The following is a 228268-nucleotide window of genomic DNA, read 5'->3' as shown; positions in this document are numbered from 1 at the left end:
GGGTCTGGAACCATCGCGACAGGTCGTCGTGGGAGATCAACGGCTCGTCGACGATCGCGGGGAAGATCTCCGTGGCGGGGTCGGCGGGACGGTCCGCCGGCGGCTCGTAGGAGTAACCCTCCTCAGCGGCGTCTTCCGACGCCTCGATCCGCGCGGTGAACAGGCCGTCCGTGGACGTCTGCTCGATGCGGTGCCGGCCGGAGTTGTCGTCCTCGGTGGCGGGGCCCGGCACCATGACCGGGTGTTCCGGCGTCCACTTCGGCACACCGGACAGGGCCTCGCCCGCGCTGGTGGACTCGATCGCGGAGGGAACCGGTGCGGCCGGCAACGGCAGCGCGGGTGCGGATCCCTTGTGCAGCAACGAGATCGGCAGGATCACCTGGGCGGTGACGCCACCCTCTATGTCGTCGTTGTTCCCGAGCGTCACGCGGATCTCGTGGCGCTTCGCGAGCTGGCCGACCACGTAGAGGCCCATCTCGCGGGCCACCGAGACGTCGACCTCCGGCGGCTCGGCGAGCTTCGCGTTGAACTCGACGACGTCGGTCTCCTGCATGCCGACACCGCGGTCGTGGATGCGGATGGCAACCTCGCCCTTGCGGGTCTCTATCGTCCGCACCGTCACCTTGGTGGTGGGCTTGGAGAACGCCGTCGCGTTGTCGAGCAGCTCGGCCACGAGGTGCGCGAGGTCGTTGACCACGCGGCCCTGCACCATGAGCTCCGGCGTCGGCGCGATCTGGACGCGCGCGTACTTCTCCACCTCGGACACCGCGGCGCCGAGCACCTCGGCGATCGCGACCGGGCGGGTGACGCGGCGGTTGACCGTCGTGCCGGAGAGCACCAGCAGGTTCTCGCTGTTGCGGCGCATCTGCGTCGCGAGGTGGTCGAGCTCGAACAGCGACGCCAGGTGGTCCGGGTCCTGCTCGTCCTGCTCGAGCCGGTCGATCACGCTGATCTGCCGTTCCACCAACGCCTGCGAGCGCCGCGACAGGTTGATGAACATGTCGTTGACGTTCGCGCGCAGTGCCACCTGCTCGACGGCGAGGCGGACGGCTTCGCGCTGCACGAGGTCGAACGCCCTGGCGACCTGGCCGACCTCTTCGGTCGTGTTGAGCGGCACCGGGACGATCGCCTCTTCCGCGGCCCGTTCGGGGTCGCGGTGCGAACGAATGCGGCGAATCGCGTCAGGCAACTGGTTGCGTGCCACATCCAGTGCGCTGCGCCGCAGCACTCGCAGCGGCCGCAGCATCGACTGCGCGACCATCGCCATCAGACCGAACGCGATCAGCAGCGAGATGGCGACCAGTCCGGCGTCACGCCACGCGGAACCCCGTGCCTCGTCGGCAAGGCGCGTGGTCGTCGCGTCGGCCTGGCTCTCCAGCTCGGTCGCGACCTCGCGAACCAGGTTCGCGGTGTCCTGACCGATCTTGAGCACCTCGGCGTCCGTGATGGACACGGGCTTGCGCTCGGCGTCCTGCGCGAGCGCGAGCCGCACCAGCCGGTTGCGGCCGTCGACGGCCGAACCGGACACGACGTCCTGGAACTTCTGCTGGTTGCCCGACGACGCCACGTCGTTGAACTCGTTGAACGCCGCGTCCAGCCGGGACTGCGCGGCACGCAGTTCGTCCGCCGCACCGGGCGCGAAACCCTTGCGCAGCGCGGTGGACGTCAGGATCGAGTTCTGCTGGCCGAGCTGTTCCTGCGCGGTGTAGAGCGACTGCGCGGCGGTGACCAGCGGAACGATCTCCGGCTCGCTGAGGCTCGACACCGCGGCACGGTGCACCGTGCCGAGCGACGCGCTGATCTGGTTGTACGCACTGATCACGGCGACGTCGGGGTACTTCGTGCTCAACAACGTCACGCGCAAGCTGCCCAGGCCCGCGAGGGCCTGCAGCGACTTGGTGAACGCCTCCTGCAGGGGCGCGCTCAAGGCCGTGGCCGTCGCGCCCGATTCCTTGTACTTGCTCAATTCCACATCGGTGAGACCCGTGCGGGCGGCGTGCTCAGGGCACGCGTTCTGCCTGCCGGCGGCCACACACTGCACTGCCCAGTCACGTTCGACCTGTAGAGCGTTTTCCACCTTCGCGGCCTGGTGGCTCACGGCGAGCTCGCGCTGGACGCTGCCGAAGAGTTCGACGTCGTCGAGCTGGGTGTTCAGCCTCAGGCCCGCAAGAGTCGCGGTAGTCAGGGCTGGTACTAGCAACACCACCGCGAGCTTGCTCCGCAACCGCCAGTTGCGTAGGCGGAACCGGTCGATGCCTCGCTGGTCCTCACGACCGCGCACCGTCAACACTCCCCGCCCGTTTAATAGCTGCAAACCTGGTGGATCTTGGAGTAAAACGCGCTGTTCTCATACCGCCGTTCGGACGACAAAACAGCTGGTTCGAGAATCAACAACTTGAACTGGGCGACTAAACGGCCCCTAAGCGATAATTCATCTGGCGGAAACGTTCGCGCGGGTGACCGTGATCACGGCCTGATCACAGTCACCCGCGCGGTTCGTCAACTACCGGAGGGCTGGATGAGCATCGGCTTGACGTCGAGCTCCTTGTCCATCATCTGGTACCGCACCATCAGCTGGACGACCCGCTGCAACCGGGTCGCGTCGAGCGTGGTCGGGAAGGCACCGAAGTGGACGAGACCAGCGGTTTCCTTGTCGACCTTGGCGTACTCGACGAGCAGCGGCTCGACCGTGGGACGGTCGGTGGCGTCGGCCTGACCCTTGGCCATCGCGCGCTGGAACGCCGCGACGGTCTTGGGGTTGTTCTTGGCGAACTCGCCGCTCGTGGCATAGCCGGCGATCGGGATGTTGTCCGTCGGGCCGGTCGCGGCGTCCAGCACCTTGATCTGACCGGCGGCACGCTGGGCGCGCGTGATGAACGGCTCGACCATGAAGGCGGCGTCGACGGACTTGTTCTGGACAGCGGCCTGCATGTCCGGGAACGCCATCTCCTTGAACTTGACCGTGCTCACGTCCACGTTCGCGGCCTCGAGGGTCGCCTTCGCGGTCAGCTCCGCGATGTTCTTGAACGTGTTGATCGCGATGGTCTTGCCCGCGAGGTCAGCGGGGCTCTTGATGGCGGAGTCACCGCCGGCCAAGATCAGGAACATGTCGGGTTTTGCCTGGTAGCCGTCGGAGATGAGCTTGATTCCGTCGACTGCCTTCGCGACGTCCTTCGACTGGGCGGCGAAGAACGAGACCCAGTTGCCGAAGGTGAAGTCCAGTTCCTTGTTGATCAAGCCGGGGATTGCTTTGGCTCCACCCTCGATGACCTTGAGGTTGACCTCGAGGCCCTCGGCCGCGAAGTAACCCTTCTTGATCGCGACGTGGACGGACGCCACGTCGAGGATGGGAAGGACCCCCAGAGTGATCTTGGCCTTCTCGACCGGACCACTGGTGTTCTGGCCAGTCTGGGGTGCCTGCTCTGTGCCGCCGAGCGCACCACAGCTCGCCACGGTGGCGAGCAGCGTGGCAAGGGCGATGCCACGGATGGCCATACGGCGGACTCTTCGAGTCATCGGGAGCACTCTCCTGTCGGAGCGGTGTCGTCGTTGCGGGGAAGGATCGCGACGGTCAACCACTCAGAGTAATGACGCTGCTCCAAAAGACCCCAGTTGACCGACACGAGCAGGTTCCAGTCAACTACCTGCGGTGAGCATCTAAGCACAGCAGGTCTAGGGCTAGGAGAACCCCAGTTGAAGCGCTCCGTGACCGTTGTCGGTGCAGGGCCGGCCGGTCTGACCTTGGCAAACCTGATCCAGCAGTCAGGTATCGACTGTGTTGTGATCGAAAGAGCTAGTCGAACCCATGTGGAAACCCGGGCACGGGCGGGAGTCCTGGAGCACCGCTCCGTAACCATGTTGGAGTCACTCGGACTGGCAGATCGTTTGCTGATGGAAGCAGACCGTCACGGTACGTGTGAATTCCGCGTGAGCGGCCAGGCGTTCCAGGTGTCCTACAGCGACCTCTACGGCGGCCGCGAACACTACGTCTACCCCCAGCAGGAAGTCGTCAAGGACCTCATCGGGGGATTTCTGGACACGGGTGGGGACATCCGGTTCTCGGTCAGCGACGTGGAGTTGCACGACCTGACGTCCTCGTCCCCCTCAGTGGCCTTCACCAGCGAAGACGGCACCCGCGAGACCATCACGAGCGATTTTGTGGCAGGCTGTGACGGATTTCATGGCGTGAGCCGGCCGTCCATTCCGGAAGGCGTGCTGAAGGAATTCACGCATCAGCACGGGATCGAGTGGCTGGCCATTCTCGCGGAGGCCCCTCCGTCGACTAAAGCCATCATTTACGCGCTGCACGAGGATGGATTCGCGGGACATATGTTGCGGTCGCCGTCGATATCCCGCTTCTATTTGCAGGTGCCGGTCGGAACAAAGGCCTCCGATTGGTCCGACGAACAGGTCTGGGAAGCGTTGCACAAACGTTTCGCACTGCACGACTCATCGTGGGGACTGACCGAAGGAAAGATCATCGAGAAGCGCGTGCTCGACATGCGCAGCCATGTGGTCGAGCCGATGTCGTACGGCCGGCTCTTCCTGCTGGGTGACGCAGCCCACATCATCACCCCGGTCGGCGCCAAGGGCATGAACCTCGCCATGAACGACGCCGCAACGCTCGGACGTGCGCTTATCGACTTCTACGGCACCGGATCCGAGACCGGTCTCAAGACCTACTCGGAGGACTGCCTGCGCCGCGTCTGGCGGGCACAGGAATTTTCACAGTGGATGGTGAACATGATCCACACCGATGTCAGCTCCCCGTTCTTCGGACGGTTGGCCCAGGCACGGCTGGAGCACCTGGCCGAGTCCCCCGCCTACCGCGCCACCTTCGCGGAGAACTACGTCGGCCCGTGATGGCGAAAAGTCGACCCTCAAGGGTGAAATCCCCGCCCCCCTAACGGGTGACGCCCTCCCCCTAGGGATCTCGGTACGTCACAATCTGGGGCCAACTCCCGATGCTGGGGGATGTCGTTCGTCCATACGGTTCAACACGACATCCCCCCGATCCACCCCACAGGGAGCTCGAGTTCCATGGCCACCCAGACCACGCTGCACGACTTCACCCTCAACCTCCTCGGCGACCTGGACGCCCGTGAGGCGTTCCAGCTCGACCCGGAAGGCACCCTCGAGGCCGCGGGTCTGGGCGACATCTCGCCGGTCGACGTCCACGAGATCCTCCCGCTGGTGCTCGACAGCGCGTCCGTCGTGAAGATCGACGCGATCGACAAGGTGCTGGTCGAGGCGGGCGACCTGACCGCCGTGGACAGCCTCAAGCTGATCACCGGCAACATCGAGGGCGTCACGGGCATCGCCGACGTCGCCGCCCCCTCCGCGATCACCGCGCTGGTCACCGACTTCGGCGGCCTCGGCGACGTGACCGGCACCCTCGACGTGGTGAACGCCGACGAGGTCGTCTCGGACGTCACCGGCATCGCCCACGACACCTCCGTCATCAGCACCGTGACCGACGTCGCGGACGTGCACGGCGTGACCGACGTGGTCGTGAAGGACCTCGACGCCGACGTGCTCGTGAAGGACGTCGTGGACTCCGACGTGCTGGTCAAGGACGTCGTCGACTCGGTGGACGTCGACGTCAAGGACGTCCTGGACGTGACCGACAACGTCACCGGCAACGTGGTGCAGGACGTCGCTCAGGTCGGCGACGTGCACAACGACCTCGGCCAGGTCATCGGTGACGTCAAGGTGGGCGACATCGACCTGCTCGACGGCGGCATCGGCAACGGCGACCTGAACCTCCACTTCTGACCGCTGTGTTCTGAACGAGTAACCAGCACAGGCAGGGCGTTGCCCAAGCGAGCGCCGGGGCGCCAACCCGGGCCTCATGCCTTGTCGTGCCCACAAGGCGCTTGCACGCGCTCTCCGGTGAGCCTGGTCCATGCCCCCTCCTCGTGAGGCCAGGCGCGCCACGACGCAGCTGAGCCCCGGACCGCGCGGTCCGGGGCTCAGCTGTCGTTGCTGTCGTTCGAACTAGTTACTCGCGGAGGACACGGTCTCGCTCAGCGATTCCCGTTCCGCCGCAGCCCACTTCTCGACGTCCATGGTGGGCTTGCCACCGACGTTCAGCAGCCGCGCCACCTTGGAGCGCAACGCCACGAAGGCCTCGTCGGTGCGCGTGGTCACCTGGTCGCGCTCTGCGGGAAGCGGCACCTCCAGGTCGGCCACCAGCTTCGCGGGCGAGCCGGACAGCACCAGGATGCGGTCACCCAGGTACACCGACTCGTCGATGTCGTGCGTGACAACGAGAACGGTCGTGTCGTGCTCACGGCGCACTCGAAGCAACAGGTCCTCCAGTTCGAACCGGGTCTGCGCGTCCACCGAGGCGAACGGCTCGTCCATCAGCAACAACGCCGGCCGGTACGCCAGAGCGCGCGCGATCGCCACACGTTGTTGCATACCACCGGAAAGCTGCCACGGCCGCTTCTTGGCCGCCGCGCCGAGACCCACCCACTCCAGGGCTTCGGCGGCACGGGCGCGGCGCTCGGCGCGCGGCAGGGACCTCAGCGGGAACTCCACGTTGCCCTGCACCGAGAGCCACGGGAACAGCGAGCGCGAGTAGTCCTGGAAGACCACCGCGAGGTGGGAACCCTTCAGGGACACGTCGCCGCGGGAGGGTGCGATGAGTCCTGAGATCGTGCGCAGCAGTGTGGACTTGCCGCACCCGGATGGTCCGACCACGCACACCAGCTCGCCGGCGCGGACGGTGAAGGTGAGGCCGCCGATGGCCTCGTAGTCGCCGTAGGTGTGGCCCAGGTCGGCCACCTCAAGCATGTTGCTCATCCCTGCTCCTCGGTTGCCAAGCCAAAGCCCTGCGTTCCACCGCCAGAAGCACGGTGTTGAGTCCGTAGCCGAGCACGCCCAACAGGACGATGCCCGCCCACATGCGCGTGTAGTCGAACTCGCGCTGTGCCTGAATGAGTTGTGAACCGATGCCGTTGTCCGTGCCCACGAGCTCGGAGATGACCATCAACACCAGGGACAGGGACAGGGACACCCGCAACCCCGCGAAGATCTTCGGGGAGGCAGCGGGCAGCACGACGCCCAGAACCCACTGGTAGCGCGGGATCCGGAAGACCGCGGAAGTGTCCACTTTGGTCACGTCGACGGAACGGGCACCGTCCACGCTGTTGAGCAGAACCGGCCAGATCACGCCGAAGACGATCGTCGCGAGCTGCATCGACGTGCCCGTCTTGAACAGCAACAGGAACACGGGCACCAACGCGGGCGGCGGGATCGAACGCAGGAACACCAGCAGCGGTCCCGCGTACTCCATCGCCCGGTCGGAGCGCCCGAGCAACAGGCCCAGCGCCACGCCGATCACCGACGCGATCGCCCAGCCCGACAGCAGCCTGCCGATCGACGGCAGGATGTGCTCGGTGACGTTCTCCGGCTCCAGGACCCACCACTCCCAGGCCGCCGTCACGATGTCGGACGGCGGCGGGAAGAACGGGTCCTCGGCGACCATGCCGAGCAACTGCCAAACGACGACGAGACCGGCGAAGACGGTCCACCGTTGAAGAAACTTGTTCACCAGGCCACCCAACGCCGGCGGACGCGCTCAAGACCGCTGTTCAACAGGACGCCGATCGCGCCCGCGACCACGGTGCCGACGAGCACCTGGTCCATCCGGCCGGGCCCGCTGCGGGCCTCCATGATGAAGAAACCGAGCCCGATCTGGCTGCCGGCCATGAGCTCGACGCTCACCATCACGATCAGCGCGGTCGTCGCCGCGAGCCTGATTCCGGTGAGGACGAACGGCAACGCGCTCGGCAGGGCCACGCGGAACAGCACACCCACGCGTCCGGTGCCGAAAACCCGTGACGTCTCGACGAGCAGGGGGTCCAGTTCGTCGAGCGCGTAGATGGTGTTGAACAAGATCGGCCACAGCGCGGCGTAGACCGCGAGCGTGATCTTCGTTTCCGGGCCGAACCCCAGCATCACCAGAGCGAGCGGAATCAGTGCCACAGAAGGGATCGGACGCAGGAACTCGATGACCGCGCGAGTCGCGTGGCGCACGGCGGGAACGCTGCCGAGCACCAGTCCACTCGGCACCGCGATGGCGATGGCGATCGAGATGGCGATCAGCACCGCCAGGACCGTTGCCACCACATGACTCATGAAGGTGGGAGAGGTCAGCTGCACGACGAGCTCACCGAACACGACGGACGGTGGCGGAAGCGAGTCCGCAGGTAGAAGGGGAGAGCGTCCTAAGAGCTCCCAGAGCGCGAGGAACCCGGCAATGCCGAGTAGTCCCCTTGTGAACGCACGCACTCGGTCACCCTAGAGAGTGGATCTCGGCTTCACAATGCGTGTTTGCTCAACTCCGGGTTGTTTCCCACACATCGCGGCGGTTCAGCAGACCTCTACGCGCGCCACTTCGCCGAAGCTCTTAACCCATTCGGAGTCCGTGAGCCGTGCGCCGTCTTTTTCACACATCCGCTTGATGATCGAACCGGTGTCGAGGTCGTACGGCAGCAACTCGGGATCCTGGCCTCCGCTGCGCACGAGGAAGTCGCGGTTCTGCGGCCGGTACACCGCGCGCGTCGAGTTGCCTTGCCCGACGACGTACGCGAGCCGATCCGCCGCACGGTCGTTCGGGTAGAGCTGGTGCACCTCGAAGATGTTGTCGCGCACGACGGCCACGCGACCGTCGTCGGAGAACGTGACACGGGCTCCGGCACGCAACGCGGTGTCGAGCCGTGCACGCAGCACGGGCGTTCCGCTCGGCACTCGCTGCCACACCTCGACGATCGACTCCGGTGACGAGTGCTCGACGGCGAGCCAGCGCCCGTCGCCGCTGTAGGTGATGCCGCGGACGTAAACGTGCTGCGGCAGCGGCGGTCCCGCGGACTCGACGGTGCCGCCGATGCTCCAGAACTCGATGGTCGTGGTGCCGGTGACCGGATCCCAGAGACCGGTCGCGAGCTCACGGCCGTCCTGGCTCAGCGCGACGGTCTCGGGGTCGCGCACCGGCATCGGCAGCTTGCGGGGGTTGCGCGGGTCGCTCAGGTCGTAGAGCTCCGCGTGCTCGGACTCGTCCGGCGTCGGAAGCCCGACCTCGACCGCGTCGCCGACCTTGCCGACGAGCCGCGAGCCGTCCGGGCTCAGGTCGAGCGTGCGGAACCGGCTGGGCAGCGCCGTGAGGTAGGTGATGTCGCCCGCGTCGTTGACGGCCCACAGGTGTTCCTGGCCGGTGAAGTCCTTCGTGACGGCACGGCGTTCGGCGAGCTTGACGACCCGGTGGCGGTCGGCGAACTTCCTGCCTGGCACCGCCTTGTCCTCGTCGAAGCTCCACATCCGGTCGGTGCCGTCCTCGTCGGTCACCGCGGCCATCTCCCCGCGCGGGGCGACCACGACGTCCGCGTCGTCCTTGGGCGTGCCGGTGAACGGGATGCCGCGCGCGACGGCGCTCGCGAGCCGCAGCACCTTCTCGGCCTCGGCCGACGGGCTGACCTCGTAGCCGACCAGCGCGTACTTGTCCGCGTACGGCCGGCGCTGCTCCAGCAGCGCCTCGGACTGCGACAGCGCCTTGCCGCCGAGCTCACGGTCGTTCATCTCGGTGATCTTGCGTTCGTTCGCGAGCGCGTAGACGACGGTGCCGGGCACCAGCGCGAGCAGCACCGCCACGACCGCGATCAACGCCGTCGAACGGCGCGTCTCCCGCTTGATGCTCCTGTCGACGAACTGGCGCTCGCGCACCGTCAAGAACTCGCCGAGATCCTTGGCCTTGCGCAGCCGCGGGCCCCGGTAGAGCGCCAGCGGATCGCGGTCGCTCGCCTCCCACAGCTCGATCGCGGTGACGAGCTGCTGGTGAGTCCTGAGGTTCTCGCGTTCCTCGTCGATCCACCCGGCGAGCCTGGGCCAGCGCAGCACGGCGTCGTGGGCCAGCTCGACGCCGTCCTCGGTGAGCGTCACCAGCCTGGCCTTCGCGAGGAGGTCCAGCAGGTGCGTGTCGATGTCCAGCCTGCGGCCGCGGCGTTGCGCGATCCCGTTGCGCTGCACGGAGACGAGCCTCAGGAAGATCTGCCTGGCCGCGCGCTGGTCGTCCTCGCCGAGGCCCGTGAAGAACGTCTCGGCGGCCTGCGCGGCGACGTGCTCGATGCCGCCGGACTCCTCGAAGCCCGCGAGCGACAGCGTCATGCCGCGCTTGCGCCGCCACGTCTCGACCAGTGTCTGCTGCACCAACGGCAGCGCGTGCTGGTTCGCCGCGTCGGCCACCAGCCGGGCGATGACCGCGGTCTCGACGGTGGCGCCGATCTTGGCGGCGGGTTCGGTGATGGCGCGGCGCAACTGGTCCGCGCTCATCGGCTCGATGACGATCTCGGTGCCGCTGATGCCCTTCTCACGCCAGCGCTGCTCGTGGTCGGCGCGCACGGAGAGCACGACGTGGGGGCAGCGGGTGACGGCGGCGACGAAGTCCTCCGCGTCGAGTGCCTTCTCGAAGTCGTCGACGAGCAGCACGAGGCCGGGGCGGTGCTGGCGGATCCGCAGCCGGAGGTGCTCGGGGTCCTCCCGGAACTCCTCGGCCAGGCGGTCCGCGGTGGTGTTCTCGAAGACGTCGGCGAGGGCGGCGGCCAGGTCCTGGATCGGGTCCTGGCCCGGCGTGATCACCACGGCGTCGTCCAGCGCGGGGTGCAGACCGGCCAGCAGCAGCGACGTCCGGCCTGATCCGGAGGCGCCGAAGACGACGGTGAGGGGCTTGGCCTTGACCGACTCGACGACCTGCTCCACGAGGCACTCACGACCGAAGTACCGCTTCGCGTCGTCCTCGGTGAACGGGGCGATGCCGGGGTACGGCGTGTTCGGGTGCAACGGCTGCGTGTGCTCGGCGGCCAGCTCACGCCAGCGCCTGGTCCACGCGGCGGGATCGGCCTCACAGGCACGCACGAACGCGAGCGTCAGCGCGAGCGACGGCAGCTTGCGCCCACCGGCCGCGTCGGACAACGCGGTCGGCGAGTAGTTCGCGCGCCTGGCCAGTTCGCGGTAGCTCGGTTTGCCTGCCTGGTCCCGCAGTCTGCGCAGGTCACCGGCGAACCGCAGCAACGCGGTGTCCTCCGGACCCAGCGGTCGTTCACCTCGTGGCATGCCGCCTCCTGGCCGGATTGTCCACCAGAGGTTCGCCCTCCGTCTAACGGCCTGCTAACCGCTCACCACCAGGACGTGCGCTTCGTGATCGTTCCACCTGCCAGGTGCTGGGCTTTCAGTCGCGGCACGGCGGCGTGAAGTCGAGATCGCCGAAGAACTGCTCCCACTCCTCGCGGGTCATCCGCGGAATGGCCTGCTCGCAGATCCTGACCGCCGGGTCGCGAGGGTCGGCGTTCCACAGCCGCACCGCCCGGTCCGCACCGCCCGTGACGACCTCGTCGCCCTGCGGCGTCAGACCGACCGCGGTGACCGGCCCGGCGTGCCCGCGCAGCAGGGCCTGCTCCACCGGTTCGCCGGCGCCGAGCCGCCAGAGCCGCACCAGTCCGTCGTCGGTGGCGACCGCGACGTGGTCCGCGCCGAGCCAGGCCGAGGTGACCTCGCCACCGCCGGACGGGATCCTGGCGCGCAGGACCGGGCCGCGCGGATCAGTGGTGTCCCAGAGGTGCACGGCCGTGCGGGCGGTGGTCATCAGGCGCTCGGCGCCGGCGAACTGGGCGGTGCCGGCGAACTCCCTGGTCAGCGACAGGAGCTTGACGTCACGCGGATCGGTGACGTCGACCAGGTGCACGGCGCGGCCGGTGGTGACGGCGGCGAGGACCTGGCCGTCCGGACGGAACGACAGGCCCGCCAGCGGCCCCAGGCCGAGCTGGGCCGTGGTGAGGAGCCTCGGGCGTTCGCGGCGCAGGTCCGTCCAGAAGCTCAGGGTGCCGGCCTCGTCGGTGGTGACGAGAGTGCTGCCCTGCCAGGCGATCGCGATGGCGCGCACGGGAAGCACGGGCAGTTCGCGTGGCTTGCCGAGGGAGACGTCGACGACGTGCACGGTGCCGTCGTCGCCGGCGGACGCGACCAGGCCACCGGTCGAGTCCATCGCGAGGGCGGTGACGGCGCCGGAATGCCGGGTCGCGTCGTAGGAGGCACGCGGTGCCGGCAGGTCGGCCAGGCCGGTCAGCACGACAGTGCCGTCGCGGTGCCCGGTCGCGATCTGCTGCAGGGTCGGCCCGACCACGAGCGCGGTGACCTCGGACTGGGCCTCGCGCAGCACCTGGGAGGGCACGTCCTCCTGCCGCAAACCGTTGCGCGCCTGAGGTAACGGCACGAGCTGATAGGCGGCGAGCGCGACCTGCTGGGCCAGCGCGGGGTTCGTGGAACGCAGGGCGGCGGCCTCACCCACGGCGCCGAGGACGGCGGCGTTGGCACGTTGCTCGTCGGCGGCTTTGCCTGCCTGCAAGGCGAAGGCGGTCGAACTGGCGGCGACCACCACGAGTGCCGCCAGCGCGGCGAGCAGCTGACGCTGGCGGCGGGTGCGTCTTCGCGCGCTCGCCGAGACCTCCTGTTCCGCGGCCAGGCTCGCGGCGAGGAAGGCACGCTCCCCGGCATTCAGGGAAAGTCCGCCGGGAACGTTCGCCAGCCGTCGTCCCCGCAGCAACGCGCCCGCGTCGCGGTCGAGCGACTCCCAGGTCTGCGTGGCGAGCGTGAGTTCGCGCTGTGCCTTGATGTTCTCGCGGTCTTCCTCCACCCAGCCCTGGAACGTGGGCCAGCCGCGGATCAACGCCTCGTGCGCCAGTTCGACGCCGTCGCGGTCGATCACGACGAGCCGCGCCGCCGCCAGCGCGAACAGCACCTCGTCGTCGGCTTCGAGCTCGGCGTGGTCCGCGCGGCGTTTCGTGTCCTCGGCGGTGACGAGCCGCAGCAGGATCCGTTTCGCCTGCTCCCGCCCCGCCGGGGAGAGCGCGTCGAAGACCTCCTGCGCGGTGCGGGCGACGGCGTGGTCGAGGCCGCCGACCTCCTCGTAGCCGGCGAGAGTCAGCGTCATGCCGCGCCGGTGCTGCCAGGTCTGCGCAAGCGCGTGCGACAGCAACGGCAACACGGCCGCCTGCCCGACCGCGTCGGCCATGAGCCTGGCCAGCAACGCCGTCTCGACCTTGGCGCCCACGACGGTGGCAGGTTCGGTGATCGCGAGGCGGAGCTCGTCCGGCGTCATCGGGCCGAGCAGGAGCTGGGACCCGTCGAGCGCCTCGACCAGTTCGGGGTACTGCGCGCAGTGGCCGTAGTAGTCGGCCCGGATGCCGATCACCACTTTCCGGCAACCGGTGAGCGCCGTGATCAGCCACTGGCGCAGCTCTTCGTTGCGGCACAACGTGAACAGCTCTTCGAACTGGTCGACGACCACGAGGTGCCCGTGGCGATGCCGGAGTTGCGACGGCTCTTTCAGTTCGTCCGCGAGCTCGATCGCCTCCCCACCGGTGAGCCGGGCGAGCGCGAGCGCGCACTCCTCCACGGGATTCGCGCCGGGAGTGAACAGCAGGACGGGTTCACGGGTGCGCGCGATGAGACCGGCCCGCAGCAACGACGACTTCCCCACACCCGACGGCCCGAACACGCCGGTGAAACGGTTCTTGGTGGCGAGCAGCTCGGCCGTCAACCGCTCACGCCCGAAGAACTTCGGCGCGTCATCGGGCTGGAACATCGCGAGCCCGACGTACGGACTGTCCTCCGCCGCGTGCGGTTCGGCCTCGGCCACCGCACGCCACCGCCGCGCCCACTCCTCCGGATCGGCGTCACAGGCCTTGGCGTATGCCTTGGTCACCGCGAGACTCGGCAACTTCCGCCCGCCCGCGGCCTCCGACAACGCCGCGGCCGAGTAGTGCGCCCGCCGGCTCAGCTCCCGGTAGGTGGGGCTGCCCGCCCGCTCCCGCAGCCGCCGCAGATCCGCCGCGAACCGCAGGACACCGCTCTCGCCCTCGTCGAGAGGGCGTTCCCGTCTCGGCATCCCGTCATTGTTCAGAGAACTTTGTTCAGCGGCGAACACATGACCGTGAACAACCCGTTCGCCCTAATGTCGAGATAGACGAACCACACGGGGGAAGACCCGGTGCTCGCGCCCCGAACCGGCGCCGGAGTGGCCGTGGGTGGCTCGCGCACGTGCCACCCACGGCTCACGAACTCAGCAGACGGGCACGCGCTCGATGTCCGGGAAGTACTTCGCCCACTCCCGATCGGACAGTTCGGCGCCGCCGAGGCACATGTCCCGCACGATCTGCTCGGCGTCCAGGCGCAACTGCCAGACGAACACCCCGTTGGTCACCGCGAAGAACGAGTTCATCTCCTTCGAGTGGCCGACCGACGTGACGTCCGTGATGAAGTTGTCGAACCCGCCGACCTTCCTGGGCGCGTCCCGCTGTCCGAGGTCCCAGATGTTCACCGTCCTCGCGGTGGCCAGCAGCACCGTCCTGCCGTCCGGCGCGAACTCGACCGCCGGTGCGGCGGTGCCGGCGAACTGTTCCCTGAGCTCGGCCCACCGCACGGGGTTCGCCGGATCGGAGACGTCCCACACGTGCGCGACCGCGCCTCCCGGGTCGGGAAGCACGAGAAAGCGTCCGTCCGGGCTGAACGTCGGTCGTACCGGATAGCTGATCACCTCGACGCGGGCCGCGAGGCGGGGCTGTCCACCGTCGAGCCGCCAGAGCTCGATCCCGCTGAGGCCTCCGCCCCGCACCAGCGCGAGCGTCCTGCCGTCCGGTGACAGACCCAGCTCCCCCAGGTTCCGTCCCTCCGGCAGCGCCGTCTCCCGCACGCCGGAACCGTCGCGCATCCAGACCTTCGGCACCTCCGTTTTGCCCCGGCCCTCGCCCACGAGGCCGGCGACGACGTCGACGTCACCGTTCGACACCAGGGAGGTGCCGCGGTGCGCGGGCAGGTCGGAGAGCTCGCGCGGCTGACCGGGAACGGAGATGTCGAGGAGCTTGGTGGCGTTGTCCCCGGCGATGACGACGCGCCGGTCGTCCGGGCTCAAGGTCAGCGGCACGTTCGGCAGGACCGTGTGAATCCGGTAGCCGGCCTGGTCCCAGAGCTCCGACACGGTGGTGTCCGCGTGGGTCGTCACGTACAGCGAGCCGCCGTTGGTCCTCTTCGTCTCCCCGTTCGTCGGCCAGTTCCAGTACCGCACCTGCCTCGCCCCGTCGGTGCTGAGCAGCAGGTCGCGGTTCGACTCGGTCGGCGACACCCGGTACACCGCGAGAGCGAGCCGCGCGGCCTGCCCGGTGTCGTTCGGCATTCTCGCGAGCCATCGGGCTTCCGCGGCCGCGTTGCCCGCCACCGCGATGTCGCGTTGCGCGGCCACCTCGTCCGCCTTCCTCATCGCGAACACGACGGTGCCCGCGAGCAGCAGCACCAGGACCGACAGCACGGCCATGACCGCACGGGCACGGCGGACGCGGCGGCGGCCTTCCGCCTGGCTCGCGGTGAGGAAGGCGCGTTCGGGTCCGGTCAGCGAGTCCGCGCTCAGTTCCGCGGCCTGAGCCAGCCGCACTCCCTGGTAGAGGAGGTCGGGGTCGCCGTCCCAGCCGTTCGCGGCATCGGTGAGCTGGTGGTGCACGCGCAGGGTCTCGCGGTCCTCGGCGATCCAGTCGCGCAGGCGTGGCCAGGAGCGGATCAACGCCTCGTGCGTGAGCTCGGCGTGCTGCTCGGTGAGCGTGACCAGGCGAGCGTTCGCGAGGTGTTCCAGGACCTCGGCGTCGAGGCCCTCGCGGTTCGCGCGGCGCTTGGTGTCCTCGGTGCCCTCGCCGAGCGCGATCAGGCGGAGAAAGGTGCGGCGGGCGATCTGCTGCTGGTCCTCGGTGAGCTGCGAGTACACGGCTTCGGCGGTGCGGGCGATGGCGTGCTCGACGCCGCCCGCCTCCTCGTAGCCGACGAGCGACAGGGTCATGCCGCGGCGGCGGTGCCAGGTCTCGACGAGGGCGTGCTGGACGAGCGGCAGGGCGGCCGCCTGGCCGGCGACGTCCGCGACCAGGCGGGTGACCAGGGCGGACTCGACGGTGGCGCCGACGCGCTGGGCCGGTTCGACGATGGCTCGGCGCAGTTCGTCGGTGGTCAGGGGGCCGACGAGGACCTGGGCGCCGTCGAGGGCCTCGACCAGTTCGGGGTGGCGGCCGACGTGGCCGTAGAAGTCGGCGCGGACGCCGATGACCACGTGCGGGGCGCTCATCAGGGCCTGGACGAACCAGTCGCGTTGCTCAGGGCTCGCGAGCGTGAAGACCTCCTCGAACTGGTCGATCACCAGGACGAGGCCGGCGTCGTGCTGCCGGATCAGCAGACCCAGTGCCGCGGGGTCGGTGAGCTCGCTGCGCAGGACCACCGCCGAGTGCCCGGTGAGCTGGGCGAGGCGGACGGCGCACTCGTCGAGCGGCTGGACGCCGGGGGTGAAGATCAGCGCCTGCTTCAGCCTCGGCAGCAGGCCGGCGCGCAGCAGTGACGACTTGCCGGAGCCGCTCGCGCCGAACACGCCGACGAACGGGCGCGCGTGCGTGAGTTCGACCAGTTTCGCGGTGAGTTTCTCGCGGCCGTGGAAACGGTCGGCGTCTTCCTTCTGGAACGCCTTGAGGCCCACGTACGGGGCTTCACCGGTCGGTTCGGGCGGGGCGGCGATGGCACGCCAGCGCTGTTCCCACTCCTGTTCGTCACCGTCGCACGCTTTGACGTAGGCGAGCGTGACCGCGAGGCTCGGGAGTTTCTTGCCGCCTGCGGCGTCGGAAAGCGTCGCCGCCGAGTAATGCGCGCGTGAAGCGAGCGCGCGATAGGACGGTTTGCCCGCCTTCTCGCGGAGTTTCCTCAGGTCGGCGGCGAACTGGCCGAGTTCGGTGTCTTCGCAGTCCAGCGGACGTTCGGTGCGTGGCATGTCGGTCTCCCCCTGAGACTGATTGTCCACACCTTGTTGTTCAAAGCGCACTTCCGACCCCTTACAACGTCGTCGCCATAGCGTTTCCGTCGCAAGGTGAATGGGGATTCACCGCAGTTGCTCCTCCGGCTCTGGGGGCCGGAGGAGCGAGCGGGGTTCAGATTCTGATCAGAGACCGACGAGCTTGTAAAGACCGCCGACTTCCTGGCGGTTCAGCACGCGCATCGAACCGGGGCGCTGGTTCCCGAGGGAGACGCCGCCGACAGCGACGCGGACCAGCGACTGCACCGGGAAACCGGCGGTCTCCATGAGGCGGCGGACGATGTGCTTGCGGCCTTCGTGCAGCACGATCTCGACCAGCGCCTTGCCGGGAACGGAGCTGATGAGCTTGAAGGAGTCGACCTTGGCCGGCCCGTCCTCGAGCTCGATGCCCTCTTTGAGCTTCTTGTTGAGGCCCTTCTCGAGAGGCCCTGGGACCTCGGCGAGGTAGGTCTTCTTGACGTTGTAGCTCGGGTGCATCAGCCGGTGCGCGAGCTCGCCGTCGTTCGTGAGCAGCAGCAGGCCCTCGGTCTCGGCGTCGAGGCGGCCGACGTGGAACAGCCGCTCCTTGCGGCTGCGCACCAGGTCGCCGACGCACGGGCGGCCCAGGTCGTCCTCCATCGTGGACAGCATCCCGAACGGCTTGTTCAGCGCGATCGTGACGACGTCCTCGCGGATCTGGACCCGCAGCCCGTCCACGTGCACGACGGCCGTCTCGGGGTCGATCCGGCGGCCCTGCTCGGTCACGACCTTGCCGTCGACCTGCACCCGGCCCTGCTCGATCAGCTCTTCGGAAGCGCGGCGCGAGGCGACCCCCGCCTGCGCGAGCACCTTCTGCAGGCGCACGCCCTCGTTGTCAGACATCGTCGATCGCATCCACTTCGGGCAGGAGCGGGGCGATTGGCGGCAGGTCGGCAAGTGACGACAGCCCCAACCGCTCCAGGAACAGTTCGGTCGTGCGGTACAGGATCCCACCCGTGTCGCTGTCGGTGCCCGTCTCCTCGATGAGCCCCCGTGCGACCAGGGTCCGGATCACGCCGTCCACGTTGACGCCGCGAACCGCCGCGATCCGCGCCCGAGTGACAGGCTGCCGGTAGGCGATCACCGCGAGCGTCTCGAGGGCCGCGCGGGTGAGTTTCGCGCGCTGACCGTCGAGCAGCAGCTTCTCCACGAACGGAGCGAACCGGTCCCGCGTGTAGAACCGCCAGCCGTCCCCCGCCCTGCGCAGGTCGATGCCACTGCCGGACTCGGTGTACCGAGCGGCCAGTCTACGGAGTGCCGCCTTGATTCGCTTAACCGGCTGCTCAAGTGCACTGCTGAGCTGGTCTTCCGCGATCGGGCTGTCCACCACGAGCAGCACCGACTCGAGCGCGGCCTCGAAGACCGCGTCGTCGGTGAGGTCGGGCAGGCCGCTGTCCTCGATCGCCTCCTCGGGGGCGGCGGCGAGGAGCTGGGCCTCGAGGGCGGTGGCGTCCTCGGCGTCGGCCGGGTCAGGTTCGGGCTCGGGCTCGGCTGCGGGCTCGTCCAGCACGACGGCGGCGGGAGCGGCGTCGTCGAGAGCGGCGTCGGGCTCGGCCGGCTCCTCAGGCTCAGCCTCGGACTCGCCCCCGTCGAACGCCGGCCCCGGCTTCTCGATCTCCGCCGCGTCCGGCCCCACCAGTGGCTCGCTCATCCGCCGTAGTCCTCATCCTCGTCGCCGGCGTGCACCTGCGCCTGCGCGTCGTCCAACGTCCCGCCGACCCACGTCACCTGCAGCGGCCCGAGCGGGTCCTCCTGCTCGAAGGCCAGCGACTTCTCGCGGTACAGCTCCAGCAGCGCGAGGAACCGCGCCACGATCTCCATGGTCTCGGTGCAGTCGGCGACGATCTCCGAGAACGACGCGGTGCCCTTCTCGATCAGAATCGCGCGCAGGATGTCCGCGGTCTCGCGGATCGACACGCGGTGCTGGTGGATGTGGTCGACCGACAGCGTGCGCTTCTGCTTCGGGCGGAAGGAGGTGGCCGCGATCAGCGCGAACTTGTGGGGCGTGACGCCGAGCATCACCTCGGGCAGCAGACCCTCGAAGCGCGGTTCCAGCGACACCGAGCGCGGGTAGCGCCGGAACGCGCCCCGCTCCAGTTCCGCGAACAGGGCCGCGACCTGCTTGTAGGCGCGGTACTGCAGAAGGCGGGCGAACAGCAGGTCGCGCGCTTCCAGCAGCGCCAGGTCGTCCTCGTCCTCGACGTCACCGGTGGGCAGCAGCCTGGCGGCCTTCAGGTCCAGCAGCGTGGCCGCGATGACCAGGAACTCGGTGGTCTCGTCGAGGTCCCACTTGTCGCCCATGCCGCGCAGGTGCGCGATGAAGTCGTCGGTGACCGTGTGCAGCGCCACCTCGGTCACGTCGAGCGTGTGCTGGGAGATCAGCTGCAGCAGCAGGTCGAACGGACCTTCGAAGTTCGTGAGCCTGACCTTGAACTTGCCATCGTCCGGAGCAGCAACCTCAGCAGGGGCTTCCTCGGTCACTGCTCGCGCAACCTGCGTACCAGCAACGACGCGTCACCGAGCGTCTCGAGGTCGTCGAGCACGATGGCGATCGCCTCGCGCACGACACGGCCGCGGTCGACGGCCAGCGAGTGCGAGCCGCGCAGCACGAGCCGCGCCTGCTCCAGGGCCAGCAGTTCCTCGTCGGACACGTAGACCGTGATCTTCGTGGTGTGCTTGGTGCGGCCGGAACCACGGCGCTGCTGCGGCGTGACCTCGTCCGAGGAGACCTCGGGCGCGGGCGCGGCAGAGGTCAGCCGGAACAGTTCCGCGGCCCCCGGCAGTGAAGGGCGACGGTTCACCGGGCGATCACCTCGCGAGCCAGGCCGCGGTACGCGTTGGCGCCGGCCGAGCGCGGCGCCCAGCGGGTGATCGGCTCACCGGCCACGGTGGTCTCCGGGAAGCGCACCGTGCGGTTGATGACCGAGTCGAACACGATCTCGCCGAACGCCTCCACGACACGGGCCATGACCTCGCGCGAGTGCAGCGTGCGCGGGTCGTACATCGTGGCGAGGATGCCGGTGATGTCGAGCTTGGGGTTCAAGCGTTCCTTGACCTTCTCGATGGTGTCGATGAGCAGCGCCACCCCGCGCAGCGAGAAGAACTCGCACTCCAGCGGGATCAGCACACCGTCCGCGGCCGCGAGGGCGTTCACCGTGAGCAGGCCGAGGGAGGGCTGACAGTCGACCAGCACGTAGTCGTAGTGGTCGATGACAGGACGAAGGGTGCGCACGAGCGTGTGCTCGCGGCCGACCTCGGACACGAGCTGGATCTCGGCCGCCGACAGGTCGATGTTGCTCGGCAGCAGGTCCATGTCGTCGATCATGGTCTTGCGGATGACGTCGGGAACGGCGGTGTCGTTCTCCATGATGACGTTGTAGATCGTGGTTTCCAGCTGGTGCGGGTGCACGCCGAGGCCCACCGAGAGCGCGCCCTGCGGGTCGAAGTCGACGAGCAGCACCCGCCGGCCGTACTCGGCCAGCGCCGCGCCCAGGTTGATGGTCGTCGTCGTCTTGCCGACGCCGCCCTTCTGGTTGCACACCGCGAGGATCTTCGCCGGGCCGTGGCGCAGCAGTTGCGGCGGATCCGGGATGTGGCGGCGCGTGCGGCCGGTCGGGCCGATGCCGTCGATCTGCTCGTGAGCGACGTCGTCCACCGGTGCGGCGTGCGGAGCCATGTTCAGATCGGCACGGGGCGCGAAAACGTGCTCCGGTGTCGACATGGCTGGCGTTCCCTCACTGGTCGTAGTCGTCTCTCCGGGCGCAGCCTAGGCCGCACCCGTGCGAGCGGCAACGCGCCTCGCCGGGCTTGTCAAGACTTGATTAGACAGTGACATCCGTTCGTGTTCGCCGATCGGCGGCCGAGAGCACCACGTCCAGCAGGCCTGGGAACAGATGGTCCAGGTCATCGCGGCGCAGTGACACCCACCGTTGATTGCCGCGGCATCGTGTTCGTGTGATGCCCGCTTCGCGTAATACCCGCAGATGCTGAGAAAGGGTCGACTTCGCTACGTCGACCTCGAAAGCCCCGCACAGCCTCTCGCCGCTCGACTGGATCTGGCGCACGACCGCGAGCCTTGTCGGGTCACTCAGCGCGTGCAGCACGGCGGCTAGATCAATGGCCTGTGGGGACGGCTCGTCCAAGTTCGGCACCTGCCCACCGTACCCGTGGAAGCCTCATGTTCCAGTGGCTCGAGGGTGTGCAGTTGCGTAGACCTCCCTCAAAGTCGTAACGGTTACCAGTGTGTACACCTGAGTGGTCGTAACCGATGCGTGCCCAAGGAGTTCTTGCACCACCCGAACGTCAGCACCCCCTTCGAGCAGATGGGTGGCAAACGAATGCCGCAACGTGTGAGGGGACACCACAGCCGTGATTCCGGCTTGCTCCGCAGCGGTCTTCAGAACGGTCCACGCACTCTGCCGGGAGAGCCTTCCGCCACGTGCATTCAAGAACAATGCAGGTGTGCCACGCCCCTTCGCCGCCAACGCGGGACGTGCCCGAACCAGGTAGGCGTCGACCGCCGCCAACGCCGGCCGCCCGACCGGAACCAGCCGCTGTTTCCCTCCTTTCCCGTCCAGCAGCACCGTCCGCTCGAAAGCGTCGATGTCGTCCACGTCCAGCCCGACCACCTCGGAAATTCGCGCTCCCGTCGAGTACAGCAGCTCCAGAAGCGCTTTGTCCCTGAGGTTTCCCACAGTTTCCAGGAGGGTGAGAACCTCATTGATCGGTAAAGCTTTCGGCAGCCGCTTCGGCGGCGACGGCGGATGCACGGCCCGTGCAACGTCTTGCGGCACAACGCCTTCACGGTGTGCGAAGCGGTGCAACCCGCGCACGGCAACCAACGTCCGTGCGGCAGAAGACGCCGCGAGCCCGCTCTCGCGCAGCACGGCGAGGAACTCACTCACCTGGATCTCCGTCACCGCGCCCAAATCCGTGACACCCAGGGACTCCAGGTGTTCGGTGTAGCGGCGCAGGTCACGGGTGTAGGAGTCGAGCGTGTTGCGGGCGGTGCCGCGTTCCACGGCGAGGTGGTCGAGATAGGTCGCCACCAACTCAGCAATCACGCGAGCCCTTCCAACAGGATCTTCCCGTCACGCGCGTTGACGCCCTTGGCCAAAGCCGGATCCGACGCCACCGCAGCTTCAAAACCCCTGTCCGCCAACGCGATGACGTACGGCAGCGTCACGTTCGTGAGCGCGTACGTCGACGTGTTCGGCACGGCACCAGGCATGTTCGCGACGCAGTAGAACACGGAATCGTGCACACGGTACGTCGGTGAGTCGTGCGTCGTCGGCCGCGTGTCCTCGAAACACCCGCCCTGATCCACCGCGATGTCCACGAGCACGCTGCCGGAGCGCATCCGCGACACCAGGTCGTTGCTGACGAGCTTCGGCGCCTTCGCGCCGGGCACCAGCACGGCCCCGACGACGAGATCCGCCCAGCGGCAGGCCTTCTCGACCTCGTAGGCGTTCGACGCGATGGTCTGCAGGTGCCCGCGGTAGGTGAAGTCGATCTGCCGCAACCGGTTGACGTTGTTGTCCAGCACGATCACCTCGGCCTGCATGCCGACGGCCATCGTCGCCGCGTTCATCCCCGCCACACCCGCGCCGATCACCGCGACCTTGCCCGCGGCGACGCCGGGAGCACCGCCCAGCAGCACACCGCGCCCGCCCTGGGCCCGTTCCAGGCAGTGCGCGCCGACCTGGGCGGCCATCCGCCCGGCGATCTCGCTCATCGGCGCCAGCAACGGCAACGACCCGTCCGCGAGCTGCACGGTCTCGTAGGCGATGGCCGTGATGCCGGACGCCGCGATCGCCTCGGTGCACGACGGCGACGCCGCCAGGTGCAGGTAGGTGAACAGCACCTGGTCGCGGCGCATGCGGTGGTACTCGGGCTCGATCGGCTCCTTGACCTTCAGGACCAGGTCCGCGGAACCCCACACCTCGTCCGCGGAAGCGGCGATCCGCGCACCGGCGGCCACGTACTCGTGGTCGGGGAACGACGAGCCCGCACCGGCGTCGCGCTCGACGACGACGGAGTGCCCGCGACGGACCAGCTCGACCACTCCGGCCGGTGTGATCGCGACGCGGTACTCGTGGTTCTTGATCTCCTTTGGGACACCGACCAGCATCGTCGCAGCGTATTCCCGATATCGATCTGCTGCATCGGATAACGTGGTCAGCCGTGTCAGAAGCATTCGGGCCTGAGCAGCAGCGCATCGGCAACCAGCAGCGCGAAGAGGCGATCACCGCGCTCAACGACCACTTCGCGATGGCGCGGCTCGACATCGGCGAGTACCAGGAACGCGTGAACCGCGCGTCCGGCGCGCAGAGTTACGTCGAGCTCGCGGAGCTGTTCCGCGACCTGCCGCAGCCCCACCCGCCGTTCCTCGCGCCGCCCTCGGTGCCGTTCACCGCCGTGCCCCCGCCGCCGCCCGGCTACGCGCCGCAGCACACCCAGGCGTACTACCCGCCGCCCACCGGCCCGCAGCCGCAGTACGCGGTTCCGCCGCCCACCGGCCCGCAGTACGCGGTCCCGCCGCCCGGCATGGTTCCCCACGGCGTGGGTTACGACCCCGGCGCCCCGTGGGGCCGCGACCCGTACACGGGCGTGCCGTACTCGGAGAAGTCGAAGATCGCCGCGGGCCTGCTCCAGCTGTTCCTCGGCAACTTCGGCATCGGCCGGTTCTACATGGGGGACACCGGAATCGCGGTCGCCCAACTGCTGACGTGCGGTGGCTGCGGCATCTGGTCGCTGATCGACGGCGTGCTCATCCTGATCAACGGTGGCACCGACGCGGAAGGACGCCCGCTGAAGGGCTAGACACCGGCGAGGTTGCGGCCCACGCCCCACACGAGCATGACGGCGAGAGCGGCGAATCCGACCGATGCCGGCACCGGTCGCCGTTCTCCCTTCCAGCGGCTCACCGTCCAGCGCGTGAAGAGCCAGGCCATCAGCGGCACACCGAGCACGAGCAGCACGGCGTTGAAATGCCACGCGGCCACCACGTCGCCGTGCAGCAGTGCGTGCGCCATGCGCGTGATCCCGCATCCAGGGCAGTCGAGCCCGGTGAGCGCCTTGAAGGGGCACTTGGGCAACAGGTTGCCCGGCTGGTTCGGGTCGACGAACAGCAAAAGCACGGCACCCGCGGCGCCGGCCGCGAGCACGCTGAGGGGTCCTCTCATCCGTGAGAGAGAACCCTTCAGCGTCTGCATCAGCCCAACTTACTTCCTGCGCGCGGCGAACCGGGTCGGCTTGTCGCGAAACGGTGCGTCGGCCGGACGCGGCTCCGCCCGCCCCGCCAGCACCTCACGCGCCGCGAGCAGCCCGGCGACCGCCGACGAGTTCACGATCTCGCCCGAGAGCACCATCCGCACGGCCTCGTCGAGCGGGAAGCGGTGGATCTCCAGATCCGCCTCCTCCTCGCCCTGCACGTCACGGTCCACTTCGGACAGTTCGCGTGCCAGGAACACCCGCACGACCTCGTCGGTGAACCCGGGAGACGCGGCCGTGTCGACCAGCGCGTCCCAGCGCGCGGCGTCGAGCCCGACCTCCTCGGCCAGCTCACGGCGGGCGCCGACGACGGGCTCCTCGCCGTCGTGGTCGAGCAGTCCGGCCGGCAGTTCCCAGAGGTGCCTGCCCAGCGCGTGCCGGTACTGGTGGATCAGCACGACCTCACCGGCGTCGTCCACGGCCACGACCGCGACGGCGCCCATGTGCTCGACGATCTCGCGCTTGGCCGTGCCGCCACCGGGCATCTCGACCTCGTCGACCCGCAGCGCGACGACCCGTCCGACGTGCACGTCCTCGCTGGAGACCGTCCGGAAGTCGTGCCGGGTCACTTGCCGGCCCCCGCGGTCAGGGGGAGGCGGTCGGCCACCCGGTAGTCGATCGCGGCCTTCACGAACGCCGCGAACAGCGGGTGCGGCTTCGTGGGACGCGACTTGAGCTCCGGGTGCGCCTGCGTGGCCGCGTAGAACGGGTGCACGTCCGCCGGCAGCTCGACGAACTCGACCAGGCGGCCGTCCGGCGACAGGCCGGAGAACACCAGGCCGGCGTCGGCGAGCTTGCCCCGGTACGCGTTGTTGACCTCATAACGGTGACGGTGCCGCTCGGACACCTCGGTCGCGCCGTACGCCTGAGCGACGACCGACCCCGGCGTGAGCTTGGCGGTGTACGCGCCGAGGCGCATCGTGCCGCCCATGTCGCGCTGACCGGCCACGACGTCCTGCTGGTCGGCCATCGTGGAGATGACCGGCGTGCCGCCCTCTTCGAACTCGCTGGAGTTCGCGTCCTCGATGCCCGCGAGGTTCCGCGCGGCCTCGATCACCATGCACTGCAGGCCGAGGCACAGGCCCAGCGTCGGCACACCGCGCGTGCGGGTGTACTTCAGCGCGCCGACCTTGCCCTCGATGCCGCGCACGCCGAACCCACCGGGGATCAGCACCGCGTCCATGCCGGACAACGCCCGTGCCGCGCCCTCTGGCGTCTGGCACTCGTCCGACGGCACCCACTTGATCTCGACCTTGGCGTGGTGCGCGAAACCGCCCGCACGCAGCGCCTCGGTGACCGAGAGGTAGGCGTCGGGCAGGTCGACGTACTTGCCGACGAGCGCGATCTTCACCGTCTCCGACGGGTTGTGCACCCGCTCCAGCAGGTCGCCCCACACCGTCCAGTCGACGTCGCGGAACGGCAGGTCGAGGCGGCGCACGACGTAGGCGTCGAGGCCCTCGGCGTGCAGGACCTTCGGGATGTCGTAGATCGACGGCGCGTCCACGGCCGCGACGACGGCGTCGGTGTCGACGTCGCACATCAGGGCGATCTTGCGCTTCAGCGCGTCCGGGATCTCCCGGTCCGCGCGGCACACGATCGCGTCCGGCTGGATGCCGATGTTCCGCAACGCGGCGACGGAGTGCTGCGTCGGCTTGGTCTTCAGCTCGCCGCTGGGCGCCAGGTACGGCACCAGGCTGACGTGCAGGAAGAAGACGTTGTCGCGGCCGACGTCGTGCCGGACCTGGCGGGCCGCCTCGAGGAACGGCAGCGACTCGATGTCACCGACCGTGCCGCCGACCTCGGTGATGACCACGTCCGGAGTGACGCCGTCGGCGTCCGGCTCGGCCATCGCCCTGATACGGCGCTTGATCTCGTCGGTGATGTGCGGGATGACCTGGACCGTGTCGCCCAGGTACTCACCCCGCCGCTCCTTGGCGATCACCTCGGAGTACACCTGACCGGTGGTGACGTTGGCGTCGCCGCTCAGGTCCCGCGACAGGAACCGCTCGTAGTGGCCGATGTCGAGGTCCGTCTCCGCACCGTCGTCGGTCACGAAGACCTCGCCGTGCTGGAACGGGTTCATCGTGCCCGGGTCCACGTTCAGGTACGGGTCGAGCTTCTGCATCGTTACCCGCAGGCCGCGCGAGGTGAGCAACTGGCCGAGACTGGAGGCAGTGAGCCCCTTGCCCAGGGAGGAGGCGACGCCCCCTGTGACGAAGACGTGCTTGGTCGTACGTGCCTGCTGCACCAACGGGGCTCCCGTGAAAATCGTGGGGGCCGAATCCCCCTATCCACGGGCCATAACGCTAACACGCCGCCGGTCACTCAGCGCACCACGACCCGGCAGATCACATCACCCGATCGGCGCAGCGAGGGGTTTTCCCGAACTCCCACGGCACGCGCCGGGATCAGGAATCGTTGTCACGTGACCTTCGACGTGGCGGGGAGCGCCGCACGAGCCATGCACGACCGCTCGGCGGCGTGGCGTTTCATCGAGGGTTTCGCGGCCGAGTGGGCCGAGCCGCTGGAACCGCAGGACGGCTGGAACCGGTCGGATCTCGCCGCCACCGAGGAGCAGCTGCTCGTCCGGCTGCCCGAGGCGGTGAAGGAGGCACTGGCGCTGTTCGGCAAGCGTCCCGACCTGACCAGCAACCAGGACCGCCTGCTGACGCCGTCCGAACTGCGCGTGGTCGACGACGTCCTGGTGTTCCGCGACGAGAACCAGTGGGTCGCGGCCTGGGGCACCACGCTGGACGGCGACGACCCGGAGGTCCGGATCAAGCTCGACCTCGTGGACAGGGCCGAGGAGCGCTGGGACGCGTGGCTGCCCCGGTTCTCGCTGGCGTGCGTGGAGATGGTGCTGTCCGAGGCGCTGTTCCGCGACGGGGCCGACACAGCGGACAGGGAGACGTCCGAGGCGGACGTCTCCCTGCTCGAAGATCACTTCGCACTGCTGCCGCTGCACAGTCCCGGCACCCGCTGGTTCGCCGCGGACGACCTGATCGTCCGCGAGGACGACCGCCAGTGGCTGTGGGCCCGCGCCCGCACGCCGGACGCGCTGGACCAGCTCCTGAAGGCCCTGCCCGGCGAGTGGACGACCGAGCACTGAGTTTCTAGCCGGCTGTGCCGGGTGAGGACGCCTCCGCGTTGCCCGCCACGCCGTAACGGCCGGAGCGGCCCTCCAGCTGTTCGCGCAACGCCATCACCACGACGACCTGGCCCGCCGGGGTGTCGGAGTTGTCCACCGTGGACAGGATCGACGTCGCCGCGGTGTCCGCGCGGACCACGCCGATGGCGCCCGTGCCGTTCGCGGAACCGTTCGCGCCGGCCAGCACGACACCCGCGCCGGCCCGGTCGAGCTGGGTGGCGAAGCGCGCGACGGTCGCCGCCCGGTCCGCGGCCGAGTCACCGATCGCGGCGCCACCGGTCAGCACGATCGCGAGCTGTGCGGGCTTCACGCCCGAGGTCGCCTTCACGAACCCCGCGTTCGTCAGCCCGGCGAGCGCGGACGCCGTCTCGTCGGCCGTGGCCTGCGGCTCGTTGCTGGACGGGTTGAGCAGCAGCAACGTCCCGAACAGACCGCCCGCGCGGGTGCCGGGGTCCGCGGCCGTGGGCAGCTGCGAGCCTGCGGGCTGCAGCCGTGCCACGAGATCGCGCAGCTGATCGCCGCGCGACGGGTCGGCGAACGCGTCGGTCAGCTGGATCTCGCCGGTGACGGTGGCGCTCGCGGACTTCAGCAGCCCGGCGAGAGCGTCCCGATCGGACGGACGGGCGTCCGACGTGGTCACGATGACGACCGTGCGTTCGGTGAGCCGGTCCTTGACCGCCAGCGGGCCGACGGACGCGGCGAACTTGTCCGCCTCGGTCAGCTTGGCGTTCAACGCGTTGCGGTCGTTCTGCAGGTCGTTCACCTGCTGTGCCAACGAGTTCTTCTCGTCGCTCAGCCCGGAGAGCAGCCTTCCGCTGATCGCGGTCGACCCCAGCACGACACCGACCGCCAGCGCGAGGAACACGGCGGTGATCGAAACTATGTGGTAGCGCAGCGTGATCACGAGAGGAACCCCTTGAACCAGTTGACGACGGATTGCCAGCCGTCGACCACGATGTCGACGTAGACGTGACCGACGCCGGACACCGCGAGGGCCGCCGCCATGGCAGCGATCGCGGCGGTCACCAGCAGGACGATCACGCCCAGCGAGACCCGGCTGCGGTGCAACGTCGCGACGGCCTCCCCGTCGACGAGCTTGCTGCCGAGCTTGAGCCGGGTGAGGAACGTGGAGGGGTTGGAACCGGAGTGCCCGCGGTCGAGGAACTCGCGCAACGTCGCGCGCAGCCCCACCGTCACCACCAGGGACGCCCCGTGCGCCTCGGCGAGCAGCAACGCGAGGTCCTCCGCGTTGCCCGACGCCGGGAACGTCACCGCGCCGATGCCGAGGTCCTGGATCCGTTGCAGGCCGGGCGCGTGGCCGTCGGTCTGCGCGGGCACGACCACCTCGGACGCCGCGCGCAGTGACGCGGTGCCGATGCCGTCGGGGTCGCCGACGATGATGTCCGGCTTGAGCCCGGCGTCGTACAGCGTGTCCGCGCCGGTGTCGACGCCGATCAGCACCGGCCGGTACTCGCGGATGTACTTGCGGAGCTTGCGCAGTTCCTCCGCGTGCGACGGGCCGCCCGCGACGACGAGCACCTGCCGGTCGCGCATCGGCACGTACACCTCCGGCACGCCGACGCCGTCGAGCACCAGCGCGCGTTCGCGGCGGAGGAACTCGATGGTGTTGGCGGAGAACGCTTCCAGCTGAGCCGACATGCCGGCCTTCGCCTCGATCATCGCGTCGGCGATGCTTTCGGCGTTCTGCTCGATCCCTGTGGCGAGCTCACGTTCTCCGGCGTACACGACTCCTTCGTGCAGCCGGATCTTCGTGCCTTCCTTGATCTCCCGCAGCGCGACGGCGCCGACGTTGTCGATCAGCGGAATGCCCGCCTCGATCAGCAGTTCCGGCCCGAGGTTGGGAAACCGCCCGGAAATCGACGGTGACGCGTTCACGACACCGACGACCTCGGCCGAGACGAGCGCTTCGACGGTCCGCCGATCGAGGTCGACGAGGTCCATCACAGCGATGTCACCGGCACTGACGCGCCGCACCAGGTCGCTCGCGCGCCGATCAACCCGCGCGACGCCCGTGACACCGGGAAGTTCGTGGTTGGTGCGGCTCAGCAGCCCGGAAAGCTTCATGAGCCGATAGTGACTCACGGTGCGCACGCGACAGGTGAGGCACGCCGGGCATTTCTCGCTGGTCAGTCGTCGGGGTGAACTACTACGGCTCCAAACGCGAGAACCACTGCACTTATGAGCACCCAAATACCGTTGCCGAACCCGGCTTCCAGCGCCGGATCGATGGCGATGTTGCCCTCCTGGTGAAAGCTGATCGCGTTCAGCAAATACACGAACAACATTCCGGTGACGCCCGCCAGCCCCACCGCTCCGGCAAAGGCGACTTTCCGCCACCGAACACCCGCCAGCACCACTGCGGCCATCACCACGATCGGGATACCGAACAACGGTGCGTGCTCATCCGCGGTGCCACCGAAGTGCGTGCTCCACCCACTGGTGACGTAGGCGGTCTGCGGCTGCCCGGGAGCAAGCCGGATCAGCAGCTCGGAGAACGGCAGGAACGTGGCCCCGGCCGCGGCCACCGCGGCAAGCCCGAGCAGCACGACGCCAAGGATCTTCCTCACGCCGCCTCCCGTTGTGCCGCAACAGCTCCCACGAGCCCGACCAACGTCCCCACGACGAGGAAAACCAGCCCGAACCCGACCGCGAAGTCCCCCTGCTGCTCGATCGCGTGCCCGCGTTCGGACACCACGAGCGCTGAGACGACCCCCACCGCACCCAGCTGCCCGGCAGCCCCGGCCAGCGCCGCGCGGTTGATCCAGATCCCGGCCACGAGCAACGCGACCGTCACCACGACAGGCACGCCGTACCAGGGCGAGAGCTCCCCGGCGGGCCAGTCGCCTGGCTTGTTGAGAACCTCGGTCCCCCAGGCCCGCACCACGACCTCAACGCCACCGGCGTACGCCGTCGAGTACCACGGCAACACCATCGCCGTAGCGCTCAGCACCACTCCGGCCGCGATCAACGCGATCGCCGTAGGTCTCCCGATCACCGGGTCTCCCGCTCGTCGTCGTCAGGAATCGCAATCCCGAAGGGAGGCGTGTCGTCGTCGCTGTCGAGCTGGTGCACGACCACCCCGTCCCCTTCGTCCTCGTCGTCCACCACCGGCTCGGGACTCCTCCGCTGGGCGAGCACCGCGCCCACGAGCCCGACGACGGCCGCGACCAGCAGGAGGTAGAAGCCGTCGTGGTAGAGCAGTTCGTCCTTGCCGGCACCGCGCGGCGGCTCGGAGTCGATGAGCTCTTTCAGTTCCCGCAACTGGAACACGTAGAGGAACAGGATCCCGGCCAGCACCCCGGCCCCGGCCATGGCCAGCGGCCGTCCGGCGAACGCGGTCTCCTGACGCGCCAGCAGCACCACGGCGACCGCCATCATGATCGCCGCGACCACCACTGGCCACCCGGCGGCGAAGAGCGCGGTCTGTTCGACCGCCTCGTTCTGCGGGTTCGACGTGGTGACCCACAGGGTCGAGGTGGAGCGCAGATCGGTCCCGAACCCCTTGTAGACCGTGCTGAAGACGTCCTGGATCGACCCGATCACCGCCAGCACGGCCCCGAGCGCCAGCAGCACCCACGCGATCTTGCGACGCTCAATCACTCTTGGGCTCCACGATCACCGGATACCCGTACGGCGGTGTGTCGGTGTCGTCCGCCTCGTCGTCGATCTGATGGATCACAGCCCCTTCACCGGCAGCGTCCCCTGGCACGGCCCGAGGAAGCTCCTGGTGCAGCACGGCCGCCACCACGGCCAGGCCCGCGGCCACGATCAGCATCGTGACCCCGTCTCCCTGCGCCACCTCGATGGTCGCCGGCGACTCGACCTCGGCCAGCCTGTCGATCACGCCCTGCACCCGAGTGACAGCGGACCAGGCCACCCCGGCCAGCACTCCGGCGCCGAGCAACGACCCGACCCGGACAGCGGGAACCCGAAAGGCCAGTACCGCCGCCAGCGCCATGACGAGCGCGGCCGCCACAGCGGGCTCCCCGAACTCCAGGGGTTCCAGCAACAACAGGTCGCGGAAGTCGTCCCGCTCGACCACCCACGAGGTGGCCTCGAACCGCCACGTCCGGCCGTTGGCCACGACCTGCACCGTGTAGGCGGACAAGAACGTGGCCGTCACACCCAGCCCAGCGGCAACGACCACCAGCACGGCCCCGAACACCCGGCGCGTGGTCAAAGATCCGGTAACGGTCACACCCCCATCATGCCGAAACAGGCCACACCGCGACCGCTCAGCTCAACCGCGATGACGAAGGCGGAGCCGAGGTCAGCTCTTCTTCTTGCGCCGCCGGACCACCGCCGCGGAGGACTTGTCCGCCTTGGCCGCGGCCAGCAACTCCTCGGCGTGGGCCCGGCCGGTGTCGGTGGAATCCATGCCTGCCAGCATTCGCGCCAGTTCGACGACCCGCTGCGTCTCGTCCAGCTTCCGCACGGCGGACCGCGTGAAGGTCCCGTCAGCGGACTTGTCCACCACGAGGTGCCGGTCGGCGAACGCGGCGACCTGAGGCAGGTGGGTCACCACGATCACCTGGTGCGACCGGGCAAGCCGAGCCAGCCGCCGTCCGACCTCGACCGCGGCCCGCCCGCCGACTCCGGCGTCGACCTCGTCGAACACCAGGGTGGGCACCGGATCGGAGTGCGACAGCACGACCTCCAGCGCCAGCATCACCCTGGAGAGCTCACCTCCGGAGGCCCCCTTGTGCACCGGCAACGCCGGCGCACCGGGATGCGAGATCAACCGCAGCTCGACGTCGTCCACTCCGGACGACCCGGCGTGCAGGATCGACCTGCCCACGGCCAGCGCCTGGGCGTCCCCGGCCTCAGCGTGCCGAGGCCGGACGGCCAGTTCCACCGAGGCGTGCGGCATGGCCAGCCCGTCGAGTTCCTCGGTGACGGCCTTTCCCAGCTCCAGCGCGGCCTCGACCCGGGCGGCCGTGACCTGAGCGGCCAGCGCACCCAGCTCGACGGCGAGCTCGTCCCGCCGAGTGGCCAGCGAGCTCAAGGCCTCTTCGGACGTGTCCAGCCCGCCCAGCCGGGCCCTGGCGTCAGCAGCCCAGGCGATCACACCGTCGATGTCGGCCGCGTACTTCCGGGTCAGCGCCTTCAACTCGGCCTGCCGCTGCAACACCGACTCGAGCCGGCCGGGGTCGGCCTCCAGATGATCCAGGTAGCCGGAGATCTCGGCACCGACGTCGGCCAGCAACGTCGCCGCCTCGACCAGCCGCGGCTCCATCTCCCGCAGCTTCGGGTCCTCGGAAGCCGACAACCGGCGAGCGGCCTCGGAGATCAACCCGAGCGCGCCAGGATTGTCGGGATCACCCTCCAGCGAGCCGGACACCGCGAACTGCGCGCCCTGAGCGGCCTCGCGCAGCTGGTCGGCGTCGGCAAGCCGCCGGGCCTCGTCGTGCAGCTCGACGTCCTCGCCCGGCTTCGGGTCGACGGCGTCGATCTCGCCGAGGCCGTGCCGCAGCAGGTCGGCCTCACGGGCGAGCTCACGCGAGCGCTCGGTGCGTTCCTTCAGTTCCGTGGAGACGCGCAGCCACTCCTCGCGGACGGCCTGGTACGCGCGCAGCGGCCCGCTCACGTCGTCGCTCGCGAAACGGTCCAGCACGGCGCGCTGCTCGGTCGGGCGCATGAGACGCAGCTGGTCGTTCTGGCCGTGGACGGCGATGAGCTGCTCCGCCAGTTCGGACAGGACGCCGACCGGCACGGAGCGGCCGCCGACGTGGGCACGCGAGCGGCCGTCGGCTCCGACGGTGCGGATCGCGATCAGCGACCCGTCCTCGTCGGCCTGACCGCCGACCTCTTCCGCCACCTTCGCGGCAGGGCTGCCCGCCGGAGCCTGGAAGCGGCCTTCTACCACCGCTTTGTCGGCTCCGGTACGCACCCGCGACGCCTCCGCACGGCCACCGCCGAGCAGGTGCAATCCAGTCACGACCATGGTCTTGCCCGCACCCGTCTCACCAGTCACTACGGTGAATCCGGGGTCCAGTTCAAGGGTGGCCTCGTCGATCACGCCAAGGCCATTGATGCGCATCTCGGCCAGCACAGGGCGAACCTTACTTGTCGGGTCCGACATTTCCGGATGGATCCTTGCTCTGGGGGCACCATAGCCAGCGAGTGCCGACGCGCCGAGCGGCGCGGTCAGCCTGCCGATGGTCCCCGCCATCCCTTCACCGGCAGGGCGAACTTCTCGACCAGCCGGTCCGTGAACGGCGCCTGGCGCAGCCGCACGACCTTGAGCGGTACCGCGCCTTCCACGATCTCGATCCGCGCGCCCGCGGGCAGCTCGAACGTGCGCCGCCCGTCCGCGGACAGCGCCGCCGGGTGGCCCGACGAGTCGATCTCGAACGCCACGTGCGACTTCGGCGAGACGACCAGCGGTCGTGAGAACAGCGCGTGTGCGTTGCTCGGCACCACCAGGATCGCCTGCACGTCCGGCCACACGACCGGTCCGCCGGCGGAGAACGCGTAGGCAGTCGAGCCCGTCGGCGTCGCACAGATCACGCCGTCGCAGCCGAACGCCGACACCGGCCGGCCGTCGACCTCGACGACGACGTCGAGGATGCGTTCGCGGATCAGCTTCTCGACGGTGATCTCGTTGAGCGCCCAGGTCTGCGCGACCACGTCGCCGTTGACCTTCGCGACGAGGTCGAGCGTCATGCGCTCTTCCACGAAGTAGTCGCGCTCCAGCACGTGGCCGACGGCCTCGTGCAACGCGTCCGAGTCGGCTTCCGCGAGGAACCCGACGCGGCCCAGGTTCACGCCCAGCACCGGCACCCGCGCCGGGCGGGCGAGCTCGGCGCCGCGCAGCAGCGTGCCGTCACCGCCGAGGACGAGCACCAGTTCGGTGCCCTCGGCCGCGTGGTCGTCGGCGGGCACGACCTTGGTGCAGCACGACGGGCCGAGGTCACGCGCCTCGTCGTCGAGCACCCTCGTCGTGACGCCCCCGACCGCTAGACGGCCTGCGACCTGACGGGCGAGATCGATGTTGCTCTGGTGACCGGTGTGGACGACCAGCAGGACTTCCCTCATTGGGGCCCTTCTTCGACGGCGGTGCGCACCATCTCCTCCGCAGGGACGGGTTCACCCTTGCGAAGCCAGAGGAAGTACTCGACATTCCCGGACGGGCCGGGCAACGGGCTCGCGACGACCCCGTGCACGGCCAAACCGAGTTCTGCTGCCGCCCTGGTCACGTCGAGCACGGCTCCGGCACGCAGCTCGGGCTCACGCACGACACCACCGGAGCCGAGGCGTTCCTTGCCCACCTCGAACTGCGGTTTGACCATGGGCAGCAGGTCGCCCTCCTCGTCGAGGCACGCGGCCAGTGCGGGAAGCACAAGCCTCAACGAGATAAACGAAAGATCAGCCACCACGAGTTCAACTTTGCCGCCGATGTCCTCGGGCGTAAGGGTGCGGACGTTGGTCTTGTCCTTCACCACGACCCGGTCGTCGGTCTGCAGCTTCCAGTCGAGCAGGCCCCTGCCGACGTCGGCCGCGACCACCTGACGCGCGCCTTTGCGCAGCAACACGTCGGTGAAACCGCCAGTGGACGCGCCGGCGTCGAGGCAACGCCTGCCGGTGGGGTCGATCTTGAAGCCTTCGAGCGCGCCGATGAGCTTGTGCGCGCCTCTGGAGGCCCAGTTCGGGTCGTTGCCGATGTCCTTGACGACGACCGCGTCGGAGGTCTCCACGGCGGTCGCGGGTTTCGTCGCGACGGTGCCGCGGACCTTCACGCGGCCGTCCGCGACGAGTTGGCTGGCGTGCTCACGGGACCTGGCGAGCCCCCTGCGCACGAGTTCGGCGTCGAGCCGCACCCTGCGAGGCACTGTGCATCACACCTTGTCGATGCTCGACAGTGCGTCGGTGAGCGTCGAGTGCACGGCGTCGAACCGAGCCACGTGCTCGTCGAGGGGAACGTTCTCGAGCCCGTCGAGCCTCTCCAGCGCGCCGTCGATGGCGTCAGCCGGGTTGGGCGGAGGTCCGGGCAGGGGGTAGCTCACGGTCTTACGGTAGCCGATGGAGTACCGACAGGTCCGCGCCGACATACGTGGGCCTTTGCTCAGCCGGAAGCGCTTGCGCCTCTTGCTCCGTGGACACACCTGTGAGCACGAGCAGCGAGTCCATGCCGGCGTTGACCGCGCCCAGGATGTCGGTGTCGAGCCGGTCGCCGATCACCAGCGGGCGGTTCGCGCCGAGGTCCTTCGCCGCCTGCTGGAGCAGCGGGGTGGCGGGCTTGCCGGCGACGAGCGGTTCCTGGTCGGTCGCGGTCTTCAGCGCCGCGACGAGGCTGCCGTTGCCGGGCAGGAGGCCGCGTTCGGTGGGCAGGGTGGCGTCGACGTTGCACGCCACCCACAGCGCGCCGTTGCGGATGGCCACCGCGGCCTCGGCCAGCTCACGCCAGCCGAGGTCCATGGACAGCCCTTGCAGGACCGCCACCGCGCCTTCCGCGGTGTCGGTCGGGATGAGTCCGCGCTTGAACACCTCGGCCTCGAGGGCCTTTGTGCCGAGCACGAGCACAGTGGATCGCTTCGGCAGCCGTTCGGCCAGCATGGCCGCGCCTGCCTGCGAGGAGGTGCTCACCTCGTCGACGTTCGTCTCGAACCCGAGCTCGACGAGGTGATCGGCCACCATCTGCGGTGAGCGGGAGGCGTTGTTGGTGACATAGCGGATCCCGACGCCCTTGCTTCTGGCCGCAGCAATCGCTTCTGCGGCACCCGGCACGGCCTCGGACCCTCGATAGACGGTGCCGTCGAGATCGATCAGCAACGCGTCGTACCTGTCGAGCAACGTCTCACTCACTGCTGCGGGGTCTCCTCCTGGGTCAACTCGAACGCGCGCTCGGCGGCGTCCGTCTCCCCTTCGTCGTCAGCCTCGGCGGCGTTGAGGAACCACTTGACGGCTTCCTCGATGCGACCGGCCGCGGCCAGGTTGTCGGCATAAGCGTAGAAGAGCCGCGCGGAGTAGGGATTGCGCTGCCCCGGGTCGAGGTCAGGACCCTGCAGTGCGATCACGGCAGCGTCGAGCTGGCCCATGTCGCGACGAGCGCCGGCCGCGACGATCCGCAGCTCGATCTCGTCTTCCTGGCTGAGGTCCTTGACCGCCGGGTCCTTGGCGAGGTCGATCGCCCGCTCCGGCCGGCCAAGGGCCCGCTCGCAGTCGGCCATGATCGCCAGGTGGCCCGGTCCGGTCATCATCCGGCGCGCGGCCCGCAGTTCGCTGAGCGCCTCGGCCCACTCGTCCGCGAAGTAGGCGGTGAGACCCGCCGCTTCCCGCACGACACCGACGCGAGCAGCCTTGCTCCGCGCGTACCGCGCGTGCTCCAGGGCCAGCTCCGGGTCCTCGTCGATCAGCAGCCCGGCCGCGGCCAGGTGCCGTCCGATGATCTCCGCGAGGCCCTTGGGCAGGCTGCGCAGCTCGGCCTTGATCTCCGGGTCGAGCAGCGACAGGTCGGCTTCCTCCGGCAGCTCGGGCCGTCCGCCACGGGGCGCGGGCGCCTCGTCGCGCTGCTCCGCGCTGTCGGCGTCGTCCTGCTCCGCACGGGGCTCGTCGTCCCGCTTCTCCGCGTCGACCTCGGTGTCGCTGTCAGCGGCGACCGCGGTCTCGACGACCTCGGCGCCTTCAGCGACGACCTCGGCGTCAGCGGCCGGCTCACGACCGGCAGCCGCGCGGGTGGCGGCGGCGCCGTCGCCCAGGCGGTACCCGGCGCGCTCGGCGGCCGGAGTCACCTCGGCAGACGCCTCGGCGCCGTCCTTGCCTGTGGTCTCCGGCTCCGACTGACGCCCCTGGAAGCGCGCCGCACGCTCACGGCTGCGCTCGTCACGACGGTCGTCGCGCGGCGGGGCGGAACGCTCGTCGTTGCGGTGGTCGCCGGAATCGCTCTTCCGGTAGCCGCCACGGTCGTTCGAGTCGTCCTTGCGGTAGCCACCGCGATCGCTCGAACCCTGGCCGCGGTACCCACCGCGGTCGTTCGAGTCGCTCTTGCGGTAACCGCCGCGGTCACTGGAACCCCGGTCGTCCTTGCGGAAGCCGCCGCGGTCACTGGACTCGCTCTTGCGGTAGCCACTGCGGTCGCCCGAGTCGTCCTTGCGGAAGCCGGGACGGTCGCTCGAACGCGAGCCGCCACGGTCACCGGAATCGCTCTTGCGGTAGCCACCGCGATCGCTCGACTCGCTCTTGCGGAAGCCAGGACGGTCACCCGAGTCGCTCTTGCGGTAGCCGGGGCGGTCGCTGGAGTCGTCCCTGCGGAAGCTGGGACGGTCGCCAGAGTCGCTCTTGCGGTAACCACCGCGGTCACTGGACTCGCTCTTGCCGCGGTAACCGCCGCGGTCACCCGAGTCGCTCTTGCGGAAGCTGGGACGGTCGCCGGACTCACTCTTGCGGAAGCCGCCGCGATCGCTCGACTCGCTCTTGCGGTAACCGCCGCGGTCGCCTGAATCGTCCTTGCGGAAGCTGGGACGATCGCCGGAGCGCTCGCCCCGGTAACCACCGCGGTCGCCGCCACGGTCGCTCGAACCCTGGCCGCGATAGCCGCCACGGTCGCCCGACTCGCTCTTGCGGAAGCTGGGACGGTCACCCGACTCGCTCTTGCCGCGGTAGCCGCCGCGATCGCCCGAGTCGTCCTTGCGGAAACCGGGACGGTCGCTGGACTCACTCTTGCGGAAACCGCCGCGGTCGCTGGAACCCCGGTAACCGCCACGGTCACCGGAGTCGCTCTTGCGGAACCCACCGCGCTCGCCCGAGCCGGCACGGTCGCCGGAGCGGAACCCGCCACGGTCGCTCGACTCGCTCTTGCCGCGGTAACCGCCACGGTCGCCCGAGTCGTCCTTGCGGAAGCTGGGACGGTCACCCGAGTCGCTCTTGCGGTAACCGCCGCGGTCGCCGGAATCGCTCTTGCCGCGATAGCCACCGCGGTCACCGGAGTCGTCCTTGCGGTAGCCGGGGCGGTCGCTCGAACCCTGGCCGCGATAGCCGCCACGGTCGCTGGACTCGCTCTTGCGGTAACCACCGCGGTCGCTTGAATCGCTCTTGCCGCGGTAACCGCCGCGGTCACCTGAATCGTCCTTGCGGAATCCGGGGCGGTCGCTGCGGAAACCGCTGCGCTCACCGGAACCGGAGCCCTGGCCGCGATAGCCGCCTCGGTCGCCCGAGTCGCTCTTGCCGCGGTAGCCACCACGATCGCTGGAGCCACTGCGGTCGCTCGAACGGTCGCCGCGGTAGCCACCGCGGTCGCCGGAGTCGTCCTTGCGGTAGCTGCCGCGGTCGCTGGAACCCTGGCCGCGGTAACCGCCGCGGTCACTGGAGCCGGCGCGGTTGTCTCGACGGTCGCCGCTGTTGGTGCGGTCGCCGGAGCCTTCACCGCGCTGAGAGTTGCTGCTGGAGTTGTTGCTGCTGCTGAACTTGCGGTCGCCTGATGGACGGCCACCGTCGGAATGGCGCGGTCGGTCTCCCTGGCCACGCTGACGGTCGCCGGGACGATCCCCGAACCTGGACACCAAATCCTCCTACTATGGACACGCTGAAAGGGGCCTGTGATCGAAGCACTGTAATTGTGCCCCGCGATCACAAGCCCCTTCAGGGAAGTAAAGTTCGGCGGCGACCTACTCTCCCACACCGTAACCAGTGCAGTACCATCGGCGCAGAAGGGCTTAACTACCGGGTTCGGAATGGGACCGGGTGTTTCCCCAACGCTATGACCACCGAAACACTATGGAATTCAACCTAGAACCCCGATCCAACAGACCCAGAAGGCCCGTAGCGGGTTCGATCGGTTCTGGTTGTTCTTCCAGAACCGCACAGTGGATGCGTAGCGTCTTTGTAACAAGTCCTCGGCCTATTAGTACCAGTCAGCTCCAACCGTTACCGGTCTTCCACCTCTGGCCTATCAACCCAGTGGTCTAGCTGGGGGCCTTAACCCACGAAGGGTGGGATACCTCATCTTGGAACGAGCTTCCCGCTTAGATGCCTTCAGCGGTTATCCCTTCCGAACGTAGCCAACCAGCAATGCTCTTGGCAGAACAACTGGCACACCAGCGGTCCGTCCGTCCCGGTCCTCTCGTACTAGGGACAGCCTTCCTCAAGTATCCTACGCGCGCGGCGGATAGGGACCGAACTGTCTCACGACGTTCTAAACCCAGCTCGCGTACCGCTTTAATGGGCGAACAGCCCAACCCTTGGGACCTACTCCAGCCCCAGGATGCGACGAGCCGACATCGAGGTGCCAAACCATCCCGTCGATATGGACTCTTGGGGAAGATCAGCCTGTTATCCCCGGGGTACCTTTTATCCGTTGAGCGACCACGCTTCCACAAGCCATGGCCGGATCACTAGTTCCGACTTTCGTCCCTGCTCGACCCGTCAGTCTCACAGTCAAGCTCCCTTGTGCACTTGCACTCAACACCTGATTGCCAACCAGGCTGAGGGAACCTTTGAGCGCCTCCGTTACTCTTTGGGAGGCAACCGCCCCAGTTAAACTACCCACCAGGCACTGTCCCTGATCCGGATCACGGACCGAGGTTAGACATCCAATACGACCAGAGTGGTATTTCAACGTTGACTCCACACTGACTGGCGTCAGCGCTTCACAGTCTCCCACCTATCCTACACAAGCCGAATCGAACACCAATACCAAGCTATAGTAAAGGTCCCGGGGTCTTTCCGTCCTGCCGCGCGTAACGAGCATCTTTACTCGTAATGCAATTTCGCCGGGCCTGCGGTTGAGACAGTCGAGAAGTCGTTACGCCATTCGTGCAGGTCGGAACTTACCCGACAAGGAATTTCGCTACCTTAGGATGGTTATAGTTACCACCGCCGTTTACTGGCGCTTAAGTTCTCAGCTTCGCCCCGAAGGACTAACCGGTCCCCTTAACGTTCCAGCACCGGGCAGGCGTCAGTCCATATACATCGTCTTGCGACTTCGCATGGACCTGTGTTTTTAGTAAACAGTCGCTTCTCGCTGGTCTCTGCGGCCGTCTCGCCCTAGCCTGCAAGAGGCTTCAAGCGCTACGGCCCCCCTTCTCCCGAAGTTACGGGGGCATTTTGCCGAGTTCCTTAACCACAGTTCGCCCGATCGCCTTGGTATTCTCTACCTGACCACCTGTGTCGGTTTGGGGTACGGGCCGCGTGAAAGCTCGCTAGAGGCTTTTCTCGGCAGCATGGGATCACTCTACTTCGCCTCAATCGGCTACGCATCACGTCTCAGCCTTAATGAAGCACGGATTTGCCTATGCTTCGGCCTACACGCTTGCACCAGTACTACCACTCACTGGCGGAGCTACCCTCCTGCGTCACCCCATCGCTTGACTACTACAAGTTCAGGTCCCGCGCTCCACAGTCCCCATCGGCCCGAAGGCTTTCAGGAGGTGCTTTGGGCGGTTAGTATCACAAGGTTCATCATGGGCGCGTTCACACGGGTACGGGAATATCAACCCGTTGTCCATCGACTACGCCTGTCGGCCTCGCCTTAGGTCCCGACTTACCCTGGGCGGATTAGCCTGGCCCAGGAACCCTTGGTCATCCGGCGGACGAGTTTCTCACTCGTCTTTCGCTACTCATGCCTGCATTCTCACTCGCATAGCGTCCACGGCTGGATTACTCCGCCGCTTCAACCGCTACACGACGCTCCCCTACCCATCCCGAGTAAACTCGAAATGACACAGCTTCGGTGGTGTGCTTAAGCCCCGCTACATTGTCGGCGCAGGACCACTTGACCAGTGAGCTATTACGCACTCTTTAAAGGGTGGCTGCTTCTAAGCCAACCTCCTGGCTGTCTGTGCGACCCCACATCCTTTCCCACTTAGCACACACTTAGGGACCTTAGCTGGCGTTCTGGGCTGTTTCCCTCTCGACTACGAACCTTATCGCCCGCAGTCTCACTGCCGCGCTCTCACACCACGGTATTCGGAGTTTGGTTGATTTCGGTAAGCTTGTAGGCCCCCTAGACCATCCAGTGCTCTACCCCCGTGGTGAAACACACGACGCTGCACCTAAATGCATTTCGGGGAGAACCAGCTATCACGGTGTTTGATTGGCCTTTCACCCCTAACCACAGCTCATCCCCCAGGTTTTCAACCCTGGTGGGTTCGGGCCTCCACGCGGTCTTACCCGCGCTTCACCCTGGCCATGGCTAGATCACACCGCTTCGGGTCTAGACCACGCGACTCAAGCGCCCTATTCAGACTCGCTTTCGCTACGGCTACCCCACACGGGTTAACCTCGCCACGTAGCACTAACTCGCAGGCTCATTCTTCAAAAGGCACGCCGTCACCCCTAAAGGCTCCGACGGATTGTAGGCACACGGTTTCAGGTACTATTTCACTCCCCTCCCGGGGTACTTTTCATCTTTCCCTCACGGTACTAGTCCGCTATCGGTCACCAGGGAGTATTTAGGCTTAGCGGGTGGTCCCGCCAGATTCACAGCGAATTTCACGAGTACGCTGCTACTTGGGAACACTCTAAACAGACGATAGGTTTTCGAGTACGGGAGTTTCACCCTCTACGCTCACGCTTTCCAGACGTATTCCTCTAACCACACGTTTTCTGACTGTTTGCCAGTTCGGCAGAACTGACCAAGAGGTCCCACGACCCCGCGAATGCAACCCCTGCCGGGTATCACACAGACGCGGTTTAGCCTCATCCGCTTTCGCTCGCCACTACTCACGGAATCACGGTTGTTTTCTCTTCCTGCGGGTACTGAGATGTTTCACTTCCCCGCGTTCCCTCCACATACCCTATGTGTTCAGGTATGGGTGAACCCACATGACTGGGTCCGGGTTTCCCCATTCGGAAATTCTAGGATCTCAGCTCGGTTGACAGCTCCCCTAGACTTTTCGCAGTCTCCTACGTCCTTCATCGGCTCCTGGTGCCAAGACATCCACCGTATGCCCTTACTAACTTGCTACAAAGATGCTCGCATCCACTGTGCAGTTCTCAAAGAACAATCAGACCCACCTGCTCGATTGCGAACGCCGGCCCGATCCAAAGACCGAGTGGTTCATCCGCGGCAAGTAGCCGATCACCGAAAGACACACAAAAGCGTGTTCTCTCAGGACCCAACAGCGTACCGATCTGTTCACCCAGCCCTCTCGACACCTTTCCACGCAGGCAAGCCTGCAGTACTTACTGTCGAAACAACCGAACGTCTAGCCAGCCAGCATCCACTAATGAGCCTCACCCAACATCAAGGTCGGGTTGAGTTCTGACCACTGCTCAAGACATTCGCTTGAGGTCAGCGGTAGATGCTCCTTAGAAAGGAGGTGATCCAGCCGCACCTTCCGGTACGGCTACCTTGTTACGACTTCGTCCCAATCGCCAGTCCCACCTTCGACCGCTCTCCCCCTTGCGGGTTGAGCCACGGGCTTCGGGTGTTACCGACTTTCGTGACGTGACGGGCGGTGTGTACAAGGCCCGGGAACGTATTCACCGCAGCGTTGCTGATCTGCGATTACTAGCGACTCCGACTTCACGGGGTCGAGTTGCAGACCCCGATCCGAACTGAGACCGGCTTTATGGGATTCGCTCCACCTCGCGGCTTAGCAGCCCTTTGTACCGGCCATTGTAGCATGTGTGAAGCCCTGGACATAAGGGGCATGATGACTTGACGTCATCCCCACCTTCCTCCGAGTTGACCCCGGCAGTCTCCCATGAGTCCCCGGCATTACCCGCTGGCAACATGGAACGAGGGTTGCGCTCGTTGCGGGACTTAACCCAACATCTCACGACACGAGCTGACGACAGCCATGCACCACCTGTGAACCAGCCACAAGGGAGGCTCTATCTCTAGAGCTTTCTAGTCCATGTCAAGCCCAGGTAAGGTTCTTCGCGTTGCATCGAATTAATCCACATGCTCCGCCGCTTGTGCGGGCCCCCGTCAATTCCTTTGAGTTTTAGCCTTGCGGCCGTACTCCCCAGGCGGGGTGCTTAATGCGTTAGCTGCGGCACAGAGGGCGTGGAAGCCCCCCACACCTAGCACCCACCGTTTACGGCGTGGACTACCAGGGTATCTAATCCTGTTCGCTCCCCACGCTTTCGCTCCTCAGCGTCAGTGTCGGCCCAGAGACCCGCCTTCGCCACCGGTGTTCCTCCTGATATCTGCGCATTTCACCGCTACACCAGGAATTCCAGTCTCCCCTGCCGAACTCAAGTCTGCCCGTATCGACCGCAAGCTTGGAGTTAAGCCCCAAGTTTTCACGGCCGACGCGACAAACCGCCTACGAGCTCTTTACGCCCAATAATTCCGGACAACGCTCGCACCCTACGTATTACCGCGGCTGCTGGCACGTAGTTAGCCGGTGCTTCTTCTGCAGGTACCGTCACTTGCGCTTCGTCCCTGCTGAAAGAGGTTTACAACCCGAAGGCCGTCATCCCTCACGCGGCGTCGCTGCATCAGGCTTTCGCCCATTGTGCAATATTCCCCACTGCTGCCTCCCGTAGGAGTCTGGGCCGTGTCTCAGTCCCAGTGTGGCCGGTCACCCTCTCAGGCCGGCTACCCGTCGTCGCCTTGGTAGGCCATTACCCCACCAACAAGCTGATAGGCCGCGGGTCCATCCCATACCGCCTGAACTTTCCACCACAAGACATGCATCCCGTGGTCGTATCCGGTATTAGACCTCGTTTCCAAGGCTTATCCCAGAGTACAGGGCAGGTTACCCACGTGTTACTCACCCGTTCGCCGCTCGTGTACCCCGAAGGGCCTTACCGCTCGACTTGCATGTGTTAAGCACGCCGCCAGCGTTCGTCCTGAGCCAGGATCAAACTCTCCAATAAGGATTATGTTTGATCGCTCCAGACGGAATATGTCTGGCATCAATCTGGTCTTGCCTCAAAGGAACTACCTCGACGAGGAGGTAATTCATATATTACTGGCTGTGTTTCGGCACGCTGTTGAGTTCTCAAAGAACACGCGCACACCGCAGCTAGTCTCACGGAGAGATGTCGCTTCCGGGGCTGTGTCGTACTTAAGCTTTGTGATTGAAACTTCCGACGCCCTTGGCCTCTGAGCTCAGAAGAGCTACCGGCTGGGTCTTCGTCGTTTCCAGATCACCCACTCTACCACAGTCCATGGAAGCTTGGTTCGTGATCTGCGTCGCGCTCCGTTCCGGTGTTCCCGGCCCGTTCCTCGCTGACATGGAGAAAGTTACACGCACGCCAACGCAGGGTCAAATCGGGGGCACCATGGTCGCCCGCGGTTAAGAAACCGCAGGTCAACAGCCCCGTACAGGACCCATGAACAAGCTATCCCAGGCTCGATCCCCGCACACTGTGACCGCGATCACAGCCAGAAAGATCGAAGGCCGCCGGTCCCAGGTGGGATCGGCGGCCTTCTACGACCAGAACGTGCAGGTCAGAGCTCTACGTGCACGCTTGCGTTGTTGCGCTTGCCGCGGCGGAGCACCAGGAACTTGCCGTGGAGCAGATCCGACGACGCCGGCTTCCACTCCTCGTCGGTCACCTTCGCGTTGTTCACGTAGGCACCGCCCTCGTTGACCGTCCGCCGCGCGGCACCCCGGCTGTCCGCCAGGCCCGACGCGATCAGCAGGTCGACGATCGTGGGCTCGTCCGCCAGCCGCACCTGGCCCTTGGGCGCCTCGGCCAGTGCCGCCTCCAGCACCGACGCGTCCAGGTCACGCAGCTCGCCCCGGCCGAACAGCGCCGACGACGCGAGGATGACCTGCTGCGTCGCGCGTTCGCCGTGGACCAGGTCGGTGAACTCCTGCGCGAGACGCTTCTGCGCGGCACGCTGGTGCGGCGCCTCCGCGGTCTGCTTCTCCAGCTCGTCCAGCTCCTCACGGGTGAGGAACGTGAACAGGCGCAGGTAGTTCAGCACCGTGACGTCGTCGGCGTTCACGAAGTACTGGTACCAGGCGTACGGCGACGTCATCTCCGGGTCGAGCCACAGGTTGCCGCCGCCGGTGGACTTGCCGAACTTGCGGCCCTCGGCGTCGGTGACCAGCGGCGCGGTCAGCGCGTGCACGTGCTTGCCCTCGACCCGGCGGATCAGGTCGACGCCGCCGACGATGTTGCCCCACTGGTCCGAGCCGCCGACCTGCAGCGCGGTGCCGTACCTGCGGTTCAGCTCCAGGTAGTCGTTCGACTGCAGCAGCAGGTAGCTGAACTCGGTGTACGACATGCCGTCGCCTTCGAGGCGGCGCTTCACCGTCTCCCGCGACAGCATGACGTTGATCGAGAAGTGCTTGCCGACGTCGCGCAGGAACTCCAGCGCGCTGATCTGGCCCGTCCAGTTGAGGTTGTTCTCGACGACGGCGCCCGTGGGCGAGTCGTCGAAGTCCACGAACCGCTCCAGCTGGCCGCGGATGCGCTCGGCCCACTCGGCGACGGTGTCCAGCGAGTTCAGCGTGCGCTCGCCGCTGTCGCGCGGGTCGCCGATCATGCCCGTGGCGCCACCCGCCATGACGATGGGCCGGTGCCCCGCCTTCTGGAAGCGCCGCAGCATGAGCAACGGGACCATGTTGCCGGCGTGCAGCGACTTCGCCGTCGGGTCGAAACCGCAATAGAGCGTGAGCGGGCCGGCGTCCAGGTCCTTCCGGAGTGCGTCGAGGTCGGTGGACGTCGCGATCAGGCCGCGCCAGGACAGTTCGTCAAGGATGTGCTCGCTCACGGCACTCATTCTCCCCTACCTGCCCAAACCGAATTCGGGGTGCCTACCTGAGCAGCGCACGGGCGGCGGCCTGACGGGCGTGCCCGAGCAGCTGTGCGGTGCGCGCCTCGCCGTGGCGATGACCGGTGGACCGGTGCAGCGCGAGTGCGCGTTCGCCACACGCGAGTGCCTGGGGCAGGTCGCCACTGGTGAGGTGGACGTCGAGCAACACGGTGAGCGCCTGAGCCGCGGCGATGCGGAACCCGACCCGGTCGGCCTCGGCGAGCGCGTGTTCGGCCAGGATCCGCGCGTGGTCGTGGTCGCCCAGCCGGAGATGACAGGCGGCGAGGCCGGAGAGGGCGACGACCTCGGCATAACCGGTGTTCGCGTCACGTGCGAGCCGCAGCGCGCGATCGTGGTCGGCGCGAGCCTCGGCGGCTTGACCGAGGCGCAGGCGGATTCCGCCGAGGGTGTTGAGCGCGTTGGTCCGCACCGGGAGGTGGCCGGTGTCTGCGGCCAGCGCGACCGCCTCGACGGCGCTGTCCAGCGCGCGGTCGTGTTCGCCCTGGTCCAGCCAGATCTCGGCGAGGACGCGCAACGACTCCGCCTCGGCACCGCGGTCGCCGATCTCCCGGTGCAGGGCCAGTGCCCGGCTGACGTGGTCGTGCGCGGCGTCGAACCGGCCGAGCAGGTGGTAGGTCTCGCCGAGGTTCGCGAGGTTCACCGCCTCGTTGCTGCGATTTCCGAGTCGGCGGTGCAGGTCGAGCGCGCGGGTGTGGTGCTCGGCGGCACGGTCGAGTTCGCCCTGCAGCTGGCAGACGAGGCCGAGGTTGCCGAGTGTGTTCGCCTCTCCCGCCACACGTCCGGTCCGGACCGCCACCTCGAGGCTCTGCCGGTAGTGCTCGGCGGCCGCGGGCAGCTCGCCCAGCCAGAAGTACGCGGTGCCCAGGTTGCTCAGCGCGATGTTCGCGCCGCCGAGCCATCCGCCGGACCGTGCCTGCTCGACGGCCTGGGTGTAGTGCTCGATCGCGATCCGGTAGCGGCCGTGCAGCCGGTGCAGGTCGGCGAGGCTGAGTTCGGCCGCTGCCCGGCCGGTCGGCTCGTCGGCGGAGGTGGCGGCGGTGAGACCTGCGGTGGCGATCGCCAGCCATTCGACCGTGCACATCCGCAGCCAGCAGTAGCCGCGCAGCGAGTCGGCCAGCAGCCAGGCGACCCGCGCCGGTCCCCGCTCGGCTGCCAGCCGAGCGGCGGCGACGAGGTTCGGGAGCTCGGTGTCGAGCCACGCCAGCGCCTCCGCCTGCGCGTCAAAGCCCTGTGTCGCAACGGAGATGGGCAACCGGATCCGTTGCGGGAAGAGCGTCAGCGCGCCTGCGTCGACACCGCCGAGGTACCAGTCGAGCAGCCGGCCGGTGGCCTCCGCCCGTTCGGCGTCGTTCTCCTCCCGCTCGGCCGCGTACAGCCGGAGCAGGTCGTGGAACGCGTAGCGGCCTGGCGCCGGTCGCAGGAGCAGGTGCGCGTCGGCGAGCAGTGCCAGCGCCGGTCCGGCGTCGGCGCCGATCAGCGCCGTGGCGGCGGAGACACCGAAGTCGGGTCCGGGGACGAGACCGAGCAGCCGGAACAGCCTGGCGGCCGCCGGTGGCAGGGCCGCGTAGGAGTGGTCGAACGCGACCCGCACGGCCGTCTCGTCGTCGCCGACGACCGAGAGGCGGTCGAGCCGGTCGTCGGCCGCGAGTTCGGTGACGTGGTCGGAGATGGTCCGTTCGGGACGCAGGGTCAGGTTGGCCGCCGCGATCCGCAGGGCGAGCGGCAGGAACCCGCACAGCCGGGCGAGATCGACCGTCGCGCCGGGGTCGGCCTCGGCGCGGGCGGCACCCAACGTCCTGACGAGCAACGCGTGCGCCTCCTGCGGAGTGAGCACGCCGAGCGCGAAGTAGGCCGCACCGTCACGGGCGACCAGGCCACCGAGGCCGTATCTGCTGGTCACGACCACTGCGGAGCCGGGACCACCTGGAAGCAACGGGCGCACCTGCTCGACGTCGCGCGCGTCGTCGAGCAGCACCAGCATCCGCCGGTCGGCGAGCAGCGTCCGGTAGAGATCGGCGGCGCGGTCGAGGTCAGGCGGAATCTGCCCGGCCGGCACTCCCAGCGCCGACAGGAACCTGGACAACGCCTCGACCGGCGGCATCGGTGCGGCCGGCGCGTGTCCGCGCAGGTTCACGTACAGCTGGCCGCCGCCGAACCGGTCCCGCACGCGGTGCGCCCAGTGCACGGCGAGCGTGGTCTTGCCGACTCCGGCCGCTCCGGCGATCACCGCGATGGCCGTCGTTTCCCTTGTGCCACAAGCAAGTGCGTCGAGCCGGTCCAGGTCGCCCGCCCGTCCGGTGAAGGCCGAGATCGCCGTGGGCAACTGCGCGGGAGTCGCGGCCCGCGGCACGGGATCGGCGGAACGGCCCCAGTACGCACCGAGCGCGTCGCCGCCGGCGAGCACGGCCTGTTCCACCTGCCTCGGGACGGAGCTCGGTTCGATCCCGAGTTCTTCGACCAGGGTGGCCCGCAGCCGCCGGAACGCGGCGAGCGCGTCGCTCTGCCTGCCCGCGCCGTAGAGCGCGAGCATCAGCTGCGCCCAGAACCGTTCGCGCAGTGGATGCTCCCGCACCAGCACGGCCAGTTCGGCGGCGAGCTCGGCGAACCTCCCGAGCCGCAGGTCGAGGTCGACCCGGCGTTCCAGCACCGCGAGCCGCCGTTCGTCGAGTCTGGTCGCGGCCGGACGGCAGGAGTCGAGCGCGATGTCGTGCAGGGCGGGTCCGCGCCACAGGTCGAGTGCCGCCCGCAGCGAGCCGGCGTCGGTGAGCTCCTCGAACCGGTCGGCGTCCAGCTCTCCCGCCTCGACCCGCAGCAGGTAGCCGGGCGGCCGGGTCAGCAGCCGGCCGGAGGGCAACACCCGCCTCAGCCCGGCGACGCAACCGTGCAACAGACTCCTCGCGCTGGCCGGCGGCACCTCACCCCACAGGTCGCTGACCACCTGATCCCGCGAGACCACCCGGTTCGCCTCGATCAGCAGCAACGCGAGCAGTCCCCGTTGCTGCGGCCCGCCCAGCACGACCGGCCGGCCGCCGGCCAGCACCTCCAACGGTCCGAGGATCCTGAACTCGACGGGCACGGCGGACCTCCACTGGTTGGGAGAACACCCAGTGAAGAGCCGCCGCGCTCAGCCGCGATACGTCAGAACTCGCAGTCCTCGATGTCACCGAGGTCGACGAAGCAGAGGTCGCCGCCGAATCCGCCGATGACGGTGTCATTGCCCGAGATCCCGTCGACGGACCGGATGATGTCCGCCGACTGCCCACCACGCAGCACGTTCGCGCTGCTGTTGCCGGTGATGACGTTGGCGCCGACGCCGCCGTTGACGTTCTCGACGTCGATCCGGTTGTTGTCGCCCTCGCCCTGTTCGCCGTCGTTGGCGACGCTGTCCAGGCTCACCGTCAGCGTCCGGCCGGCGCCGGACTGGCGTGCGCTGTAGTTCGCCGTGTCGATGCCCGCGCCACCTTCGAAGGTGTCCGGACCGTCCAGTGCCACCAGCGAGCCGGAGCTGTCGTTGCCGTCGCCACCGATCGCGGCGTCGTTGCCGAGACCGCCGATCAGCTCGTCGTTCCCCGCCTCGCCGAAGAGGAGGTCCCTGCCGTCCTCACCGGTGATGAGGTCGTCGCCGTCGCCACCGAACAACGTGTCGTCACCGCTGCCACCGGACAACCGATCCCTGCCGTTGCCGCCGTGGACGCTGTCGCTGAACGGGCCGCCGAAGAGCCTGTCGTTGCCATCGCCGCCGACCAATGCCCCGCTGCCGTTCGTGACCAGTCTGAGGGTGTCGTCACCGGCGCCACCCTCGAGGAAGCTTCCCGCTGTGAGCGTGTCGTTGCCGGGGCCGCCGTCCACGCTCGTCTGGCCAGGGCCCGCGCTCAGGTCGATCACGTCGTTGCCCGAGCCGCCCACGACCCGCGTGACGTCGGAGGCGATGTTGTCGCGCTCCCCTGCCGCGCCGTCGTTGGCGTTGCCGTCGAGGGTGACGGTGACCGGCGTCGTCCTGCCGCTGTAGAGGACGGTGTCGACACCGTTGAACGGATTGTCGGGGCTTCCGATGAACATGTCCGCGCCGTCCGCGGCCGCATCCGAGACCATCGTGTCGTTGCCGGCGCCACCCTCGAAGCGGTCGTCCCCGGCGCCGAGGCACACGGTGTCGTTGCCACCCAGCCCCACCACGACGTCGTTGCCCCCACCAGCGAAGATGACGTCGTTGCCCGCGGTGCCGATGATCGAGTTGTTGCCGTCGTCGCCGGATCTCGTCACCGGTAGCCCGTTGCAGGTCACCGCCGCGCCGGCGGGCGCCGCCGGGATCAGCAGCGCGCCGACGAGCCCGGCGGTGACCAGGATTGCCTTTCGCATCAATGTTCCTCCCCTTGTCGTGGGGAGGACGTTGCCTCGGCGGGCTGGGCAACTTCTGGGCATCAGCTGGGAGAACGGGTTTCGACGTGCTACCTGGGCGGGAAGTCCATCGACATGACGGACCCACGTGATGCGGAGTTACGCCGGCCGACCGAGCACATGCCGCGCGTGAACGAGCCGGTTGTCGAGGAGCAGGTCGTCGAGCGCGACGACGACTACCGCAGGGTGCGGACGGTGCGGACCGTCTGTGCGGTCATTGACGTCGTGTGCTGGACGTTCGCCATCGTGCTGTTGGTGCACATCTTCCTGGTGATCGCGGGTGCGAACGCAGGCAACGGGTTCTTCCAGTTCGTCGCGGGGTGGGCGGACGGCATCACCCTCGGCCTGGACGGCCTCTTCACGCCGGAGAACGCGGCCGTGGCCACGCTGCTCAACGAGGGCCTGGCCGCGCTGCTGTGGCTGGTCATCGGTGGTCTGCTGACCGCGCTGATCACCCGCATCGCGCTGCCGGTCGGACACCGTCGCGCCTGGTACCGCAGGACTACGGCCGTCCGCTGATAGTGCGGCGCGGCAGTTCCACGCCAAGGCTCTCGGCCCAGTCGAGAGCCTTGGCGAGTGAGCTTTCGCCTGTGAGTGTCGTGGCGGCGGTGTGCATCGTGCACCGCCGCCACTGCTCTGCGTTCAGCGTCAGGTGATCAACCTGCGGCAGCGATTCGACGTCCACGTCCGCGCGTGACACGTCGAGGACGCGCAAGTTCGGCAGATTGGGCAGTTCGACGCGCGCACCTTCGACCTTGAGACGGGTCAGCCGTTCGAGCGCGGGCACGTCCACAGCAGTCGCGGTGACTTCGAGGCGTTCCAGCGGCAGGTGTGCCAAGCCGTCGATCCGCAGACGTCGTCCGCTCAGTTTCAGGTCCTGCAGGTCCGCCATGCTCGCGAGCGGCGCCAGATCAGCGTCGCCCAGCTCTCGCAGGCCGAGCTCCCGCAGCGTCGGGAACTCGCTTCCCAGGTAGGCGACCACGTCGACCTCGTAGTCCGTGACGTCGTAGTGACCCTTCATGCCGCACGACTCAGGGCGTTCGGGCGAACGGTGCCACTCGGTCACGGAGTCCGCGAGGAGTTCGAGCGGGTAGCAGGCCAGAGAAGGCTGGATGACCTGGCCGACGCGACCACGCGGGCCAGGAGCGAGGTCGACGCACAGGGCGGCACCGGACGGATACCGCACGATCGGCACCCAGAGCGGATGGTGGCCGACGAGCCGCACGGCGTCTCGGGGCGCCGTGTACGGGATCGGCTCCGCCCAGTTGCCCGGGTCGTGCGCCAATTGGGCCTCGTTGTCCAGAAGGTGTTTTCGCACAGTCAGGATCTCGTCTGCGGGCAGCAGCACGTGGTCGCCGAAGTCAGAGAACCCGCTGCGATACAGGTCGTGCACCTCGGCCGGCAACGGCACGCCGAGCTCGGCTTCGACGGCCGCCAACGGACCGGTCGCTGACACCTCGGTCCGCTCGTACGGTGGGATGACGTGACGTGGCCGTGGTTCGAACACAACGGTGTAGCTCGGCGTCGGGTAGCCGGTGCTCTGATCGATGCCGTCGGTCAGCAGCGCTGTGAACGCTCCATCTGACTCCACTCTCATTTCGACGACCACGTTGCCGTCAGCTCCAAGCGCGGCCAACGACTTGAGTCGCCAGATGTCCGGGTCGTCTTCTGACAGACCAGACGTGATCCTGTGGTCCGTGTATCCGCTGTCGCACGTGGCACGTAGCGTCAGGAAATCCGTCTTGGCATGGACAGCGAGTTCGGCGGCCACCTCGGCCAGCAGCTTCTCCACGTACGTCCCCCCAGAACGTCGAATGGACCCGTACCTTAGCCCGGTGGCCGAGTACGAGTTCGACGTCGCCCCTTCGTTCGCCGAGCAGGACCGCGCCCAGGTCGAGCCGATCGTGCGGCGCCTGGTGGAGCTCGGCGTCAAGGTCTACTACGACGAGGACCAGCTGGTCACGCGGTGGGGCATCAACTTGGTCGAGCACACCACGGAGACGTTGACGCACAAGGTTCGCTACGTGCTGATGTTCGCCTCACGGCACTACGTTGAGCACAAGTGGGCACGGCACGAACGCAGGACCGCGCAAGCATGGGCGTTGGAGCAGCAGAACGACTACGTGCTGCCGATCAAGCTCGACGACACCGAGGTGCCGGGTCTGCTGCCCAGCATCGGGTTCCTGGACCTGCGCGTGCACGAACCCGAGGTGATCGCGCAGTCCGTCGTGCAGAAGCTCGCGCAACACCGTGCCGAGTTCACGTCCGCGACCCCGATCACGCCCAAGTCGGTGGCCGCGCTGGTGCGGGAGAAGCCGCGCGGCTGGGAGTACCTGCTCTACGCGACCGTTGTGGCGCAAGGACTTGCCGAGCTGCAGCAGAAGTACCGCGAACACTTCCTTCGTTACTCGCCGCGCAACGGGACGGTCGAGCACGGCAACGGGATCGACCTGATCCGGGACCGCAACGTGCTGCTGAGCGAGATCATCAAGGTGGCGGTGGAGTCGGTCTTCACGGCGGACACCCAGGAGGCCGCGTTCGGCAGGTCCGGCGAGGCGGGGGACGCGGACCAAATCGTGCACCTCGGCGAGCTGTTCGTGCGGACGTTCGACGAGATCCTCGACTGGGCGCGGGGCATCCACGGGACCAGTTATGCGAACGATCAGGCCCGTGCCGCGGCGAGGGTGCAGGCGCGGTTCGCCGACCGGCAGCTGGAGGCGATGCACGGGGTGGCGCGGGATCTGCGCGAGGTGGCGGACACGCTGGTCGAGCGGTTGACGGCCGGGGAGCGGATCGACATGACGGTGCCGCTGGTGTTCGAGGTGGAGCCCGCCCTGGAGCTGGAGTTCAAGGCCGCGCTGGACAGGCTGTCACGCTGACGGGCGGCGTTTGCCGCCTCTCTTGTAGGTCGACACGGCCGGAGAGTCGATCCAGAACCGCCACGGCACGTCCATCGCCACGGCGACACCGACGCGTGGGCCGGCGAACACCTTCGTAGCCGGTTCGCCTGCATAAAGACGCACGGGCGAGTCGGTGGACGTCAGGTCGAGGCCGTTCTGCGTGCGGTCGAGCCCGAGGACCTTGCACAGCCGTGCGGGTCCCTTGGCCAGTTCGGCGGCGGAACGGGAGGCCGGGCGGCGCGAGAACGCGATGTCCTCACCGGAGACCACTTCGCCCGCGCGCAACAAGACCGCGCCGGGGACGCCGTCGGTCAAAGACACGACGTTGGCGCAGAAGTGCATGCCGTAGACGAAGTAGACGTACAGGAAGCCGGCCGGGCCGAACATGACCTCGTTGCGCGGGGTCTTGCCGCGGTAGCAGTGGGACGCCGGGTCGTCGCCGCCCCGGTAGGCCTCCACCTCGACGATGCGCACCCGCACGCCGCCTGCCTCCAGGAACGAACCGAGGAGGAGCTGGGCGGCATCGACCGGGTCGATGGCCAGCTCCTCCCTGGTCAGGAGCCTAGAACTCACGTGCGGAAGCAGCCTTTGCCACGAGTGCGTCCAGCTGTTCGCGGACGCGGACGGGGGCCGTGCCGCCCTGGGCGTCGCGCGACGCGATGGAGCCCTCGACGGTCAGCACCGAACGGACCTCGGAGGTCAGGGCGGGCGAGATCGCGAGGAACTCGTCGTCGGTCAGGTCTTCCAGGCCGACGCCGCGGGACTCGGCCGCGCGGACGCACGCGCCGGCTGCCTCGTGGGCCACGCGGAACGGAACGCCTTGGCGCACAAGCCATTCCGCGATGTCCGTGGCCAGGGTGAAGCCGGCCGGAGCGAGCGAGGCCATCCGGGCGACGTCGAACTTCAACGTCGCCACCATGCCCGCGAAGGCCGGAAGCAGGAGTTCCAGCTGCTCGACCGAGTCGAACAGGGGTTCCTTGTCCTCCTGCAGGTCGCGGTTGTACGCGAGCGGCTGGGCCTTCAGCGTCGCCAGGAGCCCGGCGAGGTTGCCGATCAGGCGGCCCGACTTGCCGCGCGCGAGTTCCGCGACGTCCGGGTTCTTCTTCTGCGGCATGATCGAGCTGCCGGTGGACCAGGCGTCGTCGAGCACCGCGAAGCGGAACTCGGCGGTGGTCCAGATGATGATCTCCTCGGCCACGCGGGAGAGGTTCACGCTGATCATGGCCAGCACGAACGCGATCTCGGCGGCGAAGTCGCGGGAGGCGGTGCCGTCGATCGAGTTCTCCACCGGGGCGTAGAAGCCCAGGTCGGCGGCCACCTTCGCGGGGTCCAGGCCGAGAGAGGAACCAGCGAGAGCGCCCGAGCCGTACGGGGAGAAAGCGGCGCGCTTGTCCCAGTCATGCAGGCGGTCGACGTCGCGCAGCAGCGAGTGCGCGTGTGCCAGCAGGTGGTGCGACAGCAGCACGGGCTGTGCGGACTGCAGGTGCGTGCGGCCCGGCATGACGGCACCGAAGTGCGTCTCGGACTGCTGAGCCAGCGCGTCCACCACGTCCAGCACACCGGCGGCGACACGACGGGCCGCGTCGCGCAGCCACATGCGGAACAGCGTGGCCACCTGGTCGTTGCGGGAACGGCCGGCGCGCAGCTTGCCGCCCAGCTCGGTTCCGGCGCGGTCGATCAGGCCGCGCTCCAGGGCCGTGTGTACGTCCTCGTCCTCCAGCACCGGGGTGAAGGCGCCGGACTCGACGTCGGCGAGCAGCTCGTCGAGCGCCTTCTGCATGCCGGCGAGCTCTTCGTCCGTCAACAGACCGGCCGCGTGCAGCACACGGGCGTGCGCGCGCGAGCCCGCGATGTCGTACGGCGCGAGCCGCCAGTCGAAGTGCGTCGACAGCGACAGCCGTGCCATCGCCTCGGCCGGTCCCGACTCGAACCGGCCACCCCACAAAGAACTCATCACACGCAACTTTCAGCTGGCGAAGTCGTAAAGCGATTCTTCCGAACGGGCGACGAGACCGACCACGCGCCCCTGGTACAGCGCGACGTCGACCTCGCCGGAACCCGACGGCAAAGCCATCCGAGCGACCCGCACCGCGACCGAGCCCAGGCTGGACTTCACGACGCCGGCACGGAAGTTGAGCTCGCGGACCGCCTCGGCGACGGAGACGGTCTCGCCGTCCACCGCCACCGGCACACCCGCGTCGAACGTCAGAACGGCGTGCACGGGCTCATTCATCGACGGAACCCGAGGCCAGCGCGGTGATCCGGTCGGAGAGCTCGGCGCCGGTCATCGGCTCGCGGGCCACGACGAGGATCGTGTCGTCACCCGCGATCGTGCCGACGACCTCGTGCAACGCCGCGCGGTCCAGCGCGGAGGCCAGGAACTGCGCGGCGCCGGGAGGAGTGCGCAGCACCGCGAGGTTGCCGGAGAAGTCCGTCGACACCAGCAGCTCGGCCAGCACGCGGACAAGGCGCGTGGTCCCGCCCTGGACGCCGCGCACGGGACTGCCGTCCTCGGGGATCACGTAGACCGGCGCACCGCCGTCAGGGCCGCGCAGCTTGACCGCGCCCAGCTCGTCGAGGTCACGCGACAACGTGGCCTGCGTGACGTCGATGCCTTCCGACGCCAGCAGTTTCGCGAGCTCGGACTGGCTGCGGACGGCACGCTGCGCCACCATCTCGACGATGCGGCCCTGACGGGCGGTGCGGGTCATGACGACTGCTCCAGCAACCACACGAGCAACGCCTTCTGCGCGTGCAGCCGGTTCTCGGCCTCCTGCCACACCAGCGACTGCGGGCCGTCGAGCACGTCGTCGGTGATCTCCCAGCCGCGGTGCGCCGGCAGGCAGTGCAGCACCGTCGAGTCCGGCTTCCCGGTGGCGGCCAGCAGATCCGCGTTCACCTGGTACGGGCGGAACGGGCCGACGCGGTCCTTGCCGTCGTTCTCCTGTCCCATCGACGTCCAGGTGTCGGTGACCAGCACGTCCGACCCGTCGACCGACTCACGCGGGTCGCTGATCAACGCGACCGAACCACCGGTCTCGGCGGCACGCTTCTTGGCGTCCTCCAGGAACTGCGGGTTCGGCACGAATCCCTTCGGTGCGCCGATGCGGACGTGCATGCCGGCCGTGGCACCGCCGAGCAGCAGCGAGTGCGCCATGTTGTTGGCGCCGTCGCCCAGGTACGTGAGCGTCAGGCCGGCCAGCTTGCCGTAACGGCGGCGGATCGTCTGCAGGTCCGCGAGCACCTGGCACGGGTGGAACTCGTCGGTCAGCGCGTTCACCACGGGAACGCGCGACACGGAGGCCATCGCCTCCATGCGTGCCTGCGCGAACGTCCGCCACACCACGGCGTCGACGTACCCGGACAGGATCCGCGAGGTGTCCTCGATGGTCTCCTCGCGGCCCAGCTGCATCGACCGGCCGTCGATGATCACCGGGTTGCCGCCGAGCTGCGCGATGCCGACCTCGAACGACAACCGGGTGCGCGTCGAGTTCTTCTCGAAGATCACCGCGACGGACTTGGGGCCCGCCAACGGCTTCGCGGTGAACCGGTCCGCCTTGTAGGCGTCCGCGAGGTCGAGCACCGCCGCCTGCTCCGAGGTGGACAGGTCGTCGTCGCGCAGGAAGTGCTTCGGGCTCACGGCGTCTCCTCGAAGAAGGTGGGAAGCGCGGCGACGAAGGCCTGCGCGTCGGACTCTTCCAGAACCAGGGGCGGGGCGAGCCGCAGCACGTCGGGCTGGATCGGGTTGATCAGGTAACCGGCCTTCTGCGCGGCCGCCGCGACCTTCGCCGAGACCTTCTCGCGCAGCATGATGCCGAGCAGCAGGCCTGCTCCCCGGACACCGGAGATCGCCGGGTGGTGCAATGCCTCCACGCCCGCGGCGATCTCCTTGCCCACGGACGAAACGTGCTCCAGCAGGCCTTCCGAGGCGATCGTGTCGAGCACCGCGAGTCCGGCGGCGCAGCACACCGGGTTGCCGCCGTAGGTCGTGCCGTGGTGGCCGGGCTTGAACAGCTCCGCCGCCGCGCCGAAGCCGATCGTCGCGCCCAGCGGCAGACCGCCGCCGATGCCCTTGGCCAGCGTCATGACGTCCGGCACGATCCCGGCCTGCTGGAACGCGAACCACGTGCCGAGCCTGCCGACGCCGGTCTGCACCTCGTCGAGGATGAACAGCGCGCCGTGCTCGGACGTGATCCGGCGGACCTCCTGCAGGTAACCGGCGGGCGGCACCATGACGCCCTGCTCGCCCTGGATCGGCTCGACGATGAACGCCGCCGTGTCGTCGTCGATCGCGGCCTCAAGTGCTGCCACGTCACCGAACGGGACGTGCGAGACACCGGGCACGAGCGGTTCGAACGGCGCGCGCTTCGGCTCCTGGCCGGTGAGCGTCAGCGCGCCCATCGTGCGGCCGTGGAACCCACCGAGCGTGGATACGATCTTCGTGCGGCCGGTGAGGCGCGCCATCTTCAGCGCCGCCTCGTTGGCCTCGGCGCCGGAGTTGCAGAAGAAGACCTTGCCGGGTTCGCCCGCGAGGTCGAGCAGGCGTTCGGCGAGCTTCAGCGCGGGCTCGTTCACGTACAGGTTGCCGGTGTGGCCGAGCTTCGCGATCTGCGTCGAGACCGCCTCGACGATCGCCGGGTGGGCGTGGCCCAACGCGTTGACCGCGAGACCCGTCAGCAGGTCGACGTAACGGTTTCCGTCCGCGTCCCAGACGTGCGCGCCCTCACCTCGCTCCAAAACCAGCTGAGGTGTGCCGTAGTTGTCCATCATGGACTGTTGCCACCGCGAGGTCACTTGTCCCCCAAGACCATCGTTCCGACACCTTCAGTGGTGAAGACTTCGAGCAAAACGCTGTGAGCCAGCCTGCCGTCGATCACGTGCGCCTGCGGAACGCCGCCGCGCACCGCGCGCAGGCACGCCTCCATCTTCGGCACCATGCCGCTTTCCAGGTCCGGCAGGATCTTCTCCAGCTCGGCCGCGCGGATCTCGTTCAGCAGCGACGAGCGGTCCGGCCAGTTCGCGTACAGGCCCTCGACGTCGGTCAGCACAACGAGCTTCTCCGCGCCGAGAGCGACCGCGAGAGCGCCTGCCGCCGTGTCCGCGTTCACGTTGTGCGGCACGCCGTGGATGTCCGGCGCGACCGACGACACGACCGGGATGCGGCCCGCACGCACGATGTCGAGCACCGCGTCCGGGTTGACCTCGGTGATGTCGCCGACGAGGCCGATGTCGACCTCCTCGCCGTCCACGATCGCACCGCGGCGCGTGGCTGTGAACAGGTGCGCGTCCTCGCCGGAGATGCCGACGGCGTAAGGACCGTGCTGGTTGATCAGGCCGACGAGCTCACGCCCGACCTGGCCGACCAGGACCATCCGCACGACGTCCATGGCCTCCGGCGTCGTGACGCGCAGGCCGCCGCGGAACTCGCTGTGGATGCCGAGCTTGTCGAGCATCGACTTGATCTGCGGGCCGCCGCCGTGCACGACGACCGGGCGCAGGCCGCACAGCCGCAGGAACACCATGTCCTCGGCGAACGCCTTCTTCAGCTCGTCGTCGATCATGGCGTTGCCGCCGTACTTGACGACCACGAGCGCACCGCGGAAACGCTCCAGCCACGGCAGCGCTTCTACGAGGACCGCCGCTTTTTCTTGTGCGTTCATGAGGAGTAAGCGCTGTTCTCTTCGACGTAGTCGTGGGACAGGTCCGTGGTCAGCACGGTGGCTTCGGCGTCACCGACGTTGAGGTCGATGACGATCTCGACGTCACGGCCGGACAGGTCGGCCTCGCTGCGGTCTCGGTCGCGGGTCCCGTTTCGGTAGAGCGACACTCCGTTGATCAGGATCTGCAGCACGTCCGGGTCGATCTCGGCGTCCGCGCGGCCCAGCGCCATCGCGATGCGGCCCCAGTTCGGGTCGCTGCCGAAGAGCGCGGTCTTCACCAGGTTGTCCTCGGCGACCGTCCGTCCGATGTGGACGGCCTCGGCCTCGGTGGCGGCCTGCTTGACGGTGATGCTGATTTCCTTCGTCACACCCTCGGCGTCACCCTGCAGCTGCTTGACCAGGTCACCCGAGACCTCGGTCAGCAACGCGGTGAAGTCCTCGAACGCGGGCTCGACACCCGAAGCGCCCGAAGCCAGAACCAGCACGGTGTCGTTGGTGGACGTGCCGCCGTCGACGTCGAGCCGGTCGAACGTCCTCGACGTGGCCAGGCGCAGCGCCTTGTCCAGCGAGTCGCCGGAGATCTTGGCGTCGGTGGTGATGACCGACAGCATCGTGGCCATGTTCGGCGCGAGCATGCCCGCGCCCTTCACGAACCCGCCGACGGACCAGCCCTGCTCGGAGGCCTTCCACGACTGCTTGGGGCGGCTGTCCGTGGTCATCACGCCGGTGGCGGCGTTGAGCCCGGCCTCCACCGAGGAGTCCAGCTCCTTCGCGACGTTCTCGACGCCGGTCAGGATCTTGTCCATCGGGAGGCGCTCACCGATCAGGCCGGTCGAGCAGACCGCGACGTCGACGGCGCCGGTGCCGAGCACTTCGGCGACCTTCTCCGCGGTGGCGTGGGTGTCCTGGAAACCCTCGGGGCCGGTGCACGCGTTGGCACCGCCGGAGTTGAGCACGACCGCGGTGAGGCGCCGGGACTGAACCACCTGCTGCGACCACAACACCGGCGCGGCCTTCACCTTGTTCGTGGTGAAGACACCCGCGGCGGAGTCGGAAGGCCCGTCGTTCACGACGAGCGTGAGGTCGAGAGCACCGGAGTCCTTGATTCCGGCGGCGATCCCGGCGGCCCGGAAGCCCTGGGGGCCGGTGACGCCCTTGTTGCGGTTCACGGAGCGACTCCAACGGTCGAGAGGCCGGTCGTTTCCGGCAGTCCGAGAGCGAGGTTCATGCACTGGACAGCGGCACCGGCGGTGCCCTTGGCCAGGTTGTCGACGGCGGCCACGACCACGAGCCTGCCCAGGTCCTCGTCGACGGTGACTTGCAGCTGGACGGCGTTCGAGCCGAGAACGGCGTTCGTCGTCGGCCAGAAACCTTCGGGCAGGAGGTGCACGAACGGCTCGTCCGCGTACGCCTTCTCGTAGGCCTCGCGAACGTTTGCGGTGTCTTTGAGCTGGGCCGAGCAGGTGGCGAGGATGCCTCGCGACATCGGCGCGAGCACCGGTGTGAAGCTGACCTTGATCGGCCGGCCGGCCGCCGCTGAGAGGTTCTGGGTGATCTCGGGCGTGTGCCGGTGCGCGCCGCCGACGCCGTACGCACTGGCGGAACCCATGACCTCGGAGCCGAGCAGGTTCGCCTTCAACGACTTGCCGGCGCCGGACGTGCCCGACACGGCGACGATGACGACCTCGTCCTCGATCAGGTCCACCGCCGGAGCCAGAGCCAGCGAGGACACCGTCGGGTAGCAGCCCGGAACGGCCACGCGGCGTGCGCCCACGAGCGCGTCCCGCTGGCTGGGAAGCTCGGGAAGCCCGTACGGCCAGGTGCCCGCGTGCTCGCCGCCGTACCACCGCTTCCAGTCGTCGGCGCTGGTCAGCCGGTGGTCGGCGCCGCAGTCGATCACGACCGTGTCGTCGCCGAGTTGCTCGGCCAGCGCGGCTGAGTGACCGTGGGGAAGTGCGAGGAACACCACGTCGTGGCCCTTGAGGGTCTCGACTGTGGTGTCTTGTAGATGTCGGTCCGCGAGCGGCAGGAGGTGCGGCTGGTGCTTGAACAGTCTGTCGCCGGCGCTGCTGTTGGCCGTCAGCGCGCCGATCTCGATGTCCGGGTGGCCGAGTAGCAGGCGGAGCAGCTCGCCACCCGCGTACCCGCTGGCGCCCGCGACCGCGATCCTCACTGTCATGCGCATGATTATGCACGGTCATGCAAACTCACTCAACAGGAGCGTGGCCACCTGGCCACCCGATCGGGGCCACCTGGCGCTGTGGGGCGCCGAACGCGGTCGACGATGATGATCCGCGTGAACGTGAAGGTGCGCGACGGGTTGTGGGCGGCGGTTGCCCTCCTGTTGGCGCTGGTGACGCTGTTCGCGCCGCTCGGCAGGCCGGTCCACTGGTGGCTGGTCGTGGCGTCCGCGCTGTGGGCGGCCGCGCTGGTGCCGCTCAGCGCGCGCTGGCCGCGGTGGGCGATCGTGCTCACCGCTCCCCTCAACGGCGTCAACAACCTGCTCGCCATCGCCCCGACGTCGCTCGTCGTCTTCCGCGCTGCCCGGTCGGTCCGTTCGCAGGGTCAGCTGTGGGCGCTGGTGGGCGTCACCGCCGTGTTGCAGGCGGCGTTCGGCGGCCTGCACTCGTGGCGAGCCGGCGACAGCATGACGGAGTACGTGCTCGGCACCCTGTTCTCGGTCATCTTCCTGCTGATCTCCCCCGCCGTGTCCGGAGCGCTCATCGGGCGGCGCAAACCGTTGACGCAGGTGCTGATGGAGCGCAACGACTACTTGGAACACGCGCGCGCGTTGACCGCGAGCACCGCGAGGTCAGCTACGCGCGCACACATCGCGAGCGAGATGCACGACATGCTCAGCCACCGCCTCCGGCAGCTGACCGCCCACGCGGGCGCGCTGGAGCAGTCCGCCGCCGAACAAGCCCCTGAACTGCGCGAACAGGTCGAGCTGATCCGCAGGACGTCCGCGGTCGCGATGGAGGAACTGCGCGAGATCCTCGGCGTGCTCGGTACCTCCTCCGAACACGACGAGGACGCCGGTACGCGCGCGGACGTCGAACGGCTCGTGGCGGCATCCGCGGCAGCAGGCCTCTCCGTCCACCTCGACTGGTCAGGCGCTGATCTGGCCGATGCCGACGCACGTCTTCGCAGGGCTGTCCATCGGGTCGTGCGTGAAGCACTCACGAACGTGCACAAGCACGCGCCGTCAGCTCGCACGCGGGTGTCCGTGGACGTCGCCGACCGGGTGCGGGTCGAGGTCGTCAACGGTCCCAGCGCCGCGCCCAGGGGTGCCGGGACCCGTCGCGGGCTCATCGGCCTGGAGGAACGTGTCGCGCTGATCGGCGGGTCGTTCCTCGCCGAGGTGCCCACCGGCGCCGGGTTCCGGGTGACCGCCAACCTGCCGTCGCACCCGGTGGTGCAGGAGGAAACGGGTGCGTCGGGTGCCGTGGTGGAGGCGCCGCCACCGATCACCGCCGAGATCCTGACCGTGCCGCGCGTGGTCGGCGGCGGATGTCTGGCCACGCTCTCGCTCGTCCCGGCGCTCGGCACGGTGTTCGTGCTGCTTCTCGTCGCGACCTTCGGCCGCGATGAGATCACCCGGCAGGAGTTCGACGCGTTCCAGCCGTCGGTCACGCACGAGCAGGAGGTCACCGAGACGTTCGGCTTCGGGGTGCCCTCGGATCACGGCGGGTGCTTCCGCTACCACGTGAGCGAGTCCGGCGACCGCGACTTCGAGCTGTGCTTCGACCGGAACTCGGGCCTGCTGACCGCGAAGAGGGAGCTCGCCCGATGAGGTTCGTCTGGCCGTCGCTCGCGTTCCTGGTGGGCCTGGTGCCGCTGATCGCCCCGCTGGCACCGGTCCCCCACCCGGCGCTGACCGTCGCGACCGCGCTGTGGATCGCGGCTCTCGTGTGGCTCGCTCCGCGCAAACCCGAGTGGGCGCTGCTGCTCACCGCGCCGCTCTTCGCCGTCAACAACCTGTGGGCGCAGGCCATCACGACGTTCGTGGTCTTCACCGCGTGCCGTCGCGTCACGCCCCTGCGCCGCTTGTGGGCGTTGCTCGGGATCATGATCGCGCTGCAGTCCGCGTTCAGCCTGCTCCAGGAGAGCTACCAGAACATGCCGTTCTGGGAGGCCGTGGCCGGTGCGGTCATCGGTTCGATGTTCTTCGTGCTGTTCCCCGCGGTGTCGGGCATGCTGCTCGGCCGCCGCAGGCCGATGGTCCGGCTCCTGCAGGAACGCAACGAGTACCTCGAACGCGCCCGTGCGCTGACCGCCGCGTCGGCCCGTTCCGAGGAACGCGCGCACATCGCCGGCGAGATGCACGACATGCTCGGGCACCGGCTCAGCCTGATCTCCATCCACGCCGGAGCCTTGGAGCTGACGACCGCCCGCAAGGCCCCTCAACTGCACGAACAGGCCGAGCTGATCCGCACCACGTCGTCGCTCGCGATGGCCGAACTGCGCGAGATCCTCGGCGTGCTGCGAACGAACCCCGAACCCGAGTCGCTCGACGAGGACACCGGCACCCGTTCCGACATCGCCGCGCTGGTCGAGGCGTCCGGACTCGCCGCGTCCCTCGACTGGTCCGGCGAGGACCTGCACGGCGCCGACTCCCGCACCCGCCGCGCCGTGCACCGGGTGGTCCGCGAGGCCCTGACCAACGTCGCCAAGCACGCCCCGTCCGCCAGGACGCGGGTGCAGGTCGTGGTCCAGGGAGGCCGGGCCCGCATCCAGGTGCTGAACGGGCCGTCGCCGGCGACTCCCGGCAAGGGCACCCGGCGCGGCCTGATCGGACTGGAGGAACGCGTCGGGCTGCTCGGCGGCTCGTTCAGCGCGGGCCCGCCGGTCGAGGGCGGTTTCCGGGTGGCGGCGGACGTGCCGCTGCACCCGCCTGCCCAGGCCGACCAGGCCAGTTCCGAGGTCGCCGAGGTACCTCCGCCGCTCGCTGCCGAGGTCCTGACCGTGCCGCGGGTGCTGGGCGGTGGCTGTCTCGGTTTGCTGGCGTTGCTGCCGATCGCGGGCGCGTTGCTGGTGTTGCTGCTCTTCGCGCTGCTCAACCCGACGCAGATGAACGCGCCGTACTTCGACTCGCTGAAGGTGGGCGTCACCGAGGAGGGGGACGTGTACGACCAGTTCGGCGTCGGGCAGCTCGGTGTGGACGGGTGCTCGCGGTTCCGGACGTCGCACAACCCCGACCTGCAGTACAAGCTGTGCTTCCGCGACAGCAAGTTGTCCTCGAAGGTCCAGGAGCGCCCGTAGGCTGCTGGGCGTGATCCGAGTTCTCATCGCCGACGACGAAACGCTCATGCGGGCCGGCATCCGGCTGATCCTGGAGAACGACCCGGAGATCACCGTGGTGGCCGAGGCGAGCGACGGCAGGCAGGCCGTCGAGCTGACCCTCAAGCACACGGTCGACGTCGCGTTGCTCGACATCCGCATGCCCGGCGGCGACGGCCTCAAGGCCGCCGAGCAGATCGCGTCGAGGGTCAGCGTCGTCATGCTCACGACGTTCGGCGAGGACTCCTACGTGGCCCAGGCCCTCAAGGTCGGCGCGACCGGGTTCCTGCTCAAGGACACCCCGCCGCAGGAGCTGATCAACGCCGTCCGCAAGGCCGCGCGGGGCGAACCGATCCTCGCCCCGCAGATCACCAAGCGCCTGATCGAGAAGCACCTGCTCGCGCCGAACGACGGGTCGGACGCGCGCCGCAAGATCGACGCGCTCACCGGCACCGAACGCAACGTGCTCAGGCTCGTGGGCGAAGGGCTGTCCAACACCGAGATCGGCGAGCAGCTCTTCATGGCGACCGGCACGGTGAAGGCGCACATCAGCCGGATCCTGCCCAAGCTGGAGTGCGCCAACCGCGTGCAGGCCGCCATCGTGGCCCACGACGCCGGCCTCACCCGGTCGTGATCACCGGGTCGTGAAGCGGTCCAGCGCGCGGATCTTGTTCGTGGCGTCCAGGGCCGCGATCTTGTAGGCCTCGGACAGCGTCGGGTAGTTGAAGACCGTGTCGACCAGGTAGTCGACCGTGCCGCCGCAGCCCATCACGGCCTGGCCGATGTGCACGAGGTCCGTGGCGCCGGTGCCGAACACGTGCACACCGAGGATCTTGCGGTCCACAGTGGACACCAGCAGCTTCAGCATGCCGTACGCGTCGCCGATGATCTGGCCGCGCGCCAGTTCGCGGTACCGGGAGATACCGACCTCGTACGGCACCGCGGACGAGGTGAGCTCGGTCTCCGTCGCGCCGCAGTACGAGATCTCCGGGATCGTGTAGATGCCGATGGGCTGCAACGCCGTCAGGTCGTGCACCGGCTCGCCGAACGCGTGGTACGCGGCCAGGCGACCCTGGTCCATCGACGTCGCGGCCAGCGCCGGGAAGCCGATCACGTCGCCGACGGCGTAGATGTGCTCGACGGGCGTGCGGTAGTGCTCGTCGACGCTCAGCCGGCCGCGGTTGTCCGCTTCCAGCCCGGCGGCGGCGAGGTCCAGCTTCTCGGTGGTGCCCTGCCGGCCCGCGGAGTACATGACGGCGGAGGCCGGGATGCGCTTGCCGGACGCCAGCGTCGTGATGGTGCCGCCCTGCGACACCTCGACGTTCACGACCTTCTCGCCGAAGCGGAACGTCACGGCCTGGTCGCGCAGGTGGAACTTCAACGACTCGACGATCTCCGGGTCGCAGAAGTCGAGCATCTTCTCGCGCTGCTCCACGACCGTGACGCGGGTGCCGAGGGCCGCGAACATCGACGCGTACTCGATGCCGATCACGCCCGCACCGACCACGACCAGCGACGACGGGATCTCGGTGAGCGCGAAGACCTCGTCGGAGTCGAGGATCCGCTCCTCGTCGAAGTCCACGACGGACGGGCGGGCCGGTGTCGTGCCCGTCGCGATGACGATGAACTCGCCGCTGATCGTGGTGTGGTCGCCGCGGTGGGCCCCGTCCACCGTCACGGTGTGCTCGTCCACGAACCGGCCGAAGCCGTTCAGCAGATCGATGCCGTTGCGGTGCAGTTGCGCGCGCACGACCTGCACCTCACGGCCGATCACGTGCTGCGTGCGAGCCATCAGGTCGTTGATGGTGATGTCCTGTTTGACGCGGTAGCTCGCGCCGTACAGCTCGCGCTGGCTCATGCCCGTCAGGAACATGACGGCTTCGCGCAGCGTCTTCGACGGGATCGTTCCCGTGTTCGCGCAGACACCGCCGACCATCTCCTGCTTGTCGATGATCGCTACGCGCTTGCCCAGTTTCGCACCTGCGATCGCCGCCTTCTGGCCACCAGGGCCAGAGCCGATGACGATCAGGTCGTAGTCGTACGGCGTCATGGTCGTCAGCCTACTAAGACGGATTCGATTCCACCCCCGAACGAAATATGAACCTTGCGATGAATTGTGTCGTGCGTGAGTCCATGACAGGACTTCGCACCTTCCGCCTTCCCGAGACCGTCACCGGTTCGGACGACGACGCCGAGCTCGGCCGCCGACTCATCACGGCCTGGCAAGCCGACGGGATCCTGCAGATCGCTACCGACGCGGCACAGGACCGGACCACAGCGGCGGCAATGGCCGCCAGCAGACGGTTCTTCCACGGATTGACGATCGAAGAAAAGTCACGGTTTGTGAGCGACCTGACCTATTCCGGTTACATCGCGTCCGGAGAAGAGGTCACCGACGGCATCGCGGACTATTCGGAGATCTTCACGATCTGCAAGACGTTCCGCTCGACGACTCCCGCGTCGTCGGCAAATGGCCGTGCCACGGACCGGTTCCGTGGCCGGACGAGCGCTACCGCGACGCCATGCGGGAGTTCATGACGATGCTCGGCGGTGCCGGCGAACGCGTCCTTCAGCTCACCGCACTGGGCTTCGGGCTCGACATCGACACGTTCACCAGGCTCACCGCGGACGGCTGGCACCACATGCGGGTGCTGCGCTTCCCCACCAGGTCCGAGAGCGACCGCGGCATCGGCGCGCACACCGACTACGGGATGCTCGTGCTGGCCGCGCAGGACGACGTCGGCGGCCTCTTCGTCCGCCCGCCGATCGAAGGCGAGGACCGGCCGCGCAACTGGCTCGCGGACGAGTCGGCGGCGGGCGGCTTCCAGGACGCCCACGGCTGGAACTTCGTCGCACCGGTCGAGCGCGTCGTCACCGTGTTCCCCGGTGACGTCCTGCAGTTCCTCACCGGCGGCAAGCTGCTGTCCACGCCGCACAAGGTCCTGCTCAACACCCGCGAGCGGTTCACGATGGCTTACTTCCACGAGCCGAACTTCGAGGCCGTCGTGCGCCCGCTGGACGACCCGGACGGCGACACCATCCACTACGGCACGCACTTCACCTCGATGTTCATGCGCTGCTATCCCGATCGCGTCACCACGCGCCGGATCATCGAGGAGGACAGGCTGAAGGTGCTCAGCGAACTCCGGAGTTGCTCCTGAACGGCAGCACCAGGTCCAGCAACCGGACCCTGGCGCGGTAATCGGCGACGCGGTCCGCGAACGGCCGCTGCACGATCCTGTGCACGGCGTCCGCACTCAGGCGCTCGTAGGCGGGAACGGTGTCCTTGCTCAGGAAATCCCAGCGCGCCACCCGGTCCGCGTAGTTGAACGCGGGCAGCGGACCGCCGAACAACGGCCGGTACCGCGCAGGCGTCTTCCCGCCCGGCACCGGCATCGGGCCGGCGACCGTGATCGCGTACGTGACCATCTCGCCGGGCGGTAACAGCCGGGAACGCATGCGGTCGAACTGGTCGGCGATCACCAGGTTCTGCTCGCGGGACGAGAACTCCAGGACCGCCTGCGCCGGATCCGCCCACGCCGCGGTGGTGTCCGGGTCGATGACGCCCGCGTCGCGCAGCTCCTGCACGGCCTGGATCCCGCCGTGCAGGTAGGCGGCGTGCATCGCGCCGAGGTCCATGAAGATGTGCTTCTGCATCGACATCAGCATCGACGAGAACCAGCGCAGTTCCGGGACCGTGCCCAGATCGAGCATTCCGGCGGCGAACGCGGGGGCTCCGATGTTCGCGAAACCCATCCACCGCAACGTGTCCGGGTAGGTCAGGTAGAGCTTCGCGTAGAAGTCGTAGACGGCGAAGATCACCGCGCGGTTGGAGTCCGCGGTGCGTTGAGGGTCCCACTCGGACAGGTTGACGCCCGCGTCCTCGGCGGCGCGGACGATCCAGTAGTGCCACAGCAACGCCTTGAAGCGCGTGGGCGCGATGCCCCTGGCCCGGTATCCGGTCAGCGCCTGCTCCAGCGCGGCACGGTCGGACGGCAGATCGGGGTGCACTCCACCCCGCTGTTCGCCGTTTCCGTTCACCAGCGGCAGATCCAGGTAATCCACCGTGTCCGCTTTGGTAGCACCCATGCTGCCGAGCACGAGCGCCGCCACAACCATGAGCACGCGCATGAACGCGAACTGTATAGGGGCCAAGCACCCATTCTGTTCACAGAAGCCCCCGGTCAAGTGATGTTTTGCGCGTTCGTTAGCACTTTCGGTACCGATGGGGCCATAAATCTCAACAGGGCTACTCCTAATGCCTATACCGTTTGGGCGTGACACTTAAGGTTTCCTTGATCGACGCGGTTCGAGCGGGACTCGAGGAGCTCGCGGATCCGGTGAAGGCACCGGAGATGCAGGCGTACATGAAGTCCGACATGCCGTTCCTCGGTGTGCAGAAACCGGGACGAGTGGCGCTGCTGAAGTCGCTGCCCCAGTTGCCCGGCCGGGACGAGTGGCTCGACGCGATCCAGACGTTGTGGCGCGAGGCCACTTATCGCGAGGAACGCTATGTCGCGCTCTCGCTGAGCGGGGATCGCCGGTTCCAGTCCGTCGACCTGATGCCGTGGTTCGACGAGATGATCGTGACCGGCGCGTGGTGGGACTACGTGGACGAGATCGCGTCGAAGCGCGTCGGGCCGTTGCTGCGCTCGGCACCGGACGTCGTGCGGCCGTTGATGCTGAAGTGGTCCGTCGACGCGGACAGGTGGCGGAGGCGGACGTCGGTGATCTGTCAGCTCGGGTTCAAGGGCGCGACCGACGTCGAGCTGCTGACGGCGTGCGTCGACGCGAACGCGGACGACCCCGACTTCTTCCTGCGCAAGGGGATCGGCTGGGCACTGCGGGAGTTCGCGAAGACCGAACCGGGCTGGGTGCGCGCGTTCGTCGAGGCGCGGCCGGGGCTGTCGCCGTTGTCACGGCGCGAGGCTCTGAAACACCTCTAGTGTCGATCACATGGAGGGGAAGCACGTCAGGCTGGAGCCGCTGTCGCTCGACCACGCCCAGGAGCTGTTCGAGGTCACCCGTGACCCGGACATCTGGACGTGGTTGCTGAGCAGTCAGCCCGCCGTTGTCGACACACGAGCGTCCTTCTCGTGTGTCGACAACGGCGCTTCGCTTCTAGAAATGTCACAGCGTCGACGACATGCGCGCTTGGATCTCCGAAGCGATCGCTGGCCGGGAGGCGTTCGCGCAGATCGAGGTCGCCACCGGACGCGTGGTCGGCACGACGTCGTTCTACGAGGTCGTGCCGGAGCACCGCAGGCTGGTGATCGGCTACACGATCGTCGGCAGCGAGTGGCACGGCACGGCGATCAACCCCGAGGCGAAGCTGCTGTTGCTGTCCGAGGCCTTCGACGTGCGCGGCGCGCTGCGGGTCGGCTGGTACACCGACGCGGCGAACGTGCGCTCGCAGCGGGCGATCGAGAAGCTCGGTGCCTCGAAGGACGGGGTCCTGCGCGCGAACGTCACGCGGCCGGACGGAACGCAGCGGGACACGGTCGTCTACTCGATGGTGCCGTCGGAATGGCCGGCGGCGCGTGAGCGGCTGGCTAGCCGTGTTTCGCGCGACCTGAGTAGGTGAGCGGGAAGACGAGCTCGGCGCACTCCGCCGGCACGTCCTGCGCGACCTCGACCTTCATCGTGACCTCGACCGCGCCACCGGCGGGGATGTCCACGATGTCGGTGAGCGGGACGACGGTCAGCACACCGGCCGGGCAGCCTTCCACGCGCTGCTGGGTGGCGTCGAGCGGCTGACCGGGCACGGCCGACAGGCTCTCGACGATGATGCCGACGGGGTTGGGGTTGGACAGCCGCACCGTGCGTTCGCCCACGGCACCCGGCTTGAGCTCCACGGCCGCGCCGGAGATGTCGTTGATCTCGAACGGCTTGAGCTGCTGCATGCCCGACTCGCCGCTGCTCACGGAGTAGGCCATCGCGGGCGTCTCGGGCTCTGGCCAGGTGAGGTGCATGGCCGCCACGACCGCCGCGCCGAGCATGAGAATCGTCAAGGACACAGCGATCTCAAGGCGCGGACCCAGACTACGCATGGCGCAACTCTCCAGAGTTGTTGCTCCCAGGCGGTGGGTTCGCCAATAGCTCCCCACCGGACCGGCGACCAGACTCGCCCGGTGGTTCATCGCTTCGCCCCTCGGCCCTGGCGGGCCGCGTGGCCAATCTTGGAGAACCTTCACGTACTGCGCAAGCGTCCGACGGTTGCCGATTTCCCCTTGTAATGAAGGACCTTTGGCACCTTGACAGCTACGCAGGGCTACCACCTGCTGGTTTGATCCCAAATCCCGCAATTCGGCATTCAGCCGAACGAGCGAACTTTCACCGGCAATTCATCGGTGTGTCCTGGTGACGTGGAAAGGCCCGGGATTCGCGCGGAACCCCGGGCCTTCGTCCATCGTGGCCGATCAGGCGCGCAGAGCCGCGCCCAGACGTTCGCCGGCGGCGGTGACGGCGGCATCGCGGGCCGCGGTCGCCTCCTCGACGGTCAGCGTGCGGTCCGGCGCCCGGAAGCGCAGCGAGTAAGCGAGCGACTTCTTGCCCTCGCCCAGCTGCTCACCCGTGTACACGTCGAACAGGCGGATGTCCTCGAGCAGGTCGCCCGCGGACGCGCCGAGCACCTCGGACACCGACTGCACCGGCACGGAGGCGTCCACGACCAGCGCGACGTCCAGCAGCACCGGCGGGTACGCCGACACCATCGGGGCCGGGCGGTGGTCGTCCAGCGGCAGCGCGTCCAGGTCGAGCTCGAACGCCACCGTGCGCTTGGGCAGGCCCAGCGCCTCGATCACCTTCGGGTGCAGCTCACCGGCGTGACCGACGGGCCAGTCGCCGACGCGCAGCTCGGCGCAGCGGCCGGGGTGCCACGGCAGCAGGTCCGACGCCACGACGCGCAGGGTGACCCCGTACGCCTGAGCGGCACGACGAGCGGCCTCGACGGCGTCCGACCAGTCGGCGATGCGGCCCTTGCCCCACCAGCCGGCCAGTTCGCGGTGACCCGTGAGGACACCGGCGACGTGCAGCGGCTGGTGCGGCAGCGCGGCCAGCAGCGAGGCCACCTCGGCCTCGGTCGGCCTGCGGTCCACGCCGAGCGCGGGCACGGGCACCTGCTGCGCGCGCGGCAGCGTCACCTGGGCGATGTTGTAGAGCGAGACGTCCTTCGCACCACGGGCCAGGTTCCGCTGGAGGGTCTCCAGGAGACCCGGCAGCAGCGTCGTCGCGAGGACGTTCTTGTCCGCCTCCAACGGGTTCAGCACGCCGACCGTGTTGCGCCGGATGTCGTCGGCGGCCAGACCGAACGCGTCGAACACCGACGGGTCGATGAACGGGAACGGCTTGACCTCGACGAAACCGTCCTCGGCCAGCGTGCGCCACACCGTGCGGCGGCGGCGCTGCTGCTCGGTCAGGCCTCGACCGGCGGGAGCGGGCGGCAGCACGGAGGGAATCGTGTCGTAGCCCTCCAGCCGCAGCACCTCCTCCACCAGGTCGGCGGGCTGCACGAGGTCGGAGCGCCACGTCGGCGGCACGGCCGTGACGATCGTCTGGCCGTCGTCCGAGGTGGTCACGGAGACCTGGCAGCCGATCTGGCCGAGCCGGCGGGCCGTGACGCCACGGGCGTAGCGGACACCGGCGATGCGGTCGGGCAGGTCGATCGGCATCGACACCGGCTCGGACAGCGTGGGCGCGCCCACGTCGGTGCGGCCGGGCTTGATCTGGCCCTCGGCGTAGTGGCCGAGCAGCTTCGCGGCCCGTTCCAGCGCCACCGGTCCGAGAGCCGGGTCGACGGTGCGCTCGAAGCGCTTCGCGGCCTCGGACGGCAGCTTGTGCCGGCGGACCGTGCGCGCGATGGACGCCGGGTCCCAGTTCGCGGCCTCGAGCAGGATGTCCGAGGAGCTGTCGCCGACCTCGGTCGACGCGCCGCCCATGACACCGGCCAAAGAAATGACACCGGAGTCGTCGGCGATCACGATGTCGTCGACGTCCAGCGCGCGAACCTGGTCGTCCAGGGTCGTGAGCTTCTCCCCCGCCAGCGCGCGACGGACCGTCAGCGCACCGGACAGCGAGGCGGCGTCGAACGCGTGCAGCGGCTGGCCCAGTTCGAGCATCACGTAGTTCGTGACGTCGACCGGCAGCGAGATCGACCGCATGCCCGCGAGCATCAGGCGGCGGCGCATCCACCACGGCGTGGGCGCGGTCGGGTCGACACCGGTGACCCGGCGCGCCACGAACCGCGAGCAGCCGGGACGGTCCTCGATGTGGACCGGCCACGCCTCGCCCTCGGGCTCGGGGACCTCGATCAGGCCGGGGTCGCCGAACGGCACGTCGAGCGCGCAGGCGATCTCACGGGCCAGGCCGCGGACCGAGAACGCGTAACCGCGGTCCGGGGTCGGCGCGAGCTCGATGACCGTGTCGTTCAGGCCGAGCAGCTCCAGCGCGTCGTCGCCGGGCTGCGCGGTGCCGGTGGGCAGCACGAGGATGCCGGAGTGGTCGTCGCCGATGCCGAGCTCGTCGGAGGCGCAGATCATGCCCTGGGACACGCGGCCGTACGTCTTGCGCTCGGCGATCGCGAACCCGCCTGGCAGCACGGCGCCGGGCAGCGCGACGACGACCGAGTCGCCCTCGACGAAGTTCGTGGCGCCGCAGATGATCTTGTTGACCTGCTCCGGGCCGACCTCGACCGTGCAGTAGCGGATCGGCTTCTTGAACTCGGTGAGCTCCTCGATCTCGACGACGCGACCGGCGACGATCGGGCCGGTCACGGGACCGAGCGGGCTCACCTCCTCGACCTCGATGCCGATGCGGGTGAACGCCTCGGCGAGCTCGTCGGGCGTGGGGACTTCGTCGAAACCGAGGTGTTCGACCAGCCAGCTGACCGGGATGCGCATCCGGATCAGGCCTCCGTTCCGAATGGCTGGGTGAAGCGGACGTCGCCCTCGACCATGTCGCGCATGTCGGGCAGACCGTTGCGGAACTGCAGCGTGCGCTCCAGGCCCATGCCGAACGCGAAGCCCGAGTAGACGTCCGGGTCGACGCCGGTGGCGCGCAGGACGTTGGGGTTGACCATGCCGCAGCCGCCCCACTCGACCCAGCCCGCGCCGCCCTTCTTCTCCGGGAACCACACGTCGACCTCGGCCGACGGCTCGGTGAAGGGGAAGAAGCTCGGGCGCAGGCGGGTCTTCGAGTCCTCGCCGAACATCGAGCGCGCGAACGCGTCGAGCGTGCCCTTGAGGTGGCCCATCGTCAGGCCCTTGTCGACCGCGAGGCCCTCGACCTGGTGGAACACCGGGGTGTGCGTCGCGTCGAGCTCGTCGGTGCGGAACGTGCGGCCGGGGCACACGACGTACACCGGGAGCTCGCGGTCGAGCAGCGTGCGGGCCTGCACGGGCGAGGTGTGCGTGCGCAGGACCAGCTGCGAGTCACCCGGCGCGACGTAGAACGTGTCCTGCATCGAGCGGGCCGGGTGGTCCTTGCCGAAGTTCAGCGCGTCGAAGTTGAACCACTCGGTCTCGAGCTCGGGGCCCTCGGCGATCTCGTAGCCCATGGCCACGAAGACGTCACCGATGCGCTCGGCGAGCGTGGTGATCGGGTGGCGCGCGCCGCGCGGGAAGCGGTCCCAGGGCAGCGTGACGTCGACGGACTCCTCGCGCAGCACCCGCTCGTCGCGCTCGACCTGGAGCACGGCGTGGCGCTCCTCGAACGCGGTCTTGACGGCGGACTGCGCCTCGTTCACGCGCTTGCCGGCCTCGGCCTTGGCCTTGGGGGGCAGGGCGCCGATCTCGCGGCGGGCCAGCAGCACGGGCGACCGGTCGCCGAGGTGGCCGGGCTTGACCGCGGCCAGTGCCTCGAGGTCGGCAGCTCCGGCGAACGCCTCGCGCGCCTTCTGCACGGCCGCGTCGAGGTTCTCGGCCGACAGCGCCGCGACCTGCTTCGGGTCGTACGGGTCGTTGGCTCCGGACATGGTTTGTGGACAGCTCCCAGTTTCGACCCACACAGCGGACATCAGGTAATCAACAGGCCGATCCTAGTGGGTGCGCTGTTGACCGCTCCGGGACGTTCCGTTAAAGAGCGGCATCGCCCTCACGTCGTCCCTAGGATGGGCGGCATCATGTCGCACACCTTCCGCGTCGACCTGCGCGGCATCATCGACCTGCTCAGCCACCACCTGTACAGCAGCCCGCGCGTCTACGTGCGTGAACTGCTGCAGAACGCCGTCGACGCGATCACGGCGAGGCGCGAGCTCGACCCGTCCTGCCCCGCCGACGTCACGATCACCTGCGGCTCCACGCTGACGATCACCGACACCGGCGTGGGGCTCACCGAGAACGAGGTCCACGAGCTGTTGTCCACGCTCGGCCGCACGTCGAAGCGGGACGACCTGGGGTTCGCCCGCGAGGGGTTCCTCGGCCAGTTCGGCGTCGGCATGCTGTCGTGCTTCCTCGTCGCCTCGTCCGTGACGGTCGTCACGCGGTCCTCTCGCGGCGGTCCGGCCGTGCAGTGGGAGGCGGACTCGTCCGGCAACTACACCGTGTCCGTTGTAGACGGTGAGGTGCCGGTCGGTACGACGGTGAAGCTGAGTGCCTCGCGCGGCAACGAGCACTGGCTCGAAGCCGACGTCGTGCGGCCGCTGGTGAGCGACTACGGCGATCTGCTGCCGGCCACCGTGACGCTGGACGGCGCCGTCATGACGCGGGGCGAACGCCCGTGGGACGACGAGGACGCCGATCTCTCCGCGTACTGCGAGCAGGTCCTGGGGTTCACGCCGTTCGAGGCGATCCCGATCGAGGTCGAGGCGGCGGGACTGACCGGCGTCGCGTTCGTGCTGCCGTCCGGGGTCCATCCCGGGACGCGCCAGACGCACCGGGTGTACCTGAAGCGGATGCTGGTCGGCGACAACGTCGAGGGCCTGCTGCCGGACTGGGCGTACTTCGTGCGGTGCGTGGTCGACGCGTCCGCGATCCGGCCGACGGCGTCGCGCGAGTCGCTCTACCAGGACGAGATGCTGCTGGCGGTGCGCGAGGAGCTGGGCGAGCAGATCCGCGACTGGCTGATCAGGCTGGACGCGATCGAACCGCGCCGGGCCGGTGAGCTGCTGGCCGCACACCACCTGGGCATCAAGTCGCTGGCGCGCTCGGACGACGAGATGCTGCGGCTGGTCGAGCGGTGGCTGCCGTTCGAGACCACCGAGGGCGCGATCCCGTTGCGGCAGTTCAAGCGCAAGCACGGCGCGATCCTCTACATCCCGGACGTCGACGAGTTCCACCAGCTGGCGCCGGTCGCGGCCGCGCAGGGCCTGGGGCTCGTGAACGCCGGCTACGCCTACGACATGGAGCTGCTGAACCGGCTCAGCGCGCTGGACGGCCCGGCCGTCGCGCGCCGGGTGGCTCCCTCGGAGCTGCTGGCGGCGCTGGCCGATCCGGAACCGGCGATCGAGACGGCGCTGCGGTCGCGGCTGGCGGAGGGCGCTGCGGCGCTGGACCGGCACGACTGCGACGCGGTGATCCGCGACTTCGACCCCGTCTCGTTGCCCGCGTTGCTGATCAGCAACGCCGAGCAGCAGCGCAAGCTCGACACCGAGCAGACCGCGGAGGAGGTGACGGACCCGTTGTGGGCGGAGCTGCTGGGCCAGCTGACCGCCGGGTCCAGTTCGTCACGTCCCGAGCAGCTGGTGCTCAACTGCCGCAACCCGTTGGTGCAACGGCTCGCACGGTTGAACGACCCGTCGCTGGTGGAGCTGACGCTCGAATCTCTTTACGTGCACGCCGTTCTGCAGGCTCGGCGAGCGATGCGACCGAAGGACACGGCGGCGCTGAACCGCTCGTTCCTGGAACTGCTGGACCGCGCCGTTGGGGGTAAGTGAACATGGCCGACTTCACCGCTGAAGACGCGGAGAGGGCGTTCCTGGAGGCGTACAACATGCCTACGGGCATGCCGAAGCACGAGGCGCTGGAACGGGCCGCGCGCATGTCCGACGCGCTCGGGCACCTGCCGCTCGGGGTGTCGTGCCGGACCGCGCTGATCGACTCGGCCTACTACCTGTCGCGCTACGACCTGATGCTCGCGCCGTTCGCGTGGGTGCGGGCCGCGGAGGAGAAGGACCCCGAGGCGTTCAACGAGTACGAGGTCCACTCGCTGAACTGGGCGCACAAGTGGATCGCGACGGGCCTGCGCCGGGACCCGAAGTTCTCGCTGGAGCAGCTGCAGGCCGTGATCGGCCAGCTCGCGGACCGCTACGGGAAGCTCGGTTTCTCGGTGCAGCCGGTGCACGGCGCCCGCGCCGAGTACGCGTACCACATCGGTGACATGGTCGGGCTTGCCGAACAGCTCGGGCGTTACCTCGCCACGGAACGCGGGCCGATGGCGGACTGCGAGGCCTGCGTGATCGAGGAGCAGGTCTGGATGCTGGCGCGGCTGGGCCGTCACCAGGAAGCCGCCGCGCACGGCTGGGAGGGCCTGTCGGGCAACACCGGCTGCGCCACGCAGCCGCAGGGCATCCTGTCCGCGCTGCTGTGGCCGTTGCTGGAGACCGGCGAGGTCGAGAAGGCCGCGCACGCGCACACCACGGCGTACCGGTTGATCAAGGACGACGAGATCACCTCGTACGTGCACGAACACATCCGGTTCTGCGCGTTGACGGGCAACCTGTCGCGCGGCGAGGAGATCCTGCGCCGGTCGCTGCACAAGGTGACGGGCGTGCAGCTGCCGGCCGACGAGATGTCGTTCGCGCAGTGCGCTTCCGTTCTGCTGCAGCGCCTTCCGGCCGACACGGTGTTCGAGGTCCCCGCGGTCGGGTCGCGGACGGCCGCCGAGCTGCTCGACCGGCTGTCGAAGCGCGCGATCCAGCTCGCGAAGCAGTTCGACGAGCGCAACGGCACGTCCGCGTGGCTCGACCGGGTCACGCTGTCGTTGGAGCAGAAGGACTACCCGGCGGTCGAGCTCGCGATGCCGGCCGCACCGGTGGCCGCTCCGGTCGAGGAGTCCGTCGTGTTCGGCGACCCGGTGGAGATCGCCGAGTCGATGGTGCTGCTGTACGAGCAGGGCGACTTCGTGAAGGCGCGGCGGATGCTCGACTCGCTGCCCGCGGACATGGACTCGTTGCTGCCGCCCGATCTCGCGGCGCACGCGGGCATCCGGCGGATGACGACCGGGCTGGTGCCGTTCGACCCGGCGGCGTTCGACGAGATGCTGACGGCGCTGCCCGCCGACCTCGCGCTGCGGTACCAGGCGCGGCTCGCGATGGGCCTGGAAGGTGGGTTGCAGCTCGCCGAACGGTGCCTGGCCGAGGCGACGACCGACTACACGCGGACGGTCGCGGCGCTGACGCTGGCCGAGCTGCACGACGACGCGCACGCACACGAGCGGGCCGACGAGATGATCGCGCTGGCGTCCTCTTTGGACGTTCCGGAACTGCGCGGCCGGGTCGTGATCGAGTCCGCGGAGCACAAGGCACGGCAGCAGGACGTCGAAGGCGCCTACACGGACGTGCTGACGGCCATGTCGGGCGAGCTACCGTTGAACGCGCGGTTCGAGGGCTACCGGCTGCAACTGCGACTGGAGACCGTGCTGCGCAAGGTCACGGAGGCGGTGGCGACGGCGCGTGCGTTCGTGTCGGCGTTCCCGCTGCCGGAGTCGGCGGAGGCACGCTGGTACCAGGTCGCGGCGATCCAGGAGCTGGACCAGGAAGGTGCCTGCCTGGGCGATCTCCGCGAGGCCGTGGCGATCTCGCGCGTGCACCTCTCCCCCGGCCACACCGCGCACTTCTGCTTCGCGTTGAGTGGCGGATACGTGCAGACGGACCGGTTCGTCGAGGCAGCCGAGGTGCTCGAGGAGTCGTTGCGGCTGTTGCAGGACGGCCAGGAGGACCTGCGGCTGCAGGTGGTGTTCCGGCTCGGGCAGGTGTGCCGCAAGCTGGGCGAACTCCCTGCTGCCGAGCGCTATCTGCGCGAGGCCGCGGATCTGCTGCCGCCAGAGGAGACGGGACGGCGGGCGTTCCTGCTCGACGCGCTCGCCTCGGTGCAGGGCCGGCTGGACAAGCACGACGAGGCGATGGCGTCCTGGCGCGCCGGTGCCGCGCTGTGGCAGCAGGAGGGCAACCTCTCGGAGGCGATCGGCTCGCTGGTCGAGCTGGCGTCGAACCTGCCCGACGAGGAGATCACCGAGACGCGTGCGGCCGTGGACGAGGCCGAGGCGCTGCTGCCGTTGCTGGACGACCCGACCGAGGTCACCCGCAGGCAGGCGGAGATCGCCGCGATCCGCGCGTGGGTGCACGGCCAGGCCGGCGAGTTCGCGCTGGCGATGAAGCAGTACCGCGACGCCGAAGCGCTGGTGGTGTCGCTGGGCGACGAGGGCTGGCGGGTGTTCGTCGTGCTGAAGGCGGCGCACGTGCTCCTCAACGCCGACGACGCCGAGGGCGCGGAGACCGAGGCGCGCCGGGCTGCATCGCTGCTGCCCGACGACAACCAGGTCTCCACCGTGCTCTCGGTGCTGTCGGAGGCGTTGCGGCGCCAGAACAAACCGTCCGGCACCGATCCGCTCGTGCGCGAGTTGACCGCCCGGCTGGATTGATCAGGTGGTGGTCGCTGGATGTCAGCTCGACGCGCTTTTCGTCGAGCTGACATCCAGCCCAGGGGTGGCCTGCTCTGGAGTGTGCGCAGTCGCCTTCTCGTAGGCGACCTCGAACGCCTCGTCCGCGGGCACGCTGATGTGCGGGACGACGCCGACGCCTTCCCAGTTGGTGCCGGAGATCGGATTGATGGCGCGGCCGTTCGGAACCGCGGACTTGAGGTGCGGGCCGACGCGGTAGCGGTCGCCGGGGTGGGCGCCGCCCCTGGTGGTCTCGCCGACGAGGGTGGCGCGCTCGTTCTGCTGGAGGTTGTAGCTCAGTTCCTCGCCACCGGAGAACGTGCGGGCGCTGGTGAGGACGTAGACCGGCTTCGTGCCGCCGAACTTCGGGCCTGGCACGTGCGGGAGCGTCCAGAACTGCTGGGTGGTGTCGTCCACGCGGTTGTAGATGTCGTTGAGGTGCACGGGTTCGTCGAACAGGTAGCTGCAGATCAGCGCGACCGTGTGCGGGTCGCCGCCGACGTTGCCGCGCAGGTCGATGATCAACGCGTCGGTGTGCGCGATGAGGTTCATCGCGGCGACGACGGCCGGGGTGGCGATGTCGGCGTCGTGCAGCAGGCGGATCTCGAGCAGGCCGATGTTGCCTTCGAGCCGCTCGATCTTGCGGATGCCGAACGCGTCCAGTTCGGCTTCCAACTTGTAGGCCACCGGGTCCCAGGCCGACTCCTGGCCGGTCTCGGGGACCTCCTCGGCGCTGTAGAGCAGGCGGAGATGCTTGTCGCCGTTGACGCTCTGCAGGTCCGCGGTCACCTTGGCCGCGAACTCCTCGTCATCGTCCACATCGGAGTAAGCGCCCTCGTCCAGACGAGCGCGCAGGACTTTCGCGATCTCGTTGGCAGTGTCCGGAAAGACGTAGTAGGAAGCGAGCTGGGAGCACAGGACTTCGATCTCTGATTCGCGCACGGGGCGCACAGTAATCGCGCGCCCGGCACCCGTCAGCTCAATTCCGCTGGTCCCTGGCGGAGGCGTAAAGGCAGACAGCGGCCGCCGTCGCGAGGTTCAGGCTCTCGGCGGCGCCGTACAGCGGAACCTTCAGCGACGTGTCCAGCTTCGCCACGACGTCGTCGGGCAGGCCGTGGGCCTCGCTGCCGAACACCCACGCGGTCGGCCGGCTGAGTTCGCCCTGCGTGGAGGCCTCGACCAGGTCCTGTTTCGCGTAGCCGTCGGCGGCCACGAGCCTCAGGCCGGCCTGACGGCACGCGGCGAAGACCTCGTCCGCGTCACGGGACCGGGCGATCGGCAGGTGGAAGAGCGAGCCGGTGGAGGCGCGCACGCACTTGCCGTTGTGCGGATCGACCGTGTCGCCCGCGAAGATCACCGCGTCCGCTCCGGCCGCGTCCGCCACGCGCGTGACGGTGCCCGCGTTGCCGGGATCGGAGACGCCGTAGAGCACGGCGACGAGGCGCGGAGTTCCTTGCAGCGCCTGGTCGAGAGGCTGCGGGACGGCGTCGCAGACCGCGACGATGCCTTGGGGCGTCACGGTTTCCGACAACGAGTCGGCGGCCTTGTCGGTCACCTCGCTGATCCGGATGCCCTGGTTCGAGGCGGTCTGGAGCAGTTCGGCGTTGCGCTGCGCGGCCGTCGCCGTGACGAAGAGTTCGTGCACCTCGCCGTTTTTCCAGGCGAGTGCCTCGCGCACGGCCTGGGCGCCCTCGACGAGGAAACGCCCTGCCTTGTCGCGGCCCTGGCGGCGGGTCAGGTGGCGAGCAGCAACGACCCGAGGCGTCCGTTCGGTGAACGGATCTGCCTCGGGTCGGTGGTGCGCGCGAGCGTTGTCGCTCAGGCCTGGCTCCCGGCCGGAGCGTTCACGTCGGCCGGGAGCGCCTTGCGGGCGATCTCGACGAGCGCCGTGAAGGCGGTGGCGTCGTGGACGGCGAGGTCCGCGAGGATCTTGCGGTCGACCTCGACACCGCCCAGGCGCAGGCCCTGGATGAGGCGGTTGTAGGTCATGCCGTTCGCACGGGACGCAGCGTTGATGCGCTGGATCCACAGCTTGCGGAAGTCGCCCTTGCGCGCACGGCGGTCGCGGTACGCGTAGTTGAGCGAGTGGAGCACCTGCTCCTTGGCCTTGCGGTACAGCCTCGAACGCTGGCCGCGGTAACCGCTGGCCAGTTCGAGAACGGTACGACGCTTCTTCTGGGCGTTTACAGCCCGCTTGACGCGTGCCACGGGTACATCCTGTCGATCTCATGGGGAAACCGGCGTCGGGGGCCGGTTTCCCGAATTAGCTAGGGGGTGTCGAAGCGGGTCAGAGACCGAGCAGCTTCTTGATGCGCGGAGCGTCGTGGTCGGACACGACCGCGGTGCCGCTCATGCGACGCGTCACCTTGCTGGACTTCTTCTCCAGGATGTGGCGCTTGCCGGCCTTCTCCCGCAGGATCTTGCCGCTGCCCGTGACCTTGAAGCGCTTCGAGGTCCCGCTGTGCGTCTTGTTCTTCGGCATTTCCGTCCTCGTCTCGTGCTACCCACCGGGTCGGGGGCGGGCGTGCGTCCTACGCCTCTTCCGAGGCGGTGTCATCCGCCTCGGGTGCGTCGTCGTCCTGCTTGACCACGCGCGGCTTGATGTTCTTGTGCGGCGCCAACACCATGATCATGTTGCGGCCGTCCTGCTTCGGGTTCGACTCCACGAAGCCCAGCTCCGCGACGTCCTCCGCCAGCTTCTGCAAAAGCCTGTAGCCGAGCTCGGGGCGCGACTGCTCGCGACCGCGGAACATGATGGTCACCTTGACCTTGTTCCCGTGCGAGAGGAAGCGGGCCACGTGGCCCTTCTTCGTCAGGTAGTCGTGCGGGTCGATCTTCGGGCGGAGCTTCTGCTCCTTGATGACCGTCAGCTGCTGGTTCCGACGAGATTCGCGAGCCTTCTGCGCCGTCTCGTACTTGAACTTGCCGTAGTCCATGAGCTTGCAGACCGGCGGGCGAGCCTGAGCGGCGACCTCGACGAGATCGAGATCCGCTTCCTGCGCGAGTCGGAGCGCGTCCTCGATGCGAACGATCCCGACCTGCTCACCATTCGGCCCGACCAGACGAACTTCCGGCACCCGAATGCGGTCGTTGATGCGCGGCTCGGTGCTGACGGGTGCACCGCGGTTCGAGGGACTTGTCATTCACGTCCTTTGAGACTCGGTTGCGCCAAAAACAAGAGCCCCGTCACCGTCTCCCGGTGAAGGGGCCCGCTTCCGACCGATCTCACCCCAGAACTTCGAGCACCCGAGTGCCAGTAGCCTGGAGGACCGGACCCGGCCACCTCAACAAGCGGTGAACGCGGGTGGGAGCGGGGCTCCACTTGCCGCTCTCGCACTAACGAGAGCTGGTCGCGTCCGAAATACTAGCAGACGCTCTTGTCAACCCCCCAATCGCGGCCCTGTGACGTCGGCCCCGCACGGGGGCTTGCTTGAATAGGGCGTGACCGATCCGCTTGAAGACAGCATCCGTGACCTGGGCGATGTCCCCAGCATCGAGGTGATCAGCCGGGCCGCGGTGATGCTGCTGTCCGCCTCCGCGGAGCGCCTGGGCCTCGCCGACCCGGACCCCGACAACTCCCCGCGCCGCGACCTCGACGAGGCACGCCGCCTGATCACCGGTCTGGCCGGCCTGATCACGGCGACCTCCGAGTACCTCGGCCCGCACGCGGCCCCGCTCAAGGACGGCCTGCAGTCGGTGCAGCGCGCGTTCCGCGAGGCCTCCGCCGTGCCGGACGAGCCGGGACAGGGTCCCGGCGAGAAGTTCACCGGTCCCGTGTACTGACCGGCGGAGCCAGGTTCAGCAGGCCGGCTACGAGCGTCATCTCCACGTAGGTGCCCTCGTAGCCGGACTCTCTCATCGCCCGCGCCGCCTCCTGGGCCTCCCCGATGGAGCACCCGAGCGCGTCGCGGAACGCCTTCAGCAGCACTCCACCTGCAACGGTCTCGTCGGTGAGCGTCAGGCGGCAGGCCCCCTGCTGGGCCAGGATCTCGTCGCGGATCCAGGCAGGCGCCCCCTGCCCCCGGTCGCACGAGGCGACCTGGCACCCGGTGCACTGCCAGTCTTCCTCCCACGCGAGTTCGCCGTCCTGGACGAGCTGCACCGCCCAGCCCGTGCGCGACGCACCGCAGTTCTCGCACGGCTCTTCGAGCTTCGCCGCCTGGCTGATCACTCGGCCCGCACCACGATCGGCTCCCACGGCTCAGCCCTGACCTGGAACACCGCGCTGGCCCGTTGTCCGGTGGCGGCCCGGAAGGTGATGGCGGAGCCGTTGTGGAGCGGCCCCACCTCGAGGTGCTCGACCGGCGGCTCGTCGTCGTACTGGGAGAGCCCGAGCACGCGGCTGCCCGGCACGACGGACACCGTGAGCTGCTCGATGACGGCGGGCCCGCCGAAGTAGCTGAGCCGGAACTCGTCGGGCGCACCGGGCGTGATGGCGAACGTCGGCATGCCGCTGCGGCTGCCGCGGGCTGCGATGACCTCGACGAGTCCGTTGACCTGTGCCGTCATCTGCTGGGCGATGAGCTGCGCCTCGTCGGCCAGCATCCGTGACGCCGTGGCCGCTTCCGCAGCCTTCCCGACGGCCTCCTCGGCCTTCGCCGCGGCCTTCTTCGCCTCCTCCGCCACGTTCTTGGCCTGGAAAGCGCTCGCCGTGGCCTGCTCGACGGCCTTGCGCGCGGCCTGCGCCTCCTCCTGTGCCCTGGTGGCGGCCTCGTGGGACTTCTTCGCGGCGTCCTGGGCGTGCTTCGCTTCGCGGGCCTGCCACAACGACACGGCCACCGCGCACATCGCCACCACAGCGGCGATCACCGCCAGCGCGATCATGCCCGCACCCCCACCGAGGCGAGCTGACGTCGTGCCAGTTCGTCGATGACGTCCGTGTCCCCGGTACGCCAGGCCACCGCGGGATCACCGTCGAACTTGCCGAGTTCCCGCGGCGACAACGATGTGAGCGCTCTCAAGGCCAGCAGATCCGGCATCCCCCGCAGACTCGCGGTGTTGGCGGCCCTGCGGGCGTACCGGAGCCTGATCGGCAACCACGTGATGAGCAGGAACAGCACCGGCACGACGACCAGTGCCGCGGCGAGCCAGAACGCGGAGTCCTGGACCACGCCGATCTGCGCGTTGCCCGCGTTGGTGAGCGTCTCGCCGGCCTTGCTGCCGTTGCCGAGCGCTCCCGCCAGATCCTCGCCCACGAAGGGCACGCCCCTGGCCTTGCCGGCGGCGTTGGTGAAGGCGTCCCGGATGCTGCCGCCCGCGCTGACCAGTCCATCTCCCGGCGCCCTCAGTTCGAGCACCCAGTCGTGAACGGTGGTCGCCACCCAGATCCAGAGCCCGACCCAGCCGACGGCGAGGAGGTCGGCGATCAGTTGACGCGTGAACCTGACCGGTCTGTCCGCGTACCACTTCATAAGCGGATGCTGCCACAACGCAGGCGCCACAGGGCCACGCGGGAAGTCGTGATCGACCCCGGAGAACGGGACAGGCACCCTCCGGCCGGAGGGTGCCTGTGTCGAAAAGCCGTGGATCAGTCGACGACGGCCAGCGCGTCGATCTCCACCAGCAGTCCGGCGGGCAGCCCGACGTAGACGGTGGTGCGGGCGGGCGCCGGGTCCGTCACGAACTCGCCGTAGACCTCGTTCAGCTCCGCGAAGTGCGCGGTGTCGGTGAGGTAGACGCGGATCATCACCACGTCGTCGATGGACGCGCCACCGGCGGCGAGCACGGCGTGCAGGTTCGCGAACGTCTGGCGCGTCTGCTCGGCGACCGTGGTGCCGACGATCTCACCCGACTTCGGGTCGAACGCGACCTGGCCTGCCACCTGCAGGATGTTGCCCTTGCGCACACCCTGCGAGAAACGGGCCACCGGCTGCGGAGCGTCAGCGGTCTTGATCTCAACCTTGGACAACGTAATTCCCCTTATCTGGAAACAAAACCGCATTCGGCCGATGCGGCTTCGGCGGTGGCGAGCAGGTCTGGCAGGTGGGCCAGCAGGCCGTCGAAGTCGAGCAGCACCTTCGGCACGGACATCGACACGGCCGCCAGCACCTCGCCGCGCGCACCCCTGATCGGGGCGGCGATGCAGTGGATGAAGTCCTCGTGCTCGGAGTTGTCGACGGCGTACCCGTTGGCGCGCACGCGTTCCAGCTCGGCCAGGTACGCGGTCGGGCCGATGATGGTGTTCGCGGTCAGGCGCGGGAACTCCATGCCGGCCAGCACCTTCTGCAACGCCGGAGCGGGCAGGTCGGCCAGCAGGATCTTCGCCACGGCCGTGCAGTGCAACGGCGCGCGGCGGCCGATGCGCGAGTACATCCGCATCTGGTGCCTGGACTCGTACTTGTCGATGTAGATCACCTCACCGTCCTCGTAGGACGCGAGGTGGACGGTGTGCCCGAGCCGGGAGTTCAGGTCGCGCAACGCGGCCTCGGAGGCGCGCCGGACGTCGCGTTCCTCCAGAGCCAGGTTCGCGAGGTCGAACAGAGCGGTGCCGAGGCGGTAGTGGTGCACGCCGTCGCGCTGCACGAACCGGTGCGACTCCAGCGTGCGCAGCAACCGCAGCGTCGTCGACTTGTGCACGCCGATCACGCCGGACAGCTCGTCCAGCGTCTTCGGACCCGACGCGAGCTGGTTCACCAGCGTGAGCGCGCGGTCGAGGCTCTGGCTCATCTACACCTCCAGGCGGGCGGACGCCCACGTCTGCGAATCGGCGTGCAGCAGCGGATCTGTCACGTCGTCCGGCAAAGGATCGCCGACGTCCTCGGCGGTGAGCAAAGCGGACGCCGCCTGCAGGTGCCCGGCACGCAGCCGGACCGACGGGCTCTCCCCCGCCAGGGTGGCCGCGAGGAAGCCCGCCGCGAACGCGTCACCCGCGCCGACCGGCTCCACGACCTCGACCTTCAGCGCCGGTTCGAAGTACGACGAGCCGCCTTCCAGCAGCGTCGCGCCGTCGGCACCCTGCTTGACCACCAGCGACCGCGGGCCGGGCAGCAACTGCCGCAACCGCGCGGGATCGCCGGTGCCCCACACCAGTTCCGCCTCGTCGGAGCCGGCCAGCACGACGTCCGCCATGTCCGCGAGTTCCCGCAGCACGCGCGGGTCGCGGTCGGTCCACAACGCCGGACGCCAGTTCAGGTCGAACGAGATCCGGAACCCGTGCCGCGGCCGCCGCAGCAGCTCGCGCATCAGCTCGAGGCACGAGTCGGACAGGGCGGGCGTGATCCCGCTGAGGTGCACCAGCTTCACCTCGCCGAGGCCGAGCCGGTCGATCATCTCCAGCCCCATGCCCGACGCCGCCGAACCGCGCCGGTAGTAGCGCACCGGGCTGCCGTGCGGTGAGGCCTCCTTGACGTAGAGGCCGGTCGGGCGGGACGGGTCGATCCGCACGCCGGACACGTCGACACCGAAGCCGCCCACCGTGTCGAGCACCGCGAGCCCGAACGAGTCGTCGCCGACCGCGCTGACCCACGAGGACCGCACGCCGAGGCGGGTCAGGTGCATGGCGACGTTGGACTCGGCGCCACCGACGGCCCGGTGCCAGGTGCGCACCAGATGCACAGGACCCGGTTCAGCCGGAACCATCATCACCATGGTCTCGCCGAGACACACGACACCGCCGACGTGTTCGAACCGCATACGTGCTCCAGAGGTGTTCGTTGACGGCGGCGAGTACGAATGCTACACAACTCAGCATCACATCGCGCAATGGGAGTTGCAAAATATGCAACATCTGATGGAGATGGACCTTTCGGCCGTCGCGGACATCAGGTCGGAACAGGTCAGCTGGCGCTTCAAGGGCCTGCCGTCGAGCACGTTCGGTGCGACCATCGGTGAGGTGGCCGACCGGCGGCTCGACCTGTTCGCCGACGAGTTCGTCGGACCGCTCGTCGTGCTGGACGCGGACGCGTTGACGCACAACCTGACGACGATGTCCAAGTGGTGTGACAACCACGGCGTGAAGCTGGCGCCGCACGGCAAGACGACGATGGCGCCGCAGCTGTTCCAGCGGCAGATCGAGCACGGCGTCTGGGGCATCACCGCGGCCAACGCGTCGCAGCTGCGGGTCTACCGGGCGTTCGGGGTGAGCCGGATCCTGCTGGCGAACCAGCTGCTCGACCCGGCGGCGTTGCGCTGGCTGGTCGGCGAGCTCGACGGCGACCCGGACTTCGAGTTCAGCTGCTGGGCCGACTCCGAGGCCGGCGTCGCGCTGATGAGCGAGACGCTGCAGGAGCTCCAGCCCGGACGGCCGGTCGACGTGATCGTCGAGCTCGGCGCTCCCGGCGGGCGAACGGGCGCGCGGGACCTGGAGACGGCACTGGCCGTCGCGCGGGCGGTGGACCAGAGTCCGGTGCTGCGGCTGGTCGGCGCGGGTGGCTACGAGGGCGCGCTGGCGCACGACGCCTCCGAGTCGTCGCAGTCCGTTGTGGACGGCTACCTCGACGACCTGCGCACGCTGGTGCTGCGGCTGGCCGACGCCGGACTGTTCGACGAGCTGGACTCGGTCATCGTCACCGCCGGCGGCAGCGCGTACTTCGACCAGGTGGCGGCGACGCTGGCCAAGCCGTGGCCGGTGCCGGTGACCCCGGTGCTGCGCAGCGGCGCGTACATCACGCACGACGACGGCTTCTACCGCGGGATCTCGCCGTTCTCCCGCATCGAAGGCGTCGAGCCGTTCAAGAGCGCTCTGCGCGCGTGGGCCCAGGTGACGTCACGGCCGCAGCGCGACCTGGCGTTGCTGACGATCGGCAAGCGCGACGCGTCGTTCGACGAGGGCCTGCCGGAGCCTCAGCTCGTGCGCCGCGGTGACGGCGCGATCGCCCCGCTGACCCAGGCTCGCGTCACCGCCCTCAACGACCAGCACGCGTTCCTGTCGCTGGGGCCGGAGTCCACGGTCCGCGTCGGCGACTGGATCGGGCTCGGTCTCTCGCACCCCTGCACGGTGTTCGACAAGTGGCAGCTCATCCCGGTCGTGCAGGGCACGACCGTGGTCGACCTGATCCGTACCTACTTCTGAGGAGTGCCGGGATGGACGACGTCGTTCTGCGCGGACCGCTGATCGCCGACGGCACGGGCGCGTCCGCCTACCGGGCGGACGTGGGGATCAAGGACGGCGTCATCTCGTCCATCGGTGAGTCGATCTCGGCCACCCGGTCGATCGACGCGGACGGGCTGGTGCTCGCACCGGGGTTCATCGACATGCACTCGCACTCGGACCTGCGGATCCTCGCCGAACCGGACCACCTGGCGAAGGTCTCGCAGGGCGTCACGACCGAGGTGCTCGGCCAGGACGGGTTGTCCTACGCGCCGGTGAACGACGAGGTGCTGGCCACGCTGCGGGGCCAGCTCGCCGGGTGGAACGACGACCCGCCGGGCTTCGACTGGAACTGGCGCTCGGTCGGCCAGTACCTCGACCGGCTCGACCAGGGCATCGCGGTGAACGCCGCGTACCTGGTGCCGCAGGGGACGCTGCGGATGCTGGCCGTGGGCTGGGAGGACCGGCCCGCGACCGACGCCGAGATGCTCGTCATGAAGAACAAGCTGGCGAAGTCGTTGGTGGAGGGCGCTTTCGGCATGTCGTCCGGGCTCACCTACACGCCCGGCATGTACGCGGACACGTCCGAACTCGTGCAGTTGTGCGAGGTAGTCGGGAACTACGGCGGCTTCTACAGCCCGCACCACCGCAGCTACGGCGCGGGCGCGTTGGAGGCGTACGCCGAGATGGTGGACGTCTCGAAGCGTTCCGGCTGCCCGTTGCACCTCGCGCACGCCACGATGAACTTCCCGGTGAACAAGGGCAAGGCGCCCGAACTGCTGGCGCTGCTGGACGACGCGATCGCCGGTGGCGCCGACATCTCGCTGGACACCTACCCGTACCTGCCGGGCGCGACGTACCTGAGCGCGCTCCTGCCGTCGTGGGCGACGGAAGGCGGGCCGGACAGCGCGCTGGCAAGGTTGTCCGATGTGGACACCCGGGAGCGCATCCGCGAGGAGATCGAGGAGACCGGCTCGGACGGCTGCCACGGCGTGCCGGTCGACTGGGACTCCATCGAGATCAACGGCGTCCGCAACGAGCGCAACGCGCACCTGGTCGGCGCCAGCGTCTATAGCTCTGCGCTGCGGCTGGGACGCGCTCCCGCCGACCTGTACTTCGACGTGTTGGTCGACGAACGGATGGGTACGTCGTGCCTCATGCACGTGGGCCACGAGGAGAACGTGCAGGCGATCATGAAGCATCCGGCGCACACCGGCGGCAGCGACGGGCTGCTCGTAGGTGACCGGCCGCACCCGCGCGCGTGGGGCACGTTCCCCCGTTACTTCGCGCGCTATGTCCGCGAACTGGGCGTGCTGAGCCTGGAGGAGTGCGTGGAGCACCTCACCGGCCGGGCCGCCAAGCGTTTGCGGCTCACCGACCGGGGTCTGGTCCGCGAGGGCTACGCGGCCGACCTCGTGCTGTTCGACGCCTCGAAGATCGCCGACACGGCGACGTTCGACCAGCCTCGGCAGCAGGCCGCCGGAATCCCGTACGTGTTCTGCAACGGGGTGACGGTGATCGACGAAGGAACCGCCACCGGCTCATTGCCAGGCCATTCACTCAGGAGCCGCCCGTGATCAACTGGTTGCAACACTCGACACCGGGTCTGCTGACCCTCGCGGTAGTCAGCATCGCGGTGCTGCTGCTGCTGATCATCAAGTTCAAGGTCGAGCCGTTCATCGCTCTGATCGTCGTCGCGCTGCTGGTCGCCCTCCTGGCCGGCGTGCCGGTGGAGGCGCTGGTCGGGTCGGCGCAGAAGGCCTCGGACTCGTTGCTGGAGAAGGGCTTCGGCTCCATCCTCGGGCACATCGCCGCGATCATCGGTCTCGGCACGCTGCTCGGCGCGATCCTCGAGGCGTCCGGCGGCGCGCAGGTCCTGATGGACAAGCTGATGAACGCGTTCGGCGAGAAGAAGGCGCCGGTCGCGATCGGACTCGCGGGCCTGATCTTCGGCGTGCCGGTCTTCTTCGACATCGGCATCTTCGTGCTGGCACCGCTGGTCTACGTGGCGGCCAAGCGCAGCGGCAAGTCGATCGTGCTGTTCGCCATGCCGTTGCTGGCCGGCCTTTCGGTCATGCACGCGTTCATGCCGCCGCACCCCGGACCGGTGGCGGCGGCCGGTCTGCTGAAGGTGTCGCTCGGCTGGATCATCATCATGGGTCTCGCGGTGGCGATCCCGTCCTGGTTCGTCGGCGGTGTCCTGTACTCGTACTGGATCGGCAAGCGCCTCAACGTGCCGGTGCCAGAGGAGATGCTGGCCGCGGCCGAGTTGGCGCGAGCGGAGAACGGCGGCGACGATCGCGACCCGCCGTCGCTCGGACTGGTGCTCTCGATCATCGGCCTGCCATTGGTTCTGATCCTCGCGGGCACGTTCGGCTCGATCCTGCTGACCAAGGGATCGCGCCTGTACTCGGTGGCGACGTTCTTCGGCACGCCCGCGGTGGCGTTGACGATCTCGGTGCTGCTCGCGTTCTGGCTGCTGGGTTTCCGGCGCGGCATGACGCGGGAGAAGGTCGCGGAACTGTCCGCCGCGTCCCTGAAGCCGGTCGCGATGATCCTGCTCGTGGTCGGTGCCGGTGGCTTCTTCGGCGCCGTGCTGGCCGCGACGGGCATCGGCAAGACGCTGGCGAACGAGCTGTCGGGCATCGGCCTGCCGGTGATCGCGCTGGCGTACGTGATCAGCTGCGTCATCCGCATCGCGCAGGGTTCGGCGACGGTCGCGATCGTGACGACCGCGGGCATCGTCGCGCCGGTGGTGGCGGACCTGAACTACTCGCAGCCGCAGCTCGCCCTGGTCGTCATGGCCATCGCGTCCGGTTCGATCATCGCCTCGCACGTGAACGACGGCGGGTTCTGGATCGTGTCGCGGTACTTCGGCCTGTCGGTCAAGGAGACGCTGCAGTCGTGGACGGTCCTCGAGACCATCCTGTCGGTGGTCGGTTTCGTGGTCGCGGGGTTGCTCAGTCTGGTTGTCTGATCGGGTGCACCGAAACCTGATCTGTCTGTTCGTGATCGCGGCGGTGGCGGGGTGTTCCTCGCCACCGCCGGTTTCGTCTCCCCCTTCCTCGACCTCTTCTTCCGCGGCGGGGCCGGACAAAGCCGCCGTGCTGGCGTGGATCGACCAGATCTGCGCCGCCGACGAGCCGATCCTCACCGTCAGCGCCGTGGTCGCGACGGGACCGAAGTTCGCCCAGGGGCAGCAGCCGACAGAAGCCGATCGGCCCGCGGTGGTCGCGTACGTCACCAAGTTGCGCGACATGTACGCCCAGGCGAAGGCGGCGTACGACGGCGTCGGTCCGTCGCCGATCCCGCGTGGTGACGAGCTGGTCGCCGGGCACCGCAAGGGTCTCGGCGAGATCGTGCCGAAGCTGCAGGAGCATCTGGACAACGTGCGGAGGTTTCCCCCGCAGGGCATCGACGCGCCCGCGTTGCTCGCCGGCGTCGAGGTCGTGTCGTGGCTGCCCGAGGGCCCCGGTCTCGGCGATCTGCGCGGTGCCGAGCCAGTGCTGGACGAGGCTTACAAGCAGGCCCCGAACTGCACGAGCTAAGACACAACCCAACAGCTTCGAACGCTTGACAACCCGACTTATGCATCTGAGGATCGGCTCAATGTTCATTTGTGTTTGATGTGGACGGGGCCTGCATGAGCAACACGGAGGTCGTGCACCTGCACGACGACACCTCCAGCATCGTCATCACCCTCACGGGCGCGAGCCTGCCGGTCGTGACGCACTGGGGGCGAACTCTCGGAGACCTCGACCAGACCGCGCTGCGCGGCCTGGTCGGCGCCGTGTCGTGGACCAATCCGAACAACGCGCCGGACGACCCGGTCCCGCTCGCGCTCCTGCCCGACGCCGGCGCCGGCTACGTCGGCCGTCCCGGACTGCGCGGCCACCGCGGTGGCGAACACTTCGCGCCCGCGCTGACGGTGACGTCGTTCTCCGGTGAGGACGGCTCGATCTTCCGCTACGTCGCGTCGGACGAGGCCGCCGAGCTGACCGTGAGCGGCACCGTCGAGCTGCTGGCGTCCGGCATGCTGCGGCTCCGGCACATCGTCCGCAACGACGGCACGACGCCGTATTCGTTGGAGGGCCTGGAAACCGCGCTCCCCGTCTCCTCTCACGCCACTGAACTGCTCGACTTCACCGGGCGCTGGGCTCGTGAACGCGCGCCGCAGCGGCAGGCGTTCAACTACGGCTCGTGGGTGCGCGAGAACCGTCGCGGCCGCACCGGGCACGACGCGACCATCGGGTTGCTGGCCGGTACGCCGGGGTTCTCGTTCCGCGACGGCGAGGTGTGGGCGTTGCACGTGGCGTGGAGCGGCAACCACGTGACGTACGCGGAGAACCTCGTCGACGGCCTGCCCGTCCTGGGCGGCGGCGAACTGCTGCTGCCGGGTGAGATCACGCTGGCGCCGGGCCAGGAGTACGAGTCGCCGTGGCTCTACGCGGCGTACTCGAGCGCGGGCATCGACGGCATCAGCGCCGCGTTCCACCGGCAGTTGCGGGAGCGTTCGCTGCGTCCGCGCCCGGTCGTGCTCAACACGTGGGAGGCCGTCTACTTCGACCACGACCTCGCGCGGCTGACGTCGCTGGCCGACACGGCCGCCACCATCGGGGTCGAGCGGTTCGTGCTGGACGACGGCTGGTTCCGGCACCGCCGCGACGACTCCGCCGGGCTGGGCGACTGGTACGTCGACGAGACCGTGTGGCCGGACGGGCTGACCCCGTTGATCAAGCACGTCCGCGCGCTCGGCATGGAGTTCGGCCTCTGGTTCGAGCCGGAGATGGTCAACACGGACTCGGACCTCTACCGCGCCCACCCGGACTGGGTGCTCGGGCCGCGTCCCGGCGTGCTGCCGCCGCCGTCACGCAACCAGCAGGTGCTGAACATCGCGCACCCCGAGGCGTACGCGTACATCCTCGACCGCGTGTCGTCTGTCTTGTCGGACAACGACATCGCGTTCGTGAAGTGGGACCACAACCGCGACCTGATCGGTTCGCGCGTGCACGAGCAGACCGCCGCGTACTACCGGCTCCTCGAGGAACTGCGGCTCCGGCACCCGCACGTGGAGATCGAGAGCTGCTCGTCCGGCGGCGGGCGGATCGACCTCGGCGTGCTCGCGCACACGGACCGCGTGTGGACGTCGGACTGCAACGACGCCCTGGAACGCCAGTTGATCCAGCGGTGGACGGGTGTGTTCCTGCCGCCGGAGCTGATGGGCGCGCACGTCGGGCCCACGAAGTCGCACACCACCGGACGCGTGCACGACCTGTCGTTCCGCGTGGCCACGGCGCTGTTCGGGCACTTCGGGATCGAGTGGGACATCAACTCGGCCACCGACGAGGAACGGGCCGGGCTGCAGGCCGCGATCGAGTACTACAAGGACGTGCGGACGTTGGTGCACACCGGCGTCACGGTGCACTCCGACCACCCGGACCCCTCGGCCTGGGTGCACGGAATCGTTGCCGCCGACCAGTCCGAGGCCCTCTTCGGGTACGTGCAGCTCGCGACCTCGGTGCAGAACAAGCCGCGACGGGTGCGGCTGCCCGGACTCGACCCGGAGCGGACGTACCGGGTGTCGTTCGACGCTCCGGCGGGACGGCCCAGGCTGATCCAGAGGCTGCCCGCGGACTGGAAGTCCGTGGAACTGCCCGGTTCCGTGCTGTCGGAGGTCGGGATCCAGCTGCCGGTGCTCGAACCGGAGCAGGCACTTCTGGTGCGTCTCAAGTGAAAAGAGCCCCGGCGGGATGCTTCCCGCCGGGGCTCCTTCTCTCCCCTTTTACTGGCCGGCGCGGCTTCCGTCGGCCTTGGTCGCCCACCACTTCCCGCCAACGCCCTGCCCGTTGGCATCACCGCAGACCTTGTCCCCTGCGAACAGGTACTGCGGCCACCCCGCGATGGTGAGCTGTTTCTTCCCGTCCCGCTCGATCGTTCCCACGAGTGCGGCGTCCACGCCCTGCACCTGGAAGCCCTCGCTGACGAAGGCGGGCGGCCATTGCACCGCGCAGTCGCCGGAGCAGGTGCTCGTCGGCGGTTCCGCGGAGTCGTTGTCGAACCGGTAGAGCGTCATGCCGTCCTTGTCGGTGGCGACGACGCCGAGTTCTCCGACAGTCGCGCTGGTCAACGCGATCGCCTTGTTCTGCTGGGCCTTCTTGCCGTCGGTGGCGGTGGCGAACCACTTCGGCACCGTGACGCCCTTGGCCTCACCGGGCTTGCTGTCGTTCTTGAACGTGTACTGCGGCCAGTTCGCGACCGTGAGCTGCTTCTTGCCGTCCGTGCGGGTGACCGTGCCGAGCAGCTTCGGGTCGACGCCCTTCACCCGCGGCGTCTCGCCCTCCACCAGCACAGGCGGCCAGCTCTCGGCACAGCCACCGTCGCAAGTGGACATAGAAGGCTGGGCCGTGTCGCCGTCGAACCGGTAGAGCGTGAGGCCGGCGTTGTTGGTCAGCACCGCTCCCAGCCCGGCGATGACACCCGTCCGTGCCGCGAGCTGGGTGCGGACGCCGTCCTTGCCGGTGGCGAACCACTTGCCCTGCAGGCCCTGGCCCTTGGTCTCACCGGGCTTGGTGTCCTTGGCGAACCGGTACTGCGGCATGCCGTCGACGGTGATCTGGCGGCTGCCGTCCTTGCGGACGATGCTGCTGACCAGGTTCCTCTCGACGCCGGTCACGCCGAAGTTCTCGTCCGCGACGGTCGCCGGCGGCCACGCGGCGGCGCACTCACCGTCGCAAGTGGACTCCCCCGGCTTGTCGCCGTCGAACCGGTAGAGGGTGAACCCCTCGACGTCCGTGACCACCGGCCCGAGGTCCGCGTTCTCGGCGACGTTCAACGCCACCACGGCTTCTTGCTGCTGCTGCGCCACCGGTTTGCTCTCCGGCGTCCCCGCGCAGGCGGTCAGCGAGATCAACCCCAACGCGACGACCGCAACGCTCTTGCGGATCATCTTGAACCTCCTGGCTAGTGCCACCCAACGCCCATCACACGCAGAGCGAGCCAGAACGGTTCAAACTATTTTTCAGAACATCGCGCGCTTCAGCGCGGGGACTGCGCTCGCGGTCCTGAGCACGGTCTTGAAGATGGTTCGCGCGACCGGGCCACCGTCGGCGAACTGGCGGGCGGCCTTGAGCGAGTCGCGCACAGCCGCGAACCCGTAGTCGTACATCTCCTTCTCGTACCGGGCGATCGCGTCGCCGCCTTCGGCGATGCACCGCGCGAGCAGTCGCGCGTCCTTGAGCGCGATGTTCGCTCCGACGCCTCTCATCGGCGTCATCGCGTGGATGGCGTCGCCGAGCAACGTGACGTTCGTCGGCTGCCAGCGTTCGATCGGTCTGGACGACCGGAGGCGCCATTCGCTGATCGTCTCCGCGGGCGAGGCCTCGACGATCCGATTCAGCTCGGGGCTCCACCGCGAGATCCGGCCGAGCACCTCGCGTTTCAGGTCCTGTCCATCGTGGACGGTCAGGCCAGCGGCCGCGTAGGCCCACATCAGGTAGGGACGCACGTTGTCGAACAACGGATCGTCCTCGTTGTCGGTCACGCCCAGCCCGTCGTGCACGACCAGGAACATGCCGGCCCTGCTCGTCGGGATGATCGAGTTGGCCCTGACGACCAGCCGCCGCGGCACCCAGCCGTTGTCGTCGAGGTACAGCTTCCCCGCGATCGCCGTGACCCCGATCTTCTCCGTGCCCGCGTGCGGCAGGTACTGCTCGCGCACCCGTGACCGGATGCCGTCCGCGCCGACCAGCACGTCACAGCTCGCGGTCGTGCCGTCCTCGAAGTGCAGCTTGATGTCGTCACCCTGCTCGTAGCGCTCGAACCGCTTGCCGAACCGCACGTCCAGCCCGTCGAGCAGCACCTGCCGGAGCGTGATCCGGCTGGCCGAGTAGTGCTTCTCCTCGTCCGGGTCGAGCACGAGCAGCGGTTTGAGCTGTTCGGTCAGGAAGCCGAACCCGTTCTCGCTGGAGCCCGCACTTCGTTCGAACCGCTCCCAGTTCGCCGCGGGTAAGCACTCCCGCAGCGCAGCGGCACCATCCGGGTTGATGTGCACCCGGTACCCCTGCAGGCGGTCCGTGCGCGAGAGATCGCGCTCGTACACCGCCACGTCCACGCCGGCCTTGCGCAACCCGTGCGCCAGGCACAGCCCGCCGATTCCCCCACCGATCACTGCGATTCTCATGCCGCCGAGTTTCAACCGTTTGGTTGATTAAGTCAACTCATTGGTTGAAACTGGGCCGTCGGCTACCGTGTCGACGTGGATCAACGCCGCTCTCCCAGCGCCTCGGAGCGCAAACGCGACCCGGAACGCACGCGGGCCCTGCTCCTGGAAGCGGCCGCGGCGGAGTTCGGCGCGAAGGGCTACGCGGCCACGCGCACCACGGACATCGCGGCGCGGGCTGGCGTGAACAAGCAGCTGATCTCGTACTACTTCGGCGGCAAGGAAGGCATCTACAAGGAGCTCGCCACGAGCTGGCACGGTTCCGCCGCCGAACTGGCAGGCCGGAGCCAGGCGCTGGACGAGGTGGTGGCGGGCTTCGTGATGACCACGCTCACCGACCACGGCCGCATGTGGGCGTGGGCGAACCTGGCAGGCGACAGTCCGCCGACCGACGAGGAGTTCTTCCGCGGTCAGGTGGAAGGGATGCGGGCACGGCAGGCCGCCGGCGAACTGCCCGCGGACGTCGACCCCGCGTTCCTGCTGCTGGCCCTGATGGCGGCCGCCTCCGCGCCGCTGACCCTGCGGCAGAGCGCGGGGCAGATCACCGGCGAGGACCCGGCCACGCCCGAGTTCGCCGCGAAGTACGCGCAGCAGCTCGCCGTGCTGGTTCGGCACCTGTCCGGCCGAACCTGACTTCCTTTCCTCCCAAACTCTGTACCTTTTCTCCATGGACGAGATCAGGCTGTCCGTCGACGCGGCGAACGAGTTGTCGAAGACGGCGTCCGAGGCGATCCAGAAGGCCCACGACGAACTCGAAGAGACGGACGCGGATCCCAAGTACACGGTGCACCTGGGCAAGGCCAGGGGTGTCATCGTCGGCGACAACGCGCGGCAGTGGAACACGTTCTGGGAACTGCCGAAGAGCGTGCGGCGGCTGCTGATCGTCCTGCTCGCCGGCCTGCTGATCGCGGGCAGCTCCTTCGCGGTGGTGCGGTGGGTCGTCCCGATGTTCGCCCCCGTCTACAAGACGACGTTCCTGATCGACGCCGCCGAGGGTGATCTGGCGAGCGTCACCGGTGCGCTGACGACCGTGATCGGCAACTCGGGCGAGCGCGACTCCCAGTCGTTGCGCAGCTTTGGCGGCGAGTGCGGTTCGGACGAGAACACCACGCAGCTCGTCGGGTTCGGCACCGGCAACCGCCAGGAGATCGCCCAGGCCGCGCAGTCGGTGCGGCAGGGCGCGAAAGCCACGCTGCAGCGCGGAATCGTCGAGGCGGTCAGCGACTTCACCACCCCGTTCTCGCTGAACGCCAAGCAGGTCAACCGGATCATCGTCGTGACGAGGCACGGCAAGGACGCGTGCGATCCCGACGACGAGTTCGTCCAGTCCCAGATCCGGGACCGGGTCGCGGCGGCCGGGCTGTCGATCGAGTTCCGGTTCATCGGCTACCAGGTCGGCGACGGCGGCGACGAGCTGACGAAGCTGGCCACACAGCTCAAGCAGCAGGAGCCGACGTTCACGGACTCGCCGGAGGAGCTGAAGCGCGTGCTCGCGTGGTTCACCACCATCGAGCCGGTGCTGCGGTCGTCGCAGTCGGTCGTCAACGTGCTGAACCCGACCGTGGACAAGCTCAACTCGGCGACCGAGGCGATCAAGAGCGGCCGGTTCGACCTCGCGGACGCCGCGATGACCGAGGCCAGGGACGCCGTCGTCGACTTCGAGATCAAGGACCTCGACGGCCGCACCAGTTCGGCGGAAGCGGTGCGGTTGCGGGACATGTCGGTCCGGCTGCGCACGTTGCAGGCCTCGGTGATCGAGGCGGCGGAGCAGTTGCTCGGCTCGGCTCGTTCGGGACGGAACCTGGCGGAACCACTCGCCGTCTACTCCAGGGCCGCCGACGCGTACAACGCCGAGGCGGGGAACATGACGGACGAGCTCACGTCGCTGCGCGCGAAGGGCCCAGGGGGAACGGGATGAAACGCTGGCCGCTGGCGGCAGGTGCCGTGGTTCTGGTGCTGGGGCTGGTCACCGGCGGAGCGTGGATGACCCTGACTCCCGACCATCGCACCACGTTCCTCGTCGACGCGTCCGAGTCGCCGGACTTCGGCGAGGTGGCGGACGCCGTCGGAGCCGCCGCGTCCAACATGTCCGCCGACGACTCGCTGGCACTGCGCCGTTTCGGCGGCACCTGCGCTTCTCCGGACACCTCGGAACTGGTCACGCCCGGCACCGGGCAGGCCGCCGAGATCGGTGACGAGGCGCGCGCGATCAAGCCCAGCGGCAGCGCGACCTTGCTCAGCGGCGTCCTCGCGGCGATCGACGACTTCGCGCGCACCTACCCGTTCCGCGGCTCCGCCACCAACCGGGTCGTCGTCATCGCGCGTGGCGGCGCCGACGCCTGCGGCAAGAGTGCCGACGAGGTCCGCACGATCGTCGGCAAGCACACCGCACGGGCGGGTGTGAAGATCGACTTCCGGTTCGTCGGTCACCGGCTCGCCGCCGACCAGGTCAAGGTCCTCAACGAGATCGCGGCCGCCACCGACGCGCGGAAACCCCTTCTCACCAAGACTTCCGACGAGCTCGTCACCACGATGAGGGAGATCTCGGTCCCCGCGGACCTGGTCGCCAAAGAGGTGAAGACAGCGCCGTGCGACGGCGTTACCCCCGAGACGCTCGCGGCGGCGCACCCGCTGGGAGCCGACGTGCGCTACTTCGACGTCAAGTGCCAGCAGGACAAGTTCGTTCTCGCGAAGGCGAACACCACCACCGGCCAGTACGACAACCTCCTGGTGACCTTCGAACTCCAGGGCGACACGTGGAAGTACCAGAGCTCAGGCACGTCGCTGCCGTGCGGCTCGATTCCGCAAGATGTCTGGCAGCAGTGGGAGATGCTGTGCGAGTTCGAGGCCGTCGTCTGCCGTGACGGCGAAGCGAAGGTGACGGACCTCGACGGCGTCGGGTGTCCCACGGCCATCGACATCGCGGACCGCTACCGAGCGGCGATCAGTGCTCAGCAGGCACAGGGTCAGGGCTTGTTCTGGGGCTCGGGCGAGTGGTCGTGCGTCTGGCCGTACGAGGACGGCTACTCGCACGCCGCGACGCCGCTGAAGTGCACGCGGACGACGGACAACAAGGCCGTGCGACTCGGCGACTACCAGTGAGGTGATGGGATGAAACGCTGGTTGCTGCTGGGGATCGCGGTCGTGGCGGTGCTGGGGCTGACCTTCGGCGGCGTCGTCGTGCTGCTGACGCCGGACCACCGCACCACGTTTCTCGTCGACGCCTCCGAGTCGCCCGACTTCGGCGAGGTGGCGGACGCCGTCGGAGCCGCCGCGTCCAACATGTCCGCCGACGACTCCCTGGCACTGCGCCGCTTCGGCGGCACCTGCGACTCCCCCGACACCGCCGAACTGGTCACGCCGGCCACCGGACAGGCCGTCAAGATCGGTGATTCGGCCCGCGCCATCACCCCCCGCGGCAAAGCGACCCTGCTGAGCGGCGTCCTCGCGGCGATCGACGACTTCGCGCGCACCTACCCGCTCCGCGGCTCCGCCACCAACCGCGTCGTCGTCATCGCCCGCGGTGGCGCCGACGCCTGCGGCAAGAACGCCGACGAGGTCCGGACGATCATCAAGCAGCACACGGACAAGGCCGGCGTGAAGATCGACTTCCGGTTCGTCGGCCACCGGCTCACCGCCGACCAGGTCAAGGTCCTCGGCGAGATCGCCGCCGCCACCGACGCGCAAAGCCCGCGCATCACCAAGACCTCCGGCGAACTGGTCACCACGATGAAGGAGATCTCGGTCCCCGCGGACCTGGTGGCGCAGGAGGTGAAGACGTTCAAGGCCTGCGAGACGGTGACCCTGGAGGTGCTCCAGCCGCTGCACCCGGTGAAGGACGATCAGCAACGCCCCGCGCTCCTGACCGAGTTCGACTGCCGGCAGGACCGCTACGTGCTCGCTCGGGCGAACATCGCCCCGGCCATCCCCGGGATCTGGCTGCCTGTCGTGTTCGAGTTCCGTGACCAGGCGTGGCACTTCGTGGACGCCCACAACGAGATGTCCTGCGGCACCGTGCCCCTGGAGGTGTGGCAGCAGTGGGATGCGGGCTGCGTGCCCGACCCGGTCGTCTGCCGCGAGGGCGAGGCGAGGGTGGCCGACGTGTCAGGGAAGCTGGGCTGCGGCGCCGCCATCGAGATGGCGGATCGCTACCAGGCCGCGATCAACGCCGGTCAGACGGACGGGGAGAACCTGGGCTGGATCTCCGGCGAGTGGGCCTGCTCACGGCAGGTTCTCGGGCCTCCACTGCAATGCACTCGCACGGACAACGGCGCGCAGATCGAGATCGGCGCCGGTTAGGCCTCGCCCCGGCTGGCGGACTTGGCTTCGAGGACCTGCTTCAGGCCCTTGAAGCCGCCGCGCATCATCATGTCGTGGTTGCCGCGGAAGAACGGCTTCGCGATGAGCACCAGGCGCCGCAGCAGCGGCTTGTTGACCACTACCTCCTGGTCGAACATGAGGTCGGTGCCGCCGTCACGACCGGTGATCTCCCAACTCGCATAGCCTTCGAGATCACCGGACAACGTGGCACGGAGAAGCCCGGCCTGCTGGTTGCGGATGCTGTGCCTGACCTGCACGACGAGGTCGAAGGGCAGGAACGAACGGCACCTGATCTCGCCGGTCTCGTCGTCGATCTTCGTGGCTTTCCGGACCTCGCGCCACCACAGCGGGTAGTTCGCGATGTCGGACAGCACCTCGTACACATCATCAGGAGACGCGTCGACGTGCCACACGCTGCGGAAGCGATAGCGGTTGAGTGACACGGCCGCCATCATCCCGGATACCACGTCCGAGTGACAGTTCCTCGACGAAACTCACACCGGACCGAGAATTCCCCGCGCGAATTCCTTGCCGCGTGGCATACGGCTCTAGTGGGACTCGAGCGTCCCACTAGGCCGGCCGGGTTCACTTGTCGACTAGATGAGGAAGCCGTTCCAGGGTCCGCAACCAGCTGACAGCCGCGACGCGCCGGAGTGCCTGCTCCGACGAGTCGAGCACCTCTACGAGGCTGAAGGGGTACGCCGGGGGCTCCCCGCGCGACGCCAGAAGAGCGCGCTCGCGGTAGGCCAGCGCATCGAGTGGAATCACCCTGCTGCTGACACCTCCTCGTTCTCGAGCACCTGCAGCAAGAACTGCCCCGTGTAGCTCTTCTCGACCTGCGAGACCTGCTCGGGCGTGCCCTCTGCTACGACCATACCGCCGCCGGAGCCCCCTTCGGGACCCATGTCGACGATCCAGTCGGACGTCTTGATGACGTCGAGGTTGTGCTCGATGACGATGACGCTGTTCCCCTTGTCCACCAGGCCGTTGATCACGCCCAGCAGCTTGCGGATGTCCTCGAAGTGCAGGCCCGTCGTGGGCTCGTCGAGGATGTAGACCGTCTTGCCCGTCGAGCGCTTCTGCAGCTCCGACGCGAGCTTCACGCGCTGCGCCTCACCACCGGACAGCGTCGGCGCCGGCTGGCCCAGCCGCACGTAGCCCAGGCCGACCTCGACCAGTGTCTTCAGGTGGCGGTAGATGGCGTTGATCGGCTCGAAGAAGGTGGCCGCCTCCTCGATCGGCATGTCGAGGATCTCGGAGATCGTCTTGCCCTTGTAGTGCACTTCCAGGGTCTCGCGGTTGTACCGCGCGCCCTTGCACACCTCGCAGGGCACATAGACGTCCGGGAGGAAGTTCATCTCGATCTTGATCGTGCCGTCGCCCGCGCACGCCTCGCAGCGGCCGCCCTTGACGTTGAACGAGAAACGACCGGGCTGGTAGCCGCGGACCTTCGCCTCCGTCGTCGCCGCGAACAGCTTGCGGACGTGGTCGAACACGCCGGTGTAGGTGGCCGGGTTCGACCGCGGGGTGCGGCCGATCGGCGACTGGTCGACGCGCACCAGCTTGTCGACCTCGTTCAGGCCGTTGATCCTGGTGTGGCGGCCGGGCACCTGGCGGGCGCCGTTGAGCTTGTTCGCGAGCACCGTGGCCAGGATGTCGTTGACCAGCGTCGACTTGCCCGAACCGGACACGCCCGTGACCGCGGTGAGGGTGCCGAGCGGGAACGACACGTCGATGCCGCGCAGGTTGTGCTCGCGTGCGCCGACGACCGTGAGCTGGCGCTTCTTGTCGATCTTGCGGCGTTTGGCCGGCATCGGGATCGACTTGCGGCCCGACAGGTAGGCGCCGGTGATCGACTCCTTGTTCGTGAGCAGCTTCTTGTACGTACCGCTGTGCACGACCTTGCCGCCGTGCTCACCGGCACCGGGGCCGATGTCGACCACCCAGTCCGACGCGCGGATCGTGTCCTCGTCGTGCTCGACGACGATCAGCGTGTTGCCCAGGTTGCGCAACCTCGTCAGCGTCTCGATCAGCCGGTGGTTGTCGCGCTGGTGCAGGCCGATCGACGGCTCGTCCAGCACGTACAGCACGCCGACCAGGCCGGAACCGATCTGCGTGGCGAGCCGGATGCGCTGCGCCTCGCCGCCGGACAGCGTGCCGGACGCGCGGTCGAGCGACAGGTAGTCGAGGCCGACGTCGAGCAGGAAGTGCAGGCGGGCCTGGATCTCCTTGAGCACCGCGCCCGCGATCATCGACTCGCGCTTGCCGAGCTTGAGGCCGTCGAGGAAGTCGGAGCACTCCGAGACGCTCATCGCGCAGACCTCGGCGATGGACTTGTCGCCCTTTTTGCCGTGGTGCAGCGTGACGGCGAGGATCTCGGGCTTCAGGCGCGTACCGGAACACGCGGGGCACGGGACCTCGCGCATGTAGCCCTCGTACTTCTCCCGCATGTACTCCGACTCGGTCTGCTCCTGGCGCCGTTCGAGGAACGGGATGACGCCCTCGTAGTTGGCGTAGTAGGAGCGCTCACGGCCGTAGCGGTTCTTGTAGCGGACGTGCACCTGCTCGTCGATGCCGTGCAGGATCGCCTTCTGCGCCTTGGCGGGCAGGTGGCGCCACTGCGTGTCCATCCGGTAGCCGATGGTCTCGCCGAGCGACTGCAGCAGCCGGGTGAAGTACTCCGCGGTCTGCCCGCCGGCCCACGGCGCGATGGCCCCTTCCTCGAGGCTCAGCTCGTCGTCCGTGACGACGAGCTCCGGGTCGACCTCCTTGCGCACGCCGATGCCCGTGCAGACCGTGCACGCGCCGTAGGGCGAGTTGAAGGAGAACGACCGCGGCTCCAGGTCCTCGATCGCGAGCGGGTGGCCGTTGGGGCACGCCAGGTTCTCGGAGAAGCCCCTGATCCGCTTCGGATCGGTCTCCTGCAGGTCGACGAACTCCAGCTCGACCAGGCCGTCGGCGAGCCGCAGCGCCGTCTCCACCGAGTCGGTGAGGCGCTGCTTGGACGAGGCCTTGACCGACAGCCGGTCGATGACGACCGCGATGTGGTGCTTCTCCTGCTTCTTCAGCTTGGGCACCTCGGCGAGCGCGTAGACGACCCCGTCGACCTTCGCGCGCGAGTAGCCCTGCGTCTGCAGGTTCTGGAACAGGTCGACGTACTCGCCCTTGCGGCCGCGGATGACCGGCGCGAGCACCTGGAACTTGGTGCCCTGCTCCATCGCGAGCACCTGGTCGACGATCTCCTGCGGCGTCTGCTTGCCGATCGCCTCGCCGCACTGCGGGCAGTGCGGCTTGCCGGCGCGGGCGTACAGCAGGCGCAGGTAGTCGTAGACCTCGGTGATCGTGCCGACGGTCGAGCGCGGGTTGCGGCTCGTGGACTTCTGGTCGATCGAGACCGCGGGCGAGAGGCCCTCGATGAAGTCGACGTCGGGTTTGTCCATCTGACCGAGGAACTGGCGCGCGTAGGCCGAGAGCGACTCGACGTAGCGGCGCTGACCCTCGGCGAAGATCGTGTCGAAAGCCAGGCTCGACTTGCCGGAGCCGGACAGCCCCGTGAAGACGATCAGGCTGTCCCGCGGCAGGTCGATATCCACGCCGCGCAGGTTGTGCTCGCGGGCGCCGCGAACAACAAGACGGTCTGCCACTGGGGTCCCTTCGGCTGCGATTGGCGGGTCACTCACGCCACACTCTCCCGAACAAGCGTTCGAAGAGTACTAGCATCGTTTCGGAGGCTGCGACCGACCCGCCGACCATGCTAGGTCGCACCCCTGACAAAAACGGTTCCGCCCGCTGTCGCATTCCCCTGAGCAGGCTTTACTCATAGGCTGGTCACTTCGATCAGAGCCTCAACGTCGGGGAGAGGCAGCACATGACCTACACGCCGTCCACGCAGCACACGTCCGTACCTGCACCGCGAGGGGTGCCAGACCGGCACATCACCGCGGTGCGCGAGGCGACGGACGTGCTGTACGAGGTCGTCGAGGAGCTGGACGAGGCCGCCGTGCGCGGCCAGAGCCTGCTTCCCGGATGGACCCGCGGACACGTCATCACCCACCTCGCGCGCAACGCCGACGCGCTGGTGAATCTGCTCACGTGGGCCAAGACCGGGGTCGAGCACCAGGCCTACGCGTCGCGCGCGGACCGTGACGCGGACATCGAAGAGGGTTCGCGCCGGCTCTTCCAGGTGATCAAGGCCGATCTCGACTCCGCGTGCCAGCGGTTCGAGGCCGCGTGCCGCGAGTTCCCTGCTCACGCGTGGCGTTCGGAGGTCACCGCGCCCAAGGGGCAGACGATCCCGGCGTCCGCGGTGCCGTTGTTCCGGCTGCGGGAGATCTGGATCCACCTCATCGACCTCGACGCGGGTGTCGGGTTCGACGACCTGCCCGCCGACTTCGTGGAGGAGTTCCTCGACGACGCCGTGCGGCAGTTCGAAGGCAGGGTCGACTCGTTCGCGGTCGAGGTGACCCTGCCTGACGGGAGTCAACGCAGCTGGACGGTCAACGGCCCGGCGAGCCGCAACTCGGTGAGCGGGTCGGCGAGCGCCGTCCTCGGGTGGCTGACCGGCAGGACCGACGGCACCGACCTGCGCGGTGAGCTGCCGGAACTGCCCGACTGGATCTGAGTGAGCAGCTTGTAGGCGGGGCGTTCGACGAACTTCGTCATCGCCCAGCCGAGCACCAGCGCCGAGGTGACGAAGCCGCCGAGAAGCCACCAGGACCGCAGCCCAACGGCGTGCATGCGGTCCATCACCACGGTGCCGATCTGCTGATGCACGAGGTAGACCCCGTACGAGATGCCCGCGAGCCACGTGATCGGCGTGGCGATCGGCGCGAAGAACACCCAATCGGGTCCAGCGGCCGCCGCGCACACCATGAGTAGCAGTACGGCGAAGCCGAGCGTCGATCCGTACTCGGTCGTGTGAATCGCCTGCGCGATCAGGGTGGCGACGAGGAGCGCGGCCAGGTGCGGGGTCTTCAGCCTGTCCTTGTGCCACAGCCAGATGGCGATGCCGGCGGCGAACAACTGCGCCCTGTGCAGCGCGAACCCGTTGTAGATGGTGAACAACGCGTGCGAGTGGTCCAGCAACGGCCGGAGCAGCAGCGGCGTGACGATGAGCGCCCACAGGAAGACGCGGAGCTTCGTGCCTCTCAGTCGCTTCACGAGCAGAGCACCGGCGATGAACGCCGCGATCTGCACCGGCACCGTCCAGTAGGCGAAGTCGACGATGTTGACGTCCGGCATCCACTGGTTGATCAGCAGCAGGTTGTAGACGACATCTCTGCCGTCGAGCTGACTCCACCCTTCGGGCGCGATCCATCTCTGCACCGCGTAGGTCAGCAGCACCGCCGCCATGTACGCGGGCAGCAGTCTGGCGAGTCTTCTCCACAGGAACTGGGCGGGCTTGCCGCTGTTCAGCGAGGCACAGGCGAAGAAAGCCGAGACGACCATCAGCGTGCTGGCGCCCATCGACATCGGGAAGGTGAACGGCAGCGGCCCGAGATCGGGGTGACTGCTGACGCTCGTGAGCGTGGCGTGGTGGAGCAACACGCACCCGATGGCGACGACGCGAAGGACGTCCCAGCTGACCCTGCGGGCCGTCCGGGGCTTCTGTCGTTGCGCTGGAATCACGAGAGGCGGGGACCTGTTCGTCTGGTGCTTTCGGAGTACTCGGGGATCGAAGCTTGATCCTTACTTACCCTATGAGTGAGACCTGTATGCAACCTGAAGGTGTGCGTCTCGCCGCATCGAGCGACTACCGTCTGCCACCGTGGACGTACTTGAGAACTACACCGGTCACGTCGATCCGGAGGGCCCGGCGGCCCGCCGCACCCTGGACGCGCTGACCATCACGAAGATCTCCGTCGGACCGATGGACAACAACGCCTACCTGCTGGTTTGCCGGTCCACGAACGAAGCGTTGCTCATCGACGCGGCCAACGACTTCGAGCGCCTGTCCGACCTGTTCGGCCACATCCCGAACCGCCCGCGCCTGCGCACGATCGTGACCACGCACCAGCACGCCGATCACTGGCAGGCGCTGGGCGCACTCGCCGGAGCCCACGGCGCGAACACCGTCGCGCACGAACTGGACGCCGCCGTCCTCCCGGTCCCGCCGGACGTCCTCGTGGACCACGGCGACACCATCAACGTGGGAGAAGTCCCGCTCTCGATCATCCACCTGCGCGGCCACACCCCTGGCTCCATCGCCGTCGTCTACGACGACCCGAACGGCCACCCGCACCTCTTCACCGGAGATTCACTCTTTCCGGGGGGTGTGGGGAAGACCACGTCCGCGGACAACTTCGCGTCGCTGATCAACGACGTGGAGGACAGGCTGTTCACGGTTCTGCCCGACGACACGTGGTTCTACCCCGGTCACGGCGACGACTCGACGCTCGGCAAGGAGCGCCCGTCGCTCGCGGAGTGGCGTTCGCGCGGCTGGTGACCATGGCCGGACGGTGAGCCTGCCAACGCGGGCTCCCCGACAGCCTCGATCAGACCTCGATGATCGTGACCATGCCGTCGAGCCCTTTGAAGTCCTCGGCATTTCGCGTGTAAAGCGGCAATCCACGCGATGACGCGACAGCGGCGATCATCAGATCCATCCGCCGAGGCTTCGGATTTCGGTTCGCCGCCATTGTGAGCGCGACCAACGTGCCGTATCGGGCGGCTGCCTGACCATCAAAGGGCAGTGGCTCGAAGTCCACTATCGCCGCTCCGAGCTTCTCGGTGCGCGCGGCCCTGGACGCCGCGTCCTTGGCCATCACCACACCCTGATGCAATTCGGCCATCGTGACCGCTGTGAGTTCAGGTATCTCCGGCAGCCTGGCCGGATCCAGAAGACCGAGGTCGATGTAGGCGCACGTGTCGAGCACCCCGGATTCGGGACGTTCAGCCACGGCTGCGCTCCCACGGATCGAAGTCGCCAACGCGGTCCTCGTCGCCGAAGAACTCATCGGCTTCGTGACGCATGCCGGCATGGTCGACCCGAGGCAGGGTCCTGTGCCGTTCGACGAGCTCCTCGGCGGTCAGCTTGCGGCGGCGAGGCAAGGGCCGAAGTTCGGCGACCTCTACACCATTCCGCGTCACGTGGTACGTCTCGCCCGCCTCCACCGCGTCCATGACCGCGGCGGAGTGGTTGCGGAACTCCCGCTGACTGATGACCTTCACGAACCAAGTGTAGCCCCATGTAGCACGTGAGGCTACACAGGCTGGACTGCGTCAAGCCTGCTTGACCACCCGCTGCAGTTGCCGCACGAAATCGTGCGGCAGCTCTTCTGGGGGCGAGATGTTGAGCTTCGCCTCGACGACCAAGGCATTTCCGGTCAGGACGACATCGGCGTAGCAGGTGATGCCGGCCTCCTGGAGCGGACGCACGATCGGCAACAGCTTGGCTGACGTCTGCTTCGTCAACTCGCCGATTTCCTGACCATCGACGTACACCATCACGACTTCGCTCTTCGAACGCGGACCGGTGCGCTCCAGTGCCCGGAGACTGGCGACGACCAGCGCCTTGCCTTGTGGATGAACGCGAGTAATGAGCGGTCCGAGCACATCCAGATGGTCACTTTCCCGGGTCAACTGATAAGAACGCCCTGAAGGAATGGCCATGTGACGCGAGCGGCCGTCGATCTCGTTGATCGCGAAGAGGACCGCTGGTTCAGCCAGATCGAGCGACACGCTCGCGATGAAGTCCCCAGGTCCACGACGCCACCAGACTCGCGCACGACACTGGGCAGCTTTTCCAGCTCGTTCCACCATCTGCAGCGGGGTCGCGTACTCGGCAGCCGACTCGCGTGGCAGGTAGCCGACCAGTCGCCCCTCGATCAACACCTGGACCGCGTTGCGATCATGACGGTTCGACGGTTCACGGCGCAATTGAGCCACCATTTCCCGCTCACCGGTCGACGTGGCGCCGACCAGACCGCGCAATTCCTTGAAGTAGTGCGACTCACCGACCACTTCCTGACCGAACCAGCCACGCCCACGCAACAGAAGCGACTTTCCCGCGGTCGGCTCCACCGGTGAGGAGCGTGGTCGCGTCGACTGCCGCCGAGGCGCTTCAGTTGCGGTCGCGACTCCCGCGCAGAGTGAAAGCAGTCCACGGTACAACTGCTCGAAGTCCGCCTGCTGCTTGCGGGTGAAATGCAGCTGACAGGGGGCTTCGTCCCGAAGGGCAAGATCCAGACGGCCGTTTCGAAACAAGCCCGCTTTGGTCATCGAGGCCGACACCAGCTCCGCACTGGTCACCACGAGCCTGCTCCGGCCCAGCGCTACTTTCGCCAGCACGTTCTTGGGCTGGACGACGAGCTGCTGTCCGTCGAAGTCGACAGAAATTCCGTACCCGTCCACCGAATACTCCTGTCGACTCGTGACGCGCTCAGTGGCGCCGGCTCAACCGCGTTGTCGTTCTGCCAAGGGGTCTCCGTTACAGACCGTCGCGGGCATCGTCGTCACTGTCGGCGCGCGGACCATCCGTGAGATTCACTCGTCCGGCGGGCCCATTCGCGGATTTGCAACCAGCATGATCGAAGTGATTCGCACTGCCGCTGAGGAAAGGACGAAGCCATGTCCTTCAGGCCGTTGGTCGCGATGAAGAGCAAGATGGGCGAGTTCGAATCACTCCGCCATCTCGGCGATCACGGTGATTCCACTCCGAGGGTCATCATCGAGCTCCTCGATTCCGTACAACCGGAAGGTCGTGGGCAGCTCATGCCCGCACTGGTCGGAGCAGCGGTGCGGATGGCGGAGCGAGGTCGCCCCGCTTGGATCGACCCACACCTGCTGAGCTCCACAGCCGCGCTCGCTCGCTGCCCCGGCGGGGCGCTCGAGCACCTGGACAACCGCATCGAAAACGCGCTGGCCGACAAGCTCGGCCTCCTCGCCCCTGACGTCCCAGCCCTCATCCCCGTCGTCCCGGTCTCGGCGACCGATGACCGGCTCAGCACAGTCGCGTTGCTCCAGGAGCACCGGCCGAGAGAGATCGTGGTCCGCTTCCGCGACTTCCGCCTCGCCGCAGGTGAACTCGGCGACCGTCTGCGTCACATCGCCCGCCGAACACGAATCGACGACAACACGATGCACGCCGTCATCGATCTGGGCCATGTGGAAACCGTTCATCCGCAGCAGGTCGGACTGGCGTTGTCGCTCGCCAGGGCACTGACGGACCACCTCGGCCCGGATTCGACGACGCTGCTCGCCGGTTCGACACCTGCTGCCCGGCACGGTTTCGCCACCGCCGTCCGGGACCGGCCCGAGGTCCGAATCTGGCGCGAGGTCGCGAGTGGAGTGAGCGGCGCACGGATCAACTACGGCGACTACGGCGTGGCCCACCCGCACCCGTCGGCTCCAGGCAACCCTGGGCCTCGCACGATCAATCCCTACCTGTTCTACACGGTGCCCAACTGCGTGATCGCGATGCGGCGGCAGCTCGTCAGGGAGTCCGGCAAGGTGACGCCGGGCGCTGCCGCCGAGGCGTTCACCAACCTGGCAGACGAGCTCGTGGCCCGGCCGGAGTTCGCCGGCAGCGGCTATTCGTGGGGCGACCGCGAACTGGCGGGGTGCCGACGAGGAGGAGGCCAGACCGCGAGTTCGGTCTCGCGATGGATCGCGATGGCCATGTCGCATCACCTGGAACACCTGACCCGGCGGGCACCATCCGAGCTGTGACGTTCCCGCTGTCAGCCGACCACGTCCAGCAGATCCAGATAACCGGTGGTCGTGCGCCACAGCGCGTCCGAGTGCGGGGTGAGCTTGCCGGGGCTCCAGCGGTGGTCGGTGTAGTCCTGGTTCGCGCGCCGCAACGCCCTCAGGCTCACCTCGAACTCGTCCTCGACGCGCTTGCGCAGTTCCTCCTCCGACGGCGCGGCCGTGCGCACCAGCTCACCCGTGCCGTCGCTGACCGCCACGAGCGCTTCCTCGCTGACGCCGTCCGCCGCGCTCCAGACCAGTGCGGGCCGCTCGATGCGGTGGTTCCACACCGGAGCGTCCTTCGAGCGCCAGCGCGCCTCGAACGGGTTGCGCGACAGCCGGGTCGAGTTCGCCCAGTGCTCGGCGCCGACCGGCTCGGTCATCCACGGCACCTCGTCCACCGGCAGGTCGGTGACCAGCGCGACCTCGATGACGTCGACGTCGCGCGGCACGTCGAGCAGTTCGCCGAAGACCCACAGCTCCACCACCTGGAACCGGAAGAACGAGGTCGGCAGCTCGCCGCACTTCTCGGCGAGTTCGGCCAGGTGGTGCGTAGCGCGAGTCCATTTCACGAGGTGGATCATGCCTGACCTGGTGGCAGGGGCTTTGGCTCGGCTGGATGTCGTCGAGCCCACGCTGTGTGCGTTCCACGAGGTCTTCCGCGCGCCCTCTCTCGAGGTCGACCCCTCGCTGCCGTTCGCGGGCATGCCCATCGCGGTGAAGCGCGGCGAGCGGCGGAGCCACCGGGAAGCGTTGATAGCCATGGGGTGCGTGCCGATCGGGTTGACCACCACGCCCGATGGCAGCACCCCGTGGCAGACGTGGGGCCGCAACTCTCGCGGCCTCACACGCAACCCGTGGAACCTGGATCGCACGCCGGGTGGTTCGTCCGCGGGTTCGGCCGTCGCGGTGGCGTCCGGCGTCGTGCCGCTGGCCACGGGCGTCGACGGCGCGGGTTCGATCCGCATCCCGGCCGCGTGGTGCGGGGTGTTCGGGCTGAAGACGACCTCCTCCGAACGGGCCGCGGTCGGCGTCTTCACCCGCGACCCCGACCTGCTCGCGACCTATCTGGGCATCACGGCGGACACCACGCCCACTGCCGTCTGGTCGACGGATCTGGGCCTCGCCTCGGTCGACGACGAGCAGGCGTCGATCGCCCGGCAGGCGGCCGCCGCGCTGCGCCCACGCCCGGCCTCGTTGTCGCTGAAGGACCCCGCCTCCGACTGGTTCGCCGGCCGCTGCGGCCCGAACGCCGAGCTGGACTCGGTGTTCGAGGCCGCGGACCTGCTGCTCACCCCGGTCACGCCCGGCCCGCCGCACGGCCACGACGGTCCGGGCACGCGCATCAACACGTCGCTGACCTGGGCGTTCAACCTCAGTGGCCATCCGGCGATCAGCATCCCGGCCGGGTTCGACTCGTGCGGACTGCCGGTCGGGCTCCAAGCCGTGGCGCGACATGGCCGAGAAGCGGACCTGGTCGCCGCCGCACGCTTGATCTCCACCGCGGTGGAGGTTGCACCCTGGCCACCATGAACCTCGTCGTGCGCGCCGAACACCAATCCCTGTGGCTGTGCTTCGAGCCGTGGGCGAACCAGCACACGCTGCTGCCCGGCAGGTCGGTCGTGGTCCGGTTCCCTCCGGACCACGAGGTGGAGGTGGTGCACCACCGCGACGGCATGACGTTCTTCAACGTGGGCCCGCACCCCGACCTCTACGAGGAGGACGGGACGGCGTTGGAGATCTACAGCGAGTACATGCCGGTCTTTCCCGCCAACCTGCCGATCGCGGGGCTCAGACTCATCATGGACATCGTCCCGCCGATCCGGGACGAACCGGACCGCCTGAACTGACCCGATCGGGTGGTTTGATCCCAATCCACCCCGCCGACCCCGTCACGTGCTGTGTCCTCGTCGCTCGAGGAGGCCACGAATGGCGAGACGCATCGGTGGTGCCGGAGGCGGATCGGATCCCGGCGGAGGCAAGGCGGGCGCGGTGGTGATCGCGGGGGTGCTGGCGATGTCGGTCGCCTCGGGCGCCGGCGGACTGTCCGCCGGCGGCGGGGCCTCGACGGTCGCCGTCGACTCGGCCGGGGTGAACCTCACCAAGGCGAGGTCCGAGGGCAAGAAGTCCGCCCGCAACGGCGACGCGGACGGTGCGTGGCGTCAGATGAAGATGCGCACCCTCAAGCGGACGGCCAAGCCGGCGCTGGAGTGCGTGTCGCACTCCTTCGGCCAGGTGCGGGACCACTTCGTGCGCAACCCGTGCAAGTCGCTCGACCGGACGCTCTTCGCCGTCGGCGACGATCGAGGCAACGTCGCGGTCGTGTCCGTGGCGTGGGTCGGCTTCCGGAACCGGCGTGACGCGGGCGAGTTCAAGAAGCTGATCGACGTGCACGGCACCGGCGACATCACCCCGCTCGCCACCCCGCTGCTCGACCTGGCGGACGTCCGCTTCACCGGGCTGCACTACCAGTCGCGCCCGGACGGCGGCACGGTCGTGATCGCCGAGACGGAATCCGTGTCCGGCCAGGTGAGCGGCGAGACGCTGGACGCCATGGCCGACATCGCGAGCTGGCTGCCGCGTTAGGCGGCGACCGCTCGCACTGACCTCAACGCGGACGCCCACGCCACCAGTTCGTCGAGCATGGCGTTGAGCTCCTCGTGCTGCTGCGGCTCCCCCTGCAGGTCACCACGCCCGAACGCGACCTGCGTGCGCACGGTCGCCACCTTCAGTTCCGCAAGCACCAACCGCAGTTGCTCCACGGCGCGGAGGCCGCCGTTGCCTCCCAGCGACACGAACCCGGCCGCCTTGTCGTTCCACTCCGCGTACAGGTAGTCGAGCGCGTTCTTCAGCACGGCCGGGAACGAGTGGTTGTACTCGGGCGTGACGAACACGAAGCCGTCGTACGGCGCGATGAGCGACGCCCACTCTCGCGTGTGGGCGTGCGCGTACTCGCCGAAGATCGCGGGCACGGGCTCGTCCAGCAACGGCAGGTTCACGTCCTTCAGGTCGATGAGCTCGAACGAAGCGTCGGTACGGGCGTTGGCGATGTTCACGACCCACTGCGCCACGCCCTCGGAACGGCGGCCGGGACGCGTGCTCCCCAAGATCACTGCGATTCGCATGGCAGCCAAAGTACAACGATCGTAGTACTTAGTGCAATGAGCGTTGTATTAAGCTCCGAGGCATGCGACCGGACAAGCGGCAGGCGATCCTGCGCGGGGCGTTGAGCGTGTTCTCGCGCGACGGCTACTCGCGGGCGAGCATCGACGCCATCGCGAAGGAGTCGGAGGTGTCGACGCGCACGCTCTACAACCACTTCGCGGACAAGGCCGACCTCTTCCGCAACGTCATCCAGACGAGTGCGAGCGAGGCCGCGCAGGACCAGATCGCGATCATCGAACGGCACTTCCACAAGGTCACGGACCTGGAGAAGGACCTCACGGCGTTCGGGAGGGCCATGTGCGCCGAGCACGGCAACGCCACGCACTTCGCGCTGGTGCGGCAGATCAACGCCGAGCTCACCCACATCCCGGCCGACGCGATCGAGGCGTGGCAGGAGACCGGACCGCGCAGGGTGCGGCGTGAGCTCGCGGCCCGGCTCGACGCACTCGGGTTCCAGGATCCGCGGCGCGCGGCCGTGCACCTGATGCTGCTCACGATGACCGGCGAGCCCTCCATCAGGGGGACGCGGCCGGACGACGACGACATCGCGGCCGGTGTCAGGGTCTTCTTGCACGGGCACGATGTCGAGAAACGGCGAGAGGCTGCGACATAGGGCTATGGACACACGCGTCGACGACTACATCGCAGGACTGCCGGAGTGGCAGCAGGACATCTGCCGCGAGGTGCGCAGGCTCGTGCACGAGGCCGATCCGGGCGTCGAGGAGACGATCAAGTTCACGAACCGGCCGTACTTCGTGCTGGACGGCAACATCTGCGCGTTGCTCGGCACCAAGGACCACGTGAACGTGATGCTCTACGACAAGGCGAGCGTGCCGGACCCGCACAACATCATCACGAGCGGCCACGGCAACAAGACCGCGCGCATGATCTCCGTGTACCGCGACCAGCCCATCAACGCGCCGGCGCTCGTCGAGATGTTCCGCCACATCATCGCCGCCAACCGCCGTCGCAAGGGTGTCGGACCTCGTCGGTAGCCTCATGACGCATGGCGGTCGAGATCTACACCGACGGTGCGTGCAGCCCCAATCCCGGTCCGGGCGGCTGGGGCGCCGTGCTGCGGTACGGCGAGCACGAGAAGGACATGTACGGCGGTGACATCGGCCCGACGACGAACAACCGCATGGAACTGATGGCGCCCATCATGGCGTTGGAGAGCCTCACCCGCCCGTCCACCGTGGACCTGTACACGGACAGCACTTATGTCCGCAACGGCATCACCTCGTGGGTGCACGGCTGGAAGGCGAACGGCTGGCTCACGAAGGCCCGTGAGCCCGTGAAGAACTCCGACCTGTGGCGCCGGCTGGAAGAGGCCGCCAACCGGCACGAGGTGGAGTGGCACTGGGTCAAGGGCCACGCGGGCCACCCGGAGAACGAGCGCGCCGACCGTCTCGCCGTGCGCGGGGTCGAGGAGGTGACGGGGCGGGAAGCCAAGCAGCCCCAGGCAAAGCAGAAGAAGGCGGCCAAGCCCAAGCAACCGCGCGAGCTGAGCGGCGAACCGTGTGGCGCACCCACGAAGAAGGGCACGCCCTGCCCGATCACGGCCGGTGCGAACGGTCTGTGCCACGTGCACGACCCGGCGTTGCAATGTGGCGCTCTCACGAAGAAGCGCGTGCCCTGCACCATCGCGACCGGTGGTGGCCGGTGCGAATACCACCAGGATTCGCTGGAACTGTTCACGTAGCAACCGGCGTAGCGTCGCCGTCATGCTTCCCGAATCCGCCAGACCGGTGCTGGAGTCCAACGCACTCGGCCACCTCGTGACGCTCGGCCAGGACGGCTCCCCGCAGGTCACCATCGTCTGGGTGGGGCTGGACGGCGACGAGATCGTCTCCGGCCACCTGGCCTCGCACCAGAAGGTCCGCAACATCCGCAACGACGGCCGTGTGGTGCTGTCCATCGAGACGCCCAACATCAACGACCACGGCCTGCAGGAGTACCTCGTCGTCTACGGCACCGCACGCATCACCGAGGGCGGGGCGCCGGAACTGCTCCAGCGCCTCGCGCACACCTACCTCGGGCCGGAGGTGAAGTTCCCGCCGATGGACAACCCGCCGGCCGGGTTCGTCACGCGCATCAAGGTCGACCGCGTCGCGGGCGTGGGTCCCTGGGCCTCATAGCGGCTCGTAGCGGCTCGTAGCGGGAGTGGACCGCGGGCTGGCCCGTGTAGTTCGGGCCGGCCTTGTCGTCAGCGCCCAGGTAGGCGAACGGCAACCGAGGCCTGCCCGCCCCCTCGTAGCCGACCAGACGCTTGCGGCCGTCGTAGCTGAATCCGGCCTCGCGCAACGCTTTGGTCAGCGTGCGGCCGAACGGGGTGCCGTCGGCGCGACGCACGCCGTCGACGTCGAAGCTCGCCACGAACCGGCCGGTGGGCGTGAGCCAGGACGCGGCGCGGGCCAGCAGACCAAGCTTGTCGCCCACGTAATGCACGCCGTGAACGCAAGTCACCAGGTCGGCGGGTTCAGCGGGCTCCCACTGGTCGACGGGAGCGACGACGAAACTCAGTCCTGGACGGGCCGGCACGTGATGGTCGACCAGGTCCACGCCGATGATCGTCACGTCGTCCCGCGCGGCCTCGGCGAGTGCTTTTCCCGAGCCACAGCACAGATCCACCCACCGGGCACCGGATCTGAGCGCGAGGTCGGCCCCCAACTCGCGGCGATAGCTCGCCAGGCCTCGTTCCCGGTTCATCTCGCAGTTCGCGACGACCGACGAACTCCACAGCGCCTCGTCGTCCAGCAGGCTCACCGCAGCACCTTCGCCAGGCGCGCCATGCCTTCCCCGATCTCCTCCACCGTGTTGGTGGTGAACGACATCCGGAACGTCGCGTGGTCCGGCGTGGTCGCGAAGAACGGCGCGCCAGGCACGAAAGCGACGTCGTTCAGCAGAGCCTCCTTCAGCAGCACGGCGCTGTCCGCGTCGCCGGGCAGCCGCAGCCACACGAACATGCCGCCGTCCGGGTCGCTCCACGTCGTGCCGGGCGGCACGGTGGCGGGCAGCGCGGCGATCATCGCGTCGCGGCGGGCGCCGTATTCCTTGCACAGGCGGGCGATGTGGGCGTCGAGGTCGTTGTGCGCCAGGTAGGCCGCAGCGGCCGCTTGGTCCACTGTGGACGTGTGGAGGTCGGCTGCCTGCTTCACGGTCACCAGGGTGCGCAGCAGGTCCGCCGGGGCGCGTAGCCAGCCCAGGCGCATGCCGGGGGCGCCGACCTTCGAGAAGCTGCCCAGGTAGATGGTTCTATCGCTGATCGATGCGAGTGGCGGCACGGCCGAGCCGCGGTAGCGGAGTTCGCCGTAGGGGTCGTCCTCCACGACCCACAGCGAGTTCGCGGCGGCGATCTCCGCGATCTCCGCGCGGCGCGGAGCGGAGCGGACAGCGTGCGGCCTGTCGGATTCGCGAAAGTCGGCACCAGATAGAGCAAATCGGGCTTTTCCGCGGCCACCACGGACCTCAGCGACGACGGAACCAGGCCGTCGGAGTCGCTGGCGACGGGCACGATTCGGGCGCCGGTCATCTGGAAGCACTGCAGCGCGGCCAGATACGTCGGTTCCTCGACCGCCACGACGGCGCCCGGCCCCAGCAGTGCAGTGGCCACGAGGGTGAGCGCCTGCTGGGAGCCGGTGGTGATCAGGACGTCCGAAGTGGGCAGTCCCAGGCCGGTCAGGCGGGCGGAGACCAGGGCGCGCAGGTCCGGATTTCCTTCCGTGGGGGCGTATTGCAGCACGGAGCGGTCTCGCAGGGCGAGGTCGTAGGCGGCGCGCACACCGTCCAGGTCGAACAGTTCGGGGGCGGGAAGGCCGCCCGCGAAGGAGATGACCTCGGGACGGGAGGTCAGCGCGAGCAGGTCGCGCACCGGGGAACTGGCCACGGAGAGGGTGCGGTGCATGAACTTCACGTTAATCGGACCCCACTCCCGCCGAACGTCGATTTTCTGTCAGTGCTCGTGGCTAGCGTGGAGGCATGGACATCGAGACACGTGGAGAGCAGCCCTACGCCGCAGTCAGGGCCACGGTGACGCTGGAGACGTTCGCCAAGATCGCCGACCGTTTTCCCGAGGTCATGCAGTGGCTGGCCGATCGCGAGTTACCGGTCACGGGAGCGCCGTTCCTGCGGTACTTGCGCGTCACCGGCGAGGAGTTCGAGGTCGAGGCCGGGATTCCGACCGTCGCCGAGGTGCCCGGCGCCGGTGAGGTGTTCACGGCCACCCTGCCCGCCGGTCAGTACCTGGTCGCGCTCCACGAGGGCAGTCCGGACGGGCTGGCCGCCGTCACCGATCAGCTTCTCGCCCACACCGTCCAGTTCGACCGCGACGGCGACAGGTGGGGTGCGCGCCTCGAGACGTACTTCACCGATCCCGCGGTGGAGCCGGACCAGAACAAGTGGACGACGGAGGTGGCGATCCGCCTCGCGGGCTGAGGTAGCGCGTATATGCCGATCGAGCTATATTGCTGTCATGGCATCTACATTCGCCGTGCTGGCGGATCCGAGTCGCCGGGAGATCCTCGACCTGCTGCGTGAACGCGAGCAGCCGGTCGGTTACCTCGTCGACCGGCTGACGCTCGCCCAGCCGACCGTCTCGAAGCACCTCAAGGTGTTGCGGGAGGCCGGTCTGGTCGAAGTGCGCACCGACGCCCAGAAGCGCTGGTACCGGGTGTCGCCAGGTCCTCTGGCGGAGATCGACGCCTGGCTCGCGCCGTACCGGCGGATGTGGGAGAAGAGCCTCGACGCACTGGAACGCCGGCTCGACGAGATCGAAGGGGACTGACCGTGGACGCCGAACTGCGGATGATCGAGGGCAAGCCCGTGCTGCGCTTCGAACGGGCGCTGCGGCACTCACCGGAGAAGGTCTGGCGGGTCGTCACCGAACCCGCCGAGATGAAGCACTGGTTCCCGGCAGAGGTCGAGGTCGACGGCCGGAAGATGCGCTTCACGTTCCCGGACGACGCACCCGTCGACTCCGATGGCGGCGAGGGCGAGGTGCTGGAGTCCGACCCACCGAAGGTCTTCGCGTTCCGCTGGCTGAACGACGTGCTGCGCTTCGAGATCCTGCCGCGCGAGGACGGCTGTCTGCTGGTCTTCACCGCGGTCGTCACGAACATGCTGTCCGTGGGCCGCGACGCACCGGGCTGGACCACCTGCCTGGACGCGCTGGTCGCCCACGCCGACGGCACGAAGTACGAACCACCGACGGAGTGGTTGCCGCTCATCGAGCACTACGTCAGGAAGTTCGGCCTCGACGAGGGCACCGACCAGGCCGACGGCGTGCTGTTCGTCCGCGACCTCGCGTGGGCACCGCTGGACGAAGTCTGGAAGGTCCTCACCGAAGGCACCGAGGGCGCGGTACCGGTCCGCGCCGCCCACCCCGGCCTGACGCCGGGCGAGGTCACGAGGTCCGAGGCACCGCGCGTGCTGGAGTACGAGTGGCTCCAGGACGGCGAGCTGAAGGGCAAGGTGCGCTGGGAGTTCGAGCACGTACCGCTGCAGGGCACCACCCTCACGTTCGTCCAGGAGAACGCCCACGGCCCCGAAGCGCTCGCGGCCTGGCACGTGCACCTGGAACTGTTCTTCGCGGCCACGCAGGGCGAGATCCGCTGCCCGTGGCCCGCGGACCGCGAGAAGGAACTGACCGAGCGCTACGCGGAGCGCTGACCGAAAGGCACCGGCCCCCGGACGCGGCCGTCGCGCAACGGCCGCGCTGCCGGGGTCAGGCGTGCTGCACGCGGTCGACGAGGCAGGCCCAATCCGGCACGCCCCGCCGGCCAAGCTTGGTCGCCGTCCGCAGTTCGTGCGCCAGCACGGCCAATCGGCGGTCACGCGGGTCGGGCGCGAGGTCTTCGAGCCGCTGCACGTCGGCCGCGCTCAGGCGGAAGCCGACGAGCTTGGTCGAATCGATCCTCGCGATCGTCCACCAGCACGAGGCCGCCGCGTAGTCGCAGCCCAGCGTGCGGAACTGCTCCTCGGCGTCCAGGAGATCCCGCAGCGCCTCGGACTTCTCACGGGTGGCGAGCAGCAGGTCGGCACGCACCTGCCGCGACCTCGCGACCACCTCGGGATAGTCCGCGGTGGCGATGACGCTCGTGACGAACTCCTTGCCCTCGTTGTACTTCCGCGCCGTGAGGCAGAGCCGCGCCTGCAGGACGGTGAGCCAGTGGTACGGCTCGGTGCCCGGTGTCAGCAGGCCCTCGGCCACACCCGCGCTCTCCCACGCGGCCGCCAGGAGGTCCCGGTCGCCCGTCATCTCGTGCAGCAGCAACTGCTTCTCCGCGTGCAGCGAGGCGCACACCCCGACCTCCTCGCTGGTCGGTCCGCCGATGGAGCGGAACGACGTGGTCGCGAGGATCAGCAGATGCTCGCAGTTGCGCAGGTAGAACTCGCGGTCGTACGGCATGGCCTCCATCGCCATGTGCAGGAAGACGCGCGCGTGGGCACGCTGTCCCCGCGCGGCCGTGGGCAGGTCGCGGTACTTCTTCGCGATCTGCGTCCCCTCCTCGGCCACCGACGCCGCCTGGCTGAAACGGTGCTCCCGCAACAGGTGCCACGCCTTCCCCGACACGAGGACCTTCGCCATCAGGGACCCTTCCCCCTTCAACGGCGACGTCGACGAGAGCGTCTTCAGGCACACCTGCGACAGCCGGCTGACCAACCTGACATCACCGTGCGCCTTCGCGACGCCGACCACCGAGTCGAACGCCCTGGCGAGTTCGAGGTCGCTCTCGCCCTGCTCCACCAGTGCGTGCGCGAGCCGGTACGCGAGCTCCGACGACGGCGGATGCGCTTCCAGATCGGCCAGCATCAGCCGGGTCCGGTGCGCCACCCCTTGTTCCACCTGCATCACTTCACCCCCGTTCCCCACCTCGAGCGCGCCGAGACTGCGCACCAACTCCTCCTCGCCGAGCCGCGTGCCGGGATCGAACCGGTGGAGCACCAACTGCTGCAGGACGGACGGCAGCGCGTTCGCGTCGACGTCCGGCGGCACCACCGGCATCACGGCGCATCCGTTCGCGCCGCCGTGGTGGTAGATCTTGTGCCGCACCAGCCCCGCCTCGTAGCGCACTCCCCTGCGCTCCACAAAGTCGTTGGACTGCAACGCTTTCACGTAGTCGTCCGACACGATGACGAGAACCGTCCTGTCCCGGACCGCGGTCTCCATCCAGGCCGGAATGGACAGTGGACGGATGATCGGGAGATCGCCGTCCCAGAGCACGTCGAACCCGCGGGACCGCAACACCCCCACCACCGCCGAGGCGGCAGGACCCCCATCGCTACTGCTGTAGCTAACGAATATGGCCATCGCAGCGCCCTCTCCCGTGATGATCTACGAGGGGGTAGGTGCGATTTCTGGTGTCCTTGCGCATGATGAGCCTCCTGCGGGTGTGGTCGCGCGCCGGTCGGCGAAGACCGGTGTGGCGAGGACCAATCACCCGAAGGGGACCTGGATGGCGGCACTCATCAGGTTTTGAACGTCATAGGCTTGCCTACGGCGACATTGCCTCGCCTCATTGGACTGGGGTTCGGTTGTGATCTGCCATCGGACGGGTGGCTGTTGGCGCAGCCACCCGCCCGGCCCTAGCGATTCAGGCCCCTCCTAGCTCCTCAAGTCGTCGGTCGATCATCTTCGGCGTCTCACTTGCCGGCAGTGCGAAGTTCTCCAGCTGGTAGAAGTGGTTCAGGTACTCCTTGAGGTCCGGCCCGGACGTCTGGATCTCGTCGCGGCCGGGGAACTCCAGCAGCAGAGCGAAGTCCTCCTCCCCCTCCGAGAACTCGAGGATGGAGAACGAGCCCTTCATCGACGGGTGGATACCGGCGGCGAAAGGCAAGATCTGGATTGTCATGTTCGGAAGCGCACAGACTTCCCTCATCCGCACCAACTGCTTGCGGAGCACATCTTCACCACCGACCACCCGGTGCAGCACGGCCTCGTCCAGGCAGAACACGATCTCGGGGCCGTCCGGCTCCAGCAGCACCTGACGGTGCATCCGGATCTCGACACCGCGTTCGGCACGAGCACCCGACTGCCCGAATGCCGTGACCAGTTCCATCGCGTACTCCGGAACCTGGATCAGTCCCGGAATGACGTTGAGCTGACACTGCCGGATCCGGATCGCGGACGCCTCCAGCTCGACGAACCTCGCGAACTGCTCGCTGAAGGAGCCCCGGTACTTCTCCATCCACTCCGACTTCGACTGCCGGATCGCCCTGGTGATCCCCACCAGTTCGGCGACACGGGCGTCGTCACGCACCCCGTAGTGGAAGAGGAGTGCCTGGACGTCGGTGACCGATATCTTGTTCTCCCCCTTTTCGATCCTGATCAGTTTCGAAACAGACCAATCCATCGCGTCGGCGACAGCCTGCTGACTCAAGCCGAGCCCGTCCCGCGTCTGCCTCAGTTCAGCAAGCAGGCGCTTCTGCAGTACGACGGGACTTTCCTTCCGGGGCAACGCCCCTCCTCCCACGACCTGCTACATAGCAGAATGGTAACCCCCAATTAGAGGTTCTCCACAATGCTTGTCCACCAATTGACCAATTTCAAGAGGAGGGATAGCAGCATGAAGCCCCGCAGATCAACTTGCGGACTCCATCCGAGTGCAGCTCATCACCCGTTCGGCGAACTCACGAACGAGCAAAGGCCACGAACGCCCGCCAACCGGACCAGGCAACCACAAGCCGCCGACCGTTGCGGTCCTTGGAATCCCTGATCCACACCGCTGAGCCGTCAACCGCACACTCGACGCAGTTGGGATCGTTCCCGTTCGTGTAAGAACTGCGCTTCCACGTGAGCTCCGTCGCCACCGTCGCCCTCCCGGCAAGGTCCCCGACCCGACAAGGCCACACTTGAGCGTAGATCCGGCTAGTTGATCGATCTACCGCCAGAGGTCGCCTAGTACAACTTGTTGCCATCACGTGGAATCAGAGCGTGGCGAGCCGGTCGACGCCCACGCCGCTGATCAGCAGTCGTTCCTTGCGGTTGCCCGTGAGCCGAGCCGTCCAGTCGACGAACCCGCCGTCGCCGATCTCCACACCGTCGCGGAACACCTTGAAGCACAAGCCCTGGTAGTACCCGGTGCGCCGCGACGGTTCGGCGGGCAGATCGCCGCGCACCACCTCGAACTGCGGATCCAGCACCGTGACGCGGAATTCGACGTCACCACACGCTTCACGCAGGAACGCGATGTGCTCAGCGAAATGCTCGTGCTCAAAGGCGAGCGAGCCACGATCGCGCCCCGCCGACACCGCCGCGAACAACGTGAAGTGCGCGAACCTCCCGGCACCACCGAACAACTGCGCCCGCACCACGCGCTGCACTGCCGCCAGCCGCACGTCGTCCGGTCCAGCCTGCCGTAGTAGGGCGGCCTCCAAAGCGAGGGCGTTCGTCGGATCGGCCGCGACCTCGGTGCCGCGCATGGTCGACAAGATGTTGTTCTGGTCCATCTCCGCCACCGCGGAGCACGTCCCCAGCGGTGCCACGGGAGCGAGGCCCAGCACGGAGAACGACGACGGCAGCGCGGCCAGCAGCCGGTCCTCCGCCGCGCGCAGCACGGGGAACGGCACAGAAGAAGGCGCCACGAACCGGTCGGACCGGTACTGCCGCAACACATCGGCACCTGACAGCGCGCCGGCTCGACGGCGCGCCAACGCGAGCAGCAGGCTCGTGAGGTCGCTGCCGGGCAGGCTCGCGAGCCTGTCCAGCACCTCTTCGCCGCCCACCGACCGCAGTACTCGTGCCAGAACACCCATGCCTGCCATGATCCGCGTCCCGGCCAGCGGATTTCCGGCGAGCGCATCAGTGGATCACTAGGGTCGTGACCATGACCGAAATCCAGGAAGGCGAGTTGTGGGGCCACAAGGCAGCAGAGCGGGCGGCGCTCGGCGCGAAGATGTCCATGCCTGCCTGGAAGACCGCGATCGAACGCACCGGCATCACGGAGGGCAAAAGCGTTCTCGACCTGGCGTGCGGTAGCGGTGAGTTCTGTGCCGCCGCAACGGAAGCGGGCGCGAGAGCGACCGGGATCGACATCTCGAAGGCCATGATCGCGCTGGCGCGGCAGGCGAGCACCGCCGAGTTCCACGAGCTGCCGCTGGGGCGACTGCCTTGGCAGGACGGCACGTTCGACGTCGTGACGGCGTTCAACGCGCTGTTCTTCGCGGCGGATCCCGACGAGGCGTTCGCGGAGGCGGTCAGGGTCAGCAAGGACTACGTGGTCGTGTGCGAGTGGCACCCGGAGCACGCGAGCGACCTGCTGGTCGTCGGCCGGGCCGTGAGAGGGCCCGGCGGGCGCAAGGGCGCGACGCTGCCCGAACCGCACGAGAAACTCACGATCGACATTCCCCAGGAACATCCCGACGAGGCCACGATGCTGCGCAGCTTCCTGAGCGTGGGCAGCTATCAGCGCATCATCGAGAGCGAGGGGGAGGAAAAAGTCGCGGAAAAAATCAGGGCCGCAGTTGAACCGTTCCGAACCTCGGACGGTGCCTATCGATTTTCGAACAAGTACCTGATGTCAGTCTTCCGCAAGAACGATCAAGCAGCGAGCATCTGGTAGCCCGCGCTGGTCAGTGCCGCAGGGCCGGAACGGGCGCTGATCAGGCCCGCAGTGGTCAGGCGCAGTCCGGCGAACTGGTCGGCGCAGCACAGGCCGTCGACGAGCAGGGAGCTTCCGGCGATCTCGCAACGGCCGTCGGCCACTGCTCTGAGAACGGCGCGGTCGCGGTGGGTGAGCGATGAGTCGGTCATCTTCTTCTCCTAGCGGTCAATCCTCTACTTACTGATACGTCGAAAGAGAAGGCTTTGGTTCGACATCATCGTCAGAGAATTCTGCGCGTACCCCCAGAAGGCGTACGGCCCGGCCGTGCTCGAAGCGGTCCAGCACGACCAGAGCGGCCGCGGCCAGCTCGTCGGCGGAGGACGTCGGCGCAGGCAGCTTCATCAGACGGACCTTCGTGAAGAACGGCACGAACCGCACCTTCACACCCACGCGCACGGCCGGACGCCCCTCGGCGACCACATCCGCAGCCACCTGATGCGCCAGCGCCACGACCTCACGGCGGATGTCCTCCAACGAGGCGAGGTCCTGCTGGAAGGTCTTCTCGTGCGACCGGGACTTCACGACCCACGGCGTCGCGCTCACGACCGTGTCACCGGCGCCTTGGGCCACCCCGCGGAAGTACGGACCCATCCGCGGCCCGAACCGGGCGGCCAGCGCGTCGACGGACGCCGTGGCCAGGTCCGTCACGGTCACGAGACCGAGCTCCGCGAGCTTGCGCTCGGTCTTCGCGCCGATCCCCCACAGCGCGGACGTCGGCCGGTGCCCCATCACCTCGGCCCAGTTCTCCCGCGTGAGCCGGAAGACGCCGGCGGGCTTGCCGAACTCGGTCGCGATCTTGGCCCGCAGCTTGTTGTCGCCGATGCCCACCGAGCAGTGCAGACCGGTCTTCTCCAGCACCGCCGCCTGCAACGACCGCGCGAGCGCCACCGGGTCGTCCACCGCGGCGCCGACGAACGCCTCGTCCCAGCCCATCACCTCGACGACCACGGGGAACGAGCGCAGCACGGCCATCACGTCCGCCGACGCGGCCTCGTACAGGGCGTGGTCCACCGGCAGGTAGACGGCGTCCGGCAGCTTCTTGAACGCGGTCCGCAGCGGCAGGCCCGAGCGCACGCCGAACTCGCGCGCCTCGTAGGACGCGGTGGCCACGACCGCGCGTTCGGTCGGGTCGCCGTTGCCACCCACCACCACGGGCCTGCCGCGCAACGACGGATCGCGCAGCACCTCGACCGCCGCGATGAACTGGTCGAGGTCCACGTGAAGGACCCAGTCCGCCATGCTGGACAGTATGAAACGGTCGGCCGGAATCCTGCTCTTCAGACGACGCGAGCAGCTGGAAGTGCTTCTCGGGCACATGGGCGGCCCGTTCTGGGCCCGCAAGGACGCCGGCGCGTGGTCCGTGCCGAAGGGCGAGTACACCGACGACGAGACGCCCGAACAAGCCGCACGGCGCGAGTTCGAGGAAGAACTCGGGCTGCCGGTGCCGGACGGCGAGCTGATCGCGCTCGGTGAGGCCAAGGGCTCCGGCAAGGTCATCACGGTCTGGGCGCTCGAGGCCGATCTCGACCCCGGAGCCGTCACGCCGGGCACGTTCGAGATGGAGTGGCCGCCGAAGTCGGGTCAGAAGAAGACGTTCCCCGAGGTCGACCGCGTGCAGTGGTTCAGCGTGGAAGAGGCGAGCGCGAAGATCGTCTCCGCGCAACGCCCCTTCCTCGAACGACTTACGGCCAGATAGAGGAGACCCACTCCGGGTGGTCGATGAACGGGTTCCGGTTGTGCTGGAAGCTGTCGAAGATCACGTCGTTGCGACGCTTCTCGAACGTGTCCGGCGGGTCGGCGGCGCTCCAGGCCTTCAGCACCGAGAGCCTGCCCATCTTCGGGGCGGACCCGTTGGACACCAGGTCGTTGAGCTCCAGATCCGCGAACCCGTCGCCGCCCTGGTAGCGCACGGCCATGTAGAAGATCATGCGCGCGACGTCACCCTTCACCGCGGCGCGCGGCTCGAACGAGTCGCTGTCGTACTTGCTGCCCGTCGCCTCGGGGACCGCGTTTCCGCCGTTGTCGAAGTCCAGGTTGCCGCGAGTGGCGTTGACCGACACGTCCTCAGGACGCAGGTGGTGGATGTCGGTGCCAGGACCGGTGGTCGTGCCGAAGTCGCCGTGCGACTTGGCCCAGACGTGCTCACGGTTCCAGTCGTTGGCGCCGCCGCCGTTGGTCGACTTCGCCTGCGAACGGCCGCTGTACAGCAGGATCACGTTGTTCGAGTTCGACGGATCCTGGTCGGTGGCCTTCAGCGCGTCCCAGACCTGGTCGTAGTTGAGCTTGGTCTGGGTGCGGATGATCGAGTTCAACGCCGACTTCAGCGCCGCGCCGCTCTTGCCGCAGGCCGACGTGTAGTAGCTCTCGCAAGCCGAGGGCGGACCGCTCGTGGTCGGCGGAGTGGTCGTGCTGCTGGTCGGCGGGGTCGTGCCGGCGAACGCGAACGCCGTGGACGAGGTCAGCCCGGCGTGCGAGAAGTACGCGCTCAACGAGCCCGTGACGTCGATCTGCTTGCCCAGCAGCGACGGGTTCGTCTTCATGCCCCACGCCGCCCGGTACGACGACGGGATCTGCACGTAGACCATGTTCGAGGTGCTGGTCGTGGACGCCGAGTCGGCCAGCGCCAGCGCGTAGTCGTTGGTATAACCCGAACGGATGACCGTCGTCGTGGCCGTGGGTTGGCCGACGACATACCCGCGGACAGTCGCCGACGACCCGTTCTGGGTCGCGATCGCCTGCGCCACGGTGAGCGGAGCTGCTGCGACAGCGGCGGTCGACCCGTAAAGGCCGACCGCCGCCAACAAAGCGACAACTAAGGCAAGTGGACTCCACCGCGCCATGAGCACTCCCCGATCGTGTGGATGTGTGTCACACGATCGGTGTACATGGTCAACGCACGGTTAACGAGGGGTCACGGCACCAGGACGACCTTGCCCGTCGTCCGGCCGGACTCGACGAGCTCGTGGGCCTTCGCGGCCTCGGCCAGCGGCACCACGTGGTCGATCTGCACCTTGACCTGCGGCAACGCGGCCAGGTCAGCACCGGACGCGACGACGCTCAGGAACAGCTCGAACCGGATGCCCAGCTCGGAAGCTCGGTCAACGTCAAAACCCGGGTTGCCGGGAACGACCGACACGAGCACGCCACCGGGCTTGATCACCTGGGCGGACCGCTCCGCGTACTCCCCGCCGATCGTGTCCAGCACGACGTCGACCGGCTCGATCTCGGTGAAGTCCTGGTGGCGGTAGTCGATCACCTCGTCGACGCCGAGCGAGCGCAGGAAGTCGTGCTTGGCCGCCGACGCCGTACCGATCACGTACGCGCCGCGCGCCTTGGCGATCTGCACCGCGACGTGCCCGACACCACCGGCGGCCGCGTGGATCAGCACCCGCTGACCTGCCGACACACCGGCCCGCCCGACGAGCGTCTGCCACGCGGTCAGCCCCACCAACGGCGTCGCGCCCGCCTGCTCGACGGTCAGCCACGATGGCCGCCGCACCAGGTCGGCGGCGTTCACGACGGAGTACTCGGCGTAGCCACCACCGGCGCCGGGGAAGGTCAGCAGCCCGTAGACGTCCTCACCGGCCACGAACCCCTCGGCGTCCTGCACGACGGTGCCCGCGACGTCCCAGCCCAGCGTGAACGGCGGCTCCCCGAGCGCGGGGAACCCGCCGGAGCGGATGTATGTGTCGACCGGGTTCACGGCCGCCGCACCCACCTTGACCAGCACCTGACCTGGTCCGGCCACGGGCGTCGGCACCTCGGCGACCTCCAGCACGGACGCGTCGCCCACGGTCTTCTGCGTGATGACTCGCATGATGATCCCCCTCGATGTTCTCGACGGATACCATCTTGCAGTTAGCGCCAACTTCTAGAAAGTAGGCACTTGCAGGTGACTAACTCTCCCTGAGATAGAGGTCGCGGAGCAGCGCGATCTCCGCGGCGTGGTGGATCACCTCACGGTTGATGTGCAGCACCAGGGTCGCCATGGGCTCGGCCGCGAACGGACCCTCGGCCGGACCGACGGCTTTCGACAGGTCCGCCGTGCGCACGCCGGCCATCCACGCTTCGTAGGCGTCATCGAGCTGCTTCAGCGCGTCGTCCGCGGTCATCGCGAGCTGCCAGGTCGCGTAGTCGGCGGGCGGACCACCGAAGTGCGAGGCCGTGCGCGCGTTGAACACGCCCACGATGATGTGCGCCATCCGCCACGCGATCGTGGTGACCGGTACGGGCTCGGGCGCCGGGTACTGCCAGTCGATCGTGTTGTCCGGACGCACGGTCCACGCGTCGGGCACGGGCTCCCAGAAGTACTCGTCGTCGGTCATGCCTTCGAGCCGTGGCCGCAACTGCACGTTCCAGTGGAATTCGAGCTGGTCCGTCAACTGCTTGTTCCAGTCCATGCCCCGACGGTAAATCCGTTTGCGGACAACCACCGCCCTGGAAACACTCCGACCGTGGAAATCCGCACCTCACGCCCGGAAGATCTCCCCCAGATCGAGAAGCTCGTCGTCTCGCGCATGGACCCCAGCGACGGCGTGGACGCCCGTCTGCTGATGACCGATCCGGACGCGGGCTGCGACTGGGTCGGAGTCGCCGACGACGACGGCCGGATCGTCTCCACCCTCACGCTGATGGACGAGACGGTGACGCTCGCCGGCCTCGACATCCCGGCGGGCCAGATCGAACAGGTCGCCACCGACACCGAGTACGAGGGCAAAGGCCTGGTGCGCGGGCTGATGGACTGGGCGAACGACAGGTCGGCCGAGCGCGGTCACCTGCTCCAGTTCGTGATGGGCGTCCCGTACTTCTACCGCCAGTTCGGCTACGTCTACTCGATCCCGATCAAGCAGACCCGCCCGCTCGTCAGGAAGCCGGAAGCCGTTGCGGGACACACGATCCGGCGTGCGACCGAGGCCGACATCCCGGTGCTGAACCAGCTCCAGGACGAAGCCCAGCAGGGTGTGGACCTGCGCATGGGCCACGGCACGCCGTGCTGGCGCTGGCTGATCGACCGCACCGGCTCGATCACGTGGATCGTCGACCGCGACGGCACCCCGGTCGCCACCGGCCGCAGCACGCCGGAGGAAGAGGGCGACGTCGTGCTCGGCGAGATCGCCGGAATCGACGACGACGCAGTGAAAGCCTTGGTGGCACTGGTGAATCCGGCAGAGGTCGGCGAACGACACCCGGCGCTGGAGGATCATCTGGGAGCCAGGCGAGCGGACCTCGACCAGTACATGGTGCGCATCCAGAGCATCCCGGGGCTGCTGGAGCACCTGAGGCCGGTCTTCGCGCAACGCCTGCGGGGCCATGACCCCGACGAGGTGGTGCTCGGCTTCTACCGCACGCACGTCCGCTTCCGCTGGGACGGCGAGGAGATCGGCCCGTACGAGTGGGGCGGCACGATGCTCGGCCCCGGTTCGCAGGGCGGTGCGGGCATCGCCCCGGACCTCCTGGCGCCGTTGCTGTTCGGCCCGCACGGCATGGACGGGCTGCGCCGCCGGTTCTCCGACGTCTACCCCGGCCCGAAGGAGGACCTGATGACCAGGCTCTTTCCGCCGGTCACGAGCGATCTGCTGACCTTCTACCTGCCGTAACCCATAATAAACCGAGCGCTCGGTCTAGTATTGAGCGCATGACGACTGTGCAGGAGACCGCAGCTGTCCGGTACGGCATCTGGGTCGCGTGCCCGGCCGTCGGTGCCGCCGCGGGATGGGGGCTCAAGCTCGCGGCCGGGTGGATCACGACGCTGAGGTGGTTCCCGTTCCAGGGCGTGTTCGAGCTGGTCACGGACATCCCGGAGCCGTGGTCCACGCTCGCGGCGCTGGCCGTCGGCGCGGGCGCGGGCTTCGTGTTCGCGTTGTTCTGGGCGAGCGAGATGATGTCGGTCGAGGTCTCGCCGAGCCGGATCACGCTGCACAAGGACGACAGGACGTTCGGCTTCGGCCGCGACGAGGTCGAGTCGGCGTTCGCGGACGGCAAACAGCTCGTGCTGCTGTCGCCCGGTGGCGCCGAACTGGCCCGCGAGACCTCCGACCTGAGCAGGGCCAGGCTGGAACGGGCCTTCACCGAGCAGGGCTACCGCTGGCGCGACGCGGACCCGTTCGCCGGTGAGTTCCGGATGTGGGTCGAGCACGCGCCCGAACTGCCCGCGGACGTGAACGCGCTGTTCACGGCCCGCAGGAAGGCCATCGCGAAGTACGAGAACGCGGAGGCCGCAGAATTGGCGCGGGAGATCCGCAAACGCGGCGTCTCCGTGCGGGACGAGAAGAAGAGGCAGTACTACAAGTGCGAACGGTAGACCCGGTCAAGCACGCGGAGAAGAAGCGGCACATCACCGACACCGCGGCGGGGTTGTTCGCGCAGAAGGGTTTCGAACGCACGACCGTCGCGGACATCTGCAGGGCCGCGGACATCAGCACCGGCAGCCTCTTCCACTACTTCCCCACCAAACGGGCGATCTTCCGCGAGATCTTCGTGCAGGACGCCGAGGACAACGCCCAGATGTTCGCGAAGGCCCGTGAACTGAGCCCGTGGGACGGCGTCCTGCTGATGGTCGACCATCTGTGCGTGCCCGCGCTGGACAGGTCCGTGGCCGGGCTGGTGCTGGAGGTCGTGGCCCAGGCCAGCCGCGACCCTGAGCTGTGGGAGCTCGTCGGCCGCAACGAACAGGTGATGCGCGACGAGCTGGCCGTCCTGCTTCAGCAGGCGCACGACGCCGGCCAGATCACGCTCCCCGTGAGCGCGCTGACGGCCGCGACCTGGGCGCAGGGACTGGTCGACGGCCTGTTCGGCAGGCTGATCGACCCGGACTTCGACGCCACCGGACAGGTGAGCACCCTCCGGTTGATCCTTTCCCGATTCGTGGGTGCTGAAGCACCATGAGGGCATGGCCTACGACGTCGCAGCGGTCCGCGCCCACTTCCCCGCCTTGCGCGAGGGTGCCGCGCACTTCGACGGACCCGGCGGCGCGCAGGTGCCCGACGTCGTCGGCGAGGCCGTCAGGGCCACGCTGACCTCGGCGGTCTCCAACCGCGGCAGCGTCACGGCGGCAGAACGCCGGGCCGAGGAGATCGTGCGGACCGCCCGGCGCACGATGAGCGAGTTCCTCAACGCCGGCAGCATCGTGTTCGGGCGCAGCATGACCCAGCTGACCTACGACTTCGCCCGCACGCTGTCGAAGAACTGGCGGCCGGGCGACGAGATCATCGTGACCAGGATCGACCACGACGCGAACATCAGGCCGTGGGTGCAGGCGGCCGAGGCTGCCCGGGCCACGGTGCGATGGGCACCGTTCGACCGCACGACCGGTGAACTGCCCGTCGAGTCGGTGACGAAGCTGCTGTCCGACCGCACCCGCGTCGTCGCCATCACGGCGGCGTCGAACCTGCTCGGCACGCGTCCGGACGTCGCGGAGATCTCACGGGCGGCGCACGAAGCGGCGGCGTTCGTCTACGTCGACGGCGTGCACTACACACCGCACGTGCCGGTAGACGTCGAGGCGTTGGACGCGGACTTCTTCGTGTGTTCGCCGTACAAGTTCCTCGGCCCGCACCTCGGTGTGCTGGCGGCGGCGCCGGAACTGCTGGAGACGTTGCGGCCGGACAAGCTGCTGCCGTCGACCAACGCCGTGCCGGAACGGTTCGAGCTGGGCACGCTGCCGTACGAGCTGCTGGCCGGAACGACTGCGGCGGTGGAGTTCATGCGGGAGCTGGACGGCCTCGAGGAGCACGAACTCGGCCTCCGCCAGCAGCTGGAGAACGGCCTGCAGGAACTCGGCGTGCGCATCTACAGCAAGGCTTCGTCGCGCACGCCGACCGTGCTGTTCTCCGTCGACGGACTGGACCCGGCCGAGGTCTACCGCAGGCTCGGGGCCGAGGGCGTGAACGCGCCCGCCGGCCACTTCTACGCGCTCGAGTGCTCGCGGTGGCTCGGCCTGGGCGACAAGGGCGCCGTGCGGGCGGGCATCGGGCCCTACACCGACGAGTCCGATGTGGACCGTCTGCTCAAGGCCGTGGCCAAGCTCAGATGAACAGCACCAGCGCGGCGTAGATCGCGCCGATCAGCACGCTGATGTTGAGCTTTCGGGTCACGCGTTCACCGGGGTGCTCCGCGATCAACGACCGGGCGCGGGCCCACATCAGCTTCTCGCCCGCCTGCGCGTCCGGCAGGTGCGGCGTTGTGAGAACGTCGCCGTGCGGCCCGAACGCGAGCATGAGCTGAGGGCCGGAACGACGCACACCGTGCAATTGCGCCCACGGCACGCGGTAGGTGAAGACGCCGGTGTAGAGCACGACCGAGTTGTGGTCGAGACGGAGCATCGGCTGGAACCGCGTCACGGCCGACAGCACGCACTGAATGCCGATCAGCCCGAGCACGATGAGCTCGGGGTAGAACTTCAGCGCGATCAACGCACCGGCGGCGCCGAGCAGCAGTGCCACGCCCTCGACCCGCCGGCGGTCCCCCGGCCAGATCGCGTGCGGCAGCTCGACCGGCGTGCCCGCGGTGACCGGCTCGCCCGGCAGGTGTGCACTGTGGACGATGTGGCGTGGGCGGACGCGGTTCAGCGTGCTGGTCGCCACGACCTCGCCCTCGACGAGCAACGCCACCTGGCCGCCGTGGTGCCACTCGCCAGCGACGAGCACCTCGGCGGGTTCGAGCCGCACCGGCGGGTCCTCCTCGCCGCGCCACACGCGGCCGAACTCCTCGGTGTCGTGGTAGAGCGGCTCCTCCAGCCCGAGGTCGGCGAGCGTGGCGAGCGTGGCGATGTCCTTCTTGCCGTACCGCAACAGGATCCGGCGCGGCCCGATCTGGTGGATCTGCAGCCGGATGGCCTTCACCGGTCCCGTCCACAACGCGCGGCGGCGGCGTTCCCGCGCGGCCAGCAGGATCGCGACGAACACGGCGGAGCCACCGATGGTCAGCCACCACGTGACGTCCTCGGGTTCGTTCGCCATCCGCACCCACGTGCCGTCCGCGAGCACCGGCACCTCGTCGCCGACCTGATAGGACTCCGGCGCGAGCGGCTCGAACGCGGCGCGCTGCCGGTCCGGCAGCTCCACCCACACCTCGAAGGTGTTCTTGATCTCGACGACCTCGGCGTCGACGCGGCTGGCGTTCGCGATGTGCTGCTCGATCGCGTCGTTGGTGAGGCTGTACTGCACGAACGTCAGGAAGCCGAAGAGGACCAGCAGCACGGCGACGACCCGGAGAACTCCGCGTTGGGGCGGCAGGTCCGGCAGCGAGACGATCGTCGTGCCCGCCGCCTCGTGCTGGTCCGCACGCGACCTGACCGTCCACGCCGCCACCAACGCGCACGCGGCGGCGTGCAGCCCGAACGCCAGGTTCGCCACCGCACTGCCGTCGAGCATCAGGTCCATCGCACCGAACAGCACGCCCATCGCGCAGCCCGTCAGCACACGGCTGAACAACAGCAGCAACGGCGTGGCCAGCAGCGGAACCACCGCGAGAGAGAACAACGGGTCCGGCAGACACGGCTGCGAGACCGTGCACGGCGACTCGTTCGAACTCACGGCGAAGTAGAAGGCGACGATCCACCCACCGACGAGCCCGACCTTGGTCACCCACCACGGAACCGCGGCTGCTTGCCAGCGCTGGACGTCCACGGGACCGATCATGGCACGACCATTGCTCCGAACGGCGCGATTCCGCCGTGAACAAGTGGGTATCCGCAGCTCAACCACTTAGGAGGTGGACACATGCTGGCCATCATCGCCGCAGTCTCGTTCGGCCTCGCGCTGATCCTCGATCTGGCGAAGGTCGCGCTCGGAGACGTGATCACCGTCAACACGCTGATCGTGCTCGGGCTGTTGCTGCTCGCGTTGCACCTCGCCGGTGTCGGCACCGGCACCCGGTCCTTCGGCTGGCGCCGTGCCCGCAGGTAAGACCGTCGAAGGCCCCACCAAGCTGCCGAAAGGTGCTTGGTGGGGCGTTCTCAAAAGGACGGTCAAGGAGTTCAACGACGACAACCTGACGGACTGGGCCGCAGCGCTCACCTACTACGCGGTGCTGTCGCTGTTCCCCGGGATCATCGTGCTGACGTCGGCCCTCGCTCTGATGGGCGACACGACGACGCAGGAACTCCTGAAGTACGTCGACCAGGTCGCGCCCGGTGAGGCCGGCAACCTGGTGAAGTCGTCCATCGAAGAGCTGCAGAAGAGTCAGAACACTGCCAGCCTGCTGGGCATCATCGGTCTGCTGACGGCGTTCTGGACCGCGTCGGGCTATCTCGGTGCGTTCATGCGCGCGTGCAACGCCATGTACGACGTCGAGGAAGGCCGCCCGTTCTGGAAGACGGTGCCACTGCGGCTCGGGCTGACGCTCGGCGCGGTGATGCTGGTGTCGCTCACGCTCGGCGCGCTCGTGCTGACCGGCGGGATCGCGGACACGGTCGGCAACGCCATCGGGCTCGGCGACACCGTGGTCACCGTGTGGGACATCGTGAAGTGGCCGGTCATCCTGCTGCTCGTGAGCCTGGCGTTCGCGGTCCTGTACTGGGCCGCGCCGAACGTCCGGCAGCAGGGCTTCCGCTGGATCAGCCCCGGCAGTCTCCTCGCGATCGTGCTGTGGGTGCTCGCGACCGTCGGTTTCGCCGTGTACGTCGCGAACTTCGCGTCCTACAACAAGACCTACGGCTCGCTGGGCGGCGTGATCGTCTTCCTGGTGTGGCTGTGGATCTCGAACATAGCCGTGCTGCTCGGCGCCGAGTTCGACGCGGAACTGGAGCGCGGCCGGCGGATCACCGAGGGCGAGCCGGACCCCTCACCCGAGCCGCGTGATCTCCCCGGGTAGGTCGGCCTCGACCGCCGTCCACACGCCGTCCGGCCCGGCCTCGATGCGCTCGCTCGTGTCGCCGGGGACGAGCACCCACAGCTGGTCCTTCTGGGACAGCCACACCACGCCGATGCCGTCCGCCCGCGAACTCGTCGCGTACTCGTAGGACTTGCGGAACACGTCACCGCCGTTGCGGTCGGTCACCCGCACCTCGCTCGCACTCTCGGCGTGCGCGACGAACTTCCCGCTCGGCGACTGCTTGGGCGCGCCCGGCCGGGCGAACCGGTCCTCGCGGTCACTGCCGCAGCCGGTGAGGACCAGGAGCAGGGCGACGAGTGCCGCCAGAACCCTCATGCCGGCCCGCTACCGGAAATGCCGTGCTTCATACCGCCAAAGGTAGCTAGCGTGATCTTCTATGCGGACTGTTCTGGAAGAGTTTTACGACTCTGTGCCCCGACCGGGATCTCACGTTGAGGAACACGGCGAGCTGGTGCTGTTCGTCCAGGCGGGCGACGGCTACCCGTACTACGCGCGACCCCGGTTCCCCGGCGGGCAGCCGACGGTCGCGGACGTGCTGAAGGTGCGGGAACGGCAGCGCGAGCTCGGTGTGCCCGAGGCGTTCGAGTGGGTGCACGAGACGACGCCCGGCCTGCTCGACGTCGCGGTCGAAGCCGGCTTGGAGGTGCTCCAAGCGCCGTTGCTGGTGCTCGATCCCGAGAAGCTGCCGGAACCGCATCCGCACGTGCGCGTGCTCGACACGCGGCCCGCCGAGGTGTCCGTCGTGGCGGAGCTGGCGTTCTCGGCGCCGGGCACGGCACCGGGTGAAGCCGGTGTGGCGGAACGGGACGCGGCCCTGCAGGGCGCCGTCCCGATGAGCACCCGGCACCGTCACGCGGTGGCCGACCTGCCAGGCGAGGGCGTACTGGCGGTAGGAACAGCGCAACGGTCGGGTGACGTCGTGGAGATCGCGGGCATCGGCACGTTGCCGGCGGCACGGCGACGTGGCCTCGGTGGCGCGGTCACCGCGGAACTGGCGCGCGACGCCCTGGAAAGAGGCGCCGAGCTGGTGTTCCTGTCGGCGGGGAGCTTGGAGATCGCACGGGTCTACGAACGCGTCGGGTTCCGCCGGTTCGGCACGGCCTGCATCGCCTCACCGGCTGGTTAACGAGGCATCGGTACCCGGAACAGGCAGCCGACGCACGGCATTCCGGAGGGCTGGGAGAGCAGTTCGGCCTCGCCCTGGTGGATGAGCTCGCCGCAGTACGCGGTCAACGCGAGCAACGTGTCGTCGTCGGGCACGGGTACGAGGTGGCACGTGCGTTGTGTCTCGCCTACGACACCCGCACGCTTGCGGACCAGCAAGACAGGCATGCTCATGCCTTCACCTCGGCGTCGTCCACCACACACACGACAGCGTGCGTGGTGGCGTAGAACTTGAGCCGGTAAGGGCCCGAGTTCTGCTCTGCCACTGCCGCGCAGAACCTCTCGGTGACCTCGTCCGAGCGCGGCGTTCGTTCGGTCAGGTCGTTCACACTTCGATCGTGCGGGCTGCCCGGCGAAATGGGCAGGGTTCTATACGATTTGCGGGTGCCGTATGCGGAACTCGCATACGGCGGCTACCGGAGCTGGGCCGTGAGCTCGGCGATCGCCGGCGTCGCGGCCCACGGTCCGAGCCTGGCCAGCTCGTTCACGATCAGCTGCGACCCCGTCACGCGGGCCAGGTTCAGTGCCGCGAACCCCAGTTCGACGGCCTGATCGACGTCACCGTTGGCCGCGTGCGCGTAGGCGAGGGTGGCCGTGTGCACGCCCTGCTCCCACTGACAGACGCTGCCCCACCGCGGCATGAGCTCCGTGTACGCGTCGATGGCACGGCGGTGGTCGGCGAGCGCGACCATGCTCGCGGCCCGTTGCATCTGGACGTGCAGGTCGGTGAAGCAGTAGCCGATCGAGTACTCGTCCGTCAGCGGCCGTTCCACGTTCCGCACCAACGCCTGTGCGAGGTCGAACCGCTGCATGCACGCGTTCTGGCCCGCCCGCGCGAGGCCGCGTGCCTCCTGCCGCAACGCCATCGCACGCACGACCGGGCTCACCCCGGTCTCGCGCTGGGCGGCCCGCGCCAGGCCGATGACCCGGTCGTCGTCGCCGTCGGCCTCGGCGAGCTGGCTCATCCGCACGTAGCAGTACGCGACGACGTCCCTGTCGTCCGCGGCTTGCCCCTGCTCCAACGCCCTGGACGTCCACGCGCCCGCGTTGCGCAGGTCGCCGACCTCCTCGAACAGCCAGCCGTAGAACTCCGCGTACATAGCGCCCGTGCCGAGCAACCGCCGGCGGATCTCGCCACGCGCGTTGCGGCGCAAGGTGTCGATGACGTCGTACATGCTGCGGACGGCGGGCATGAGGGCACCGGTCGCCCGCCAGTTGTGCGCGTCGTTGACGATCCGGCGCAGCACGAGCAGCTGACTCACCGCGTTGTCGTTGTCCGCGCTGAAGACGGCGGAGGCGCACAACGCCATCAGCGCCTTGCCCTCCATGCCGACGACCAGGTCACCGGAGGGCACCGGCACCGTGCGGTCGGTCAGCCCGAGCAGGTGGGCTGGAATGCCGAGCAGCCGTTGCAACGTGCGCAGGACGCGCAGGTCGTAGGCGATGTTGCTGCCCGACTCCAGGCGGGAGATCGCGGACTGGGAGAACCCGGCCAGCGTGCCCAATTCGTCCTGACGCAGGCCGTGCGCCTTGCGCGCGATCGCGACCACGGCGCCGGGTGACTCCGCGGCGACCGCCTCGCGCACGTCCCTCGACTCCCAGAGGGACGGCGGCAGCATCGGCAGCGGCCCGTCCGGGACGACGACGGCGTTCCTAGCCGGATTGCTCAACCTCAACGCCTCCCGCACTCGGACCGCCCATCATGCCGCGCCCCGCGAAATCACTCCACCTCGTCTCAGCAGGGGACGAAACCGACTATCCTGCGCGCGTGATCAAGGACTTCGGTGCCGGTGTCGGTCTGCTGCTGCGTGGGTTCAGCCTGGTGTTCAGCACGCCCAAGCGCGTGCTGATGGGTGCGTTGCCCGCGGTCATCACGGCCGTGCTGATGATCGGCGGCTGGGTGCTGCTGGTCACCAACATCGACTCGATCGCCGGATGGCTCACCGGCTTCGCGGACTCGTGGAGCGACACCTGGAAGGGCATCGTCGAGGTCGCCGTCGGAATTTCGGTGATCGCGGCCGGGCTCGGTCTGAGCGTGCTGCTGTTCACCGCGATCACGCTCATGATCGGCGGCCCGTTCTACGAGTACATCGCGGAAGAGGTCGAGGACGAGCTCGGCGGCGTGCCGGACGCGGAGCAGATCGGCTGGTGGCGCGGGTTCCTGGTGGGGCTGCGCGGCACGCTCCTGCTGGTCGGCACATCGATCCTGTTCGCGATCCCGTTGTTCTTCTGCGGGTTCATCCCGATCATCGGGCAGACCGTCGTACCGGTGCTGGCCGTGCTCATCAACGGCTACCTGCTCGGCATCGAGCTGACCGGCATCCCGTTCACGCGCCGCGGCCGGACGTTCAAGCAGCGCAGGCAGATCCTCGCGACGCGCCGCGGCCTGGTGCTCGGGCTCGCCGTGCCGACCTACCTGTTGTGCCTGATCCCGCTGGCCGCGCTGGTCGTGATCCCGGCGGCGATGGCAGGCGGCACGGTGTTGTCGCACCGCCTGCTCAACGGAGACCGCGCTACTGCGTGAAAGGCAGCCAGGCCTGCTGTGCCAGGCCGCTGCGCGCGGTGACCTGCACGCCCGCGTTGGAGATCGACCACAGCTGGTCGCCGATGACGATCGTGCGCCTCGGGCCGCCGTAGTTGTTCGGGCTGGACGGTTCGACGATCCTGCCGGTGTCGCGCAGCTGGTTGCCCTCGACGCGCAGCACCAGCGAGGAGACCTCGTAGTTCGTCCGGTTGGCCGACACCGGGATGACGAGTGTGCCGTCCTGCGGCCAGAACAGGAACGCGTGCGGGTCGAACTGGGCCTCGGAGTTCGAGTTCGGCAGGTGGTACTGCGCGAGTCGTTGCGGTGACGCGGGATTGGCCACGTCGAACAGCGACACCTGCGTACCCGTCGTCCTGCCCTGTTCGGTCGCCTCCTGGCCGACGCCGATCAGCCTCCCGTCGCCCGCCGGGTGCAGGTAGGCGGAGAAGCCGGTGATCTTCAGCTCGCCCGTCACCCTGGGCTGCTTGGGATCGCTGAGGTCGAGCGTGTAGAGCGGGTCGGTCTGGCGGAACGTGACGACGTAGCCCAGCTTGCCGATGAACCGGACGCTGTAGATCCGCTCGCCCTTGCCCAGCCCGCCGACCTGGCCGACCTTGGCCAACTGGTTGCCCTCGCGGCGCAGCGTCGTGACGAAGCTCTCCGACGGCGCCGGAGCGATGTCCTGCTGCGGCACCACGTCCGCGGGCATCCGCCAGCAGCAACGGGTCTCGGTGCCCGTGGTGGTGGCGACGCGGAGAACGCCCTCGTGCTCGGACAACGAGTACTGGTTGAGCAGCGTGCCGTTCACGTCGCCGGACGCGACGTGCTTGGGCGGGCCGGGGTTGCCGATGTCGAACTGGTGGATCGCCGTGGTGATCGGGCGCTGAACCGGTGGCCTGGCGGGAAGTTCCGGCAGCAGGCGGTGGTCGTCGGCGATGTAGAGACTGCGGTCGGTGCCGTAGACGGTGTCGCCGTCGGCCACGATCGAGACCGGCTGACCGGTGCCGAGCTGGCCGGAGAGCTCGAACGTCAGCACGGTCAGCATCGACGTCGCGCTCGGCGCGGTCGGGCGGCTGACGTTCGCGCAGTCGACCAGGGTCCCGCTCGACTTGGCGCCGTTCTCGGTGAGCTCGTAGCGCGGCAGCCACGACGAGATGGGCTCGCTCTGCAGGATCTCCTTGTTGCGGCGCAACGATCCCGCTTCGTTCGTCGTCTGGTCCGGGTACACCCACGGCAGGCGCGGCTGCGAACGGACGACGACGCGGGCGGTGCCGCCGATCTGGCGGGCGTCGAGGTAGAAGCCGTCGGTCTTGAGGCTGCTGATCTCCTTGAGCCCCTTGAGGTCCACGAGAACCAGCTCGGTGGCGGTCTCCGGGGCGAACGACGGCCGGTCGGGCGGCAGCGACGGCTTCAGCATCGGCACGGGGCTGTCGGCGACCACCAGAGCGCGGTCGCCGGAGACCAGCAGCTGGCTCGCCCGGCGCTCGCCGAGGTCGACCGTGCCGGTGATCGCCCTGGACGCGACGTCGATGACGCGCAGCTTGCCGTCGGCGATGGAGACGACGCGTTTTCCGTCCGTCTTCACGATGTCCGGCTCGTCGACGCCCTGCTCGTGCACGTTCGTCGTCGAGTGGCCCTGTTGCTGTGTGGGCGGCGTGGCGGCGGTGGGAGCGTCGGGCACGTTCTTCTGCGCGACGCCCGCGCTGTTGTCCGTCGCCGAGCTCTCCATGGTGAGGAACCGTTGGCCGCCAAGGCCGTACGCGCTGACGTACGGGGACATGGCGCGGCGCAGTTCGGTCAATGCGTTGTCACATGAATCGAACGCGACGAGGCGCACCGGCCCGTAGTCCACGATCGGTGGTGGTGCGAGGGTTTCGTCCCGCACCGCGGAGCTCACGCTCACTCCGGCGACGACCAGCACGGCGGCGCCGGCCAACAGCTTCTTGCCGTTCATGTCACCAGGACGTAAGCGAGGCCGGAAAGGGTTGCCCCTTCCCGGCCTCACGTTTTACAGCTGTGCCTGGATCTGCGCCGCGTAGGTGGAGACGCGGGTGTAGACGCCGGGGTAACCGGCGGCCGCGCATCCCTCGCCCCACGACGTGATGCCGATCAGCTTGCCACCGGCCACGAGCGGGCCACCGGAGTCGCCCTGGCAGGTGTCGGTCCCGCCCTGGCTGTAGCCGGCGCACACCATGTGGGTGGCCTTGTAGTCGCTGCCGTACGAGCTGGTGCAGCTGGAGCTGCTGGTCAGCGGCACGGTGGCCCGCAGCAGGTAGCGCGAGGCCGAACCACCGGAGGACGTGGTGCCCCAGCCGAGGATCGTCGAGCTGGTGCCCGTGTTGTAGAGGGCGCTGTCCGCCGAGGTGGCGAACGGGATCGGGGTCTGCGACAGGTTGCGGTCGAGCGTGAGCACCGAGACGTCGTAGCCGAGGGTCACGTCGCGGTAGCTCGGGTGGATCCAGATCCTCGTGACCCGGGCGACGGTGCCCGCGGTGGAGTTCTTGTCGTCTCGGCCCGCCACGACCCGGACCGCGGACGCCGAGTCGCCCACGGTGCAGTGCGCGGCGGTGACGACCTTGTTCGGAGCGACGAGAGTGCCGCCGCAGTACTGGAAACCGCTGCTCGTGGCGAGGTAGACGACCCAGGGGTAGGTGGACGTGCTCGCGCGCGTGCCGCCGACGATCTGGGTGCCGAACTCGCCGTCGGCGGTCGGAGTCGGAGCTGCTTCGGCCACGCTGACGCAGGCCATGGACAGCGTTGCCGCCGCCAGTGCCGCGCCGAGCAGTGACCGGAGGCGGTGCAGGGTTGCCGCCATGATCATCTCCTTCTTCTGTTGTGTCCCCGGCCGCGAGGCCGGTGGTGATTAAAGAAAGACATGAGGACTCCGGACCGGGTAGGGCTGGTCCGCGTAGGCCATTCGGCCGCGCCCGCCCTCGCGTGATTGGATCGAGCGCGAACAACCCCGTTCCGAGAGGAAGTTGTGATGGCCCCCACGAAGCCTGAGGTCGACCCGCACGACGGCCCGGCGCCCGCCGACCTGCTGATCGAGGACATCACCGTCGGCGACGGTGCGGAGGCCACGGCCGGTCAGTTCGTGTCCGTGCACTACGTCGGCGTGTCGCACTCGTCCGGCGAGCAGTTCGACGCGTCCTGGGACCGCGGCGAGGCGTTCCAGTTCCCGCTCGGTGGCGGCCGCGTCATCCAGGGCTGGGACCAGGGCGTCCAGGGCATGAAGGTCGGTGGCCGCCGCAAGCTGGTCGTCCCGCCGCACCTGGGCTACGGCGCGCGCGGTGCCGGTGGCGTGATCAAGCCCAACGAGACGCTGATCTTCGTCGTCGACCTGCTGGGCGTGAACTAGCCAGTTGACCTGAACGGCGTCTCACTGGTCCGATCGGTGGGACGCCGTTGGTCTGCACAGCCGATTTGACTCCAGGGTGGAACGAGATCGGATCCGGCTGCGTCATCCTTTGAGTCCGCCGCCGCTTTGGGAGGGAATCACCGGTGCCCGAGGACATCTCCGGGTCCGAGCAAATGCTCGCGAACTGGAACCAGAACATCCAGGAACGCGCCGCGCGCTATCAGGAGATGGCGACGCGCGTGCAGGGGATGACGATCTCCGAACGGTCGCAGGACGGTTCCATCGAGATCCTGGTCGGGTCCAACGGGATCCTGCAGAACCTCGTGATCAACGAGTCCGCCTCGGGCAAGCGCATGTCCGAGGTCAGCGGCGAGATCATGAAGCTGCTGCAGCGCGCGCAGTCCCGGATTCCCGAGCTGCTGCAGGAAGCCATGGCCGAGACGATCGGCACGCAGGACGAGACGGCCAACGTGCTGTTCAACGAGGCCAAGAAGAACTTCCCGGCGCCGCCGGCCGAAGAGCCGACGCGCACGCCGTACGACCGCAACGAGATCAACTTCCGGGTGGAGGACGAAGCACCGCCGCCGCCCCGCCCGACCCAGCCGCCTCCCCCGCGCCGCCGGCCGCCGTCAGACGATGACGACGACTTCGGCGGGGAGTCCGTGCTCTCCTGATCTTTCTGTCCGCTGCTCGAACTTGAGGGGGTTCGATGACTTCCGGTGGTTTCAACGTCACCTCGGACGTGCTGGAAGCGCACGCCAAGGCCTTGGAGGGCCTGCACGGGCGACTGCAGGGAGCAGTGGACGCGGCCAACACCGTGTCGATGCCGACTGACGCGTACGGGATCATCTGCCAGCCGTTCCGGATGTTGCTCGATCCGGTCGAGCAGTGGGGCATGGACGCGCTCAAGGGCGCGGCGGAGGCCATGGAGGCCACCGGCAAGAAGATCACCGAGACCGCGAAGCACTACCAAGAGGTCGAGGACCAGATCACCCGCACGCTGAAGGGTGGCGTCTGATGTCCTCACCGAACCCGTTGGTGGCGAAGGCCCCCGCCGAACCGTCCGGCTTCTTCAACGCCGGTACCGGTGACAACGGCTGGGCGACCGGCTTCTCCATCGCCGACTCGGCGGTGGACGCGTACAAGGGCATCTCCGAGGGCAGCTGGATCGAGGGCGGCCTCGGCGTCGTGGGTCTCGTGGCCGACGCCGCCTCGATGGCGATCGACCCGTTCGGCACGCTGCTGTCGTCCGCGGCCTCGTTCCTGATGGAACACATGCAGCCGTTGAAGGAGGCCCTGGACTGGCTGGCGGGCGACCCGCCGGTGATCCAGTCGTACTCGACGACGTGGGGCAACGTCTCGCAGGAGCTCGGCAAGATCGCGGGCGACTACAAGGCGGCCGTCGACGGCACCGGTGAGTGGACCGGCAGCGCGGGCGACGCCTACCGCAAGGCCGCCGGCGAGCAGCTGGACGCGTTGTCCGGCGCGGCTTCCGCCGCGGGTTCGGTCGGCACCGTCGTCGGCGTGATGGGCATGGTCGTCGGGTTCGTGCGCGAGATGGTGCGCGACCTGATCGCCGACCTCGTGGCGAAGCTGATCACGTGGGTGCTGGAGGCCGTGTTCACGCTGGGCTTCGGCACGCCGGTGATCGTGGCGCAGGCCGTGACCGCGATCTCGAAGTGGGCCACCCGCATCGGTGAGCTGATCCAGAAGCTCATCAAGACCATCAAGAAGGTCTCGCCGCTGCTGGGCAAGCTGGTCGAGATCTTCACGAAGATCATGAAGGTCGTCGGCAAGCTGGTCGGCAAGGTGACCGGGCTCGACGTGATCTCCACTAAGTCCATCAAGCCCGGCGGCCTGTTCCACAGCACCAACGCCCCGGACCTCTCCCCGTCCGGCACCCCTGGTTCGCCGTCGTCTCCCGGTGGGTCGCCGTCTTCACCGTCCTCTCCGGACAGTTCGCCGTCCTCACCCTCCTCACCTTCTTCGCCGGACAGTTCGCCGTCTTCGCCTTCCTCGCCGTCCTCTCCGGACAGTTCTCCTTCGTCTCCTTCGTCTTCCTCGCCTCCGGGATCGCCTTCTTCGCCGTCCTCGACGCCGGACGCGCCTTCGCGTGCCCCGGACACCTCGTCCCCGTCGTCCGCGCCGTCGCCTTCGCGCGCGCCGGACAGCTCGGCACCCGACGCCCCGTCGCGGACCCCCGACAACTCCTCGCCCCCGTCGGCACCGCGCACACCCGACAGCTCTCCCGGCTCTCCGGGCTCGCCTTCCGCACCGGCGGCACCGAGCGCCCCGCACACGTCATCGACCCCGGACGCACCGGCGCCGACCCGCAACACGGGCCAGACCGTCCAGTCCTCGGTGGCACCGCCGGAGGCACCTCTCCGTCCGGACGCACCCCAGGCCCCCACCCGCACCCCGGACAGCTCCCCGTCGACGCCCGCCCAGTCGGGCCCGATGGGCGGCGGCGCCCCGAACGCCGGTGGCGGCGCCCCGTCGTCCCCGGCGGCAGGCCGTCCGCCGACAGGTCCCGGCCAGGGCTGGACCGGCACCCCGGGCAGCCGGGGCGACCTGGGCTCCGGTGCCCCCGCGCCGCGCTCCCCCGACATGTCGACGTCGGCCTCCCGAGCGGACGCCCCGGCACGCCCGGCCTCGATGCCGAGCGCACCGTCGGCCCCGTCGATGCCGTCCTCTCCTTCGGCACCCTCGATGCCTTCCGCACCGTCCGCGCCGTCAGGCGGAATGCCTTCGGGCGGCGGCGGCATGCCACACGCCCCCTCGGCCGGCGCCCCGCACAGCCCGTCGACCGGCGGCCCCTCGGCCGGCTCCCCGAACGCGGCACGTCCCGACGCGACTCCCCCGAGCCGCGCCACCTCGCCGTCGGCAGCCGCACCGCACGCCCCGTCGGCACCGTCCAGCCCGAACATGCCACCGGCCCACAGCCCGTCGGCAGGAGCACCACACGCTCCCGGAGCAGGCGCCCCGCACTCCCCCTCCGGGCCGAACGCCCCGCGCGGCGACGCCCCGATGCGCCCGCAGTCGTCCGCACCGACGGCTCCGAACGCACCCTCGGCCCGCACGGACGCCCCGAACGCACCGTCGTCACGCCCGGACGCCCCCCAGGGCCGCCCCAACACGGGCCCGTCCGGCCCACACGGCGGACCGTCGCGTCCCGACGCGCCCCACGCCCCGTCGCGCCCTGACGGACCGCACGGCAACACGACGCCGTCGTCACGTCCCGACGCACCGCACAACGGCCCGTCCGCACCAAACGCGCCGCACAATCCCAACGCGCCGCACTCGCCTAACGCACCGCACAGCCCAAACGCACCGCACGGCGGCCCCAACGCGCCGCACTCGCCCAACGCGCCACACGGTCCCAACGCGCCGCACGGTCCGAACGCACCTCACGGCGGGCCCAGTGCGCCGCACGCGCCCAATGCACCGCACGGGCCCAACGCACCCCACGGCGGGCCTAACGCGCCGTCTCGACCAGACGCGCCCCACGGCGGTCCGTCACGTCCCGACGCCCCCCATCGCCCCAACGCGCCGCACGGCCCGAGCACCCCGCACGGCCCGAACGCGCCCCACGGCGGCCCCAACGCACCGCATGCGCCCAACGCGCCACACAGTCCCAACGCGCCACACGCACCCAACACACCGCACGGGCCCAATTCACCGCATGGCGGCCCGAACTCGCCGTCCCGGCCGGACGCACCCCACGGCGGTCCGTCGCGTCCCGACGCCCCTCACCGCCCCGACGCGCCGCACCGGCCTGACAGCCCGTCTCGCCCGGACGGCAGCGGCCCTGGCAACCGTCCCGACGGCACCCGCCCTGACGGCTCACGTCCGGACGGCAACCGTCCCGACGGCAACCGTCCTGATGGCACCCGGCCCGACGGCTCCCGCCCGAACACCCCCGACGGCCCCCGCCACCGCGGCACCGACACGGCCGAGGCACCCCACCGCGCCCCGGACAGCACCCACCCGGAAGCCGCGACCCCGCACCGTCCCGACGCCGACGCACCCCGCCGCCCGGACGCGGACGCGCCACACCGCCCCGACGCGGACGCGCCGCACCACGGCCCGGACGGCGACAAGCCGCACGACAACACCCCGGACAAGCCGCACGACGGCGACCCCGACAGCCCGAACAACCACGACCAGGACGCCCCGCCCGCGGACCGCCCCTCCCCCGAGGAGGCGCACCAGCGGCACGCCGAGACCACCCCGTCCGGCGTCTCGCACCACGGCGGCGACCCCGACATGGGCGACCTGCCGCACCGCGTCCCCAACGACCCGCGCTACTTCACCGCGGACGTCCACGTCACCCCGGACGGCAGGGCTCGCATCGGCGGCCACGACTACACGCCGAAGGAGTACGCGGACATGCTCCGCCGCTCCGGCTACGACGGCAGCAAGCCGGTCCGGCTGATCGGCTGCGACGCCGCCAGCAACGACTTCGCCAAGCAGCTCTCGAAGCACCTCGACGCGCCCGTGCTGGCCCCGACCAAGCCGGCCTGGACGGACGCCAACGGCCGCGTCTTCACGAGCGACCCCGAGATCCGTCCCGACGGCACCCGCCAGCCGAAGATCCCGCCGAACGGCGAGTGGGAGACCCACCACCCGGACGGGTCGAGCACGAAGACCGGCGACGACGGCTTCGCGCCCGGCACGCACGACAAGGACAAGGACCTCGACCCCAGCGACGCCAGGGACCGCGGCGACGACGGCAACGGCAAGCGCCACATCGATCCCGAGCCCGTGGAGATCGAGAAGCGCAACCCCTCGGCGTCCATGGAGGAGAAGGTCAACGATCCGGACTACCGGAAGAAGTACTACCTCGACGAGGACTCCCAGGGACGCGTCCAGCGCAAGGACCAGAACGTCGTCGACGCCAACGGCGATCCGGTGCCGCCCGTGCGCAAGCAGGGCGACGAGATCGTGCTGTCCGAGGACCAGACGCCGATCCCGCCGGACTTCCACAAGGACAAGGTGGACACGTCCCGCGGCGACGACGTCGACCCGGAGCTGAGGCGCGAGAACCAGGACCTCGTCGACGAACGCCGGCAGGAGAACCAGAACCAGAAGGACGCCGAGACCAGTTCTCCCGAGGAGAAGGCGGCCCAGGCGCGTCTCACCAAGATCGGCGAGGAGCTCGGCGACCGGGCGGGCATGCACTCGACGCCCGAGATCTACCCCGGTCCGCCGCCGCCCTCCCGGATCGACCCCGGCCTGCCCGGCAGCGGCCGGTTCGACCAGGTGTGGGAGACCAGCGACGGCAGGCTCGTCGTGGTCGAGGCGAAGGGGCCGAGCGCCGGCCTGGGCAACGCGCTCAACGGCGACAACGTCCTCGTCAAGCAGGGTCACGACACGTACTTCGAGAAGATCGCCGAGGAGATGCGCGACCGCGAGCTCTCTCCCAAGGCGGAGAAGAAGATGCGTGCCGACCTCGAGGGCCAGGGCATGAGCAGGACCGACGTGGACCAGGCCGTCAACGACCTCAAGGCCGCCTACCTGCGGGAGAACGAGCTCGGCGACCGTCTGCTGACGGCCAGCCGGGACCCGAACCACCCCGGTGTCGAGTACGTTGTGACGCAGGCCAAGGTCAAGGAGATGGGCCTCGACGACTACCTCCAGAAGCACCACGCGGAGGACGTCAAGGACCTGACACCGGACGAGCTCGCCGCGTACAAGGCGGAGCACGGCTACAACGACAAGTACCCGGGCGGACGCGTGGACGTCTACGACGGTTACGAGACGAAGCACTTCAAGATGAAGTGGCAGACGGAAACCGAGGAGTGAGCCCCAGGTGGTCGAGGTCAGCCGACACGAGGTCGATCCGGACTGGTCCGCCAAGCAGCTGGAGAAGATCGAGCGGCGGATCGAGGAGACGGTCGACTCCCTCCCGAACGTCCGCACGATCGCGCTGAGCGGGTTGATGAGGGACGCGCTCAGCCATCTCGGGCACCGGTGCGCGGTCGACCCGCTGGGCAGCAACGGTGACACCTGGGACAGCCTGTGCTTCGCCGCGGAGGTCGGCGCCGCGATCTACGCCGTGGCCACGGCCGAAGAGGGCACGCCGGTCGAGATCACCCTGCGGGGCAAGCAGATCCCGGTCACCGCGACGGGCCCCGTGTACTTCGCGTCCGGCGGCACCTGGCTCACCACGAACTACCTGGCGGGCATCGCCAGGGACGTCGCGAAGACGGAGCAGCTCAGCGCGGTGCCTCTGGAGGTGCTGCGCGCCTCCGGCAGCGAGGAGCCGGACTACGTCTTCCTCATGGTCGACATGTTCCAGAAGTTCAACCTCCAGCAGCCCGGCGTGCACGAGGCGCTGAACGCGGCGCTGAAGGCCACCGCCCCGGACGAGATCGACCCGGTGCACCGCGAGCACGTGCGCGTCGTCGCCTTCCCGCAGCTGAACATGTTCCACAACATCATCAACGCCGGCCGCGCTGAGCAGTTCAACCAGGCGCTCGCGGAAGCGCTGGAGTTGTTCAGGGAACTCTGGTCGACGGAGGAGAACGAGGAGTCCCCGAACGGGTACGTCGCCATCGGCCCCCTCGGGCTGGCGAGCATCGCGCACGACGCGGACATCCCGATCGAGGTCACGTCGGAGTACCTGCCGCCGTACCTGTACAACGGCTCCTGGACGCGCGAAGGCCTCTGACCGGTCCCCTGGACCGACCGGTGAACGCGATGCACGAGATCCCCAGGCACGAGATCGACGTGGATCTCGCCCGCGGTCAGGTGGACACGCTCCAGCGCTTGGTCGAGTCGGCGCTGGAGGACGTCGAGTCGGACCCGGACGCGCTGAGCGCCACACGCAGGCGCGCGCTGATGCGCTTCGAGTACCTCACCGCGCTCGACCCCGCCGCGGGCGAGGAAGAGACGTGGCAGGCGGCCGTATTCGCGTCCCAGACGGCGAACGCGGTCTTCGCCCGCACGTCCAAGTCCGAGGACTTCGTCCCCTACCGGCTGGGCGACCGGGAGTACCGGCTGCCCGTGCTCGGCCCGAACCACCACGCCACCCCGGTCGACTGGCTGACCGCCGCCTGGCTCGCCGTCATCACGCGCAGCGAGCAGCGCGTCGCCGAGCTGTGCGAGGTCGGCAGGTACACGTTGCTCGGCAGCGGCGCGAAGGTCGAGGAGTACGTCCGCCCCTGGGTGGACACGATGCAGCGCCACCTCGGCGGCGCACAGGTTCCCCCAGCGCTGCTCGAGTCCGTGATCGACCTGACCGATCCAGGGCAGGCGAAGTTCGCCTCCCGTGACTTCATGCTGCTCGTCGCGTACCCGCCGGTGAACGTCCTGCTCCGCGTCCTGCGCGGCGGGCAGGAAGAGTTCACCGACGCACTGGTGCAGGCGACCACGGCGCACCACGACCACTGGCGTCAGGCCGGCTTCGCGGACAACCCCGACGGGTTCGTCGCACTCGCCGTGCTCGCCATGGCGATCCGAGGCAGGGACAACGGTCTCCTGATCGAGGTCGAGTCCGGCTACCTGCCGGAGAACCTGCTGAGCGGTACCTGGCCGAACCGCTGACCGGTCACCCGGACTGGAACCGCGGGGCCGGACACCCACTCAGAGTGGTGCGAACGGCGTGGGGTGTACGACCGGCCCGCGCGCGTCACGGCAGCCCGATAAGATCAGCGGGCTTTCACGGGGAGAGGGGCGAGGACCACATGAGCCAGCCGGCTACACCGCTGAGCGAGCAGGACCAGCAGCAGCTGGTGCGGCAGATCGGCCGTGCCATGCTGCCTGCAGTACCGCAGGGCTGGCAGCGCATCCGGGCCGAGTACCGGGCGGCAGGCCGGCACATCGAGGTCGACCTGGCGTTCGCGGGGCCCGATGGCCAGCTGCGACCGGTGCGGCCACCGATGGACGTCGTGCAGATGTTCGGGCACCTGCGCGGGGGCATGTACCACCCCGAGCGCGGCACGTGGCTGAGCGCGACGTACGAGATCGAGGCGCCGGCGGCGTTCACGGTGGACTTCAACGCCGAGGACGAGCCGCGCTGGCGAAACGCGCCGCCGCCCATCGGGTTCCGCGACGAGCTGCAGACGTTCCCGCGGCCGGACCGGATGATCCCGGACTGGTGGCGTCAGCGCGTCGGCCTGCCGCCGCTGCCCGCGCCCGAGCCGGAACCCCAGCAGCCGCAACAGGAGTACCAGGTGCCGGCCGCGCAGCCGGAGCAGCCGCAGGCCGGTTCGGACGAGCTGCGCACGGCACGCGTGTACGACGGCAAGAACGACGACGGCCGCATCATCGTGAACCGTCAGCCGGTCGACCCGCAGCTGCTCGACGGGCTGCTCACCTACCTCGAGTCGGCGCCGGTCGTGCTGGCCGCGCGCAGCTACGACCTCGACGAGTTCTCGCAGAACGGTGAGCAGGACGTGCCGCTGAACTTCCGCACCGACGGCACCTGGATCTGGGCCGGCGCCGTGCCGCACTACCTGCGCAAGTACGGCCTCCCGCCGGAGCCCGAGCTGGTGGCCCACGCGGCGGCGCGTGGCTTCCAGGTCGCCGAGGTGAACGAGCAGACGCAGGACCGGGCCGTCACGATCATCACGGGCCAGGGTTAGTCGAGGGTTTTCAGGTACGCCTCTCCCCGCGGGGAGAGGCGATACCCCACCCGCAGGGACTCGGTCAGGCCCTTGGCCTTGAGCTTGCGGACGTCCGTCTTGAACGGCAGCTTCTCGCGACCGAGTGAGGCGGCCAGGTCCGCGGCCCGCACACCGGGGTTCGCCGCGATCAGCCGCAGCACCGCCAGGGCGTCCTCCTTCAGCTCCACTCCGTCCACATCGGACGACGAACGCAGCTCGATGCGCGGATCGTCGCCCGCGAAACGCAGGCGGATCCGGTAGAGCGAGCCCTCCCGTCCGTCCACAGAGGACTTCAGTGCGGCGACGGTCGGAAATCCGGCCGCCACCGCCTCCGCGCGGGTCACCCGCGACACGATCTCGATCTCGTCGATCGAGAGCACGCCCTGCGACGTCCGCAACCTCCCGCCGGCGCGCACGGTCGGCCGTTTCCACCGCCGGAACTGCAACGTGATCTCGCCGGATCGGATGCGCTCCCAGTCAGCCACTCGGATCAGCACCGGACGAGGGTCTCAGGTTGCCGAGCCCAGCAACAGCCGAGACGATCCTGAACATGCAACGGTGGTGGCTTTTCACGGTGCGCGGGGTGTTCGCGGTCCTGTTCGGCCTGGCCGCTCTTCTCTGGCCGGGCCTCACCCTGCTGGCGCTGATCATCCTGTGGGGCGCCTACGCGTTCTTCGACGGCGCGATGATGCTGTACCTGACCCTCACCCACAAGGAGTGGCCCGCACGCTGGGCTCTGGGCCTCATCGGTGTGCTCGGCCTGGTCACGGGCTTGATCGCGTTGTTCTGGCCGGGCATCACGGCGACCGCGCTGCTGCTCCTCATCGCGGCGTGGGCGCTCGTCACGGGCGTGCTGCAGATCGTCGACGCCATCCGCCTGCGCAAGGTGATGACGAACGAGTGGTTCTACGTCGTCACCGGCGCGCTCACGGTGCTGCTCGGCATCATCCTGGTCGTGAACCCGGCCGCGGGCGCGCTGGCGTTCGTGATCACCATCGGCGTCTTCGCGATCCTGTGGGGCGTGGTGCTGGTGCTGTTCAGCCTGCGGTTGAAGCAGCTCGGCGGCGGTCTCGTACGACCCGCACCGCGAGTGTGACCAGCACGGCGACCCCGACGAACACGTAGAGGTTGCCGATCACCTGCTGCCACCACGCCCAGTTCCGCTCGACGTCGTTGTCGCGCGGGAACAGCCAGTGCGGCCCGATCGCGAACACCGCCACGACCGCCCATGACGCCCACTGACGGCGCAACTCGGGCCGTGAGAGCAGCACGAGCGCGGGCGCGATCCACACCCAGTGGTGCCCCCACGACACGGGTGAGATCAGCAGGCCACCGATCGCCACGACGAAGAACGCCTCGATGTCCCCGAGTTGCGACGCCAGCCACCACACCGCCGCCACGACGAGCAGCGCCAGCACGAGCCACACACCGACCTGGGCGCCGTTCTCCAGGCCGAAGCGGGCGAGCGTGCCGCGAATGGCCTGGTTCGACGCGTAGGTGAGGCGCCCGACGCGGCCCGGATCGAGCAGCGCGTGCGTCCAGTACTCCTTCGCGTCGCCGAACGAGATGAGGAACCCCAGCACCACGAAGAAGAAGAACGAGCCGATGGACACGAACACGGGCTTCCACTGCCGGCGCGCCACGAAGAACAACGCGAAGAACGCCGGCGTCAGCTTGATCGCGGCCGCGAGCCCGATCAGTGCGCCACGAGGCCACCAGCGGGTGCGTTCCAGCAGGCAGTCGGCCATCACCAGCAGGCCCAGCAGCAGGTTGATCTGGCCGAACCACAACGTCTCGCGCAGCGGGTCGAAGATCGACGACACCGCCGCCGCGCCCAGCCCCCACTTCACCGCTTCCGGACCCCAGCCGAGCACGCGGCCCGCCGCGATCAGGCACAGCCCGGTGAGCATCGCGAGGTTCGCCGCCGCCACCGCGAAGATCGCGACCCCGAGCGGGACGAGCGCCAGCAGGCTGAACAGCACGGCGGCGATCGGCGGGTAGGTGAAGGGCAGGTCGGGACCACCGAGAGGTTTCGCGAAGCCCTCGACGTAGAGCGGGAGGTCCTTGAGGAACGCCGCGCCACCGTTGCGGTAGACGCGCAGATCGAGCGACCACCCCGGTGGGCGGAGCATGACGTAGGTGATCGTGGCGACCATGACGGCGGCCCACGCCACCACGACCCGCTTGGCGGTGCGGTCGAGCTGCATCCGGGAATGGTATCGATGTGCCAGATGAGGCCCACGTCACCGGTCCGGACCAGGAATTCTCACGTAGCGTCGTCGCGTGACCGCGCAACGTCGAACGTTCCTGGTTGAGCCGTTCGTAGGGCGCACAAATGCGCACGCACGGGCTATTCTGTGCGCATGAGTCCAGCCTTGGAGACGGTGCTGGCCAAGGCCGGCCTGCAGGTGAGTCCCGACGAGTTCCTGGCCCTCGTGACCGACGCGGCACGAAGGCTCGCCCCGCCACACCCGGAACCGGCCACGTACTTCACGCCGGACCAGCAGGCGGCGCTGACCGACGTGGGCCTGGACCTCTCGCCGGCGGGCCCGTCCGACGCGAAGCCACGCACCCGCACGGTCGTGGCCCACGCGGTGCTGCGCGACTCGGCGCTGACCGTGAACGACGCCGCGCGCCAGCTCCAGGTCGACACCAGCCGCATCCGGCACCGCCTGGGCGTCGGCAGGCTCGTGGGCTGGAAGGACAGGGGCAGCTGGCGCCTGCCCGCCTGGCAGTTCGCGGGCACCGGCGTGCTCCCGGGCCTCGAAACCGTGCTGGCGGAGATCCCGTCGGACCAACCGGCGCTCGTCGTCGCCGCGTTCATGACCACCCGCCAGGAGGACCTGCCCGTCGACGGCAAGCCGGCGACCCCGCGCGAATGGCTCCTCGCCGGAGGAGACCCCCGCCGCGTCGCCACCCTGGCCTCCACGCTCGGCACACCTGCCTGAGCGTTCCCGAACACCCGACAGGACCCGAATGTCACGGCTTCCGCAGCCGCCTGCCCCTGCCGTGCTCCAGGCACACCTGCGCCGCACCGAGGACGTGGTGGCGGTGCACCGGGCGACCCGCCTGGTGCGCGTGTTCACGGCGAAGGGCTCCCACCCGCAGCGCTGGAACACGTTCCGCTACACCGGCCCACTCCCCCACGCCCGCTTCGACGCGCAACAACCGGCCGACGACGGCAGTCCCGTTCAGGACCACGAGAACGGCGTCCTCTACTTCGGCCTGTCCGTGCGCACGTCGATCGCCGAGGTCTTCCAGGCCACGTCGATCGTGGACCGCCGCACCCGCTCGCCGTTCCTGGTCGTCCTGCGCCCTCGCCGTACGTTGAGGCTGCTGGACCTGGGCGGGTTGTGGCCCACGCGCGTCGGGGCGTCGCAGGAGATCTCGACCGGGCCGAAGCTGGTGACCCAGGCTTGGTCGCGGGCCATTCGGGCGGCTTATCCAGAGCTGGACGGGCTTTGGTACCGGTCGTCGATGGACTCGGGGGACCCCGCCATCTGCCTGTGGGACCCGCCTGGGGCTTCCGGGCTGCCTGCGGCGCCGGACGTGTTGCTGCCTTTGGACCATCCGGGTCTCGATCTCCCGTTGGCGCGCGTGTGCGAAGAGCTCAACTACACACTGCTGGGCTGATCGCGTGAAGGCACAGAAACTCGGTCAACCGAGTGCTGCCAACTTCCGGCGCACGTCGGCCAGAGTGGCGCGCTGCAGGTGTTCCAGGATGGCCACCGCCCAGCTCGGCCTTCGGCCAGCGGCCGAACGGGTCAGGCCTGACCAGGGTTGACCTGGCCATTGCAGAAACCTGCAGGATTTCCGCACGACCCGCCCCCGACGATCGTCCCGGGCCGCGACCGACCAGGACGCGGAGACAGAGGGGACCGAGGATGTTCAAGAGGGAGCAGGGGGCGCGTTCGGTGCGCGCGGTGGCCAGGCTGGCTGTCGCGGCGGCGTTCGTGGCGGGAGCCTTGATCACGGGAACGGCGGGGGCTCAGGCGGCACCGGCCGAGCAGGCCGCGCCGGTTGCCGCGGCAGCGTGCACTCAAGTCGGGAACGTGTCCGGCACGGTGAGCGCGTTCACGCTGTACGACAGCAACAACTACACCGGCGCGTGCATCACGTTCTGGAAGTACGGCGCGTGCACGGCGTCCACCTCGGACATCGAAGGGGCGTGGAACCTCGCCGGCTGGAGCTGGGACAACCGCGCGAACTCGGTGCGCACGTACAACAAGTGCGACCTGATGCTCTTCGACGCGCGTGACTGCCCCGGCGGCGGAACCCGGTCCACGTGGATCGACCAGAGCGCCGACCTGCGGCTCGGTTCCATCAACTGGCAGAACCGCGCCAGCTGCGTCCAGATCAGCTGACAGCGCGGGCTGCTCCGGCACCGGCCGGAGCAGCCCCGCTCGTCAGGCCTTCAGATAGCGGCCCCACCACTCCAGAACGGCGTCGAAGCGCTGCCTGCGGTGCCGCGGCTGCCCCGTGCGGGTCAGCTCGTGCCCCTCGCCGGGGAAGATCAGCATCTCCGCCTCGACACCACGCCGCTTCAACGCCACGAACATGCGCTGCGCCTGCTCCAGCGGGCAACGCCAGTCCTGTTCGGAGTGGACGACGGCGAACGGCAGGTTGATCTTCTCGGCGTAGGTCAGCGGCGACATCGCGCGCTGCGCCTCGGGATCGTTGCCGCAGTAGGCGTCGGCGAAGAAGTAGCCGATGTCCGAGGAGCCCGAGAACGAGTCCCAGGCGTTCACGGCGCGCTCGCTCCAGGCCGCCTTGAAGCGTTCGCCGTGGTGCGCGGACAGCCACGACGTCATGAAGCCGCCGTACGAGCCGCCCATCACGCCCACACGATCGGCGTCGCAATCGGGACGGGCGAGCGCGACGTCCAAAAGGGACAGGACGTCGTCCACGTCGACGGAGCCGAACTTGCCGATCACCGCCTGGCCGTGGGCCTGGCCGTAGCCCGCGGAGCCGCGCGGGTTCGGCAGCACGACGGCGTACCCGGCGGTGGCGTAGACCTGGGCCTCGTCGAAGAAACCCCAGCTGTGGTACATGAACGGGCCGCCGTGCACCGCCATGACGACCGGGTGCGGGCCGTCGCCTTCTGGCAGCACGAGCCAGCCGTGCACCGGGTAGCCGTCGGAGGCCGAGCCTTCCAGTTCGACCACGCGGCGTGCCTCGACCGACGAGAACGCCGTGCGCACACCGGTTCCGACGAACTCGACCTGACCTGGGCTGTCCGGAGTGGACACGACGGCGACCACAGTGGACCCGTCCGTCGCGAACGACCGGACGGCGGCCGACGAACCTGTCAGCACCTCACCGGGTCCGCCGTCGAACGGGATCCGCTGCAGCTCCAACGCGCCGCGGTTGCGCACGACGAGCAGCACACCGGAGGCATCGGCCACGGGCGGACCGGAAAGCCGTTCCACGTCAACGGTTTCGACGTCGGTGAGCCGGACGGGCGAAGATCCGTCGAGCGACGCCTTCCACAGACCGTGGTTGCGCGCGACGGCGTCGATGCCGGAGAACTCGGTGCCCAGCCAGTACAGCGAGCCGTTGGCGACGAACGGCATCGAGGCCTCGCCGGCAGCGCGCACCAGCAACGAGGCCGAGCCGCCGGAAGCGGGAACGGTGTACAGGTCGGAGTGCAACGTCTCGGACACGCCGAGGTCGCGCGGCGCCACGAACACCAGCGTCGAGTCGTCGATCCACGCCGGGTCGGAGACGTCGAACGAGCCGTCTGTCACCTCGGAAACCGTGCCGTCGAGGGAGACGACGTGCAGGCGCGGGCGGCGGTCGGCGAGGAAGCCGACGTCGTCCACCCGGTAGTCCAGGCGCGTGATGCGGCGCGGCGCCTCGGCCTCGGGGCCGTCGTCGGTCGTGCCGTAGCGGCCTTCTTCCGGCACGCGGGCGACGAAGACGAGCCGCGACGAGTCCGGCGACCACACCGGGGCACCGGCGCCCAACCGCAGATCGGTCAGCTTGCGGGGCTCGCCGCCGTCCACCGGGACGACGTAGAGCTGCGGCTTCGACTTTTCACTGACGCGCAGGAACGCGACCAGCTTGCCGTCGGGAGAAATGCGCTGCGCATTGTCACGATCACCGTGCGTCCACGGTGTTGTCGTGCCATCCGGGAACACCCGGTGCAGACCGCCCCGATAGGTGTTCTTGTCGAGGTCGGGCGTGGTGATGCTGACCAGCACCAGGTCTCCGGACACGGCGACGGTGCCGGGCGTGGTGAGCAGCTGCAGGTCTTCAGGGCGCACGGCCAGGACGTTAACAGAACTTGTTAGCAAGGCTCAGAGTTATTTGTTGACCGATCACAAAAATTGACTCAGCGCATAGATTCCCGCGTATGACGCGCATCGTGTTCTCTGGGGGCAGGGTCTTCACCGGGCGGACGACCGAGCCCGGCGACGTGGTCGTCGAGGGCGACCGCATCGTCGACGTGGGCATCGGGCTCGACGGTGACACCAAAGTCGATGCGACCGGCCACACGATCCTGCCGGGACTGTTCGACTGCCACGTGCACTTCATGTTCAGCGGCGCCGACCTCGTGCGGTCGCTGAACACGCCGTTCTCGCTGCCGTTCTACGAGGCGATCGGGAACATGAAAGCGACGCTGCAGTGCGGCATCACGACGGTCCGCGACGCGCTCGGCGCCGACCTCGGTGTCGCGGAAGCGGTGCGGCGCGGCCTGATCCAGGGCCCGCGCATGCAGATCGCGGTCAACATGGTCTCGCAGACCGGCGGCCACAACGACGACTGGATGCAGTGCGGCGCGCACATCTCGCCGCCGCTGCACCCCGGCCTGCCGGACACCGTCGCCGACGGCCCGGAAGAGCTGCGCAAGGTCATCCGCACGCTGGTCCGCCACGGCGCCGACATCATCAAGATCGCGTCCAGCGGCGGCGTGATGTCACCGCGCAGCAACCCTCGCCACGCGCACTTCCGCGACGAGGAGATCGCGATGATCGTGCAGGAGGCCAACGCCGCGGGCATCGCGGTCATGTCGCACGCGATGAGCGGCGACGGCATCCTCACGGCCGTGCGCAACGGCGTGCGCTCCATCGAGCACGGCGTGTTCCTCACCGACGAGGGCGTCGAAGAGATGATCAAAAACGGCACGTGGCTCGTGCCGACACTGATGGCCCCGCGCATGGTGCTGGACCAGGCCGCGGCCGGCATGGCGATCTCGGACGTCATCCTGGACAAGGCCAATGCCGTTGTCTCGCAGCACTTCCAGGCGTTCCAGAAGGCGCACCAGGCAGGCGTGAAGATCGCGATGGGCACCGACTCCGGCGTCGGCCCCCACGGCGACAACCTCAACGAGCTCACGCTGATGGTCGAGTACGGCATGTCCCCGGCGGAAGCGCTCTACGCGACCACCACCTCCGCCGCCGCGCTGATGCGCCTCGGAAACGAACTCGGTGAGCTCGCCCCTGGCAAGCTCGCCGATCTCGTTCTCGTGGAGGGCGACGCGGAGCAGCACGTGAAGGCCGGAACGCTGAAGCAGGCCGTCCGCGCCGTCTACCAGAACGGCGTCTCCGTCAGCTGAGTCCAGCTGCTCCGTTCGAGGGAACATCCTCCTCAGAAAGGCTCAACACCCACAGGTCCATAACGCGGTAGCCGGTTCGGGCGATCCATTCTTTTGACCCCGCTCGATCTCCCGAACGGCACCACCGACGTGGACAGGACCCAATGACGACGATCGACAGTGAAGACGGATCATCACCAGGCCGGGGCAGGGCGCTCCTCCGCGAGTTGCAGTGGCTCGCCCCGACCATAGCCGTGACGGTCTTCGTGATCGTGCTGGTGATGACTTCACGGAACTCGGAGACGTTGGCCGCCGTGGTCGGCATCGTTCTCGCCGTTCTCGGAATAGCGATCTCCCTCGTCCTCTTCCGCGTGCAGTCGTCCGGGCGCGTCCGGTCCCTGACGGGTCGCAGAGCCGGAATCCGGTGGCACGTCCTGTCGTACACGACGTCGGCGGCACTGCTCGCGTTGAGCGCGTTGTGGCCCTTCTCCGACGACGACCCCGACCTCTACTTCGACCGCGACCTGCTCCGCGTCGCCATCAACGGCGAGCTGCCGGGCTGGAGTCTCGAGACGGGAGGTGAGAAGGAGGGGTTCGACATCGAGCTGGCCAAGCACATCAAGGAGGCCTACGGGATCAAGGAGATCAAGTGGGTCAAGGTGAACCAGGCCCAGCGAGAGCACATGTGGGACGGCACCCAGAACACCGAGGAGGTGGATCTGGTGATCTCGGCGTTCTCCATCACCGATTCGCGCCTCGCCAAGTTCGACATGGCCGGCCCCTACTACCTCGACAGGTCCATGGCGCTCGGAAACGGCGACAAACCGGAAGTCGACTCGGGTGACGTCCTGAGAGGCTGCGCCGTCGAGGGGACGACCGGCAAGAACCGCCTTGCCGCCGTGCAGAAACGCTTGGGCGACGACCTGAGGGCGACGATGATGGTCGACCTCCAGGACAAGCTTTCGAGCTGCTACAACCAGTTCTTCGGCGCCAACGACACCAAGTACATCGCGTCCGACTGGAGCATCATCCGGGTGTTCAACCAGGACGCCACGATCACCACGGCAGATGCCGATCACACGCCCCTGGTGACCGTGCCGGAGCCTGACGTCCAGGACTCGTCCCGGCAGGCCTACGGCGTCGCTCTCCGGCAGAGCCACCCGAACGTGTGCCGCGACCTGTCGGAGAAGATCGGGGACTTCCTGCGGACCAAGTGGGACGACAAGTTCATCTCCACGCTCGGGGCCAGAGGGCTGTACGAGGACTGGCACCAGCCGGACGCGGTCGACCTCAACTACTGCAACGTTCCCTGAGATCCACGACAGCACGCGAAAACGGAAGCGGCACGCGCCCAGTGGGCACGTGCCGCTTCCGTTTCAGCTCTGAGCTCAGTGACCGGCGTCGGCGCCGACGTGCTTCGCGGCCTCCGGGTCGCGCCGCACCTTGAGGAGGCTGGCGATCGTCGTGATCGCCAGCACGCCGATGATCACCGACAGCGAGACCTCGATGCCGATCGTCGGCACGTGGAACGGCTCGCCGCCGTTGAGGAACGGCAGGTTGTTGGTGTGCAGGGCTTCCAGGATCAGCTTGACGCCGATGAAGCCGAGGATGACCGACAGGCCGATCGACAGGTAGACGAGCTTCGCGAGCAGGCCGCCGAGCAGGAAGTACAGCTGGCGCAGGCCCATCAGCGCGAACGCGTTGGCCGTGAACACCAGGAACGGCTCCTTGGTGAGGCCGAAGATCGCGGGGATCGAGTCGAGCGCGAAGAGCAGGTCGGTGGAGCCGATCGCGACCATCACGATGAACATCGGGGTCACGTAGCGCTTGCCGTCGATCTTGATGAACGAGTTCGAGCCGTGGAAGTCGTCGGTCACCGGGAAGACCTTGCGCACCATGCGGAGCATGAGGTTTTCCTTGTACTCCTCGTCCTCGTCGTGGTTCTCCCGCGCCAGCTGCCAGCCGGTGTAGATGAGGAACGCGCCGAAGATGAAGAAGACCCAGCTGAACTCGCTGATGAGCGCCGCGCCGGCCGCGATGAAGATGCCTCGCATGATCAACGCGAGCAGGATGCCGATCAGCAGCACCTTGTGCTGGTGGATCGCAGGCACCTTGAACGTCGTCATGATGATCAAGAAGATGAAGAGGTTGTCGACGCTCAGGGAGTACTCGGTGATGTACCCGGCGAAGAACTCCGTGGCGTACTGACCACCCGAGAAGTACCAGATGCCGAGACCGAAGAGGGCCGCCATCGCGACGTAGAAGACCACCCAGCGGGCTGCTTCACCGATCGTCACCTCATGGGGTTTTCGATCGACGATCACCAGGTCCACGGCGAGCAGAACGAGCAGACCACCGATCGTCGCGAGCCACATCCATGCGGGGACGTTCACAACCCAACCTCCGGGATTCTCAGCGCATGCCAGATAAACCCGGAGGTCTCCTCCGCCGCCGAGATGATCTCTCGAACGACCGACGGCACCGGGAGCTTCACGCCAAGCTCCGTATTGACGACACCGCCGCTTAGGGAGTACTCCCCTCCATGCTGCGTCAATATTGTGCTCCACGAAGTGCGGTTAGCGCCACACAGGGTGAGCAGACCCACGTAACCAGGCGCAACGGGAATACGCCGCGTGTCGTTCGGGCCGGAATCGGCGGTACCTGAAGCCCTGCTGAAGATCCACTCATGCTGAGACCGCGACCGGATCCCGACAGGCGGTTCTCAGCAAAACTCGCATATCGTCAACCCCGTGTCCCGCCTATCCCGCCTTCGCGGCAGGTGGACGATCCCCGCATTGATCGTGGTTCTCGCCCTCGTCGCCGGTGGCGTGTACTTCACTCGATCCGGAGACGACCCCGTAGCCGTTTCCTTCAAAGAAGCGAACATCGACGCACCTGAGAGCCCTGACAGCGCTCAGACGGTGACGATCGAGACACGCCTCTACCTCCCCCAGCAGACGCCCGCGCCCGCGATCATGCTCGCGCACGGTTTCGGCGGCAGTCTGCGCAGCGTGCACACCCAGGCCGAGGAGTTCGCCCGGCGCGGTTTCGTCGTTCTGACGTGGTCCGCGCGCGGTTTCGGCCGCAGCACGGGCCAGATCGCGCTGAACTCGATCGACCGCGAGGTCCGCGACGCGCAGAAGCTCCTCGACTTCCTCGGCACACGTGACGAGGTGGAGAAGGACAGCGGTGGCGACCCCCGCGTGGGCGTGACAGGCGCGTCGTACGGCGGTGCGTTGTCACTGCTGCTCGCGGGCGTCGACAAGCGCGTCGACACCATCGTCCCCGTCATCACCTACAACGACCTCGCTCAGTCGCTGCTGCCGAACTCGGCGCTGGCGACACCGCGGGCGGACGCCACCCCGTCCGCCACCGCGTTCGGCGAGGACGGCGTCTTCAAGCGGTCGTGGGCGGGCATCTTCTTCTCCGCGGGCATGACGTCGATCGACCTCTCGTCCCCCACGGGTGACGCGCCGGAGACGGGCCAGCGGGAGTCGTCGAACCAGCAGGGCACCGCGCCCGCGCCGGGCGGCAACTCGGGCGCGCAGGGTCTCCAGCCGCCCACGCCGTCGCTGGGCGCGTGCGGCCGGTTCACGCCCGAGGTCTGCACGGCCTACACCGAGGTCGCCACGACGGGCAGCGCTTCGCAGCAGACGCTCGAACTGCTGCGCAAGTCGTCCCCGGTCGCCGTGACCGACCAGATCAAGCAGCCGACGATGCTGGTGCAGGGCGAGCAGGACACCCTGTTCGGCCTCGACCAGTCCGACGCCACCGCGCGCCAGATCGCGGCGGCCGGCGGCAAGGTGAAGATGGTCTGGTACGCGGGCGGCCACGACGGCGGCAACCCCGGCACCGCGCTGCGCGGTGAGATCGCCGACTGGATGGACTTCCACCTGCGCGGCAAGGGAACCGACCCCGGCGCCGGCTTCGAGTACACGGTCCAGGGCGCGTTCCGCTCGTCCGGCCAGCCGTCGCTGCGCACGGTCGTCGCGCCGTCGTACCCCGGTCTCGCCGCGGGTTCCACCACCGAACGCAAGACGTTGAAGCTCAGCGGACGCGAGCAGGTCGTGGTGAACCCGGCGGGCGGCAACCCGGCGTCGATCAGCAACCTGCCGGGCCTGGGTTCGGCGTTGTCGCGGTCGTCGGCGATCTCGTCGCGGCTGTCGCTCGACATGCCGGGGCAGGCCGCGGTGTTCACCTCGGACGCCCTGGACTCTCAGGTGCTGCTGACCGGGTCGTCGACGGTCAAGCTGCGCGTCGCGCGGGGTGACCAGACGTCCGGCGAGGCGATCCTGTTCGCGAAGCTCTACGACGTCTCCGCGGACGGCACCCGCACGCTGCCCGGCTCGATCGTCGCCCCGTTCCGCGTGGCGCTGCCGACGGACGGTTCGGCCGCCGAGGTGACGGTGACGCTGCCCGGCACCGTCCGTCCTGTTGAGAGCGAGCACAAGCTGGCTCTCGTGGTGTCCACTACGGACCAGGCGTTCGCGAACGCCGAACAGCCCGCCGCGTACCGGATCTCGCTGGCCTCCGACGAGATCTCGGTGCCCGTGGTGCCCGGCCGCAACGTCACCGAGGGCTTCCCGACGGAAGCCTTGTGGGGCATCGCGATCGCGCTGCTGGTGCTGATCGGCTCTGGCATCGTCGCGATGTTCCGCCGGCGCATGGCGCAGGACTCGGACCCCGACCTCGCCGACGTGCCGCTGGTCATCTCCGACCTCACGAAGGCCTACCCCGGCGGCGTGACGGCGGTGAAGGACCTGTCGTTCCGCGTGGAGCACGGCATGGTGCTCGGTCTGCTCGGCCCCAACGGCGCCGGCAAGACCACGACGCTGCGCATGGTGATGGGCCTGATCCACCCGTCCGAGGGCCACATCCGGGTCTTCGGCCACAAGGTCACGCCCGGCGCTCCGGTGCTGTCGCGGATCGGGTCGTTCGTCGAGGGCTCCGGCTTCCTGCCGCACCTCTCCGGCGCCGCCAACCTGCACCTGTACTGGGCGGCGACGGGCCGGCCGGTGGACGAGGCGCACTTCGACGAGGCACTGGAGATCGCGGGCCTCGGCAAGGCGGTGCACCGCCGCGTGCGCACGTACAGCCAGGGCATGCGCCAGCGGCTGGCGATCGCCCAGGCGATGCTCGGCCTCCCGGACCTGCTGATCCTGGACGAGCCGGCCAACGGGCTCGACCCGCCCCAGATCCACCAGATGCGCGAGGTCCTGCGCCGCTACGCCGCGGCGGGCCGCACGGTCGTCGTGTCGTCGCACCTGCTGGCCGAGGTGGAGCAGACCTGTTCGCACGTGGTCGTGATGCACAAGGGTCAGCTCGTCGCCGCCGGCGAGGTGGCCGACATCGCGGCGGGAGGCGGCGAGGCGACGTTCCGCGTCGACTCCCCCTCGAAGGCAGCCGATGTCCTGCGGGGCCTCGAAGGCGTGCACGACGTGCACGAGGACGAGGACGCCGTGCACGCGTCGATGAACGGCGTCCCGCGTTCCGTCGCACTGACCGCTCTCGTGGCGGCCGGCGTGGCAGTGGACCAGGCGGGCCCGCGACGCAGGCTGGAAGACGCGTTCTTGGAGCTGGTCGGTGAATGACTTCCTGATGGCAGCGGCGTCCGCCACGGCGGACGCCCCGAACCCCGCGGCAGTCGAGGTGCTGGCCGAGGCCGGCCTCGACGTGACGGACGAGATCGCGGCGACGCCCGCGTTCACGCCCGTGCGGACCGCGAACCCGAACCGCACGAAGGCACCGATCCGTCAGGAGGTGGACAGGTGAACGAGAACAGCGTCCACACCGACCCCGGCGCGCTCAAGGACCTCACCGACGCGGCCGCCCTGCAGCACACCAAGGTGGCGCCGGACGGCTCGTCGGTCGGGTACAAGGCGCGCCGCACGCTCCGCATCCACGTGGAGCTGCAACGGCAGATCCGCCGCCGCAGGACCCAGCTCGTGCTGGGATTCCTGGTGCTGCTGCCGTTCATCCTCGCGGCGAGCTTCGAGATCGGTCAGTCCGACCCGAACCGCCGCTCCGGTGGTTTCGTGGACCTCGCGACCGCCAGCGGCATCAACTTCGTGGTGCTCACGCTGTTCGTGAGCAGCAGCTTCCTGCTCCCGATGATCGTGGCGCTGTTCTTCGGCGACACGATCGCGTCCGAAGCGTCGTGGTCGAGCCTCAAGTACCTCCTCGCCGCACCGATCCCGAGGCACCGCCTGCTGCGGCAGAAGGCCGTCAGCAGCGGCATCCTCAGCGTCTTCGCCCTGGCCCTGCTTCCCGCGGTGGCCCTGGGCGTCGGCGTGGCCTGGTACGGCGCCGGCGAGGTGGTGAGCCCGACCGGCGAGGCCGCCCCGTTCGGCGACGGCGTGCTCGGGATGGCGCTCGCGGTCGTCTACATCGCGATCAACCTGTTCTGGGTAGCGGGCCTCGCGATGTTCCTGTCCGTGTCCACCGACGCACCTCTCGGCGCGGTCGGCGGCACGGTCCTCGTCTCGATCCTGTCGCAGATCCTCGACCAGATCGAGCCGCTCGGGGACCTGCGGAACTACCTGCCGACGCACTACGCGATGGCGTGGGCCGACCTGCTCTCGACCGACATCGACTGGTCGGAGATGACCCGCGGGGCGTTCTCCGCGCTCGTCTACGGCGGCATCTTCACGCTGCTCGCGGCACGCCAGTTCAAGACGAAGGACATCACCAGCTAGCCAGCGCGGTCACCGCGCTGCCTACTGCACGCAGAACTCGTTGCCCTCGGGGTCGAGCATCACGACCCAGTGGCCCTTGTTGTCGTTGAACTCGCGAACCCGCGTGGCACCAAGGGAAACGAGCCGATCAACCGCCTCCAGCCCGGCGTTCACGTCGAGGTGGAGGCGGTTTTTCGCGGTCTTGCCCTCCGGCACGCGCTGGAAGAAGAACCGCGGGCCCTTGCCCTCGGGATCGATGATCGCCGAGTAGTCGTTGACCGACTCGAAGGGGATCTTGTTCTTGACCGCGAAGTCCTCCCAGGACTCGAAGCCGGGAGGTGGCGGCTGCAGCACGTAACCGAGCGCCTCCGCCCAGAAAGCGGCCAGCTTTCCGGGGTCCGCCGCGTCCATCGTGACCTGGATTCCGATTGCCATGACGCCACCGTAGAAGCCAATGCGGACAACCACTGTCCGGAGTAGCGTGCCGTCCCATGTCGCGTCCTGTGCACTTCGAGATCCACGCCGCAGATCCCGAGCGAGCGCGGAACTTCTACACCTCCGTCTTCGGCTGGAAGATCGAACAGTGGGGCGACATCCCCTACTGGGTCATCACCACCGGCGACGACGACCAGCCCGGCGTGAACGGCGGCCTGCTCCCCCGCCGGGGCCCCGACCCCGAACCGGACGCGCCGATCCACGGTTACGTCATGACGATCAGCGTGATCGACATCGACGTCGCCATCGCCGCCATCGAGGTCAACGGCGGCACGGTCGCGCTGCCCAAGGACAAGATGCCCGGCGTCGGCCTGCTCGCGTACTACAAGGACACCGAGAACAACATCTTCGGCATCCTCCAGCCGGAAGAGCGCTAGGCGGGCCGCTTCCGCTTGGGCAGCCGCGCGACGACGGCCTCGTAGGAGCCGTCGACCAGCTCCAGCAGGTCGTCGTCGGGCACGGACCCCTTGAGCGCGATGGTGTTCCAGCCGTACCGGCCGACGTACCCGCTCACCGTGACGTCAGTGGGAAAGCGCTCTCGCCACACCGCGGCGGCCTCGGCGTCGGCACCGCACTTGAGCCCGACCGTGTGCACGTCAAGCCCGATGAAGGCGAACGCCTTCCCACCGACCTTGCACACCAACTCGGCCTCGCCCCACGGATACGTCTCTTCCGCGCCAGGCTTCCCCGCGCAGTAAACGATCAACTCATCCAGTGTCACAACAGGAATTATCGCGCGCCGAACACCGCGACGAAACGAGTGAGCAGCCGGGCGAACTCCGCCCGTTCCTCCTCGCTCCAGTCCGTCATGGCGGCGGCACAAGCACTTTGCCGGGCCCGGTGCAGCTCAGCGGATGTGGCCCGCCCTCGCGGCGTGCGCACGAGCAACACCCGCCGGCCGTCCGCCTTGTCCGCGATCCTCGACACCAGCCCGGCATCGACCGCACTGGTGACGAGCTTGCTGGCCCGGGGTTGATCAACGTGCAAAGCCAAGGCAACACTGGAAACCGTGGCCTGAGCCCCGGTCCGTTCCGCCGTTTCCACAACATCGAGCACGTCAAAGGCCGGAACAGCCAACTCGGCCAGCGCTCGACGTGACTGACTGCGCCGCACAGCGATCAGCGCCTGCTCCACCGCGGCGAGGTGGGAGTCCACATCCACCCAGAGATCATGGCCGTCCCGCGCCCTGACGAAAGCTGTCAGCGAACATCTCACCCCAGAGGGCGATTTACGCGCGACGCGCGAATCGTTATACGCGAGCAGGATTACCCGCCGCAGTCACCGATCTAACCGTCAGCAACGTCCATAGTGGACGAACTAGCATCCGGAGCCGCGTGAACGAAGCTCCTCAGGCGACGGCACGCCGAGCCGCGTCATCTCGGCCAGGCACACCCGGACCGCCTCGGCGGCGTCGTAGGTGATCCCGGGTTCCACCTGCCGATCCACGACGACCGTGAACCGTCCGCCGGCGACCGACCGCACCCACGGGCCGGGCACCCGGTACTCGTCCGCCGTCGGCCGGAACGACATCCACCACATCGACTTGAACGGGTACATCCGCCGCAGCCGCGGCTCCCGCATCGCCGCCTCGACGAACGCGCCCAGGCCGTCAGTCTTGTTCGCGCGGTACCGCTGCCAGCTGAGCTCGATCCGGTCGCCGCTCTCGTACGCGTCAGCGACGTCGACGAAATCGGCGAACGGCCAGGCAGCGGCCAGCTCCCGCGCGGTGGCGCCGCCGAGCCAGGCCGCGGCGGATCCGGTGACCTCGGCCAGTTCGGTCGTGGTCACCCGGCTCAGGTGCGTTTCCCGCACCTTGTGCCGCAGGTCGAACAGACGCTCGCCGGCGACCGGTGTGACGCGCACAGCGCGATCACCCCTGCTCGCCGTGACCACGAAGCCGCCGAAGGCACCCTGGGAGTCATGCAGGTCAATGGCACAGCCGGGGCAGGCGGCCTGAAGCACAGCCGTGAGGCCACCCGCGTCGACCACGTCCTGGTACAGCGATTCCCCCATGCCGCCCCAAGCTACCCGCGCGACGCGGGGTCACTTGACGCCGGCGGCGTCCATCCCTCGCAACTCCTTCTTCAGGTCCTGGATCTCGTCCCGCAGCCGGCCCGCCAGCTCGAACTGCAGATCCCGGGCCGCGTTCATCATCTGATCGGTCAGCGACTGCACCAGATCCGCCAGCTCGGACCGGGCCATCCCGGCCCGCTCGTGCGACGCGACGACCCCGGAGGAACGACCGCCCTCGCCGGTGGCCCGCTTGCCGCGGGACTGGTTCCGGCCAGAGCCGCCGACCGGGACCTCGTCCTCCACCTCGGAGTACACGGCCTCCAGGATGTCGGTGATCTTCTTGCGCAGCGGCTGCGGATCGAGGCCGCGCTCGGTGTTGTAGGCGACCTGCTTCTCACGCCGGCGGTTGGTCTCGTCGATCGCGTGCCGCATCGAGTCGGTGATCCGGTCCGCGTACATGTGGACCTCACCGGACACGTTTCGCGCGGCACGGCCGATCGTCTGCACCAGCGACGTGCCCGAGCGCAGGAAGCCTTCCTTGTCCGCGTCGAGGATCGCCACCAGCGACACCTCGGGCAGGTCGAGGCCTTCCCGGAGCAGGTTGATGCCGATCAGCACGTCGTAGTCGCCGAGCCGCAACTGCCGCAGCAGCTCGACGCGGCGCAGGGTGTCGACCTCGGAGTGCAGGTAGCGGACCCTGATGCCCAGCTCGAGCAGGTAGTCCGTCAGGTCCTCGGCCATCTTCTTGGTCAGCGTCGTGACCAGCACCCGCTCGTCGCGCTCCGCCCGTTCGCGGATCGAGTGCACCAGGTCGTCGATCTGGCCCTCGGTCGGCTTCACGACGACCTCGGGGTCGATGAGGCCGGTGGGGCGGATGACCTGCTCGACGAACTCGCCGCCGGCCTGGCCCATCTCGTACGGGCCCGGCGTGGCCGACAGGTACACGACCTGCCCGATCCGGTCGGCGAACTCCTCCCAGGTGAGCGGGCGGTTGTCCAGCGCGGACGGCAGCCGGAACCCGTGTTCGACCAGGTTGCGCTTGCGGGACGCGTCGCCCTCGTACATGCCACCGATCTGCGGCACCGTCACGTGCGACTCGTCGATGACCATCAGGAAGTCGTCCGGGAAGTAGTCGATCAGCGTCGCCGGCGCCGTCCCGGCACCGCGGCCGTCGATGTGGCGCGAGTAGTTCTCGATGCCGTTGCAGAAGCCGACCTGCTTCATCATCTCCAGGTCGTACTGGGTGCGCATGCGCAGGCGCTGGGCCTCCAGCAGCTTGCCCTGGCGGTCCATCTGCGCGAGCGTCGTCTCCAGCTCCGCCTCGATGTCGCGGATGGCGCGCTCCATGCGCTCCGGGCCCGCCACGTAGTGCGTCGCGGGGAAGATCCGGAGCTCGGAGACCTCCTTCACCACGTCGCCGGTGAGCGGGTGGAGGTAGAAGAGCTTGTCGATCTCGTCGCCGAAGAACTCGACGCGGATCGCGAGCTCCTCGTAGGACGGGATGATCTCGACCGTGTCGCCGCGCACGCGGAACGAACCGCGGGTGAACGACATGTCGTTGCGGGTGTACTGGACGTCGACCAGCAGACGCAGGAACGCGTCGCGGTCGACCTCCACGCCGGTCTCCAGCGGGATCGAGCGGTCGAGGTACGACTGGGGCGTGCCCAGGCCGTAGATGCACGACACGGACGCGACCACGATGACGTCGCGCCGGGTCAGCAGCGACATCGTGGCCGAGTGGCGCAGGCGCTCGACGTCGTCGTTGATCGAGGAGTCCTTCTCGATGTACGTGTCCGTCTGCGGGATGTACGCCTCAGGCTGGTAGTAGTCGTAGTAGCTGACGAAGTACTCCACCGCGTTGTGCGGGAAGAGCTCCTTCAGCTCGTTCGCCAGCTGGGCGGCCAGGGTCTTGTTCGGCGCCATCACCAGCGTCGGGCGCTGCAGCTTCTCGACCAGCCACGCCGTGGTCGCCGACTTGCCGGTACCCGTGGCACCGAGCAGCACCACGTCGCGCTCGCCGGCGCGGACGCGGCGTTCCAGGTCGGCGATGGCCGCCGGCTGGTCGCCGGCGGGCTGGTAGTCGCTGACCACGCGGAACTGCCCGTCGGTGCGCTCGATGTCGCCGACGGGACGGTGCTCGGAGTGCGCCTTGACGGTGCTTTCCTCTGACGGGAGCTCGGTTGCGAAAGCCACGGGAAGCACGTTACGCCGGAGGTCTGACAATTTCCGATCGAGCCTGGTCAGAGGCCTAGTCGCACGGACAGCAGTTGCAGTCGCAGTCGCAGTTCGGCCCGCAGTCACCGCCGGGGTCGCACCCGTCGCGCCGCTTGTCGCTCCACGGACCCGGGAACGGGTCGCGGCAGCAGAACTGGCAGGTCCCGCACATGTAGAGGAACGCTCCGCAGCCCTCGAAGCACCCGCGCGGCTGCCGCTGCCAGTTGATCCTCGGGTAGGCCCACAGACCGCTGCCGGGTTCGGACCACCGGCGCTTGTCCGGCGGATACTGGTGGCTCTTCCGCTTGCCGAACACCCGGACGATCGACTCCTCCAGCTCGTGCACCAGCAGCTTGTGCACGAGCCGCGCGTCGGTGAACTCCACCTCGCGCAGCGCCAGCCTGATCCCCGCGACCGCGTCGAGGCACAGCCGGTGTGCCTCCTCGACGGAGGTTCCGGTCGCCACCAACGGGTTCCACGCTCCCGAAGCGCGGTCCTCCTCCAGGTCCTCCACGGCGTCGATCAGGTGCGCCACCCGCCCGAACAGCCGCCCGACCTCGCGCAACGGCTCCACGTTGCCGGGCCTGCCGGCGATGATCGCGGTCTGCCCCACGGCGAACGCGGTCGCGGTCTCCGTGGGTTCGGTGACCACGAGCACGGAACTGCCGAGCCCCGCCCCGGCCTCCACCTCTGGCTGCCGCCGCACCGCGTCCACCATCACCGACGCGTCGAACCCGAGATCGGACGCCGTTCCCAGCCCCTTGGAAGCCCAGCGCTGTGCCACCGCGCGGCCGGCCCATCCGAGCCGTCCGGCGAGCCCGTCGCCGTCGTCCACGTGGTCCTGGATCTTCAACGACGCCAGCACGAGCGACACCGAGGCCGCCAGCCGCGCACCGTCACCGATGGCCACGTCGGCTGACTTCATGCCGCGCAACGCGCACGGCCCGGCGGTCCGCCGTGAGACGCCGGACTGCGCCTCCACCGCGGCCGAGATCATCAGCCCGTCGTAGTTGGTGACGAGACGCGAGAGATGACCGTGCTCGTCGCGCAGCGACAGGCACATTCCACAAAGGTGTGAGAGCCACGCGGACCGCAGCTCAGCGCCCATTCTGTTGCGACAGGGGCGGATGATCCCGAACATGCGCGGCATCCTAGGTGGCCGCGGCGCCCAACGATGGCAGTATCGCGGGCGTGGCACACATCCATCCGCCGAAGATCGAGTACTTCGACCTGGACGCCAAGAGCAACACCGATCCCAAGGGGCAGCTGCGCAGCGTCGACGAGTTCCGTCTCACGCCGACCGGCCTCTACATGTTCCGGCCGCTCGCGGGGCATCCGAAGATCAGCCACTTCGAGAGCTGGTTCCTGCCCAAGCTCAACCTCCGCGTCACGCGCCAGTCCTGGCATCCCGGTCACGAGCTCGACTTCGACTTCTACGTGGACGTCGTGGAGATCAACGCGATCGGCAGCGTCTGGAAAACAACCGATCTGTACCTCGACCTGATAGTCCGAACGGGTCACAGCGTGATCGTTCTGGACACGGACGAGTTGATCTCCGCAGTTCAGCAGAACCTGCTCTCGCCGCAACGCGCGCAATGGGCGCTGGAAACCACCTACTCGGCGGTGTCCGGCATTTCAGCGCACGGTCACGATGTGGTCCCGTGGCTCACCTCTTCGGGTTGTCCTACGTCCTGGCGTTAGTACACAGAGCGTGTTCGTCACCTGACCGTGACGTAACAAATCGACCCGGCGTGTAACTGCGAGCACATATTTGACTACGCTCGGCGGCGTGGGAGCGGTCACTACACCTCAGTTGGTCGATGTCGTCGACACCATTTCGGGCGTGCGCGCTTATTCGTCCGGTGGATCACGAACGCTCAGTTCGTGCAATGTCGAACGGTGGGGTCTGCGAATCGAGCATCCCACTCCGGAGGACCCGTTCTCGGACTCCGAGGTCACCTGGCTGATGCCCGAACTGGGCGTGCGCCTGACCACCTACCGCCCGCGTTCCCGGCACGCGCGCAGCACTCCGAGCGTGCTGTCCGCGGTGCGTGTCGAGCGCGACCACCGCCACTGGCAGACCACGGACCTGCTGCTGGGCCTGGCCGTTCCCGGCGGCACCACGGCCCGCATCGTACGCAGCGAGGAGTTCGCCGCCGCCGTCGCGGGCCGCGTGCTGCGACCGGGTGACGCCGACCAGGCGCTGCGCACGGTCCACCGCACCCTCGAAGAGCTGAGCAACGTCAACCACAACCTGACGTCGTGGCTGACGTGGCACGGCATCTACGACTCCTGGCCGCCCCTGTAGGCCTCGACGCGCTGCACGGCCGACTCCATCCAGGGTTCCTTCGCCTCACCGTAGGCGAAGGCGCCGGCGTCGCCCGCAAACCGTTGTGACAGCTCGAGCTTGAGGTTCGCGTACTCCTCGCGGGCCTGCGCGTCGTGCCGCAGCCAGTCGCGGAAGTCGGCCGCCCACCGCCAGTTCGGAGCACCCTCGACCCGCAGGTGCAGGTTCACGCGCCGCCCGGGGTCGGCCCCGGCGTGCAGCCGCTTGCTCCAGTCACCCTCGCCACGCGGCGTGTCCTCGTACGGCCCGACGTACGGGAACCCGGCCAGCGCCAACGCTTCCCGCAGGTCGTCCGCGGTCTCCATGTCCTCGACGGCCAACTGGAAGTCGAGCACGTCCTTGGCCGCGAGCCCAGGCACCGCCGTGGACCCGATGTGCTCGACGTGCCGCCCGCCGGCCGCCATGCTGATCCGCCGAGCGATCCGCCGAGCCTGAGCAGGCCACCGCCCGTCGTAGGGCACCACGATCGGCGACCCGGACGCGTAGGCCCCGTTCCGCAGGTTCTTCTCAAAACCCACCAGCCGGTCCCACAACGTAGTGACGTCCGGAACCTCACCACTGTTGTCCAGCCACACGTCCGCAACGGCCCGCCGCTGCTCATCGGTGGCCTGCGCGGCAATCCGGTTCTCGGCGTCCTGCCGATCCATGCCGCGGCTACCGACCAACCGCCCCAGCCGCGTGGCGGAGTCCGCGTACACGACGATCACCAGGTGGTACATGGCCGCCATGTCCCGCTCCACCAGCAACGGGATGTCGTGCACGACGATGGCGTCCTCGGCGGCCTCACTCATCCGCTGCCCGGTGAGCGCCCCGATCCGGGGATGCGTGATCCCGTTGAGCGTCTGCCGAGCCTCTTCACTCGCGAACGCCTTGGCAGCCAACGCAGCCCGATCAAGCGTGCCGTCAGCGTTGAGCACGTCCTCACCGAACGCCCGAACGACCTCCTTGAGCCCGTCAGTCCCAGGCTCAAGCACCTCACGCGCAAGCTTGTCCGCGTCGATGACAACAGCACCGCGCTCCACGAGCAACCGCGCGACCGTCGACTTGCCGGACCCGATTCCCCCGGTCAACCCCACCCTGAGCATGCGGCTCAGGTTAGACGGGAGGCGTCATCGACTGCTGGGCGAGTACCGGCAGGACCGCGACCAACTTCTCCTTGGGGATGAAGTTGTTCCGGTTGCGCACCACAAAGGTCGACTTCCCGAGCGACCCGATCAACAGCTGTTCGTCCTTGCCCTCGACCAACGTCCCCTTCTGCTTGCCGACGTCGACCTCAGTGATCTTCGCCCCCTCGGCCCGCTCAGCCTCGACACTCTCGTTGACACGAGTACGAGCCGTCAGGTCATCGGTGTACGTCGACAACCCAATGACGATCTTGGCGTCCGGCAGGTTCTTCTTCTCAGGAATCCCGTAGTAACAATCGATCTTCCCGGTCCGCCCGATCCCGGGCTCCTTGATGCCGACGATGATCCGAGGCTCCCCGCCAAGCTCCTGCCCGAGCGCCGCGTTCATGACCTCAGCAGGCACCACGAGCTCACAGTCGTCAGGCAACGCCCGATCCACCATCACCGGAACCCGCGACGGCGTAGTGGGCGGCGTGATCCGAGGAATCTGAGGCGGCGGCGCCTGAGTCTGAGGCACAGCACCAGAACAGGCAGCACAAACCACCAGCACACCCGCACCAAGCGCCACGACGAACTTGTTCCCACGCATAGGTTTGTCAACCTACACAACGACGTTGGGCCTCCACCACAGAGTGAACGGGTACGCAGACAACACCGCGAAGCCGAAGGCGAGCCGCCCTTACCGAACGGGCCAGGCGGTGGGGTCCCGTCACGAGTCGCGCTGTAGCTCTTGCTGCATCTGAGGATGGGTGTCAACTCGACACGCTTTTCGTCGAGTTGACACCCATCCTCAGATGTGGCCCGCTCTCAGTGCGGCTCGTGACGGGACCCCACCGCCAACGCAACCCTCAAAGCAACAGGCAGCCGCCCAACGCAACAGGCGTGCCATCAACCCACAGACGGCGCCACCCCCCGATCAGATTGCCGGGGGTCTGGGGGCAGAGCCCCCAGGGGAAGCACGCAACCGCACGGCCGCCCGCAAGCCAGCCACCAGACAAAGCCGCGACCCGCCCCACAAACGACGAAGACCCCCACACCCAAAGGGTGCAGGGGCCTTCGTTCAGTCAGCTAGCGCAAGCCAGGGTCTCCCCAGACTCACATGCCGCCCGACAGCTTCTCCCGAAGAGCAGCAAGCTGCTCGTCGGAGGCAAGCGTGCCACCGGACTGAGCCGGCGCACCGACGGACGCGGAAGGAGCGTCGCCACCGGAGGTGTAGTTGCCCGCACCCTCGGCAGAAGCCTCTTCCTCGGCCTCGGCGGCCTTGCGGATCTGCTTCATGTGGGCCTCGTAACGAGTGTGCGCCTCGGCGTACTGGCGCTCCCACTCCTCACGCTGCTTGTCGAAGCCCTCGCCCCACTCCTGCGACTCCGGGTCGAAGCCCTCGGGGTAGATGTAGTTGCCCTGGTCGTCGTACTCGGCGGCCATGCCGTACTGGGTCGGGTCGAACTCGGTGTCGACCGTGAAGCCCTCGTTGGCCTGCTTGAGCGACAGCGAGATGCGGCGACGGTCGAGGTCGATGTCGATGACCTTGACCATGACGTCGTCGCCGACCTGGACGACCTGCTCCGGGATCTCCACGTGGCGCTCGGCCAGCTCGGAGATGTGGACCAGGCCCTCGATGCCCTCGTCCACGCGGACGAACGCACCGAACGGAACCAGCTTGGTGACCTTGCCCGGCACGATCTGGCCGATCGCGTGGGTGCGGGCGAACTGGCGCCACGGGTCTTCCTGCGTCGCCTTGAGCGACAGCGACACGCGCTCGCGCTCCATGTCGACGTCGAGGACCTCGACGGTGACTTCCTGGCCGACCTCGACAACCTCGGACGGGTGGTCGATGTGCTTCCAGGACAGCTCCGACACGTGGACGAGACCGTCGACGCCACCCAGGTCCACGAAGGCACCGAAGTTGACGATCGAGGACACGACGCCCTTGCGGACCTGGCCCTTCTGCAGCTGGTTGAGGAACTCGCTGCGGACCTCGGACTGGGTCTGCTCAAGCCACGCGCGGCGGGACAGGACCACGTTGTTGCGGTTCTTGTCCAGCTCGATGATCTTCGCCTCGAGCTCACGGCCGACGTACGGCTGGAGGTCGCGGACGCGACGCATCTCGACGAGCGAGGCGGGGAGGAAGCCGCGGAGGCCGATGTCGAGGATGAGACCACCCTTGACGACCTCGATGACCGTGCCCTTGACGGGCTCGTCCTTCTCCTTGAGCGCCTCGATGGTGCCCCAGGCGCGCTCGTACTGAGCACGCTTCTTGGAGAGGATCAGACGGCCTTCCTTGTCCTCCTTCTGGAGAACAAGCGCCTCGACCTCGTCACCGACCTTGACGACCTCGTTGGGGTCGACGTCGTGCTTGATCGACAGTTCGCGCGAGGGGATGACGCCCTCGGTCTTGTAGCCGATGTCGAGCAGGACCTCGTCCCGGTCGACCTTGACGATCGTGCCCTCAACGATGTCGCCATCGTTGAAGTACTTGATCGTCTTGTCGATAGCTGCGAGGAAGTCCTCCTCCGTCCCGATGTCGTTGATCGCGACCTGCTTGGGAGCAGCGGCAACGGGGGCGGTGGTGGTGTCGGTGGACATTAGGTAGGTGGCTCCGGTACGGATTGGCATTGATTGGCTGGTAGTGGTGCGCGCGCAGCGACACAGCGACCTGGAATCCCACGGTTCTGGATCATGGGCAGCACTAACCCACTACGCACGCGATATCGTACGCGGCCGCGAGACGCGCAAGCAAACCAGCCCCCATGTGAAGGAGCAGTGTGTCCAACCAGCACGCGAGCGCGGAGCAAGCGCTCGGCACCACCGGCATCGTCAAGCGCGGGGCGGACGCCGCCGAGTCGCGGGTGGCGAACCGAATCTGGTGGGACGCGGACGCCGACGACTACCACGAGACGCACGGCGACTTCCTGGGTGCGGCGGACTTCGTCTGGTGCCCGGAGGGCGTGCGCGAGGACGACGTCAGGTTCCTGGGTGAAATCGCTGGTCAACGGGTCCTGGAGGTCGGCTGCGGCAGTGCCCCGTGCGCCCGCTGGCTCAAGGACAACAAGGCGGACGTCACCGCTTTCGACATCTCCGAGGGCATGCTCCGGCACGCCCGCGTGAACAACGCGGCCACCGGAATCGACGTCCCGCTCGTCCAGGCCAGCGCCGACCAGCTGCCGTTCAGGGACGACTCCTTCGACGCCGCCTGCAGCGCGTTCGGCGCAGTGCCGTTCGTCGCGGACGTCCAGGAAGTTTTCCGCGAACTCGCCCGCGTGCTCCGGCCGGGCGCGCCCTGGGTGTTCTCGGTCAACCACCCGATGCGGTGGATCTTCCCCGACGACCCCGGTCCGCTCGGTCTCACCGTCACGCAGTCCTACTTCGACCGCACCCCCTATGTAGAGGTGGACGACGAGGGCAGGGCCACCTACGTGGAGCACCACCGCACGCTCGGCGACTACGTCCGCGCGCTCACGAACACCGGTTTCGTGGTCGAGGACCTGGTCGAGCCCGAATGGCCGAAGGGCCACACCCGCGACTGGGGCCAGTGGAGCCCCCTGCGCGGCAAGCTCTTCCCCGGCACCGCGATCTTCCGGACCCGCCTGACGTCGTAATCTCCACGGTCATGACCTCGGCACGCGGACTCGTGGCGGCCCAGTCAGCACGTTTCGCGTCGCTGGACCCGTTGCTCCCGCCCGCCACCGAACCGCCGATGGACGGCCACGTCATCACGGCGGCGCTGGCGGACGGCACGCGCGTGGCCGGGGTCGTCAGCCACCAGAGCTTCGAACCGCACTCGACCACGCGACTGTGGTCGACGGCCGAGGTCTGGGAGATGCTCCCCCTGGTCGGGGAGGCGCAGGGCATGGACGCGCTGCTCACCCGCTTCCGCCGGCACCTCGACTCGCAGGAGGTCGGCGACGACACGGCGTGCGTCGTGCACTGGCCGAGCCGCGACAGCAAAGCCGCACGGGCGTTCCTGGATCACGGCCTCGTGCCGCTGTCCGTGCTCGCCGTGCGTCTGAAGACGCCGGCCCAGCACATGTCCCGCACGCTCACGATCCGCCGTGCGACCCCGCACGACCTGGAGACCGTGCTGGAGCTGTCACTCGCGGAGCTGGAGTACTCCTCCTACGTGGGCTCGACGATCGTGCGCCCGGAGGCCGCGGCGACGAAGCGGCGCGCGCTGGTCGAGCGGCTCAAGAACGCGAGCCCCATCTGGCTCGCCGAACGCGACGGCATCGCGGTGGCGCTCGCCGAGTGCGCGATCGTGTCGTCCGAGCCCGGCACGATGGCGGCGGCGCGACTCCCCCGCGGCCGCTGGGGCTATGTGAACTGCGTCTCCGTGCTCCCCGGCGCCCGCGGCACGGGCATCGGCCAGCAGCTCCTCGCCCACGCCCACCAGGAGCTTCACCGGATGGGCACGGTCGGCACCTACCTCTACTACAACCCGCCGAACCCGCTGAGCAGCGTCTTCTGGCCGCGTCAGGGCTACCGGCCGCTGTGGACCGTCTGGGAAGTACGCCCCGCCTCCGCCCTTAGGTGACCTATGTCCGAGTTGCAGAGCGCCGAAGGCTGCGGGAGAATTTGTACTGACCGGTCAGTTTAAACGGAGGGTAAAGCCGTGGAGATCCACGCAAGTCGAGCAGGCGTCAACGGGGGCCATGGTCCCCTGCTCCGGCCGACTTCGCTGATCGTGAAGCCCGGCGAGCTCACGCTGGTCGCGGGCGAGCCCGGCACCGGTCACACGGCGTTCGGCCTGCTGCTGTCCGGCCGCATGAAGCCGTCCACAGGCACCGTGTCGCCGGACGCGAAGACGCTGCGCAAGCGCGTCGTGCTGATCGACGCCCCCGAGGTGAACGAACCGGAAGAGGCGCTGACCCTGTCCGCCGTCGTCGGCGAGGAGCTCGCGATGAACGGCATGCCCTCCGGCAAGAAGGCAGTGCACGACTGGTTGGTGGAGCACGCCGCCGACGAACACGCGGCCAAGCGCTTCGAACACGTGCCAGCGCGCACGCGTTGCGCCGTGATGCTCGACCTGGCCGCCGCACGCCCCGGCGTCACGGCGCTGATCCTCGACTGCCCCGACCGCTACCACCCTGATCCGCGCGAGTGGTTCGCACTGGCCCACGACCACGTGACCCCCGAACGGTCCGTCGTCGTCCTGTGCTCGAACTCCTCCGCTCACATCCTCGACCTCCCGCACGCGCGCCTTGGTGAGGACAACGACACCAAGATGGAGATCACCGCATGAGCGCCCTTCGCATGGCCTTCAACGAACTCCGCCGGATCACCTCCGGCAAGCTCCCTAAGCTCGCCGTCCTGGCGCTGGCGCTCGTGCCACTGCTGTACGCGTCGCTGTACCTGTACGCCAACAAGGACCCGTACGCGAACCTCAACCACGTCCCCGCCGCGCTGGTCGTGAAGGACAAGGGCGCCAAGGACCTCAACGCCGGCAAGGACGTCGCGGACGAACTGCTGAACGGCAAGAAGTTCAACTGGCAGGTCGTCGACGACGCCGACGAGGGCGTGCGCAAGGGCAAGTACATCTTCGCCCTGACGCTGCCGGAGGACTTCTCCGAGGCGCTCACGTCCGCCGAGCAGAACAAGCCGCGCCAGGGCGTGCTGACCCTGACGACCAACGACGCCAACAACTACCTGGGCAGCACGATCGCGAACCAGGTCGTGTCCGAGGTGCGCAGGGCGGTCACGGCGAAGGTCTCCACCGAGGCCGCGGACAAGCTGCTGCTCGGCTTCTCCACGATCCGCCAGGAGACCACCAAGGCCGCCGACGGCGCCAAGCAACTCGCGGACGGCAGCGCGACGTTGCGCGACAAGGTCGGCGAGCTCGACAGCGGCGTCCAGCAGCTCTCCACGGGTGCGGTGACGGCGGCCAACGGTGCCGCGCAGCTCCGTGACGGCACGCACGAACTCCGTTCGCAGACCGCACCACTGCCAGAAGGTGCCAAGAAGATCGCGGACGGCGCTCGCCAGGTCGCCACCGGCAACGAGACCGCGGCGACCCAGGCAGAGGAGTACGCGAAGAAGGCCCAGGCGCTCGTCGGCGTGCTCGACCAGGCCAACGGTGACATCGCGACCCGCCTGCGCGCCTTGGGTTTCACCGAGGAGCAGGTGCAGAACGTGCTGGGCACGATCGGCCAGGTCCGCAAGCCGGTCGACGACGCCAACGGCAAGGTCCAGGGCGCCGCCGGTGATCTCCGCAAGCTCGCGACCGGCGCGGACCAGGTGGCCGACGGCGCCGAGCAGCTCTCGTCCAAGATGCCAGGCCTCGTCTCCGGCATCGCCAAGCTCGACGACGGCGCGACGAAGCTCGCCGACGGCAACGCCCAGCTCCGCGACGGCCTGCAGAAGGCGGCCACCGGCACCCCGCAGCTCAAGGACGGCGCCACGAAGCTCGCGAGCGGTGCGGCGGAACTGAGCGACGGCCTGTCCGGCGGCATCAACAAGATCCCGAACCAGGACGACCCGACGCGTGCCGCGATCGCGCAGGCGATCGGTGACCCGGTGGCGGTGCGCGGCCTGTCCCAGACGAAGGCCGCCACGTACGGCGCCGGCCTGGCACCGTTCTTCCTGGGCCTGGCGACGTGGATCGGCGCGTTCGTGCTGTTCCTGCTGCTGCGCCCGCTCTCCCGCCGTGCGCTCGCCGCCGGTCAGTCAGCGCTGCGTGTCGCGTTGGGCGGTTGGCTGCCGGGTGCGTTGCTCGGCGTCGTGCAGGTGCTGGTGATGTTCACGGTCGTGCGGTTCGTGGTCGACATCGAGCCGTCGAACCCCATCGGCACGTTCGGGTTCCTCGCGCTGATGTCGCTGACGTTCGTGGCGATCCTGCACGCGCTGAACGCCGCGTTCGGCGCGGTGGGCAAGTTCCTGGGCCTGATCCTGCTGATCCTTCAGCTGGTCAGCGCGGGTGGCACGTTCCCGTGGCAGACGATCCCCGTGCCGCTGTACCCGCTGCACTACGGCCTGCCGATGGGCTACGCGGTCGACGGCCTGCGCCACCTCATGTACGGCGGCGACCTGGGAAGCGTCGGAAAGGACGCGCTGATCCTTCTCGCCTGGCTGCTCGGAGCCCTAGCCTTGTCGTCCGTGGCGGCCTACAAGCAGCGGGTGTGGACAGCGTCCAAGCTGAAGCCGGAGCTCGTGCTGTGAGCGCGCGAACGACAGCGACCAAGCAGAAGCTCTTCGACGCGGCGTTGAAGCTGGTCGGCGAACGGGGCGCGGCCTCGGTGACGGTCGACGAGATAGCCGCGGAGGCGGGCGTCGCCAAAGGCACGATCTACTACAACTTCGCCTCGAAGGACGCCCTCGTCGAAGCGCTGCTGCACCACGGCGTGGAGATCCTCGCGGGCCGGCTGCGGTCCGCGGAGGGTTCCGAGGACTCGCTGGAGGCGCTGGTCGACGAGATGCTCGGTTTCTGGGCCGAGTACCCGGCGTTCGGCCAGCTGCTCGTCTCGGAACTGTGGCGCACACCGGGCCAGTGGCACGGCACTCTCTCGTTGCTGCGCGACGACATCGTGTCGATCGTGCGCGGTCAGATGAAGCGCCTGTCCGACGCGGGCCGCCTGCCGGAAGGGGTCGAGGTCGGCACCGCGTCGGCGGCGTTGTTCGGCACGTTGCTCGTGATCGCACTGGACTGGCAGGTGTTCCAGCCGGAGCGGTCACGCGCGGAGGTGCGCGAGTCGGTCATGCTGCTGGTGCGGGGGATGCGCTCGGCTCGGTGACCTGCATCTCGTTCACCAGGCTGATCATCCGGCCGGCGAGCACGGCGGCGGCGATCAGGGCCAGCACGGAGATCGTGGCCAGCGTGACGACGTCCTGCACGGCGCTCATCACGGACACCGCGGAGATCACGTTCGACCCGATGTAGCAGAGCCACCAGGCTGTGACGAGACCGCTCTGAGGCCGCTGCTTCAGCCCGGTCATGGGTCGCGAGCGGTCGGACCCGCGCCAGATGTCCTGCATCACCGCGTACGGGATGAACAGGTTCGCGAACGGGATGATCCATCCCACGAACACCCACATGTTCGTGTAGCGAGCCTGGTGCTTGGACGTGATGGCGTCGGCGTTGAGCCGTGCCTGGTTCATCCAGACGACGAACAACACCCCGGCCACGACGTTGGCGAGCAACGAGACCCAGTAGGCGGTCGGACTCGGCTCCGCGTACACGGAGGTCCACAGCAACACGGTCTCGACGACCTCGATGCCCGTCGCGAACGCGATCGCGCCCGTCGCCGCCTTGCCGATGGCGCGCGCGGGCCTGACAACAGCACTCATTTTGTTTCCCCCAGAAACACACGTCCCCCGACGTCGGCGCGGAGCGTACAACGTCAACGCCCGATCGAGCGATGCGTTTGACCGAGCAGGGCCCCATGTCCGCCGGTACGAACGAAGACATGCCGAAACTGCTGACCATCGCCACCGTCCTGCTCGCGACCGTCACCCTCACGGCGTCCCCCGCGCTGGCCGCGCCGGACCCCGTGAAGGCCACCGCCGACTTCCAGGAAGCGTTGTTCACCCCGGTCGCCGGTGTCCTCGACCTCGAAGAGACAGCCGACGGCATCAAGGTCGCCGGCGAGTTCAAGAAGGGCTTCGCCTCCGACGCACCGACGGACTACCAGCTGGTGGTCCTCGACAACGCGGAGGTGATCCTGGACTTCAGCAAGGACTTCCAGAAGGTCGCCGAGATCGAGGCGGCGGAGGTCACGGCGTTCGAGTTCGTCACGAAGACCAAGCAGAAGATCGCCGACATCCGCAACGAGGACGTGGTCGTGCGCCAGCTCGTGGACGTGGCGGCGGGCATCAAGGTGCAGGCGGAGATCGGCCGCGCGAAGGTGCAGAAGACCGAGGTCCGGTAAGACGTCAGCGGGCGTCCTCGTGGTGCAACGAGGGCGCCCGTCCCGCCAGTCCTCGTTCGACGGCCTCCAGCACCGCACGGTTCGTGCGCAACGTCGCGTCGTGCGCGAAGGTGCCGAGCAACACCTGCTGCGTCGGGTGCGGAAGCACGGGGTCCGGCACAGGCACGGACGTGTACACCTCCACCACCGGCGCGTCTTCTGCGAGAAGGTGCCGCACGGCGTTGAGCACGCCCACGCGATAGCTGTCGTGCACCCACGCCACCAGCAGGTTCACCGGCTGGCCGGCAAGTTCGTCCTCGACCTCCGCCGCGAGCTTCGCCGGCTGTTCCCAGTCGGCCCTGACCCACGACGGCCGATGTCCCCGCGAGATCGACGCGCGCGCCGCCCGTCCGGGACCGTCGTCGGCCATCAGCGGCCGCGTGCGCGACGGCAGCACCACCCGCCACCCGCGTGCCACGAGTTGTCCCGCACAGCCGGCCAGCATGCCGGTCCCGCCGAGCACCAGCGCCGTTCTCACCGAGCACGCTCCTCCCCGACCGAGGCGAGCGGACCGGAGAGCCACCGCTCCACCTGCCGCTGCCCGCGCAGCCGCACGACCACGACGTCGTCGACCAGGGCGAGCACCCTGACCCGGTTGCGCCGGTAGCTCTTCCAGCCCCACCGCAGGATGTGCCCGGGATCGGTGAACGCCGACCACAGCGACGACTCCCGGTTACCGTTCCACAACTCCACCCCTGCCGCGCGACGTCTGATCGTCCGACTCACCAGCCGTCCCATCACGACCGGGAACCGGTGGTCGAGCCACACCACCGTGTCCGCCCGCGCGAGCAACGCGGGCCGCGCCGCCTTGTACTGGTACTCGGTGACCCAGTGGTCCTCACGCGCGAACGCGGCGACCTCGTCCAGGAACTCCGGCCGCGGCGTCCACTGTGGACCCCAGTAGAGGCTGTCCAGCTCCACGCGCCGCAGATCGTGCTGGTGGGCGATGCGCAGGCAGAGCGTCGACTTGCCGGATCCGGCGTTGCCGGCGACGAGGATGCGCCGGGGCACGTGCGGCAGCGGATCGGCTGGTCCGAGCAACGGCATCGGCCCAGGTTAGGGGAAACCGCAAGCCCCCAAACAAAAACGCAGGGCCCCCGGGAAGTCCCGGGGGCCCTGCGGTGTGAAACAACGTCAGAGAGCGGTGACGTTCGTCGCCTGCGGGCCCTTCTGGCCCTGCGTGACGTCGAACGAGACCTTCTGGTTCTCCTCGAGGCTGCGGTAGCCGCCACCGTTGAGGGCCGAGTAGTGGACGAAGACGTCAGCGCCGCCGTCCTCGGGGGCGATGAAGCCGAAGCCCTTTTCGGCGTTGAACCACTTGACGGTGCCGTTTGCCATGTACTGCTCCTTCAATGCTGAAGAGCAAGCCGCACTTTGCGACTGCCCCGTGGTTGGTCGAGAGCCGACCGCCCCATCCGCGAAGAAGGAGAAGCGCTCGCAACTGAAGTTCGGCGAGCGTGTAATACACGAACACAAAACCGCAACCAATGAAGAAGTCTACCGCATGCCCCCAGGTCTCAGCCACGCCTGCGTTGAGGAACCGCGAACCTCTGTTGCATGATCGAGATCCGGAAGATGACGTAGCAGGCGAGCCCGGCCGCCCCGATCGCGCACAAGGTCGACAGCGTCGAGAACACGACGTACAGAGGTGTGTCGAGCAGCAGCGACTCCAGCACGTCACACAGCACCATCGCGAGGAACGTGAGCTGCCACGGTCTGATCAGCGGACTCGCCACGCGCTGGGCGAACGGCACCTCGCGCTGGGCCGGGTCGCTCGCCTTCCACACCTGCGACACCAGGCGCACGCCGTGCAGCGCGATCGCCTCGGCGTTGTGGGTGGCGCTGCGGAACCAGATGACGAACGCCACACCCGCGGGGATGACCATCATGATGGCCAGGAAGCTCCACGAGGACGATCCGCCCTGCCAGTCGTTGATCGTGCCCCAGATCGACTCGGCGGCGACCAGCCCTATCAGGCCCATGCTGACGTAACCGGTGACCCGGACGTCCTTCAGCTCGATGTAGGTGTCCAACGCAACACTCCCCGAACGCGGCGAACTGCGCGGCAGACTACCGCCCGAATCCGCAGCCCAGTTCGGTGAAGGTCGCGAGCTTCTCGGCGGCGCGCACGACGACCTCGTCGATGCCGTCGAGCACCACCCGATCACCGACGCGGCGGGCGGGCAGCAGCGGCACGTCGGCCTTGCCGCACTGCTCGGCGATCGACGTGAACGCCCGCGCGGCGGCCAGCGGCGCGACCAGGGGCTCGCCGGTCTGCCGGTGCCGGATGAGGTTCTCCAGCAGATCGACGGACGGCGCCACGGCCATGCGGTGGTCGTTGACCGTGAGTCTGTCGTCGTCGTACCACCAGACGGCCTGCCCGAGCGTTCCGTGCACGAGGACGACTGGTGGCAACGATGTCGTGGCACAGAGCGTGGTGGCGACGACGACCGGTGGCGCGCCATCGGCCGTCACCCGCACGCAGGCCGTGTCGTCCGCACTGATCGTGTCGCGGCACCGGTACAGCTCCAGTTCGACAGCGATGTCGGTCCGTTCCTCGACATCGGCGAGCAGCAGCGCGTTCTGCAGTGCGTGCGCGAACGGGTTGACGAGCGTCCCGTCCTCGCCCTGCCGTCCCGCCCAGTCGGAGCGTTCGTAGTAGGAGTCCGAGCGCACCCAACGCCCGGCGGCGCCGATGCCGGTGATGTCGCCCAGCGCGCCGGAGCCGATCAACGAGCAGAGCCGCCGGTACGAGCCCGTCCCCTGCGTCTGGAACCCGACCTGGCCGACCAGCCCGCGTTTGAGCGCCTCGGCGGTGATGTCGTCGAAGTCGGTCGTCGACAGCACCGCGGGCTTCTCGACCAGCACGTCGCAGCCCAGTTCGAACGCCTCCAGGACGAGGTCGCGGTGCGTCGCGGGCGGCGAGGAGATCACGACGACCTCGGGATGGAGCTCGGCGGCCAGCGACGGCAGGTCCGGGTAGGACGGCACCGGCGCGTCCACGTCCACGACGTCGACCACGCCGACGAACGTGGCGAGGCCGTCGTGGCCGAGCCGGACCAGGTTCTCCACGTGCCGCGCCCCGTGTCCACGAGCGCCGACCAGCGCAACACGCATCGCTCTCACCCTTCTCGGGTGGACTCAGCCGCGGGCGCCAGGGGTCCGCCGATCACCAGCGCCAGCGGAGGCAGGGCCCACACCAGCACACCGGCGACCACCAACGCGGCCATCAGCATCAGCCGAGGTGAGTGGAATTTCAATGCGCCGCGCCAACCAAGACACGTTTGCGACAGCATCCGGGCTCCAACGGGGCCGAAGCCGTCAACACCGCCACCCGAACGGGCAATGGCGCCGGGAGCGCGCTCACCGCTAAGAGGACGTGGGCCGCGAGCACGGCCTGGACAGGTCCGAAGATCACATGGACCCGAACGAGGAGGACGGCGCCTGGTCGGTGAACAGCCTCAGCGAAGGTCGATGACGTCGGCGACGTGGACCGGTTCCCCTGTCTCGAAGCTGCGGTTGGCGGCGAAACCGGTCAGCAGCGAGAGCGTGCCGTCGTAGTGCGTTGCCTTGCGTCCCAACGGGTCTTCCTGCCCGGGCGGTCCGTACAGCGCGTCGACCATGCGTTGGTCGGCGCCACTGTGCCCGTCCCGGTCGTACTCGAGCGGGATGTCCTCGCGTTCCTCGAAGAGCCGCTGCACGGAGAGCTTCGCCCAGCCCTGCTCCGGGTTGGCGTTGACGCCGTGCACGGCCGGGTCCTGGCCAGACACCCAGGAGTTCTCGACGACCTCGAGTTCGAGACGTCCCTTGCTGCCGTTGACCATCAGCCGGTAGCCCTCCCACGGCGAATAGGCCGTGAGGTGGTACGTCAGGTTCGCGCCATTGGCATAGCGAACGAGAACCGACATGTCGTCCTCAATGGACACGCCGGGCTCGAACGGGTTCTGGTCGCGCCGGTAGCCGTCCTCGTGCCGTGCGTCGACGTAGAGCTTCTTGAGCCAGTCGTTCTGCTCCAGCTTGATGTCGAAGCGGTCATCGTCGGCGTAGTCGTGGCGCTTGCCGTTTTCCTCGCCGTAGAAGAACAACCGGCCGTGCGCGTACACGGTCTCGGGCACCGAACCGACCCACCAGTTGAGCAGGTCGAAGTGATGGGTCGCCTTGTGCACCATGAGACCGCCGGAGTTGGCCTTGTCGCGGTGCCAGCGGCGGAAGTAGTCGGCGCCGTGCCGGGTGTCGAGGAGCCACTCGAAGTGCACGGACCCGATCTCACCGACAGCGCCGTCCGCGAGCAGCGCGCGCACCTTCTCGTGGATCGGGTTGTAGCGGTAGTTGAAGGTGACCGTGACGTTGCCGTCGTTGCGGTGCACGGCATCCAGGATCTTGCCGGCCGACGGGACGTCCGTCGTCATCGGCTTCTCGGTCACGACGTCACGGCCGGCGTCGAGAGCCTCCACGATGTACGTGTCGTGGTGACGGTCGACAGTGGTCACGACGACGACGTCGACCCGTTGCTCGTCCAGCATCTTGAGGAAGTCGGCCGCGTCATAGGTAGGCACCGGCTCGACCCCCAGTCCAGCCAGCCGGTCGTTGTGGACGTTCATCCTCGTGCGGTTCACGTCGGCGAACGCGACAAGTTCGCAGGTATCCGTGTGTTCGATCGCGATGGCGTGGACGTGCCGTTCCGCCCGCGATCCCGTGCCGACCACCGCATAGCGCCTGCGAGCCATCCCCGGCCTCCTCTGCAAACGTTTTCCTCACGGTAGCCGCTCGATGGACGGGAACGGCAGGATGGATTCATGCCGACTCCTGTGGTGCTCGACTGCGACCCCGGCCACGACGACGCGATCGCGATCCTGCTCGCGGCCGGCTCACCGGAGATCGACCTGCGCGCGATCACCACCGTGGCCGCGAACCAGACTCTCGACAAGGTCACCTCGAACGCGCAACGGGTCTGCTCGGCCGCCGGAGTCTCGGTGCCGATCGCCCGCGGCGCCGCCCAGCCGTTGGTACGTCCCCTCTACGTGGCGGAGGACATCCACGGCGAGTCCGGAATGGACGGCCCGGCGTTCGGCGCGCTGACCGTCGGCGTGGTGGAGGAACACGCGATCGACGTGATGCACGCCCACATGCCGGCGACGCTGGTGGCGACCGGCGCGCTGACTAACGTGGCGCTGTACCTGCGGCGGTACGGGCCTTCGGCGGTGCGCGAGATCGTGCTCATGGGCGGGTCGACCGAGCGCGGCAACACCACGCCGTACGCGGAGTTCAACATCTACGTCGATCCCGAAGCGGCTCAGATCGTGTTCTCCAGCAGCGTGCCGATCACGATGATCGGGCTGAACGTGACGCACCAGGCGTTGGTGACGCCGGAGATCGTGGCTCAGTTGAACGCCCTGGGATCGCTCGGCCGGATGTGCGGGGAGCTGATGACGTTCTTCGCCGCCACCTACCGCGAGGTGTTCGGGTTCGCGGCGCCGCCGTTGCACGACCCGGTGGCGGTGGCGCGGGTGATCGACCCGTCGCTGGTGACGTGCGTCGAGGCGTTCGTGGGGATCGAGACCACCGGCACGTTCACGCGCGGCGCGACCGTCGTGGACCTGCACGGCCGAATGAAAGAACCGCCCAACGCCCGGGTGGCCGTCGGCCTGGACGTTGAGCGGTTCTTCGAAGTCGTGCTGGACGCCGTGAAACGACTCAGCTGACGCTCTTGTCGCCGAGCACGGCCCACTGGCTCCAGCCGGCCTTCTCCTTGTAGAAGCGGCGGACCAGCTTGCCCTCGTCGGTGCGGGCGAAGACCTCGACGGTCTTCGTCTGCGCGTGGTACATCGCGGCCGGCGGCTCGGAGACCTTGGTGGTGCCGAGCTTCGCCCACGTGGTCCAGCTCTTGTCGGTGGCGCGGGCGTGCTCGACGAAGCCGCCCTCACCGAGCTGCACGACGTCGATGGAGCCGGTCGTCGAGTTGAAGACCGCCGACGGAGCGCCGGTGCCCTTGCCGCCCAACGTGGTCCAGACGCCTGCCGCGTACTGCTCGACGCTGCCGGACTCGGTGCGGACGAAGACCTGGTCGACGGCGACGCTCGGGTCGCTGACGATCTTCTTGTCGCCCTGGTCGGCCCAGGTGCTGCCGTCCCACTTGATCAGCTTGCCGTCGGCGGAACGCGCGTAGACGTCCTTGTCGGCGACGGCCGGATTGCCCTCGATCTTGCGGTCGCCGACCGGCGCCCACTTGTCCGTGAAGCGGAGCAGGAGGCCGTCCGCGCCGCGGGCGAGGACCTCGACCGCCTTGGTGCTGTCGTTCCACGCCAGCGTCGGGTCGCCCGCGACGGCCGTGTCACCCAGCGCGAGCCACTGGCCGTCGACGCGGCGGTAGATCTTGCCGTCCGTGCCGCGCGCGAACACCTCGACGATCTTCGTCTGCGGGTTCATCAGCGCGACCGGGTCGCCGGCGAAGGCCTCGGACCCGAGCTGCTGCCAGCCGTTCCAGCGGCTCGTCTTGTGGAAGTTCGTGATGATCGTGCCGTCCGTGCCGCGCGCGAAGATCTCGAGCTGCTGCTGCCCGGTGTTGGAGATCTGCGGTCCGGCGCTGACGACGAGCTTGTCCGTCACCGGCGTCTCGCTGCCGGAGCCACCGCTGCCGGCCTCGAGGATGCCGTTGTAGCGCAACGGCACGTACTGGCGAGCCGTGCTGGCGCTCCACACGCGCTGCACGGTCCTGCTGCCGTCCGGCCCGGCCTGTTCGCGCACGATGGGCCGCGTCTTGGCCGCGTCCGCCCAGCCGATGAACAGCGCGACGTGGCTCAGCCGGTCGTTGAGCGCGTCACCGGGACGCAGGTCCGCCCAGTCGATGCGGTGCGCGACCTGCTCGAGGATGTGCGTGGTGTAGGAGATGCGCAGGCCCCAGGCCATCGACACGAAGCCGGAGCAGTCCGTGCGGTAGGCGCCGTACTTGTTGCCGAAGCAGTCGGCCTGGCTGTACGGCACACGAGCGCTGATCCACGTGCGCGAGCGCGCCAGGATCTCGCTGCGCGTGATCTTGGTGTTGGCCTCGTAGTTCCCGCAGATCACCCCGCCCTCGGCGGCGACGGCGACGTCCGGCATGGCCAGCGTCGAACCGAACGTGATGGCCGCCGCTGCGACCGCCAGCATCCCCCACCGTTTCATGCCGGTCACGTTAGCAAGACGGTGTGAAGTTTCGGTCCGGTCGAACGTCGGATGTTCCTGCGGTTGCGCACGGTCGGAGTGGCGGTTGCTCACGTGGTCGGCCTGTCCTTCCGAAGCGCTGACGGGGTCGGTCGAGGTGCAGATGCCAGTTCCATCGGAGAAACGGCCCAAGCGGTTACTCCACCACGCTCAGATACCGGCGCGGCACGTACAGCTCTTCCCCGGTCTCATAGGGATAGGTGACGGCGCGCAAACGCGTGCGGTTCTCCCCGGCCTGCTCGTAGGCCCAGTACCGGCCAGGCTCCTCCGCCCACGCCGCGAAGATCACGACGTGCCGGGTCAGGTTGGTGCCGTCCGTCCGGATGACCACGTCGCCCGCCCGCAGTTCGGGCGCGGTGATCAGGCTGCTCACCACGGCGAGCCCGGTGGTGTCGAGGCCGCCGTGCCGGTCCTCGGGCCTGCCCGGCAGGCCCCACGCCATCGACACGAAGCCCGAGCAGTCGGCGCGGTAGATGCCGTGTTCGTTCTGGTGAAATCTCGTCTGGCTGTAGGGGACCGAGTCGCGCAACCAGGAACACGCGCGCTCCACGATCTCGGAGCGGAGGATGAGGCGGCCGGCGGCACGTGCGGTGGTCACGTGGCCATCGTCGAGGTGAGGTCTCTAAATCTCCTGCAAGCTTTCTATAAGGTCGGCGTCGCTGATCTCGGCGGTCACCCAGGCCAGTGGGTAGCTGAGCTGGATCGTGTCGATCTCCCTGGTCAGCCGCACGCCGGGCAGCACCTTGCGCACCAGCGCGAGCATCGCGTGGTTGTCGGGCAGGACGTCGCCGTGCAGTTGCGCGACGCCCATCCGCGCCGCGATCGAGGTCAGCTCCTCCAGCAGCAGGCGGCCCACGCCGCGGCGCTGCCACAGGTCGACCACGGCGACCGCGATCTCCGCGCCGCACTCACCGGTCTTGATCACCCTGGCGATGCCGATCGGGTCGCCGCCGACACGGGCGCACACGGCCGCGTGACGTTCGCCGTCCACGTCGACCAGCACTCGGCGGGCGGACGCGGTCAGCCGGGGCGTCGGCGAGTGAAAGCGCAGGTAGCGGCTTCGCGCGGACAGTCCTTCGAACACCGCGTCGACAGCTTCCGGCGCGGTGTCGCGGTTGAGCTCGGTGACGCGCATGAGGATCGACCCCTCTGAGTTCGGAATCCGAACTGTAGCTGAGTTCGAAAATCGAACGCAAGGGATATCCTGGAGTCATGCCGTACTCGAACTTCGCGAGCATGCCCTGCACGCTGAGCCGCCCCGCGGCGCTGCTGGGCGAACGCTGGACGCTGCTGCTGCTCCGCCAGATCTTCCTGGGCACCCGCCGATTCGAAGACTTCCAGGCCACGATGGACATCTCGCGAAGCGTTCTGACAGACCGGCTGAACGTGCTGTTGCAGGAGAACGTGCTCAAGCGCGTGCCCTATCACGAAGACGGCCGCACACGGCACGAGTACCGCCTCACGGAGAAGGGCCGCGACCTCTACCCCGTGCTGATGGCGCTGCGCACGTGGGGCGAGAAGTGGATGGCTCCAGAAGAAGAGGAGTCGTTCCACCTGCACCACCGCGACTGCGGCGGCGGCGTGCGGGCGAAGGTCGAGTGCACCGAGTGCGCCGCCGAACTGACCGCGCGCGACGTGCAGGTGACGGCCAAGCAGTGAACTTGTACTGACAACTGTCGAAGCCCGAGTGAACTTAAGACGCACTCCATTGCTGAAGACGGTTGCAGGCAGCAAGTCTGCCTGTCATGACAAGAGCTGCTCTTGCGCTGCTGCTGCCTCTCCTGCTGGTGACCCCGGCCGCCGTCGCGGCGCCGGCGAAGACGCCCAAGGTGCTCGTGATCGGGCTCGACGGCGCCCGGTACGACAAGCTGGCCAGCGCCGACACCCCGAACATCAAGGCGCTGCTGAACCGCGGCTACGGCGCCCGCAGCGCGTTGTACGGGTCGGGCATGGCCCAGACCTCCAGCGGCCCTGGCTGGTCGACGATCCTCACGGGCGTCTGGCCGGACAAGCACAAGGTCAAGGACAACTCCTTCTCCGGCAACGCCCTCACGTCGTACCCGAGCTGGCTGGAGCGCGCGAACACCGCGAACCCGGCCCTGTCGACGTACGCGGCGGTGGACTGGAAGCCGATCAGCGACCAGATCCTGCGCACCGGCCAGGACCGCAAGTACGTGCTCGACGGCGACGCGGCGGGCTACACCGGCTCGGACGAGAAGATCACCGTCGACGCCGAGCAGCACCTGAAGGCCGACGCCGCCGACGCGTCGTTCGTCTACCTCGGTCAGATCGACATCGCGGGGCACGACCACGGCGCCGACTCCTCCCAGTACGCCGCGGCGATGCGCACGAACGACGCGCAGGTAGGCCGTCTGGTGCGTGCGATCGAGTCGCGGCCGTCGTACGCGTCCGAGGACTGGCTGATCATGGTCACCACCGACCACGGCCACACGGCGGCGGGTGGCCACGGCGGTGACTCGCCCGAGGAGCGGATGACGTTCGTGATCTCCACTGGTTCGGCGCGCCCTGCGGTGGCGCCGAAACTGGTGGACGTGGCCGCGTCCGCGTTGAAGCACCTCGGCGTCTCCGCCTCACTCGACGGCTACGCGCTCGGCACCGCGCCGGTGGACCCGTTCGACTCGGTGACGCTGAAGCCGCGCCAGGACGAGACCGGTGTGCCGGCCGGCGTTCTGGGCTGGACGCACCAGGGTCCGGCCGGGTGGACGGTGACGACGGCGTCGTCGATGCCGCAGGGTGTCGCGGAGTGGCAGGGCTGGTCGTTCACCACCGACGACTTCTGGACTCGCACCGCGCCGTCGCAGTCGCGTGAGGCGAACGTGCGCGCACGGGGCGTCTTCGCCGTGGCCGACCCCGACGAGTGGGACGACAAGGGCGCGCCGGCCTCGCGCGGCAAGTTCGACTCGACGCTGACCTCCCCCGCCTACGACGTGGCCGGCAAGTCGAGCGTGAAGCTGGACTACTTCTCGCACTACCTGCAGGAGGGCACGCAGCGCGGCACGGTCAGCGTGTCGTTCGACGGCGCCGCGGAGCAGGTCGTCCGCACCCACGACGCGAACGGCCTCGCCCAGCAGATCTCGCTGAACGTGACCGTCCCGTCCGGTGCCCGCACGGCGCGCGTCTCCTGGCGTCTCTTCGACGCCGGCAACAACTGGTACTGGGCCGTCGACGCCCCGCGCCTGTCGTAAGCGGCTACAGGACTGAGCGCCACTCCCCGGCGCTCAGTCCCGCCAGTTCCTTCGCCTCCCGCGCGCCCAGCGACGCGAACAACTCCCTGGCACGCGACCACATCTCGTCGTCCGCGGTCGCCGCCGCCAGGTCACGCATCGTGCGTGCCTGCCAGATCGGCAGCCCCAGCACGGTCCACTGGTTCAGCGCGTCCTGCAGGAGGTCCGCCGCCGCCTGCTCACGGCCCTGCGCCAGCGCGAGTTCGCCGAGCGTCCTGGTCATCAACGCGACCCCGAACCGGTCGCGCTGACGTGTGCAGACCTCCAGGCACTCGGCCAGCAGATCGTCCACACCGTCCAGTTCGCCGGTCCGCAGCAACGCCTTGGCCAGTGCCTGAACCGCATACGTGGCACCGAGTTCGTCGCCGGCCTCGCGCAGGACCTGCTCGGCCTCCCTGCTCAGTTCCACCGCCTCCGCGAACGCCCCCGCCGCCCGGTGGCACAGGCTCAGCCCGCGCAACGCCAGCGCCTCGCCGCGCTTGTCCTCCAGCGCCCGGTAGAGCTCCACGCACCGTTCGAACGCCTGGGTGGCCTCGGTCAGATCGCCGTGGTCGCGGTGGATCGCGCCGACGCCGTAGCTCGCGGCCGCGACGACCCCGTCGTCCCCCAGCGCGATCGCCCTGTCCAGCAGGTCGCGGGCCAGGTCGAACTCGGCCAGGTCGCGCCGGACCGTGCCCATGCCGACGTAGGCGACGGCGAGCGTCTCCGGTTCGTCGATGTCGGCCGCGATGTCCGCCGCCTGCTGGAAGTTCGCCAGCGCCGCCGCGAAGTCGTCCTGCTCGTAGCGCAGCTGCCCGAGCCCGGCGAGCAACACGGCCTCGGCCCGCCGGTTGCCGCGTTCACGCGCCGACCGCAGCGCGACCAGGTGGGTGCGCTGCCAGTTGCCGAACTGGTTGCGTGCCGCGAAGGGTGACGAGAGCAGCGATGTGATCACGGCCGTGGTCAGCTCGTCGACACCGAGGTCGTGTGCGCGTTCGACAGCTCGCACGACCGCGTCCGTCTCGGACTGCAGCCAACCGGTCGGATCCTCCTCGACGTCCTCCACCAGCCGCGGGTCCACCTCGATCTCGGCGTGCAGCCGGGGCCGCAGCCCCAGCGTCACCCGCGGCAGCTTCTTCGACCCGGTCTCGACCAGCGAGAGCCACGTCTCCAGCAGGCGCGAGACGGCCTCCGCGGCGGGTTCGCCCGAGGCCTGTTCGGCGCCGAAGAGCTGCACCAGGTCGTGGAACCGGTAGCGCACCCGGCCGATCTGGTCGACACCGGCGACGTCCACCAGCCGCAGATCGACCAGGTGCTCCACGACGTCTTCCGCGTCGTACGGCGAGATGTCCAGCAACGGCGCCGCGACCCACGCGCCGAAGTCCGGCAGGTCGAGCACCGACAACAGGTGGAAGGCCTTGCGGTGCAAGGTGTCCAGCTCGGCGTAGTTCAGCTTGAGCGACGAGCGGATCGCGAGGTCGCCCATCTCCAGTTCGTCGAGTCTTCGCCGTTCGTCGGACAACCGCTTCGCGAGCGTCTTCAACGGCCAGTGCGGCCGTGCCAGCAGCTTCGCGCCCGCCGCCCGCAACGCCAGCGGCACGCCACCGCACAGCCGCGCGATCCGTTGCGCCGCTTCGGGTTCCGCGCCGATCCGCTCGGCGCCGACGATCCGCCGCAGCATCTCCTCGCTGATCTCGTCGCTGAGGAACCCCAGCTCCACCGGCTCGGCGCCCTCCAGCCCGGTGAGCCTGCTGCGGCTGGTGATGATCACGAAGCAGTTCGCGTTGCCCGGCAGCAGCGGCCGGACCTGGGCCTCGCCGCGGGCGTTGTCGAGCACGATCACCAGCCGCCGATCCGCGACCGTGCGCCGGTACAGCTCGACGCGTTCGTCCGGTGCGGTGGGCTGGTCCTGGCCGGGAATGCCGAGCAGGGCGAGGAACCGGCCGATGACCTCCTGCGGTTCGAGGTTCCGCCCGCCGCCGCGCAGGTCCGCGAACAGCTGCCCGTCCGGGTACGACTTCCGCAGCAGGTGCGCGGCGTGCACGGCCAGCGCGGACTTGCCGGCGCCACCGAACCCGGACACGACCGCGATCGGCGTCGCGGTGTCCGCCTCCCGTCCCTCGGTGAGACCGAGGACCTGCTTCAACGCCTCCTGACGGCCGATGAAGTCGCTGATGTCGGGCGGCAGGTGGTGCGGGACGACCTGTTGCGTGGTCACGGCCGCGGGGGCCGGCGTCACCGTCAGCTTCGACGGAGCGGCCTCCAGGGTGCCGGTGAGGATCGCCGCGTGCAGGTCCCTGAGCTTCTCGCCGGGTTCGATGCCCAGCTCGTCGAGCAGGTGCTCGCGGGCGTCGCGGTAGACGTGCAGCGCGTCCGCCTGCCGTCCTGCGCGGTGGAAGGCCCGCATGAGCAGCTCCCGCGTCTCCTCGCGGGTCGGATGGGCGTTCACCAGCGCGGACAGTCGCGCGATCGCGTCCTCGACCCGGTTCTGCGCGAGCTCGCAGCGGCCGAGTCCCTCCTCGGCGCTGAGCCGGGACTCTTCGAGCGAGAGCGCGTGCCCACGGGCGAACTGCGCGTCGACACCGTGCAACGCCGGTCCGCGCCAGAACGCGAGTCCGTGCTGGTAGTGCGTGATCGCGGTGGCGTAGTCGTCGGCCCGCTCCGCCTGCCGCGCCGTCGTCAGGTGCTTCTGGAACAGCTCGACGTCGCTGTCCAGGTCCAGGAGATATCCCGGTGCCCTGGTGACCAGCGCCGTGCCGACCGCGCGCCGCAACGACGAGACGTAGGTGTGCACCAGCGCGCCCGCGGTCTGCGGCGGTGACTCTCCCCAGATCAGGTCGATCAGCCGTTCCACCGGCACCACCTGACGCGGCTGCAACAGCAACGCGGCCAGCAGCGTCCTCGGCTTCGGCCCGCCGAGACTGACCTGTCTCTCGCCGACCCAGACCTCGATCGGCCCCAGTACGAGCGCTCGCACGCTCACACCCCCATCCCCCAGAACTGCGGTGTGTTTAGGAGAATGCCTCATTTCCGTTGATCGCGACACGTTTCCGCGACGCGAAGTGTCAGCGCAGCGAGTCCAGGTGCCTGCGCAGCAACGACACGGTGAGATCCGGCGTCATCCGGTCCGGGTGCAGCACCCCGTCGACGGTGAGGCCGTTGAGCAGCGACGCCAGCCGTTCCGACTCCAGGTCGACGTCGAGCGTGGCCGCGACGGTCCCGGCCTCGGTCATCACCGTCAGCGCGCGGCGGCAGAGCATGCGCAGTCCGTCGTAGAGCCGTTCGGCGTGCGGCACGAGCGACGGACGGGTGCGGGACGCGGTGACGAAGGCCAGCCACAGCACGGCCTCGTCACGCCTGCGGTCGTCGAGCGGGAGCACCTCGGAGAGCACGCGTTCGGCCGGGCGGCGTGGGTCGCTTCGATCCTTCAGCGACTGCACGTGGGCCATGACGCGCTGGTCTATCGAGTGGATGAGGGCCTCGACGGCGAAGATGATCATGTCGTCGTGGCTGTCGAAGTAGTGCCGGATCGAGCCGATCGCGAGCCCCGCCTCCACCGCCACGTTGCGCAGCGAGGCCTGTTCGACGCCGTCGCGCACGACCACGCGGAACACCGCCTCGGCGACGGCTTGGCGGCGGGCAGCGGGATCGACGACTCTCGGTGACACCTCCCTTTTGTAGCATGGCCCTGCTAGTTTAAGTAGCAGGGTCATGCTACTTAGGGGGACGCAATGACATATCTGCTGATCGCGGTCGGTGTGCTGTACGTGCTCGTGCGCCGGTTCAGGGGGGAACCGCTCAACGCGAGGGACCTGCTGGCGCCGCCGGCGTTCCTGCTTTTCTTCGGCATCCGCGCGGTCGACGAGTTCCACCTGATCTATCTGCTGCCGCTCGCCGCCGGGTTCGCGTTCGGCGCGTTCAGGGGCATGACGATCAAACTGTTCGAGCGCGACGGCCACCTGTGGCAGCGGTACACGCCGTGGACCTTGCTCGTGTGGGTGACGTCGATCGGCGCGAGTTTCGGCCTCGCGTTGCTGCTCGACCATCACGCGCCGACGCAGTTGTCCATCGGCGTGGGCATGCTCGGCGAGCTGTGCACCGTGGGCGCCAAGGCGTTGAACACCGGGCTGCCGTTCGCGCCGGAGAAGCTGTCCAATGGACGGCATGGATCGTCGTGACTTCCTCGTGGGGGCCGGGCTGCTCGCCGTCGCACCGACCGCGTCGTCGGCCGCGCAGGGAGTGGACTGGGGCGCCGTGCGCCGCGAGTTCCGGCTGGACCCCGGCCTGACCAACCTCGGGCTGTTCTACCTCGCGTCGAACCCGCGCGAGGTGCGGGACGCGGTCGAGGAGTTCAAGGTCAGGCTCGACACCAACTCGCACGACCTGATGCCCGACCAGGCACAACAGGTCGCCGTCGCGCTCGGGGAGTACGTCGGCGGCGCCGCGGACGACATCGCGTTCGTGCCCAACACGACCATCGGGCTCTCGATCGTCTACGGCGGCCTGAAGATGCGCGCCGACCAGGAGTTGCTGCTCAACGACCAGGACCACTCCTGGCACCAGCAGGCCGCCAGGCTCGCGGCGTCACGGGTGGGCGCGAAGGTCAGGATCGGCACGCTCTACGAGAACCCGGCGAAGGCCACCGAGGACGAGATCGCGGTGCGGCTGCGGAACTCGATCACCCCGCAGACCCGTGCCGTCGGCATCACGTGGGTGCAGTCAAGCACGGGCCTGCGGATGCCCGTGCGAGCGTGCGCTGCCGTCGTCGCTGAGGCCAACAAGGGGCGTGCACCGCAAGACCGCTGTCTTCTCATCGTTGATGGCGTGCACGGACTGGCAGCCGTCGACGATGACGCGGCGCGCATGGGTGCGGACGTGTTCGTCGCCGGCACGCACAAGTGGCTGTTCGGGCCGCGCGGCACCGGCATGGTGTGGGTGAATCCCGAGGTGAGCCGCGAGATCGTGCCGCTGCTGCCGAGCCTGAGCGACCGCAGCCGGACGGCGGCGCTCGGGCCCGGCGGTTTCCACGCGTTCGAGCACTACTTCGCGGTGCAGGCGGCCGTGCGGTTCCATCAACGCCTCGGCCGCGACCGGGTGGCGTCCCGGATCACCGAACTGGCCGTCCGCTTCAAGGACGGGCTCGCCGAGATCCCCGGCGTCGTCGTCCACACGCCGCGCGACCCGGCGACGTCCGCGGGCATGGTGTGCTTCGACGTGGCAGGCCACACCGGCCCCGAGGTCGTGGAACTGCTGGGACGCAAGCAGATCCAGATCACCACCGCGTCCTACCGCATCCCGTACGCGCGGGTCGGCACGTCGATCCTCAACACCCCGGAGGAGATCGACCGGACGTTGCGCGAGATCAGCGCACTGGCTTGACGAGCCGGGGCAGCTCGGCCGTTCCGGGCGCTTCGAGCTGCACGCTGGTGTTCTCCATCTTCACCTGAGGCTGGTTCATCGCGTCGTGCGCGAACCATCCACCACCGAGTACAAGCACGAGCAACCCAGCCGCAACGAACGGCGTGGTCGGAAGCCGCCGCTTTGGCTCGTCCTCCACGCGCGGCTTCGGCACCTCGACGGTGGCCTGCTCCGCGGGTTCGGGCTCCAACTGCTTGGCCTCGAGGTACGCACCCGTCGCAGCCGCGCCGTCCGGCGCCCTCATCACCGGGATGTGCAACCGTTGCGCGATCTCCTTGACCACCAACGGAATCCGCGACGAGCCGCCCACCAACAGCACGACGTCGGGCAGGCACAGCCCGGCGCTGCCCGCCACGCGTTCCAGCGCGTCGACCGCCAACTCGACCGACGGCCGGATGATCGCCTCGAACTCCAACCGGCTCAGCCTGACCTCGCGCACCTCACCGTTCGTTGCGACATAAGGAATCCGCACCTCCGGATAGCTGCCGAGCAACTCCTTGGCCTCGACACAGCTCCGCACGAGCTCACGGCTGTGCGTACCGATCTTCGCGATCACGTGCTCCGCGACCAGTTCGTCCAGGTAGAAGCCACCGACCTCGACCCGTTCAGGCGCCCCGGCCAGCAACAGCACACCTTGCTTGCGCAGCAACGTGATGTCACACCCGGTGGCACCGAAGTCGAACACCGCCACCGTGCTGTGCTCAGGCATCTGCGCGTCAGCGTCGAACGCGATGGCGGCAGCATGCGGCGCCGGCACGAACAACACGTCCGCACGCCCCGCCTCGATCAGGTCATGGCGCAACTGCTCAAGATGCTCGTGCGGCCAGCACAGCGGATGCGTCATGGCGACACGGCTCGGCGGCTCCCCGTACCGATGCGCGAGGTCGTCGAGAACGTTCGTGATCTCCCTCGCGGGCGCCTGCTGACGCCGGCCGTTGGTCGTGACGCCGCTGTCGGTCGCGACGGTGATGCCTGCGGATCCGAGATCGAGCCCAACCTGGTACGACATTGCGGGTCACCCCTCGCTGCGGACACCCACAACACGTACGTCTCAGTTGGGACGGTTCACTTCTCCTTGCCGCCGGTGCGCGAACGGGGCAACAGCGCGTCCAGTTGCTCGCTCACCTCGGCGAGGAGGCAGAGCTGGGCTCGCGTCCGGTTCGCCGCCATGATCTGCGGCGGTCATACCGAACTCGGCGTGTGCGGCGGTCATACCGAATTCGATGAACCTGTCGCCGATCTCCTCGTGCCACCAGAAGACGCCAGCCGGTTCCCGGACACACCGACTGACGCCACCGGCCTCCTGCTCGTCCGGCCAGTGCATGCTCTCCGGCACTTCGTGCGTCGGCAGCGTGCGATCACGTTCGGCGATCATGACGTGGGCGTGCTGGACCGTCACGTTCTGCGGAGCCTGCGCTCGTCGTGGCCCTGGATCATCGGCCGACGAGTTGCCTCGCGAGCTGGTCGGCCTCGTCCGCGGTGAAGTTGCCGGTGATCTGCGTGGCGCCACCGGTGATCGGCGACTGGATGCTGGGTGCGCTGAGCACCCGTCCGTTGATCAGGATCGCGACCTGGTTCCCCACGTTGGCGGTCGTGAAGTCGCTCCAGGTCCGTGCGCCCTCGGCGTCGAACTCGACCGTCACCACGTGGCCGGTGCCGTACTCGCTGGGACTGGCCTTGGCCTTGCCGACGCGGTCACCGTCGAGGAAGACCGGGCCGAGGTCGTACTTGAACTCACCGGCGTCGCAGGTCACCAGCGGGGCGGTCGCGTCGTCGTGACCGGCCAGCGGGTCGGGGGCGCCGCAGTCCAACGTGCCGAGCGCCTGCTCGCGGGTGGTGGCGTCGGTGCTCTGCCTGGTCGCTCGCGCCGCCTTGACGGCAGGGTCGCCGGCCTCGTTCTGCGGCGCCGGATAGCCGGACGACGGCTTGGACGTCGGCGTGACGCTCTCCACCTTGCGGAACGTCAGCTTGCCCGTGAGCCACGCTTCCCTGGCGGGCGTGCCCGGCTCGGTGGCCGTGCAGGCGGCGACGGCGAGGAGCAGCACCACGGCAAGGATCTTCATGCCTTTGGCTTACCACGCGGCCACCGCCCGCATCAGGCGAATCAGAGCGCCATCAGCCGTTCTGCCGCGACTCTCGCACCGTCCGTGCGCACCTGCACGGCGACTTTCGCGGCCTGGTGGGAGAGTTGGAGTGCCTCGGCCAGGACCTCTGTCGTCACGGCGTTCGCCGAGCGGCCGATGCTCAGCCGTTCGACCTGGCTGCCCCAGTAGTACTGGTCGTACATGTGCGGCAGCACGATCTGCGGCCTGCCCGCCGCAGCGGCCGTCGTGGTGGTGCCGGCGCCGCCGTGGTGCACGATCGCGGCGGTGCGGCGGAACAGCGCCTGCTGGTTCACCTCGCCGATCGCGATGCAGTCCGGGGCGTCGTCGGTGAGCTTCAGGTCTGCCCAGCCTCGTTGCAGGACAACGCGTTTGCCGAGCTTGCGGGCGGCTTCGACGGCGTCACTCGCCGCGTCCGGGGCGCCGCGCATGCTGCCCAGGCCGAAGTAGATCGGTGGTTCGCCGTTGTCCAGGAACGCTGCGAGTTCCTGGCTGAGCGGGCGTTGGTCGTCGGTCAGCCAGGCGCCGGTCTGGACGAGGTCGCCGGGGCCTGGCCACGGGCCGAGCACCGGGTCCGCAGCGAGCCACGGGGCATCGCCGAAGATGTGGTCGCGGACGTCGTCGATCGGGTCGAGGCCGAGTTCGGCGCGCTCCGCGTTGAGGGTGTCGCGCGAGAACGTGAAGTAATGGCGTTGCTTGTCCCATTGCGCGAGGTTTTCCTCGGGCGTTCCGTTCACTGGAACGCGACCCAGCATCGCGGGCGGCGCGTGGTGCGGCGACGGCAACGTGTTCGCGCAGAAGCTCGCGTACACGTAATGCGCGCCGATGCTTTCCGCCACGGAACGCGTCGCGTGCTGCAGTGCCCCGCCCGCCACCAGTACGTCGGCCTGGCCGGCCGCCTGTGCGACGACGCGGAACTGTTCTCTGACCGACTCCTCAGCCAGTCTGCGCAGCTCGTCGGGCGCGGTCTTGAGGACCGTGGCGTTGCGCAGGTTCGGGCCGACCGGCGTGAAGTCGATCCCGTTGCCGGTGACGAGTTCCTCGAAGTCGGGCGGAGCCACGACCTTGACATCGTTGCCCAGTTCCTTGAGTCGCACGGCCAGTGCGGTGACCGGTTGCGCCTCTCCTCGTGAGCCGATCGTGGACACCAGAAATCGCATGGTGAAAACCCCTCAATCCCCTGGTCAGGCCACGAATTGTGCGGGTGGCCCCGGGTCTTGCGGCAAGTCCCCCGGTGCGTTATAAGTTCCAATGGGGGAAATGATTCTCGGCTTTGCACAACACAGCCCGCCCGAGCACTCGGCTCGGACGGGCTGATTCACGTTGCGGGACCTAGTGGGCCGCGTCGTCCCAGGAGCGACCCACGCCGACCGAGACCTCCAGCGGCACCAGGAGCTGGTAGGCGTTGCCCATCTGGTCGCGCACGAGGGCCTCGACGGCCTCGCGCTCGCCCTCGGCGACTTCCAGCACCAGTTCGTCGTGGACCTGCAGGAGCATCCGGGAACGCAGATCGGACGACTCCAGCGCGCGGTAGACGCCGAGCATGGCCACCTTGATGATGTCCGCGGCGCTGCCCTGGATCGGCGCGTTGAGCGCCATCCGCTCGGCCATCTCGCGGCGCTGGCGGTTGTCCGACGTGAGGTCCGGCAGGTAGCGGCGGCGGCCGAGAACGGTCTCGGTGTAGCCGTCCTTGCCGGCCTTCTTCACGATCTCGTTGAGGTAGTCGCGCACGCCCCCGAAGCGGGAGAAGTACGCCTCCATCTGCTCGCGCGCCTCTTCGGTCGGGATGCGGAGCTGCTGCGACAGACCGAACACCGACAGGCCGTACGCGAGGCCGTACGACATCGCCTTGATGCGGCGGCGCATCTCGCCCGTCACCTCGGCCGTGGGGATCGAGAACGCCTGCGAGGCCACGTAGGTGTGCAGGTCCTCGCCGCTGTTGAACGCCGCGATCAGGCCCTCGTCGCCGGACAGCGTGGCCATGATCCGCATCTCGATCTGGCTGTAGTCCGCGGTCATCAGCTCCGCGTAGCCCTCGCCCACGACGAACGCCTGCCGGATGCGGCGGCCCTCGTCCGTGCGGATCGGGATGTTCTGCAGGTTCGGGTCCGTCGAGGACAGCCGGCCCGTGGCGGCGATCGTCTGGTGGAACGTCGTGTGGATGCGGCCGTCGTCGGCCACCGACTTCAGCAGGCCGTCCACAGTGGACTTCAGCCGCGTGACGTCGCGGTGCGCGAGCAGGTGCTGCAGGAACGGGTGCTCGGTCTGCTCGAACAGGTTCTGCAGCGCGTCCGCGTCCGTGGTGTAGCCGGTCTTGGTCTTCTTCGTCTTCGGCATGTTCAGCTCGTCGAAGAGGACCGCCTGCAGCTGCTTCGGGCTGCCGAGGTTGATCTCCTTGCCGATGACCGAGTACGCGTCCTGCGCCGCCTGCTTCACGCCGGCCGCGAAGTGCGCCTCCAGCTCCGAGAGGTGGTCGACGTCGATCGCGATGCCGACGGCCTCGACCTCGTCGAGCACGTTCATCAGCGGCAGTTCGAGGTTCGCGAGCAGGTCGGTGCCGCCGATGGTCACCAGTTCCTCGTCGAGGCGGTCGGCGAGCTCGGCGACGGCACGCGCGCGCAGGATCGTGCTGGTGGCGACCTTCTGGGCTTCCTCGGACTCGTCGGACAGCAGCGACAGCTGACCGTCGCCGGACTCCTCGGCCCGCAGCTCGCGCTTGAGGTAGCGCAGCGCCAGGTCGTCCAGGGCGAACGACCTCTGGCCGGGACGCACCAGGTAGGCGGCCAGCGCCGTGTCGGAGGACAGGCCGCGCAGCTTCCAGCCGCGGGCGCGCACGCGACGCAACGGCAGCTTCAGGTCGTGGCCCGCCTTGGACACCTTCTCGTCGGCCAGCCACGCTGCGAGCGCCTGCTCGTCGGCCTCGTTGAGCTCCTCGACGGCGACGTACCCGCCCTCACCGGTGGCGGTGCACAGCGCGACGCCCTCCAGGTCGGTCGTGATGCGCAACGCGACGCCGACCCGCGTCTTGCGCGCGTTCGCGTCGAGCCACTTCTTGAGTGTACCGGCGGGGATCGCGCCGCCGGAGACCTCGAAGCCCTCCTCGGCCTCGGGCTCCGCGGTCGTCAGCGTCTGGAACAGACGGTCGCGCAGGACGCGGAACTCCAGCTCGTCGAACAGCCGGTGCACCGCGTCGCGGTCCCACTGCTGCACCTCGAGACCGTCGATCGCGTACGGCAGCTCGACGTCCTTGATCAGCTCGGTGAGCTGGCGGTTCATGATGATGTTCGCCAGGTTGCCGCGCAGCGCCTCGCCGACCTTGCCCGGCACCTCGTCGATGTGGTCGACGAGCTCGTTGAGCCCGCCGAACTGGTTGAGCAGCTTGATGATCGTCTTCGGGCCGACGCCGGGGGTGTTCGGCAGGTTGTCCGAGGAGTCGCCGCGCACCGCCGCGTAGTCCGCGTACTGCTCCGGGCGCACGCCGTGCTTCTCCTCGACGTACGCCGGGGTGAAGCGGCCCATCTCCGAGACGCCCTTGACCGGGTACAGCACCGTGACCTTGTCGTTGACCAGCTGGAACGCGTCGCGGTCGCCGGTGACGATCTCCACCTCGACGCCCTGCGCCACGGCCTGCGTGGTCAGCGTCGCGATGATGTCGTCCGCCTCGTAGTTCTCCTTCTCCATGGTCGGGATGGCCAGCGTGGCCAGCACGTCCTTGATCAGGGAGACCTGGCTGCGGAACTCGTCCGGCGTCTTGGAGCGACCGGCCTTGTACTCGGGGTACTGCTCGGAGCGGAACGTCTTGCGCGACACGTCGAACGCCACCGCGACATGCGTCGGCTTCTCGTCCCGCAGGATGTTGATCAACATGGACGTGAACCCGTACACGGCGTTCGTGACCTGGCCCGTCTTCGTCACGAAGTTCTCGGCGGGCAGGGCGTAGAACGCTCGGTAGGCCATCGAGTGACCGTCGATGAGCAGGAGCCGCTTCACGTCTGAGGTAGTCACGGTCCCGAGTCTAGGGTGGGGGTCTGACAGTTTTGCTTGAGCCCTTGGAGCCTGCGTGACCCCCGACCTGCCTATCGAGTTCGCCGACGAGCAGTTGCATGTTCGGATGGGCATCGAAATCACCCAATGGGATGTTCAGGAGATGATCGGCACGATGCCGGTCAAGGGCAACCGCCAGCCGTTCGGCCTGCTGCACGGCGGCGCGAACGCGGTGCTCGCCGAGCAGCTGGGGTCCGTCGCGTCCGCGATGCACGCCTCCCAGTTCAACTGCATCGCCGTCGGGCTCGAGCTGTCCTGCACCCATCATCGAGCGGCACGCGAGGGCACCGTCACCGGCGTGGCACGCCCGATCCACCTCGGTCGCAGCACGACGACGTACGAGATCGTGGTGACCGACGAGGACGGCAAGCGCACCTGCACCGCCCGCCTCACGTGCCTCATCCGCCCGAAGCCTCCCGGCGCCTGAGCACTGGGGTAAACCACACCCTCGTTGTGCGGTGAGCCCCAGTGTGCGACCAAGATCAGCCCGACATCGTTGGGTCATGACCTTCACGACTCGACTCACAGCGGCAGTCCTGTGCGGCGCGCTGGTCGCGGCCTCGGTCCCGGCCACCGCGTCGGCCCGGACGGCCCGCGGCGAGCTCCTCGACGTCGTCCCGGTGTCCACGATGGACACCAACCAGCTGGTCACTTACCTGGGGGACCACGACCTGGACGCCTCGCGCGTCCGCTTCGCCGTGGACGCGAAGCGAATCACCTACCGCACCATCGACGCCTTCGGGAAACCGACGACGGCGAGTGCCCTGATCGCCTTACCGCACAACGGGAACCGAGCGCCCCGCCAGGCCACCTGGCTGCACGGCACCACCGGCTACCGAGGCTCGGTGGCCTCGGTGGCGGACGGCAACGACCGGGCCGCGGCCCTGCTCTTCGCCTCCGCCGGTTACCTGACCACGGCCCCGGACTACCTGGGTCTGGGCACCGGCCCGGGCTACCACCCGTACGTGGACGCCCCGTCCACCGTCACGGCGTCGGTCGACGCCTTGCGCGCGACCCGCGAGTACGCCGCGTCGAAGGGCTTGCGCCCGGACCCGCGCGTCATGATCACCGGCCACTCGCAGGGCGGCCACGCCGCCATGGCCCTGGGCCAGGCCCTGCAACGCGGCGCCGACTCCCACCTGAAGGTGGGCGCCCTGGCCCCGATCGGTGGTCCGTTCAAGCCGAGCCTGCTGGTGGCCAAGGCGACGAACGACGAGATCTCCAACGGAGTCGCGTACATGGCGTACTGGACGGTGGCGTGGAACCGCCTGCACCACCTCTACTCCGACCCGTCGGAGGCGTTCCGCGACCCGTCGATCGAGGCGCTCTTCGACGGCGAGCACCGCAACGAGGACATCTTCCCGCACCTCCCCGCGACCATGCGGGAACTGCTGACAGAGTCCTACCTGGACCGCGTCCAGCACCCGACCGGCGTCCTGCGCGCGAAACTGCGCGAGTCGGACAGCTACTGCGACTGGCGCCCCACCGTCCCGGTGACGATCTACTCGTCCGCCGGCGACCGCGACACCCTGCTCGAAATCTCCGCCTACTGCGACCAACGCCTCAAGCAGCGCCACGCCCGCAGCACGCTCATCGACCTGGGCGCGGACGTGAACCACGGCAGGGCCGCCAAGCTGGCCCTGCCCCGCATCCTGGCCGACTTCGACCGCGGCTGAGCGCCGCGCCGTCCGGAGCACAGAGGGCAGGGCGGAGGACAACCCTCCGCTCTGCCCGCTCAAGGCTCGAACCCACCGCACGCCACCCGCGAACGGGACAGCACGGCCGACACGCCCTTCAGGGCGAACAGATCTCCGTTCGGTGATCCGCCCGGACAACTCCAGAAACCCGGTCACCGGGACTGATCCGGTCAGGCGGACGTTCTCGCCGCCCTTCACCGCCGAAACTTCCAGCAGACGAACGAAAGCGGGGCGGAAGGACAAGCCCTCCGCCCCGCTCCCACAACCGAGACCTCAGTGAGCCTCACCCAGGTACGCGTCGCGCACCCGCTGGTCGGCCAGGAGCGAGTGCCCCGGACCGTCCAAAGTGGTCTTGCCGAGGTCGATCACGTAGCCGTGGTCCGACAACGCCAGCGCCGCCAGGGCGTTCTGCTCCACCAGAAGAATGGTGGTGCCCAGCGACTGCAGCTCCTTGATGGTGTCGAAGATCTTCTGCGTCATGATCGGCGAGAGACCCATCGAGGGCTCGTCGAGCATCAGCAGACGTGGCTTCGACATCATCGCGCGGCCGATGGCCAGCATCTGCTGCTCGCCACCGGAGAAGAGGCCGGCCTTGTTCTGCCGGCGCTCCCCCAGCACGGGGAAGAGGTCGTACACGCGCTGGATGTCTGCCTCGACCCCGTCGTCCTTGCGGACGTAGGCGCCGAGTTGCAGGTTCTCCTCCACGGTCATCCGCGGGAAGAGCCGGCGGCCCTCGGGGCAGTGCGCGATGCCCTCACCGAGGATCGCGTGCGCCGGGTCGTTGTGGATCGCCTTGCCCTGGAACAGGATCTCGCCGTTGGTCGGCCGCAACAGACCCGAGATGGTGCGCAGGGTCGTGGTCTTGCCCGCACCGTTCGAGCCGATCAGCGACACGATCTGGCCGGCCTCGACGGTGAACGAGATGTCGCGGACGGCCTCGATCGCCCCGTAGGAGACGGAGAGGTTGCGGACTTCGAGCAGCGCGGTCATGCCTGCTCCTCCTCAGCAGAAGCAGCGGCGGCCTCGACGTCGTGCTGGACTTCGTCCGGGGGCTTGCCGAGGTAGGCCTCGATCACCCGCGGGTCCGCCCGCACGACCTCGGGGCTGCCCTCGACGAGCAGTTCGCCCTGCACGAGCACGGAGACCGAGTCGCACAGCCCGAAGATGAACTTGATGTCGTGCTCGATGACCACGACGGACACACCCGTCTCGCGGATGCGGAAGATCAGCTGCTGCGTCGCTTCCGTCTCCTGCGGGTTCATACCCGCCGTGGGCTCGTCCAGCAGCAGCACCGCCGGGTCCGTGGCCAACGCGCGCGCGATCTCCAGACGACGCTGGTCGCCGTAGGGGAGGTTGCGCGAGAGCTCGTCATCGACGTTGTTCAGGCCGACGAACGCGAGCAGCTCCCGCGACCGCTCGCGGGCCGCCCTCTCGCCGCGCTGGTAGGCGGGGCCGTGGAACAGCGAGGCCAGCGGGCCCTGCTTCATCCGGACGTGGCGACCGACCATGACGTTCTCCAGCACGGACATGCTGGGGAACAGGCGGATGTTCTGGAACGTGCGGGCCACGCCCGCGTCCGTCACCTTCGCCGGGTCGCCGGGCAGCACGTTGCCCTTGAGCAGCACCTCGCCCGTGGTCGGCGTGTACAGGCCCGTCAGGCAGTTGAAGAACGTGGTCTTCCCCGCGCCGTTCGGACCGATCAGGCCGACGATCTTGCCTTCTTCGAGCGTCAGAGTGACGCCCTTCAACGCCTTGAGGCCACCGAAGACCATCGAGACGTCACGCGCTTCCAATACAGGCGTGCTCATGCCTTCTTCGCCTCCACGTGCGCCTCTTCGGCGTTCTCATCGGCGCGTTCGACCATCTCAGCGCGCCTGTGCGCATCGGGGATCAGGCCCACCGGCCGGAACCGCATGATCAGGATCAGCGCGAGGCCGAAGATCATGAGGCGGTAGTCCTCGAAGTCACGCAGCTTCTCGGGCAGCACGAACAGCAGCGCGGCACCGAGAACGGCACCGGGGATCGACCCCATGCCGCCGAGGATGACCGCCGCGAGCAGCGTGACCGACTCGAGGAACTTGAACGACTCGTAGGAGACGGTGCCGTTCTTGTGCGCGAACACCGCGCCCGCGAGACCCGCGAGCATGGCGCCGATGAGGAACGCGAGGATCTTCATCTTGCCGGTGCGGATGCCCATCGCGCGGGCGGCGTCCTCGTCCTCGCGGATCGCGATCCAGGCGCGGCCGATGCGGCTGAACTTGAGGTTCGCGAACACCGCCATCGTCGCCGCGACGAGCAGCACGATGAGGATGTAGTAGAGGACACCGGCGGGGAGCTTCACGGCGCCGATCGAGATCGACTTGTTGAACTCCGCGCCGAACAGCGACAGCGCCGGAACACCGGGGATCGCGTTGGAGCCGTTGGTGATGCCACCGATGTCGTTCTGCGCGGAGCGGGTGAAGATCTCACCGAACGCCAGCGTCACGATCGCGAGGTAGTCACCGCGGACCCGCAGCGTCGGCGAACCGACGATGGCGCCGAAGATGCCGGCCACGACGGCCGCGATGGCCGCGGCGATCGGGAACGGCAGCGTGATGCCGAAGTGCGCGGTCGCGGCACCGGAGAAGTTCGCCGCCACGAGGGCACCGATGCCCATGAACGCCACGTACCCGAGGTCGAGCAGACCCGCGAGACCGACGACGATGTTCAGGCCGATCGCGGTGGCGGCGTAGATGCCGATGTTCGCCGCGACCGTCATCCAGTACTCGTTGCCCGCCTCGGTGAACGGCAGCAGCAGCGCGCACGCCGCCAGCACGATCACGCTGAACACGCGGTGCTGTTCGGACAGTGCCGAGAGCCAGCGCACGAAACCGACGCCGCTCAGTGCGCCGAGCACACCGGCGGAGAACCCGAGGAACGACAGGAAGATCGCGCCCGCGTACGGGTTGGCGGAACCGACGCCACCGGTGGTCAGCATCGCGGCGACGGCGTAGAGCACCGCACCGAACGACACCAGCAGCACCAGGTACGCGACCGGGGTGGAGACCTTGAACTTCCACTCGCCCACCGGCCCGATGCCGATGCCGTAGCCCGCGAGGATCGCCAGCACACCGGCGACCAGGCCTACGACGGCACCGAACGCGGTGGCACCGTCGAGGGCCGTGATGGCGCCGAGGCCACCGCCCTTGACCGTGATGTACGCGGCGTTGACGAACGAGACGAGGGCGAGGCCCCAGCCGAGCGCCCGGACGACGCGGCCCTTGGACGGGATCGGCGCGAACGCCGCGACCAGAACGAGGACGCCCAGCACCAGGACGTGCCAGCGGAACCCGGTGACCAGGAACGGCGCGTCGAAGAACTGCAGCGTCGCCTTGTCGGGCCAGTTGCCGTCGTTGAGGCTGAACGTGACCCACGGCAGCAACGCGGCGACGATGCCGAGGACACCGCCGGCGGCCGCGAACGGCTTGCCGAGTGGTGCGAGTGCGGAACGCTTCGCAGAGGTGTCGACCGTACTCATGCGCGCACCCTTTCCGGCTCGCCGAACAGACCCTGCGGGCGGAAGACGAGCACGAGGATCAGCACGACGAAGATCCACACGTAGTCGTACTGGGTGCCGCCCGGCATGTACTGACCGGCGATGGTCTTGATCAGACCGATGATGAACGCGCCGATGACCGCGCCGCGGATGCTGCCGACGCCGCCCAGGACGGCCGCCGTGAAGGCGAAGATGCCGTTCTGGAAGCCCATGTCGATGTTGATGTTGTTCAGGTACCCGCCGAACATGATGCCGGCGACACCGGCGAGCACGGCGCCGATGATGAACGTCAGCACGATCACGCGGTCGGGGTTGACGCCCATGAGCTTCGCGGTGTCCGGGTCCTGGGCGGTCGCACGCATCGCACGGCCCATGCGGGACCGGTTGATGTAGGTCTGCAGGATGATGGCGAGACCCACCGAGAGCGCGACGAGCAGGATGCCGGTCCACGAGATGTTGACCGAACCGATCGTGAGGTTGCCCTCGGGGAAGACCTTGGGGTACGGCAGGTTGGACTTGGCGTTCGGGTAGAAAACGCGCACAGCTTCCTGCAGGAACACGGACACGCCGAGCGCTGTGATGAGCGGCGCCAGCCGGGGCGCGTTGCGCAGCGGCCGGTAGGCGAACCGTTCCATGATCACGGCGACGACGACCGCCACCAGGATGCCGCCGACGAACATGAGCGGCAGTGCCACGGCAGCAGACTTCTTGAGATCGTCAGGAAGAAGCGTGAACGTGGCGAGGCCTCCGTACGAGGCCACCATGAAAACCTCGCCGTGGGCGAAGTTGATCAGCTGGATGATGCCGTACACCATCGTGTACCCCAGGGCGATCAGGGCGATCAACGCACCCTGAATGACCCCGTTGGCCAGCTGTTGAAGCAGGACTGACACGACTACCTCCGTAAACAACGGGGGCGAGCAAACAACGCCCGCCCCCGCCGTGGCTTCAATCAGTAATTAGGTAGTCGATCAGCCGGTGAAGGTGCCGGTCTGAACGTCCTTCCACTTGGCCGAGGTGACCTGGTAGACGGTCAGCACCTTGTTCGTGCTGTCGCCGTACTGGTCGAACTTGACCTCACCAGTGGCACCGGAGCCGGCGTAGGCACCGACGTTGGTCAGCATGGCGTCACGCTTCGACTCGTCCCAGGCAGCGCCGTCGACGGTCTTGGCCAGGGCACCGATGATCGCGTTCGCGGCGTCGTAGGAGAACGCACCGTAGGCGGCGTAGTCCTCCTTGCCGAACTTCGCCTTGTACGCGTCGACGAAGGCCTTGGCCGTGGCCAGGGACTCGGTCGGGGCACCGACGGAGGTGGCGAGGTCGCCCTCCTTGCCGCCGAGCTCGATGTACTTGCCGTCGAAGATGCCGTCGCCGCCCATCAGCGGAACGTCGAGGCCGTTGTCCTTCATCTGCTTGGACAGCGGGCCGGCGACGGGGTACTCACCGCCGTAGTAGACGGCCTCCGGGCCGAGGGCCTTGATCTTGGCGATGACGCCGGAGAAGTCGGTGTCCTTCTCGCCGACCTTCTCGGAGCCGACGATCGTGCCGCCCTTCTTGCTGACCTGCTTGGACAGCTCGGCGGCCAGGCCCTCACCGTAGGTCTTGCCGTCGGTGATGATGGCGATCTTCTTCTTGCCGGCCTTCTCGACGAGGTAGTTGGCCGCGTACGGCCCCTGCAGGTCGTCGGTGGTGCAGACGCGGAAGTAGTTGTCGAACTGCCGCTTCGGGGCCGTCAGGAAGTCGTTACCCCTGGTCAGCGACGGGTTCGTGTTGGCGGGCGACACCTGGGGGATCTTCTTGTCCCGCAGGATCGGCTGCACGGTCTGGGCCACAGACGAGTTCAGCGTGCCGACGACACCGACAACGTTCGGGTCGGTCGACAGCTTCGTGGCGGCCTGGGCACCCTTGGCGGGGTTGGCCTCGTCGTCCTGGGCGGACACGGTCAGCTTGTAGCCCTTGACCGTGCACTTCTTGTTCGCCTCGTCCACGGCGAGCTCGGCGGACTGCTTGATGCCGACGCCGAGAGCGGACAGGTTCCCGGACAACGGGGCGACAACACCGACAGTCAGAGTGCCCTTCGACGTGTCGCAGCTGCCCCCGGTGGTGCCGCCGCCCTCGGTCTTGTTCGAGCCACAGGCTGCAAGAACAAGCAGCGAGGCGCCGACGATCGCTGCGGACTTCACAGAGTGCTTACGCACGTGATGTCCCTCCTATATCCCTGCTCCCGGCTACGCGAGATCTCCGCGCACCGCTCCATCACCCTCTCCTGAGGGATGGCCGGAACCTAGGCGATGACTGTGACCGCAGTCATCAAAGCCAATGGGCTCGTGACCATAACGCAACGCGGCGTTATGTTTCACTTAAGCAATGTCACAGACGGTAACCTTCGTTCACTCTTTGGACGGCTGCCATAACGTGGACGTATGACTCCGCGTCGTCGAGTGATCACCGCGGTGGGCGCTGTCGCGATCATCGTCGCGGCGGTGCTGGTTCTGCGCGACTCCGATGATGCCCTGAAGAAGCCCAGTTCAGAGGCCGTTCGCCTAACTAAGTACACAGCGGATTTCGTCAGGGTTTCGGCGACGCCGCCTCAGCCCGGCCCGCCGTCCTCCGTATGGAGCAGCGACGGACGAGTCCAATGGGCGCCTGTGCCGGGTGCGGCCGGGTACGAGGTCCTCGGAAAACTCGTCGCGTCGCCCGAGATCACAGGCTCCGGACGGCCGGACGTGCGCGCGGTGGACGCCTTCGGCCAGCGATCCTCGCCGGTCAGGGCCGAGGAGCGTCCGAGTGACGACGGCTGGCGGCGGGCGGTCGACGGCTGGCTGGACGACTTCGACGACACGCTCCTCGACCGCCGCTACCACCTGAGCGGCCGGCGGGGGTGCGTGAACCCCGGTTCGGGCTCCGGCGGCCGCCTGGTGATCGACATGCCGTGTGGAAACGACACGGCCGTGCTGCGCTCACGGGCGCCACTGCTGTTGAAGGGATCGGCCGAACTGGGCCGCGTGGTCGTCGTGACGGACGCGGCCGGACCGCGCGGCAAACTCGTGGTCGATCTGGCGCCCGGAACGCCTGATCGACTCGGACCCATACCTCCTGCTGATGCGGTTCGCGTGGTCGTGGACGACTCCGTGGCCCCCGGAACGCGCGGTGCGGGCGTTCTGCATCGATTCGAAGTAGTGCTGACAGATAACGGCGTGCGGGTCCTCCAGGACGGCACCGAGATCGCGACTTCGCCCGTCGTACCGCAGTGGCGTGAGGCGAGCGTGCTGATCGGTGTGACGCCCCCGGCCAGCTATCCCGGACGCGTAGAAATCGACGCGATCGGCATCTACGGCTCGTACGGCCCTGGGGAGCAGGTGATCGAGACACCGCTCGTGGCAGGGACTCTGCGCGTGCTCGAACCCGAAGAAGAGGCGCCTGGCATCGGCGTGGCCCGCGCACCGTTGCGCGGCGTCGCTTCGGCGCGCTTGCGGGCAACTGTCCGGTTCGGCGACGGCGGCGATCCGAACGGCCTGGTCGCGCAGCTCGGGACGGCGAAGGTGCCGCTGCGGGCGGCGGTGAACGGCTGGTCCGCGGCGGAGGGCAGCGAGTTGACGCTGATCGGGAACGTGCCCGCCGAGCTCCTCGCCAAGGACGGCCCGGACGCGCTGACGCCGTTCGTGCTGCGGATGCCCGGCGCGTCACAGGCCCAGGTGCTGGAGAGCTACCTGGAGGTGCCCGGCCGGTCGCCGGTGAAGCTGGAGAACGCGCCGACCGAGCCACCGGCCGTTTTGCCCGTCATGACCGCTGAGATCAACGCTAAGGGCCCGAACGACGCGGCACTGGTGATCACCCTCGACGCGGCCCACGCACGGTCAGTGGCGCCGATAGCGGGCTTCGAGGTGTACGTCGACACCTCTCTCGCGGCAACCGTGCCGATACCCGGCGGCATAGGTGGCCGGCACGAGCTGGAGATCTCGCTGAAAGGCAGCCACAACGTCGAAGTCCGCCTGCGCCCCGAGGATCCGGGACGGCAGACGGACTCCGTGTGGCTGGAACTCAACCGAAACTGACCAAGTGGTGTGGCCCGGCCCGTTGGCGGGCGTATTCACGCTCAGCAGGGCGCCTCGCGGCACCGCCCCCACGCCCCCATACGTCCAGTATGAGGACGTGGGGGCGGCACCACGATGCACCCGTCTGACCGCGAATTCACCCGGCAACCTTCCGGGCCACACCACTAGCCGAAGTTCTCGATGACGGCCTCTGCGACGGCCTTCATCGTCGTGCGGCGGTCCATGGCGGTGCGCTGCACCCACTTGAACGCCTCCGGCTCGCTCAGACCCTGTTTGGTCATGAGAATGCCCTTGGCCCGTTCCACGACCTTGCGGGTCTCCAGGCGCTCGGTGAGCCCGGCGACTTCCTGTTCCAGTGCGGCCAGTTCGCCGAACCGGCTCATCGCCAGCTCGATCGCGGGCACGAGGTCCCGCTTGGCGAACGGCTTGACCAGGTAGGCCATCGCACCCGCGTCGCGGGCGCGCTCGACCAGGTCGCGCTGGCTGAAGGCGGTGAGGATCACGACCGGCGCGATCCTGTTGCCGGCGATGTGCTGCGCCGCCTCGATCCCGTCGACCTTGGGCATCTTGACGTCCAGGATGACCAGGTCCGGATTGAGCTCGGTCGCGAGCTTGATGGCCTCTTCACCATCTGCGGCCTCGCCCGCCACGTCGTAGCCCTCTTCGCGCAGCATCTCGACGAGGTCGAGACGGATCAGCGCCTCGTCTTCGGCGACGAGGACGCGAGGGGCCTTGCGCGTGGCTTCGGCTTGGGCCTCGGCAGCCTGCTGGGTCACCGGGGTCCTCCTGACGATCGTTCCTGCGGGCGAAAGCGCAGTCTACCGGCGGTCAGGTCGCTGATCGGGCTGACCAGCCGTGACGGCAGACACGAACTCCTCAGGCCACGGATAGGTCCGCAGGCCTTCCTCGACGTCCTCGGACGGCGCGTCGATGCGGCGCGGCGTGATCTCGCGGGTGGTCCCGAAGTCCGGGTGGCCGAGCTTCTGCCTGATCTCGTCCTCCGACGGGCCACCGGCCCACTCGACGAACCAGGCCCCGCCCATCGGAAGTGCTCGCAACCAGCTCGCGTCATGCCACAGGTGTACCCGGCGCAGAAGAGCGCTCCCAGTGGCCGCTTCGGCGATCTCGTCGTCGTTGCCGCCACCGTCGGTGTACTCGACGCCGCGGTGCTCGTGCATCCAGCGCACGTAACGCATGCCGAGTTCCCACGCCTGCTCGTCGACGCCGGTCAGCACGACGCCGGCGTCTCCGGTGGTCAGCTCGGCCGACCGCCGGTACTGCCGGTGCTCGAGACCGGCGACGCCCATGCCGAACCCGCCCTCGGTGCGCGGCAGCAGTTCGAACAGCAACGGGCCGAGAGCCCTGTCGCTCAGGTGCAGCTTCAGGGGCTCCCCCGGTTCCACGGTCCGGAACGCGTGGGCGGGCCTGATGATGCTCGCGGGCGGCATCAGCTGGAGCATGCTCGCGGCGGCGCAACCGGCGACCAGCACCTTGGCTTCGAGCCGGCGCTGGGCCTCGGTGGCAGCTTCGGGCAACACGGAGTCCCCGTCGCGGACGGCCGGGACCGCCTGGGACAGGTTCTCGCCCGTGTAGGTGCGCCGCAGATCGGCGAGCTGGTCCGTGGTGGACAGACGTGCCATGACAGCAGTCCTCGTTTCCGCCGCCCGGCTCGGCCGACAAGGACGCATGTGTCACGCGTCTACGTGGTCAGTTCGCTTCAGCGAGCAGGAGTTGCTGAACACTGCGGCGGAGAGTGCCGCTCACTGCCGGGGAGCGGCTCCAGCCTCACGTCTGCTCGGACGCCACGAACCACGTTACCGGACCGGCGCACCTGGTTTTCCGCGCTAGTCGGCGCCCACGATCAGCTTGTACTTCACGTCGACTTCCTTGCCGTTCGCGGAGCCCCGGATCACGAGCTCGTGCTCACCGGAGGAGGGAGGTGCGATCCACGCGTACAGACCACAGCCGACCGAGTTGATCCGGCCCGCCGACGTGCCGTAAGGATTGCCCGCGCGCGCTTCGTAGGTGAACGGCGTGGCGGACACCCTCGTCAGCGCCTGCGTCGAGCCGTTCATCAGCACCTCGCCCTGCGCGTTCTTCATGAACTTCTCGCAGCCCGCGACATCGGTCGCGAGGTTCACGACGGGCGCGAGCAGCGGTTTGGAGGCGGGGACGCGGCACTGCCGCTCGACCGGGTCCTCAGCGAGCGACCCGGCGAGCAGCCAGACCTCGACGGGCTGGTCACGCATGCAGTAGCGCCCGGAGGTGTCGGACACCGGGTTGCTGTTCGAGGGCTGGGAGGCCCAGGTCCACCAGCGCGCCTGGAAATCGGCGGGCGCCAGTTTGTCCGAAGTGGACGTTGGAGTTGCGGGGGGTTGTGCCGCCATTTGCGCGTTTCCGCCACAACCGGCGAGCAGAACAACCAAGAACAGCAGGACAATCCTCACTGGTTCTCGCGTCCCTTGCGTCGTTGTTCCTCCGCGCGCTCACGGCAGCGGCGCAGGAACTCCTGATCGTCGTCAGCATCGGTGGCCGAGAACCGTCCCGGCCGGTCGTACTCGGGAAAAGCAGAAGTACCGCGCTCGTAGGCCGCGAAACGCGCGCGTCCGGCCCCCACCACCGGACGGCCCGCTACGAGCCACGCGATCGAACCCACCAACGGGAACAGCAAGACCAGAAGAAGCCACATCATCTTCGGCAGATTGCGAACCGAGCCTTCGTCGGTCGTGATCACGTCCACGACTGCGAAGATCGTCAGCCCTATCATCAGCACTCCGAACAGCCCACCGAAGTACAGCATCTCCACCCCCAGGTCATGCGGTCGCCGCACATCGTGGCACAAGGGGCCACTCCCTGAACACAGTTCATCCGTCAATCAACCTGGGGCCAATTCACGAAGCCGTGAATCCTTCGAAACAAAAGCCGCACGGAGGCCGGAAATGCCGTCCCGCGGCGGGCGGGCCGTACCAGACGGAACCTCGGGTGCAGCACGTCCCGTTCGGCCGTCAGGTCCACCACCGCTGTCGGCCGACCCGCGCAACCAATTCGTCCCGCGGGAGGAAAAGACGCGGCGAACACGCCGAATTCGGTGCCCTGCCACACCGGCCCGAATTGCGTTTCGCTCGATTCGAACGAGGTTTCGCGGACCGGAACGTTCACACCGTCCCAGGTGGACTGGACAACGTGACGGAACTCCGGTTCGAGCCGTTCCGCGCCTGACCCTGAGCACCAGACCTGCTGCGCACCCGTTGTCCAGGCAGTAAGCGAGCCTTAGCGTCGGACGCATGCCCAAGGGTGCCGAGAGCTTGCTGACCGTCCTGGCCGCGCACGACGTCGAGGTGGTGTTCGGCCTGCCCGGTGTCCACAACCTCGCCATCTGGGAGGCGCTGGGGAAGCACCCTGGCATCCGCATGATCGGCGTACGCCACGAACAGACAGCGGTCTACGCGGCAGACGGCTACGCACGCGCCACGGGCAAGCTCGGCGTGGCGGTCGTGACCACCGGCCCTGGTGCGGCGAACACGCTGGGCGCCACCGGTGAGGCCTGGGCGTCGGGCAGCCCGGTGCTCGTGATCGCGACGGACATCCCGTCGACGCTCCGGCAGCCCGGCGTCTACCGCGGCGTGCTGCACGAGACGCGCGACCAGAAAGCCATGTTCACGCCGGTCACCAAGGCGTCGTTCGACGTGCCTTCCGCACCGGAGCTCGCCGCGTACACCGACAAGGCTGTCCAGCAGGCAACCCAAAGCCCGCACGGCCCGGTTTACCTGGGCGTCCCAACGGACTTCCTGTCCGCCGAGGTCCCGCACCACATCGTCACGAAGATCGCGCCGGCTCACGCGGTGGCCGACCTCACCGAAGCCGAGAAGCTCATCGCCGGTTCCGAGAGGCCGTTGATCTGGGCAGGCGGCGGCGCGGCACGATCCGGCGCCGGACCCGCGATCGGCGCGTTGGCCGCCAAACTCCAAGCACCGATCATCACGACGTACGGCGCACGCGGCCTGACGGACAGCCCTCACGTCGTGCGGGGCCCAGTGCACGCACCGCCCGTCGGAAAGCTCTGGGACGACGCCGACCTCGTGATCGCGATCGGCACCGACTTCGACGGCATGATGACCCAGAACTGGTTGCAGCCGAAGCCGCGAGCTTTGCTGGCCGTCAACATCGACAAGGCCGAAGCCGGCAAGAACTACCCGGCGGAGGTCACGATCGAAGGCGACGCGGCCACCGTCACCACCGCACTCGTGGCCGGCGTGACCGCCAAACAAGCCACAGTCGACGTCGACGCGGTCAACGCCGAGGTACGCGCGCTCGCCGAAGCCGACTCCCCCGAGGCCATGAAACTGTTGCGGGCACTGGAAGGCACCGACGCCACGATCGTCGCCGACATGTGCATCCCCGGCTACTGGATCGGCGGCTTCCACCACGTCACCAAACCTCGCGGTCTCGCCTACCCGGTGGGCTGGGGCACGCTCGGCTTCGGTTTCCCGGCGGCCATCGGCGCGGCCGTCAGCCACCGCACGATCGCGGTGGTCGGCGACGGCGGCTTCCTCTTCGCGTGCGGCGACCTCGCCACGCTCAAACAGGAAGGCCTGCCGCTCACCATCGTGCTCGTGGACGACGGCGGCTACGGCATGCTCCGCTACGACCAGCAGATCGCGAACCACACCATCAGCGGCGTCGACCTGACCCGCCCGGACTTCGCGAAGCTCGCCGAGAGCTTCGGCATCCCGGCGGTCACCCTGAACGGCTTCGACGACCTCAGGTCCGCTCTGGACGAGGCTTCCGGCCCGTCCATGATCGTGGTCAACGCGAGCCTCAAGCCACCGATCACCACCTCCCCGCGCTGGTACCGCAAAAACGCCACCTGATCAGGCACCTCCTGGGTACCTTCCCGTTCATGGGACGTGGGCTGGGGATCGTGCTCGCCGTGCAGGCGGTGGTGCTGACCGCGTTGTCGGGCCGTTACGGCTTCCACCGCGACGAGCTCTACTTCATCGCGGCGGGCAAACGCCCCGACTGGGGCTACGTCGACCAGCCACCGATCACCCCGATCCTCACCCGCCTGACGACAGCGGCGTTCGGCGAGACCCCGGTCGGCCTCCGCGTGGCCGCCACCCTCCTGGCCCTGGCGATCACGGTCGTGGTCGCCTTGATCGCCAAGGAACTGGGCGGCGGCTCCACGTTCGCGGCCGCAGCCTCGGCAACGTCGACGTTCGTCCTGGCCGTGAGCCACATGCTCTCCACCGCCACCGTGGACCTGCTGATCTGGACGCTCATCGGCTACTTCGCGATCAAGCTCCTCAAGTCCGGCGACGGCCGCTGGTGGCTCGCCCTGGGCGCGACCGCCGGTGTGGGCCTGGCCAACAAGTGGTTGCTGCTCTTGCTGCTGGCAGCTCTGGCGATCGCACTGCTCGCCGTCGGCCCGCGCACCGTCCTGCGCACCTGGTGGCTCGCCGCCGGTATGGCCGTGTGCGCCGTGATCGCCGCTCCAGCCGTGATCTGGCAGGCAATGCACGACTTCCCACTGCTCACCGTCGCGCGCGGCATCAGCGAGGACGACGGCACCGAGAACCGAATCATGTTCGTCCCGATGCAACTCCTGATGCTGTCACCACTTCTGGTCCCGGTGTGGCTCATCGGCTTCCGGAACCTGTGGCGCGACAGGACCTTCCGCTCGATCGCACTCGCCTACCCGATCCTCTGCGCACTCTGCCTCATCACCGGCGGCAAGCCCTACTACGCGGTCCCGCTACTGCTGGTCCTGATGGCGGCGGGCGCACGCCAAGCGCAGGAATGGCTGTTGCGCCGCAAGGCGATCGGCAGCGTTCTAGTGGCCCTGAGCGTCATCCCTGCGTTGGTGGGCTCGCTACCGATCCTGCCGCCCAGCGCACTGGGCCCGGTCATCGCCATCAACCCCGAGCAAGGCGAACAGGTCGGCTGGCAAGAGCTAGCTATGACCGTCCAGGACGCCTGGTTCGACAACGACCGCCCCGTCGTCATCACCCGCAACTACGGCCAGGCGGGCGCGATCGAGGTCTACACCGAGATCCACACCTATTCCGGCCACATGTCCTTCTACGACTGGGGACCTCCGCAGCCGACCAGCACCAAGGTCCTGCTCGTCGGCTTCAGCCAGCCGCCGTTCAACGACTGCAAGGTCGTCGCCCAGCACCACAACCCCGTGGAGAACGAAGAAGACGGCACGGAGATAAAGCTGTGCACGGCCCCAACGGAACCATGGGAATCCTTCTGGCCGAAGCTACGCCACTACTACTGAACAACATTGACCACTTAGGACGTTGGACGCGTTCCAACACCGACCCCTCTTAGGCTGAATTCGGTCGAACCTGTTGGAAATACTCGATGTCTGGCTCTAGCTTCATTTCATGCCAAAGAGAGACTCCACGGTGCGTGGGCGAGAGTTCGGCGCGGGCATACGCGCGGCCATCGAAAGCGCGGGCCTGACCGGACGCGGCGCCTCGCAACTCGCCGGCTGGGATCCCGCCAAGCTGTCCGACCTGATGAACGGCAAAGGCGGCATCAGCGAGCACGACCTCATCCGCCTGCTGGGCATCTGCCGAACCCCGCTCGAGGAGTCCGAACACCTGGTGACGATGTTCCGGGAGGCCGAGCGTTCCGGCTGGTTGCAGGTCCACGGCGAACGCCAGCCGATCATGCCTCGCACGATCGGCGAGCACGAGGCGGTTGCGACAGAACTCCTCTGCTGGAGCATGAACCTGATCCCCGGCGCACTCCAACTCCCCGACTACATGCGGGCTTTGATCGAGGCCAACCCGAACTCGCCTGCCGAGGAAGCAGACTCACGTGTGACCGCACGCTCCGCGCGGCAACAGGTGTTGATCCAGCGCCGCTGCACGATGACCTTCTACATCCACGAGCAGGCGCTACTGCTTCTTGTCGGCGGACCGGAAGTGATGTCCGATCAGCTGGACCACCTGATGACCATGGACAAGCGGCCGTACATCTCTTGTCGAATAGTGCCCGTCTCGGCCGGTGCGCACGCAGGACAGGCCGGTTCCTTCACGCTCATGAAGTTCGACAAGCTCGACCCTGTCGTCTTCATCGACGCCGAGAACCACGGCGTCTTCCTGGACGACAAAGCTTCAGCCAAGGCTTACACGAACATCCTGAAGTCACTCGATCGGACTGCGTTGGATGCGGAACAATCCAGGGAGTTGATCGAACGCATCGCCCTGTGAGGAGACTGCCAGATGACTGAATGGCGAAAGAGCAGCTACAGCGCCAACGGCACCGACTGCGTGGAGATCGGACGTGGCGTCGGCGTGCGGGACAGCAAGGCTCCGGCTGCCCGTATCGCGCTCGGAACTGATGCGTGGACCGCGTTCCTCGCCGCCACGAAGGCTGACAAACTCGCCCGGTGACCCGAAACTGGCCCGAGAAGCTCGCCACCGACGAAGGCGTGCTCGCCTGGGAGTTCCTGGACTTCCTCCGCAGGACCGCCGTGCTCAAGGTCGACGGCCTGACCCGCGACCAGGCAGCGGCGGCCCCGATCGCCACGTCCCCGAAACTGACGGCGCTCGGCCTGCTCAAACACCTCACCGCCGTCGAGCGGTACTGGCTGTGCATCGCGGGCGCGGGTCTCGACCTGCCGTCACTGTGGAAGGGCGACCCGGACCCGTCCTGGAACCTCGAAGACGACGACACCCCGGCGTCGCTCATCCAGGCCTACCGCGAGGAATGGGCGAATGCCGAGGCGCTGAAGAAGCTGGACCCCAACGCCACGGCGGCCGACGGCGAGCGCACCGTGCGGTGGATCCTGGTCCACGTCGCGCAAGAAACCGCACGTCACGTGGGCCATCTGGACCTGCTCCGTGAACTCGCGGATGGGCAGACCGGCGAGTAGCGCGACTACGAGGGCAGGTTTCGCCTGACCACAACGGGACCAGCGGGCCACCAGGCCGCGTACTCAGATTCGGCGAGTCACGGCTGATTTATGTAGCCACCCACGGTGTTCTGGCACACCTCTTGCAGTGCGGCTACCGCGTCGCGCAGCAGCGGGTTGGTGTTCGCGGTGCGGTGCACCACGTGCACATGCCTGCGCAACGGCTTGTGGCGCAACGGCATCACGTGCGCGCCTGCCAGCTCCCGGTAGCCGAGCGCGGGCACGAGCGCGACGCCTACACCGGCCGCCACGAGTGATTGCACGACCTCGTAGTCGTTGCTTCGGAATGCGATCTTGGGGCCGAAGCCCGCCGCCGCACAGAGGCGGGTGAGACAGACCGCGCCGGAGGTTCCGTCGCGCGAGGCGATCCAGCGTTCGTCTTTGAGGTCTTCGAGTTTGACGTTGTTCTTCGCGGCAGGATGGTCCGCCGGGACCATCACCAGGAGCGATTCGTCCAGCAACGGCACCACGGTCAGTTCTACCGGCCACGTTCGCGGCACGAGGTCGTACACGTACACCAGAGCGAGGTCGAGCTCACCGGCCAGCACGAGCGGCAGCACGTCGTCCGGCTCCGCCTCGTCCAGGCGGATCTCGGCTCCGGGCAGATCCGCCTGCAGCCTCGCCAGCACCTTCGGCATGACCCGCGAACTCGCCGTGGGGAACGTGCCGATCCGCAGGCGCCCGCGCAGGCCCTGCACCATCGCCTTCACCTCGTGCTCGAACCCGTCGAACGCGGCGAGCAGCTCGCCGCCGCGGTCCGCGATCAGCAGGGCGGTGCTGGCAGGCCTGATCGAGTGCGCCTCGCGCTCGAAGAGCGTGACGCCGACCGCCCGCTCGAACGCCGAGATCTGCTGCGACACGGCCGACGACGTATAACCGAGACTGCGCGCGGCCTCCGCGAAGGAACCCGTCTTCACGACCTCGACGAGCGTGCGCAGATGAACCGGATTGAGCACCAGCGCAGCTTACGCTCGACGTAGCGAGGTTTCATTCTGCAACCTCTGGCGGATTCCGCCGGCACCTACCAGGGTGGAGGCATGCCCTACGTCTCCACGAACCCGTCGAACACCTCCGACGTGGTCACCGAGATCGAGCTCGGGACCAGCCGCGACTTCGTGGCCGCCGCACAACGCGCCAAGGCCGCACAACGCGCCTGGGCACGCGTGCCCGCGCCCGTGCGCGGCCAGGTCATCGGCAACATCGGCCGCCTGGTCGAAGCGAACTTCGAACCCCTCTCCCAGCTCGTGACCCGCGAGATCGGCAAGCCGATCGCGGAGGCCCGCGGCGAAGTGCAGGAGATCGTCGACACCGCCAACTTCTTCGTCGGCGAGGGCCGACGCCTCTACGGGCAGACGGTCCCTTCGGAGATGCCGGACAAGCAGCTCTTCACGTTCCGCAACCCGGTCGGCGTCGCGGCGATCATCACCGCCGGCAACTTCCCGGTCGCCGTGCCGTCCTGGTACATCATCCCGGCGTTGCTGTGCGGCAACTCGGTCGTGTGGAAGCCCGCCGAGTACTCCGCCGCGTCGGCCCAGGCCTTCTACGACGTGTTCCAGGCCGCCGGCATTCCGGCCGGCGTGTTCGAGATCGTCTTCGCCGAGGGCTCGGAGACGTTCGACGGACTGGAGCAGTCGCTGCGGCAGGGCCTCGTCGACAAGGTCGGCTTCACCGGGTCCAGCGAGGTCGGTGTGCGCATCGGCGAACTGTGCGGACGCCACCTCCAGACGCCGTGCCTGGAACTGGGCGGCAAGAACCCGATGGTCGTCACCGAGGACGCGGACCTCGACCTGGCCGTGCAGGGCGCGCTGTTCGCCGGCTTCGGTTCCGCGGGCCAGCGTTGCACATCGCTCGGCACGGCGATCGTGCACGAGTCGGTGTACGACGAGTTCCTGACCAGGTTCGTCGAGGCCGTCGCCGGCGCCGCCGTGGGCGACCCGGCCACCGATGTCCTCTATGGACCGTTGCTGGACGAGAAGTTCGCGCTGGCGTACGAGAAGTACCTCGGCTGGATCGGCGAGCACCACACGGTGCACGGCCCGACCGGCCGCATCTCGGCTGCCAGCCCGCGCGACGGCTTCACTGGTGAGAACGGCTTCTTCTACCACCCCGCAATCGTTTCCGGTGTGCGCGACGACGACGAACTGTTCCTGCAGGAGACGTTCGGGCCGCTCGTCGGCGTCATGAAGTACTCGGACCTGGACGAGGCGATCGAGCTCGGCAACAAGCCGGGTTACGGCCTGTCGTGCTCGATCTACACCACGGACCCGAACAAGGCCTTCCGGTTCCGCGCCGGCATCTCCGCCGGAATGGTGAGCGTCAACAACTCGACGTCCGGGGCCGAGGCGCACCTGCCGTTCGGCGGTAACGGCAAGAGCGGCAACGGCTCCCGGCAGTCGGGCGTGTGGGTGCTCGATCAGTTCACCCGCTGGCAGTCCATGAACTGGGACTACTCGGGGAAGCTGCAGAAGGCGCAGATGGACACTCTCGCGATCGAGGCGAACCTTGACTACCGCCTCGCCTGAGCTGCCTGCTCAAGCGGAGGTCGTCGTCATCGGCGGCGGGGTGATGGGCACATCCATCGCTTTTCACCTCGCCGAGGCAGGAGTCCGGGATGTCGTGGTCGTGGAGCGGGATGACCTGGGGTCCGGCTCCACCTGCAAGGCAGCGGGTGGAGTGCGCGCCCAGTTCTCCGACGAACTGAACATCAGGCTCGGAGCTCGATCCATCGAACTGTTCCAGCGCTTTCCGCAGCGCCCCGGGCAGGAGATCGACCTGCACCAGGTCGGCTATCTGTTCCTCCTCTCTTCCGACGATGACGTGACGGCGTTCGAGCGCAACGTCGACCTCCAGAACTCCCTCGGCGTGCGCAGTCGAATGCTGACTGTCGAGGAAGCCCGGCGGATGTCTCCGCTGATCGAGACGGACGGCCTGCTCGCGGCGACCTTCTCCCCGGACGACGGGCACTGCACGCCTGAGTCCGTCGTCCTCGGTTATGCCACCGCGGCCCGCCGATTCGGTGCCCGTCTGCACACCAGAACCACCGTGAGATCGATCGTAGGAACGGGGTCTGACACTTTTCGCGTCGAAACCGACCGCGGCTCCGTTTCGACGCCGAATCTGGTCTGCGCGGCCGGCGCGTGGTCGCGGGAGATCGGTGCGATGGTGGGCGTTGACCTGCCGGTTTCCCCGCTGCGGCGGCAGATCATGTTCACCGAGGCCATGCCGGAGCTACACGATCGGGTGACGCCGTTCACCATCGACTTCGGCAGCACCTTCTACTTCCACCGCGAGGGCCGGGGGCTGCTGTTCGGCATGTCCGACCCGGACGAGACGCCGGGATTCAAGCTGGACATGTCCGACGCGTGGCTGCCCAGGCTCACCGAGGCGATCGGCAGGCGCGCGCCGAGGCTGCTGGACGTGGGCGTGCGCGACGGGTGGGCCGGGCTGTACGAGGTGACGCCGGACCACAACGCGCTGATCGGCTCGGCAGGCCGGTTCTTCTACGCCACCGGCTTTTCCGGGCACGGTTTCCTGCAGGGCCCCGCGGTCGGCGAGGTCGTGCGCGACCTGGTGCTCGGCCGCGAGCCCTTCGTCGACGTGTCCAGTTTGGACGCCTCCAGATTCGCCGCCGACCAGGCTCGGCCGGAACTCAACTGCGTGTGAGGACTGTGATGGACGTACTCGAGCTCATGGACGAGTGGGGGCCGGAGAAGGTCGTCTGCGTGTCCGACCGGCGCACCGGCATGAAAGGTGTGCTCGTCATCGACAACACCGCGCGCGGCATGGGCAAGGGCGGCACGCGGATGACCCCGAACGTGACGGTCGCGGAGATCGCCCGTCTCGCGCGCGTGATGACGTGGAAGTGGGCAGGGGTCGACCTGTTCTTCGGCGGCGCGAAGGCGGGGATCGTGTTCGATCCTTCCTCCCCTGACAAGGAAGCGGCGCTGCGGGCGTTCGCGCGCAGGCTCTCCAACGAGGTGCCGCGCGAGTACGTGCTCGGGCTCGACATGGGCCTCACCGAGCGGGACGCCGCGATCGTCCAGGACGAACTGTCGGACCGCGGCGCTATGATGGGCGCACCGGCTCAACTCGGCGGTCTTCCGTACGACGAGCTGGGCGTCACCGGGTACGGCGTGGCCGAGGTGGCGGACGAACTGATGGAGCTGCGCGGCAAACGCGTGGCGGTACAGGGTTTTGGCGCGGTCGGTGCCGCGGCGGCGAAGCGGTTCGCCGAACTCGGCGCGGTCGTCGTCGCCGTGTCCTCGGTGCACGGAGCGCTGGTCGATGCAGGCGGTCTGGACGTCGCGCGACTGCTGAAGCTGCGGGACGAGTTCGGTGATCTCGCGGTCAAGGAGTACGGCGACGTCCGTGAACTCGGCGCCGAGCTTCGCGTGCCGTGCGACGTGCTGGTGCCGGCGGCGCTGCAGGACGTGATCGACGCGGAACTCGCGGGCGAGCTCGACACCACCCTGGTGGTCGAGGGCGCGAATCTGCCGACTTCCGTTGCGGCGCAGGAGGTTCTCGCGGAGCGCGGGATCGCGGTCGTGCCGGACTTCATCGCGAACGCCGGGGGCGTGATCGCGGCGGCGTTCGCGATGGACGCGCGGTACTCGCCGTTCCCGGTGAACCCCGCGACGGTGCTGGAGGCCGTGTCCTCGAAGCTGAGGGCGAACGCGGCGAACGTCATCGTCGAGGCGAGAAGTCGTGGCACCACGACACATGTGGCGGCGCGCGAGCTGGCGCAGGAACGCGTGCTGGCCGCGATGAGGCTGCGGGGGCGGGTCGCATGAGCTCGCTCGAAGGCGTGGTGATCGCGGACTTCAGCCGGGTGCTGGCGGCGCCGTACGCGACGATGATGCTGGGCGACCTCGGTGCCGAGGTGGTCAAGGTCGAACGGCCCGGCAGGGGCGACGAGACTCGCACGTGGGGTCCGCCGCACTACCAGGACGAGGCGACGTACTTCCTGTCCGTCAACAGGAACAAGACGTCGGTGCAGATCGACCTGTCGACGGAGGCGGGCAGGGAGAAGGCGCGCGAGCTGATCGCGCGGGCGGACGTCGTGGTCGAGAACTTCAAGCCGGGCACCATGAAGAAGTTCGGGCTGGACTACGAGTCCCTCGGGCGGGACGACCTCGTCTACTGCTCGATCTCGGGATTCGGCGCGGGCAAGGGCGCGGACCTGCCCGGCTACGACCTGCTCGTGCAGGCCGTGGGCGGGTTGATGAGCGTGACCGGGCCCGGTCCGTACGAGCCGGTGAAGACCGGGGTGGCGCTGGTCGACGTGCTGACCGGGTTGCACGCGTGCGTCGGAATCCTGGCGGCCTTGCGGCACCGGGAGGCGACAGGGCTGGGCCAGCTCGTCGAGCTGGACCTGCTGACGGTGCTGTTGTCGAGCATGGTGAACCAGAGCGCGGGCTTCACGCTGGCCGGCTCGGTGCCGAAGCCGATGGGCAACCGGCATCCGTCGATCGCGCCGTACGAGGTGTTCCCGACGGCTGACCAGCCGATCGCGCTCGCGGTGGGCAACGACCGGCAGTTCCGCCGATTGTGCTCGGTGCTGGACGTGCCGGAGCTGGCCACGGACTCGCGGTTCGTCACGAACTCCGATCGGGTGGAGCACGTGGACGAGCTGTTCGAGGTGCTCGCGGCACGGCTGCGGACGCGCCCGGCGCAGCACTGGTTCGAGACGCTGACACCGCTGGGCGTTCCGTGCGGTCCTGTCAACGATGTCGCGCGCGCGTTCGCGCTGGCGGAGTCGCTGGACCTCGCCCCGACCGCGACGATCGACGACATGACGCTCGTCGCGAACCCCATCCGCCTGTCGCGCACGCCGGTGACCTACCGGCTGCGCCCGCCGAAGCTGGAGCAGTGAAGTGCAGGACCCGTTGCAGTTGCTGGACATCCCGTCGTTGCTGGGCGACGAGGAGCGCGACATCCAGGCCACCGTCGCGCAGTACCTGACCGACCACGTCCGGCCCCACATCGCCTCGTGGTTCGAGGAGGGCATCCTGCCGCGCGAGCTCGCGCGGGAGCTCGGCAAGCTCGGCGTGCTGGGCATGCACCTGGAGGGCTACGGGTGCGCGGGCACGTCGGCGCTCGCGTACGGACTCGCGTGCCTGGAGCTGGAGGCGGTGGACAGCGGCATCCGCAGCTTCGTGTCCGTGCAGGGTTCGCTGTCGATGTACTCGATCTGGAAGTACGGGTCGGAGGAGCAGAAGCAGGAGTGGCTGCCCCGCCTGGCCGCCGGTGAGGCGATCGGGTGCTTCGGTCTGACCGAACCGGACTTCGGCTCGAACCCGTCCGGCATGCGCACACGGGCCGTGCGCGACGGCTCGGACTGGGTGCTCAACGGCACCAAGATGTGGATCACCAACGGTGGTCTCGCGGACGTGGCGACGGTGTGGGCGCGGACCGAGGACGGAATTCGAGGATTCCTCGTTCCTCGCGGCACCCCGGGATTCTCGACGCGGGACATCAAGCAGAAGCTGTCAATGCGAGCATCCGTCACTTCCGAGTTGATCCTGGAGGACGTCCGGCTGCCGGAAAACGCCCGCCTGCCGCTCGCTACTTCCTTGCGCGCGCCGCTCACATGTCTGAACGAGGCTCGGTTCGGGATCGTGTTCGGCGCTGTCGGCGCCGCGCGGGATTCGTTGCAGGCGGCGCTCAGCTACGCCGGCACGCGCATCCAGTTCGACCAGCCGATCGCCGCGTTCCAGCTCACCCAGCGCAAGCTCGCGAGCATGACGGTGCAGGTCAGCAACTCGATGCTGCTGGCGTTGCACCTCGCGAGGCTCAAGGAGGCCGGCACGCTCAAGCCCGAGCAGATCAGCGTCGGCAAGTACAACAACGTCGAGTCGGCCATCGCGATCGCGCGGGAAAGCCGGACCATCCTCGGCGCGAACGGCATCTCGCTGGAGTACTCGCCCTTGCGTCACGCGAACAACCTGGAATCCGTACTTACTTACGAGGGCACTTCCGACATCCACCTGCTATCCATCGGCCACGCGTTGACCGGAATCGCATCATTTCGTTGATCGTTCGCCCTATCCTGCACTCCGCAACGGGGTTCGCGGGTGGGAGGACGTTCTGCCGGAGGAGACAAACAGCCGCAGTGACGCGCGTCGCAACCGCAAGCGATTGCTGGATGCCGCGACGCACGTCCTGCGGGCTGAACCAGCAACGGCGACGATGCAGTCGATCGCGCACAAGGCCGCGCTTTCGCAAGCGACGGCGTATCGGCACTTTCCGTCCGTGGAAGCGCTCGTGGTGGCCTACCACGAAGACGTCATGGCGTCGTTGGTCGAACACGGCGAACGGTCTCGCAAGACCGGCAAGGAACTGTTCGAACACCAGGCCGCACGCTGGGTCAAGCTGCAGAACCTGCACGGCCCGGTGATAG

General features: G+C 68.3%; 218 protein-coding genes, 3 rRNA genes and 4 pseudogenes (2 of these 225 cut by a window edge). 92 read left to right on the top strand and 133 right to left on the bottom strand.

The genetic code is table 11. The features are described 5' to 3' along the window. On the bottom strand, positions 1–2281 hold the 5' portion of the coding sequence (locus OG205_RS43825) for a sensor histidine kinase (protein ID WP_330273639.1). 572 nt of this gene lie to the left of the window's left edge; only the first 2281 of its 2853 coding nucleotides appear in the window; the start codon lies at positions 2279–2281; the stop codon falls past the left edge of the window. A gap of 218 nt (positions 2282–2499) precedes the next feature. Further along, positions 2500–3516: an ABC transporter substrate-binding protein gene (locus tag OG205_RS43820; RefSeq protein WP_330273638.1), complete on the bottom strand. Its 1017-nt coding sequence runs from the start codon at positions 3514–3516 to the stop codon at positions 2500–2502. Between the two features lie 177 nt (positions 3517–3693). On the opposite strand from OG205_RS43820, the gene OG205_RS43815 reads away from it, so the two are divergent. Beyond that, positions 3694–4863, top strand: coding sequence for a 4-hydroxybenzoate 3-monooxygenase (locus OG205_RS43815; RefSeq protein WP_330273637.1), 1170 nt, complete (start codon positions 3694–3696; stop codon positions 4861–4863). A 177-nt stretch (positions 4864–5040) separates the two neighbouring features. Next, positions 5041–5775, top strand: a complete 735-nt coding sequence (locus tag OG205_RS43810; RefSeq protein ID WP_330273636.1) for an IniB N-terminal domain-containing protein — start codon at positions 5041–5043, stop codon at positions 5773–5775. A 222-nt stretch (positions 5776–5997) separates the two neighbouring features. Here the strand turns inward: OG205_RS43810 and OG205_RS43805 are convergent, their stop codons facing one another. From OG205_RS43805 to ald, 14 genes are all read right to left on the bottom strand, one after another. After that, entirely contained in the window at positions 5998–6807 is an 810-nt protein-coding gene (locus OG205_RS43805) for an ABC transporter ATP-binding protein (protein WP_330273635.1), read from the bottom strand. Then, positions 6791–7558 (bottom strand): ABC transporter permease, encoded by a 768-nt coding sequence (locus OG205_RS43800; protein WP_330273634.1) that lies wholly within the window; start codon positions 7556–7558, stop codon positions 6791–6793. The genes OG205_RS43805 and OG205_RS43800 overlap by 17 nt, the downstream gene beginning before the upstream one ends. Continuing rightward, positions 7555–8298, bottom strand: coding sequence for an ABC transporter permease (locus OG205_RS43795; protein ID WP_330273633.1), 744 nt, complete (start codon positions 8296–8298; stop codon positions 7555–7557). Before OG205_RS43795 ends, OG205_RS43800 begins: the two co-directional genes overlap by 4 nt. Positions 8299–8379: 81 nt before the next feature. Beyond that, a complete protein-coding gene (locus OG205_RS43790; protein ID WP_330273632.1) occupies positions 8380–11112 on the bottom strand; it encodes an nSTAND1 domain-containing NTPase in 2733 nt (910 codons plus the stop codon). A 115-nt stretch (positions 11113–11227) separates the two neighbouring features. Then, positions 11228–13942: an nSTAND1 domain-containing NTPase gene (locus tag OG205_RS43785; RefSeq protein ID WP_330273631.1), complete on the bottom strand. Its 2715-nt coding sequence runs from the start codon at positions 13940–13942 to the stop codon at positions 11228–11230. A 174-nt stretch (positions 13943–14116) separates the two neighbouring features. Then, positions 14117–16846, bottom strand: coding sequence for an nSTAND1 domain-containing NTPase (locus OG205_RS43780; protein WP_330273630.1), 2730 nt, complete (start codon positions 16844–16846; stop codon positions 14117–14119). A 168-nt stretch (positions 16847–17014) separates the two neighbouring features. Then, positions 17015–17749 (bottom strand): pseudouridine synthase, encoded by a 735-nt coding sequence (locus OG205_RS43775; protein ID WP_330273629.1) that lies wholly within the window; start codon positions 17747–17749, stop codon positions 17015–17017. Next, on the bottom strand, positions 17742–18557 hold the full coding sequence (scpB, locus tag OG205_RS43770; protein ID WP_330273628.1) for an SMC-Scp complex subunit ScpB: 816 nt from the start codon (positions 18555–18557) through the stop codon (positions 17742–17744). Before scpB ends, OG205_RS43775 begins: the two co-directional genes overlap by 8 nt. Beyond that, positions 18554–19387 carry a segregation and condensation protein A gene (locus tag OG205_RS43765; protein ID WP_330273627.1) on the bottom strand — a complete coding sequence of 278 codons (834 nt, stop codon included), beginning with the start codon at positions 19385–19387 and terminating at the stop codon, positions 18554–18556. The genes scpB and OG205_RS43765 overlap by 4 nt, the downstream gene beginning before the upstream one ends. Next, a complete protein-coding gene (locus OG205_RS43760; RefSeq protein ID WP_330273626.1) occupies positions 19384–19707 on the bottom strand; it encodes a hypothetical protein in 324 nt (107 codons plus the stop codon). Before OG205_RS43760 ends, OG205_RS43765 begins: the two co-directional genes overlap by 4 nt. Continuing rightward, positions 19704–20627 (bottom strand): ParA family protein, encoded by a 924-nt coding sequence (locus tag OG205_RS43755; protein WP_442916684.1) that lies wholly within the window; start codon positions 20625–20627, stop codon positions 19704–19706. The genes OG205_RS43760 and OG205_RS43755 overlap by 4 nt, the downstream gene beginning before the upstream one ends. 100 nt (positions 20628–20727) lie before the next feature. Continuing rightward, positions 20728–21057 carry an ArsR/SmtB family transcription factor gene (locus OG205_RS43750; protein ID WP_330273625.1) on the bottom strand — a complete coding sequence of 110 codons (330 nt, stop codon included), beginning with the start codon at positions 21055–21057 and terminating at the stop codon, positions 20728–20730. A 24-nt stretch (positions 21058–21081) separates the two neighbouring features. Further along, the gene (gene xerD / locus OG205_RS43745) at positions 21082–21957 is read right to left on the bottom strand and encodes a site-specific tyrosine recombinase XerD (protein ID WP_442916866.1); all 876 of its coding nucleotides are present in this window, start codon (positions 21955–21957) and stop codon (positions 21082–21084) included. A gap of 8 nt (positions 21958–21965) precedes the next feature. Beyond that, positions 21966–23036, bottom strand: a complete 1071-nt coding sequence (gene ald / locus OG205_RS43740; protein WP_330273624.1) for an alanine dehydrogenase — start codon at positions 23034–23036, stop codon at positions 21966–21968. A 53-nt stretch (positions 23037–23089) separates the two neighbouring features. Between ald and OG205_RS43735 the strand changes: the two genes are divergently transcribed. After that, positions 23090–23728, top strand: a complete 639-nt coding sequence (locus tag OG205_RS43735) for an NINE protein (RefSeq protein WP_330273623.1) — start codon at positions 23090–23092, stop codon at positions 23726–23728. Here the strand turns inward: OG205_RS43735 and OG205_RS43730 are convergent. The 3 genes from OG205_RS43730 to OG205_RS43720 are packed head-to-tail and all read right to left on the bottom strand — an operon-like array spanning position 23725 to position 26426. After that, a complete protein-coding gene (locus OG205_RS43730; RefSeq protein ID WP_330273622.1) occupies positions 23725–24090 on the bottom strand; it encodes a DUF2752 domain-containing protein in 366 nt (121 codons plus the stop codon). The two genes, OG205_RS43735 and OG205_RS43730, sit on opposite strands and share 4 nt — an antisense overlap. 39 nt (positions 24091–24129) lie before the next feature. Then, on the bottom strand, positions 24130–24747 hold the full coding sequence (locus OG205_RS43725) for an NUDIX hydrolase (RefSeq protein ID WP_330273621.1): 618 nt from the start codon (positions 24745–24747) through the stop codon (positions 24130–24132). Next, positions 24744–26426: a CTP synthase gene (locus OG205_RS43720; protein WP_442916683.1), complete on the bottom strand. Its 1683-nt coding sequence runs from the start codon at positions 26424–26426 to the stop codon at positions 24744–24746. Before OG205_RS43720 ends, OG205_RS43725 begins: the two co-directional genes overlap by 4 nt. A 177-nt stretch (positions 26427–26603) precedes the next feature. Between OG205_RS43720 and OG205_RS43715 the strand changes: the two genes are divergently transcribed. Further along, positions 26604–27287 carry a hypothetical protein gene (locus OG205_RS43715; RefSeq protein ID WP_330273619.1) on the top strand — a complete coding sequence of 228 codons (684 nt, stop codon included), beginning with the start codon at positions 26604–26606 and terminating at the stop codon, positions 27285–27287. Between the two features lie 4 nt (positions 27288–27291). Here the strand turns inward: OG205_RS43715 and OG205_RS43710 are convergent, their stop codons facing one another. The 18 genes from OG205_RS43710 to OG205_RS43625 all read right to left on the bottom strand — a co-directional run bounded on the left by OG205_RS43710 (position 27292) and on the right by OG205_RS43625 (position 50385). Next, a complete protein-coding gene (locus OG205_RS43710; RefSeq protein WP_330273618.1) occupies positions 27292–28230 on the bottom strand; it encodes a copper transporter in 939 nt (312 codons plus the stop codon). Further along, complete coding sequence (steA, locus tag OG205_RS43705) at positions 28227–29411, bottom strand: putative cytokinetic ring protein SteA (RefSeq protein ID WP_330273617.1); 1185 nt, start codon at positions 29409–29411, stop codon at positions 28227–28229. Before steA ends, OG205_RS43710 begins: the two co-directional genes overlap by 4 nt. Positions 29412–29473: 62 nt before the next feature. After that, on the bottom strand, positions 29474–29914 hold the full coding sequence (locus OG205_RS43700; RefSeq protein ID WP_330273616.1) for a hypothetical protein: 441 nt from the start codon (positions 29912–29914) through the stop codon (positions 29474–29476). Then, positions 29911–30342, bottom strand: coding sequence for a hypothetical protein (locus OG205_RS43695; RefSeq protein WP_330273615.1), 432 nt, complete (start codon positions 30340–30342; stop codon positions 29911–29913). Before OG205_RS43695 ends, OG205_RS43700 begins: the two co-directional genes overlap by 4 nt. Next, on the bottom strand, positions 30339–30947 hold the full coding sequence (locus tag OG205_RS43690; protein ID WP_330273614.1) for a hypothetical protein: 609 nt from the start codon (positions 30945–30947) through the stop codon (positions 30339–30341). The genes OG205_RS43695 and OG205_RS43690 overlap by 4 nt, the downstream gene beginning before the upstream one ends. Further along, the gene (locus OG205_RS43685) at positions 30940–31545 is read right to left on the bottom strand and encodes a hypothetical protein (RefSeq protein ID WP_330273613.1); all 606 of its coding nucleotides are present in this window, start codon (positions 31543–31545) and stop codon (positions 30940–30942) included. Before OG205_RS43685 ends, OG205_RS43690 begins: the two co-directional genes overlap by 8 nt. 72 nt (positions 31546–31617) lie before the next feature. After that, entirely contained in the window at positions 31618–33399 is a 1782-nt protein-coding gene (gene recN / locus OG205_RS43680) for a DNA repair protein RecN (RefSeq protein ID WP_330273612.1), read from the bottom strand. 95 nt (positions 33400–33494) lie between these two features. Next, positions 33495–34385: an NAD kinase gene (locus OG205_RS43675; RefSeq protein WP_093604897.1), complete on the bottom strand. Its 891-nt coding sequence runs from the start codon at positions 34383–34385 to the stop codon at positions 33495–33497. Then, positions 34382–35179: a TlyA family RNA methyltransferase gene (locus tag OG205_RS43670; RefSeq protein ID WP_330273611.1), complete on the bottom strand. Its 798-nt coding sequence runs from the start codon at positions 35177–35179 to the stop codon at positions 34382–34384. Before OG205_RS43670 ends, OG205_RS43675 begins: the two co-directional genes overlap by 4 nt. 6 nt (positions 35180–35185) lie before the next feature. After that, positions 35186–35353: a hypothetical protein gene (locus OG205_RS43665; RefSeq protein ID WP_382428719.1), complete on the bottom strand. Its 168-nt coding sequence runs from the start codon at positions 35351–35353 to the stop codon at positions 35186–35188. A 4-nt stretch (positions 35354–35357) separates the two neighbouring features. Next, positions 35358–36152 (bottom strand): HAD-IIA family hydrolase, encoded by a 795-nt coding sequence (locus OG205_RS43660; protein ID WP_330273610.1) that lies wholly within the window; start codon positions 36150–36152, stop codon positions 35358–35360. After that, on the bottom strand, positions 36149–38845 hold the full coding sequence (locus OG205_RS43655) for a hypothetical protein (protein WP_330273609.1): 2697 nt from the start codon (positions 38843–38845) through the stop codon (positions 36149–36151). The genes OG205_RS43660 and OG205_RS43655 overlap by 4 nt, the downstream gene beginning before the upstream one ends. A gap of 92 nt (positions 38846–38937) precedes the next feature. After that, a 5S ribosomal RNA gene (gene rrf / locus OG205_RS43650) occupies positions 38938–39054 on the bottom strand. Positions 39055–39166: 112 nt separating this feature from the next. Beyond that, a 23S ribosomal RNA gene (locus OG205_RS43645) occupies positions 39167–42249 on the bottom strand. 348 nt (positions 42250–42597) lie between these two features. Then, positions 42598–44114 (bottom strand): 16S ribosomal RNA (locus tag OG205_RS43640). Together the 16S, 23S and 5S rRNA genes form the textbook arrangement of a ribosomal RNA operon. A gap of 577 nt (positions 44115–44691) precedes the next feature. Further along, positions 44692–45966, bottom strand: coding sequence for a tyrosine--tRNA ligase (gene tyrS, locus OG205_RS43635; protein WP_330273608.1), 1275 nt, complete (start codon positions 45964–45966; stop codon positions 44692–44694). 43 nt (positions 45967–46009) lie between these two features. Continuing rightward, entirely contained in the window at positions 46010–49105 is a 3096-nt protein-coding gene (locus OG205_RS43630; protein ID WP_330273607.1) for an AfsR/SARP family transcriptional regulator, read from the bottom strand. Positions 49106–49167: 62 nt separating this feature from the next. Next, positions 49168–50385 carry a calcium-binding protein gene (locus tag OG205_RS43625; RefSeq protein ID WP_330273606.1) on the bottom strand — a complete coding sequence of 406 codons (1218 nt, stop codon included), beginning with the start codon at positions 50383–50385 and terminating at the stop codon, positions 49168–49170. Between the two features lie 159 nt (positions 50386–50544). Between OG205_RS43625 and OG205_RS43620 the strand changes: the two genes are divergently transcribed. Next, the gene (locus OG205_RS43620) at positions 50545–50943 is read left to right on the top strand and encodes a hypothetical protein (RefSeq protein WP_330278367.1); all 399 of its coding nucleotides are present in this window, start codon (positions 50545–50547) and stop codon (positions 50941–50943) included. Here the strand turns inward: OG205_RS43620 and OG205_RS43615 are convergent. After that, positions 50927–52216: an SMI1/KNR4 family protein gene (locus OG205_RS43615; RefSeq protein ID WP_330273605.1), complete on the bottom strand. Its 1290-nt coding sequence runs from the start codon at positions 52214–52216 to the stop codon at positions 50927–50929. The two genes, OG205_RS43620 and OG205_RS43615, sit on opposite strands and share 17 nt — an antisense overlap. Before the next feature lie 43 nt (positions 52217–52259). Between OG205_RS43615 and OG205_RS43610 the strand changes: the two genes are divergently transcribed. Further along, positions 52260–53303 carry a toll/interleukin-1 receptor domain-containing protein gene (locus OG205_RS43610; protein WP_330273604.1) on the top strand — a complete coding sequence of 348 codons (1044 nt, stop codon included), beginning with the start codon at positions 52260–52262 and terminating at the stop codon, positions 53301–53303. Here the strand turns inward: OG205_RS43610 and OG205_RS43605 are convergent. From OG205_RS43605 to argC, 9 genes are read right to left on the bottom strand one after another with little or no spacing between them, the layout of a single operon-like run. After that, positions 53295–53897 carry a DNA-3-methyladenine glycosylase gene (locus OG205_RS43605; RefSeq protein WP_330273603.1) on the bottom strand — a complete coding sequence of 201 codons (603 nt, stop codon included), beginning with the start codon at positions 53895–53897 and terminating at the stop codon, positions 53295–53297. The genes OG205_RS43610 and OG205_RS43605 overlap by 9 nt on opposite strands. Further along, positions 53887–55278, bottom strand: a complete 1392-nt coding sequence (argH, locus tag OG205_RS43600; RefSeq protein WP_330273602.1) for an argininosuccinate lyase — start codon at positions 55276–55278, stop codon at positions 53887–53889. The genes OG205_RS43605 and argH overlap by 11 nt, the downstream gene beginning before the upstream one ends. Positions 55279–55290: 12 nt before the next feature. Beyond that, positions 55291–55557 (bottom strand): argininosuccinate synthase, encoded by a 267-nt coding sequence (locus OG205_RS46880; protein WP_442916680.1) that lies wholly within the window; start codon positions 55555–55557, stop codon positions 55291–55293. After that, the gene (locus OG205_RS43590) at positions 55550–56035 is read right to left on the bottom strand and encodes an arginine repressor (RefSeq protein ID WP_330273601.1); all 486 of its coding nucleotides are present in this window, start codon (positions 56033–56035) and stop codon (positions 55550–55552) included. The genes OG205_RS46880 and OG205_RS43590 overlap by 8 nt, the downstream gene beginning before the upstream one ends. Continuing rightward, positions 56032–56964: an ornithine carbamoyltransferase gene (gene argF / locus OG205_RS43585; RefSeq protein WP_330273600.1), complete on the bottom strand. Its 933-nt coding sequence runs from the start codon at positions 56962–56964 to the stop codon at positions 56032–56034. The genes OG205_RS43590 and argF overlap by 4 nt, the downstream gene beginning before the upstream one ends. Continuing rightward, positions 56961–58094, bottom strand: a complete 1134-nt coding sequence (locus OG205_RS43580) for an acetylornithine transaminase (RefSeq protein ID WP_330273599.1) — start codon at positions 58092–58094, stop codon at positions 56961–56963. The genes argF and OG205_RS43580 overlap by 4 nt, the downstream gene beginning before the upstream one ends. A gap of 20 nt (positions 58095–58114) precedes the next feature. Beyond that, positions 58115–58984 carry an acetylglutamate kinase gene (gene argB, locus OG205_RS43575; protein WP_330273598.1) on the bottom strand — a complete coding sequence of 290 codons (870 nt, stop codon included), beginning with the start codon at positions 58982–58984 and terminating at the stop codon, positions 58115–58117. Continuing rightward, positions 58981–60153, bottom strand: a complete 1173-nt coding sequence (gene argJ / locus OG205_RS43570; protein ID WP_330273597.1) for a bifunctional glutamate N-acetyltransferase/amino-acid acetyltransferase ArgJ — start codon at positions 60151–60153, stop codon at positions 58981–58983. The genes argB and argJ overlap by 4 nt, the downstream gene beginning before the upstream one ends. Next, the gene (gene argC, locus OG205_RS43565; RefSeq protein ID WP_330273596.1) at positions 60150–61163 is read right to left on the bottom strand and encodes an N-acetyl-gamma-glutamyl-phosphate reductase; all 1014 of its coding nucleotides are present in this window, start codon (positions 61161–61163) and stop codon (positions 60150–60152) included. Before argC ends, argJ begins: the two co-directional genes overlap by 4 nt. A gap of 117 nt (positions 61164–61280) precedes the next feature. Between argC and OG205_RS43560 the strand changes: the two genes are divergently transcribed. From OG205_RS43560 to OG205_RS43550, 3 genes are read left to right on the top strand one after another with little or no spacing between them, the layout of a single operon-like run. Further along, positions 61281–62777: a sensor histidine kinase gene (locus OG205_RS43560; RefSeq protein ID WP_330273595.1), complete on the top strand. Its 1497-nt coding sequence runs from the start codon at positions 61281–61283 to the stop codon at positions 62775–62777. Then, complete coding sequence (locus OG205_RS43555) at positions 62774–64246, top strand: sensor histidine kinase (RefSeq protein ID WP_330273594.1); 1473 nt, start codon at positions 62774–62776, stop codon at positions 64244–64246. The genes OG205_RS43560 and OG205_RS43555 overlap by 4 nt, the downstream gene beginning before the upstream one ends. Before the next feature lie 10 nt (positions 64247–64256). Next, the gene (locus tag OG205_RS43550) at positions 64257–64898 is read left to right on the top strand and encodes a response regulator transcription factor (protein ID WP_330273593.1); all 642 of its coding nucleotides are present in this window, start codon (positions 64257–64259) and stop codon (positions 64896–64898) included. Here OG205_RS43550 and sthA read toward each other — a convergent pair whose 3' ends face one another. Next, a complete protein-coding gene (sthA, locus tag OG205_RS43545) occupies positions 64899–66314 on the bottom strand; it encodes a Si-specific NAD(P)(+) transhydrogenase (RefSeq protein WP_319976973.1) in 1416 nt (471 codons plus the stop codon). 71 nt (positions 66315–66385) lie between these two features. Here sthA and OG205_RS43540 point away from each other — a divergent pair, with 71 nt between their 5' ends. Together OG205_RS43540 and OG205_RS43535 are read left to right on the top strand one after the other, a co-directional pair. Next, the gene (locus tag OG205_RS43540) at positions 66386–66802 is read left to right on the top strand and encodes a 2-oxoglutarate and iron-dependent oxygenase domain-containing protein (RefSeq protein WP_330273592.1); all 417 of its coding nucleotides are present in this window, start codon (positions 66386–66388) and stop codon (positions 66800–66802) included. Beyond that, complete coding sequence (locus OG205_RS43535; protein ID WP_330273591.1) at positions 66787–67425, top strand: 2OG-Fe(II) oxygenase family protein; 639 nt, start codon at positions 66787–66789, stop codon at positions 67423–67425. Before OG205_RS43540 ends, OG205_RS43535 begins: the two co-directional genes overlap by 16 nt. On the opposite strand, the gene OG205_RS43530 is transcribed toward OG205_RS43535, so the two are convergent. After that, positions 67400–68395: a hypothetical protein gene (locus tag OG205_RS43530; protein ID WP_330273590.1), complete on the bottom strand. Its 996-nt coding sequence runs from the start codon at positions 68393–68395 to the stop codon at positions 67400–67402. The genes OG205_RS43535 and OG205_RS43530 overlap by 26 nt on opposite strands. A 146-nt stretch (positions 68396–68541) precedes the next feature. On the opposite strand from OG205_RS43530, the gene OG205_RS43525 reads away from it, so the two are divergent. After that, positions 68542–69210: a DNA alkylation repair protein gene (locus tag OG205_RS43525; RefSeq protein ID WP_330273589.1), complete on the top strand. Its 669-nt coding sequence runs from the start codon at positions 68542–68544 to the stop codon at positions 69208–69210. A 200-nt stretch (positions 69211–69410) separates the two neighbouring features. Next, entirely contained in the window at positions 69411–69848 is a 438-nt protein-coding gene (locus OG205_RS43520; protein WP_330273588.1) for a GNAT family N-acetyltransferase, read from the top strand. Here the strand turns inward: OG205_RS43520 and OG205_RS43515 are convergent. The 3 genes from OG205_RS43515 to pheS form a co-directional block, all read right to left on the bottom strand. Continuing rightward, on the bottom strand, positions 69817–70314 hold the full coding sequence (locus OG205_RS43515) for a hypothetical protein (RefSeq protein WP_330273587.1): 498 nt from the start codon (positions 70312–70314) through the stop codon (positions 69817–69819). The two genes, OG205_RS43520 and OG205_RS43515, sit on opposite strands and share 32 nt — an antisense overlap. 369 nt (positions 70315–70683) lie before the next feature. Further along, positions 70684–73161: a phenylalanine--tRNA ligase subunit beta gene (gene pheT / locus OG205_RS43510; protein WP_330273586.1), complete on the bottom strand. Its 2478-nt coding sequence runs from the start codon at positions 73159–73161 to the stop codon at positions 70684–70686. Between the two features lie 5 nt (positions 73162–73166). Then, entirely contained in the window at positions 73167–74234 is a 1068-nt protein-coding gene (gene pheS / locus OG205_RS43505) for a phenylalanine--tRNA ligase subunit alpha (protein ID WP_330273585.1), read from the bottom strand. A 147-nt stretch (positions 74235–74381) separates the two neighbouring features. Here pheS and OG205_RS43500 point away from each other — a divergent pair, with 147 nt between their 5' ends. Further along, positions 74382–76133: an HSP90 family protein gene (locus OG205_RS43500; RefSeq protein WP_330273584.1), complete on the top strand. Its 1752-nt coding sequence runs from the start codon at positions 74382–74384 to the stop codon at positions 76131–76133. A gap of 2 nt (positions 76134–76135) precedes the next feature. Continuing rightward, a complete protein-coding gene (locus OG205_RS43495) occupies positions 76136–78838 on the top strand; it encodes a hypothetical protein (RefSeq protein ID WP_330273583.1) in 2703 nt (900 codons plus the stop codon). Positions 78839–78859: 21 nt separating this feature from the next. On the opposite strand, the gene OG205_RS43490 is transcribed toward OG205_RS43495, so the two are convergent. From OG205_RS43490 to infC, 5 genes are all read right to left on the bottom strand, one after another. Next, entirely contained in the window at positions 78860–79807 is a 948-nt protein-coding gene (locus OG205_RS43490) for a S41 family peptidase (RefSeq protein ID WP_330273582.1), read from the bottom strand. 28 nt (positions 79808–79835) lie between these two features. Beyond that, positions 79836–80678, bottom strand: coding sequence for a TrmH family RNA methyltransferase (locus OG205_RS43485; protein ID WP_330278366.1), 843 nt, complete (start codon positions 80676–80678; stop codon positions 79836–79838). After that, positions 80675–81064, bottom strand: coding sequence for a 50S ribosomal protein L20 (gene rplT, locus OG205_RS43480; protein ID WP_319976984.1), 390 nt, complete (start codon positions 81062–81064; stop codon positions 80675–80677). Before rplT ends, OG205_RS43485 begins: the two co-directional genes overlap by 4 nt. 79 nt (positions 81065–81143) lie before the next feature. Continuing rightward, the gene (rpmI, locus tag OG205_RS43475) at positions 81144–81338 is read right to left on the bottom strand and encodes a 50S ribosomal protein L35 (RefSeq protein WP_258948200.1); all 195 of its coding nucleotides are present in this window, start codon (positions 81336–81338) and stop codon (positions 81144–81146) included. 49 nt (positions 81339–81387) lie between these two features. Further along, positions 81388–81999 carry a translation initiation factor IF-3 gene (infC, locus tag OG205_RS43470; protein ID WP_093596532.1) on the bottom strand — a complete coding sequence of 204 codons (612 nt, stop codon included), beginning with the start codon at positions 81997–81999 and terminating at the stop codon, positions 81388–81390. A gap of 298 nt (positions 82000–82297) precedes the next feature. Here infC and OG205_RS43465 point away from each other — a divergent pair, with 298 nt between their 5' ends. Beyond that, positions 82298–82639 carry a DUF1844 domain-containing protein gene (locus OG205_RS43465; RefSeq protein ID WP_093596535.1) on the top strand — a complete coding sequence of 114 codons (342 nt, stop codon included), beginning with the start codon at positions 82298–82300 and terminating at the stop codon, positions 82637–82639. On the opposite strand, the gene OG205_RS43460 is transcribed toward OG205_RS43465, so the two are convergent. From OG205_RS43460 to OG205_RS43435, 6 genes are all read right to left on the bottom strand, one after another. Continuing rightward, on the bottom strand, positions 82620–83027 hold the full coding sequence (locus tag OG205_RS43460; RefSeq protein WP_330273581.1) for a hypothetical protein: 408 nt from the start codon (positions 83025–83027) through the stop codon (positions 82620–82622). The genes OG205_RS43465 and OG205_RS43460 overlap by 20 nt on opposite strands. After that, positions 83024–83680: a hypothetical protein gene (locus OG205_RS43455; protein ID WP_330273580.1), complete on the bottom strand. Its 657-nt coding sequence runs from the start codon at positions 83678–83680 to the stop codon at positions 83024–83026. The genes OG205_RS43460 and OG205_RS43455 overlap by 4 nt, the downstream gene beginning before the upstream one ends. Continuing rightward, positions 83677–84267: a hypothetical protein gene (locus tag OG205_RS43450; protein WP_330273579.1), complete on the bottom strand. Its 591-nt coding sequence runs from the start codon at positions 84265–84267 to the stop codon at positions 83677–83679. Before OG205_RS43450 ends, OG205_RS43455 begins: the two co-directional genes overlap by 4 nt. 116 nt (positions 84268–84383) lie before the next feature. Continuing rightward, on the bottom strand, positions 84384–84764 hold the full coding sequence (locus OG205_RS43445; protein WP_030481733.1) for a RidA family protein: 381 nt from the start codon (positions 84762–84764) through the stop codon (positions 84384–84386). Between the two features lie 11 nt (positions 84765–84775). Then, on the bottom strand, positions 84776–85522 hold the full coding sequence (locus OG205_RS43440) for an IclR family transcriptional regulator (protein ID WP_330273578.1): 747 nt from the start codon (positions 85520–85522) through the stop codon (positions 84776–84778). Next, the gene (locus tag OG205_RS43435) at positions 85523–86488 is read right to left on the bottom strand and encodes a sugar kinase (RefSeq protein WP_330273577.1); all 966 of its coding nucleotides are present in this window, start codon (positions 86486–86488) and stop codon (positions 85523–85525) included. Positions 86489–86585: 97 nt separating this feature from the next. Between OG205_RS43435 and OG205_RS43430 the strand changes: the two genes are divergently transcribed. The 5 genes from OG205_RS43430 to OG205_RS43410 all read left to right on the top strand — a co-directional run bounded on the left by OG205_RS43430 (position 86586) and on the right by OG205_RS43410 (position 93618). Beyond that, on the top strand, positions 86586–87866 hold the full coding sequence (locus tag OG205_RS43430; protein ID WP_319976991.1) for an amino acid deaminase: 1281 nt from the start codon (positions 86586–86588) through the stop codon (positions 87864–87866). An 11-nt stretch (positions 87867–87877) separates the two neighbouring features. Next, positions 87878–89461 (top strand): N-acyl-D-amino-acid deacylase family protein, encoded by a 1584-nt coding sequence (locus OG205_RS43425; protein WP_330273576.1) that lies wholly within the window; start codon positions 87878–87880, stop codon positions 89459–89461. Beyond that, positions 89458–90861 carry a GntP family permease gene (locus tag OG205_RS43420; protein ID WP_330273575.1) on the top strand — a complete coding sequence of 468 codons (1404 nt, stop codon included), beginning with the start codon at positions 89458–89460 and terminating at the stop codon, positions 90859–90861. Before OG205_RS43425 ends, OG205_RS43420 begins: the two co-directional genes overlap by 4 nt. A gap of 4 nt (positions 90862–90865) precedes the next feature. After that, the gene (locus OG205_RS43415; protein ID WP_330273574.1) at positions 90866–91432 is read left to right on the top strand and encodes a hypothetical protein; all 567 of its coding nucleotides are present in this window, start codon (positions 90866–90868) and stop codon (positions 91430–91432) included. Between the two features lie 95 nt (positions 91433–91527). Then, positions 91528–93618, top strand: coding sequence for an alpha-galactosidase (locus OG205_RS43410; RefSeq protein ID WP_330273573.1), 2091 nt, complete (start codon positions 91528–91530; stop codon positions 93616–93618). A 48-nt stretch (positions 93619–93666) separates the two neighbouring features. Here the strand turns inward: OG205_RS43410 and OG205_RS43405 are convergent, their stop codons facing one another. Together OG205_RS43405 and OG205_RS43400 are read right to left on the bottom strand one after the other, a co-directional pair. Beyond that, positions 93667–94830, bottom strand: coding sequence for a hypothetical protein (locus OG205_RS43405; RefSeq protein ID WP_330273572.1), 1164 nt, complete (start codon positions 94828–94830; stop codon positions 93667–93669). A 72-nt stretch (positions 94831–94902) separates the two neighbouring features. Next, on the bottom strand, positions 94903–96063 hold the full coding sequence (locus OG205_RS43400) for an FAD-dependent oxidoreductase (RefSeq protein WP_330273571.1): 1161 nt from the start codon (positions 96061–96063) through the stop codon (positions 94903–94905). A 75-nt stretch (positions 96064–96138) separates the two neighbouring features. Between OG205_RS43400 and OG205_RS43395 the strand changes: the two genes are divergently transcribed. From OG205_RS43395 to OG205_RS43380, 4 genes are read left to right on the top strand one after another with little or no spacing between them, the layout of a single operon-like run. Continuing rightward, positions 96139–96735 (top strand): TetR/AcrR family transcriptional regulator, encoded by a 597-nt coding sequence (locus tag OG205_RS43395; protein ID WP_330273570.1) that lies wholly within the window; start codon positions 96139–96141, stop codon positions 96733–96735. Positions 96736–96769: 34 nt separating this feature from the next. After that, complete coding sequence (locus tag OG205_RS43390) at positions 96770–98020, top strand: VWA domain-containing protein (protein ID WP_330273569.1); 1251 nt, start codon at positions 96770–96772, stop codon at positions 98018–98020. Beyond that, entirely contained in the window at positions 98017–99204 is a 1188-nt protein-coding gene (locus OG205_RS43385) for a hypothetical protein (RefSeq protein ID WP_330273568.1), read from the top strand. Before OG205_RS43390 ends, OG205_RS43385 begins: the two co-directional genes overlap by 4 nt. A 9-nt stretch (positions 99205–99213) precedes the next feature. Beyond that, a complete protein-coding gene (locus OG205_RS43380; RefSeq protein WP_330273567.1) occupies positions 99214–100401 on the top strand; it encodes a hypothetical protein in 1188 nt (395 codons plus the stop codon). Here OG205_RS43380 and OG205_RS43375 read toward each other — a convergent pair. The 3 genes from OG205_RS43375 to uvrA all read right to left on the bottom strand — a co-directional run bounded on the left by OG205_RS43375 (position 100398) and on the right by uvrA (position 104066). Beyond that, complete coding sequence (locus tag OG205_RS43375; protein WP_330273566.1) at positions 100398–100865, bottom strand: SRPBCC family protein; 468 nt, start codon at positions 100863–100865, stop codon at positions 100398–100400. The two genes, OG205_RS43380 and OG205_RS43375, sit on opposite strands and share 4 nt — an antisense overlap. A 142-nt stretch (positions 100866–101007) precedes the next feature. Continuing rightward, positions 101008–101190 carry a hypothetical protein gene (locus OG205_RS43370; protein ID WP_330273565.1) on the bottom strand — a complete coding sequence of 61 codons (183 nt, stop codon included), beginning with the start codon at positions 101188–101190 and terminating at the stop codon, positions 101008–101010. Then, the gene (gene uvrA, locus OG205_RS43365) at positions 101187–104066 is read right to left on the bottom strand and encodes an excinuclease ABC subunit UvrA (RefSeq protein WP_330273564.1); all 2880 of its coding nucleotides are present in this window, start codon (positions 104064–104066) and stop codon (positions 101187–101189) included. Before uvrA ends, OG205_RS43370 begins: the two co-directional genes overlap by 4 nt. Positions 104067–104290: 224 nt before the next feature. Here uvrA and OG205_RS43360 point away from each other — a divergent pair, with 224 nt between their 5' ends. Beyond that, positions 104291–105043: a maleylpyruvate isomerase family mycothiol-dependent enzyme gene (locus tag OG205_RS43360; RefSeq protein ID WP_330273563.1), complete on the top strand. Its 753-nt coding sequence runs from the start codon at positions 104291–104293 to the stop codon at positions 105041–105043. A 50-nt stretch (positions 105044–105093) separates the two neighbouring features. Here OG205_RS43360 and OG205_RS43355 read toward each other — a convergent pair. Continuing rightward, a pseudogene (locus OG205_RS43355) lies at positions 105094–106050 on the bottom strand (acyltransferase family protein); the annotation flags it as partial. A 139-nt stretch (positions 106051–106189) separates the two neighbouring features. On the opposite strand from OG205_RS43355, the gene OG205_RS43350 reads away from it, so the two are divergent. Further along, positions 106190–106867, top strand: a complete 678-nt coding sequence (locus tag OG205_RS43350) for an MBL fold metallo-hydrolase (protein WP_330273562.1) — start codon at positions 106190–106192, stop codon at positions 106865–106867. Between the two features lie 49 nt (positions 106868–106916). On the opposite strand, the gene OG205_RS43345 is transcribed toward OG205_RS43350, so the two are convergent. The 3 genes from OG205_RS43345 to OG205_RS43335 are packed head-to-tail and all read right to left on the bottom strand — an operon-like array spanning position 106917 to position 108774. After that, complete coding sequence (locus OG205_RS43345; protein ID WP_330273561.1) at positions 106917–107321, bottom strand: type II toxin-antitoxin system VapC family toxin; 405 nt, start codon at positions 107319–107321, stop codon at positions 106917–106919. After that, positions 107314–107592 (bottom strand): type II toxin-antitoxin system Phd/YefM family antitoxin, encoded by a 279-nt coding sequence (locus tag OG205_RS43340; RefSeq protein ID WP_330273560.1) that lies wholly within the window; start codon positions 107590–107592, stop codon positions 107314–107316. Before OG205_RS43340 ends, OG205_RS43345 begins: the two co-directional genes overlap by 8 nt. Before the next feature lie 51 nt (positions 107593–107643). Beyond that, positions 107644–108774: an HIRAN domain-containing protein gene (locus OG205_RS43335; protein WP_330273559.1), complete on the bottom strand. Its 1131-nt coding sequence runs from the start codon at positions 108772–108774 to the stop codon at positions 107644–107646. A gap of 216 nt (positions 108775–108990) precedes the next feature. Between OG205_RS43335 and OG205_RS43330 the strand changes: the two genes are divergently transcribed. Beyond that, the gene (locus tag OG205_RS43330) at positions 108991–110091 is read left to right on the top strand and encodes a beta family protein (RefSeq protein ID WP_330273558.1); all 1101 of its coding nucleotides are present in this window, start codon (positions 108991–108993) and stop codon (positions 110089–110091) included. Between the two features lie 11 nt (positions 110092–110102). Here the strand turns inward: OG205_RS43330 and OG205_RS43325 are convergent, their stop codons facing one another. Continuing rightward, entirely contained in the window at positions 110103–110684 is a 582-nt protein-coding gene (locus OG205_RS43325) for a DUF7711 family protein (RefSeq protein ID WP_330273557.1), read from the bottom strand. A gap of 10 nt (positions 110685–110694) precedes the next feature. Here OG205_RS43325 and OG205_RS46875 point away from each other — a divergent pair, with 10 nt between their 5' ends. The 3 genes from OG205_RS46875 to OG205_RS43305 all read left to right on the top strand — a co-directional run bounded on the left by OG205_RS46875 (position 110695) and on the right by OG205_RS43305 (position 112698). Beyond that, positions 110695–111645, top strand: a complete 951-nt coding sequence (locus OG205_RS46875) for an amidase family protein (RefSeq protein WP_442916678.1) — start codon at positions 110695–110697, stop codon at positions 111643–111645. Beyond that, positions 111642–111962: a hypothetical protein gene (locus OG205_RS43310; RefSeq protein ID WP_330273556.1), complete on the top strand. Its 321-nt coding sequence runs from the start codon at positions 111642–111644 to the stop codon at positions 111960–111962. Before OG205_RS46875 ends, OG205_RS43310 begins: the two co-directional genes overlap by 4 nt. Positions 111963–112041: 79 nt before the next feature. After that, the gene (locus OG205_RS43305) at positions 112042–112698 is read left to right on the top strand and encodes a hypothetical protein (RefSeq protein WP_330273555.1); all 657 of its coding nucleotides are present in this window, start codon (positions 112042–112044) and stop codon (positions 112696–112698) included. On the opposite strand, the gene OG205_RS43300 is transcribed toward OG205_RS43305, so the two are convergent. Next, positions 112695–113237, bottom strand: coding sequence for an NADPH-dependent FMN reductase (locus OG205_RS43300; protein ID WP_330273554.1), 543 nt, complete (start codon positions 113235–113237; stop codon positions 112695–112697). The genes OG205_RS43305 and OG205_RS43300 overlap by 4 nt on opposite strands. A gap of 62 nt (positions 113238–113299) precedes the next feature. Between OG205_RS43300 and OG205_RS43295 the strand changes: the two genes are divergently transcribed. The 4 genes and pseudogenes from OG205_RS43295 to OG205_RS43280 all read left to right on the top strand — a co-directional run bounded on the left by OG205_RS43295 (position 113300) and on the right by OG205_RS43280 (position 115415). Next, on the top strand, positions 113300–113890 hold the full coding sequence (locus OG205_RS43295; protein WP_330273553.1) for a TetR/AcrR family transcriptional regulator: 591 nt from the start codon (positions 113300–113302) through the stop codon (positions 113888–113890). Positions 113891–113894: 4 nt separating this feature from the next. Further along, positions 113895–114272, top strand: coding sequence for a DUF1801 domain-containing protein (locus tag OG205_RS43290; protein ID WP_330273552.1), 378 nt, complete (start codon positions 113895–113897; stop codon positions 114270–114272). An 11-nt stretch (positions 114273–114283) separates the two neighbouring features. Further along, positions 114284–114721 (top strand): annotated as a pseudogene (rnhA, locus tag OG205_RS43285) (ribonuclease HI); the annotation flags it as partial. Between the two features lie 280 nt (positions 114722–115001). Continuing rightward, positions 115002–115415, top strand: coding sequence for a PPOX class F420-dependent oxidoreductase (locus OG205_RS43280; protein WP_330273551.1), 414 nt, complete (start codon positions 115002–115004; stop codon positions 115413–115415). On the opposite strand, the gene OG205_RS43275 is transcribed toward OG205_RS43280, so the two are convergent. From OG205_RS43275 to OG205_RS43265, 3 genes and pseudogenes are all read right to left on the bottom strand, one after another. After that, on the bottom strand, positions 115372–116043 hold the full coding sequence (locus tag OG205_RS43275) for a class I SAM-dependent methyltransferase (RefSeq protein WP_330273550.1): 672 nt from the start codon (positions 116041–116043) through the stop codon (positions 115372–115374). The genes OG205_RS43280 and OG205_RS43275 overlap by 44 nt on opposite strands. Then, positions 116040–116606 carry a PLP-dependent aminotransferase family protein gene (locus OG205_RS43270; RefSeq protein ID WP_330273549.1) on the bottom strand — a complete coding sequence of 189 codons (567 nt, stop codon included), beginning with the start codon at positions 116604–116606 and terminating at the stop codon, positions 116040–116042. The genes OG205_RS43275 and OG205_RS43270 overlap by 4 nt, the downstream gene beginning before the upstream one ends. 119 nt (positions 116607–116725) lie before the next feature. Then, positions 116726–117181 (bottom strand): annotated as a pseudogene (locus OG205_RS43265) (aminotransferase class I/II-fold pyridoxal phosphate-dependent enzyme); the annotation flags it as partial. 74 nt (positions 117182–117255) lie between these two features. Here OG205_RS43265 and OG205_RS43260 point away from each other — a divergent pair. The 3 genes from OG205_RS43260 to OG205_RS43250 are packed head-to-tail and all read left to right on the top strand — an operon-like array spanning position 117256 to position 118944. Then, the gene (locus OG205_RS43260) at positions 117256–117711 is read left to right on the top strand and encodes a GyrI-like domain-containing protein (protein ID WP_330273548.1); all 456 of its coding nucleotides are present in this window, start codon (positions 117256–117258) and stop codon (positions 117709–117711) included. A gap of 37 nt (positions 117712–117748) precedes the next feature. Further along, entirely contained in the window at positions 117749–118060 is a 312-nt protein-coding gene (locus tag OG205_RS43255; protein ID WP_330273547.1) for an ArsR/SmtB family transcription factor, read from the top strand. 2 nt (positions 118061–118062) lie between these two features. Beyond that, the gene (locus OG205_RS43250; RefSeq protein ID WP_330273546.1) at positions 118063–118944 is read left to right on the top strand and encodes an SRPBCC domain-containing protein; all 882 of its coding nucleotides are present in this window, start codon (positions 118063–118065) and stop codon (positions 118942–118944) included. Positions 118945–118999: 55 nt separating this feature from the next. Here OG205_RS43250 and OG205_RS43245 read toward each other — a convergent pair whose 3' ends face one another. From OG205_RS43245 to OG205_RS43230, 4 genes are all read right to left on the bottom strand, one after another. Continuing rightward, entirely contained in the window at positions 119000–120523 is a 1524-nt protein-coding gene (locus OG205_RS43245) for a hypothetical protein (RefSeq protein ID WP_442916677.1), read from the bottom strand. A gap of 346 nt (positions 120524–120869) precedes the next feature. After that, entirely contained in the window at positions 120870–121733 is an 864-nt protein-coding gene (locus tag OG205_RS43240; RefSeq protein WP_330273544.1) for a helix-turn-helix domain-containing protein, read from the bottom strand. 172 nt (positions 121734–121905) lie between these two features. Then, positions 121906–122193, bottom strand: coding sequence for a DUF397 domain-containing protein (locus OG205_RS43235; RefSeq protein WP_330278364.1), 288 nt, complete (start codon positions 122191–122193; stop codon positions 121906–121908). Positions 122194–122202: 9 nt separating this feature from the next. Then, on the bottom strand, positions 122203–123030 hold the full coding sequence (locus OG205_RS43230; protein WP_330273543.1) for a hypothetical protein: 828 nt from the start codon (positions 123028–123030) through the stop codon (positions 122203–122205). Positions 123031–123101: 71 nt separating this feature from the next. Here OG205_RS43230 and OG205_RS43225 point away from each other — a divergent pair, with 71 nt between their 5' ends. Beyond that, positions 123102–123836 (top strand): class I SAM-dependent methyltransferase, encoded by a 735-nt coding sequence (locus tag OG205_RS43225; RefSeq protein WP_330273542.1) that lies wholly within the window; start codon positions 123102–123104, stop codon positions 123834–123836. Here OG205_RS43225 and OG205_RS43220 read toward each other — a convergent pair. Together OG205_RS43220 and OG205_RS43215 are read right to left on the bottom strand one after the other, a co-directional pair. Beyond that, positions 123815–124027: a hypothetical protein gene (locus OG205_RS43220; protein WP_330273541.1), complete on the bottom strand. Its 213-nt coding sequence runs from the start codon at positions 124025–124027 to the stop codon at positions 123815–123817. The genes OG205_RS43225 and OG205_RS43220 overlap by 22 nt on opposite strands. Positions 124028–124055: 28 nt before the next feature. Then, complete coding sequence (locus tag OG205_RS43215; RefSeq protein WP_330273540.1) at positions 124056–125117, bottom strand: DNA polymerase IV; 1062 nt, start codon at positions 125115–125117, stop codon at positions 124056–124058. A gap of 10 nt (positions 125118–125127) precedes the next feature. Between OG205_RS43215 and OG205_RS43210 the strand changes: the two genes are divergently transcribed. Then, complete coding sequence (locus OG205_RS43210; protein ID WP_330273539.1) at positions 125128–125574, top strand: NUDIX domain-containing protein; 447 nt, start codon at positions 125128–125130, stop codon at positions 125572–125574. On the opposite strand, the gene OG205_RS43205 is transcribed toward OG205_RS43210, so the two are convergent. The 4 genes and pseudogenes from OG205_RS43205 to OG205_RS43190 form a co-directional block, all read right to left on the bottom strand. Next, on the bottom strand, positions 125561–126340 hold the full coding sequence (locus tag OG205_RS43205) for an endonuclease I family protein (RefSeq protein ID WP_330278363.1): 780 nt from the start codon (positions 126338–126340) through the stop codon (positions 125561–125563). The genes OG205_RS43210 and OG205_RS43205 overlap by 14 nt on opposite strands. After that, positions 126326–126718 (bottom strand): annotated as a pseudogene (locus tag OG205_RS43200) (DUF6359 domain-containing protein); the annotation flags it as partial. The gene OG205_RS43205 and the pseudogene OG205_RS43200, both read right to left, overlap by 15 nt. A gap of 71 nt (positions 126719–126789) precedes the next feature. After that, complete coding sequence (locus OG205_RS43195; protein ID WP_330273538.1) at positions 126790–127695, bottom strand: NADP-dependent oxidoreductase; 906 nt, start codon at positions 127693–127695, stop codon at positions 126790–126792. Between the two features lie 79 nt (positions 127696–127774). Then, positions 127775–128278, bottom strand: coding sequence for a DinB family protein (locus tag OG205_RS43190; RefSeq protein WP_330273537.1), 504 nt, complete (start codon positions 128276–128278; stop codon positions 127775–127777). A 54-nt stretch (positions 128279–128332) separates the two neighbouring features. Between OG205_RS43190 and OG205_RS43185 the strand changes: the two genes are divergently transcribed. The 4 genes from OG205_RS43185 to OG205_RS43170 are packed head-to-tail and all read left to right on the top strand — an operon-like array spanning position 128333 to position 131910. After that, on the top strand, positions 128333–129475 hold the full coding sequence (locus tag OG205_RS43185) for a GNAT family N-acetyltransferase (protein ID WP_330273536.1): 1143 nt from the start codon (positions 128333–128335) through the stop codon (positions 129473–129475). A gap of 38 nt (positions 129476–129513) precedes the next feature. Next, positions 129514–130179, top strand: coding sequence for a YqeB family protein (locus OG205_RS43180; RefSeq protein ID WP_330273535.1), 666 nt, complete (start codon positions 129514–129516; stop codon positions 130177–130179). After that, positions 130167–130763 carry a TetR/AcrR family transcriptional regulator gene (locus OG205_RS43175; protein ID WP_330273534.1) on the top strand — a complete coding sequence of 199 codons (597 nt, stop codon included), beginning with the start codon at positions 130167–130169 and terminating at the stop codon, positions 130761–130763. Before OG205_RS43180 ends, OG205_RS43175 begins: the two co-directional genes overlap by 13 nt. A 4-nt stretch (positions 130764–130767) precedes the next feature. Further along, the gene (locus tag OG205_RS43170) at positions 130768–131910 is read left to right on the top strand and encodes a cysteine desulfurase-like protein (RefSeq protein ID WP_330273533.1); all 1143 of its coding nucleotides are present in this window, start codon (positions 130768–130770) and stop codon (positions 131908–131910) included. Here the strand turns inward: OG205_RS43170 and OG205_RS43165 are convergent. Further along, positions 131903–133516, bottom strand: coding sequence for a hypothetical protein (locus OG205_RS43165; RefSeq protein ID WP_330273532.1), 1614 nt, complete (start codon positions 133514–133516; stop codon positions 131903–131905). The two genes, OG205_RS43170 and OG205_RS43165, sit on opposite strands and share 8 nt — an antisense overlap. Before the next feature lie 81 nt (positions 133517–133597). Between OG205_RS43165 and OG205_RS43160 the strand changes: the two genes are divergently transcribed. Together OG205_RS43160 and OG205_RS43155 are read left to right on the top strand one after the other, a co-directional pair. Further along, the gene (locus OG205_RS43160) at positions 133598–133783 is read left to right on the top strand and encodes a hypothetical protein (RefSeq protein ID WP_330273531.1); all 186 of its coding nucleotides are present in this window, start codon (positions 133598–133600) and stop codon (positions 133781–133783) included. Then, entirely contained in the window at positions 133770–134690 is a 921-nt protein-coding gene (locus OG205_RS43155) for a YihY/virulence factor BrkB family protein (RefSeq protein ID WP_330273530.1), read from the top strand. Before OG205_RS43160 ends, OG205_RS43155 begins: the two co-directional genes overlap by 14 nt. On the opposite strand, the gene OG205_RS43150 is transcribed toward OG205_RS43155, so the two are convergent. Further along, entirely contained in the window at positions 134661–135026 is a 366-nt protein-coding gene (locus OG205_RS43150; protein WP_330273529.1) for a hypothetical protein, read from the bottom strand. The two genes, OG205_RS43155 and OG205_RS43150, sit on opposite strands and share 30 nt — an antisense overlap. Positions 135027–135162: 136 nt before the next feature. Here OG205_RS43150 and OG205_RS43145 point away from each other — a divergent pair, with 136 nt between their 5' ends. Then, on the top strand, positions 135163–135837 hold the full coding sequence (locus OG205_RS43145) for a GNAT family N-acetyltransferase (protein ID WP_330273528.1): 675 nt from the start codon (positions 135163–135165) through the stop codon (positions 135835–135837). Here OG205_RS43145 and OG205_RS43140 read toward each other — a convergent pair. From OG205_RS43140 to OG205_RS43130, 3 genes are all read right to left on the bottom strand, one after another. Beyond that, on the bottom strand, positions 135834–136049 hold the full coding sequence (locus tag OG205_RS43140; protein ID WP_330273527.1) for a hypothetical protein: 216 nt from the start codon (positions 136047–136049) through the stop codon (positions 135834–135836). The two genes, OG205_RS43145 and OG205_RS43140, sit on opposite strands and share 4 nt — an antisense overlap. Then, entirely contained in the window at positions 136046–136204 is a 159-nt protein-coding gene (locus OG205_RS43135; RefSeq protein WP_330273526.1) for a hypothetical protein, read from the bottom strand. Before OG205_RS43135 ends, OG205_RS43140 begins: the two co-directional genes overlap by 4 nt. An 84-nt stretch (positions 136205–136288) precedes the next feature. Then, complete coding sequence (locus tag OG205_RS43130) at positions 136289–137545, bottom strand: helix-turn-helix domain-containing protein (RefSeq protein WP_330273525.1); 1257 nt, start codon at positions 137543–137545, stop codon at positions 136289–136291. Between the two features lie 98 nt (positions 137546–137643). Between OG205_RS43130 and OG205_RS43125 the strand changes: the two genes are divergently transcribed. Beyond that, the gene (locus tag OG205_RS43125; protein ID WP_330273524.1) at positions 137644–138399 is read left to right on the top strand and encodes an EI24 domain-containing protein; all 756 of its coding nucleotides are present in this window, start codon (positions 137644–137646) and stop codon (positions 138397–138399) included. Here OG205_RS43125 and OG205_RS43120 read toward each other — a convergent pair. Together OG205_RS43120 and OG205_RS43115 are read right to left on the bottom strand one after the other, a co-directional pair. Next, the gene (locus tag OG205_RS43120; protein ID WP_330273523.1) at positions 138389–140353 is read right to left on the bottom strand and encodes a beta-propeller domain-containing protein; all 1965 of its coding nucleotides are present in this window, start codon (positions 140351–140353) and stop codon (positions 138389–138391) included. The two genes, OG205_RS43125 and OG205_RS43120, sit on opposite strands and share 11 nt — an antisense overlap. Positions 140354–140407: 54 nt before the next feature. Next, complete coding sequence (locus OG205_RS43115; RefSeq protein WP_330273522.1) at positions 140408–141214, bottom strand: S1 family peptidase; 807 nt, start codon at positions 141212–141214, stop codon at positions 140408–140410. A 168-nt stretch (positions 141215–141382) separates the two neighbouring features. Between OG205_RS43115 and OG205_RS43110 the strand changes: the two genes are divergently transcribed. The 7 genes from OG205_RS43110 to OG205_RS43080 all read left to right on the top strand — a co-directional run bounded on the left by OG205_RS43110 (position 141383) and on the right by OG205_RS43080 (position 150345). Beyond that, positions 141383–141757, top strand: coding sequence for an FKBP-type peptidyl-prolyl cis-trans isomerase (locus tag OG205_RS43110; RefSeq protein ID WP_330273521.1), 375 nt, complete (start codon positions 141383–141385; stop codon positions 141755–141757). A 143-nt stretch (positions 141758–141900) separates the two neighbouring features. Beyond that, positions 141901–142431 (top strand): YbaB/EbfC family nucleoid-associated protein, encoded by a 531-nt coding sequence (locus OG205_RS43105; protein WP_319977044.1) that lies wholly within the window; start codon positions 141901–141903, stop codon positions 142429–142431. 35 nt (positions 142432–142466) lie between these two features. Continuing rightward, a complete protein-coding gene (locus OG205_RS43100) occupies positions 142467–142775 on the top strand; it encodes a type VII secretion target (protein ID WP_330273520.1) in 309 nt (102 codons plus the stop codon). Further along, complete coding sequence (locus OG205_RS43095; RefSeq protein ID WP_330273519.1) at positions 142775–147562, top strand: hypothetical protein; 4788 nt, start codon at positions 142775–142777, stop codon at positions 147560–147562. Before OG205_RS43100 ends, OG205_RS43095 begins: the two co-directional genes overlap by 1 nt. A gap of 7 nt (positions 147563–147569) precedes the next feature. After that, the gene (locus OG205_RS43090; protein WP_330273518.1) at positions 147570–148430 is read left to right on the top strand and encodes an immunity 49 family protein; all 861 of its coding nucleotides are present in this window, start codon (positions 147570–147572) and stop codon (positions 148428–148430) included. Positions 148431–148459: 29 nt separating this feature from the next. Next, positions 148460–149305, top strand: a complete 846-nt coding sequence (locus tag OG205_RS43085) for an immunity 49 family protein (RefSeq protein ID WP_330278362.1) — start codon at positions 148460–148462, stop codon at positions 149303–149305. A 140-nt stretch (positions 149306–149445) separates the two neighbouring features. Then, positions 149446–150345, top strand: a complete 900-nt coding sequence (locus OG205_RS43080) for a hypothetical protein (RefSeq protein ID WP_330273517.1) — start codon at positions 149446–149448, stop codon at positions 150343–150345. Here OG205_RS43080 and OG205_RS43075 read toward each other — a convergent pair. Continuing rightward, on the bottom strand, positions 150342–150863 hold the full coding sequence (locus OG205_RS43075; protein WP_330273516.1) for a hypothetical protein: 522 nt from the start codon (positions 150861–150863) through the stop codon (positions 150342–150344). The two genes, OG205_RS43080 and OG205_RS43075, sit on opposite strands and share 4 nt — an antisense overlap. 53 nt (positions 150864–150916) lie before the next feature. On the opposite strand from OG205_RS43075, the gene OG205_RS43070 reads away from it, so the two are divergent. Further along, positions 150917–151462, top strand: coding sequence for an HdeD family acid-resistance protein (locus OG205_RS43070; RefSeq protein ID WP_319977051.1), 546 nt, complete (start codon positions 150917–150919; stop codon positions 151460–151462). On the opposite strand, the gene OG205_RS43065 is transcribed toward OG205_RS43070, so the two are convergent. Continuing rightward, positions 151404–152573 (bottom strand): glycosyltransferase 87 family protein, encoded by a 1170-nt coding sequence (locus OG205_RS43065; RefSeq protein ID WP_330273515.1) that lies wholly within the window; start codon positions 152571–152573, stop codon positions 151404–151406. The genes OG205_RS43070 and OG205_RS43065 overlap by 59 nt on opposite strands. Before the next feature lie 156 nt (positions 152574–152729). Between OG205_RS43065 and OG205_RS43060 the strand changes: the two genes are divergently transcribed. The 3 genes from OG205_RS43060 (at position 152730) to OG205_RS43050 (ending at position 154730) form a co-directional block, all read left to right on the top strand. After that, complete coding sequence (locus tag OG205_RS43060) at positions 152730–153314, top strand: DNA-binding protein (protein ID WP_330273514.1); 585 nt, start codon at positions 152730–152732, stop codon at positions 153312–153314. A 28-nt stretch (positions 153315–153342) separates the two neighbouring features. Next, entirely contained in the window at positions 153343–153999 is a 657-nt protein-coding gene (locus OG205_RS43055; RefSeq protein WP_030466547.1) for an RES family NAD+ phosphorylase, read from the top strand. Between the two features lie 251 nt (positions 154000–154250). Further along, positions 154251–154730, top strand: coding sequence for a hypothetical protein (locus tag OG205_RS43050; protein ID WP_330273513.1), 480 nt, complete (start codon positions 154251–154253; stop codon positions 154728–154730). A 42-nt stretch (positions 154731–154772) separates the two neighbouring features. On the opposite strand, the gene OG205_RS43045 is transcribed toward OG205_RS43050, so the two are convergent. Beyond that, on the bottom strand, positions 154773–156632 hold the full coding sequence (locus OG205_RS43045; RefSeq protein WP_330273512.1) for a S9 family peptidase: 1860 nt from the start codon (positions 156630–156632) through the stop codon (positions 154773–154775). Between the two features lie 89 nt (positions 156633–156721). Here OG205_RS43045 and OG205_RS43040 point away from each other — a divergent pair, with 89 nt between their 5' ends. After that, positions 156722–157924 (top strand): metal-dependent hydrolase family protein, encoded by a 1203-nt coding sequence (locus tag OG205_RS43040; RefSeq protein ID WP_330273511.1) that lies wholly within the window; start codon positions 156722–156724, stop codon positions 157922–157924. A gap of 260 nt (positions 157925–158184) precedes the next feature. Beyond that, complete coding sequence (locus OG205_RS43035; protein WP_330273510.1) at positions 158185–159216, top strand: substrate-binding periplasmic protein; 1032 nt, start codon at positions 158185–158187, stop codon at positions 159214–159216. A gap of 75 nt (positions 159217–159291) precedes the next feature. On the opposite strand, the gene OG205_RS43030 is transcribed toward OG205_RS43035, so the two are convergent. After that, positions 159292–160296: a TerC family protein gene (locus OG205_RS43030; RefSeq protein ID WP_330273509.1), complete on the bottom strand. Its 1005-nt coding sequence runs from the start codon at positions 160294–160296 to the stop codon at positions 159292–159294. A gap of 528 nt (positions 160297–160824) precedes the next feature. Here OG205_RS43030 and OG205_RS43025 point away from each other — a divergent pair. The 3 genes from OG205_RS43025 to OG205_RS43015 are packed head-to-tail and all read left to right on the top strand — an operon-like array spanning position 160825 to position 164598. Beyond that, positions 160825–163494 (top strand): alpha/beta fold hydrolase, encoded by a 2670-nt coding sequence (locus tag OG205_RS43025; protein WP_442916674.1) that lies wholly within the window; start codon positions 160825–160827, stop codon positions 163492–163494. Then, on the top strand, positions 163487–163675 hold the full coding sequence (locus OG205_RS43020) for a hypothetical protein (RefSeq protein WP_330273507.1): 189 nt from the start codon (positions 163487–163489) through the stop codon (positions 163673–163675). The genes OG205_RS43025 and OG205_RS43020 overlap by 8 nt, the downstream gene beginning before the upstream one ends. After that, positions 163672–164598, top strand: a complete 927-nt coding sequence (locus OG205_RS43015) for an ABC transporter permease (protein WP_319977059.1) — start codon at positions 163672–163674, stop codon at positions 164596–164598. Before OG205_RS43020 ends, OG205_RS43015 begins: the two co-directional genes overlap by 4 nt. Positions 164599–164619: 21 nt before the next feature. On the opposite strand, the gene OG205_RS43010 is transcribed toward OG205_RS43015, so the two are convergent. Then, on the bottom strand, positions 164620–165012 hold the full coding sequence (locus tag OG205_RS43010; protein WP_330273506.1) for a VOC family protein: 393 nt from the start codon (positions 165010–165012) through the stop codon (positions 164620–164622). Positions 165013–165068: 56 nt separating this feature from the next. On the opposite strand from OG205_RS43010, the gene OG205_RS43005 reads away from it, so the two are divergent. Continuing rightward, on the top strand, positions 165069–165449 hold the full coding sequence (locus tag OG205_RS43005) for a VOC family protein (RefSeq protein WP_330273505.1): 381 nt from the start codon (positions 165069–165071) through the stop codon (positions 165447–165449). Here the strand turns inward: OG205_RS43005 and OG205_RS43000 are convergent. The 5 genes from OG205_RS43000 to OG205_RS42980 all read right to left on the bottom strand — a co-directional run bounded on the left by OG205_RS43000 (position 165446) and on the right by OG205_RS42980 (position 170407). Beyond that, the gene (locus OG205_RS43000) at positions 165446–165793 is read right to left on the bottom strand and encodes an MmcQ/YjbR family DNA-binding protein (RefSeq protein ID WP_330273504.1); all 348 of its coding nucleotides are present in this window, start codon (positions 165791–165793) and stop codon (positions 165446–165448) included. The two genes, OG205_RS43005 and OG205_RS43000, sit on opposite strands and share 4 nt — an antisense overlap. 8 nt (positions 165794–165801) lie before the next feature. Continuing rightward, positions 165802–166206, bottom strand: a complete 405-nt coding sequence (locus OG205_RS42995; RefSeq protein WP_330273503.1) for a MarR family winged helix-turn-helix transcriptional regulator — start codon at positions 166204–166206, stop codon at positions 165802–165804. Positions 166207–166389: 183 nt separating this feature from the next. Further along, complete coding sequence (locus OG205_RS42990) at positions 166390–167085, bottom strand: DUF6193 family natural product biosynthesis protein (RefSeq protein WP_330273502.1); 696 nt, start codon at positions 167083–167085, stop codon at positions 166390–166392. Positions 167086–167115: 30 nt separating this feature from the next. Then, positions 167116–169278: an excinuclease ABC subunit UvrB gene (gene uvrB, locus OG205_RS42985; protein WP_330273501.1), complete on the bottom strand. Its 2163-nt coding sequence runs from the start codon at positions 169276–169278 to the stop codon at positions 167116–167118. Between the two features lie 55 nt (positions 169279–169333). Beyond that, positions 169334–170407 (bottom strand): DUF5685 family protein, encoded by a 1074-nt coding sequence (locus OG205_RS42980; RefSeq protein WP_442916865.1) that lies wholly within the window; start codon positions 170405–170407, stop codon positions 169334–169336. 83 nt (positions 170408–170490) lie between these two features. On the opposite strand from OG205_RS42980, the gene OG205_RS42975 reads away from it, so the two are divergent. Both OG205_RS42975 and OG205_RS42970 read left to right on the top strand, forming a co-directional pair. After that, positions 170491–171000 (top strand): DUF402 domain-containing protein, encoded by a 510-nt coding sequence (locus tag OG205_RS42975; protein ID WP_330273499.1) that lies wholly within the window; start codon positions 170491–170493, stop codon positions 170998–171000. Positions 171001–171088: 88 nt separating this feature from the next. After that, positions 171089–171607 carry a DUF402 domain-containing protein gene (locus tag OG205_RS42970; RefSeq protein WP_093596810.1) on the top strand — a complete coding sequence of 173 codons (519 nt, stop codon included), beginning with the start codon at positions 171089–171091 and terminating at the stop codon, positions 171605–171607. Here OG205_RS42970 and coaE read toward each other — a convergent pair. The 3 genes from coaE to rpsA form a co-directional block, all read right to left on the bottom strand. After that, positions 171583–172731, bottom strand: a complete 1149-nt coding sequence (coaE, locus tag OG205_RS42965; protein WP_330273498.1) for a dephospho-CoA kinase — start codon at positions 172729–172731, stop codon at positions 171583–171585. The two genes, OG205_RS42970 and coaE, sit on opposite strands and share 25 nt — an antisense overlap. Positions 172732–172741: 10 nt before the next feature. Beyond that, positions 172742–173197: a hypothetical protein gene (locus OG205_RS42960; RefSeq protein WP_330273497.1), complete on the bottom strand. Its 456-nt coding sequence runs from the start codon at positions 173195–173197 to the stop codon at positions 172742–172744. Between the two features lie 668 nt (positions 173198–173865). After that, entirely contained in the window at positions 173866–175356 is a 1491-nt protein-coding gene (gene rpsA / locus OG205_RS42955) for a 30S ribosomal protein S1 (RefSeq protein WP_319977070.1), read from the bottom strand. 179 nt (positions 175357–175535) lie between these two features. Between rpsA and OG205_RS42950 the strand changes: the two genes are divergently transcribed. From OG205_RS42950 to OG205_RS42930, 5 genes are all read left to right on the top strand, one after another. Beyond that, entirely contained in the window at positions 175536–176369 is an 834-nt protein-coding gene (locus OG205_RS42950; RefSeq protein WP_330273496.1) for a class I SAM-dependent methyltransferase, read from the top strand. A gap of 11 nt (positions 176370–176380) precedes the next feature. Beyond that, on the top strand, positions 176381–177301 hold the full coding sequence (locus OG205_RS42945) for a GNAT family N-acetyltransferase (RefSeq protein ID WP_330273495.1): 921 nt from the start codon (positions 176381–176383) through the stop codon (positions 177299–177301). 78 nt (positions 177302–177379) lie between these two features. Beyond that, complete coding sequence (locus OG205_RS42940; protein ID WP_330273494.1) at positions 177380–178009, top strand: hypothetical protein; 630 nt, start codon at positions 177380–177382, stop codon at positions 178007–178009. Further along, positions 178006–179922 carry a YhgE/Pip domain-containing protein gene (locus OG205_RS42935; protein WP_330273493.1) on the top strand — a complete coding sequence of 639 codons (1917 nt, stop codon included), beginning with the start codon at positions 178006–178008 and terminating at the stop codon, positions 179920–179922. The genes OG205_RS42940 and OG205_RS42935 overlap by 4 nt, the downstream gene beginning before the upstream one ends. Then, the gene (locus OG205_RS42930) at positions 179919–180494 is read left to right on the top strand and encodes a TetR/AcrR family transcriptional regulator (RefSeq protein ID WP_191302665.1); all 576 of its coding nucleotides are present in this window, start codon (positions 179919–179921) and stop codon (positions 180492–180494) included. The genes OG205_RS42935 and OG205_RS42930 overlap by 4 nt, the downstream gene beginning before the upstream one ends. On the opposite strand, the gene OG205_RS42925 is transcribed toward OG205_RS42930, so the two are convergent. Next, entirely contained in the window at positions 180457–181047 is a 591-nt protein-coding gene (locus tag OG205_RS42925) for a DUF4328 domain-containing protein (protein WP_330273492.1), read from the bottom strand. The genes OG205_RS42930 and OG205_RS42925 overlap by 38 nt on opposite strands. A 119-nt stretch (positions 181048–181166) precedes the next feature. Between OG205_RS42925 and OG205_RS42920 the strand changes: the two genes are divergently transcribed. Continuing rightward, positions 181167–181628: a hypothetical protein gene (locus tag OG205_RS42920; RefSeq protein ID WP_330273491.1), complete on the top strand. Its 462-nt coding sequence runs from the start codon at positions 181167–181169 to the stop codon at positions 181626–181628. A 4-nt stretch (positions 181629–181632) separates the two neighbouring features. On the opposite strand, the gene OG205_RS42915 is transcribed toward OG205_RS42920, so the two are convergent. The 6 genes from OG205_RS42915 to OG205_RS42890 form a co-directional block, all read right to left on the bottom strand. Further along, on the bottom strand, positions 181633–182145 hold the full coding sequence (locus OG205_RS42915; protein WP_330273490.1) for a hypothetical protein: 513 nt from the start codon (positions 182143–182145) through the stop codon (positions 181633–181635). Further along, entirely contained in the window at positions 182142–182714 is a 573-nt protein-coding gene (locus OG205_RS42910; protein ID WP_330273489.1) for an AAA family ATPase, read from the bottom strand. Before OG205_RS42910 ends, OG205_RS42915 begins: the two co-directional genes overlap by 4 nt. A gap of 87 nt (positions 182715–182801) precedes the next feature. Further along, a complete protein-coding gene (locus OG205_RS42905; protein ID WP_086665400.1) occupies positions 182802–183005 on the bottom strand; it encodes a cold-shock protein in 204 nt (67 codons plus the stop codon). Positions 183006–183184: 179 nt separating this feature from the next. Further along, positions 183185–183700, bottom strand: coding sequence for a hypothetical protein (locus OG205_RS42900; RefSeq protein WP_330273488.1), 516 nt, complete (start codon positions 183698–183700; stop codon positions 183185–183187). Positions 183701–183737: 37 nt separating this feature from the next. After that, complete coding sequence (locus OG205_RS42895) at positions 183738–184784, bottom strand: Gfo/Idh/MocA family protein (RefSeq protein WP_330273487.1); 1047 nt, start codon at positions 184782–184784, stop codon at positions 183738–183740. 344 nt (positions 184785–185128) lie between these two features. After that, positions 185129–186394, bottom strand: a complete 1266-nt coding sequence (locus tag OG205_RS42890; protein WP_330273486.1) for a Gfo/Idh/MocA family protein — start codon at positions 186392–186394, stop codon at positions 185129–185131. A 69-nt stretch (positions 186395–186463) separates the two neighbouring features. On the opposite strand from OG205_RS42890, the gene OG205_RS42885 reads away from it, so the two are divergent. Continuing rightward, complete coding sequence (locus OG205_RS42885; RefSeq protein ID WP_330273485.1) at positions 186464–187369, top strand: nucleoside hydrolase; 906 nt, start codon at positions 186464–186466, stop codon at positions 187367–187369. Here the strand turns inward: OG205_RS42885 and OG205_RS42880 are convergent. The 3 genes from OG205_RS42880 to OG205_RS42870 form a co-directional block, all read right to left on the bottom strand. After that, positions 187362–188828, bottom strand: a complete 1467-nt coding sequence (locus OG205_RS42880) for a hypothetical protein (RefSeq protein WP_330273484.1) — start codon at positions 188826–188828, stop codon at positions 187362–187364. The two genes, OG205_RS42885 and OG205_RS42880, sit on opposite strands and share 8 nt — an antisense overlap. 175 nt (positions 188829–189003) lie before the next feature. Next, entirely contained in the window at positions 189004–189465 is a 462-nt protein-coding gene (locus OG205_RS42875; RefSeq protein ID WP_330273483.1) for a hypothetical protein, read from the bottom strand. A gap of 24 nt (positions 189466–189489) precedes the next feature. Next, the gene (locus OG205_RS42870) at positions 189490–190002 is read right to left on the bottom strand and encodes a GNAT family N-acetyltransferase (protein WP_330273482.1); all 513 of its coding nucleotides are present in this window, start codon (positions 190000–190002) and stop codon (positions 189490–189492) included. 77 nt (positions 190003–190079) lie between these two features. Here OG205_RS42870 and OG205_RS42865 point away from each other — a divergent pair, with 77 nt between their 5' ends. Further along, complete coding sequence (locus OG205_RS42865) at positions 190080–190526, top strand: winged helix-turn-helix transcriptional regulator (protein WP_319977087.1); 447 nt, start codon at positions 190080–190082, stop codon at positions 190524–190526. A gap of 86 nt (positions 190527–190612) precedes the next feature. Then, a complete protein-coding gene (locus OG205_RS42860) occupies positions 190613–192073 on the top strand; it encodes an alkaline phosphatase family protein (protein WP_330273481.1) in 1461 nt (486 codons plus the stop codon). Positions 192074–192077: 4 nt separating this feature from the next. Here OG205_RS42860 and OG205_RS42855 read toward each other — a convergent pair whose 3' ends face one another. Together OG205_RS42855 and OG205_RS42850 are read right to left on the bottom strand one after the other, a co-directional pair. Next, positions 192078–195068: an AfsR/SARP family transcriptional regulator gene (locus tag OG205_RS42855; RefSeq protein ID WP_330273480.1), complete on the bottom strand. Its 2991-nt coding sequence runs from the start codon at positions 195066–195068 to the stop codon at positions 192078–192080. Positions 195069–195156: 88 nt separating this feature from the next. Beyond that, entirely contained in the window at positions 195157–195759 is a 603-nt protein-coding gene (locus OG205_RS42850) for a TetR/AcrR family transcriptional regulator (RefSeq protein WP_330273479.1), read from the bottom strand. 63 nt (positions 195760–195822) lie between these two features. Here OG205_RS42850 and OG205_RS42845 point away from each other — a divergent pair, with 63 nt between their 5' ends. Both OG205_RS42845 and OG205_RS42840 read left to right on the top strand, forming a co-directional pair. After that, positions 195823–196269: a DUF1453 domain-containing protein gene (locus tag OG205_RS42845; RefSeq protein ID WP_330273478.1), complete on the top strand. Its 447-nt coding sequence runs from the start codon at positions 195823–195825 to the stop codon at positions 196267–196269. Next, positions 196256–197470, top strand: a complete 1215-nt coding sequence (locus tag OG205_RS42840) for an aminotransferase class V-fold PLP-dependent enzyme (RefSeq protein WP_330273477.1) — start codon at positions 196256–196258, stop codon at positions 197468–197470. The genes OG205_RS42845 and OG205_RS42840 overlap by 14 nt, the downstream gene beginning before the upstream one ends. Here OG205_RS42840 and OG205_RS42835 read toward each other — a convergent pair. The 4 genes from OG205_RS42835 to polA form a co-directional block, all read right to left on the bottom strand. Next, a complete protein-coding gene (locus tag OG205_RS42835; protein WP_330273476.1) occupies positions 197454–198518 on the bottom strand; it encodes an Hsp70 family protein in 1065 nt (354 codons plus the stop codon). The genes OG205_RS42840 and OG205_RS42835 overlap by 17 nt on opposite strands. A gap of 424 nt (positions 198519–198942) precedes the next feature. Further along, complete coding sequence (locus tag OG205_RS42830) at positions 198943–199572, bottom strand: SecDF P1 head subdomain-containing protein (RefSeq protein ID WP_330273475.1); 630 nt, start codon at positions 199570–199572, stop codon at positions 198943–198945. Positions 199573–199613: 41 nt separating this feature from the next. Continuing rightward, a complete protein-coding gene (locus OG205_RS42825) occupies positions 199614–200771 on the bottom strand; it encodes a glycosyltransferase (RefSeq protein WP_330273474.1) in 1158 nt (385 codons plus the stop codon). Positions 200772–200943: 172 nt separating this feature from the next. Further along, entirely contained in the window at positions 200944–203616 is a 2673-nt protein-coding gene (polA, locus tag OG205_RS42820; RefSeq protein WP_330273473.1) for a DNA polymerase I, read from the bottom strand. Between the two features lie 106 nt (positions 203617–203722). On the opposite strand from polA, the gene OG205_RS42815 reads away from it, so the two are divergent. Both OG205_RS42815 and OG205_RS42810 read left to right on the top strand, forming a co-directional pair. Further along, a complete protein-coding gene (locus OG205_RS42815; RefSeq protein WP_330278361.1) occupies positions 203723–204082 on the top strand; it encodes a hotdog fold thioesterase in 360 nt (119 codons plus the stop codon). A 76-nt stretch (positions 204083–204158) separates the two neighbouring features. Continuing rightward, positions 204159–205331: an alpha/beta hydrolase family protein gene (locus OG205_RS42810; RefSeq protein WP_330273472.1), complete on the top strand. Its 1173-nt coding sequence runs from the start codon at positions 204159–204161 to the stop codon at positions 205329–205331. Between the two features lie 294 nt (positions 205332–205625). Here the strand turns inward: OG205_RS42810 and OG205_RS42805 are convergent, their stop codons facing one another. The 5 genes from OG205_RS42805 to OG205_RS42785 form a co-directional block, all read right to left on the bottom strand. Then, positions 205626–206342 carry an ABC transporter ATP-binding protein gene (locus OG205_RS42805; RefSeq protein ID WP_330273471.1) on the bottom strand — a complete coding sequence of 239 codons (717 nt, stop codon included), beginning with the start codon at positions 206340–206342 and terminating at the stop codon, positions 205626–205628. Next, positions 206339–207160, bottom strand: a complete 822-nt coding sequence (locus OG205_RS42800; RefSeq protein WP_330273470.1) for an ABC transporter ATP-binding protein — start codon at positions 207158–207160, stop codon at positions 206339–206341. Before OG205_RS42800 ends, OG205_RS42805 begins: the two co-directional genes overlap by 4 nt. Next, positions 207157–208869: a branched-chain amino acid ABC transporter permease gene (locus tag OG205_RS42795; protein WP_330273469.1), complete on the bottom strand. Its 1713-nt coding sequence runs from the start codon at positions 208867–208869 to the stop codon at positions 207157–207159. The genes OG205_RS42800 and OG205_RS42795 overlap by 4 nt, the downstream gene beginning before the upstream one ends. Next, positions 208866–209780 (bottom strand): branched-chain amino acid ABC transporter permease, encoded by a 915-nt coding sequence (locus OG205_RS42790; RefSeq protein ID WP_330273468.1) that lies wholly within the window; start codon positions 209778–209780, stop codon positions 208866–208868. Before OG205_RS42790 ends, OG205_RS42795 begins: the two co-directional genes overlap by 4 nt. A 78-nt stretch (positions 209781–209858) precedes the next feature. Then, positions 209859–211085 carry a branched-chain amino acid ABC transporter substrate-binding protein gene (locus OG205_RS42785; RefSeq protein WP_330273467.1) on the bottom strand — a complete coding sequence of 409 codons (1227 nt, stop codon included), beginning with the start codon at positions 211083–211085 and terminating at the stop codon, positions 209859–209861. Between the two features lie 225 nt (positions 211086–211310). Between OG205_RS42785 and OG205_RS42780 the strand changes: the two genes are divergently transcribed. Next, the gene (locus OG205_RS42780) at positions 211311–212942 is read left to right on the top strand and encodes a hypothetical protein (protein WP_330273466.1); all 1632 of its coding nucleotides are present in this window, start codon (positions 211311–211313) and stop codon (positions 212940–212942) included. A 164-nt stretch (positions 212943–213106) separates the two neighbouring features. Here OG205_RS42780 and OG205_RS42775 read toward each other — a convergent pair whose 3' ends face one another. The 4 genes from OG205_RS42775 to OG205_RS42760 all read right to left on the bottom strand — a co-directional run bounded on the left by OG205_RS42775 (position 213107) and on the right by OG205_RS42760 (position 215742). Then, positions 213107–213718: an ANTAR domain-containing response regulator gene (locus OG205_RS42775; protein WP_330273465.1), complete on the bottom strand. Its 612-nt coding sequence runs from the start codon at positions 213716–213718 to the stop codon at positions 213107–213109. Between the two features lie 42 nt (positions 213719–213760). Continuing rightward, entirely contained in the window at positions 213761–214582 is an 822-nt protein-coding gene (locus tag OG205_RS42770; protein ID WP_330273464.1) for a hypothetical protein, read from the bottom strand. 204 nt (positions 214583–214786) lie between these two features. Continuing rightward, complete coding sequence (locus OG205_RS42765) at positions 214787–215329, bottom strand: hypothetical protein (protein ID WP_330273463.1); 543 nt, start codon at positions 215327–215329, stop codon at positions 214787–214789. Positions 215330–215385: 56 nt separating this feature from the next. After that, positions 215386–215742: a PLDc N-terminal domain-containing protein gene (locus OG205_RS42760; protein ID WP_330278360.1), complete on the bottom strand. Its 357-nt coding sequence runs from the start codon at positions 215740–215742 to the stop codon at positions 215386–215388. 484 nt (positions 215743–216226) lie between these two features. On the opposite strand from OG205_RS42760, the gene OG205_RS42755 reads away from it, so the two are divergent. The 5 genes from OG205_RS42755 to OG205_RS42735 all read left to right on the top strand — a co-directional run bounded on the left by OG205_RS42755 (position 216227) and on the right by OG205_RS42735 (position 220830). Next, entirely contained in the window at positions 216227–217813 is a 1587-nt protein-coding gene (locus tag OG205_RS42755; RefSeq protein WP_330273462.1) for a thiamine pyrophosphate-binding protein, read from the top strand. A gap of 29 nt (positions 217814–217842) precedes the next feature. Next, positions 217843–219222, top strand: coding sequence for an ArnT family glycosyltransferase (locus tag OG205_RS42750; RefSeq protein ID WP_330273461.1), 1380 nt, complete (start codon positions 217843–217845; stop codon positions 219220–219222). 109 nt (positions 219223–219331) lie between these two features. After that, on the top strand, positions 219332–220165 hold the full coding sequence (locus OG205_RS42745; RefSeq protein ID WP_330273460.1) for a helix-turn-helix domain-containing protein: 834 nt from the start codon (positions 219332–219334) through the stop codon (positions 220163–220165). A 12-nt stretch (positions 220166–220177) separates the two neighbouring features. Continuing rightward, a complete protein-coding gene (locus OG205_RS42740; RefSeq protein WP_330273459.1) occupies positions 220178–220348 on the top strand; it encodes a DUF397 domain-containing protein in 171 nt (56 codons plus the stop codon). Then, the gene (locus OG205_RS42735; RefSeq protein WP_330273458.1) at positions 220345–220830 is read left to right on the top strand and encodes a DinB family protein; all 486 of its coding nucleotides are present in this window, start codon (positions 220345–220347) and stop codon (positions 220828–220830) included. The genes OG205_RS42740 and OG205_RS42735 overlap by 4 nt, the downstream gene beginning before the upstream one ends. A 77-nt stretch (positions 220831–220907) precedes the next feature. Here the strand turns inward: OG205_RS42735 and OG205_RS42730 are convergent, their stop codons facing one another. Further along, entirely contained in the window at positions 220908–221825 is a 918-nt protein-coding gene (locus OG205_RS42730; RefSeq protein ID WP_330273457.1) for a LysR family transcriptional regulator, read from the bottom strand. Between the two features lie 81 nt (positions 221826–221906). Here OG205_RS42730 and OG205_RS42725 point away from each other — a divergent pair, with 81 nt between their 5' ends. The 6 genes from OG205_RS42725 to OG205_RS42700 all read left to right on the top strand — a co-directional run. Beyond that, positions 221907–223391, top strand: coding sequence for an aldehyde dehydrogenase family protein (locus OG205_RS42725; RefSeq protein ID WP_330273456.1), 1485 nt, complete (start codon positions 221907–221909; stop codon positions 223389–223391). Positions 223392–223434: 43 nt separating this feature from the next. Beyond that, the gene (locus OG205_RS42720; protein ID WP_442916864.1) at positions 223435–224532 is read left to right on the top strand and encodes an NAD(P)/FAD-dependent oxidoreductase; all 1098 of its coding nucleotides are present in this window, start codon (positions 223435–223437) and stop codon (positions 224530–224532) included. Between the two features lie 8 nt (positions 224533–224540). Next, positions 224541–225659: a Glu/Leu/Phe/Val family dehydrogenase gene (locus tag OG205_RS42715; protein WP_330273454.1), complete on the top strand. Its 1119-nt coding sequence runs from the start codon at positions 224541–224543 to the stop codon at positions 225657–225659. Continuing rightward, positions 225656–226741, top strand: a complete 1086-nt coding sequence (locus OG205_RS42710; RefSeq protein WP_330273453.1) for a CaiB/BaiF CoA transferase family protein — start codon at positions 225656–225658, stop codon at positions 226739–226741. Before OG205_RS42715 ends, OG205_RS42710 begins: the two co-directional genes overlap by 4 nt. Position 226742: 1 nt before the next feature. After that, entirely contained in the window at positions 226743–227903 is a 1161-nt protein-coding gene (locus OG205_RS42705) for an acyl-CoA dehydrogenase family protein (RefSeq protein WP_330273452.1), read from the top strand. Between the two features lie 103 nt (positions 227904–228006). Beyond that, positions 228007–228268 carry the 5' portion of a TetR/AcrR family transcriptional regulator gene (locus OG205_RS42700; RefSeq protein WP_330273451.1) on the top strand. It continues 281 nt past the right edge of the window, so only the first 262 of its 543 coding nucleotides appear in the window; its start codon is at positions 228007–228009; the stop codon falls past the right edge of the window.

The organism is Lentzea sp. NBC_00516, assembly GCF_036346835.1.
In the GTDB taxonomy this organism is placed as follows: Bacteria; Actinomycetota; Actinomycetes; order Mycobacteriales; family Pseudonocardiaceae; genus Lentzea; species Lentzea sokolovensis.
This window is presented reverse-complemented; position numbering and strand designations above follow the sequence as displayed.

Coding starts and splice junctions, on each gene's coding strand:
- OG205_RS43820 (WP_330273638.1), bottom strand. CDS start 3,516: ATGACTCGAAGAGTCCGCCGTATGGCCATCCGTGGCATCGCCCTTGCC.
- OG205_RS43810 (WP_330273636.1), top strand. CDS start 5,041: ATGGCCACCCAGACCACGCTGCACGACTTCACCCTCAACCTCCTCGGC.
- OG205_RS43805 (WP_330273635.1), bottom strand. CDS start 6,807: ATGAGCAACATGCTTGAGGTGGCCGACCTGGGCCACACCTACGGCGAC.
- OG205_RS43790 (WP_330273632.1), bottom strand. CDS start 11,112: ATGCCACGAGGTGAACGACCGCTGGGTCCGGAGGACACCGCGTTGCTG.
- OG205_RS43785 (WP_330273631.1), bottom strand. CDS start 13,942: ATGCCGAGACGGGAACGCCCTCTCGACGAGGGCGAGAGCGGTGTCCTG.
- OG205_RS43780 (WP_330273630.1), bottom strand. CDS start 16,846: ATGCCACGCACCGAACGTCCGCTGGACTGCGAAGACACCGAACTCGGC.
- OG205_RS43775 (WP_330273629.1), bottom strand. CDS start 17,749: ATGTCTGACAACGAGGGCGTGCGCCTGCAGAAGGTGCTCGCGCAGGCG.
- scpB (WP_330273628.1), bottom strand. CDS start 18,557: ATGAGCGAGCCACTGGTGGGGCCGGACGCGGCGGAGATCGAGAAGCCG.
- OG205_RS43755 (WP_442916684.1), bottom strand. CDS start 20,627: ATGTCGACACCGGAGCACGTTTTCGCGCCCCGTGCCGATCTGAACATG.
- ald (WP_330273624.1), bottom strand. CDS start 23,036: ATGCTGGTCGGTGTCCCAAAGGAGATCAAGAACCACGAGTACCGCGTC.
- OG205_RS43730 (WP_330273622.1), bottom strand. CDS start 24,090: ATGAGAGGACCCCTCAGCGTGCTCGCGGCCGGCGCCGCGGGTGCCGTG.
- steA (WP_330273617.1), bottom strand. CDS start 29,411: ATGAAGCTTTCCGGGCTGCTGAGCCGCACCAACCACGAACTTCCCGGT.
- OG205_RS43675 (WP_093604897.1), bottom strand. CDS start 34,385: ATGAGGGAAGTCCTGCTGGTCGTCCACACCGGTCACCAGAGCAACATC.
- OG205_RS43625 (WP_330273606.1), bottom strand. CDS start 50,385: ATGCGAAAGGCAATCCTGGTCACCGCCGGGCTCGTCGGCGCGCTGCTG.
- OG205_RS43620 (WP_330278367.1), top strand. CDS start 50,545: ATGCCGCGCGTGAACGAGCCGGTTGTCGAGGAGCAGGTCGTCGAGCGC.
- argH (WP_330273602.1), bottom strand. CDS start 55,278: ATGAGTTCTTTGTGGGGTGGCCGGTTCGAGTCGGGACCGGCCGAGGCG.
- OG205_RS46880 (WP_442916680.1), bottom strand. CDS start 55,557: ATGAATGAGCCCGTGCACGCCGTTCTGACGTTCGACGCGGGTGTGCCG.
- OG205_RS43590 (WP_330273601.1), bottom strand. CDS start 56,035: ATGACCCGCACCGCCCGTCAGGGCCGCATCGTCGAGATGGTGGCGCAG.
- OG205_RS43580 (WP_330273599.1), bottom strand. CDS start 58,094: ATGATGGACAACTACGGCACACCTCAGCTGGTTTTGGAGCGAGGTGAG.
- argB (WP_330273598.1), bottom strand. CDS start 58,984: ATGAACGCACAAGAAAAAGCGGCGGTCCTCGTAGAAGCGCTGCCGTGG.
- argC (WP_330273596.1), bottom strand. CDS start 61,163: ATGACAGTGAGGATCGCGGTCGCGGGCGCCAGCGGGTACGCGGGTGGC.
- OG205_RS43555 (WP_330273594.1), top strand. CDS start 62,774: ATGAGGTTCGTCTGGCCGTCGCTCGCGTTCCTGGTGGGCCTGGTGCCG.
- sthA (WP_319976973.1), bottom strand. CDS start 66,314: ATGACGCCGTACGACTACGACCTGATCGTCATCGGCTCTGGCCCTGGT.
- OG205_RS43535 (WP_330273591.1), top strand. CDS start 66,787: ATGCGGGAGTTCATGACGATGCTCGGCGGTGCCGGCGAACGCGTCCTT.
- OG205_RS43530 (WP_330273590.1), bottom strand. CDS start 68,395: ATGCGCGTGCTCATGGTTGTGGCGGCGCTCGTGCTCGGCAGCATGGGT.
- OG205_RS43520 (WP_330273588.1), top strand. CDS start 69,411: ATGCGCGCTTGGATCTCCGAAGCGATCGCTGGCCGGGAGGCGTTCGCG.
- OG205_RS43515 (WP_330273587.1), bottom strand. CDS start 70,314: ATGCGTAGTCTGGGTCCGCGCCTTGAGATCGCTGTGTCCTTGACGATT.
- pheT (WP_330273586.1), bottom strand. CDS start 73,161: ATGCGCATCCCGGTCAGCTGGCTGGTCGAACACCTCGGTTTCGACGAA.
- pheS (WP_330273585.1), bottom strand. CDS start 74,234: ATGTCCGGAGCCAACGACCCGTACGACCCGAAGCAGGTCGCGGCGCTG.
- OG205_RS43500 (WP_330273584.1), top strand. CDS start 74,382: ATGTCGCACACCTTCCGCGTCGACCTGCGCGGCATCATCGACCTGCTC.
- OG205_RS43495 (WP_330273583.1), top strand. CDS start 76,136: ATGGCCGACTTCACCGCTGAAGACGCGGAGAGGGCGTTCCTGGAGGCG.
- rpmI (WP_258948200.1), bottom strand. CDS start 81,338: ATGCCGAAGAACAAGACGCACAGCGGGACCTCGAAGCGCTTCAAGGTC.
- infC (WP_093596532.1), bottom strand. CDS start 81,999: ATGACAAGTCCCTCGAACCGCGGTGCACCCGTCAGCACCGAGCCGCGC.
- OG205_RS43455 (WP_330273580.1), bottom strand. CDS start 83,680: ATGATCGCGCTGGCGGTGATCGCCGCTGTGGTGGCGATGTGCGCGGTG.
- OG205_RS43450 (WP_330273579.1), bottom strand. CDS start 84,267: ATGAAGTGGTACGCGGACAGACCGGTCAGGTTCACGCGTCAACTGATC.
- OG205_RS43440 (WP_330273578.1), bottom strand. CDS start 85,522: ATGAGCCAGAGCCTCGACCGCGCGCTCACGCTGGTGAACCAGCTCGCG.
- OG205_RS43435 (WP_330273577.1), bottom strand. CDS start 86,488: ATGCGGTTCGAACACGTCGGCGGTGTCGTGTGTCTCGGCGAGACCATG.
- OG205_RS43430 (WP_319976991.1), top strand. CDS start 86,586: ATGGAGATGGACCTTTCGGCCGTCGCGGACATCAGGTCGGAACAGGTC.
- OG205_RS43425 (WP_330273576.1), top strand. CDS start 87,878: ATGGACGACGTCGTTCTGCGCGGACCGCTGATCGCCGACGGCACGGGC.
- OG205_RS43410 (WP_330273573.1), top strand. CDS start 91,528: ATGAGCAACACGGAGGTCGTGCACCTGCACGACGACACCTCCAGCATC.
- OG205_RS43405 (WP_330273572.1), bottom strand. CDS start 94,830: ATGATCCGCAAGAGCGTTGCGGTCGTCGCGTTGGGGTTGATCTCGCTG.
- OG205_RS43400 (WP_330273571.1), bottom strand. CDS start 96,063: ATGAGAATCGCAGTGATCGGTGGGGGAATCGGCGGGCTGTGCCTGGCG.
- OG205_RS43390 (WP_330273569.1), top strand. CDS start 96,770: ATGGACGAGATCAGGCTGTCCGTCGACGCGGCGAACGAGTTGTCGAAG.
- OG205_RS43385 (WP_330273568.1), top strand. CDS start 98,017: ATGAAACGCTGGCCGCTGGCGGCAGGTGCCGTGGTTCTGGTGCTGGGG.
- OG205_RS43380 (WP_330273567.1), top strand. CDS start 99,214: ATGAAACGCTGGTTGCTGCTGGGGATCGCGGTCGTGGCGGTGCTGGGG.
- OG205_RS43360 (WP_330273563.1), top strand. CDS start 104,291: ATGACCTACACGCCGTCCACGCAGCACACGTCCGTACCTGCACCGCGA.
- OG205_RS43330 (WP_330273558.1), top strand. CDS start 108,991: ATGTCCTTCAGGCCGTTGGTCGCGATGAAGAGCAAGATGGGCGAGTTC.
- OG205_RS46875 (WP_442916678.1), top strand. CDS start 110,695: ATGCCTGACCTGGTGGCAGGGGCTTTGGCTCGGCTGGATGTCGTCGAG.
- OG205_RS43310 (WP_330273556.1), top strand. CDS start 111,642: ATGAACCTCGTCGTGCGCGCCGAACACCAATCCCTGTGGCTGTGCTTC.
- OG205_RS43305 (WP_330273555.1), top strand. CDS start 112,042: ATGGCGAGACGCATCGGTGGTGCCGGAGGCGGATCGGATCCCGGCGGA.
- OG205_RS43300 (WP_330273554.1), bottom strand. CDS start 113,237: ATGCGAATCGCAGTGATCTTGGGGAGCACGCGTCCCGGCCGCCGTTCC.
- OG205_RS43295 (WP_330273553.1), top strand. CDS start 113,300: ATGCGACCGGACAAGCGGCAGGCGATCCTGCGCGGGGCGTTGAGCGTG.
- OG205_RS43290 (WP_330273552.1), top strand. CDS start 113,895: ATGGACACACGCGTCGACGACTACATCGCAGGACTGCCGGAGTGGCAG.
- OG205_RS43280 (WP_330273551.1), top strand. CDS start 115,002: ATGCTTCCCGAATCCGCCAGACCGGTGCTGGAGTCCAACGCACTCGGC.
- OG205_RS43260 (WP_330273548.1), top strand. CDS start 117,256: ATGGACATCGAGACACGTGGAGAGCAGCCCTACGCCGCAGTCAGGGCC.
- OG205_RS43255 (WP_330273547.1), top strand. CDS start 117,749: ATGGCATCTACATTCGCCGTGCTGGCGGATCCGAGTCGCCGGGAGATC.
- OG205_RS43235 (WP_330278364.1), bottom strand. CDS start 122,193: ATGGCAACAAGTTGTACTAGGCGACCTCTGGCGGTAGATCGATCAACT.
- OG205_RS43230 (WP_330273543.1), bottom strand. CDS start 123,030: ATGGGTGTTCTGGCACGAGTACTGCGGTCGGTGGGCGGCGAAGAGGTG.
- OG205_RS43225 (WP_330273542.1), top strand. CDS start 123,102: ATGACCGAAATCCAGGAAGGCGAGTTGTGGGGCCACAAGGCAGCAGAG.
- OG205_RS43220 (WP_330273541.1), bottom strand. CDS start 124,027: ATGACCGACTCATCGCTCACCCACCGCGACCGCGCCGTTCTCAGAGCA.
- OG205_RS43215 (WP_330273540.1), bottom strand. CDS start 125,117: ATGGCGGACTGGGTCCTTCACGTGGACCTCGACCAGTTCATCGCGGCG.
- OG205_RS43210 (WP_330273539.1), top strand. CDS start 125,128: ATGAAACGGTCGGCCGGAATCCTGCTCTTCAGACGACGCGAGCAGCTG.
- OG205_RS43195 (WP_330273538.1), bottom strand. CDS start 127,695: ATGCGAGTCATCACGCAGAAGACCGTGGGCGACGCGTCCGTGCTGGAG.
- OG205_RS43190 (WP_330273537.1), bottom strand. CDS start 128,278: ATGGACTGGAACAAGCAGTTGACGGACCAGCTCGAATTCCACTGGAAC.
- OG205_RS43180 (WP_330273535.1), top strand. CDS start 129,514: ATGACGACTGTGCAGGAGACCGCAGCTGTCCGGTACGGCATCTGGGTC.
- OG205_RS43170 (WP_330273533.1), top strand. CDS start 130,768: ATGGCCTACGACGTCGCAGCGGTCCGCGCCCACTTCCCCGCCTTGCGC.
- OG205_RS43165 (WP_330273532.1), bottom strand. CDS start 133,516: ATGATCGGTCCCGTGGACGTCCAGCGCTGGCAAGCAGCCGCGGTTCCG.
- OG205_RS43160 (WP_330273531.1), top strand. CDS start 133,598: ATGCTGGCCATCATCGCCGCAGTCTCGTTCGGCCTCGCGCTGATCCTC.
- OG205_RS43150 (WP_330273529.1), bottom strand. CDS start 135,026: ATGAGGGTTCTGGCGGCACTCGTCGCCCTGCTCCTGGTCCTCACCGGC.
- OG205_RS43140 (WP_330273527.1), bottom strand. CDS start 136,049: ATGAGCATGCCTGTCTTGCTGGTCCGCAAGCGTGCGGGTGTCGTAGGC.
- OG205_RS43120 (WP_330273523.1), bottom strand. CDS start 140,353: ATGAACGGCAAGAAGCTGTTGGCCGGCGCCGCCGTGCTGGTCGTCGCC.
- OG205_RS43115 (WP_330273522.1), bottom strand. CDS start 141,214: ATGGCGGCAACCCTGCACCGCCTCCGGTCACTGCTCGGCGCGGCACTG.
- OG205_RS43110 (WP_330273521.1), top strand. CDS start 141,383: ATGGCCCCCACGAAGCCTGAGGTCGACCCGCACGACGGCCCGGCGCCC.
- OG205_RS43100 (WP_330273520.1), top strand. CDS start 142,467: ATGACTTCCGGTGGTTTCAACGTCACCTCGGACGTGCTGGAAGCGCAC.
- OG205_RS43095 (WP_330273519.1), top strand. CDS start 142,775: ATGTCCTCACCGAACCCGTTGGTGGCGAAGGCCCCCGCCGAACCGTCC.
- OG205_RS43085 (WP_330278362.1), top strand. CDS start 148,460: ATGCACGAGATCCCCAGGCACGAGATCGACGTGGATCTCGCCCGCGGT.
- OG205_RS43080 (WP_330273517.1), top strand. CDS start 149,446: ATGAGCCAGCCGGCTACACCGCTGAGCGAGCAGGACCAGCAGCAGCTG.
- OG205_RS43070 (WP_319977051.1), top strand. CDS start 150,917: ATGCAACGGTGGTGGCTTTTCACGGTGCGCGGGGTGTTCGCGGTCCTG.
- OG205_RS43065 (WP_330273515.1), bottom strand. CDS start 152,573: ATGCAGCTCGACCGCACCGCCAAGCGGGTCGTGGTGGCGTGGGCCGCC.
- OG205_RS43060 (WP_330273514.1), top strand. CDS start 152,730: ATGAGTCCAGCCTTGGAGACGGTGCTGGCCAAGGCCGGCCTGCAGGTG.
- OG205_RS43055 (WP_030466547.1), top strand. CDS start 153,343: ATGTCACGGCTTCCGCAGCCGCCTGCCCCTGCCGTGCTCCAGGCACAC.
- OG205_RS43050 (WP_330273513.1), top strand. CDS start 154,251: ATGTTCAAGAGGGAGCAGGGGGCGCGTTCGGTGCGCGCGGTGGCCAGG.
- OG205_RS43040 (WP_330273511.1), top strand. CDS start 156,722: ATGACGCGCATCGTGTTCTCTGGGGGCAGGGTCTTCACCGGGCGGACG.
- OG205_RS43035 (WP_330273510.1), top strand. CDS start 158,185: ATGACTTCACGGAACTCGGAGACGTTGGCCGCCGTGGTCGGCATCGTT.
- OG205_RS43010 (WP_330273506.1), bottom strand. CDS start 165,012: ATGGCAATCGGAATCCAGGTCACGATGGACGCGGCGGACCCCGGAAAG.
- OG205_RS43005 (WP_330273505.1), top strand. CDS start 165,069: ATGTCGCGTCCTGTGCACTTCGAGATCCACGCCGCAGATCCCGAGCGA.
- OG205_RS42990 (WP_330273502.1), bottom strand. CDS start 167,085: ATGGGGGAATCGCTGTACCAGGACGTGGTCGACGCGGGTGGCCTCACG.
- OG205_RS42980 (WP_442916865.1), bottom strand. CDS start 170,407: ATGGGCGCTGAGCTGCGGTCCGCGTGGCTCTCACACCTTTGTGGAATG.
- coaE (WP_330273498.1), bottom strand. CDS start 172,731: ATGCTCAGGGTGGGGTTGACCGGGGGAATCGGGTCCGGCAAGTCGACG.
- rpsA (WP_319977070.1), bottom strand. CDS start 175,356: ATGTCCACCGACACCACCACCGCCCCCGTTGCCGCTGCTCCCAAGCAG.
- OG205_RS42945 (WP_330273495.1), top strand. CDS start 176,381: ATGACCTCGGCACGCGGACTCGTGGCGGCCCAGTCAGCACGTTTCGCG.
- OG205_RS42935 (WP_330273493.1), top strand. CDS start 178,006: ATGAGCGCCCTTCGCATGGCCTTCAACGAACTCCGCCGGATCACCTCC.
- OG205_RS42925 (WP_330273492.1), bottom strand. CDS start 181,047: ATGAGTGCTGTTGTCAGGCCCGCGCGCGCCATCGGCAAGGCGGCGACG.
- OG205_RS42920 (WP_330273491.1), top strand. CDS start 181,167: ATGCCGAAACTGCTGACCATCGCCACCGTCCTGCTCGCGACCGTCACC.
- OG205_RS42910 (WP_330273489.1), bottom strand. CDS start 182,714: ATGCCGTTGCTCGGACCAGCCGATCCGCTGCCGCACGTGCCCCGGCGC.
- OG205_RS42905 (WP_086665400.1), bottom strand. CDS start 183,005: ATGGCAAACGGCACCGTCAAGTGGTTCAACGCCGAAAAGGGCTTCGGC.
- OG205_RS42895 (WP_330273487.1), bottom strand. CDS start 184,784: ATGCGTGTTGCGCTGGTCGGCGCTCGTGGACACGGGGCGCGGCACGTG.
- OG205_RS42890 (WP_330273486.1), bottom strand. CDS start 186,394: ATGGCTCGCAGGCGCTATGCGGTGGTCGGCACGGGATCGCGGGCGGAA.
- OG205_RS42885 (WP_330273485.1), top strand. CDS start 186,464: ATGCCGACTCCTGTGGTGCTCGACTGCGACCCCGGCCACGACGACGCG.
- OG205_RS42880 (WP_330273484.1), bottom strand. CDS start 188,828: ATGAAACGGTGGGGGATGCTGGCGGTCGCAGCGGCGGCCATCACGTTC.
- OG205_RS42870 (WP_330273482.1), bottom strand. CDS start 190,002: ATGCGCGTCACCGAGCTCAACCGCGACACCGCGCCGGAAGCTGTCGAC.
- OG205_RS42865 (WP_319977087.1), top strand. CDS start 190,080: ATGCCGTACTCGAACTTCGCGAGCATGCCCTGCACGCTGAGCCGCCCC.
- OG205_RS42860 (WP_330273481.1), top strand. CDS start 190,613: ATGACAAGAGCTGCTCTTGCGCTGCTGCTGCCTCTCCTGCTGGTGACC.
- OG205_RS42845 (WP_330273478.1), top strand. CDS start 195,823: ATGACATATCTGCTGATCGCGGTCGGTGTGCTGTACGTGCTCGTGCGC.
- OG205_RS42840 (WP_330273477.1), top strand. CDS start 196,256: ATGGATCGTCGTGACTTCCTCGTGGGGGCCGGGCTGCTCGCCGTCGCA.
- OG205_RS42835 (WP_330273476.1), bottom strand. CDS start 198,518: ATGTCGTACCAGGTTGGGCTCGATCTCGGATCCGCAGGCATCACCGTC.
- OG205_RS42830 (WP_330273475.1), bottom strand. CDS start 199,572: ATGAAGATCCTTGCCGTGGTGCTGCTCCTCGCCGTCGCCGCCTGCACG.
- OG205_RS42825 (WP_330273474.1), bottom strand. CDS start 200,771: ATGCGATTTCTGGTGTCCACGATCGGCTCACGAGGAGAGGCGCAACCG.
- OG205_RS42815 (WP_330278361.1), top strand. CDS start 203,723: ATGGGCATCGAAATCACCCAATGGGATGTTCAGGAGATGATCGGCACG.
- OG205_RS42810 (WP_330273472.1), top strand. CDS start 204,159: ATGACCTTCACGACTCGACTCACAGCGGCAGTCCTGTGCGGCGCGCTG.
- OG205_RS42805 (WP_330273471.1), bottom strand. CDS start 206,342: ATGACCGCGCTGCTCGAAGTCCGCAACCTCTCCGTCTCCTACGGGGCG.
- OG205_RS42800 (WP_330273470.1), bottom strand. CDS start 207,160: ATGAGCACGCCTGTATTGGAAGCGCGTGACGTCTCGATGGTCTTCGGT.
- OG205_RS42795 (WP_330273469.1), bottom strand. CDS start 208,869: ATGAGTACGGTCGACACCTCTGCGAAGCGTTCCGCACTCGCACCACTC.
- OG205_RS42780 (WP_330273466.1), top strand. CDS start 211,311: ATGACTCCGCGTCGTCGAGTGATCACCGCGGTGGGCGCTGTCGCGATC.
- OG205_RS42770 (WP_330273464.1), bottom strand. CDS start 214,582: ATGGCACGTCTGTCCACCACGGACCAGCTCGCCGATCTGCGGCGCACC.
- OG205_RS42765 (WP_330273463.1), bottom strand. CDS start 215,329: ATGGCGGCACAACCCCCCGCAACTCCAACGTCCACTTCGGACAAACTG.
- OG205_RS42760 (WP_330278360.1), bottom strand. CDS start 215,742: ATGCTGTACTTCGGTGGGCTGTTCGGAGTGCTGATGATAGGGCTGACG.
- OG205_RS42755 (WP_330273462.1), top strand. CDS start 216,227: ATGCCCAAGGGTGCCGAGAGCTTGCTGACCGTCCTGGCCGCGCACGAC.
- OG205_RS42750 (WP_330273461.1), top strand. CDS start 217,843: ATGGGACGTGGGCTGGGGATCGTGCTCGCCGTGCAGGCGGTGGTGCTG.
- OG205_RS42745 (WP_330273460.1), top strand. CDS start 219,332: ATGCCAAAGAGAGACTCCACGGTGCGTGGGCGAGAGTTCGGCGCGGGC.
- OG205_RS42740 (WP_330273459.1), top strand. CDS start 220,178: ATGACTGAATGGCGAAAGAGCAGCTACAGCGCCAACGGCACCGACTGC.
- OG205_RS42725 (WP_330273456.1), top strand. CDS start 221,907: ATGCCCTACGTCTCCACGAACCCGTCGAACACCTCCGACGTGGTCACC.
- OG205_RS42720 (WP_442916864.1), top strand. CDS start 223,435: ATGGGCACATCCATCGCTTTTCACCTCGCCGAGGCAGGAGTCCGGGAT.
- OG205_RS42715 (WP_330273454.1), top strand. CDS start 224,541: ATGGACGTACTCGAGCTCATGGACGAGTGGGGGCCGGAGAAGGTCGTC.
- OG205_RS42710 (WP_330273453.1), top strand. CDS start 225,656: ATGAGCTCGCTCGAAGGCGTGGTGATCGCGGACTTCAGCCGGGTGCTG.